Below are 230,686 nucleotides of genomic sequence, written 5' to 3'. Positions count from 1 at the left end.
TCCTGGGAGGTTATCTAATAACTCCCATGAATTATCTCCACCTTGGGCAACATTTAGAGATTCGGGGGTGGGATAAAGGTATTTACGTGCAGCTTTGGCTGCTGTTAGCAACCATTTCTCTAAAGTTGGAATACTAATCTGCTGGTTACTTTGAGCAGTATAAGCTGTGGCGATCGCTTCCCAAATGCGATCGTCTGGTCGAGACAGCTTGCGGGAAGTTCCGGCGTTAGTGGGGACATAAAAGGTTTTAAAACCATTCCAAGCCAGGATATAAGCACGAATATCATCTGCAGATAAGCCAGCACTTTGCAAAGCTTCCTGTAAGCGCTTTTGGGAGATTTTGCGTAACAATCCCCAATCGGTACAGATATCAACTTCGTGGCGTTGGCGTAAAGTTTCGCGGATTGCACTCGCAAACAAAGGCCCAGCATAGTTTTTTAAAGTAAAACCTTGGCTGGGGTTAAAACCTTTGAGGACGCGATCAATTTGGGCGATCGCAACTTGAAAACAGTCTGATAATTGGAACTGAGTACTGGCGAAACCATTCACGGTTTTTTGAGATACCCAATAGCAGGTTTCTTGCAAGTAAGCTGCCAGATGTTGCTTCGCCAACGACTGAGATTCAGGAAGCTGCCAAAACTTATACCAATAAAGCGCCCAAAAAGATTCTGAAGTTTCTTGGGGTGTGCGTTTGACGCAACCTTGCATACTACTACGCAATCTTGATTCTGTCGCCCAATGACTGAAGCGATCGGCATCGAATTGCACAAAAGTTGAAAAGATTTCAATGATGCTTTGTCGAGGGTGCATAAAAAACTCGAGGCCTACCTAGAGAAGTAGTGAAGGCGTTAAATACCAATTCACAAAAATCAGGTTAAAGATTAAAACACTAAAACCTCGATTTTGTCAAAATTTCGTAATTACGAATTATGAATTGCTATCAAACTGCCTCAACAAACTTTACTACACCAAATTATTATTATGTTGAGACTGTCATTGAAATCTTTAGCACTAGGTAGTATGGTAGCCCTGTCTGCGGCCACAAGTGCTTTTGCTCAAATACCTGGACTACAAAATTTACATTTAACTCAAGTACCTGGCTTTAGTTGTGGCCCCCATACTCGGACTTACATTGTTAAACCTTTAGATAACCGCCAAGGTCAAGGTATCCGTTGCGTCAAAGTCAGTGAAGGTAGACCTGGTACAAAAATTCCCAAATTAGCATGGTACGGCGAAGGTAATTGGGGTGGTGCAACCTATCGCCACGTAGGACAAGCGATTTACCGCAGTTCTAACTTAGTTGGTTTTGCTTCTGATATTTATGGCAATGGTGAAAATATTAATAATAATTTTTCCGGAAATCTCAAGGTACAAATCCTCAATTCCTCAACTATTCGTGTGACTGGTGCATGGAATGAAGAATGGCAATTAGTTAATGCTACTAACTATAAACCTTTACCCAGACCAACAACTTGCGGAGGCTATTTTGATGAATACAAGGTTTCTGATTTAACCGGAAATCGCAATGGTGAAGGGTTACGTTGTGTTCTCCGCGTAGGGTTAAAAAATACAACTTGGTTTGGGAATGGTAATTGGGAAGGTTCCACTTATTCTCACATCGGTACTCGTTCATTTAATGGTTCCGGTGCAGGAGATATTTGTGGAAAAGGTTTCGGTCGAATTTGTAACAACTTTGATTGGGGTTCATTAAATTTAACTCCTGTAACTGGCGGTTTTGATGTTACAGGTGCATGGAGTGAAAAGTGGCGTTAATTTGATAAATTTTAACTGCCGATGCACTCTGATATTGATTTGATATTTCTAGTCAATCCCCAAATTAAATTACTACTAAATAATGGAGAAATAATATGTTGAAACGTTCTTTGATGATTGCTGCTTCTAGTGTTGCTTTAGCTGCTGCTGTTGCTAGTCCTAGTTTAGCTGCACCTGCTGATTTTGTGGGTACATGGGTAAATAAAGATAATAATACTCGTGGTGTGACTCGCTTAGTTATTACTTCTGCAGGTAGCAATAAATTAAATATTCAGGTGTTTGGTAAATGCCATCCTACAGATTGTGATTGGGGAACTGTACCAGTTGTAACCTATGGTTTAAATGTCCAAGATACGAACCATACCTATGCAACAGCTAACTATACCAAAGGTTTTTCCAATACTTTATTGACATTAAACCATGCTGGCTCTCAAATCATGTTGCAAGGCTTCACTCAATTTTTAGATAATAGTGGTCGGCAAAATTATTATTCTCGCGACTACTTTCAAAGAACACTCAAGGTAAAGATTCCAGGGGGTTTACCAATATCACCTATTCAACCAAATAGGTAATGAATAGGGTCAAGACTTGTTTTAAAGTTACCCAATAAATGCCTAATATAGGGTGTGTTATCGCTTGAGCGTAACGCACCCTTAACTAATTCAAATAATGTTGGCAACACATCAATATATGCTAGAGGGCAAGGCAATGCCTTGCCCCTACAATCTGTCGTATTCTTTTTGTGAATTGGTATAACTTCATGGAAAAATAGGGAAGGTTTATTTTCAACCTTTCCCTTTTTTCCAAACCTACCAAAACACCATTTTTGCTTCCCTATGCATTGATTGGTAGGGTAAATTTATGCAACTATTGTTGATAGTTAAAGCTTGTCGATGCTAGAATCATTAAGCGCTTAATGCATAAGGTACAGCTACCTTTGTATGTTTATTGAGATAGTTGACAAATAATTGCTTCAACTGAGGACTCACACCAGCATGTTCAAAGAATCCAAAACCCAGACTCTTTGCTTTCATTAAAGTTTGCTCTGGTGTTAATCCTTCTTGAATTGCTACACTCAACAATGCAATTCCCGTTGAGCGCATAGCTGCGGCACAATGTATGACGGTGGGTTTAGGAAGTTGATCTAATGTCGTCAGGATTTTAGTAATTAGTTCTTCATTTAGATTTTCTAGCTTCAGGGGCACATTGACATAATGTAGCCCTAATTCTTCTACAACTTTTTGCTCATCTTTTAAAAATCCTAATTCATTAGGCGATCGCAAATTCAAAACCGACTTAAAACCTTCTTGCTTGGCTTGCTTGAGTTGGTGTGCTACGACTTGTCCTGTTGTTGTCAAATGATCGTTAATCCGTATAGCGTTGATCACGTTCACTCCTTTGAACTGTAAATGATACTTTTGCAACACGAAGAGTGAGGATTCCACAGAGAATCCCCGTGACTCTGGTATTGAGTCGGGTTTGAGAAGGTTTGCAAATAAGCAAACCAAATCCAGCAAATATCTACATATCCCGATTTACGGCTGTGAATTTTGCTTTCTTAGGTTACTTTTATTGTTAACTTTAACTACGGTTTACCGCTAGACTTACCGTATTTGATAATTATACATATTTCCGATAGATTTACGAGACTTTATGGAAAATATTCTTCTACAATAGACAAAATGCTGCTTCAGACTCTTGAATAGTTGTCTAGAGGCACGGCGTAAATAAACAGACTCATGTCATGTCCGTTCAAATGCCCGTCATTGCGTTCGCCCTTGGCGTTCCCGAAGGGTACGAAGTGAAGCAATCGCAGAGTCCTTGTGATTGCTTCACTTCGTTCTGCTCGCAATGACATATTAAGGGTAATTTGCCGGACATGATATCAGTTGTGGAAACAGCTAGCTCAATTGGGGGATTCTCCCCCAAACCCCCTCCAAAATTATTGTTTTTGTTGTCAATTTATTTTTTTAACTGAACTGTATTGGCTTATAGGGTTATAGGAATCATCAAAGAAGCGATCGCCAATTTAAAATAGCGATCGCTTCTTTGAATGCAGAACCAAATTCTACTTCGTCATTACTAAGCTTTGGGCTTGTAAGTGGAAGCCACGTGCAATTCTTTCAACTGTTTAGCATCAACGCTGGAAGGCGCATCAGTTAACAAGCAACGGGCTTGTTGTGTCTTCGGAAAAGCAATGACATCACGAATCGATTCTTCCCCAGCTAGCAACATCACTAACCGATCTAAACCGTAGGCGATGCCACCATGAGGCGGTGTACCATATTCAAAGGCTTCCATCAAAAAGCCGAATTTATTTTGGGCTTCTTCCGGTGATAAGCCGATAGCTTCAAATACCTGTTCTTGAACTTCTCGCTGATAAATCCGCCGACTACCACCGCCAACTTCAAAGCCGTTAAATATTAAATCGTAGGCTTGGGCGCGGGCGGTTTTTAAATCATCCAAGTCATCGGGGTGGGGTGCGGTAAATGGGTGGTGTAATGCTTCGAGGCGTTTTTCGTCAGCATTCCACTCAAACATGGGGAAATCGGTAATCCACAGTAAATTGATTTTATCTGGATCTATTAACGCAAATTCTTTAGCGATCGCTTGCCGTAATCTATCTAAAGTTTTGTTAACGGTAACTACATCACCAGCCCCAAATAGCAGTAAATGGCCTGCTTTTGCGCCTGTACGCTCTAATATTTCCTGTTTTTGTTCAGGGGTGAGGTTATCTTTAATTGCACCGATGGTATCAATTTCGCCGTTTTCTCTGACGCGGATGTAAGCTAAACCCTTCGCCCCAGCTTCGCTAGCTTCTTTAAATAAGTCTCCGCCTGGTTTGATGCGGACGTTAGAAATCGCATCGTTACCGTTGGGAATCGGTAGGATTTTCACAATACCACCGTGAGCGATCGCATCACGGAAAACTTTAAAACCGGAATCTTTCAAGACATCGGAAACATTCACTAGTTCCAAACCATAGCGGGTATCTGGTTTGTCACTACCGTAGCGTTCCATTGCTTCAGCATAGGTAATACGCGGGAAGGGATGATGTAACTCAATTCCTTTAACGGTTTTGAAGATGTAGGAAACTAACTTCTCGTTGAGTTCGATAATTTCTTCTTGAGACATGAAACTCATTTCCATGTCTAACTGGGTAAATTCTGGTTGTCTGTCAGCGCGTAAGTCTTCATCGCGGAAGCAACGAGCGATTTGATAATATCTGTCCAAACCAGATACCATCAGCAATTGTTTGAATAATTGCGGTGACTGCGGTAAAGCGAACCATTCACCAGGGTTAACACGGCTGGGGAGAATGTAATCCCGCGCCCCTTCTGGGGTAGAACGAGTTAGTACGGGGGTTTCAACTTCGATAAAACCTTCCACGTCTTCTAAGTAGCGCCGCATAGCTTTTACAACTTGATGACGCAATTGCATATTTTGCGCCATGCGTTCCCGGCGTAAATCTAAATAACGATATTTCAGTCGCAATTCTTCCCGCACGTTTTCAGTGTCAGCGGTGGAAACTTGGAAAGGTAACTGTTTCCGAACACTGTTGAGCAAATTAATTTTCTCGGCGTAGATTTCTACCTCGCCTGTGGGGATGCGGGAATTGAGGGATTCCTCGGGACGTTGCGTCACCCTACCAGTGATTTCCACAACATATTCATTCCGGATCGTATTAGCCTGTTCATAGGAATCCGGGGTACGTTGCGGATCGCTCACAATCTGGACAATACCAGAGCGATCGCGTAAATCTAAAAATATCACGCCCCCATGATCGCGGCGACGGTCTACCCATCCGTACAAGGTAACAGTTTCTCCAATATGTTCTTTTCGGAGCGCGCCGCAATAGTGAGTTCGCATAGTAGTTAATTGTGTTCTTCAGCTTCTAGATGGGCAGTAAAATGTCAAAGCTTTCCCATTATCTAGCATCAATAGTATCTAATTGAAGTCAAGATGGCATATTATCTGTTGAATCTTAGATTTGGGTCAATAGGAGGACAAGGGGTAGGGGGAAAGGCGAAAGGGGAAAGGTGAAAGGGGAAAGGTGAAAGGGGAAAGGTGAGGTTCTGAACTTGGAGTGTTGAGTAAAAAGGTGGAATTATCACCTTCTGAACTTGGAGTGTTGAGTAAAAAGGTGGAATTGTCCCCTTCTGAACTCGGAGTGTCGAGTAAAAAGGTGGAATTATCGCTTTCCGAACTCGGATTGTCTTGTTCCGAACTCGGATTGTCGAGTCAAAAGGTGGAATTATCGCTTTCCGAACTCGGATTGTCTTGTTCCGAACTCGGATTGTCGAGTAAAAAGGTGGAATTATCCCCAATGCCCAATGCCCAATGCCCCAAGCGGCGGGGTGGCTGTCCCTCTCCACCCACAAGGGGATGGAGTTTCCCGCCGCTTTCAATTAAATTTAGCCGTAACGCACCGCCGCGTGGATGGTGCGGCGCTAGGATAGTTTTTCGTAGCAAATCATAAATAAGCGCCTAACACACCCTACAGTCGAATTTCACTTAACTTAAGCAAAAGTTGCTGCTCAGATCCCCGACTTTTTGAAAAAGTCGGGGATCTAAATCTCGCTCAAGTAAGTTAAATTCCACCCTACAGTCATTCTATTTTTACTTTATAAATAGCCTCTAAGCCCCATTTATATTGCCTTTGAGAAATGCTTTTCTTTGATTCTCATGTGATTATCAAAGATGACGGCAATATTTCTTACAAGCAATCTGCCAATGTCTGTCACTAATATGTAGTTTTTTGATAAGCTAACCAGTCCATCGGCTTCTAGAGGTTTTAACATCTCTAGCTCATGGGCGAAGTATTCGTCAAAACAAATGTGATATTTATCTGCGATGTCTTGCTTGTGCAATTGAAAATGCGACATAATACCCATGATGACATCACGTCTAATAATGTCATCTTGAGTTAATTTAATACCTTTACTCAATGGCAAATTCCCTGTAGAAATTGCCTGATAATATTCTTTTAATTGTTTGTGGTTTTGGAAATACGCATCTTCTAACATACTAATAGATGTCGCTCCAAAACCAAATAATTCTGTTTCGGCGTGAGTGGTGTAGCCTTGAAAATTCCGCCGCAGAGTGCCATTGCGTTGCGCGATCGCTAGTTCATCGTCAGATTTAGCAAAATGATCCATACCAATGAATAGATACTCATTATTTGTGAGTTCTTCAATGGTCATTTTCAGAATATCTAGCTTTTCCTGTGGCTTGGGTAAAGCTGCTTCGGGAATATTTTTCTGTGCAGGTTTAATCCAGGGAATATAAGCAAAGTTAAAGACCACAATTCTATCTGGGTCTAATTTTATGGTCTTTTTTACTGTTTCCCGAAAACTCTGCCGAGTTTGATAGGGAAGACCATAAATCAGGTCTACATTTACGCTTTCAAATTCTGCTTCTCTGATCCAACTCATGACATCAAAGAGCATTTCTTCCGGTTGGACGCGATTAATCGCCACTTGTACTTGGTGATTGAAATCTTGAATGCCAAAGCTAATGCGATTAAATCCTAATTCCCTGAGAAATAAAATGTAATTTTTATCTACATAACGGGGGTTGATTTCAATGGAAATTTCTGCTTTTGAGTCAATAGTGAAATGTTGAGTAATATGTTGCCACACAAACTCAACTTGTTCGCGGTCTAAATAATTAGGCGTACCGCCACCCCAATGAATTTGCAGAACTTGGCGGTCGGAATCAATTAAAGCGGCTGTTTGTTTAATATCTTGAGCTAAATGTTCTAAGTAAGGTTTGGCAATATTCTTATTGTTAGAAATTACCGTATTACAGCCGCAAAAATAGCAAGCAGTCTGACAAAAAGGAATGTGGAAATACAAAGACAAAGGAGTTTTACGTTGATTTGAGGCTGCGATCGCATTTTGTAAATCGGTGGTGGTAAATGCTTCGCTTAACTCAGTAGCAGGTGGATAACTAGTGTATCTAGGTACTGGAGAATCATACTTTTGGATCATCTCCAAATCAAACTTGACACCAGGTAAGAGAAAAACCATTAAAACCTCCGGGGTGGGGACTGGGGACTAGGGACTGGGGACTAGGGACTGGGGATTGGGGAGATGAGGGAGAATTATTTTCACTCTTGACCTTTCACCCTTCACCCTTTACCCTTCACCCTTCAGTTAGTTAGGCTGTTAAATAAGGCTTGACCGATGGCTTGAATTAAAATCGCCTCTAAGCCTTGCACCATTTGCATATTCAAATGAAAGGCATTGTTAGCTTCTGTGACAATTCGTCCGGCTGTGGCATCATCGATGGGTAATGCATCCAACACCTGACGGTATTTGTGCTTAAATGCCGTTTTATCGGGGATTTGGTCAAAATTATAGAAATTTGTGCCTTCGTAGCCAGATAATTGCAAAGTTGATTGAGCAATTTTTTGCAACATCTGACCACCAGAAAGGTCGCCCATGTAGCGTGTATAGGCGTGTCCTAACAAAAGGATAGGTTCAGTAGCAGATAATTCCCGAATTCTAGCGACAAATGTTTGAGTGGCAGTTGCAGGGGCAATTTGCTTTCGCCATTGCTTTCCATAGTAAAACATCATGTCCTTTTCTAGAGCAGCTTGCCGATTCAGTTCTGGAAAGTAAACAGCTGCGATCGCCTGATTGTTAACATTAGTTACAATTGCCGCTTCTAGTTCGCTGTAAACAAAATACAAATTACTCAAAAACTTCGCAAAGCAGTCTTTATCTACAACTCCTTTGAGAAAACATTTCATAAAGCCTACATTTTCTGCTGCTGTATGAGCTTTTTCAGTTCCAGAGCGTAGTTTGACAGCTAGATTGCTACTCATTTTGTTTCCTTAATTTCAAGCGCCAGATTTCTGCACAGCCACCGACTCAGGATGTCTGCTAGAGGGACTGGGGACTGGGGAGATGAGGGAGATGAGGGAGATGAGGGGGATGAGGGAAGAATAGCAATTACCAATTACCCATTACCCATTACCAAACACCAAATTTGGGATTTAAGCAGGATTAGCATCAGTATTACGGCAAATATACTCCCAATGCTCATTCCTGCTCTTTTTATCTCTCAAAAATATTTAACTATTTATATTTGTATAACTATTAAAGTATTAATATTTCTTTATTTTTGTCTGTCAGGGAAGGCACATTTTGGAATGGGAATGGGGCATAGGGCATTGGGCATGGGGCATTGGTAATGAGAACCTTTCTTTGCTTCCTTGTCCCAATCCCCATTACCCCTTATCCCCAGAGGGGGCCCCGAGTTCCCCAATCCCCAATCCCCAATCCCCATTACCCCAGAGGGGGCCCCGAGTTCCCCAATCCCCAGTCCCCAGTCCCCAGTCCCCAATCCCTTCGCACAACTTAACTGTTCTTAATAATATTTTATGCTTATATAGCTATTGAAGGATAGAGCGAGAGAAGGATTCTCATGGTGAAGTCTGTTGAAACTCCGGAGCCTCAGTTACTAAAGCCAGGTGTAAAAGCGCCTGTGAAAGAAACATTATTAACACCCCGGTTTTATACTACTGACTTCGAGGCGATCGCAAAGTTAGATATTTCAGCCCATGAGACTGAGTTACTGGCAATTGTAGAGGAACTGCGGGCTGACTATAATCGCCATCATTTTGTGCGCGATCAGGAATTTAAGCAGAGTTGGGAGCATATTGAAGGAGAAACACGCCGTTCTTTTATTGACTTTTTGGAACGTTCGTGTACTTCCGAGTTTTCTGGGTTTCTTTTATTTAAGGAAATATCACGCCGTCTCAAAGACAGAAACCCGATTTTGGCGGATGCTTTTAATTTTATGGCCAGGGATGAAGCGCGTCATGCGGGATTTTTAAACAAGTCAATGGCAGATTTTAACCTCTCCCTAGACTTGAGTTACTTAACTAAAAGCCGTACTTACACTTTTTTCCCGCCAGAGTGGATTATTTACACCGTCTACCTATCAGAGAAAATTGGTTACTGGCGTTATATTTTGATGTATCGCCATTTGCAGAAAAACCCAGACTATCAGTTTTATCCCTTGTTCAGGAAATTTGAGAGTTGGTGTCAAGATGAAAACCGACATGGAGATTTCTTTAAAGCGTTGCTGCGATCGCAACCAAAATTATGGGATAACTGGAAAGCAAGGTTGTGGATACGTTTCTTTTTGCTGACGGTGTTTGTTACCCACACAATTACAGTATTTGAACGCGCCAGCTTTTACGAATCCATTGGTATTCATCCACGCAAGTATAATAACCAAGTGATTGCAGAGACAAACAACACCGCTTCTAGAGCCTTTCCCATCATATTAGATACCAGCCACCCGGCGTTTTTCTGGCGTTTAGAGCAGTGTTACCAGAATAATCAGAAACTCACAGCGATTAACAATAGCGATCGCTCTAAGTTTGTCAAGTTTTGGCAAAAATTACCAGTCATTACCGCTATCATCTGGCATATGTTGCGGATTTATCTCGTCAAACCCATAGATGCGGAGTTAACACGGGAGACTGTGCGATAAAAGATGAGGCAATAAGGTTCGGATAAGATAAAACATTGACGTTTAAATCCTGTAGAGACGCGATGAATCGGGTCTCTACAACCCCAAAATCATCATCAGGAAATAAGGGACTTCCAAATAAAAAAATATCCCAGTATGTATTGTGGGGTGGACATCTTGTCCGCCCAGTTTATGTGGCGGGCAAGATGCCCGCCCCACAAGATGGAATAATTTATTTCTTGGAAATCCCTAAAGAAACAGGGCAGGCAAGATGCCTACCCCACGTAACAATTCAAAATTCAAAATGAAGTATTAACAACATCTTTCCCATGCCCAATGCCCCATGCCCCATGCCCTATGCTACCTATTTTGCAATTTGCGAGAAGCGAGATATTGATACATTTGCCAACGGGTATTGACATCGGCTTGGGCTTCTTCAAATAAGTGCTTGGCTGTTTCTGGGTGACTCTTGGTTAACATCTTGAAGCGATTTTCTGAGTTCATGTATTCTTCAATTGGTAACTTGGGAGTGCGAGAGTCAAGCTGGAGTGGGTTTTCTCCTTGCTTAATGCGGTCTGGGTTATACCGATATAGCAACCATTCGCCGGATTCGACGGCGGCTTTTTGATGGTGTAAGCCTGTAGTCATGTCGATACCGTGGGCGATGCAATGGCTGTAGGCAAGAATGATTGATGGCCCTTCGTAGGCTTCGGCTTCGAGGAAGGCTTTAAGGGTGTGTTCGTCTCTTGCGCCTAGAGCAACGCTGGCAATATAAACGTTACCGTAAGTCATGGCCATTAAGCCTAAGTCTTTTTTGGCTGCGGCTTTACCACCAGAGGCAAATTTTGCGATCGCAGCTCTGGGTGTGGCTTTGGAGTTTTGTCCGCCAGTATTAGAATAAACTTCTGTGTCCAGAATCAAAATGTTGACGTTGCGTCCGCTAGCGATGACGTGATCTAAGCCGCCAAAGCCGATGTCATAGCCCCAACCATCACCGCCGATAATCCAAACGCTCTTTCTGACTAAATAATCGGCAACGAATTTCAGCGATTTCAGATTCCGCGCGATCGCGTCTTCTTCATTGAAAGCGGCGGGAAACTCCATCCCCTTGTGGGTGGAGAGGGATAGCTGCCCCGCCGCTTGGGGCATAGGGCATAGGGCATTGGTATCTTCTTTCCCATGCCCCATGCCCAATTCCCAATGCCCAAAAACTCCATCCCCTTGTGAGTGGAGTTTTTCATCTTCTCCGGCTGGGGTTTGGGCTGCAAGTAGTTCATCTACCCGTTGTTTGAGTAGGGCGACGCGTTCGCGCTGTTCGACTATATCAGCTTCGTCTTTTTGCCGAGCGTTGACAATACTACTAGTGAGATTATCGCCTAGTTGTGGTGTCAGTTGTTTGACTAATTCCGTGGCAAATTCTGCCTGTTTATCTAGCGAAATGCGGAAACCCATGCCAAATTCGGCGTTATCTTCAAATAGCGAGTTACACCAAGCCGGGCCTCGTCCTTCGGCGTTCGTTGTCCAAGGGGTAGTGGGTAAGTTACCACCGTAAATCGAAGAACAACCTGTGGCGTTAGCCACAATCATGCGATCGCCAAATAATTGGGTAGCTAATTTGACATAAGCTGTTTCGCCACAACCAGCACAAGCACCGGAGAACTCAAATAAGGGTTCTTGCATTTGCTGCTGGTTAATATGGGAGACTTTCAGGTGCAGTCTGTCGGGATTGGGGAGACTTAAGAAGAAATCCCAATTTTCTCGTTCTGCATCTCGTAATGGCAATTGCGCTGCCATGTTCAGGGCTTTGCGGTTTGGTTCTGCTTTATTCTTAGCTGGGCAAATATCTACGCAAACACCGCAACCTGTACAATCTTCTGGTGCTACTTGGAGAGTATATTGCAAGCCATGCCAATCGCGGTCTTTGGGATTGGTACTCTTGAAGGTTGGCGGGGCATTGGTTAACAGTTCGGGTTCGTAAACTTTACCACGAATCGCACTATGGGGGCAGACCATGATGCACTTAGCGCACTGGACGCAGACATCTTCATCCCAAACCGGAATGTCTTTAGCAATGTTGCGTTTTTCCCATTTTGCCGTACCAGTAGGATATGTACCATCGGCTGGTAAAGCACTCACAGGTAAATCATCCCCTGCACGGGCAATCATTTTACCCAAAACATCATGGACAAATGCAGGTGCTTTATCAGAGATGGGGTATGGGGGACTGGGGATTGGGGACTGGGATTGTTCTGTGGGAATTATATTCAGTTCATACAAGTTATCTAATGCCATATCAACGGCGTTGATATTCTTTTGGACAACTTCGTCGCCCTTCTTACCATAAGTCTTGCGAATCGCCTTTTTAATGGCTGCGATCGCTTCGTCTTTGGGTAATACACCCGATAAGGCAAAGAAACAAACTTGCATTACCGTGTTAATATGTCCAGCCATCCCCGCAGCACGAGCAACTTGATAACCATTAATTACATAAACTTTCAGTTGCTTTTGAATAATTTGCTCTTGGACAAACAGTGGTAAATGCTGCCAAACTTCTTCTTGAGAGTAGAGCGAATTAATCAAGAATGTGCCGCCAGGGACAATATCTTGCAGCATGGAGAATTTATCAATGAAATCCCATTGATGACAAGCAAGAAAGTTAGCTTTGGTAATTAAATATGTCGAGTGAATTGGTTGCGGCCCAAAGCGCAGGTGAGAAACTGTAACAGAACCAGATTTTTTAGAATCGTAAACGAAATAACCTTGAGCGTAATTGTTTGTTTCTTCTCCAATAATTTTGATGGAGTTTTTGTTAGCACCTACAGTACCGTCTGCGCCTAAACCATAAAAAATAGCTCTAACTATATTGTCTGCTTCAATATTAAAATCATGGTCATACTCTAAGCTGGTGTGGCTGACATCATCGTTGATCCCCACGGTGAAATGATTTTTTGGTTCAGCTAGAGCCAGGTTATCAAACACAGCTTTAATCATCGCTGGTGTGAATTCTTTGGATGATAATCCATAGCGACCACCAACAATCGATTTTAGATTTGGGATTTTAGATTTTGGATTGCTTTGTTGGATAGCGGCGACAACATCTAAATACAGTGGTTCGCCAGATGCACCGGGTTCTTTAGTACGGTCTAAAACGGCAATGTTACGGGTGGTTACGGGTAAAGCTTCGACAAATCTAGTAGTATCAAATGGGCGATACAATCTAACTTTTAATACCCCAACTTTCTCACCTAAACTAGTTAAATAATCTACAGTTTCATGAACTGCTTCACAACCGGAACCCATGAGGACAATTACTCTTTCAGCTTCGGGATCGCCGTGATAATCAAAGAGTTTATATTGTCGTCCAGTCAGTTTGGCAAATTCATCCATCGCCTTTTGGGTGATGTCTGGACAAGCTAAATAATAAGGGTTAACGGTTTCGCGGCTTTGGAAGTAAACATCAGGGTTTTGGGCTGTACCGCGTAACACAGGCCTATCGGGAGTCATCGCCCGCGCCCGATGAGCAAAGATGAATTCTTCGGGGATGTGCGATCGCAAATCTTCGTGAGATAATGTTTCAACTTTGTCTACTTCGTGAGAGGTGCGGAAGCCATCAAAAAAGTGTAAGAAAGGGATACGAGATTCTAAAGTTGCACGTGTAGAGATTGCCGCAAAATCATAAGCTTCTTGTACTGATGCCGAACACAGCATCGCAAAACCTGTGGCACGCGCTGCCATCACATCACTATGATCACCGAAAATAGATAGACCTTGAGTAGCTAGCGATCGCGCTGAAACATGAAATACTGTAGGTGTTAATTCCCCAGCAATTTTGTACATATTGGGGATCATTAACAACAATCCCTGAGATGCGGTAAATGTCGTTGTTAGCGAACCTGTTTGTAAAGCACCATGTACTGCACCTGCAACGCCAGCTTCACTCTGCATCTCCACAACTGTAGGTACAGTTCCCCAGATGTTAGGTTTACCTTCGCTAGCCCATGTATCCGACCACTCAGCCATGTTAGAAGAAGGCGTAATCGGGTAAATAGCAATGACTTCATTTACGCGATAAGCCACTTGGGCCACAGCTTCATTGCCATCAATAGTGGCAAATATTTTTGTCTTCATAATTGGTTTAACCTTTACCAGTTTGCGATCGCTATCAAAGCCTTGACCTTCACTGCGCTGAAACTACAAATGTAAAATTCAACAAACAAGAAGGGTAGCAAAACAGCGAACTTGATTTTTTCAATTCACTGATGCACAGGTAGCCTTTCTAGCTGCTGCACTTTGAAGTTAACAGCAAAGGTTGAGGAACTTGTGAGGAAGATATTTCAAAACTGGGAGAGTCATCTCAGTAAATTTCACGAGAACATCAAGCTTGTGTCGCAGCCGATGGACTAAATGCGATCAAACCTGATTTCTTCGGTATATATACTATGTCTACCAATCAATCCGCTTCTATCAATTTTGTCTCTCAAAATCGATAGAAGCGGATTAGCAAGCTTCATCTGCAAAATGATTCCGGCTAGTTGTTCTTTTAAGCGAGAAATTAAATTCTGCGATGGCTTCGCCAAAGCCTTCGGCTAACGCACTTGTAAACTCAACCCTGTCTATGAACAGTTTGTTGAGCTACGTTTCCGCGCTTTCAGTTATTTGGCTGATGAGCTTGGTGAAGATGTGACAATTTACTGTTAACCTCAAAAATAGGTTTGTATCCTTATTTTTTGTTCAATCATCTAAGTCAGTTAAAAATTCTTGCCTTTGTTGAATATATCTACTCAGTTCAACTCGATTCAGTGGTACCACTATTGCGCTGCGTCGGATAGGCCGTAAAAGCATATCCAGAGTGCAAGATGAGCTGCTAGCTTTTCTATAAACGCAAGCAAAACTAATTCCAGGTATGCGAAAGTAATCGCCAATGCGTAGTTGTTGAAAAATCATAGTAGCTTTAGCGTCTCTCAAAAAATTAATGATTATATAAAGTCTTAAAGATTACCAATAGTCAATACCGTTATCCTACATTTACCCAGTTCTGTCGATAGTTAGATCAGCATCTAATTTTATGGCAACCATAGAACTCCTTGTGTATTAGAGTTTTTGATGTTGAATTTTAAATTGCTTATATATTTCAGGCTTTTTAGTTAGCTGCTCTTAACTAGTCAGCAAAAGCCTGTTTGGGACAGTCATTGACCATCTCCTAATGAGTAGCCTCCTTACTTGCCTGAGTTAGCTCTCCCGGCAAGAAAAAGCAATATGTGCTAGAATTGTACCAAAATATGGCAATTATTCAAGAGTAATTTGGAATAATTTTGCATTTTGTCAAGAACAAGGGCTAAAATCTGCGATTTTTGGAGTTTTTTAGGTTATGACAACCTCACAGGAGAGGATTATCCCGACAGATCTGCGGAACGAGATGTCCCGGTCTTATCTGGAATACGCCATGAGTGTGATTGTGGGTCGGGCGCTACCAGATGCCAGGGATGGTCTGAAACCTGTGCATCGTCGCATCCTCTACGCAATGCACGAGCTAGGTTTGACGCACGATCGCCCGTTTCGTAAATGCGCCCGTGTAGTTGGGGAAGTTTTGGGTAAATATCATCCCCACGGTGATACGGCGGTGTATGATGCGTTGGTGCGGATGGCACAGGATTTTTCCATGCGATCGCCCTTAATTAACGGGCATGGTAACTTTGGTTCTGTAGACAACGATCCGCCAGCCGCAATGCGATACACAGAATGTCGCTTGCAAGCTTTAACTGGCACAGCTTTACTCCATGACATTGAGTCCGAAACCGTAGATTTTATTGATAACTTCGACGGTTCCCAACAAGAACCCACAGTTCTACCAGCACGTATTCCCCAGTTACTATTAAATGGTTCCTCGGGGATTGCTGTGGGGATGGCGACTAATATCCCACCGCACAATTTGGGCGAATTGATTGATGGATTAGTAGCATTGATTCACAATCCAGAGATCACCAATCTGCAGTTAATGCAGCATATCCCCGGCCCCGACTTTCCCACAGGGGCACAGGTGTTAGGAACAGCAGCAATTAAAGAAGCTTACACCACCGGGCGCGGTTCCATTACCATGCGCGGTGTAGCTAACATCGAAACTATTGAGCAACGGGGAAGACCAGAAAGAGAAGCAATTATCATCACCGAATTGCCTTATCAAACCAACAAAGCCGCATTAATTGAAAAAATCGCCGAGTTGGTCAATGACAAACGCATTGAGGGAATTGCAGATATCCGAGATGAAAGCGATCGCGATGGGATGCGAATCGTCATCGAACTGAAGCGCGATGCTTATCCCAGAGTAGTACTGAATAACCTCTACAAGCAAACCCCACTGCAAGCCAACTTTGGGGCGAATATGCTGGCGTTGGTGAATGGGGAACCCCAAACCCTGACACTCAAGCAGTTCTTAGAAGTATTCCTCGATTTCCGCATCGAATCAATAAATCGCCGCACCAGGTATGAACTGCGGAAAGCGGAAGAACGCGACCATATCTTACAAGGCTTATTAATTGCTCTAGCGCATTTAGATGCCATTATTAACTTAATTCGCCATGCATCTGATGCGCCCACAGCCAAAGGTGAACTAATTACCACCTATGGGCTATCGGAAGTCCAAGCCGATGCAATTTTACAAATGCAACTGCGGCGGTTAACAGCCCTAGAAGCAGATAAAATTCGCCAAGAACACGAAGATTTACAAGCGCAAATTGCCGACCTGCAAGATATTTTGGCACGCCGGGAAAGAGTGCTGTCAATCATTGAAGACGAAATTTCACAAATTAAAACCAGCTTTTCCACACCCCGACGCACAGTCATTACCCATGCAGAGGGAGAAATCGATGACCTTGACTTGATCGCCAATGAAAAAGTGATCATTTTGCTGACAGAGCAAGGTTACATCAAACGGATGCCAGTTAATACCTTTGAAGCCCAAAGCCGTGCTACCAGAGGGAAAGCCGCAGCCAAAGTAAAAGATGATGACACCATCGAACATTTCTTAACTTGCTGCGATCACGACAGCGTTTTATTCTTTAGCGATCGCGGTGTCGTTTACTGTCTAAAAACTTATCAAATTCCTGTGGGTTCTCGTACCAGCCGGGGTACGCCAATTGTGCAACTGTTACCAATTCCCAAGGAAGAGAAAATCACCTCCGTTGTCCCAGTTGATGAATTTACCAGTGAAGAATTCTTGGTGATGCTGACCAAAGGTGGCAATATCAAGAAAACCGAATTGGCAGCATTTAGTAACATCCGGGCTAACGGCTTAATCGCCATTTCCTTAGAAGAAGGCGATCAACTGCGCTGGGTACGTCGCGCTAGGGTAGAAGATAGCGTGATTGTCGGTTCTCGTCATGGGATGGCGATTCACTTTAGATGTAACCACGAACAATTGCGTCCTTTGGGTAGGGCGACTCGTGGTGTGAAATCGATGAAACTCAAACCAGGTGACGAACTGGTGGGTATGGATATCCTGCCAGCAGCCATTTTGGATACCTTGAGTGCAGACGCTGAAACCGAAGCTGAAATCGAAGAAATCATCGAAACCGAAGAAATCGAAACCGAAGAAGCCATAGAAGTAACAACTAACACTAGTCCTGGCCCTTGGGTGTTGGTAATTACAATGGGTGGATATGGCAAACGCGTACCTGTAGCCCAATTCCGCTTGCAAAATCGGGCAGGTCAAGGTTTAATGGCAACCAAATTCAAAAACCGCAAAACTAAAGACCAATTAGCCACCTTACAGATTGTCAACAGCGATGATGAAATCATGATGGTTACCAATCGCGGTATTATTATTCGTCAAGCTGTCAATGCCATTTCTGTACAATCGCGATCGGCAACAGGCGTAAGAGTACAGCGCTTAGACGAAGATGATGCCATTAACGGAGTAGCGATAGTTCCTCCCGACAGTGGTGAAACAGGCGAATTAGAAGAGGCAGAATAAAGGATGACATATTGGATAAACTTGCACAAGAGTTTATCCAAATGTTAATCAATTTTGACTTATGTACTAAGTTAAAAACACAGACTATACCAAATCAATAGTTGTAATACCAATTTAAACAAAGAATGCGACAGATTGTAGGGGCAAGGCACTGCCTTGACCTCTAGAATATATTGATGTGTCGCAAACATTATTTGATTTGGTATAAGCTATAAAACCGCTTGGATGATGTGGCAGCAAGGTAAACTTAATGCTGAACAACTACCAAGCGGTACTAATAACAATTTGAAAAAAGAATGCGACAGATTGTAGGGGCAAGGCACACCGCACCTGTGTCAACTTAATGTGAAACCCTCTTGGTTGCAAGGTTTTTGCCCTCACCCCCAACCCCTCTCCCACCAGGAGCTACGGTGTACACACAAGTCGTGAAATTCCACCTGAAGCTTGGTTTTGCCCTTTAACTCTGGGCTGTTGGAACGCTCCCGAAGCCTGTCCGCAGCGAGGAGGAACGACGAAGCAATCGCAAAAACTACGGGATTATGCGATTACTTCGCTCCGCTATCGCTGCGCTCGTAATGACAATTTAAGGGGTCTATAACGCCTGAAACCCTTACAGCTACCACTTGTGTGTACACCGTAGCCCACCAGGAGAGGGGAGCAAGAGATTTAATTCCCCTTCTCCTGCGGGAGAAGGGGTTAGGGGATGAGGGCGAGGGTTTTTGTACAACGCCCGCCCTATATAGCTTTAAGCTTAAGTTGACACCAATGGGCACACCGTGCCCTCTAGAATATATTGATGTTTCACAAACATTATTTGATTTAGTAACACTGATTAAAGAAGCCAGAAGAATTGGGGGATTCTCCCCCAAACCCCCGATTGGGTGACGGTTGCGTCCCCCAAACCCCCTCCAAAAAAAATTATTGTTCGGTTTTTTTGTTGAGTAATACCAATTTGAAAAAAGAATGCGACAGATTGTAGAGGCACGGCACGCCGTTCCCTCTAGAATATATTGATGTGTCGTTAAAAATTTTGAAATTATTGGGGAGGCAACAAAGAGATTATCTCCCGAAATCCGAGCAGCTTATCCAGATATCTCTTGGCAGCAAGTAGCTGGTTTTAGAGATGTGCTGATTCATGATTATTTAAAAGTAAATTTAAATCGAATTTGAGGCGTGATTGAGCAGAATTTGCCTCAATTAAAGGCAACTGTTGAGGTGATTTTGCAAGAATTGGGGTAATTGTGAAATATCAAACAAAAAAGCTGTTTTCATCCTTTAGCCTTTACACTTTAGCCTTGATCAGTGGGGTATTGATGGGGCTGACTGTGGCCCCTGTGGGCGCATGGTTCTTAGCTTGGATAGCCCTTGCTCCTCTCTGGGTTTTAATTAATAAAGAAAATACGCAATTAGCAGGTAAAAGGCGAAAATTTCTCCTTTTACCTTTATTTTGGGGTATTGGCTATCACGGATTAGCTTTATTCTGGATTACCGGCATTCATCCGATGGATTGGTTGGGTGTTCCTTGGTTAGCAAGCTTGGCAATTACCACCTTCTGTTTAACCTTCGTTACCCTTTGGGGGGCAGCAATAGTAGTTGTGTGGGCGGCTTTGATGGTGCGTTTTGCAGGTAAGAAACCGCTTTTACGTGTGCTGATTGGCACAGCTATTTGGTGCGCTTTAGAAGGAATTTGGAGTGCTGGCGATTTGTGGTGGAGTTCGCTTTCTTACACCCAAAGTCCGCATAATTTAGTAATTTTACATCTGGGGCAACTAGCTGGGCCGAGTGCTGTGACAGCCGCAATTGTCGCCGTGAATGGTTTAATTGCTGAGACGTGGATGCACCGTAAAGACAAGAAGATTTACGCGAATAAATATTTAGCGATCGCAATTGGATTATTCATTACCCTACACATAATTGGTTTTAGCTTATACAGCATTCCCCTGAGTAAACCAGCAGACAAGGCTTTAAAAGTCGGGATTGTGCAGGGTAATATTCCCAACATTATTAAACTTAAACCCGAAGGATTGCGAAGAGCGATCGCAGGTTACACCAATGGCTATTTAACTTTAGCAGACCAGGGTGTGGATGCTGTCCTAACTCCAGAAGGGGCTTTACCGTTTTTTCAGCGTGACTTAGGCACAACTCCCATCATCTCCGCTATCAAGGAAAAAGGCGTGGTAGCTTGGATTGGCGCTTTTGGCGAACAAGGACGCAGCTATACCAATAGTCTATTTACCTACACAGGTAATGGTGAAGTTGTTAGCCGCTACGACAAAACCAAACTCGTACCACTGGGTGAATATATCCCCTTTGAAGAGATTTTAGGTAAACTGATTCAGCGTTTATCACCATTGGACGAACATCAAGTGCATGGTTCACCCAATCAAATATTTGATACACCATTTGGGCGTGCGATCGCAGGCATTTGTTACGACTCCGCTTTTTCTGCTCAATTTCGCCGTCAAGCGGCTGCAGGTGGGCAATTTATCCTGAGTTCCTCCAACGATGCCCATTACACTGCTGCGATGCCATTCCAGCACCATGCACAGGATATCATGCGGGCGATTGAAACCGATAGATGGTCTGTACGGGCGACAAATACAGGATATTCAGGGTTTATCGACCCTCATGGTAAAACCTTGTGGATTTCTGGCTATAATACCTACGAAATTCACGCCGAAACGATATATAAACGGCAAACAGAAACTTTATATGTGCGTTGGGGTGATTGGTTGACACCTGTATTACTAATATCCAGTGGCGCAGCTTGGTTAGTGAATTGGAAAATGCAGCGCGCAACTGAAGAGTAAATTATTCACATTTAGCAGCTTTGGTGCGTTGCGCTACGCGACAACACACCCTACTCTTGTCATGAGAACTGCAGTTTTAACTACAAAATTATCTGCTTATTTGTTATATGCAGCTTCAACTTATATTGCTTAGTTTAGCAACTGGTCATCGCCATTACAAATTGAAATTTTGATTTAGTGTAAAAAGCAATATTAGCAGCAATAAATGCTGCTCAATGATGACAAAATAAATAGGGGATGTCTACTAAAGTTTTTTATAAAAATTGAAAAACTCAATTTTTATAATTCTGTTTGAAACTATATTTGGAGATGTAATTTATCGCTGGATTGGGTTAACAAAGTTAAACAAAAATTTACTGTTAAAGAAGTAGGTCATCAGTGTGGAACTTGTCGCTTTGGAGAAGACCCTAAAACTTCAGTACTAGATATTAATTGCCGCACCCATGATATTGATAATCTCTATGTGGTTGACGGCAGCTTTTTCCCTTCTAGTGCTGCGGTTAATCCATCGTTGACTATTATTGCTAATGCTTTGCGAGTTGGAGAGCATTTGTTAGCAAGAATGAGTTAAAGGGGAATGGGGAACTCGGGGCCCCCTCTGGGGATAAGGGGTAATGGGGAAAGGGGAAAAGGGAAAGGGATTAGTATTGTGCTAGTGTGCCTAATTTTAACAAAAGTATTTAGGTAGAGGGTTTAGCAATGCTCACCTGTATCAACTTAATGTGAAACCCGCTCTTGTGCAAGGTTTTTGCCCTCACCCCCAACCCCTCTCCCACCAAGAGCAAGAGATTTAATTCCCCTTCTCCTGCGGGAGAAGGGGTTAGGGGATGAGGGCGCGAGGTATTTGTACAACGCCCACCCTATATAGCTTTTAGCTTAAGTTGACACCTTAGCTTAAGTTGACACCAATGAGCAATGCTAAACCCCTAAGAAAAATCTACCTGTGTCAGGATTTGTGTGAATTGGTATTACACAGCAACACCAGATTTTTTAGCCGGAAGTTGCTAATTAACCATCACCTTTTCCTTGTTTGATAAAGCAACTAGCTGATAGAGCTTTTCTTCAAACTTCTCCTGGCAAACTGACCAATCAAAGTCTAATATCGAAGGGCGAGCGTTTTGAGTCATTGCTGTTTTCAGTTCGGGATTTTCTAAAATAGCAATGATTTTTTGGGCGAAATCTGCTGGGTTGTTGGGTTCAGCCAGGAAGCCGTTATGTCCGGGAATCACTTGTTCTGCGGTTGAGGGTGCTAAAGCTGCAACTACAGGAGTTCCGGAAGCTAGCGCTTCGTTATTAGTGGTGCAAAAGTTTTCGGTGACGGAGGGGTTAACAAAAACATCGGCTCTAGCAAACCAACCTAAAAGTTCTGTCCCGTGAGATTCTCCCCAAATCGTAATTCCCGATTTAAACTTTTGGGCGCGTTTTTTGATTTGCTCATCTAAGGGGCCGCTACCAACGATAACTAAATGTACATCGGGAATTTTGGCAGCAATGTGAGGGAATGCATCTATTAATTGGGTAACATTCTTTTCGGCGGTAATGCGTCCAACAAAGAGGATGGTTGGTCTGCGATCGCCTGGTATGGGATCATAACAAATATTACGAGGATGGAATTTTTCGCAATTAATACCTTGATAGGGCAAGTATTCCCCGCGTTGACATTGTAATTTCTGGTATTTAGTTAGCTGTTCCCGCGAGGAAAATACATTGACGGTGTAAGCATCGCTGACTTGCTTAACTATTAAGGGAATAATTGGACGCAGTAAGCTAAAGAAGAAGCTACCTAAGTAATATTTGATATAGGCAACGATATCTGTATGGAAAACTGAGATAATCGGAGTCTTTGTTTGCTTGGCATATTTAACTCCTACAGCACGACCGTACCCTTGCAAGAAAACTGAGTAAGCTCCTCTCATTTGGGCTGATTCTTCAACAACGATAATATCGGGTTGAAAGTTCAACAGTAATTTAGTATCACTCCAATGTTTGTAACTTAATGGTTGAGGTAGAGACTTATAGAAAATCAGTGGTTGAGTAGGAAATGCATAGGAAGAAAAGTTAGGAAATTTCTGTAACTCTTCTAATCCTGGCATCGGACGATTCCCAACTTGTTTGGGGTATTTATCATTAAATTCGGGATGGATGAGAAATACTTCATGTCCCTGCTCTAATAACCAACGAACTCGCTGATGTACTGCTACTGAAACCCCTGTAAGGAAGGGAGCATACAATCCTGTAAAGAGAGCAATCCGCAGAGGTTGGTTTGTCATAATAAAGGAGATATTTCATGAAAAAGCTGGTTTTGGTTTTAGGATTTACGCAGCAGAAATTTCATGAGAATGGGCATGGGGCATTGGGCATGGGGCATTGGTAATGAGTAATGAGTAATGAGTAATGAGTAATGAGTAATGAGTAATGAGTAATTGGAATATCTCCCAGTTCCCAGTTCCCAGTTCCCAATCCCCAATCCCCATTACCCCTTATCCCCAGAGGGGGCCCCGAGTTCCCCAGTCCCCAATCCCCATTACCCCTTATCCCCAGAGGGGGCCCCGAGTTCCCCAATCCCCAGTCCACAGTCAACCGTCAACCGTCAACAATCAACAATCACCTAAAGAGAAAGTTTGCGATCGCTTGGTTGGTCTACGATTTTATAAGGGCGATAGTCGAGGAGGCGAATGTTCCAAGGGCCTTTGATATCGTAGGTGATGCCGCGCCACTTGACTTTTGACATCCACACAGAGAGAAACATGGCACAACCATAAACCCACTGGGTAAAGGGAATCCCAATGAAAATTTTGAAGATGGTTGCTGGTGCGAGTTTTGTTATCGGTTCACCATGACGGTGCAGGACTTGCTGTATCTCTTTTTCTAAAACAATTACCAGCAAGAGAAGTCCCAACATATAGCCAATGTAACAACTCAAGCAGAAAACTGCAGTGTTCCATTGTTGGGTAAATAATGCTGCTACGAACAATACAATCAGCAGAGTTGGCAATAATATAGTCAAAATCGTGTCGCCAACTACAGCTAACCACCAGGGATGATACAGCCTCGAAGATATTAATTGACGCTGTAGCCAGTATCTTAAGCTGGGTAAATCTGATTCTTCCCGATTTAGCATCAATAAGGAAGGTACAAATTTTACCCGTAATTTATTTTTGCCTAAGACACTACGCATCATAGTATCTTCGCCAAATGCCTTACTCCACTTATCTAAAAGCCCTGTTTGACGCAGTACTTCCGTTTTGACAGCGAGAGTTCCACCCCAAGGAATGCCATATAAATACATCTGCACAACTGCAGATACATTCCAGATGTAGCGCACTAAAGAACCCCAATATTTACCTGTAGGTAAGTACCAACGGTTACCAGTTGTTGCGCCAATATGGGGATTATTTAAAGGGCTGACTAATTCCCGCAGCCAATTAGGATGAACGATGGTATCAGCATCGACTAAAGCAACTACCTGATAGGAATCATCTAAATCTGACGCTGCTTGCAGTAGAGAACTGCACTTCAGGCTACAGTTTTTGCGAATAATTCTCAAAGGGCTAATTTCAACATTAGTTGCTTTTAGCTCTTGGATAGTATCAGTCGCAATTTTCCAAGCTGGATCTTCTTGACGATCAACAATCAGCTTTAAATCATACTGGGGATAGTTCTGATTTAATAAAGCACGCAAACAATTAGGCAGAAAAGGATCTGCACCCCGCAAACAAAGAACGATCGCAGTTTTGGGTAACTTGTCATCTGGCAATAATTTCCCCTGATTAGAACGCAAATTCCACAAGAAAACAAGAATCAAAAATACCTGAATGGCCAGCCATCCCAGTACAATCTGAGACAACAATCTCGCCAAATCGTTCATGTTTGCTCACCTAGAAGATTCCATGAAAGTGCTGTTTTAGGATTTACGCAGCAAAGATTTCTGGAAAATTCTTAATGCAATGGGCATGGGGCATGGGGCATGGGAAATTCGTAATTCGTAATTCGTAATTCGTAATTCGTAATTCGTAATTCGTAATTCGTAATTCGTAATTGGAATTTCTCTCCCTCATCTCCCTCATCTCCCTCATCTCCCAGTCCCCAATCCCCATTACCCCTTATCCCCAGAGGGGGCCCCGAGTTCCCCAATCCCCAATCCCCAGTCCCCAGTCCCCAATCCCCAATCCCTCACCGATACTTCCGATACTCTACTAACCGAATATTCCAAGGGCCGGAAATGCGGTAGGTGATACCACGCCAGTTCATTGTAGACATTCTCAAAGAAGACAACATTCCTAACCCATAAAGCCATTGAGTTAGGGGAATGCCGATGAGGAGTTTGATGATGGTGGGAAATGAAATTGGTGTTGGTTTTTGATGGCGATCGCGAATTATTTGCTGGACTCCATGCTCTAAAATCAGCATGAGCCAAAGTAATCCAAAGGTATAGCTGCTATAACACGCCAGCAAAAAGACGAAATCATCCCATTGCGAAGTAAATAATGCCCATAGCAAACACATCAAGACTAAAGTCGGTTGCAAGATGCTGGAAAACGTATCACCAAAAATCGCTGAGGGTTGAGGATGATAAAGCCGAGAAAAAGTGAGTTGACGCTCAATCTGGTTTCTTAAGGTGGGTAAATCGCATTCTTCCTGATTGAGCATCAATAAAGAAGGTACAAATTTTACCTGCAGCCTATGTTTTCCCAAGACGCTACGAATCATGATGTCTTCGCATACAGCACGACTCCATTTATCGAGTAGTCCTGTTTTTTGAATGACTTCGGTTTTAATCGCTAAAGTCCCACCCCAAGGTATGCCAAACAGATACATCTGTATAACTAAGGAGACGTTAGCTATATAAGGTACTAAAGACCACCAGTGTTTACCTGTGGGTACATACCAACGATTACCTGTGGTTGCTCCTACCTTAGGATGGGATAAGGGGTTAACTAATTCGCGCAGCCAATTAGGATGAACGACAGTATGGCTATCCACTAAAGCGACTACTTTATAGGAATTGTCTAATTCTGAGACTGCTTGGACTAGAGAACTACACTTGAGACTAGAATTGTTGTTTATTGCTCGCAATGCGCTAATTTCAACATTAACTGCGCCTAGTTCTTGGATGGTGTCAACAGCAATGTTCCAAGCTGGGTCTTCTTGATGATCGACAACAACCTTTAAATCATAGTTGGGGTAGTTCTGTTTGAGTAAAGCACGCAAACATTGTCTCAGATATGGATCTGCTCCACGTAGACAGAGAATCACCGCTGTTTTGGGTAACTGGTCATCTGGTAACAAGTTCTTCTGGCTTGGATTCAGAGACACCAAAAACACCAGGGTTAAACATACCTGAATTGCCAGCCAACCCAACAACGAGTTACACAGAAATTTGACCAAATCTGGCATTAATTATAAAGCCTCCTCAAGAAGCGGTGATGAGCCATATCAATTTGTAGTTCGTAATTCGTAATTACAAATTTTGTAGGGTGCGTTACGCCTTCGGCGTAACGCACCGTGAATTGCTTAAGTGGGGTTTAGATCCCCGACTTCTTCAAGAAGTCGGGGATCTGCTGGGTAGTTTGTCCTCAGGTGGTGCGTTGCGCTGCGCGACAACACACCCTACAATTCCCCAACTTCAGCTTTTTTAGGGGTCAAGGGAATATTTGACTGTGATGTTGACGGTGGTGTTTTTGTTGACTGCAAAACTAGCATCGCGGAATTTGGGTGTTCCAGTTTGGATGGAGACTGTAGGGTTGTTGGAAATACCAAATCCTTCAGTGGGAATACCGAAAAAATCTTTATTGACTTTGCGATCGCCATTTTGATCGTCAACGATGGCGACAGCGTAATTTCCAGGCTTTAAGCCGGAAAATTGGTGTTTTAAGGTGCTACCTGTAATTTTTTTACAAACACCTTGTAATACATTGGAAGTATTGGAGGGAAATCCTTTCTCTTTGTCTTGAGAATAAACTCCGATACAAATTTGTCCCTTTTGGTGTTTGATACCATTGACTACGACAGTCAGGGTTTGCGCTGGTGCAGCATTCACAAGCTGAATGGAGGTGAGGCTGGCGAAAGTTGCGATCGCTAAGGCTGTAATTTTAGATAGTTTTAACATCATGTATGAGTCTCCTCAAATGGTATGATTGGGAAGTAATTAACCGCCGCTCAAAACTGACAAACGTTGATAAAAGTTTTGGCGGTTTTTCCACAGAGTTTGAGCAGCTAGCTGTAAGTCTTTAAGCAATAAATATTCAGTTCCCTGTAAACGTTTTGGCATCCCGAGCAAGCAAGATAATTTTTCCTGCCAATTTAAAGGCGACTTCCAAATTGATAGCAAAACTTCCCCTAAAATTCTCCAATGTGGGAAGATAATTTTCCCCGCATTTGCTGTATCGAACCACACAGCATAACCATAAAAATCTGGTAACTCGCTGAGTAATTCTTTTTGATTATTGCTGTTAGCCAATAGGTAGTTTGGTAAAAACATACTCATTGATTGTTGGGGATGGCTACGAGCAAAAAAGAGATATTCGGGAATTTCATAAAACCGACCAAGTAAAGCCAACCTTAATAAAAAAATTGCATCTGCGGCTCCACAGCCAATAATATATGGGGATTTCCTGATAGCATCGGCGCGAATTACACCATATATTTGATAACAGTAATGCTTGGTCAGCAACTCTTGAAAACGTTCTTGGGGTTTTGATGAATCAGTTTTAAATTTAATGTCGTAGGTTTGGATAAATTTTCCCTGTTCATCAATGTAAGATGTATGGGCATGACACAAAACTACTGTGGGGTCTTGGTCAAGTATTTCTATACATTTTTGGATAAAATCTGGGGCGTGTAAATCGTCATAGGCTACCCATTTAAAATATTCGCCTGTAGACAATTCAAAAGCACGATTAAAGTTACGAGCGCAACCGATATTTGTGGCGTTACGGTAATAGCGAATACGGTTATCTTTAGCAGCATACTCTCTACAAATTTCTTCTGTTTTATCTGTAGAGGCGTTATCAGAAATAATTAATTCAAAATCTTGGAATGTTTGATTCAAAATACAATCTATAGACTCACGGATAAATTTCTCGCCGTTGTATACAGGTAGTCCAATGCTTAAGCGCCGCAGAGAATTACTCATAAGTTTTGGTAGTGCTGAATGCTGAGTCCTGAAGGCTCAGGACTCAGCACTGTTAGACTATTTCATTAGGTTTTGTAGGTCTGTTTTTTCTAGCCATTCTTTGGTAATTTGTAAGCCCTTTTCCAAATCAATTTTTGGTGCATAATTTAAAAGGCTTTGAGCTTTTTCAATTGAACAAGCATAGGGACGAGTCATAAAATCTATAGACTCTGGAAGAATATCGGCTTTTTTACGAAATAACTTTTGTCCTTGAGCGCGCAATTTCAAAAATAATTTGATTTCGTCTTTACCAATAGACATGGGTTCTGGTGAACCAGATATTGCTGCTAAACGGGTAAAATACTCTTTCCAGGAAGTGTTTTCTCCGTCGGTGATATTGAAGATTTCGCCGTAGGTTTCTTTTTCGATAGCTAGAAAAATAGCATCAATCAAATTATCAACATAGACATGATTGATTACTCCATGCTCATCATTAGCATAGGCGAATAATTTTTGGCGCATAAAATGAACCGGACGCGCTACCCAGGGGATACATCCTGGCCCGTAAACATCGCCGGCACGAATTACAATTACACCAAAATCTGGCGGGTTATTGAGTGGTAATAATGCAACTTCTGCTTCAATTTTGGTTTGACAGTAGGGGTTGCTTTCTTCAGCTAGCGGCTCGGATTCAGTGACGCGATCGCTATAATTAAACCCATACACCAATACGCTAGAAAGATGCACAAAAGTTTTGACACCAGCACTTTTGGCTGCTTTCGCTATTGTGATGGTTCCGTCAACATTCACCTCACGAAAATCTTTCAGAGGGCCAGCTTCTTGAGCAAGTTGAGCGGTATGTAAAACGATGTCTACTCCTTCACAAGCTTTTTGAGCAGTTTTGGCATCGTTAATTTTACCAACAATCACCTCAACGCCTAAATTTTTTGCTTTTGTATCCTGAGTACCAGAACTTTGTAGTCCTTTGACTTTCATTCCCTTGGCTATGGCTAACTCAGCCGCACGATAGCCAATAAAATCGTCAATTCCGGTAATCAGAATAGTTTTATTTTCAAAGTTCATAAAGCAGAGATGATTGATGAAGGGAAGTAAAGAAAACTAATGGTGTTGACTGTTGACTGTTAACTGTTGACTGTCAACTACTTAACAAAGTGATTAGGCAACTAATATGTGTTTAGTTGAGTGTCTATGTGTTGAGAAAATAATTTATCTAGCACAGAGGAACAAAGACACCGACAAGAACAAGAATTAGAAAATATCAGCCGGGTCAGCAGAACGTAGTTTGTTGATAGCTAAAGACCCTGAAGTTAAACACATTAATGTGGCTGATACAAAGACTAATGATGCATTATTAAATGTCATCACAATGGGCAGTTTTGTTGCTTTCATGGCAAAATCATATAACAGCACGGAAAAGATAAATCCGGGTATATAACTTAAAACTGCCAATATCAAAGCTTGTTGAAAGACAACATTTAATAAATATCTATTGGCATAACCCATAGCTTTTAATGTTGCGTAAGCTACGAATTGTGTAGCAATGTTGCTGTAGAGAATTTGGTAAACAATTACTACACCTACCACAGAAGCCATTGTTAGCATTAAGCTGAGAATAAAACCGATTGGTGTTCTCACAGCCCAATATTGTTTCTCAAAATCAATGAAACCTTGGTATGTAAAAACTTGCACATCATTAGGTAAGGATGCTTGTAAATCTTTCAGCACCTTATTAGGGTCTGTACCTGGTTTTAAGGTAATTACACCCACGTCAATCATTTCCGCAGGGCGGGTGTTGGGATTGATTCTGAGAAAAGTTGAATCGCTAACAATTAAGTTACCATCTACCCCAAAGGAAGGCCCCAAACTGAATAAACCTGCAACTCTAACACGATAACCAATTAAAGAGTTAAAGGGAAAGATTTCAACAGTTTGTTCGGTCTGACCTTGATCGAATCTTTCTGGAATCGGCCCAAACTCGGAACGTGAATCTCTGTCAAACAGCATCATGTCCGTAATTTTGAGCTTATCTAAATTCTCTTCAACCTCTGGGATATTTAAAACAGATCTGCCTGGATCAAACCCAATCACATAAATTGAATATTTCTCGTTATTTACCGGGTTTTTCAACTTGGCAAATTGCACATACATGGGGCTAACAGACTCAACACCATCAAACCCCAAAGCTTGATATAAACGAGTCCGAGAAAAGCTTTGATTGGAAGTCAAAGATTTGTATTGAGAACTAACTACAAACAAATCTCCTTTCAAGCTTTGATGTACTGCAGTAGCACTAGAATAAAGTGCATCTTGGAAACCTAGCTGAATAAACATCAGCAGCACAATAAAAGCAATCCCCGCTACAGCTACCAGAAAACGAACTTTTTGCTGGACTAATTGTAGCCATGCTAAAGGAATCTTAAAATTCATGAATTTTTGTCATTTGTCATTTGTCATTGGTCATTTGTCATTGGTCATTTGTCATTGGTCAGTTGATTGTTGACCGTTGACTGTTGACCGTTGACTGTTGACTAAATATGAATTGCTACATCCACTTGTAAGTTGGTGAGGCGTGATACCTTGGCACTTTCTTTTGGATCGTCTATGCAGATTTTGACTTCAATAATTTTGCGATCGGTGTCGGAACTGGGGTTGAGGCTGAAGATACTTTGCTTCTCAACTTGCCAACCTACATTTTCCACGGTTCCCTGCAATTTTCCTACAATGGCTGGGCTGGTAATGGTCACTTTTTGACCTTTACGCACTTTTTGAATATCGGTTTGGTAGACTTCTGCAACTACATACATTTGAGATATGTTACCTATCTCAGCAAAGCCGGAAGTAGCAATTACTTCGCCGGTTCTGGCATGAATTTTTAAAATTGTGCCGTCGATGGGCGATTTGATATAAGTTAAATCGAGGTCGGCTTTTGCTTGTTTGACTGCAGTTGTAGCACTTCTAACTTGGGTTTGTGCTACTTCTACATCTACAGGACGTACTTCTTTGACACTGCTAAGTTGCGATTGTGCTTGTTTAATTTGGCTTTGCAAGGTATCTTGAGTACGTTTTTTGGTGGCTTTGGCTTCTTCCAGCTGCTGTTGTGCAGTTTTGAGTTGCAGTGCTTTGCTATCGCCTACAGAAGCTGCGATCGCACCTTGTTTGAACAATTGCTGATAGCGATCGTTTTCGGTTTTGGCATTTTCTACCTGCGCCTGGAGACGTGCAATTGTGGCTTCTTGGGTTGCAACATCTCCTTTTAATTGGGATTGTAAGCTGGCGATTGTTGCTTTTTGCGCGTCAATATCTCCAGTTTTCGCACCAGATTTTACCTGCGCTAGTTGGGCTTTGGCTACTTGCAGTTTATCTAAAGCTTGTTGCAAAGCTGCTGTCGCACGATTGTAATCTTCCAGGTAAGCCAAAACTTGTCCAGCCTGTACCTTATCTCCTTCCTTAACCAAGAGTTTTTCAACTCGTACACCGTTAATGGAATTAGGTGCAGACAAATAAGTAATTTCGCCTTCCGGCTGTAAACGTCCTAAAGCCGTAATCGCAACTTTTGCAGGCGCAGGTTTTGTGGGGGTATTAGTTGGGCGAGTGTAAAGATTAGAGCGAAAGAATAATGTTGATAAACCGTAAAAAGATGCTAACCCAGTAGCTAAGATGACAGAAACTCCTAAAACAATTTGCCACCGATGAATAGGTTTAGAGAATAACGGATTTTCTTTGTTTGCTGTCATATTTTTATTCCAGTTTTGCTGTGTCGGGGGAATAATTTAAAGGTCTATCTCACTTGATTACATTCGACTTATCCCACTTTATGCTGTTTAAACTCAGTCTAAAAGTTCAGGATGATATGAAGTAAATTAATTGGTAGATTACTTGTCCAATATTAGAAAAATCAGTATATTAACTACTAATTTTTATTTCTTCTTAAGTATTTTCATCCTTCATCCTTCATTGGACTAGCAGGCATGGAATAAGTCTGATTAGTTGTAGGTAATTTTTTTACGCTTTTTTAGGTTAGAAAGATAATTCGTTACAAGCCGATATTCTCCGTGTAGAAGCACTCAATATGAATTAAAGCAACGCCAATAATGTCTTTAAAACCCAGCAAGGTACAAGGATTTATCAAGTAGAGTATATCTGGGCAAGGCAGTGCCTATAGGTGTCAACTTCAGCTAAAAGCGATAGGGTGGGCGTTGTACAAATACCTCGCGCCCTCATCCCCTAACCCTTCTCCCTCAGGGAGAAGGGGAATTGAATCTCTTGCTCCCCTCTCCCTGAGGGGCTGGGGGTGAGGGCGAAACCTTTCACAAGAGCGGGTTTCACGTTAAATTGACATCACTGGGTACTGCCGTGTCCCTACACCTCGCCATATCAATGTTGTACTCTTGCATCTGTTGCTGAATGGTGTTGATTGCTCAAAGCCTTAAATCAACTGGTTTTATACTCAGCACTTGGCTATAGATATGCAAACTAAATGTGGTTTAGCTGAATTGCTAATTACGCTACTACTAAGCATCCTTAGTTTTATCTTCTATAGCCAACAAATTCCAGAACTTAAGAATTAAGTAGCGCTAGCAACAAAAAATCTCCCAAATAATGTAGCGCTGATTGATATGACTAGAAAACTCGGATAAAGCTTTGTTAAAGTATTGCAAAAACACTTTAGCTTGTCAATCAGTTTTCACGGTCTAATTTGTTATTGAATCTCCATAATATCTCGAACAAATGACGAGGAAACGATTAATATACACTAAGTAATACCAATTCAAATAATGTTTGCGACAGATAAATTCTTTGTAAGGGCACGGCATCCTCAATCTTTTGGCATATCAAATATCTTACTGGTGCCGTGCCCCTACTCATCTGTCGCGTTCTTTTTTCAAAATGGTATAATTTTCCTCATTTAGCTCTTAGATATTATGGCTAATCAACTCACATTAATATTATCAATCAATTACTGTTAATTCATTTGTGTACCATTAGACAGTCTGGGGAAATTTGGGACTGGGGATTGGGTATTGGGGACTGGGGATTGGGGACTGGGAGATATTCCAATTACTCATTACTCATTACTCATTACTCATTACCCATGCCCCATGCCCAATGCCCCATGCCCCTTGACTATTGATATCTTAATGCTATGGTTGGTGTTTTGACTGGCTGCACTGAAGAACAGTAGTTATGCCTATTGTGCCAATAAATCAGATTCTCGTTGGTTGCAATCGTCGCCCAATTAAGGGTGATAAGGTGAATGAGTTGAAGGAATCAATTAAGGCTAATGGTCTGTTGAATCCGATTACGGTGGATCAAAAGCTGAATTTGATTGCAGGATTGCATCGGTTGACGGCTTGTAAGCTGTTGGGGTTAGATGCGATCGCGTGTAATATTGTGACTTACCAAAATGCAGAACAAGCGCGGTTAGCGGAAATTGATGAGAATTTAATCCGCAATGAGCTAGAACCGCTAGAACGCTCGGAATTATGGTTAGAACGCGATCGCATTTTGGAACGCATGGGATTGCGGGCGAAGGCGGGAGATAATCAACACACTCTCAAAGGTGGTGAAATGATTTCACTACCTGCAAAACGAACTGTGGAGTTAGCCAAGGAAGCTGGTTACTCTGAGCGCACTTTTCAGCATGGAAAGCAGATTGCGAAAGGGATTCACCCCGATGTCAAACAAATGATTAAGGGAACTGCGATCGCAGAAAGTCCCACGGCTTTATTAAAAATAGCTAGAGCTGGTAGTCAGGAACGCGCTTTAGCAGAAGCCGCACAACAGGCGTTGGAATTAGCCCAGACGCAAGGAGATATCCAAGCAGCACAAAGACAAGCAAAACTGCTAACTGAGGCGCGAAATCAGCAAAAAGATTTACAGATTTTAGCCTACAACAGTGCTTTGGCTGAGAAAGAAACAAAGTTACTGCTCAAAAAAAACCAGCGTCCCTCAGAAGAGTCAGGCGAGAAATTAGCGAACTCAGCTATCAAGGTGACAGTGGGCGAGCAATGGATGCTGGGGAGACATTTGGTATATTGTGGCGATACTTCCAAGCAGGATTTCATGAACCTGCTACCCTCAGATGCAGCATTGGCGATCGCAACTTTTTCCTCAACTTGGAACCATAATTATTTGGCTGGGGAAGCGCGGGTTGTAGCAGTACTGCGATCGCAAGGGCAGATTTACGAATTCTATAGGCACAATCAAATGCCTTTTCAGTACGAATTACTATTAGGAAATATCTATGTAGGGATTTTCTCTCATCAATCTCTATCCCAGCCCCAAACAGCAATTAATCTTGAAGGTGTAGAAGCAATTGTCAATTACTTAATTAATTTATATACCAGTCCCAATAATTTTGTAATTGCGCCTTTTATGGGGAATGGTGAAGTTCTAATTGCTTGCGATCGCATGGGGCGAATTTGTTTTATCGGTGATGAAAATGAAGAGTTGATTAGCCGGGGAATTGGGCGCTGGGAGAAGTGGACAGGAAAGCGATGTCAGAAAATGGGATGATAAAGGACGGAGAGTCTAGCATTGCTCAGTTCCCCTTCTCCCTGAGGGAGAAGGGGTTAGGGGATGAGGGCTTGAGCAATTGTATATAAAACTGACTCGATATCATTAAATATTTGCTCATTACTAAAGCGAATAACAGTAAATTGATGAGATAGCAACCAGTTTTCTCTAATATAATCTTCAGTTTGCTGACTTGCATGAATACTACCATCTACCTCGATAATTAGTAATTTTTCGTGACAATAAAAATCAACAATATATCTATCAATATTATGTTGTCTGCGAAATTTTTTATTTAATAAACGTCGATTTCTTAAACATTCCCACAATATTGTTTCTGCTGGTGTTTCTTGTTTTCTTAATTCGCGAGCGCGTTCTAATAATACATCGGGAATTTGTCGGTTGTTACCTGCTAATTGTGCAATTTCTGCCCTCACCCCTAGCCCCTCTCCCTCAGGGAGAGGGGGATAAGAGTTATTTTTATATTTTTGTTGATTCTCTTGTTCCTGTTCTTTTTCCTTACTCCCTCTCCCACAGGGAGAGGGTAGGGGTGAGGGTTCATATTCCATAATAAAACGTGAATTGACCAACAGTCTTATTCTATGCGCTAAGACTCGCGCTTTTACTATTATTATCTAATGCTTGTTGGGCAACATTTTTCATGCGGCTCGACCTCATTTTGCGGACGCGTTCGCCCTTGGCGTTGGCGAAGCCATCGCTATCTCGAACACCACCTGCTGTTTCATATTGAGGGCTATCTGTGCCGTACTTAATAGCAATTAGCATTAGCATTTTTTGAGAAAGTTTATTCAAATTTTTCTCCATCTCTTCAACTTCAGTTAAAGAAGAATCAGCTAAAGCCAGAGCGTTATTATGAACCTCAAGTTTATTACGTAACTGTTCCATTGACTCTAGCAGTTTGTCCAGACTATAATCATCATCCAGTTTCAGACTTGGATCGATCAATTTCATCCCATCTGCTCTTGACTTAACTTTTTCTAAAACGCTGGATTTACGTTTTTTGCGACTCATAAATTTGCCCCGGTTAAATAATTCTAAACATAGCTTGCCTTAATTAAATCGAAATCTGGTTCAGCATAAATAGCAGTTTTTGAACATATAATTTTCAGCTAATATCAGTAATATTTCGGTATTTAATTACAAAGAAAGGCAGAAGGAAAGAAGTATTAATAAAAACTTTAGTAGGGTGTGTTGTCGCGCAGCGCAACGCACCGTCAAGAATCTCAGGTGCGCGATTCCTATGGCATAACACACCCTTGTATATTGAGTTGAGCAAAGCCGCTACTGAGTTGAACAAAGCCACTATTGAGTTGAGCAAAGCCACTATTGAGTTGAGCAAAGCCACTATTGAGTTGAGAATAGCCACTATTGAGTTGAGCAAAGCCGCTATTGAGTTGAGAATAGCCACTACTGAGTTGAGGAAAGCCGCTATTGAGTTGAGAATAGCCACTACTGAATTGAGAATAGCCACTACTGAATTGAGAATAGCCACTACTGAATTGAGAATAGCCACTACTGAGTTGAGGAAAGCCGCTATTGAGTTGAGAATAGCCACTATCGTTAAGCCAATAGTGGCTTCTGTTGTTAGCGGGCGTTGTACAAATACCTCGCGCCCTCATCCCCTAACCCCTTCTCCCTCAGGGAGAAGGGGAATTAAATCTCTTGCCCCCCTCTCCCGGTGGGAGAGGGGCTGGGGGTGAGGGCGAAACCCTGCAACCAAGCGGCTTTCACCTTAAATTGACACAAATAGGCACTGCCATGCCCTCTAGAATATAAGGAAACGCGATCGCCTAGCATCTTTACGTAATTCACCCTAAACAGCTTGTATCATCTAAAGTAAGCTTCTACACCCAAACCGCCGGCTATGGAATTAAATCTCCGCTTCCCAGAGAATCATCAAGTCATTGTCACATTTGATGGGCAAGACACTGAGAGGCTGGATTTTGCCTCACCATTGAGTGCAGCAGACAGAGAAGAGATTCGCTGGTACTTAGAAACTTATGCGGCACGTTACACCACAGATGTAGACGATACACGGGCGGAAGGGATAGCAAAAAAATTCCGGCAATGGGGCGAAGATTTATTTAATGCGGTTTTTCAACATCGGACTGCTCAACGGCTGTTTAATTATTTTCAAGATCAAAATCAACCAGGACGCTTATTAACAATCAGCGCTAGTCATCCAGCAATTTTATCCCTGCCTTGGGAATTGTTACGCGACCCACAAGGTACTTATTTATTTCACGAAAATCCCCGCATTTCGATTCGTCGCCGCTTGGCTGGTGCAGGGGGTGGACGCAGGCCGTTTAAAGTGCAAGTCAAAGACCGATTGCGGTTATTGTTTGTCGTCAGTCGTCCCAGTGATGCGGGATTTATTGACCCCCGTGGTGAAGCAATGGCAGTATTGAACGCCATTCAACAAGCAGCAGCCGGAAGAGTTGAGGTAGAATTTTTGCGTCCAGCCACCTTGGATAATTTAGTAGCGCGGCTAGAAGACTCGCGCCAACCCCCTGTTGATATTGTGCATTTTGACGGTCATGGGGTATTTGATTTAGATGGGCGTTTCCAAGAACAGGCTAAACATAGCGACCCCGTGGGACTAACTAAAGGCGGGAACGAGAACGGCGGCAATATAGGTTATTTGTTATTTGAGGATAAAGAAGGGAAAAAAGCCCTGATTACTGCCGAAACCTTGGGTGATATGCTGAATCGGCAAAAAGTGGGGTTAATTGTTTTGTCTGCCTGTCAGTCGGCGGCGATGGGTGGGGAAGATGGAGAAGATGCAATGGGTAGTGTAGCCGCTAGGTTAACCCATGCAGGTATTCCCACAGTCTTGGCAATGACTCATTCGGTATTAGTGACAACTACCCAACAACTGTTTGCTAAATTTTATCAGGGTTTAGTATCTGGTGCTGGTATGGGTGAAGCATTAGATAATGCGCGGCGAGACTTGTATCTCAACCAACAACGGGGAGAACGGCAACGGGGTGAGCAACGAGTACAGTTAAAATTGCAAGATTGGTTTTTACCTGCGTTGTATCAAGCGGCTGGGGATACCTCATTATTGCAGCAAGACTTGAACAACCAAGAAAGCGGCGAGTCACCAAAATGGGGAAACTTGCCGGATTTACAAGAAGCTGGATTCTTCGGTCGTAGCCGGGAATTATGGCAGATAGAAAGATGGTTTGTGCAGGGAACGCGCCGCCTCACAGTATCGGGTTTTGGTGGACAGGGAAAAACCTATCTTGTCCAGGAAGCAGGACGTTGGTTACACCGCACAGGGATGTTTGAGAAAGTTTGTTTTGTAGATTATGCTGCTTTTGGTGGTGTGGATGCTGTAGGCTGGGCAGTTAGCACCCTGGCGACAGTGTTAGACGAGAGTTTAATTGATGGGGCGGCGGCAACTCAGGCGTTGCGTAAGCAAGCTACTTTGCTGATTTTAGATAACTTAGAAACCTTGCCAGTAGAAACTCTCCGGGAACTGTTAACTGTGGCAAAACAGTGGTCTGAGGTTGGGGAATGTCGGGTATTACTCACCACTCGCACACCAGATTTTCACCATCCCGATTATCCCACACAAGGCAGTCGCAAACATATCTCCTTATCTTTGCGAGGTTTGGGACAAGAAGATGCCCTAGCGTATTTCCAGAGTTTGATTAAACTGACGCTAGCACCCAAATTTGACCCACCTAAACGGGGCGTATTATTGGAATTATTTAAACTGGTGGATTTTCATCCCCTGTCCATTGGTTTGTTAGCGAAACAGTTGGAAAATCGCCGTCCGGCAGAGTTGGGACAACGCTTAGAAGCGTTGATTGCCCAAACACCAGATAATCCCCTCTTGGCATCGTTGAATTTATCTTTGGAAAGGTTGGATGCTGAAGCAATGCAGTTGTTGCCTCGTTTAGGCGTGTTTCAGGGCGGGGCGTTTGACATTAACTTGCTGGAAATTACAGAAATTTCTGAGTCACAATGGCAAACTTTGCGCCCAGCTTTAGAAGCCACTGGTTTAATTCAGCCCGAATATTTGCCTGGTGTCCGCTATCCTTTTCTCAAATTTCACCCCACCTTAGCACCTGCCTTGTGGCAGCGCTTATCCCCAGAAGCACAGACAGAACTGCTTGCCCATTATCAAGAGTGGTATTATCAAATTTCTAGCTATTTGTATTTTGAAGATAGCAAAAATCCTCATATAATTCGTGCCATTGCCGAACGGGAATTACCGAATTTACTTTATGCAGTTAATGGGACGTTGAATGCAGGTATAGAATGGGCGGTAGAGTTTGTTAAAAATGTAAACAGATTTCTTGGTTACTTTGGACTTAACCGCGATCGCACTAGATTAAATCAACGGATTGCTCAGTTAACTGGGGAAGTAGGTTCTGATACATGGTATCTCAGCCGTAGTAGTTCAGGCGAGCAATTATTCAATGCTGGTCGCTATCAACAAGCAGCGCAAGTGTTTAGTGAGATACTGGCAGAGTTGGGCGAACAACCAAGCTATAACCGCTGTAATACTTTGGGTTGGCTGGGGCGGTGCTTGAGATTGCAAAGACAAACAGCACAAGCAGCAGAAATTTACCGTCAGGCGTTGGTAGTGGCGCAGCAGTTGGAACAGTCTGATAATGTCAAGCAACTGATGGGAACGTCGCAGACTGAATTGGCAGATACGCTGACGGATATGGGAGATTATGGTGAGGCACGCATTGCTTATGAAGCAGGATTAGATATTGCCCAAGAAGTTGGAGACCCTCGTAACGCTGCGGTATCAAATTTTCAACTCGGAACTCTAGCCATGCAGCAAGGCAATCTTTCAGAAGCAGAACAGCGTTACCGTGAAGCACTGACTACTTTCCAGCAACTCAACGAACCAGCAACAGAAGCCAAGGCTTGGCATAACCTGGGTATAGTGTACGAAGAAGGCAATTTGTGGGACGCTGCGGAAGATGCCTACCGAAAATCAGCACAAATTAAAGAATCTCTAGGAAATCTGGCAGATGCAGCAAGTACTTGGCAACAATTAGGCAATCTCAATGCACTTACAGGGAACCTGGGAGAGGCAGAGGCTTGGTTTCGTAAGGCTTTGAAGCAATTTCAACAATTAGAAAATCAAGCAACTGCATCTCAAATATTAAGTAACCTCGCTTTCATACTACAAAACCAACCCCACCGCCTCAGCGAAGCCCGACAATTGGCAGAAGAAGCATTAGCTATCAAGAAAACCTTAGACCCAGCTGCGGCTAAGATTTGGAACGCCTATGACATCTTGGCAGATATTGCCGACAAGCAGGGCGACAGCATCCAAGCTAAAGAATATCGTCGCCAAGCAAGACAAGAAAAAGCGGCGTTTGCGGGGACACAGTATGAGTTGCGGAAATATAGGCGGTTGATTGCAGGGGTAGTAGCTGTTGTGGATAATGCAGAAATCAGGGAACAGCTAGAAATTGAGATAAAGAATCGTGCAGAAGATTTGCCAAATCTCGTTGCTCCCATCCGTCGCATCTTAGCCGGCGAGCGAGATGAGAATATACTGTGCGAGCCGTTAAATTTGGAACATTCTATGATTATCTCCGCTATCCTGCGGGGTATTGCTGACCCTCAATCCCTTGAAGCGTTATTAAATAATTCGTAATTCGTAATTCGTAATTCGTAATTCACCGTAAAAGTAGGGTGTGTTGTCGCGCAGCGCAACGCACCGCCAAGAATCTAATACCAAGTCAAAAATCGCGCTTCTGATGTTAGATGCCAGACAAAATTATATCGTCACCTGTAGGGGCATCGGCACTGCCGTGCCCTTAAGACTGTGTAGACTCAACCGATAACCGCGATCATATTTGCGACACATCAATTATTCTAGGCAATGCCTTGCCCATAGGTGTCAACTTAACGCGAAACCCGCTTGGTTGCAAGGTTTTCGCCCTCACCCCCAACCCCTCTCCCGGTGGGAGAGGGGAGCAAGAGATTTAATTTTCCTTCTCCTGGGGGAGCAAGAGATTTAATTCCCCTTCTCCCGGGGGAGAAGGGGTTAGGGGATGAGGGCGAAAGTTTTTGCACAATTCTAGAGATTTAATTTCCCTTCTCCTGTGAGAGCAAGAGATTTAATTCCCCTTCTCCCGGGGGAGAAGGGGTTAGGGGATGAGGGCGAAAGTTTTTGCACAACGCCCGCCTATATAGCTTTTAGCTTAAGTGGACACCACTGGGCATTGCCTTGCTCCTACCATCTGTCGCATTTTTTTCAAAATGGTATGAGGTGCGTTAGCCTACGGCATAACACACCCTACTACTCTTACTCTCCGCGCCTGTGCGTGATGCAAAATTCATTTATTATCCACTTCCGAAGAATAATCTTCACAAAAAGCTTTCAACCCAATATGAATAATAATCACCGTAATTGCAACAACTAAAGGCGATAACACATCCCCCGAAAAACCCATCCCTACCAACACCCCACCCAAGCGTTCCACAGCATCCTTATTATCCAAATCACCCCATTTCTGCCACTGCTTATTCAGCATTCCCCCTTCTTGGCATAAATCACTTTTAGCAGCGCGTCCAAATTTCTGCAAAAAACTCCGAGAATTTTCTTGTGTAACTTGTGTAATTACTTCGGTTTGTTTTACCAGCAACTTTTCATCTGATATTTTATCCTCTCCTTGTTTTTGCGCTGAATCTGGAGCAGAGCGCAGTTCTATTAACTGGCGGTCAATTTCCGCAGAGAGGGCAGTAATTTCTTCGGGGGTAAAGATGCTGTTCATTACTGAGCTTCAAGAGAATTCTGTTAAGAATAATCATAGAGTAGTATATGCCATGCACAGAAAAACTGCTGTAGTTAGCGACACATCCAAAAGTGATGACGAGTTGCGAGGGGTCAGATCCCCGACTTCTTAGAGAAGTCGGGGATCTAGCAACCCAGCAAAATTAATGAATTTTTGACTGCCTACTACACCTAACTATTCCCCATTACTCATTACCCATTACTCATTACCCATTACTCATTACCCATTACTCATTCCCCATTACTCATTACTCATTCCCCATTCCCCATTCCCCATTCCCCATCTGCTTACCATGCACTTTTATCAAAATTAACCTTTGCTTTATAAAGCACTTATTATTTGTTTAAGTTGAATTATCTTGATAAAACATCAAAAAATTTTGGGTAAATATGATGTTATGTTGAAAAAAATACGGTTAAGGCTTCATACAATCTTTGTACCAATGACAACGTTATCTATCTAACTTATTTATTACGGTGATTATTGTAATTGTTATTTAATCAATATCTAGCCAATCAGCAAGTGAATATGAGGTTGATAAACAAGGCTAAAGCTGACACTCGTGCTTTAGCCTTAATCAAATCTTTTTGTCAGCAACACTCAATTTTTTTTCTTAAATTCCTTTAAACCGATGCTGCGTGGGATGCAAATTGTGCTAGTGTTTGTATTAATTCAAGTCTTTCAAAGCGGCAGGTAAATTAGTTTTTTTCTTGGGAGCATGAAAGAAATAACTAAAGCCGGCGGCATTGTTACCACCTTATGAAGGCTCGATTAATGTTTAAATTACTGCATCTATTCGGAGTGAAATTGAGGTTTTTTCTGTAACGAACTTGTCAACTTCTATCGGGCGAATTGCATAAAATACATTATCCTGGAAGCTGAAACTGGCTATGACATTTATCAAGATACAGAACGTTGTCATTAACACCAGCTATGTGGCTGCAATCAACTTAGATAGTCAAACTAGTTTGGGAGAAAAGAGCGTTTCTGTCCTAATAGCTACTCCTAAGTTTCCCTTGCTTCAGTGGGATGCAGTTGCCCAAAATATCTATCATTACGAATGGCTAGAATTCACAGGTCAAGCTGCTACAGCGCTTCAAGACTATTTTAGTAACTTCAACAACGTCATTGACTTGCTACCACAATATCAAGAGTCGGGCGTTGTCTAGGATTTTCAAAATCACTGCTTGATCAAGTGTGTAGGTTGAAGTGTGAAATATGATTCACTCTCAATACTTGTCGGTTAAGGGGAAAAAGGAGAATGGGAAAAGGGAAAAAATCAACCTTTAATCCTTAACTTTTAACCTTTGCCCAAAACCAATTTTGAGTTCAAAACGCTTAACCAAATAGTATGGGATTCACCCTTTAACCTTTAGCCTTTATCCTTCATCCTTTACTTATTGTGTGTGGTGTTAATTCCCAAAAAGCATTTAGCTTTTGCAGATAGGATAGCTAGCTGCTCGTCAAACAGATAGCTTTCATTATTGTACAGCAACAGAAAATTCTGTGGCTTTGCAATTCAAAGTCCTTCAGATTCGTTATGTCCTATGTCTGCTAATTCCATTGATGCTGCCTTGGCTGATTTAGAAAGCCAGATCAACAGTTGTGAAAAAACTTTGATTAAGTTTATAGAGGAGAAAAAAGTGAAGTCGGATAAGCCAATTTCCATTAACAAGATTAACAGACAATTACAACAAAATCCTATAGCCATTATTGGGATGGCATCTTTATTTCCTAAGTCACGGAATTTACGGGAATATTGGCGCAATATTATTAGCAAAGCCGACTGTATTACAGATGTTCCAGAAACTCACTGGAGCGTTAAAGATTACTACGATCCAAACCCCAGAACACCGGAAGATAAAACCTATTGCAAACGCGGCGGGTTTATTCCTGAGGTTGATTTTAACCCAATGGAATTCGGTATTCCCCCCAGCATTTTAGAAGTTACCGACGTATCGCAACTATTAAGTTTAGTGGTTGCGAAAGAAGCAATGGAAGATGCTGGTTACGGTGAAGCGCGTGATTACAACCGCGAAATGGTGGGGGTAATCCTTGGTGTGGCGATGGCGAAGCAATTAGGTATGCCACTTTCCGCCAGGTTAGAATATCCTGTTTGGGAAAAAGCGCTGAAAAGCAGTGGTTTATCTGATGAAGATACCGCCAAAATTATCGAAAAAATCAAAAGCGCTTACGTCAAGTGGGATGAAAATGCATTCCCGGGGATGTTAGCTAACGTTGTGGCTGGGAGAATCGCCAACCGTTTGAATTTTGGCGGGATGAACTGTGTAGTTGACGCAGCTTGTGCTAGTTCCTTCGGCGCTTTGAAAATGGCGATTAGCGAACTAGTTGAGTATCGCAGCGATATGATGCTGACTGGTGGTGTGGATACAGACAACACCATCATGGCTTATATCTCCTTCAGCAAAACCCCGGCTGTTTCTCCTAGCGAGAATGTCAAACCTTTCGATGCTAAGTCCGATGGGATGATGCTGGGTGAAGGTATCGGGATGATTGTCCTCAAGCGCTTAGAAGATGCGGAACGGGACAACGATAAAATCTATGCAGTGATCAAAGGTATTGGTACTTCTAGCGATGGCCGCTACAAGAGTATTTATGCTCCCCGCAAAGAAGGTCAAGTTAAAGCCTTAGAACGTGCTTATGAAGATGCTGGCTTTTCTCCCGCTACCGTTGGCTTGATGGAAGCACATGGTACAGGGACAATGGCTGGCGACCCCACAGAATTCGGCTCTTTGCGCGATTTCTTTGGCGAACATGATTCTAAGAAGCAGCATATTGCACTGGGTAGCGTGAAGTCCCAAATTGGACATACAAAAGCAGCAGCAGGTGCAGCAAGTTTAATTAAAACTGCTTTGGCATTACATCACAAGATATTGCCACCGACAATTAACATTACTGAGCCAAACCCCAAACTCAACATTAAAAATTCCTCATTCTATTTGAATACCGAAACCAGACCTTGGATTCGCGCCGAAGGTGACGCGCCAAGACGTGCTGGTGTGAGTTCCTTTGGTTTTGGCGGGACAAATTACCACGTGGTTTTAGAAGAATACGAAGCCGAACAAGAAAAGCCTTACCGCTTACATAATGCACCTGCGGAAATTCTGCTGTTTGCTGGGACTTCTGCTCAACTAATCTCCAAGTGCGAAGCAACCTTGGCGAATTTGCAGTCTAAGGACGGCGAAAGACATTACGCCCAATTGATGCAAGATTCTACAGCGCAAGAAATTCCCCAAACATCTGCGAGAGTTGGTTTTGTAGCTGAGAATCTGCAAGAAGCTTGCAAGTTATTGCAAATTAGTTTGGATTGGCTGAAGCACAAAGGTGCAGCTATCTCTTGGGAGCATCCCCAAGGTATTTATTTCCGTTCTTCGGGAATGAATTTGGCTGGTAAAGTTGTGGCGCTGTTCTCTGGACAAGGTTCTCAATATTTAGAGATGGGCCGGGAATTGGTGATGAACTTCCCCCAAATGCGTCGGCTTTACAGCAAGATGGACAGCCTGTTGCTGAAAGATAACTTGCGCTCATTGTCGGAAATTGTCTTCCCCAACCCAGCATTTGAAGAAACAGAAAAGAATGCTCAAGTAGCCGCTTTACAGCGCACAGAATATGCTCAACCTGCAATTGGGGTATTGAGTGCTGGGCTGTATAAAATTCTGCAACAAGCTGGTTTCAAATCCGATTTCGTTGCAGGACACAGCTTTGGTGAACTAACAGCTTTATGGGCTGCGGGTGTATTAAGCGAAGAAGATTACTTGTTCCTGGTGAAAGCACGCGGTCAAGCAATGGCGGCTCCCGAAGACCCAGACCACGATCGCGGTAGTATGTTGGCAGTCAAAGAAGACATTGCCAAGGTAGAAGCGATTGTTAGACATTACCCTCAGGTGTTAATCGCTAATATCAATTCTCCTACCCAAGTGGTGTTAGCTGGCCCCACCGCCGAAATCGCGAAAGTTCGCCAAGTATTGCATGACAAAGGTTGTGCGGCTGTATTACTACCCGTATCCGCAGCCTTCCACACCCCATTAATTGCTTTTGCTCAGAAATCCTTTGCGATCGCAACTAAGTCTGTTAAATTCCAAATTCCCCAACTCCCAGTTTTCAGCAACGTTACTGGGCTAAAGTACCCCCAAGAAGCACCTGCAATTCAAAAAGTTTTGGAAAGTCACCTCTCCAACTCGGTGCTGTTTAAGCAAGAGATTGAGAATATCTACGCTGCTGGTGGTTACTGCTTTGTCGAATTTGGCCCCCGCAGAATACTCAGCAACTTAGTCAAAGATATTTTAGGCGATCGCCCACACCTGACCATTTCCTTAAACCCCAGCACCCAAAAGAACAGCGATCGCTCTTTGCGCGAAGCAGCTGTACAGTTGCGTGTAGTGGGGATGAATTTGCAAAATCTCGATCCTTATCAACTACCTCCCGCCTTACCCGCACCCGAAAACGAGAAGAAAAAAGCGTTAACGGTGAAGTTAAACGGCATTAATTTTGTGTCGGAAAAAACCAAAAATGCCTTCCCGCAAGCTTTACAAAACGGGCATAAAGTCAAGCTAGCTGCACCCACATCTGAAGTTACCGTTACTCCCGCAGTATCTGCACCTGCATCTGAAGTTACCGTTACCCCCGCAGTATCTGCACCTATACCTGAAGTTACCATCACCCCCGCAATCTCTGCACCTGCACCTGCACCTGTGAACATAGAACCTGTAAGTCCCACACCCATTCACACTAACGGACATAAGAAAACTGCCCCTACCCCAGTCATGAACGGCGCTGCTTATGCTCCCGAAACCAAGCCTCAAATGAATCCTGCGACCCTTTTACAAATACCAGCCCAGGAATCAAAGATGCAAACACCTGAAAAACCTGTAAATTATCAACAAGTTCTAGAAAGTTTAGAATATCTCCTGGCTCAATTTCAGAACAATCAAAGCGAAAATTTACAAGTTCACGAACAATATCTCAATCATCAGATGGAATATGCCAAAACATTTTTCCAACTGATGCAACAACAAAACGCTTTACTCGCTGAAGCTAAAACTTCAACAGAAACCGCCAAGCTCAAGCAAATGGTCATGGAAAGCTTAGAGCGCAGCATGATGCAGTTTCATTCCCAACAAGGTGAAACTCTACGCATCCATGAGCAATATCTCCAAGAGCAAATTGCATATACCAAAAACTTTTTCCAACTAATTCAGCAAGAGTATTCTCACCTGGTTACTGGTGAAGAAATCACCTTACCACAGGTAACATTACCCTTCGTGAGCGAAGCTGTTACCGAAGCACCCGTTCCACCCACCGCCAAAATTGTTGAAACTCTGACTGCACCTGTAGTTGAGGCAAAAGTTGAGCCTGTAGCCAAAAATGGCTCCGCTCCCAAAATTGTTGAACCTCAGCCTGAGCCTGTAGCAGAAATTCCTGCGCCTCCAGTTGTGGAAATTCCCCCTCAACCTGTAGTTGAGATTCCTGCACCTGTAGCAGAAACAGTTGCTTTCATTCCCGAACCCGCACCTGTAGCAGCACCTGCACCTGCATCTAGCACCATCGATTTATCTCAACTGGGTACTAACCTGTTAACCATCACCAGTGAAAAGACAGGCTACCCCATCGAAATGTTAGAGATGGACATGGACATGGAGGCAGACTTAGGTATTGACTCCATCAAACGGGTAGAAATCTTAGGCGGATTGCAAGAATTATACCCCGACCTACCCAAGCCCAACTTAGAAGAATTAGCCGAAAAACGCACCATTGGCCAAGTTGTAGAATATCTGCAAAACCACGCTGCTGGTAACGTAGCTGTAGCTGCTCCTGTACAAGAAGTAGCAGAGATTCCCCCAGTAGTCGCCCCAGTTGCAACCGTAGTCACTGCACCTGAACCAGTCGCCCCAGTTGCAGTAGTAGCTGCACCTGAGCCAGTAGTTCCCCTCAGCGAAGTAGTTTCCTTCGCGCCTGAAGTTGAAACCACAACTGAAACCACAACCAGCGCTGACTACGCAGACATCGGTCAAACCCTACTCAACATTACCAGTGAAAAAACTGGTTATCCAGTAGAGATGCTGGAAATGGAAATGGACATGGAAGCCGACTTAGGGATTGACTCCATCAAACGAGTAGAAATCCTGGGTGCAATGCAAGACATGTACCCCGACTTACCCAAACCAAATATTGAAGAACTCGGCGACCTCCGCACCATCGGTCAAATAGTTGATTATCTCCAGAAGCTGGCTGGAGGTGAAAAAAAAAAGCATGAATTTGAGTTTGACAACGAGCCGATAATAGATGTAGAGCATAACGTTCAACGTCTACCCATCAAACTCAAATACCTCCCCCAACCCGATTACTTAGACTTCAACTTACCAGAGGGACACATCGCCTTAGTCACCGATGATGGTTCCCTCACCACCTCGGTGGTAGTGCAATCCTTAGTGGATCAAGACTGGAAAGTTGTAGTTCTCAGCTTCCCCCAAGCGGTAATTCCCCAACAAGCACTCTTACCCCCAGGCGTTACCCGCATCACCCTAGTAGATTTCAGCGAACAACTACTGCAAGATAAATTATCTGCGTTCCCCGTAGGGGTTGCCGACGGCATCGCAAGTAACATCGGCAGCATTGGGGCCTTCATCCATATTCACCCAGTCTTCCAAGTCAGTCACACAAAGACACTTCCTTACATTGAACAAGAAAAGGCGATCGTTAAACACGTCTTCTTCATGGCCAAACACCTGAAAAAATCCCTCAACGAAGCCGCACGTTACGGACGCAGTTGTTTTCTCACAGTAGCTCGTTTAGATGGAGCCTTCGGGTTTGAGCATAACACCAACTTTGGAGTCATCGGAGCCGGTTTAGCTGGTTTAACCAAAACAATGAGATGGGAATGGCCCAAAGTTTACACCAGAGCAGTTGATATTAGTCCTGCTCTCGATGCTCAACAATCAGCACAACACATCATTGCTGAACTGCACGATTCTAATCTTTATCTCAGTGAAGTTGGCTACAGCGCTCAGGGAAGAGTTACCTTAGTTACTTCATCTGATAAGTAAGCAAATAAGGGAGATAAGGAATAATGTCACCTCATCTCCCTTTCTCTAAAACTCTTCTTTCTCTGTGTTCTCTGCGTCTCTGTGGTTCGTTTAAAAATCTTTTTTCTCACGCAGAGACACAGAGGCGCAGAGGAGAGAAAACAAGAGTAAAAACTATCAGTAATTATCGGCGGTTAAAAATCCAAAATTGAAATATGGCAACACAAACACCTATTCGTCCCTCATCAGTTTTTCTAGTTAGCGGCGGCGCTAAAGGTATCACCGCCGAATGCACAATTGAACTCGCCAAAAAACAACCTTGTAAATTCATCCTTTTGGGACGTTCCGAATTATTAGAAACCGAACCAGAATACGCGCAAAATTGCTTTGAAGAACCTGCATTAAAAAAACGCATCATGGAAAATCTTCTCGCTCAAGGTGAGAAGCCTACACCCATGAGTGTACAAAAAATTTATAACAAAATTCACTCCAGCCGGGAAATTAAAAAAACCCTCGCCGCTATTCAACAAACAGGCGCAACTGCTGAATATTTAAGCGTTGATGTCACAGATACCCAAGGGTTAAAAGCAAACTTGGCGGCTGTAGTTAACCGCATGGGGCCAATTACCGGTATCATACATGGCGCAGGCAATTTAGCTGATAAATTAATTGAAAAGAAAACCGAACAGGATTTTGAAAAGGTTTACACCGCCAAAGTTCATGGATTAGAAAACCTGTTAGATTGCGTTCCCGCAGAACAACTCCAGCATTTAGTGTTGTTCTCCTCCGTCACTGGATTTTACGGCAATATCGGTCAATCCGATTATGCGATCGCAAATGAAATTCTCAACAAATCCGCCCACGTAATGAAGCAGTACTACCCCAACTGTCACGTTGTGGCGATTAACTGGGGCGGTTGGGATAGCGGAATGGTTACCCCAGAACTGAAAAAAGCTTTTGCAGAACGGGGAATTGACATTATCCCCGTGGAAGTGGGAACCAAAATGTTAGTTAAAGAACTCAACCCCAAGCATCACGACACTACGCAACTGGTAATTGGTAGTCCTCTGGTTCCCCCACCTGCACCTTTAGATTCTGAACTGAAAACTCACTATATTCGTCGCCGCATCACAGTTGCAGCTAATCCATTTTTAATGGATCATGTGATTGCTGGTTATCCAGTAGTTCCCGCTACCTGTGCAATGTCCTGGATGATTAATGGCTGTGAAGAAGCTTACCCTGGTTATAGATATTTCAGCTGCAAAGATTTTAAGGTTTTAAAGGGAATTACCTTTAATGAATCGGTAGCCAGCGAACATATTTTGCAACTCAAAGAAATTGCCAAATCTGACGGCGAGTTTATCGAATTCCAAACCACTATTTTCAGCAAAACTCCCGCAGGTAAAATTCACTATCATTTCACTTCTACTATCAAACTGGTGCGAGAATTACCTGATGCACCTATATATGATGCAGTGAATTTGACAGAAGATAACATTATTACCGCTAGGGGTAAAGATTTATATCAAAATGGCCCATCGACATTATTTCATGGCCCATGTTTTCAACAAATCCAAAGAGTTTTAAATATTAGCCCCGAGAAAATTACTACAGAATGCTATTGGGCACAAATCACTCCCCAACAACAAGGACAATTTCCGATTCATTGGCACAATCCTTATGCTACTGACTTGAGTACCCAACCTTTATGGGTGTGGTTAAGTCATTATCATAATGAAGTTTGCTTACCTGGACAGTTAACAACTTCTGAACAGTATAGAGCAATACCAGTTGATGAAATATTTTATGTTTCTTGTGATATTAAGGAGAAAAAAGCTACTGGGTTAACTGCCGATTTTATTCTGCACGATCGCGCAGGTAAATTATACTCACGTATCCTGGGAGCCAAGGCTGTGGTTGCGCCCATGAGTTTGCTGCAAGCTAAGTAATGAATTCGTGATATTTATAGCATTTCTTTATTGATGAAATACAAATTTAGATGTATTATAATCAATTCTGAAATGCTATAACTGCCATTTGATTTAGCTTGATTAACGGCGTAAATCTTGCCATCTCGGGGAATCCAATTTATGCGGTTGTTATCTAGCTTTCCTCTTTGATTTGTGAAAGTTATTTTTTTAACAAACCGCCCATAAAGTCAAGGGGAGAATATTTAAAAAAGCGAGCATATCCCCCTTTTGTTTAATACCCCAATGAGGATATCAGCAGTGGAGAAAATAGCAATTATCGGGTTATCTTGCCTCTTTCCTGATGCCAATAATCCTGAGCAGTTTTGGCAAAACCTGACAAATGAGAAAGATGCAACTTCAGCTACTACTGTTGCAGATTTGGGTGTAGATCCCACAATATTTTACGATCCAATTAAGGGAAAACCGGAAAAAATTTATTTTCTCCAAGGTGGATTTATTCGTAATTTCCAATTTGACCCCAGCGAATACAATTTACCTGCGGAATTGGTAGAAAGTTTGGATAATTCCATGAAATGGTCGCTATATGCAGCTAAACAAGCGATTCAGAGTAGCGGCTATTGGGGAAATCGCCAAGTTCTCTCAAAATGTGGGGTAATTCTGGGGACTTTATCCTTACCCACCAAGAAGTCTAATCAATTGTTTGCTCCAATTTACCAGCAAACAATTAACCCTGCGATCGCAGAACTTGTACAAGATGAAAATTTCCGGTTGGCTGCGTTACCAACAAAGACGAAGGCTTCCCCGTATAATGCGATGATAACCGGCTTTCCCGCCGCGCTCGTCTCCCAAGCCTTTTCTTTATCCGGTAATCATTTTTGTATAGACGCGGCTTGCTCGTCATCATTTTATGCGATTAAGCTAGCCTCTTACTATTTGCGATCGCGTAAAGCTGATGTCATGTTAGCAGGGGCGATGAGTTGTGTCGATCCGCTATTTTTACGAATGCTATTTTCGGGTATTCAAGGTTATCCCGAAAATGGAATTAGCCGTCCTTTAGATAAGTCTTCTCGCGGCTTAATTACATCCGATGGTATTGGGATGGTAATGCTGAAACGTTACAGCGATGCTGTGAGAGATGGTGATAAAATTCTTGCCACCATTGCTGGTAATGGACTTTCTAATGATGGCAAAGGTAAGCATTTATTAAGTCCCAATTCTAGAGGACAAATTCTCGCTTTTGAACGGGCATATCAAGAAGCACAAATCAGCCCGAAAGATATTGATTATATAGAATGTCATGCGACAGGCACATTATTAGGAGATACCACAGAATTTAACTCTGTAGAAACTTTCTTTGGCGAACACCAAGCATCGCCTTTAGTCGGTTCTGCAAAATCGAATGTCGGTCACTTATTAGTAGCGGCTGGTATGGTTGGTTTGGCAAAAACTATTCATAGCATGAATGCGGGTGTAATTCCAGCCACGATTAATGTTAATGAACCGATGGGGACGGAAAACAGTGTCATTTCTAGCAACAATATTGTGAGAACAGCGACGAAATGGCCTAATAATTCGCCTGTGAAACGTGCAGCTTTAAGTGCTTTTGGTTTTGGCGGAACCAATTCACATTTGATTTTGGAAAAGCAGGATGAAGTTTAAGAAGATTTAACCGCCGATAAACGCCGATGTCAAAAGTCTAGATTTTCTTCTTTCTTTCCTTTCTTAGCGCACTTCGCGTCTTCGCGGTTCGTTATGAATTAGTAGAAAACTAACCACGAAGGCACGAAGGACACAAAGGGAAGAGGGCTATAGAGAGATTTTGCATAAGTCCTCTCTAATTGCGGCAAATGAAAAAACAATCTTTTTAACATACTTCATCCTTCTCCTTCGGAGACGCTTCGCGAACATCATTCATACTTCATCCTTTGTAAATAAACAATGTTTGAACAAGAAATACAATCAGGCAAAATTGCTATTGTCGGCATGGATGCCTTTTTTGGTGAATGTCAAGATTTAGATGCTTTTGAACGTAGTATTTATGACGGCAAACAGCATTTTGTCCCCCTACCTTCTCAAAGATGGTATGGCATAGACGAGAAAGCAGATTTACTCAAAGAATACGGTTTACCAGATGGTAAAGCGCCAGTAGGCGGATATATCCAAGATTTTGCCATCGATACTTTAACTTATAAAATCCCTCCCAATGAAGTAGAACAACTCAATCCTCAACAACTGTTACTGTTAACAGTCGCAGATGGGGCGTTAAAAGATGCAGGGATTCAAGAAGGGGCAAATGTTGCTGTTGTGATTGCGGCTGAAGCAGATTTGTCTGTGCATCAACTGCAACAACGCTGGAATTTATCGTGGCAGATTAAAGATGGTTTGAATGCTGCGGAAATTGCCTTACCACCAGATAAAATTGCTCAGTTAGAAACAATAGTTAAAGATAGCATTCACCATCAAGTAGAGATTGGTGAATACCTGAGTTACATCGCCAATATTATGGCGAGTCGGATTTCTGCACTGTGGAATTTTACTGGCCCATCCTTTACGATGACGGCGGTGGAAACCTCTGCTTTCAAGGCATTGGAAGTAGCACAAATGCTACTAATAAATGAGGAAGTAGATGCGGTTGTGGTTGGTGCTGTGGATTTGGCTGGTGGGATTGAAAATGTCTTACTGCGTAGCCAATGGGGAACGGTAAATACTGGCGCTAATACCTTAAGCTACGACCAAAATGCTAACGGTTGGACAGTGGGCGAAGGTGCAGGTGCAGTTGTCCTCAAGCGTTATGATACGGCAAAACAAAATGGCGATCGCATTTATGCGGTGATTGATGCTGTTAGTATCGGTCAAGCTGCTTCTACGGCTGTAGATGGGGAGACGATTAACCAAGTCTGTCAATCGGCTTTCCAAATGGCGGGAATTCAGCCATCAGAGGTTAACTATGTAGAAGTGGTTGCTAGTGGTTTCCCAGAGGAAGATGAGGCAGAAATTGCGGGGATGCTGCAAGCTTACCCCTCTGTCGGTGATGGTCTACATTGTGCCATTGGGAGTGTTAAAGCCAATATCGGACACACCTATGTAGCATCGGGAATTGCTAGCTTAATCAAAACAGCTTTGTGTCTCTATCACAACTATATTCCGGCTACCCCTAATTGGTCTGGTGTGAAAACGCCCCAGGTTTGGCAAGGTAGTCCTTTCTTTGTCGCCACGGAATCAAGACCTTGGTTCCTCCATAAAGATAGTACCCATAGAATCGCCGCCATCAATGGTATCGGTTGTGATGGGACTTGCGCCCATGTCATCTTGTCGGATGAACCAGACCAAGTTAATCACAGTAGTAGATATCTCCAACAACGGCCTTTTTACCTGTTCCCATTAGCCGCTGATGACCGTTCAGCTTTATTCAATCTCTTAGATAATCTGCAACAAGAGATTGAGAAATCTGAGTCTCTATCTCATACAGCTAGTCAGAACTTTGTTAAATTCCAGCAGCATCAAACAGCGAAATACACCCTAGCGATTACTGGACGCAACAAAAAGGAATTACTCAAAGAAATCGCCTCAGCCCACAAAGGGATAAATACTGCCTTTGACAAGGGTAGTGATTGGCAAACACCAATAGGTAGTTATTTCACCTCTAAACCTTTGGGTAAAGAGGCTGAGGTTGCCTATGTGTATCCGGCGGCGGTGAATTCCTATGTCGGTATTGGTCGGACTCTCTTCCGCCTCTTCCCCGATTTGCAAGCTGAACCTTTCGTTAAGAGTTTGTATAAACGAGTCTCAGATGTTGAGAAACTCGTATTCCCCAGAAGCTTGCATAAGTTGTCTACTAGAGAACTAGAAACCCTAGAGAAGAAGTTGCTAGATGATTCCCTAGCAATGTTTGAAGCGGAAATGTTCTTTACCAGACTCATTACTACCGTAATTCGCGATCGCTTTCAAGTCAAACCGAAATATGTGTTTGGCTATAGCCTGGGCGAAACCAGCATGATGGTATCCCAAGGCGTTTGGAGTGATTTCTTTGCTGGTAGTAACAGCTTTAACTCCTCAGCTTTATTTGGCGACAGGTTATCAGGGCCAAAAAATGCGGTGCGTGAATATTGGGGATTACCTCCAGCCACAGACGCTTCAGATAATAACTTCTGGGCTAACTATGTACTCATGACTACCCCAGAGAAAGTTAGAGAATGTCTGAAAAATGAGAGTCGTGTATATTTAACGCAAATTAATACACCAGAAGAAGTATTAATTGCCGGTGAACCAGCAGCTTGTCAGCGCGTCATCAAAGCCCTTGGTTGCAACGCTTTCCCTGCGCCATTCGACCATGTCATCCATTGTGAAGCCATGCGATCGGAGTACGCAGAGTTAGTTAAACTGAATACATTACCAACTCAAGACATACCCGGAATCACCTTCTATTCTGCGGCTGGCTATAAACCTATCTCCCTGAACAGTGAAGTAGTAGCCCACAGTATCGCCACCGGACTGAGTCAACAACTAGATTTTCCGCGCTTAGTGAACCGCGTTTACGCCGATGGAGTCAAAATCTTTGTCGAAGCTGGTGCTGGCGGTGTTTGTTCTCGCTGGGTAAGCAAAATTCTCGAAGGGAAAGAACATATCACCGTCTCCCTCAATCGTCGAGGTATGGATGACCATCCTACGATAGTTAAAGCCCTAGCTAAATTGCTCAGTCATCGAGTTGAGTTAGACATATCATCTCTTTACGACCTCACCCAAGAAACTGAGAAGAAAAATAAATTAACCCAACGAAATATTACCTTGGGTGGTAAGTCAATTACGGCTACTATCTTAAGCGAAGAAAATCGCCAAATCTTCCAAAATTTAGCTAGCAAAACCCCAAACAACACCGCTACGGTTGATTATCAAAGAGTAAATCCAGTATTCAATTCACTGAATACTCCAGTGGTAATTGCTACCAATAATCAACCCGTTGATGATATTTTACTGCCCACAAATCAACCAGAAGAAATCGCAGAGAAAAATATCATGGAACACGGTTTAGTCTCAACGGAACAATTACAATCCTTTGAGATAACTACCACTCTCCAAAAACCAACACAGCCCAGCTTTACTCCATCAAATATAACTCGTAAACCCGGCCAAACTATCCGTATGCTCGATTTAAATAAGACTCAATATCAAAAGCTCAATGCTAACAATGCCAATTTGACTAAATCTCATACAGCTTTCTTAAAATCTCGACAAGATTTTAGTCAGCAAATGAGCGAAATCATTCAATTGCAATTAGCTTGCGCTCAAAACTTACTGAAGGAAGAAGCTTAATTAGGGATTGGGGACTGGGGAATGGGGACTGGGATTTTGACCCAGTACCTCAATCTTCTAAAAGTAAGTCGGTGAAAATAAACCAAACTATGCTAAGAAAAGTAAATAGGCTTGAAATCCTTACCAATGACAAATGACCAAGGACAAATGACAGCCTCAGCCAGTTATCTTTAATTTCGCCGACCTACTTAATACCAATTTTTCAACTCTATCATTTCTCTTCTCTCTGCGTTCTCTGCGTCCTCTGCGGTTCGACCAAAAAAAACTTCTGCACTCCACTCGATATTTAACGAACTTTACAAAACACAGTAACGCCCAAGATAGAAAAAATTGGTATTACCTCTTTTTCACCATTCATCCTTTAGAAACCTTTGCTTATAAATCGAGGGATAACTAGCGTGACTACTGTAGATGCGCCACTAAGTCAACACGAAAATGGACTAGGATTTACCTGCTATTCCTATGGACAAAACCTCATTTGGAAAGGTTCCCCAGATTGTATTTCTTTTGATCAACCAGGAATAGTAGTTAAATTTCTCAACTTAGATCAACCCTGTTATATTGTGAACGCCGGCGGCAGAATTGGTGTTACCAATGTGGGATATTTATGCCCCCTAGATGGGACTGTAACATCACCAATAGAACTGTTAGCATCCATTCCCCCAATTAAAATTCAACAGCTAGGTGACCCCTCTTTTCTCTCCTCTTATGGAGTGAAATATGCCTATGGAACTGGGGCAATGGCTGGCGCTATTGCTTCCGAAGAAATGGTAATTGCCCTAGGAAAAGAGAAAATTTTAAGTTCCTTTGGTGCTGGTGGTTTAAGCCCAGAAAACTTGGAAGCTGCTATCAACAAAATTCAACAAGCCTTACCCCAAGGCCCCTATGCTTTTAATTTAATTCACAGCCCTAATGAACCAACAATTGAACGCCGTGCTGTGGATTTATTCCTCAAATATGGCGTGAGAGTTGTGGAAGCTTCAGCATTTTTGGATTTAACTCCCAACATTGTTTATTATCGGGCTGCGGGATTAAGTTTGAATGCGGCCAATCAAATTGAAATCAAAAATAAAGTCATTGCTAAAATTTCTCGTAGAGAAGTAGCCAGCAAATTCCTCCAACCAGCACCAGCTAAAATCCTCAAGGAACTTGTACAACAAGGGTTAATCACCGAGTTACAAGCAACTCTAGCAGCGCAAGTGCCAATGGCGGATGATATTACTGTGGAAGCTGATTCTGGCGGACATACAGATAATCGTCCTCTGGTTTGTTTGTTACCTTCCATCATGGCTTTGAGAGATGAAATTCAAGCACAATATCATTACTCTCAACCTATTCGCATTGGGGTAGCGGGTGGAATTGCCACACCACAATCAGCTTTAGCTGCTTTTATGATGGGTGCAGCTTATGTAGTCACAGGTTCGATTAATCAAGCTTGTGTGGAATCTGGCGCTTGTGAACATACTAAAAAGTTGCTCGCCCAAGCAGAAATGGCTGATGTCATGATGGCTCCGGCTGCTGATATGTTTGAAATGGGAGTCAAATTACAAGTTCTCAAACGCGGCACCATGTTCCCAATGCGGGCGCAAAAGTTGTATGAGTTATACCGCGCTTATGACTCCATTGAAGAAATTCCTCTAGCTGAAAGAGAGAAATTAGAAAAACAAGTTTTCCGGAAAACTATTGCCGAAGTTTGGGAAGGAACAGCAGCTTATTTATCCCAAAAAAATCCGGAGAAACTGGGCAAGGCAGTTAATAATCCTAAATTGAAAATGGCATTGATTTTCCGTTGGTATTTAGGATTATCTTCCCGTTGGTCTAGTTCTGGCGAAAAGGGACGAGAAGTTGATTATCAAATTTGGTGCGGCCCGGCAATGGGTAGCTTCAATGACTGGGTACGCGGTACTTATTTAGCAGAACCTCAAAACCGCAAAGTTGTTGATGTTGCTAACCATATTATGACCGGAGCAGCATTTTTATATCGCATCCAAAGTTTGAGATTTCAAGGCTTACAAATTCCCGATTACTACAGTCAGTATCGCCCAGCTAGTTCTACATTGGAGATGTAAAAAAATGAATTCAAAACATTCTTATAGTGCCGCAGATATTCAAGCCTGGCTGGTTGCTAATCTGGCTGAGTTACTAGGGGTAGAAACTGACGAGATAGATGTCAACGAACATTTAGAAAACTACGGTTTGGATTCAGCCCAAGCAATGATTCTCGTCAGCAAATTAGAGAAAATGCTGGGCTTCCAACCTTCGCCTTTGCTGTTGTGGCATTATCCCAATATTGCTGCTCTTTCTCAGCGTTTAGCAGAAGATTTACCCGAAGATGCAGTAGTTCAAGACACAAATAATGCCCCTGCGAATGCTCCTCTCCCGGCTTTAGATTTAAACGCCGAGGTAGTTCTTGACCCCACAATTCGCCCTGACGCTTTACCTCCAGTTACAATTACTGAACCAAAAAACATCTTTTTAACTGGTGGTACAGGTTATTTAGGTGCATTTATTATTCGGGAATTGTTGCAGCAAACTAATGCCAATATATATTGCTTAGTCCGGGCTGCTAACGCTCAAGAAGGTCAGAGCAAATTAGCAAAAAATCTCGAATCTTACGCAATTTGGGATGAAAAATATAAGTCGAGAATTATCCCAGTTGTAGGGGATTTAGCTCTCCCATTATTGGGTATGGGCGCAGAACAGTTCCAAATTTTAGCTGCTAATATTGACACCATTTATCATAGTGGTGCTTTGCTGAATTATGTTTTCCCCTATTCAGCATTGAAAGCAGCTAATGTGTTAGGAACTCAAGAAGTATTGAGATTAGCTAGTCAAATCAAACTCAAGCCTGTACATTACGTTTCTAGTGTGGCGGTGTTTGAATCACCTGCTTATGCTGGTAAGGTAGTGAAAGAGCAAGATGACTTCGCGCATTGGGAAGGAATTTTCCTTGGTTATTCCCAAACAAAATGGGTAGCTGAGAAGTTAGTGAAAATTGCCCGTGACAGAGGTTTACCTGTAACTATCCACAGACCACCATTAATTTCTGGAGATAGCCAAACAGGTATTTGTAACACCCATGACTTTATCAACTTGATGGTCAAAGGCTGTCTGCAAATGGGATATTTCCCAGATGTAGAATACATGATGGATATGTCTCCTGTAGATTATGTTAGCAAGGCGATTGTTTATCTCTCAATGCAGCCTTCATCTATAGGTAAAGCATTCCATTTACAACATCCTCAACCAGCGCCTTTAAGCACCTTAATTAAGTGGGTACAATCCTTCGGTTATCCTGTGAAGGCGATTCCTTACGACCAATGGCAAGCAGAGTTAATTAATAATGTCTCTTCTACGGACAATCCTTTATATACTCTACGGCCATTTTTGTTAGAACGCTGGTCTGATGAACAATTAACAATTCCCGATTTGTATCTACAAGCCAGAAGACCTCATATTAGCTGCGAGGAAACTCTCAAAGCATTAGAAGGTAGTTCTATTGTTTGTCCGCCAATTAGTTCGGAAATGTTTATGACCTATACTGCTTATTTGATTCAGACTGGTTTTCTGAATGTTGCATAAGGTAATAGGCAATTTGTAGAGTTTGGTAATCAATAAAAAGCCCGCACAAGCGGGCTTTTTTATGGAGTTCAACTTCATTTTTATCATCCGTGCTTGCTTGGAAGCAAAGGGTTTTAATCCTGAAGAGAGTAAGTCAAATTTTGCTGTAGGGTGTGTTAGGTGCTTATTTTCAATATGATTTGTCACGCAATAATTATCCTAGCGCCTAACGCACCATCCACGCGACGGTGCGTTACGGCTAAATCTAATCTTTCTCTAAGTCTCAAATCCTTTCACAGCCGTAACACACCCTACCTCAGATTCACTGCATAAATGGTCTCTGACAGAGAGTAAATAAAATGGCGTTGCTGATTGATGGGATGATTTTTGTCTCACGCAAAGGCGCAAAGGCGCAAAGAATCGACTTTTAGCTTTTTCCCGAAGTCTGAATTCATCCCGCAAATATGCAACGCCAATAAAATTTCAACTCGTTGTGTTACAACTCTACGCCAGTACTCAAAGTTTCAATCCCTAATAGGGATTAAGTGAAATTTCAACATAATGCTAAATTCCCCTATGCTTGGTGCTTAGTGGTTTCAATCCCTAATAGGGATTAAGTGAAATTTCAACTAGCAGTTACTCGGCTTCTGGCCCTGGGTTCAAGTTTCAATCCCTAATAGGGATTAAGTGAAATTTCAACACAAGCAATTGTTAAAGCTGAAGCTGCTTCTAAATCGTTTCAATCCCTAATAGGGATTAAGTGAAATTTCAACCGAAAAGCAAGAAGTTCAAGCTGAAATCAAAACCCCGTTTCAATCCCTAATAGGGATTAAGTGAAATTTCAACGTCACGCCAGCATCATGTAAATACTCCTGCCCATCTTGTTTCAATCCCTAATAGGGATTAAGTGAAATTTCAACCTAAAATAGCTAGCTTAGTATCAGCTACGAGATGTTTCAATCCCTAATAGGGATTAAGTGAAATTTCAACAATTAGATGCCCCGCGTTTCTTAGCATCTTCCGTTTCAATCCCTAATAGGGATTAAGTGAAATTTCAACCAAGCACCAAAGCAGCTAAGGGAAAAGCTAAGGAGTTTCAATCCCTAATAGGGATTAAGTGAAATTTCAACCCACTTGCATAAGTCCCACCATCGGCAATGCCTGTTTCAATCCCTAATAGGGATTAAGTGAAATTTCAACCTCAGAGAAAAATTAATTCATTCTTTGTTGGCAGTTTCAATCCCTAATAGGGATTAAGTGAAATTTCAACGGCGGAAGTTTCAAAGCTAATGTATATGCGGTTTTCAAGGTTCTGTTACGCGGATGGAGCAATGATAACATAGGCGATCGCAAAAAGGCAAAACCAAAATAGCTGAAAGTCTTTCTATGTAAGGCGCGCGGGTGGTTGAACATCAATAAATAGGTGCAAGTCTTATGCACAAATGGTTTCGCCTATTTTGAGTGAGACTACATTTTCCACACCTACCCATCCGCGCATTCTGGGAAGCAAGAGTATGCTAACTGGTTTGCTGACAGATTATACTTTACCAAGTTTGCAACAAGATGGAATTTAATTTCTTCTTCTCTTTTTAACACCTTTGGGTTTGGTAAATGAACGCATGATGCGATTAATCAGGTTAGAAGGCTGCTTGCGGGAAGAAGATATTCTCGGCTGATTGGTAGTGCTATCTTGGATACCTGGATTAGTAGAACTCTCATGATTGAGAGGTACAGCGTGTTTAGTAGGGGTAATTCCACTGCCATATCTTCTGGCGTAAACTTGGGTAAACTCAGCACCAAAAAAGAGAATTTGAGCAGCGTAATAAATCCACGCAAGAATTACTACCAGCGAACCAGCTGCACCATAGGTTGAGCCAAAACTACCATTACCTAAATATTGTCCTAACAAAAATCGACCTATGGAAAACAAAAGTGAGGTGATAGAAGCGCCTATTAAAACATCACCCCAAGTAATTTTCACATCTGGTAAAACTTTAAAAATGAGTCCAAATAGTACTGTAGTGATGGCAAAACCTAGAAGAAAGTTAACAATTTGCCAGAGAAAATCAACACCCGGTACTAGGTTACTAAAGAAAGCTACTATTGCACTCAAACCTGCACTAATTACTAAAGAAACTAATAGTAAAAAGCCAATTCCTAACACCATAGTGAATGATAAAACACGCTGGCGAACCATAGTGTTAACTCCTCTTCCTGGTTTTGGCTTTACTTCCCAAATGGTGTTGAGTGCATCTTGCAACTCGGTAAATAAACCTGTAGCACCTAATAGCAGAACTAGGATACTAATCAGAGAAGCGATAGTTCCTGTTGTTGGTTGGTTGGCATTTTGAATAGCTGTTTCAATAAATTTTGCGCCTTGTGTACCAACTAATCCTTGAATTTGGCGAAAAATTTCACCTCTGGCGGCTTCTTCGCCAAATACCGCACCAACAACGGCAATAACAATAATTAGTAATGGTGCAATGGAAAATATTGTGTAATAAGCTAAAGCTGCTGCTAACCGTGAGGCTTTATCCTCACTCCATTCTTTGAAAGTCTCTTGGAATAACCCCAAAATTGCTCGCCAACTCATGCCATCAGTCTCCTTATCCCAGCATATTACTCGCCTCTGATATATTGGATACTGATTTACTGGTTAGCGTCATCTGCCTCAAGATGTTGGTATAGCGTCCTTGAGGATGAATCTCAATAATTTTGGGTTAAGGGGGAAAGGGGAAAGGGGAAAGGGAGAAAAACGGTTTGGTTAAGCGATTCATCGGGGGAGACGCGATTCATCGCGTCTCTACAAGATTTAAACATCAATCGATTTTTTTTGCACGAAAGCTGAAATAAAATTCTTTTAGCTTTTGCCTTGCGGTATTAGCGTCGTAAACTCCGAGGGTCGAGTGCATCTCTTAGCCCATCGCCTAGTAAATTGAAAGCTAATACTGTGAGGATAATTAGCACGGCTGGCGGCCAAATTAGCCAAGGTTGTAGTACTAAAATTGAAGCATTACTGGCTAAAGATAGCATATTTCCCCAAGAGGGGTCTGGTTGTTGAATTCCTAAACCAATGAGACTTAACACAGCTTCGGCGCTGATAAAGCTGGGAACAGATAAGGTGGCGGAGATAATTATATAGGTGGCAGTTTGTGGCAAGACGTGACGGAGGATAATATACATTGGTTTACCTCCCATTGCTCTTGCAGCTTGTACAAATTCTCGCTCTTTAATTGATAGTACTTGTCCGCGAATTACCCTTGCTAAACCTGCCCAACTAATTACGGAAGTAATGACTACAATTAATAAAAAGCGTTGAGTACTGCTTAAACCCGGTGGTAATACTGCGCCTAATGTGACTAACAAATAAATGCTGGGGAAAGTCATCAGCACTTCTGCGAGGCGCATAATTAAGGTATCAATTTTACCGCCAAAATAACCAGAAATCCCGCCGATGAGTAAACCCAGGGGATAGGTGATAATCACACCAAATATCCCAATAAATAAGCTGATGCGACCCCCATGCACCAAACGGCTAAATTGGTCACGTCCTTGATCATCAGTACCTAAGATGTTAAATTTGGCTTCTCCAGTCGTGCCAAACAAATGCCAATTTAAGGGGATACCAGGGATAATAGTGACTTCGTCCCATTTAGGTGGTAGGGGTAAACTGAGTTGAAACAGGCGGTATTCTGACCCGGAGACAAATAAACGTAGAGGTGAGGGCTTTTTGAAGTCTACAATGAGTTTGCGATCGCCTGTCTTTAAATTAGTATCTCCCTGAGTCGTGGGATAAATATGAGGCCCAATCGCTTGTCCTGATGGTGAATTCCAATAAATTTTTGTAGGTGGTAGCAGCGAACCATTTGGCTGCGAAGCATAAGGATCGTAAGGGGCGATGAAATCTGCTGCAATTACTGCTATATAGAATATCAACAGCAAAATTGCCCCAAATCTTGCCAAAGGGTTCTTTTTCAGTCGTTGCCACCAATCCATAGTTTTGATATGCAGTCAAGGTTTAATAGTTAATAGTCCGAGGTCAAGGGTTAATAGTCAAGCCCTGCGGAAAGTCAAAATTCTAAATCTATGATAATTAATTTTGAACCTTGACAGAATTTTAGGTGCTCAATTTGCGATTGCAGATTTTCAAAATGTCAAATTTAAAATCTAAAATCCAAAATCTAAAATTGTTGGACAGACGCGATAAATCGCGTCTCTACAAATGTTGACTAATGACTGTTAGCCATTAACCGCAATTCTTCTTGTTGTTTTTCATGCTCGACAACAAAGACATTTGAGTAAAGATTAGCTAATATTTGTTTACCTTGCTGTGTTAGCGCCAAATAACGTAATGCGTCTTTCACATAGGGATAAACACCATTCCAGTAAAACTTGGCGTAATTCTTGCGTAAATCGCCTGGGTTTTGATAGCCTAAGATTTTATTCATCCCAGTTTCTTCAAATTCATAATATAAAGAAGTAATTTTCTTTAAATAACGCGGATCGCTTAATTGTCCAATTAAGTCGGCGGCGCGGACTAAGCCTGCATAGTTATGTGTATCTTGATGGTCTTCTGCTTTCGGGACGGGGAATCTGGTTAATTCAATATTCGACTTAATTACTTCTGCATCGATTAATTTATGTCCACCAAAACGTTCATCAATAAATAGTTTGCCTCTATCAACATGATAGGGTATGAGACTAGCATCAGAAGCACCAGGAGCTAAAGAAATCATTTTGCCATCTTTACCTGTAGCATATAAGCCTTCTGTCTCTTGGTCTTGCCGACAAACTCCTTTGACATAGCCAATATCATGACAAGCTAAAGAGATAATGCAATGTAACCAATCATCACTGGAAACGCCACCTTCACGAATATGTTTACCTCGTAAAATTTCCTGTCCTACTAAAGTCACAAGAATTGTGTGTTCGACGTTGTGATATAAAGCATCGCTATTGGCAATATTTTCTAAAGCCATGCTCCCAGCCCAGGCAATGATATCTTGATAATCATGTTTTAAAGCGCCATAGGTGCGATGATAGCCTTCTCGAATTTGATTAACAAAAGCATCAATTAAAATTTCTGTAGCATTGAACATTGGTTTTGACTCGCTGGAATAAGAATTTATTAACAATTCGTAATTCGTAGTTACTAATTCGTAATTAGGTTAAGGATGGGAATTTAGACCCTACCTGTAAAGGCGTGACTTATAAAAGTTGTAGAATATAAACCTCTGTTTAATTACGAATTACGACTTACGAATTAGTAATTAGGTTGATTATGGTTATTCAGTACGTATTGGCAAAAATTTCTCACCAATCAACAGGATAGTCAATTTTGCAAAATACGTTAAATTTCATCTTTAAAATGACAGCAATGCAGATTTCCTCCTTTGTTACTGGTTGAGAGTTTTAGCTCTATCTATTTTGATATTTTTCCCACAAAACAGGCTATCCTTTCATTAGCCTGCAAATAACAGGTTAGAAGCTTCGGTATTGCTGCTTTATTCAGTTATAGTCTTTAGCTAAAACTAGTAGTTCCCTACAGGAATTTGCATGGTTTCGTAGTCAAGGTTCAAATTCCCAAGTAGAGGATTAAAGTCTTGGCTAGGAATATGTTTTTCCCTCATGCTCAAATTCAGCGATGGAGAGAAATATCCTGTATTGAAAGCCTAAGTACTGTTTTAGGCATCAGCACTGATGACTTTCAAGGTGCTACTGTCTTTTTCAGATACATTGCCACAAATTATTCAGTTTTGTATAGATGTGCCTTAGCCCTATCTGCTTTTTTACTTCTATTATTTCCGTATCAACAATCGAGATGGACGAGAGTTAGATACTAAAAAATCACAATAACTGCAACCTGATAAATAATTCTATAATGAGAAATTTCTCGAAAATTTAAGCCATATTCATCTTCTATACCCAGAAAAAGTAATAGTAGTTAAAAATTACTCAGTCTGCTTGCCAGACTGAAACTTTAGAAAAATTTGGATTATCTGCACCTGTATTCACTTCCTTGCATTATAAATGCTGGACAATATCATTTTAATACTAAAAATATGACAGTAATTCAGTGCAAATACTCATTGACAATATTTTGATTCAATAAATATATTGCAAATATTCTTCTATTGTAATAAAAGTACAACCTGTATCATGTTTCTCTACTGGGAATCCTGATAGTCAGAGCCTCAAAAAATGAGCTATATTTCATACAAGTTAATAAATTTAAACTTTTATTAAAAAATACCAGTAATTATTCATATTACAGGAGCTAGAGGTATGACCGTGGGTGATGAAAGTTCATCAAAAGTCGAAATGGAAGACTCTTTGAGGGCTGAAGATGCTGATTTAGGACAAAAACTACAGGATCGGCAAACTCGCCTATGGTTGATGCCACTGTTACTGGGTACAGGTTTGGGATTAGCGATCGCTTTTGGGGGTATGGGTATTTTAAGCCATCGTCCCACTAGTCAACAAAATGCGATCGCCAAACCACCAGCAAAGTTGAAACCATCAATGACAGTTACCGTTGCTACCGTAGAGACTGCAAGTGTAGCACGGACTCTCAATACTACGGGTACTGTCGCCGCCTCCGATTTGATTCCTGTACTTCCCCAAACCAACGGACTGCAAATTAAAAAAATTCCTGAGAATATCCAAGAAGGCGCTTTCGTCAACAAAGGGGATGTTTTGGCAGTTTTAGATGATTCTGTACTGCAAACTCAAATTAGCCAAGCTAAAGCAGATATAGAATCGAAGCAAGCAGATATGGCATCAAAGCAAGCCGATGTCACATCTAAACAAGCCAGTGTGTCATCCAATGTGGCGATTGTTAAGCAAAGACAAGCAGATTTAGCTCAAGCACAGGCGCGCTTAGAAGAAGCGGAAAAGAACTATCAGCGATATCAACAACTGGCGGCTTCTGGTGCTATTAGTCAACAAGAACTGGATACTCGTTCCTATACGGTGAAAACTGCCAGAGAAACTGTGCGTGTTGCTGAAGAAAATGTTCGTAGTGCCCAAGCAAATGTTGGTGGTAGTCAAGCAAATATCAGCATAGCCCAAGCCAACGTCAACAAAGCCAAAGCCGATGTTCGCAATAGTGCCGCGAAAATAGGACAACTGCAAGCCCAATTAGCACAAACCCTAGTTGTTGCGCCTGTATCGGGAATTATTGCCGAAAAACTGGCGAGAGTGGGGGATATGACAGGTGTACCACCACAAACCCAAGTAGGTAATGTGATTGGTGGGACGCAAAAGCTGTTCTCGATTATTCGAGATGGCAAATTACAACTGCAAGCAAAAGTTCCTGACATTCAACTCTCCCTAGTGAAAGTGGGTGCAACAGTAGAAGTGACTTCCGATCTGGATCGCCTTGTTACCTTGCAAGGGCGAGTTAGAGAGATAGAACCGATGGTAAACGATCAAAGGCGAGAAGCCACAGTCAAAATCGACTTACCACCAACAAAATTGCTCAAACCTGGAATGTTTGCCCGCGCCGCCATTACCACCTCATCAACCCTAGGCATGACAGTACCCCAAAAAGCCGTACAAACCCAACCTGATGGCAGTGTAATTGTATTCATGCTATCGGGTGAAGACATTGTCCGCGCCCAGAAAGTAGAACTAGGAGAACCTCTAAACGGTAACAGAGTGGAAATCAAAAGCGGGTTGAAATTAGGCGATCGCGTGGTTGTGAAAGGTGCAGGTTATCTCAAAGATGGCGACAAAGTACTGATATCCCCGGAAGGATAAAGAATCCATAATCTGAATCTGCTGCGGTGAACTTTTCCCCATCAATCCAAAATCCAAAATCCAAAATCCAAAATTCTCCGATGTCCTTCAATATCTCTGCTTGGTCGATTAAAAAACCTGTCCCCACGATAGTTTTATTCTTGATTTTGACGATAGTTGGTTGGTTTTCGTTCATTTCCTTAGGGATAGACACCAACCCCAACGTTGATATTCCCGCAGTGACGGTGACTGTTACCCAACCAGGTGCAGGCCCAGCGGAACTGGAATCGCAAGTGACAAAGAAGATTGAAGATGCTGTCGCGGGTTTGGGCAATATCGACAACATGATATCGAAGGTCAGTGATGGTAATTCTACAACCACCATCAATTTTTTATTAGGAACAAACAGCGATCGCGCTACTAATGACGTGCGAAATGCGATCGCTCAAATTCGCCAAAGTTTACCCCAAGACATCAATGATCCGATTGTCCAACGTCTAGACTTCGCTGGCGGGCCGATCATGACCTATGTTGTCAAATCTGATCGCCGTTCTGTGGAAGAGTTAAGTAACCTCACAGACCAAACTATTAGCCGCGCCTTGTTAGCGGTGAAAGGTGTCGCTCAAATTAAACGTGTGGGTGGGGTTGACCGAGAAATCAGAGTTAACCTCGACCCCAATCGCTTACAGTCTTTAGGTATCACCGCCACCCAGGTAAACGACCAAATCCGCGCCTTGAATATTAACTTACCAGGCGGACGTGCGGAATTAGGTGGTAGCGAACAAAGTATCCGCACATTAGGTAGCGCCGCCAGTGTGGATGTGTTGAAAACCTACGAAATCATCTTACCTAGTGGTGGTTCCGTACCTCTTTCCAGCTTAGGAACCGTCGATGATCAATTTGGTGACATCCGACAAACTGCAAGCTTGAATAACAAACCTGTGGTAGCCTTTCAGGTTCTCCGTAGCACTGGTAGCGTCATGGTAACAGTGGAATCAGGAGTGAAAGCCGCAGTTAAGGAACTGGAAAAAACCCTCCCTCCAGATGTGAAGCTGGATTTAGTATTTACCAGGGCTGATGTAGTTCGCCAGTCCTATGAAAGCACCATCGATGAATTGATTCAGGCTTCCATACTGGCGGTGATCGTCATTATGATATTTTTACGGGACTGGCGAGCAACATTAATTACCGCCGTTGCCTTGCCTTTATCAATGATTCCCACCTTTGCTGTACAGCAAGCTTTAGGTTACACCCTCAACAACATGACATTGCTAGCCTTAGCCCTAGCAGTCGGTAACCTAGTCGATGATGCCGTCGTGGAAATTGAAAACATGGAACGGCACATGGCAATGGGAAAATCAGCTATGCAAGCGGCTTATGAATCTTCAGAGGAAGTGGGATTAGCCGTGGTAGCTTCTTCAGCAACGATTATTGCTGTATTTCTGCCCGTAGCCTTTATGGGTGGAATTCCCGGACAATTTTTCCAACCCTTTGGCTTTACGGTTGCCATTTCCACAATTTTTTCCACCTTAGTCGCCCGCATGATAACCCCCATGATGGGGGCTTATTTACTCAAGGATAAAGACCATACACGCAGTAAGGGAATACAGGATCAGAATCAGCCACGATTTATCCGATTATTAAATTTTAAATTTAAACTGCCAACAACCAGCAAAAAAACTAAAAAACTCAGCACTCAGCACGGGCTGAACGCCCCGCTACCGCTAACACAACTCAGCACTCTCAAGCCTCGAAAATTTCAGCCCTATAAGTCGTTGTTGCAATGGGCACTCAGGCATAAATTAACAACAATAGCGATCGCTCTAGCTTTCTTCATAGCTAGTCTGATGCTAGTACCCATGATTCCCAAGGGTTTCGTTGACGATGGCGACTACGGACTTTCTAGTATTTCTATAGAAATTCCCCCTGGTTCCACCTTAGCAGATATGAATCAGGTAGTAACACAGACAACTAACATCCTCCTGAAAAACCCTCATGTTGCTCAGGTAGTAGCTACAGAAGATTTGAGTACAGCTACCCTCGCTGTCAACCTCAAACCCAAAGAAGAACGCAAGATTTCCCAAAAACAATTTGAGGAAGAAATACGCCCCCTATTCCAACAAATACCAGGGGCGAGAATCAGTTTCCAAAGCCAAGTACCAGGTGATAGCCGTAAAGGTTTATCAATAGTTTTGCGTAGTGAAAATCCCGAAGCCTTAAGTCAAGCTGCGTCAGACTTAGAAAAGCAGATGCGAACCATACCGGGATTAGTAGAAGTCTCTTCTAGCGCCAGTTTGGTAAAACCAGAAATTCTCGTCATACCCGATCCGCAACGCGCCGCAGATTTAGGTGTGACAGTGCAAGCGATCGCGCGTACAGCCTCTTTAGCTACCATTGGTGATAACGATGCCAACTTAGCCAAATATAATTTAAGCGATCGGCAAATTCCCATTCGCGTGCAAATCGATCCCAAAGCCCGCGCAGATATCAACAATATCAAAAATCTTCAAGTTCCCAGTCAAAATGGCAGCTTAGTTCCCCTCCTCGCCGTTGCAGATATCCGCTTTGGTAGCGGCCCTGCAACCATCAACCGCTACGATCGCGCCCGTCAAGTTGCAGTCGAAGCCAACTTACAAGGTATCGCCCTCGGCGAAGCAGTCCAAACAGTAAATAAACTGCCGATTATGCAAAACTTGCCTCCAGGAGTTATGCAACAACCCTCTGGCGGTGCAAAAATTATGCAAGACATCTTTAGAGGTTTTGGTAGCGCCTTGGGATTAGCAATTCTCTGCATCTATGCAATTCTCGTACTGCTATATAACAATTTCCTACATCCGCTATCGATTATGGCAGCCTTACCCTTTTGCTTAGGCGGCGCATTAGTAGCCTTGATGGTAATGCAAAAACCCTTAGGACTCTATGCCTTAATTGGGATTGTACTGCTGTTGGGAATTGTCACCAAAAACTCTATTTTGTTAGTGGACTATACAATCATCAACATGCAAGAAGGCAAAAGCCAACGTCAAGCACTCATCGAAGCTGGCGTGTCACGCTTACGCCCAATTATGATGACCTCATTAGCAACAATCGCTGGTACTCTACCCCTAGCATTAGGAATCGGTGTTGGTTCCGAAGTCCGCCAACCGATGGGAATCGCTATCATGGGTGGCTTTACAACTTCCACACTGCTGACATTGGTGGTAGTACCCGTAATATTTAGCTATATTGACAACTTCCAAAACTGGATCATGAATACCTTGCGCTACGGCTTCGGCAAAAAACCACCCCGCCCAGCATCCAGCGAACATGAAGTCATCAGCCTCCCATCAGAGCGGGAAAAATCCGCTTCTTAAATTCAGCCTTGGCAGATTGTGGTATAATAGCACCTAGCTTTAGCTTAATGGCTAGCTGCTATTTGCGGGTGTAATTCAGTGGTAGAATGTCATCTTCCCATGGTGAACGTCGTGGGTTCGAGTCCCATCACCCGCTTTTTGTTGGTGTAGATTAACTAATTATTTGTCCGTGGTGAAACATTATTTGTCATCATATTTCCAGAGATAATTTTATAATTTAAGTCGTATTATAAAGATGGTGTCACAAAGTTTTAGATTGTGCCTGCTTAAATAATATCTATTCAAAAGTTTCCTAAAACCTCTAATGTAATTTAGATAATGTAATTGCAGGGTTTGAATTATTAACACTATAAGACATAGTAAATTGCCGTCAACAAAAAGATCAGCAGGAGACAATATCAATAGGCTGGGTCAGGAAAGACACCAGTCTGCATTGTTGCGCTATGCTCTAGCAGTAGCTTTCCTTGTTGGTACGGTTCTTTTATTTGTAACTAATAGTACTTCTTATTTAGGATGGTTGCTCTCACTAGCAGGATTCGCAAGCTCCTACTATTTGTACCGCAGTGGACGACATTTAACAAAACGAGCAGGAGATGCTCAACGTGGTGCTAAAGCTGAAAAGGATGTAGCCGCTTTATTACGACCCTTGCAGCGTCAAGGATGGTACATCGAATACAACTTAAAAATCAGGAGATGGGGAGATGCAGATTTAGTATTGCACTCCCCTAAAGGCAATTGGTATGTCATTGATGTCAAATCCCACGGAGGTACTAAAGTTTACGAAAACGGTTGTCTACGAAAGCGTTATGGCAGAAATATTTATGATTTTGAAGAAGGAGATTTGATCGGGAAAGTGAAAGGTCAAGCTCAGGAAGTGAAGAGTATAAAAGGTGCGCGATGGGTAACTGCGATGCTTTGCTTTACAAAGGGTGATGTCGATATTTCTCTCAATGAGATTACAGGTGTTTATATTGTGAACACTACCAATTTGATCAGTATTTTGTCGCAGTTGGAGCAGTAAATGGAAATAAGTTATTGAATGTTTGATTATCAAATCTGATATTTAAGCGAAATGGGATAGCAGATAGTCTATGTACAAATAAAATATTTACTCATAGCCAATTATCCTAAGTATTCAGGTAAACTATTTTACAAAAAACACCAATATTGGGTGCAGTAACTCGGAGGTAGTTTTGAAAGCGACCAGAAAAATAGATGCTATTCTTAACGCTTGGTTTGACTACATTGCTTTGGATGATTACAGTAACGCCAGGGTTGAAGCTACTAACAATCAAAAGATTGTAAAACAACCTGGTGTCAGGCTGTTAGGTAACCATGTATTAATAGATAGAGATATATTTTCAGAACTACAAAAAAAACCACCCAGAGGGCAACAAAATCAACAAGAATCTCTGTGGGTTTTATCATTTCCACAGGTTGTAAATGTCGAAAATGGAAAATCTTATTTTTGTCCTCTATTTTGCTTAGATATTACTGTCACTGTAAGCAAAAGTTTGCCGTTTTTGAAACCATAACCTTGCCGCAGACATAGCCCAAAAGTAGATTATTACGTTTAGTAGCCAAATAGAAAAAGTTGAGTTTTGAAATGATAAGCTTGCCGAAAGTATAAAAATCAAGCATAAACCTGCCGAAAGTTACGGTATTTCCTATGCTCAGCGACCGAGAGTTTGAAGACTGGTGTCGCCGCCTTTGTTTACCAGAGACGACAAAAGAGCTAGTGCAAAAAATCCGGAATTCAGAACCTGTGAGGAAGGTAGGTGGCGGAGCGAAAAATGTTTGCGGCAGTTATCCAAGTCGCAAAATGGGGAAAACGATTCAGTTTGAATCTCATAAAGTAGAACTGCTTGCGATCGTAGAGTACGAAAATGATGAAGATGTATTAGAGTACTATGACCAGCCAATTCGTCTAAGTTTATCTTTTCATTCCCTGAGCGGACGTTGTGTGGTGACATCTCATACTCCGGATTTTTGGGTAATGAGGCGTAATAGTGCGGGATTTGAAGAATGGAAAGCTAGTGAGCGGCTCAAAATACTAGCCAGAAAACAACCTACACGCTATCAGCAAAGCGAAGAAGGTCGTTGGCACGCGCCACCAGCAGAAATGAAAGTTCAAGCAATGGGACTGTACTATTATTTACGTACAGATCTTGAAATCAACTGGATTGCTTACCAGAACTATCAGTTTCTTCAAGGTTATTTCAACCAAGAAAATACAGTTAAAAAAGAGGTAAGAAAAACAGTTGTTGAGTGTATTAATGCCAATCCTGGAGTAACCCTCAAAGAACTACTAGAATCAACAAATACCGATTGGGCAGATGATATCTATGCCTTGATTGGAACAAAGCAAATATATGTAGACCTGAAAGCAGTAGCTTTGAATGAGCCAGAAAAAGTTCATCTTTTCAGTAGCCAAGAAATGGCATCAACTTATGATCTAATCATTGCTCAAAAGACTTCTGCTCGTATCGCCAGTGGACAACGAATTGATGTGGCAATTGGTTCAACGCTGGTTTGGGATGGTAAAAGTTGGTGTGTAATTCAAATCGGAGACACAAAGATTGCGCTTCAAAGCGAAAATGAACTGATTGGGTTAACTCATGCAAACTTTGATGCACTAATTGCACAAAAAGAAATCATTCATATTCAACCATTATCTGCAAAAACAACAGACATTTGGGAACAGATCAAATGCGCTAGTTCTGAGGATTTAGCAGTAGCTAATTACCGCTATAAAGTTATTGAACCATATTTACATGGCAGTCCGCCAATTAATAGTTCTGTACCTGAGCGGACAGTTCGTAGCTGGAAATCCAAATATCATCAGGCTCTGAATAATTATGGCTGGGGCTATATTGGCTTACTACCCAATCGTGGCAAGAAAGGGAACAGGGTAGATCGCTTTTCACCCGATACTTGGGAGTTTATTGACCAAATTATTGAACAGCACTATGAGAACCTCAAACAGCGAGGAAAACTAGCAACTTACGGTATTCTGGTTAGAGAATGGGAAAAAGCTGGAAAAACAGACCCTTGCCCTAGCCGGATCACTTTCTGTAAACGCATTAATCAACGAGAGAAAGTAGGACAAACTCGCCATAGGCAAGGGTCAAGAGCCGCTTACCAAAAGAGTCCTTTTTATCACGAATTAACGCTCTCCACCCCTATTCACGGGAGTCGGCCATTTGAAATCTGCCACATTGATCATACAGAATTAGATATCGAGTTAGTTTGTTCGCGCACTGGGCGCCCTTTAGGCCGACCTTGGGCAACTATTCTCATTGATGCTTTCTCACGTCGTATTTTCGCAATCTATTTAACATTTGACCCGCCATCGTATCGTTCCTGCATGATGGTATTGCGAATTTGTGTGCAGAGATTTGGCCGCTTTCCAGAAACATTAGTAATGGATAATGGTGTAGAGTTTGGCAGTATTTACTTTGAAACACTTCTAGCTGCCTTTAGTTGCACAAAAAAACAAAGACCATCTGCTAGTCCTAGATTTGGTTCACTCATTGAAAGATTTTTCGGCACAAGTAACACAGAATTTTTTTACAACCTTAAAGGCAATACTCAAATTACTAAACAAGTACGCTTGGTAAATAAAACAAATAACCCAAAAGTACAAGCTGTCTGGACATTGCCAGAATTATATGAATATTTTTGTAAATATGCTTATGTAATTTATGACAGTAGAGAGCATCCGGCACTGGGAATGTCTCCCAATGCTGCATTTACAAAAGGTGTGAATCAGAGTGGGATGCGCTATGGACAAAAAATTTTAGATGATGAAAACTTTAAAATTTTTACTTTGCCCTCAACTGCAAAGGGAAGTGCAAAAGTAATACCAAGACTCGGGATAAAAATTAATTATATCTATTATTGGTCAATTGATGATTCATTTCTTAACCCTGAAGTTGAAAGTACTCAAGTACAAGTTAGATATGATCCATTTGATGTAGGAACTGCTTATGCGTATGTCAAAGGTAATTGGGTACGCTGTATATCTGAATATTATTCATCCTTACAAGGTCATTCTGAAAAAGAAATTCGACTGATAAGTATTGAATTACGACAGCAAAAAAATCAGTATAATCAAAAAATAGCAATTAGAGCTAAAGAACTTGCACAGTATTTAGAATCAGCAGAAGCTCAAGAAGTTTTACAGACACAAAGACTTCATGATTTAGCTGCAACTGATTTGCGAGACTTAATATATAAAAATGGTAGGAAACAAACATCCTCTACTCTTACTCAGTGTCCAGTTGATAGTGATGAAGCTATTAGTACAGAAGAAGTATCACAAACACATCAATTAAATACTTCAGCAATAGAATTAGGAAAAATTCAAGCTTACTCTCAAGAGGAGTTATGGCAGTAAAACATAACCGTCCATTTCCACAAGAACTCCTGAAACAATCATTAACCGAACGGTTGAACTATTTTCAAGGAATTACAATTGGACACTTACGATTAAAACAAGCTTTAGAGACTTTATTGCTCAACCTTCAACAACCAACAGATATTTGTGTTTTCTTTGTTGTTGGCCCAGCAGGAGTAGGTAAGACCACTTTACGACTAAGGGCTGAAAAACTGTTGATGGAAGGTGCATTAGCATCTATGAAAAATCATATTTATCAAATTCCAGTTGCAGGTATTGAGGCAATTGCTAATGAAGGAGGAAAATTTAATTATAAAGATTACTACCTCCGCGTTTTAGAATGTTTAGAAAAAATTTCTTTTGATTCAATTGCTACAAATAGTTCATTAAATTATCAAAATTATTCAGGGTTTCTTTCTACTACATACTTTGCTTCTAAAAGTTCCGATACGGTGCGTCGTGCTTTAGAAAAATCTATGCGGCACCATAAATTAACAGCATTGATGATAGACGAAGCCCAACATTTGCTGATGGTTGCTGGGGGAAAGCAAATGTTACATCAGATGAATTGGATAAAATCTCTTGCCAACATCACTGGTGTTGTACATATTTTATTTGGTACTTATGATTTACTTAACTGTTGTCACCTCAGTGGTCAAGTTAGCCGACGCAGCGATGATATACATTTACCTCGTTACTCAACAGATAACAAAGAAGATATAGCTGAGTTTATGCGGATTATCAGAACATTTCAGGCGCATTTACCTTTGCTTGAAGAGCCCTGCTTGGTAGAACAATATGAATATCTGTTGGATTATTCATCTGGTAGTGTTGGTCTTCTTAAAACTTGGTTAACAAAAGCTTTACGAAATGCTTTGGCAGAGAATGCAACAACCCTCAACATAAAGTATATTCAACAAAATGAATACTCAAAAGCACGGCGGCAGCAAATAGAACAGGAAGCACAAGCTGGAGAGAAGCGATGGCGCAACGATGTTGCTCCCGTAGCACTTAGTTTGACCAATGAAGATGTGAAGCAACCATCTCAAGCGAAAGGTCGTGTGGGAAAACGTCAGGCTAAAAGAGATACCGTAGGAATTAATCTTGATGTCAGTTAATTATTATACCGAAGATGAGTTTTGGGCTCTAGAAAAACCAACAATTCCAGAACGCTCTCAATTATTCCCACTCGAACCAATCGGTGTCGGTACGCTCTATGTCGAAAGCTTGAGTGGATATATTGCTCGCCTTGCCGACTGTCACACGATAACTACCGGAGAACTAGTTTTATCAAAAGTTATTCCATTGATGAGGCATAAAAGAAGCAGTGTTAGTTCTATAAACATCATTAATCATTTATTTAGAGATCAAGATTTTTTTCACCTCTACCAACGAAAAAAGAATTGACATTGCTACCACTCTAATTCAAGCTCTAAAAGAATTGACCTGGCGTCAAGATTTATCTTGTTTATGGCCATTAAAATGGGCCAGCATTTTTTTCGAGTTTAGCATTTTGCGTTTGCATCAAGCTTGGTGTCCCGTATGTTATGACCACTGGTTTGTCAACAATCGAGTCATCTACAATCCACTGTTATGGTTAGTTAACACAATTGAGGAATGCCCTGAGCATGACCATCAGCCCTTGATTGAGGAATGCCCTCACTGTCACGAAAAATTTCCACCATTATCCAGGTATTCTCGTCCAGGGTATTGCTCAATCTGTCATCTGTGGTTAGGTAGCCAGAAACTCAACCAACTAGCCAATGAACAAACTCACAGCGTTGATTTTTGGCGACAGCTTTTGATTACTCCTATGCACTCTCATCAAAGCAACAAGCTTGTCTGGCAGTGTATGTGGTTTGATGATGTCGATGATTTGGCTGCCAATACGCCCTCTGATTTCCTGCCACCCATAAATGAGAACTAATTTTCCATCCTTACCTGCTCCGGGGTTTGAAACCATAAACCTGCCGCTCCGGCAAACTTATGGTTACAGTCACAAGATCGGGTAGGCGATCGCGCCATGCGGTTTGTCCTATTTCTTCGCTGTCCTTACCCTCACGATAGTCAGCATATTCTTTGTTCCAGTTTTGTACCAAATCTGCAAATTCGCGGTGTTGTTTGACTGTTGTTGGCAATTTTCCGTCTGATGCTTGGTTCTCCTCCCGTGAGTTGATTGCAGATATGTGAGAGGAAAGAACGATGGGTGATGGTGCGTTGTGTTTGAGGATAAAGGTATTGAGCGCATTTGGGCTAATATGCCAGTCAGCGATCGCAGTTGTGGGATTGAGTAACTTTTGTATTTCCGAGTAGGTAGGGGAGGACTCATCACCCAAGGAGTATAAAAGCCAACTTAAACAAGCATTTTTGCCTTTTTCTGCCAGTTCCAAGGCTGCACACCAATTTCCCGATTGGATAGCTAAGTCAACGGTTAATTGTTGAAAACCAGCAAATCGTAAGGCTAATTGTTGTTTTCTGGCTGGACTGGGGGTATTTTCCAGCAGGTTTTGGAGGATATCTGTAGCCCGTCGTTGCAGTTCTTCTGCTTCGGATGTTTGTCCCAACGCAGACAAACAGCGAATCAAATCTTGGAGAAGTTCTAAATGGGCTTCGGGAAATTGGGTGAGGGTTTGTAGAGCATTTTGGTAGCTGCGAAAAGCCTTCCGCCAATGGGGATAGGGATTTTCATCCTTGCGTCCGTATGTGTAATGGGCGTTTCCTATAGCTTGGTGTAATTTCCCCTAGGGGAAACGCATCTTATTTCCTAATAAAAACTAAGAGAGATTTCAAAATGACATAGATAATTGTAAAAATTCCGGAAATGATAAATAAAATGAATCAATAGTTTCGGAAAAATATGAATTAGCTTATCTGAAGCTGAATAATTATTTATTAATACTAAAACAACTCAAAATTCAAGTTTATAAAGGTATGTTTATTTGGAAAATAATGAGATTTATCCTAAAGATTTAAATTCAATTTCTGATAGATTAGTTTATGCTAATGCTAAAACTCTTAATAAATAATTGTTATCCAACCCAGCGAGAAACTGTTTATTTTTTATTCCCCGTTTGACACGCTTCTCTTGACCTAAAAGATTGACTGCAATATGTCTAAGAATTGCAAAATTCTGTGGAGCATTATCTTTTCTAATCCGACAGTCATCTTCTCTCAAAGCAACATCCAAGATCCAATGCAATGAATTCTCAATTCCCCAATGACTGCGAATAGAACTACCAACAACCATAAGTTTCTATTGCTACCCAACCATCTGCTCCACAAATCACCGCACATACAGCAATGGTCATAATATCGATTAACTTGTGTCTTTTGGTACGATCTATGCGTGGATCTTCTATTACACTGAAGTGGTCAGCAATTGTGATTTTGGGCTTAAGCTTCATTCCACTATCATCTGGTTCTTTTTGTTTAACGCAATATTGAATTTACTACAAAAACGAACCCGTATTGCTTGGCAGCTGTCGGCTGCCACAAACCCCCCCTACAACGATTATCATTCTTATTCAGTTTCATGCTTAATTCTCTGAAAGTACTGTGTGGTGCAGTGTAGGGGAATCCCACTTTGATTATCGATTTTTAATATTTAGATGCGTTCGCCCTAACATACACTGCAGATATCGATGCCATCATCCCCATCACCGACAGAGCATACTTTGACGACGATATAGTCACCCGTTTCGTTGAATTTATCCGCATCGCATACAGTCCCGAAACCCTCACCGAAAACCTCGAATTTATCGCCAACGCACTCACATTAAAAAACGACGAAACACCCCTAGAACGCATTCGTCGCTACTTCCTCCAAGACTTTATTTCCGACCACATTCAAACCTACAAAAAACGCCCTATCTATTGGCTATTTACAAGCGGCAAAAAACGCGCTTTTGGAGCTTTTATATATTTGCACAGATACAACGAAGACACCCTCGCCCGCATCCGCACCGATTATGTTTTGGAACTACAAGTAAAAATAGATGGCGAAATTGCCCGTACCCAGCAACAATTGGAAACTGCATCCTCCACCGTTGCCAAAAAAACAGCTACAAAACGCTTGAAAGAACTACAAGAACAACAATTAGAATTACGAGATTATCAAGCCAAACTGCAACATTTAGCCGATGCCAGAATAAAATTAGATTTAGATGATGGAGTTGCTTATAACTACACCCAATTCAAAGGTTTAGTATATGAAGGTGCAGATTTAAAAATGGCAGATTTAGAAAAAGCATCCCAATGGAAAAGGGATTTGTTAAGAGGTTAAGCGCTTAATTTGTGTACAATAAGCAGGCAGGATGCCTGCACCACAATAATTTAAGATTTTTATTTATACAGTTTAACTGCGGATTAGCTGAAAACAGAATTCATAATTGATTAAACCAAGCATCCAAATCAGCCATACTGGTAAAATCAAGCAATGCTTCTCCCAGATTTTCCAACTGTTCGAGGGAGAGAGCTTCAACTTGTTGACTTACATCTTGCGGTAATTCTCCTACCCTTCTAGCTAATAAACGCAGAACAAGGGATTTTTCTCCTTCCTCTCGTCCCTCTTCCTTGATTTCCCGATAAACCCGTGTTTCTCTAAGCGTAATTCCTAACATTTCTTCTACCTCCCGTTGGCTTTTTTAAGCTTTAAGTGCTGCCAACCAAGCATCCAAATCAGCCATACTGGTAAAATCAAGCAATGCTTCCCCTAGATTTTCCAACTGTTCGAGGGAGAGAGATTCAACTTGTTGACGGACATCTTGCGGTAATTCCCCCACCCTTCTAGCTAATAAACGCAGAACAAGGGATTTCTCTCCTTCTTCTCGTCCTTCTTCTCTTCCTTCCTCCCGTCCTTCCTCTCGTCCCTCTTCCTTGATTTCCCGATAAACCCGTGTTTCTCTGAGCGTAATTCCTAACATTTCTTCTACCTCCCGTTGGCTTTTATTTTCAAACTTGTACACCATGATTGTCGTCAGTAACTCTATTATGGCGCGATTTTCTGGCTGCGGTGCTTCCTGTTGACTTCTGGTAAGCAAATACCTGGCTTCTTCGGTTGCTTGCTCATCTTCAATTGTAGTCAACACCATCAATGCTACCCACAAGGGTAAAGAGCGAATATCCCCCAACTCATCCAAATATATGCGATTTACCTGGGGGCTGTTAAGCTGACTGAGATAAGGACGAATATCACTTTGCTCAAGATTACGGGATGGATAAATTATCACTATTTGCAGATTACTAAATCTATCCCGATTACGGTAGAAATATAACCAAGATTCGGCAAAAACCCTTTCATAGAGTCTTTCATCCTTTTGAAACTGTACCTCGCAGAAATAGACTACACCGGGATTTGAACTTTCGGGAGGTAAAAATACACCATCGATTTCAAACTTTGGTTCTTTAACTGCTACCGAATCGAATCGATATTCACCTGCATTAGCTGGTGGATTAGTCAATAGCTCAAATAGTAAAGTTGGCGATTGTTGAAATAGTTTATAGAAAATTGAGTCTCGACGCATGAAGGATTTTATCGGAAGATTGCACCTTCTCGATTTTAAGCTTTAAGTGCTGCCAACCAAGCCTGCAAATCAGCCATACTGGTAAAATCAAGCAATGCTTCCCCCAGATTTTCCAACTGTTCGAGGGAGAGAGATTCAACTTGTTGACTCACTTCTTGGGGTAATTCTCCTACCCTTTTGGCTAATTGACGTAAAACCAGGGATTTTTCCCCTTCTTCCTTGATTTCCCGATAAACCCGTGTTTCTCTAAGTGTAATTCCCAGCATCTCTTCTACCTCTCGTTGGCTTTTATTTTCAAACTTGTACACCATGATTGTTGTCAATAACTCTATTATGGTGCGATTTTCTGGCTGAGGTGCTTCCTGCTGACTCCTGGTAAGCAAATACCTGGCTTCTTCCGTTGCTTGCTCATCTTCAATTGTAGTCAACACCATCAACGCTACCCATACGGGTAAAGAGCGAATATCACCCAATTCATCCAAATATATGCGAGTTACTTGCTCTCCATTGAGTAAACTACGATAGGGATGAATTTCGGCTTGTTCGGTGCTGCGAGATGGATAAATTATCACCATCTGTAAATCACTAAATCTGTTACGGTTGCGATAGAAATATAAATGGGATTCTGCAAATACCCGCTCATAAAGCTTTTCATCGAGTTGAAACTGTACTTCGCAGAAGTAAACAACCCCAGGATTTTGACTTTCTGGAGGTAAAAATACCCCATCGATTTCAAATTTTGGTTCTTTGACAGCTACCGAATCGAATCTATATTCACCTGCATTCGCTGGCGGATTTGTCAATAGTTCAAACAGTAAACTTGGCGATTGTTGAAAAAGTTTATAGAAAATCGTATCTCGACGCATGGAGGAGGTTATGGGAAGACTGGTCAGATTCTCTCGGTGAAAAATGGGAAGTAACAGGTGTTCCATCTCAAACTAGATTTTACCGCGAAAATGTTTTACCAATATTCGATCGCAGCGACAGAGAAAAGGCTTTTGTAATTATTTCCGATGCATTACGCTACGAAGTTGCCAAGGAACTCGAAGAAGTCATTAAAAAAGAATTACGGGGTGACGCAAATCTAAATGCACAATTAGGTGTTTTACCCAGCGTTACCCGTTTGGGAATGGCAGCATTATTACCAGGGGTAAAGTTAGAATTAGTACCTAAAAATGGTGATGTCAAAGTAGATGGAATGAGTACAAAAGGTTCCTTAACTCGACAAAAATTGCTGATTCAAAATAGTAAAGTTGAAGCAACAGTAATTGATGCTGGTGATTTATTAGCAATGACAAGCGAAGAAGGACGAAATGCTATTTCATCCTACCGCTTGGTATACATTTATCATAATGTCATCGATGCTATTGGTGACAAACCAGCCAGCGAACGTCAAGTATTTACAGCTTGTGATGATGCAATTCAAGAAATTGTCCGCTTAGTCAAAAAAATCTGTAATTCTCTTAACGGCACTAATTTATTTATTACCAGCGACCACGGATTTTTATATCAACGTCGTCCTGTCCAAGAAGCCGAAAAGCGCCCCATTCCTAACAGCGAAGTAATTTTAGAAAGTAAACGTCGCTACCTATTAACCTCAGAAATAATACCAGAACCCAGTTTATTAAACTTTTCTCTACCCTATGCAGAAAAAACCTTTGCTGTGATTCCTCGCGGCACATTACGCTTTGGCATCCAGGGTGCAGGTTCCCAATTTGTCCACGGTGGGGCATCTCTGCAAGAAATTTGTGTACCCATAATTACCTATCACCACAAACGAGCCGCAAAAGATGATGAAGGATTAGCCCGAAAAGTTAACGTGCAAGTGAGTGTTAGAGAAAGAAGAGTAACGAATAATCGCTTTAGCTTGACACTGGTACAAGCAGATGCAGTGAAAGGAAGATGGCGATCGCGTCAAATAACAGTAGCTTTATATCATACCGATAGCAATACACCCATCACCGATGTCAAAAAAATCGAATTGAGCAGTAGCAGTCCCCACCCCAGCGAAAGAGAAAATACCGTCCGTCTGACGATCGCAACTTCCAACCCTCCTACCCGTGCCTTATTAATTATCCGCGATGCTGATGATGATAGCGAATTAGTACGGGAAGATTGGACTATTAGCTTGAGTATTGCTAACGATTTTGGCGATTTTTGATAATTTTTGATAATTTTTGATAAAACAACTCAAGTACCTCAACACCTGTATCGCTTCCTTATGGATGACCTCAACCACAAACTCAACAATATTTATTCTGGAAAGGTGGTACGCAAAGACCTAACCAAGCGGATTAAAGAAGGTGCCAACGTACCCGTGTACGTTCTGGAATACCTACTGGGAATGTACTGTGCTACAGATGATGAAGTGACGATCGAGGAAGGTGTTACCCGTGTTAAAAACATCCTCGCCCGTTTAATCCCCCTATGCGAAAATAATTACAATTGTTGCGAATTAGGTCCCCGTTCCACTGGAAAATCCCACGTTTACAAAGAAGTTTCCCCAAACTCGATTTTGGTTTCCGGTGGTAAAACCACAGTAGCCAACCTGTTTTACAATATGTCCACCCGTCGCATCGGTTTGGTGGGTTTATTCGATGTCGTCGCTTTCGATGAAGTTGCTGGTATTAGCTTCCACGATAACGATGGCGTACAAATCATGAAAGATTACATGGCTTCCGGTTCCTTCGCACGGGGAAAAGCCGAAATTACAGCTACCGCTTCAATGGTATTTGTAGGCAATATTAACCAAAGCGTTGAATCCTTGGTGAGAACCTCCCACCTACTGGCACCTTTCCCGGAAACAATGATCGATACGGCATTTTTTGACCGCTTTCACGCATATATTCCCGGTTGGGAAATTCCCAAATTTAGCCCAGAAAACTTTACCAATCAGTACGGCTTTATTGTCGATTATTTAGCCGAGTGGTTGCGGGAAATGCGTAAACGCAGCTTTGCCGATGCTATCGATCGCTACTTTCGACTAGGTAATAGAGCAGCATAGGTTGTTTCGGTCATAGGGAAAAACGAAGATCGGAAATAGAGCTTCAAACACACAAATACTAACTTTGCACTATTTGTGGAAAAGTATCCAGTATTTCCTTCAGGAAATATATCTATGTCGAAGAAGAATCCCCGCACGTGGGCGGAGAGTGTCAATTTATTGATAAGGCGATCGCCTATCTTGAAATAAGCAAGACTTTTACACCACAAGCTGTTGACCACATTATCATTTCGGATAATGTCGCTTTCCTATAGCTTGCGATACTCGATATTGCTTCTTTCCGACACCAAATGCCAAGCCCGATTTGTCAGATTATGGGTATCAATCCAGCCTTTGGTGCTGGAAATACTTTGTCTTCCCTCGTCACACCTTCGGGCTTAATGGATTGTAACAGCCCTGCTAGATTCGGATTTATGGGAAAAGACCGCTTTTTCGGCGTTTTTAAACCATTTTTACAAACTAAGCCATTTTATGACTCCACCATAGTCGGCTCAAATCGAATTGTCCGGAAATCATCTGTGATATGCTTCCACTGCAAAGCCACGATTCCGGGGCGATCGCACGTTTTTTATCCGACCTCACCAAATCGCGTTGCTCCCACAAGCATCTTTGTTGTAATCTGACATGAAAGCATTGCTGTAGCTGCCATTTGCGCTCAATGATTTGCTGCAGAATTGACCAAACAAATAGTTTATTATGAAAACATATGGATGTAAGTAAAAAGATATGGTTAGCTTTAACTCTTTGATCAATGCTTCATATGATAGCTATAATGCGCTAATTGAAAAAAATCAAGATGGTACATTTAGCGCCACCCTCATAGGTTTATCAGATTGTAAAAGTATAGGTCAAACGGAAAACGAAGCCATAGAAAAGTTACAAGATATGTTACAAGCGCGTTTGAGTAATTCAAAACTTGTTACTCTACAAATACAATCTCTTAAAACTGAAAATCCTTGGATAAAGGTAGCAGGGATGTATAAAGATAATCCTCTTTTTGATGAAGTGTTAGCTGAAATAGAAGCCGAACGCCAAATAATTAGTGCAGAACAGGAAAAAGATTAGAATCAAATTAATATATAGGATTCAAATCAAGTGACATTTGTATGGGTGCTAGATACAGACCATTTATCACTTCTCCAAAGGGGACATCCACTTCTACAACAGCGGATTAATCAAATAAATCCTGAAAATCTAGCCATTACAGTTGTCACACTAGAAGAGCAAATGAAAGGATGGCTAAATGTCATTAATAAACATAATGATAAATCTCCACAATCGGAAAATTTAATTATGGCTTACAAAGGGTTAAGGGATTGTATTGAATACCTTAACAAGCTCAGAGTTTTAGATTTTGATCGGTCTGCTTACAATTATTATCGAGAATTAATTAACCAAAAAGTTCGGATCGGCACAAGAGATTTACGTATTGCAGCTATCACATTGTCTATAAATGGTATTTTAGTAACACGCAATAGTAAAGATTTTGCCAAAGTTCCTAATTTACAACTAGAAGATTGGACAATTATGACATTCTGAGCTTGAAATAAAAGTTCCTACCGCCGTTTTTTGAAATCTATTAGTTCTATTAATATCTGCCATTATGTGTACAGCAATTACTGACTCAAGATTGAACACTAAATCTTGAATATTTGCTACAACTTCTACATCAGGCATATTTTTCAAATAGTAACTTTAGGTAAAAGAATGTCCGATAAAATTTTGCTCATCGGCGTTACTGGTGGAACTGGTGGAAATGTCGTCAAAGGCTTTCTCGAACAGGGTATAACAAACCTGTGTGCCATTACTAGGAAAATTGACCTTAACCGTCCTTCTCTAGCAAAATTGCATGATGCGGGAGTGGAGTTAGTAGAAGCTAACCTAGATAATGCAGACTCCCTCACCGCCGCTTTTACAGGAGTTGCTGCTGTTTACTGTCACGCCACATCTGGAGATAGTAGCAAAGCCAATCCTCAAGAAGTGGAAAGAGCAAAACAAGTTGCACAAGCAGCAAAACAAGCTAATATCCAACATTTTGTTTATAATTCCGCAGGTGGGGCGGAAAGAAATTCTGGTATTCCCCATATCGAGCAAAAATATCAAGTTGAGCAAATTCTCAAAGCTGCTGGTTTACCCACGACCATGTTACGCGCTTGCTTATTTATGGAGGAGTTTTGGAAAAAATACACGCGTCCTTCTATCCTTAAAGGCATTTTCCCTTTTTCCATTCAGCCTGACAAACCGCTACATTTAATTACTACTAAAGATATGGGGCGTGTAGCAGCCTATGTAATTCAACATCCTGCTCAATATATTGGGCGAGAATTTGAGTTAGCTGGTGATGTGCTAACACCCAAACAAATGGCTGAGGCTTTCTCGCAAGCGCAAGGAATAAAAGTTATCCATAAAGAAACACCCGCTTGGATTTTCTTGTTACTTTGGCAAAAAGAACTATTCAATTTAATTCAGTGGTATCGCCAAAAAGGTTATCAAGCTGATGTTCAGCAATTAAGGAAAGAATTTCCCGGTATTTTGACTACATTTAGCGAATTCCTAGCAGAAACTCATTGGAACAATCCAGAGCTTACCTATGAAAATTTATGGTAATGTAAACCGCTAATTTTGTAGGCAAAGCTTAAATAATACCAATTAAAATCATATTCGCAACACATAAATTCTCTGTAGGGGCACGGCACTAGTAAGATTATTGTATATACCAGAAGATTATGGATGCCGTGCCCTTACGATGCCGTGCTATTCCCTGTTATCTTAAATGGATTATAACCTGAGACTTGTTTACCCTTTTGCTGTTCTAAGCCTTCTGATAGTGTATTCTCTACAACACCACAACATAAACTTAAAGTTGCAAATTATCTCTATGCTGATGATTAGCGATCGCAGCGCACTTCTTACTAAGAACTATCCAAAATTTAGCAAGATATTCAAAGCGGAAGTCAAAAGTCAAAAGTCAAAAGTCAAAAGTATTTATATATCTGGGCTTTTGACTGTTTGAAACGGTAGCTTTATTTACGCCGTGTTGTACTAGTTACTTAACAAAAAAACAGAACAATATTTTTGGAGGGGGTTTGGGGGACGCAACCGTCAACCAATCGGGGGTTTGGGGGAGAATCCCCCAATTTATCTGGCTTCTTTAAGAAGTAACAAATCAATCGCTAATGAGCTTAACTGAACTGTATTGCTATATATAATGAGTCCTTTGAGATGATAATTACGAGTCGGGGTTACTTTAGTCTTGATTGACTAAAAAATAGCTGCTAAAAACTTGAGTTTAGGATAACAGAAAATATTCTTCCTTATGAAAGACAGGCTGATTACCTCTTCCCTGTAATAATTCAAGCAGAATAGAGTTGTGTCCTCATTTGGGTGCGTAAGGAAAAAAACAATGGCTTGGATTTACCTTCTGATTGCTGGTTTGCTAGAGATGGGATGGGCAATCGGTTTGAAGTATACACAAGGATTTACCAAGCTGGCTCCTAGCGTCGTTACCGTTGCTTGTATGATACTGAGTTTTGTATTGCTATCAAAAGCACTCCGCACTTTACCAGTGGGTACTGCTTATGCAATTTGGACTGGTATCGGAGCAGTGGGTACGGCTTTGCTGGGTGTAGTGCTGTTTGGAGAACCTGCTGAGATGAAGCGCTTTTTCTGCATTGGCTTAATTGTTGCAGGTTTGTTGGGGCTGAGGCTTGTTTCTTAACGGTGCAAATTTGAGATTTTGGGTTCAGCGCTCATTTAACATTATTTTGTCTATTCATTAAGTATTACAGTTAGGCAATTTTCTGTAATCACCTTAACGTTACTAAACTTAACGAATCTTCTTTAAGTAATTAACCCTACTATGGTTAGAAAATAGGAATGGCTTGAGTGTTCTACCAACCTCCCCAGAGCAAGATGTAATACCCATCCTCAAAACTAGCTGCTAAGGCTCAAGTCACTCAAACCCTAGCTGTAATTATGCTGAACCCAAATGTTGAATCAATTTCAAGGGCGAATGCTACTCTCTCATAACTTTGATGTTAGTCCTGACACAGTACAAGCCCTCAGTCGGGAAGAATTTGCTGAAGTATTTAAATCAAGCTTGAGTGTCTATGAACAACTACAATGCAGGTTGGTGAATCATCCTCATTGGACTGTAGAAATTTTGTTCCCTACCAATGAATTTTCGCCGCAGCAAGTTGGCGAACTCTGTGCTAAGGCTTTAGCAGAAAAACGGCGATCGCAACAATTAAGTGCAGAAACTATTCCACAAATTCTGATTTTAGGTGGTATCAAAACAACTCCCCCTACTAGCGATTCTCCTGATGCTCTGCAACCAGGAAACTGGGGTGTGGATGTGGTAGAAACTCCCTCTGGTGAAGCATTTTTGCAGAAAATAGCTTGGGATAACACTATTGCCCAGAAACCCGCAGACAGTGTATTTAAAGTTGAAATAAAGACAGCTTGAGAAAGTAATTCGTAATTCGTAATTCGTAATTAAAATTAGTACAAACAACCTACCGAGCCAAGATGAATGGTGCTTCTGGAACTGCACAATCAGGTAACGTTGTAACTAAGTATTACGAATTACTTAAACAATGGCTTCTCTCAACGAAGATTTGATCCGCGCGATCGTTAAAGGTGACACTGCTGCTGTCAAAAGCTTACTAGCCCAGGGCGCAGATGCTAATACTACCGGGGGCGTTACAGCTTTGGGAGCCAGTAATACAGCATTGATGTGGGCAGCTACAGAGGGTTATTTCGATATCGTAGAATTACTGCTGGCTCATAATGCTGATGTGAATGTGAAAAATCCCGCAGGCTACACAGCTTTAATGTTCGCTGCAGAAAGCGATCGCTCTCAAATTGTTTCTCTGCTGCTCGATAGTGGTGCTGATATAGGCGATGCCTTCTGGCAAGACGCTTTGCGTCTACGCAACTCCTATGAAGAGACTGTATTAATGACAATGGCGCGGCGTGGTCAAACAGATATTGTGCAACGTCTAGTCAAGATGGGTGCTGAGTTAAATGCCACTAATAAAATCGGTGACACAGCATTATACTTAGCAGCAGACAATGGGCATACCTATACAGTCAAAGCATTAATTGAACTGGGTGCTGAGGTCAATACTGCCAACATCGGTGGTTGGACTCCTCTGATGATGGCAGCAGCCAGAGGCGATTTAGAAACTATGACGATTTTATTAGCAAATGGCGCAGACTTCCGTCCCAAGAATCGCTGGGATGCAACAGCATTGAGTGAAGCCCGTAATTCATTTAGATCTGCTCAAGCAGTAGATTTATTAATCAAAGCAGGGGCGACGGAGTGAAGTGGGGATTGGGGACTGGGGATGAGGAGGATGAGGGGGATGAGGAGGATGAGGGGGATGAGGGGAAATAACCATTACCCATTCCCCATTCCCCATTACCCAATTTCCCATGCCCATTACAAATAGTTTGTGCAAATTGAGTGCAAAATTCTCTCATTTCATCAAGATTTACAAATCTTGATGTACATCTTTCCGCGCTCATAAGAAAATGATCATAACAAAGCGTATAAAACGCCTAAAACCTTGAGCATCTAGGAAATCACAGCTTTCATGCTTATGGAAGCTGGTAATTTGGGTTGCAACAAATCAATCCAAAGAATTGATGAGCCTGGATGAGCAATCTGAAATTTATTTACAAATCGAAACAAATTTCTTAAACTTTCGTTAACAGGAGAAACAATTAATGCCATTTGGACCAGCTTCACGCTTGGGAGTCAGCCTATTTGATGAAACTCCTCCCGTTGAGTGGGTACCAGGTCGCTCACAAGAAGAAGCAGAAACAATCATTCGGGCAATCTATCGGCAAGTATTAGGTAATGCCTATGTGATGGAAAGTGAGCGGCTTGCTGTGCCTGAATCCCAGTTTAAGCGGGGTGAGTTGAGCGTCCGCGAGTTTGTCAGAGCAGTGGCTAAATCTGAACTATATCGTTCTCGCTTTTTCACCAGTTGTGCGCGCTACCGAGCCATTGAACTCAACTTCCGCCATCTATTGGGTCGTCCACCACTAGATTTAGAAGAAATGCGCTCCCACAGCACAATCCTTGATACTCAAGGGTTTGAAGCTGAGATTGATTCTTATATCGATGGTGATGAGTATCAGTCTACTTTTGGCGAGAACATTGTACCTTACATCCGAGGCTATAAAACCGAAGCGCTTCAGAGCATGGTGCAATTTACTCATACCTTCCAACTGGTACGAGGTGCTTCTAGCAGCAGCCTGAAGGGTGACTTATCTGGCAAGGCTCCTAAGCTGAATGCATTAGTGATTCAAAGCACACCAACAGCAGTAATTTCACCTGCTAGCGCTGGAGCAACCTTCTCGACACCACCTACTGGTGCCCGTACCCGTCTTGGAGTCGATGCTAGTGCTGGTGGCAAAGTTTACCGCATTGAAGTTACAGGTTATCGTGCCAAAACCTTCAATAATATTTCCAAGTTTCGCCGTTCCAATCAAGTCTTTCTGGTGCCCTACGAAAAGCTCTCTCAAGAGTATCAACGGATTCACCAGCAAGGCGGCGTGATCGCAAGTATCACTCCTGTATAAATTAGGTGCAAACTTAAAAAATTGAGGAGCAGAAATTTTAATGGCATCCCAGACAATTCTTGAACTTTGGCCCTCTAGTAGCTTAGAAGAAGTTCAAACTATTATCCGTGCAGTTTACAAACAGGTTTTAGGCAACCCTCATGTTATGGAGAGTGAGCGGTTGGTGACAGCAGAATCACAATTATGCGATCGCTCCATCACCGTGCGGGAATTTGTCCGCAGCGTTGCCAAGTCTGATTTTTATCGCAACCGCTACTTCCAATCCTGCGCTCCCTACCGATTTGTAGAACTTAACTTCTTACATTTGCTTGGTCGCGCACCCCAGGATCAAAGAGAAGTTTCCGAACACATCGTTCGTACTGTAGCTGAAGGCTACGATGCTGAAATTGACTCCTATATCGATAGTAGTGAATATGAAGCAGCCTTTGGTGAAAACGTAGTGCCTTACTATCGTGGTAGAAGTAGCGAAGCCAACTCCAAGCAAGTAGGCTTCAACCGCATATTTGCCCTTGATCGCGGCCCTGCCCAAATTGATAGTGCAGTTAAATCGGCTCAATTGGTCTATGCTGTTGCTACTAACAGCGCCAACGCGATCAAAGCCTCTTCATCCACAGTCATTGGCTCTGGAACTGAAAAACGATTCAAAATCTTGGTGCAAGGTTCCAAATTCGACAGTCCCCGACGCATCAGTACCACTGAGTACATTGTTCCAGCTAGTAAGATGACTCCCCAAATTCAGCGGATTAATCGTACTTCTGGCAAAATCGTCAGCATTACTGAAATTGTCTAACCTTTAACAGGGTGGGCATTAATACTTGTCTGTTCTAAATGTTGAACCGATTAGTATTAACAACTCGTAATTCGTAGTTACTAATTCGTAATTACGTTACGGATAGGGATTTAGCTCCCACCTGTAACGGCATGATTTTATAGAAGTCGGAGACTCAAACCCTCAGCTTAATTACGAATTACGAATTACGAATTACGAATTAGTAATTTAGGTTGAGACATTGCCCGCCCCAGATCATTCACTTTTTTAATTTGTAATTTTTCAAAAACACCCACAAAAATCCTAAATTTAGGAGGCATAGATATGGCACTTTGGATAGAAACCGAGTCCGTTGAATTACGCCCCAACGCCACTGAAGAGGATCTACAAGCAACGATCAGAGCCGTATATCGCCAAGTTTTGGGCAATGCTCATATATTTGAAAATCAACGGCTGACCAATGCTGAGTCGCAATTGCGGAACGGTGATATTACTGTTGCTGGTTTCGTTAGAGCTGTGGCTCAATCAGACCTATACCGTTCATTGTTTTTTGAAACTTCTTCTCCCTATCGTTTTATCGAATTGAACTTCAAACATTTGCTCGGTCGCGCCCCCCAAGATCAGGCGGAAATTGCAGAACACGTGCAAATTTACAACACCCAAGGTTACGCAGCAGAAATCAACTCCTACATTGATAGTGATGAATATATCAGGAGTTTTGGCGACAATATTGTGCCCTCTGCTCGTGGTAATCGTACCCAAGCCGGGATTAAAAATGTCGGTTTTAACCGTACCTTCGCGTTAATGCGGGGATTTGCTGCTAACGATCTAGGTAAATCGGCAAAATTGATTAGCGATATTGGCTCTAATCTCGCCACCAAAATTGTTGCCCCTGCTGCTGGTTCCGGTGCTGTTAGCAATACAGGTAAGAGGTTCCGGATCTCTGTCTCCAAAGCCAATTTTGGTGCTAGGGTGACTAAGAGCGTAGCCACCTTTGAAGTGGGATACAACCAGCTAGCCCAGAAAATTCAAAGTATCCAGAAAACAGGAGGCAAGATTATTAGTATTGCGGAAATAGCTTAACGCTACCAATGGAGAAGTTCCTCACCAGCTATGGCAATACGGTTCAGATAAGCTTCTGTTTCTCCCCCTGCGTCCACTGCCTACCCCACTAAATGTCCTTAACTGAACTGTATAAGTCTTTAGGGGTCAATTGGAACCTTCTCCTATCCCAAAGCAAATAGCTAAAAATGGAAACCAAAGTGTTGATGAATATTACAAAGTTTGTGGCAAATTCTATAGGGCATTGGCGATCGCAACGTAGTGCCCATCATTTAGCATTTGGTCACTTTGAAGCTGTACAGTCTGAGATAGATATCATTGCTCTTCCAGATGACGATCCAGCAGTGATTGACTTATGTAAAAGCTATAATATCGACCCTCAAACTGTGGTTTCCCCATTTCGCATGACTTGGGAAGGCCAATCAGATTGGGATGATAGTGAAATCAAAGGCACCTGTGTCCTCGTTCCCATCCCCGATCCAGATAGTCCCCATCGCGGTAAACTCCTGCGCGATCAAGGCTATGCAGAAACAATCGCCGCAGCTGGCGATTATTACTTTACGGAAGACGGCACATTTGTGTTAGTCACCGCTTACGAGCGCGCCGCTGCTGAAGAAAAAATCTGGTTTGTTAACCCCAATGTTCGTTGTCGGGTTTCCTTAATTAAAACTAGTGCCGGTTCAGGAGTTGTTACTGCCTCATTTTCTTCAGAAATTCGCCAGGATATTCAGAATTAAACTATATCTGACAATATTTCAAGTCATATAGATACAAACTCAGAGCGTGCAGTCTATATATAAACGCGATCGCGTTAGCTTTGCCATGCCATTTTTTCATAAACACTGGTGCCTAGGTTATGCCAATTCAAAATTAGGAAGCCATAGCAAAAGCATTGGTGAGTTTGGATCTGTTGTTCAATTTTAGAGAATTGGTATTCAGGTCATCATTTTGAATTTTGCCGAAAGTATAGTCTTGGGCTTCGACCAAGAGGAGCAACTTGACAAGAAGATTTTGGGATTGTTTATTTATCCTCATCTAGTTATGACCTCTTCACTACCAAAAATTCCTGACACTGTATCGCCTAATTTAATCACCCTGGCTCGTTGGATGGCAGGTGATTTCAGCAACTATCAACAGGCATTTGAAAATTCTAAAGATTACGCCCATATTCATGTTTTCTTTCGCCCATTACCGTTTGAATTCTTCTCAGGAATTGGGCTTTATTCAGAACAAGTATATGATTATGATTTGTGGCGACCTTATCGCCAGGGAGTCCATCGTCTTATCGATAAAGGCGATGAAATTTATATCGAAAATTACAGCCTAAAACAAGCACTGTATTATGCAGGTGCAGCGCGAGACTTAAATATTCTCAAAACTATTACCCCAAATTGTATTGAACGCCGATATCATTGCTCAATGATTTTTAAACGCGAGGGAGATAAATTTATCGGCGGTGTTGAACCTGGAAACCTATGCTTAATTGAGAAAAATGGCTGCCAGACTTATCTAGATAGTTACGTTGAAATTACAGAAACCACTTGGGTAAGCCTAGATAAAGGTATGGATGTGAATACACACCAACAAGTTTGGGGATCTACCTTTGGGCCATTACGGTTTGAAAAGCGGGAGAGTTTTGCAGATGAAATCCCAAATATCCTATGATCTTTCCCTGCCGAATCTGCCTCTAAAAGCAAATATGCTACCTCCAGAAGCACAGAAGAAAATGCAGTGCTGGATTCGCAGTCGGCATTTAATTTGTTCGGGTAATTTCTTTGTTTTTGAAACTGTAGATTATAGTGCTATTGAACGCTTTTCCCAATGTGTAGGAGCATTAGGAGGTACTGTGATTTCGGTTGAGCCAATTGACAAAATTTGGATGGGCGCTCATCGTCAAGTTATTCTTTATCAGGCCAGAGCTAGTTTACATACACCCTGCCACAATTTGAAACAATATTGGATAAAATACGGAGGCTTTCGCAGCCGATTCGATGAGCAAATTTGACCTTTTCCATCGCAAATCTATAACCTGTATTTCTCACAAGCAGCACATATAGCAGATGTAGGTTGGATTAAGCACAGAGCAATCCAACATCTACAGCGCTTTTGAAGTAAGCAAGGTACATCATGAGTAATGAGTAATGAGTAATGAGTAATGAGTAAGCTGTTACGCATTTAAATTGTATATTTCGCGCTCAAGAGGTCAAAAAGTCAAGAGTCCAGGGTCAAAGGCTAGCTTGGACTTTTGACTCTTGACCCTTGACAGCCCTAACGCCAGAATATTTAATCTAGGCGCGTATCAGCTTAATGAGTAATGAGTAATGAGTAGGAAATTGACTTATTACTCATTACTTTTTTCAATTAGAAGCCACTGCCGTGCTCTCTAGAATATATTGATGTGTCGCAAAAATTATTTGAATTGATATCATGTCCGCTAAATTACCCATAATTTAGCGGACATGATATTAGAGAATATTGACATCACAACCCTCGACTATATTCATACTCATAAAACTGGAGCGTTGTTAGAAACCTCGGTTCTCTCAGGGGCGCTGTTAACAGGAGCGAGTGATGCTGTTTTGCAACGACTTTCTGTTTATGCTCATCATATTGGTCTAGCTTTTCAAATCGTCGATAATGTGCTTGATATCACCGTAACTCAGGAATAACTAGGTAAAACTCCGGCTAAAGACCAAAAAGCACAGAAAGTAACTTATCCCAGTTTATGGGGCATTGAGGAATCAAAACGCAAAAGCCAAGAATTAGTGCATCTAGCCAAGGCTGAACTTGCTGGTTTTGGAGATAAAGCACAACCACTAATGGCGATCGCAGATTATATAGTCGCCAGAACGCAATAATCTTTTTTTAACCCTTTTAATTTTTTAATTCCCTAATTGCTAGAAGCGCCCCAAAAATAGTACTCGGCTTGATAAGCGAGTTTTGTTCATAAAAATTTAACTTCAAAATGACTTCTTAGTTCCTGAATTTTAGGAGATAAAGAAAGCAGAAACATCTGAAAAAAGTCTGAAATCATCCTCAAGAAATATAGATTAATCTATAACTTTCGTTGACCCAATAGTTCATCGTTATTTGTTGGCAATGAAAACCGCATCGTCAGAATCTTATTAGCCACTGTTAATGAGACAGGCATCACTGATAATCGATTTCCTGTTCTCACCACCATTAGTTCTTCAGCGCTAAATTCCTCTTTCAGCGTTGACAACGAAATCAGATCAGAAAAAGTTTCTACAAATTCTACTACAACTGTTTGCCAACGAGGAGATTCGAGGCTTGATTTGGGGTCGTAGTAAGTACTATTTGGGTCAAACTGCGTGGGATCGGCAATACCCGTTTTTACTACACGCATTAAGCCAGCAATACCAGGAGGATTGGTATTGGAATGATAGAAAAAAGCTAAATCTCCTGGTTGCATTTGGCGCAGAAAGTTACGAGCTTGATAATTGCGAACACCATCCCAGATAGTTTCGCCTTGCTGTTGTAGGTCAGTAATACTATAAACTTCTGGTTCTGATTTCATTAACCAATAATTCACCGTTAGCTATCCCCCTGGGCTTGAGTTAGTGGCTGAAGTATATTATTTAGCTGTTGAAATAGGTTTTTTAATATTGGGGTATATGGTGTCATTTTTGAGCCAATAATTTTGATAGATGGCTAGGTTTGCTGCTTCTGAAAACGCTAGAAAAATCAGTTGTATATGCACAAAAATTGTGCAGTATCAGAAGTATCTTTATATAAACATTCAACGCGGATAAAATTGTGCTTTTGTGTAAGTTTACCCAAAGTAGTTTGAGTTTCAGGAAAATCATATTTATACACATGATTTTCAATTATCGATATATCTTGAGGCGACAATGCTGTCCAGTTTCGACGCATATTTTTTGAGTAGCGCTGACAATACTGTTCTTGGGTTTCCTCTTCTTTACGCACTATGTCAATCAAAATAAATATACCTTGAGCTTTCAGCAGATGAGATATTTGCTCTATAAGCCTATCTTTTTGTGCAAGAGTCAGGTGATGTACAACAAAAGAACTCATAATGACATCAAAACTTTGCTTTTGACTTTGACCTAGTTCCTCAAGAATTTTAGATATATCGTCTTGAATGAAAGTTTGTCTACACTGAATTTGTGCCATATTGCATTGGGCAATTGCCAAAGCTGCTGCGGACAAGTCAATTCCCGTATAGTCGGCAAGATTAGTATTTAATAAAGCTTGAACTGTTAAACTAGCATCACCGCATCCCAGTTCAAGTAAAGAAAATGGTCTTTGAAAGTAATCAGTTAGTAATTTATGCAAAACACCAGCAATTTCTTGGTGTTCCATATAATTGTTAGTTAAAACTTTTTGATAACTTATCCAATTATTTTTAAAGTAATCATCTGATTGATTTGGGAGATTATTCATCAGGCAGCATCCGTATATTTTAAATATATTGAAAACTCATACTGATTTTACAGGAATAATGTGTCTAACAACAAAGAATTACTTCAGCAATTAGAAATGCGATCGCTCTTTGTAAACTCAAACGCTTCTTTCGATGCTTGCGGTGTTCTTGAAGAATCATAATCAGCTGAATTTTTATCTGTGCTGGTGGCGTTTTGGTGAGGAAGTTTAAAAGATGAGACAGCAATGGCTCTAATCAGTTCCACCCCAAGTCCAGGCTGGATTACCATTCTTTAAACTTTTTTAACATTTTGGGCTTTACGCACTGCTTTTTGAAGTGGTACGTCTGCTGGGATTATTACTTACAACTTAGAATTCAGCTCTTTCCAGTCAGTAAGCTACCCAAGCAAATTCAACTATCAATTCCTTTTGATAGCGTTATTCAACATCAGGTTGATGGGAATACTAATGAAACTAAGGAAAATAGGACTTACGCAAAAGTAACGGAATTACGTCATTACGAGCGTAGCGACGTAATCCCCTAAAATTATGGGATTGCTTCCCTACACTACGTTCCGGTCGCAATGACAAATTTTGCTGGCGTAAGTCCTGGAAAACCCAAATTAGGTTATGTATAGATGGAAACCGTGAACTCTACTCCCATCATTTCAGGATATGAAATTAACTCTCAACTGTACACTGGCTCTAGAACCAATGTCCATTGTTTCCCAACAGTCACCCCAAGCAGTAGCAGATGCTTTATGGCAGGTTTTGCGGGAAGGATTGATTTTACCGCAAAGTCAAGTTTATAAGTTTTATCTCAGCGATGAGCAAGAAGTTCAGCCTCACAATATCGAAAATGTTGCTTATCGCTTTCTGCACGATCGCGTCCAACAAGCGGCTTATTGTTTAATTCCCCAAGACCAAAAACAAGCGACTCATTTGGCGATTGGTCAATTATTGCACGCGAATACGCCTATAACTCAATTAGATGCATATATATTTGAAATTGTCAATCACCTGAATATTGGCATTGATTTAATCACTCAGCCTGAGAAAAAACTGGAGTTAGCTCAACTGAATTTGCTGGCGGGGCGCAAAGCCAAAAGTGCGATCGCCTATAATGCTGCTGTCAAATATTGCACCCAAGGCATTGACTTATTGCCTGCTGATGCTTGGAGGGAACATTACCAATTAACCCTAAATCTGCATAATGAGCGTTTAGAGGCTGCTTGCTTGAATACAGACTTTGACAAGCTAGCCGCATGGGGTGAGGAGGTGTTGCAATCTGCTACTTCTTTGCTAAATACTATCAAAGTCTATGAAGTCCAAATGATGGCATTTCGGGCGCAAGGTAAATTTGCCGCAGTAGTTGAAACTGGATTGCAAGTATTGAAATTACTCGGTGTGGAATTTCCCGATCAGCCAACTACCTTAGATATTAGCACCGCAACCCAGCAGACAAAACAACTATGGATGGGGCGCGCACCCATTAGCTTACTGGATTTGCCTATAATGAGCGATTCGCATCAGCTAGCAGCTATGCAAATCATGACTACATTGGTGTCCTCTGCGTACATTGGTAAACCAACACTGTTACCACTACTGACATCTAAGCAAGTAGAGATGGCTATTAGGTTTGGCAATTCATCCATTGCCATTTTTTCCTATGCAGATTACGCAGTGACTCTTTGTGGTTTGATGGGAGATATTGATGCTGGGTATGAGTTTGGACAACTGGCATTAAAGTTATTGGAACAATACCAAACTAACGCTTTCAAAAGTAGGGCTTACTTTATTGTCAACAGCTTTATTCGGCATTGGAAAGAACCATTAAATCACAGTATTCCATATTTGCTAGAAGGTTATCAAAGTGGTTTAGAAACCGGAGATTGGATGTGTGTAGCGTTAAATTTAGTGTCATATAGTCAGTGTAGCTATTGGAGTGGTCGAGAATTAAACGATTTGGCTGAGGAAATGGAGAACTATCGACAAGTCATCAGCCAAGTAAAACAAGAAGCAACATTAAAATATCTAGAGTGTTACCAACAAGCGATTCTCAATTTATTAGGAGAAGCGGAAGTTCCCTATTATTTACAGGGTAAAGTTTTCAATGCCGCCGAAATTTTACCCAGCTTGCAATCTGCCAGCAATCGCACGGGGTTATTTTACATTCATCTCAATCAAGCTGTTCTGTGTTATTGGTTCGGAGAATACGCAGCCGCCTCACAACAAGCAGCTTTAGCTGAACAGTATAGTAATGCGGTAAGTGGCTATTTCGTCGCAGTTATCCGAGTTTTTTATGATGCTTTAATTCATTTAGCAAACTACACCGATGCTAGCTCTGAAGAACAATCCGCTATTTTAGAGCGAATTAATTCCCATCAAGAAAAACTCCAAACTTGGGCTAATTACGCCCCATTCAATCATCAACATCGCTCTTCACTTGTAGCAGCAGAACGTTATCGAGTGCTTGGTAAATTTGCTGAGGCGATGGAACATTATGATTTAGCTATTGCCCAAGCCAAAACCCACGGTTATTTGCAAGATGAAGCACTCAGCAATGAACTAGCAGCTAAATTTTACCTCAGTTGGGGTAGACAGAAAGTTGCAGCCAGTTATATGCAGGAAGCATACTACTGTTACGCTCGTTGGGGCGCAAAAGCCAAAACTGAGGATTTGGAAAACCATTATCCTGATTTACTGCGGATTATTCTCCAGCAGAGAATACAACCATTGCAAATGCTGGAAACATTATCGAGCGGCTTTAGCCCTACAATCTCAGTGCATAATTCTACTGATTTGAGTCGTTCTTCTAGCGCTGAAATTAGTACCTTTGATTTTGCTGCGATCCTCAAAGCTTCTCAAGCCATTTCTGGCACGATTCAACTAGATAAACTGCTACACCAATTAACACAGATTATTCTGCAACATTCTGGGGGCGATCGCTGTGCCTTAATCGTACCCAATACTCAAGGAGAATGGTTAGTTAGGGCTATTGCTACACCCGAAACCACAGAAATTTGTGCCGAACCTTTAGAGGGTAACCCCAACTTACCACTCAAGTTGATCCAGTACGTCAAAAATACTCAAGAAATGGTGATGATTGAGGAACTCAAAACCAATTTACCTGTAATTGATGAGTATTTAAGTCAAAGACAACCAAAAAGTTTGTTGTGCTTACCAATTCTCAATCAAGGACATGTAATTGGGATTTTGTATTTAAAGAATCGCTCAACTAGTAATGTATTTACTAGCGATCGCATTTTGATTCTCAATTTTCTTTGTACTCAAGCAGCTATTTCTCTAGAAAATGCGCGTCTTTACGAAGATTCTCAAATTTATGCTCAACAGTTAGAACAAAAATCTCAAGCATTGGAAAATGCGGTGCAAGAACTGCAACAAACCCAACTGCAAATGATCCAACAGGAAAAAATGTCTGCACTTGGTAACTTAGTTGCTGGGGTAGCCCATGAAATGAACAATCCCCTCGGCTTTATTGCAGCTAGCCTCAAACAAGCTAAACCTGTTGTGGCTGATATCACTGAACACCTGAAATTATATCAGCAAGCTCTACCAAATCCGGCAGCAGAAATTCTCGATCATGCAGAAGAAATCGACTTAGACTATAGCTTAGAAGACCTACCAAAAATGCTCAATGCAATGGTCATGGCTGCTGACAGATTAAAAAATATTAGCACCAGTTTAAGAACTTTCTCCCGTGCTGATCAAGATTATAAAGTGCCATTTAACATCAATGAAGGTATTGATAGCACAATCTTAATTCTCAAACATCGCCTGAAAGCAAATGAACAACGTCCAGAAATTGTAGTTGTGACTGAGTACGATAATTTACTGCCAATCTTGTGCTTTCCAGGACAATTAAATCAGGTATTTATGAATATTGTCGCTAATGCCATTGATGCTTTAGATGAGTCAAGTATCGGTAAAAGCTTTGAAGAAATCAAGCTCAATCCTCACAAAATTATCGTGAAAACTGCTATTGCAAATCATACATTAAAAATCTCAATTGCCGATAATGGCCCAGGCATGAGCGAAGATGTCAAAGAAAAGATATTTGACCATTTATTTACGACCAAAGCAGTAGGTAAAGGCACAGGATTAGGACTAGCGATCGCGCGCCAAATTGTAGAAGAAACACATGGGGGAAAAATTGCAGTTCATTCTGTTTTAGGGCAAGGAACAGAATTTATTATTTCTCTGCCTCATTAAGGGAGTTGCAACTATCAAGCAGAGGGAGCAGAAGAAGCAATGTGTTGGGCAGGGTTGCAACTGGCATTTAAATATGCCAAAAAAATGAATATTTGTGCCAGTTGCATCAGTTATGTAAATGTGAACTGTCGTCTGCTCTTGACTTTTGTAACCATTAGGTGATCACAGTCGGCTGTTCTCTACCTGTGAAGGTGCGAATCTGAGCAATTTCATCTGCGATCGCAATTAAATTTCCTAGTGCTTCTTGCGGATCGAGGTTTTGTTTAGCAGTATCCGGTTCGTAAGATTCCAGATAAATTCGCAAAGTTGCGCCTTGGGTACCAGTACCAGAGAGACGGAAGACAATGCGGGAACCATCAGTAAATCCAATTCTGATGCCTTGGTTTTCACTAATGCTGCCATCAACTGGGTCGGTGTAGCTAAAGTCATCGCTATACTCAACCTCATATTTACCAAACTGTTTGCCTGGAAGATTTGGCATTTGCGATCGCACATTGTCAATCAAGGCGTTGGCTTTCCCTGCATCAACTTCTTCGTAATCGTGGCGAGAATAGTAGTTACGTCCGTAAGCTTGCCAGTGTTCGCGGACAATCTCTTCTACAGATTGTTGCTTCACTGCTAGAATATTCAGCCAAAACAGCACTGCCCACAGCCCATCTTTTTCTCGAATATGGTTGGAACCAGTGCCAAAGCTTTCTTCTCCACAAAGAGTAGCTTTACCTGCATCTAATAAATTACCAAAGAACTTCCAACCAGTGGGTGTTTCGTAGCAGTCAATCCCCAGCCGTTTTGCTACTAGATCTACTGCTTGACTAGTAGGCATAGAACGTGCAACTCCTGCCAAACCATCCTGATATCCTGGCACTAGCTTGGCATTGGCAGCTAAAATTGCCAAACTATCGCTGGGGGTAACAAAAAACTTGCGTCCCAAAATCATGTTGCGATCGCCATCGCCATCGGAAGCTGCGCCAAAGTCTGGGGCATTTTCTCCATAAAGGACTTCTACTAAGTCATGGGCATACACCAAATTCGGGTCAGGATGTCCGCCACCAAAGTCTTCCAGAGGTATACTATTTTGCACGCTGCCTGCAGGTGCGCCCAAACGCTGCTCAAACAAGGCATGGGCATAGGGGCCAGTCACGGCATGAAGTGAATCTATGCACAGCCGGAAGTTCCCAGAAGTTAAGAATTGGTGAATGCGATCGAAATCAAACAGGGACTCCATTAACTCTTGATAATCTTGCACGGAGTCAATGACTTCTACAACCATTTCTCCCAGTTTAGATTCACCCAAAGTTCCTAAATCGACATCTGGGGCATTTAAGATGTAATATTTGTCAATAACTTTGCTGCGGGCATAGATAGCCTCTGTCACTTTTTCCGGTGCAGGCCCACCGTTACTGATGTTGTATTTTACACCAAAATCACCCTTGGGGCCGCCAGGATTATGGCTGGCAGACAGGACAATGCCACCAAGCGCCTGGTATTTGCGAATTATGGCAGATACTGCTGGGGTAGACAAAATTCCATCCTGACCGACCTTAATTCTAGCTACACCATTAGCTGCTGCCATTTTCAAGATAATTTGAATAGCTTGGCGATTGTAATAACGGCCATCACCACCTACAACTAAGGTTTGTCCCTGTAAGCCTTCGAGAATATCAAAGATGGATTGAATGAAGTTTTCTAAATAATGAGGTTTTTGAAAAACACTCACGGCTTTCCGTAGCCCAGAAGTGCCGGGCTTCTGGTCAGGAAAGGGGGTGGTATTAAATGTCTGGGTATCCATTGTCATGTTTTAAGAACTGATTTTTTGCTTTTTGAGGAAGCCACACAAAGGTATGATACGGCGATTGCTCTCCCGAAAGCTGATTATTCTCGGTGCTTAACCTGTTGAGGATTAAGAAATTCTTTCAATAGTGAATTGTCCCGCCCCATAATCATACCTAGTGCTAAGTAGTTACAGCCTCGCCCTTAGGCGTTAATTCTTACTCAAATTTGCTTTAACGCGTCTTAGCATTTGACAAGGATATTAGGCTAATACGCTTGGGTTAAGCTCATTAGCAATTGATTTGTCACTGATTAAAAAAGCCAACTCAATTGGGGGATTCTCCCCCAAACCCCCGATTGGGTGACGGTTGCGTCCCCCAAACCCCCTCCAAAATTATTGTTCTGTTTTTTTAACTAGTTTTTTGGTTTTGTGATCAATTAATTTTCTTAACTGAACTGAATTTGGATATAGGCGATCGCCCCAGATAAATATGTTTTAATCCCCTTTGGGGGAAGATACATTTTTGCTTTACTTAGGAGCATTGCTAATTAAATTTACTCTTTGCTATGGTTACTTTGGCTGGATGAAAAGGATGGACATTAATCAACACACTGCATGGAACCTATTTTTGTTTATGTCACTTGTAAAGACCGTGCCGAGGCTTTACAGGTGGGCAAAGTCCTAGTTGAAGAACGCCTCGCCGCCTGTGCCAACGTGATTGATGGGATGGAAAGCATTTATTGGTGGAAAGGTCAATTGGAAGTGGGCAAGGAAGCAGTTTTAATTCTCAAATCCCGGGATGATTTGCTGGAGGAACTAACAAAAAAAGTCAAATTGGAGCATAGCTACGAAGTGCCTTGTGTGGTGGCTTTACCCATCAAAGGCGGGAATCAGGAGTATCTGAATTGGCTGCTAGGGGAAACAAAGAAAGAATAGGCTTAAACCCTTACCAATGACAAATGGCAGACCTCTCCAGTTGTCTGGAATTGCGCCGACCGACTTATATGTCTCAATTGATTTGCTTAACTTTCTTATCTTTGCTTGTACTATATTGAACCGGATACTATGCTGAAATAAAAACGATTGCAAAAAAATAAGATAGGCGATCGCATCTCTAGGAGCAACGCAAATATCTCTGCAACTATCGGTAAGTTATTCTGTACTAATTTTTCCACACACAGCACTATACCAATTTCATGCTGTCGGATAGTATTTATACTCAAAAGATGAATATATTAATTATCCTGAGTGAAGTCATATTTGTAATAGTTATTTTCTTCCTGCTTAACTGGCTAATTGGCATCATCCTCAAGCAGGTTACCAAGGTTTCTTGGCTTCAAGGGAAAACTGCAAATATCACCTTCTTGCGCCGGAGTCTCAGTAGAATTTTAATTCTGATTTCTGCAGTGCTATGTCTGGCGCTAATTGGTATCAACGGGATGGTAATTTATCGAGGTGGGAACATTCAGGAATTTCAACTGAATCTGCTTCGCAGTCTGCCTACTCAATTTTGGATAAATCTCTTGGCAGCAAGTCTAAAATCTGTAGGTTTACTCCTGCTAGTTAAGTTCACTATTCCGCCCTTAAATCGTGGTTTAGACTCGGTTTGTCACTATACTAAAAGAGTCGATCAGATTAAAGCTAATGATGAAAGTGTTGAGGCTTTTTTCAAGGTATTCAAGAGAATTGTTAGTTATACTATATGGATATCCGCTGCTATTGTATGTGCTAAATTTCTCTACCTCCCAGAAATTGTTTCTAAATACCTTTATATCGCTTTAAAAATATACGTTATCATCTCAGTTGGTCTACTCATTGTTAAAGCTGTTGCTACTATTGTTGATACTCTTGATGCCTTGAGCCTAAAATATTCTGGCTCTAACAATTTACTACGTCTATACGAGCGGTTACGTCATCTCATACCTCTGTGCAAAAAATGTTTAGAATATGTTCTGTATGTTGGCATAGTTAATCTTGTTGTTCCAGAAATAGAACCTATAGCTTGGATCAGTTCTTATACTCCTAGAATTGTGCAAATTATTGGGGTTTGCTTTCTGAGCAATGTTTTAATTGAAGTTGCTTACTTTCTTTTGGATGAATTCTACCTTAAAACTCAAGATACTAATGAATCTCATCGGCAGAAACGGCTAACTTTAATTCCCTTAATGCGGAGTTTTGCTAAATATTTCGTCTATTTTACTGCTGGAGTAACTATACTTAGGCTCCTGGGAATTGATCCAGCACCTATTTTAGCAGGTGCTGGAATTGTGGGTATAGCAGTTGGTCTAGGGGCGCAAAACCTAATTAATGATATCGTTTGTGGATTTTTAATTTTGTTTGAAAACTATTACTTAGTAGGTGATTATATTGAAGCTGGAAAAATAGAAGAAAGACCTGTTGAGGGAGTTGTCGAAGCAATCGAACTGCGAACCACTCACCTCCGCCATCCCGATGGTCAATTGCAGATTATTCGCAATGGGGATATTGGCTCAATTATTAATTACTCTAAGCAATACATATATGCCAGGGTGGAAGTTAGTGTTGCCTATGACTCTAATTTAGATCATGTATATAGAGTAGTTGACAAAGTAGGACAGCAGTTAAAAGTGAATGAACAGGATGTTTTAGAACCTACAAGAGTAGCTGGACTAGAACACTTTGGTGAAAATAATTTACTGCTGCTGACACTGACAAAAGTTAAGCCAGGAAAACACCTGCATATTCAGCGTGTTCTTCGTAAGATATTGAAGGATACTTTTAGCCAGGAAGAAATAGAAATTTGCGGTTTTTCTAAGAAAAATCATAGATAAGTAATGTCATGTCCGTTGAAAAACTTATCATATTTAGTAATACCAATTGTTGGTTTTCTATTCTTCCCGCCTTCTGCCTCCTGCCTTGAAAGTGCTGAGTGCTGAGTGCTGAGTACTGAGTAAAAATCCCTCCCATTGATACTTTCATATATGGTGATGAAATTTTTTCATTGGGACTGCCTCCTGCCTTGTCATAGCGATGATTTTTAACACTGAGCTACTTAGCCTTGTGAGCTTTCTTATTCTCTACTTTCTATCTCATCTGTAGAGTAAAACTGTTGGGCATAAAAACGAGCATAGCGTCCTTCCTGAGACAGGAGGGACGTGTGGGTACCAGCTTCCACTACCTGCCCCTGTTCTAATACAAGAATGCAGTCAGCCCGCCGCACACTGCTTAAGCGATGGGCGATAATAAACACGGTGCGGTTTTGCATAACTCGCTCCAGTGCTTCTTGGACAAGTGCTTCTGATTCCGAATCTAAGGCAGATGTAGCTTCATCTAGGATGAGAATTCGCGGATCGTTAACAATTGCTCGGGCGATCGCTAATCTTTGGCGTTGTCCTCCAGAAAGGTTAACCCCACGTTCGCCTACCCAGCTATGGTAACCTTGGGCAAACTGGCTGATAAACGAGTGAGCATTAGCAATCTTGGCTGCTTGTTCTATGGCGGCAAAATCTAATTCTTCCTGACCGTAACCAATATTTTCGGCGATGGTTCCAGAAAAAAGAGTAATATCTTGGGGCACAATGCCAATTTGACGACGCAAGCTAGTGAGTGTGACATCACGGATATCGATATCATCTATGAGAATTTCGCCTGCTTGCGGGTCGTAAAAGCGAAGTAACAAATTAATTAAAGTCGATTTGCCCGCCCCAGAAGCACCAACTAAGGCGATGACATTACCTGGTGCAGCGTGCAGACTGAGATCCTTGAGGACAGGCTGACCGGGATTGTAGGCGAAACTAACATGACGATACTCTATCTTGCCAGCAATTCTTGGTAGTTCCTTAGCAGTCGGTTTTTCGCTTAAACTGGGCTGCTGCGCCATCAATTCAAATATGCGTTCTACAGAAGCCTCGGTCTGTTTGTACTCGTTGTAATTGCTAATTAACAAGTCGATGGGCTGAATCAGTATCGCTACAGCAGCTAAGAAACTAATAAAGCCTTGAGGTGTCAGCTGATTTTGCGAAATCTGCCATCCGCCCAACAGAAACAGCAGCATAATACTAACTGCTTCTAAAAAACCAACAACCGGAAACTGCAGCGATTTGAGTTGTAGAGCGCGATACTTAGCTTGGCGATGGTGTTCGGCTTCTTGATTGAATCGCTTGACCTCATACCCTTGGGCGGCAAAAGCCTGAACCACGCGAATCCCGCTAAATACTTCCGTTAGCAGCGCCGATAAATTAGAAACCTGATTTTGACTTTGGCGAGATAGCACCAGTAATCGCTGACCAAATGCGCCAATCAACCAAGCCATCAAGGGAGCTAAAATCAAACCGGCAAGGGTGAGTTGCCAATTCAAGTAAATCATGTAAATGGGAATGACAATTAACTGCAACAGATTGGAAAGAAACTGATGCGATAACTTGTCCACAATCTCACCGACGCGATCAATATCTTCAGTTAACCGATAAGTGAGGTCACCTGTCTGTGTAGTTTCAAAGTAATCTAATCCGAGTTTGTGTAGATGTGCATATACCTGCTGACGCAGATTTAAAACCATATTGAGAGCAGCAGCAATCATAAAGACATTCTGCCCGTACTGGCAAAGCCCTCGCAGCAAAAATACCAAAGTAGCTAGCCCCAGCCAGTAGGCAATCTGATTAACATTACCCTGACCAACAAAAAAAGCCACCTGACCTGCTAGATAGGGCAGTGCTAGGGTAAGCAACACAAATCCTAAGATGCAAGCGAATCCCCGAACTAACAGCGGCCATTGGGGCCACAGATAAGGTAACAGTTGCCAGTAGCTAGAGCGGACTTTCATAGTTTAATTCTTGATTGTTATCCTTATCTTGATGATTGAAATTTGCCAGCATCAGCAATTTTGTCAGGGGCTGGTTACAATCTCCTGACAATTGATCCCTTTTAGCTAGAAAGTGCTGAGTGCTGAGTCCTGAGTCACCGAAGTTCAGATGCCTGCGGCAAGCCGCCGCTCCGACTTCCCTCTGAGTAAAAATCCCAGTTCCACTTTCATGCAACGCTCATGAAACTTGTTTCATTGGGACTGCCTCCTGCCTTCTTGAATCAATTTCTCCTAGAGAATTGAGTAAAAAGCGGGCTATTCTTTCAGATGCGCCAGGCGGGCCAAATCGCTCAGGGCCGTTTTGTTGACACTTAGCGAGATAGTCTGCATCTTGTAAAGTCTCTACTACTCGTTGAGCCGCTTGTTTGAGTGTCTCTGGAGTTGCTGGCCCAGTGCCAATGGTTTGGGCAGAAATGCCCAATAGCCGCGTTTGCGCTTCTGCAAATTGATAGGTAAATTGAGGGCCTTCTCCGGGAATTTGAATAATCGGTTTACCAATCGCCACTGCTAAATCCACTGCCAAACCTGCCATGCCAATGACGAGAGTAGAGTGATACAAGATATCACTAAAAGCATCTGAGTAACATCTCACTTCTACCAGGGGTGATTTCTCAGGAGAACTTTTTGGCAGAGAATAGGTAAGTCTGCCTTGGGATATTTGCCAACCTTGACTTTTAGCAATCTCTTCTAGTTCCCCCATCAATTTAGGAACCAACGCAGCGCGAAACTGCAATCCAGATTCAGGCATCACCTGGGCAATTTCTTTCACCAGTTGCAACTGCAAACAGAAATTTCTGGCGGCTTCTGGCATTCGTGAACCTGGTAAAAGAGCGATCGCAGGGATGTTTGGTTTGAGGTGCAAGTCTTTGCCAGCCGGAACGAGGCGATCTAAGGCTGGAATGCCACCAAATTTAGCTTTAGCTATACCTTGTCGTTGTAGATCGAAAGTTGTATGGGCATCTCTGGTAAAAACTGCCAAACATCGAGCAGAATTCAAATCGTGCCACAGCAACGGATTGATCTGCAATCGCCCTTCATACAAGGCAGAAAGACAAGAAATAAATGAGACGAAAGGGCGCTTTGTTAAATAAGCAAATGTTTGGGAGACGAAATCCCCAGTAGCCATAATCAAATCGCAGCTAGGAGCATACTGCAAAACCGCTTGTAACTGTCGCCACGTTAACCCAACTAATCCCGATTGGAAATCTTTGAGTAAATAGAGGCGCTTCATGTAAAAGAATCCTCCAGAGGGCATCGTTTGTGTTGGCCCAATAATCGGAATGTTTAAGCTGCGGTAAGCTGTTCCTTCCCCCACAATTGGCATTGCTGCCATCTCAATAGAAGGAGATAATTGCCGCAGGGTTTGAATAACATGAGAAGTGTGGTTATCCTCTCCGTGCCCGTTACTGATAAACAAGATTCGTTTAGAAGGCATCTTGGTATTTGGATAAATCTGTTCTTTTTTGGCAATCCTGCTAGGTCTTATGACAGCACACTAAACAGGAAGCTCAATTGATCGAGAAAGCTTTCCTGGTTTTGAAGATGATTGTAGTTAGCTGATTGATAGGGGCTTTCTCACATTTTTATTCAAAAAAAATCATACGATAAATTTTTAATTCATCGCATCAAGCGGACAGCAGCTCCATGAGGAATGAAGACCCAGCCGCAAGAACGTAAACCTAACACAACATTGCTGGTATGAGAATACCTTACACCAACTGAGGTGCGATCGCTTCTCCAAATATTTCTGCTCTGTTAGAGTTACAGCCGTTTTTATACTGCTTGACTGGGTTAATTAATTTACACAGCAATTACCTCATTTTGGCTAATTATTTTGGCACTAATAATATATTTTTTAATATTTTTCTCATGCTTGTATTGTTAAATATCTCTGTAAACCTAATAACAACAAAATGTTAATATGAGGATGAAAAATCATTAAAATCCCTGACTGATAATCTTACCAGGGATTCCTCAGCCAGGGACTAACTGTTAACTGTAATATCTGTCCGTTGGAAGTTAGCGCTCGTTCGTTAGGACAGCAGTTAACAGTCAAATAAATTATAGTTCCTTTGATTAAAACTAAGTATAAATACCAACAAATACACTACTGACTATGAATGGTTGGTAGTAGTGGACTGACATGACTAAAATAGTGCATAAAAAACTCTTGTGGGATGGGTGTCTCACCCGTCCAGGGCGGACAAGATGTCCACCCCACAAGAAAAATTATTGCAACATTTTAGCTGTGTTAGTCCAGTAGGATGCGTTACGGCTTACTGAAATTTTTTGAGAAATCAAATCGGATTCCTATATTTTGAATTAGTGTTACGAGATTATTTTCAGTTTCAATCCCCTTGCGGGGTTGTAAGTTGTTGAATCGCTATTTCAATCACAACTGAATGACATAATTTTGAATTCACACTGTTACTATCATGTCCAAAAACTAATTGTTAACTATTCTATGTTTAACCTAACATAATATTACAAATCTACAATGATGACTGAAGATGTTGGAAATGAAGCTAAAATAGTTTCTTCAGATTTATTCTAATTCCTTATGAAAGAAATATTACATCGAATTGAAAATTGGTTAAAAAATAATTTTTCTGAATTATTAGACACCTTAAATCCGGGAGCAACTGTAGAGGAAATTCAAGCGTTAGAAAAACAAATCCAAAGCGAGTTACCCTCATCATTTAAAGAATTATATAAGTGGCATAATGGACAGAAAAGCGGAACTTATCCAGGGTTATTTTACGGGTTAGAATTCTTGTCCTTGCTAGAAGTATCTGCAAATTGGCAAGTGTGGGCGGAACTTGTGGATGATGATATCAATAAGCATATTCTCTGCCAATCTTATAGCCCAGGAAAAGTTAAAGAAATATATGCTAATAAGAAGTGGGTGCCTTTTGCTTTTGATTGGGGTGGCAACCATTTAGGAATAGATTTAGACCCGGGAGAGCAAGGGATTAGAGGACAAGTTATCAATTTTGGTAGAGATGAAGAAGTTAAATTTATTTTTGCAGATAATTTAGAATCATTTTTAAATTGGTTTATTACTCAACTAGAATCAGGAAATTACATTCTCAGTTCTGAGGAAGATACAAAGAGTTTTAGTACTAAAAACCCACAAATGATCCATTTTCTTGATTATTGGAAAGTAATTACTCAAGGCAAGCTTTAATCAATTGACATCTCAAGAATTTTAATTACTAGCATTTTCTTGATTTGTCAATCGAATGTAACAGAAATTACTATGAAAAGGCGATCGCATGATTTATATTGCGTCGCCTCACAATTTGCCTTCTTTGAGGACTGTATTGCAATCCGAATTATTTCTTGGCTGTCAACTCCCTAGATTGCTCTACCAGGCGAATAAACTCTCCTCGATAGCCCTCCTGGTCTTCGCCCTTACCTTGAGTTGCCAATTTCATGACTAAATCATAATTAGCATTTCCCTTATACTCAGAGTCACGTAGCAACATCCCAAAGGTAGCTACCGCAGCAGCAAATTTCAGGTTGGTGGAGGTTACCTGTTCAACGCTGACATTATCATCTTGGATGGTTTGGGTAATTAATTGACTGGTGTTTTCTTGGGGTAATTTATATCGCAGTTTCACCTGCATCAACTCATTACTAGCAGTATCTGCTGATTTGGCACCAGAAGGCTGATATCGTAAGGGGTCTACTGTTGGCAGTTTCACATCGCTGTTAATGCCAGTAGGAATGATTTCATACAGCGCTGTTACAGAATGACCCGCCCCAATATCACCTGCATCTTTCTTGTCGTCATTGAAATCTTGATTTTGCAGCAAGCGGTTTTCGTAGCCAATCAAGCGATAAGCTTGAACTTTTGCCGGATTAAATTCCACCTGAATTTTCACATCCTTAGCAATAGTAAATAGAGTGCCCCTGAGATCGTTAACTAAAACTTTTTTGGCTTCCAATAGAGTATCAATGTAAGCGTAGTTGCCGTTACCCTTATCAGCCAGTTGTTCCATCTTTGAGTCTTTATAATTGCCCGTGCCAAATCCCAACACCGTTAGAAAAATACCTTGCTCTCGCTTCTGTTCAATTAATCTTGTTAGTTCGGCATCACTGGAAACCCCGACATTAAAATCTCCATCGGTAGCTAAAATAACTCTATTATTACCAGACTTAATGAAGTTTTGTTTGGCTATCTTATAGGCCAGTTCAATGCCCTCACCACCAGCCGTCGAGCCTCCAGCCTCCAAACGCTCAATTGCTGCCAAAATTTTTGATTTCTGACTACCAGGAGTAGCAGGTAACACCAATCCCGCATTCCCTGCATAGACTACCAAACTCACCCGGTCTTCAGGACGCAGTTTCTCTACTAGCAATTTGAGGGACTGTTGCACCAAGGGTAATTTGTTGGGTTCACCCATAGAACCGGAGACATCAATCAAAAATACTAGGTTGCTAGGTGGTAAAGTTTGACTTTCTAAACGTTTACCTTGCAAACCTACCTGTACCAATTTATGTTGCGAATTCCAGGGAGCAACCGCAACTTCTGTCGTGACGGAAAAAGGGCGATCAGTTTTTGGTTGTGGATAATTGTAAGTAAAGTAGTTAATCAATTCTTCAATTCGCACTGCATCCTTGGGCGGTAATTCTCCTTGGGTAATAAACCGTCGCACGTTGCTGTAGGATGCTGTATCTACATCAATGGAAAAGGTGGAAAGAGGATCATTACTGACGCGATGAAAGGGATTGTCATCAATCCGGTTGTAGTTTTCTGTGTTGAATCTACCCGTTTGTGGTTCAGGTGCAACCCTTCCTACACTCCTAACTGCTGAAAGTTTAGGGCTGGCGGGGCGGTTAACAACTTGCTCTTGAGCAGTTGCGCCTGAGGGAATAGTAGGGAGTGGAGGTATGAGTGTGGGTAAAGATTCAGTCTTGCGATTATCTTCAGCAGGAGTGATGTTACTAGTAGCATCCAATTCCTCTGTTTGTTTTTTCAGGGTTGCTAACTCTGGTGCGAATTCGGATTGCAAGCGTTGTAGAGTTTTGAGATCCTCTGGCGCAACTGTATTGGGATTAGTGGCTATTAGCTCATTACTCCGATTCACACAAGCATTTAAGACAGTAGCAAACTCCGCCCGAGTTATAGGCCGAGTGCCAAAGTTTTGGATGGAAACAACGCAACTATACTTTTGTACCAATGCTTGAAGTGATTGGTAATCGGGGTGATTGGGTGGAATAGGGGCTGAACTTTGAGGAGTCTGATTAGCTGGAATCGCAACCGTAGCAGGCTGACGTAAAATTGCAATTCCCACGGATGGTATCAACAATAATATTGTGGCAATGCTGATTCGCTGCCAGATTTTGGATGGAATCGGGTAAGACATGGCTAACTTCTCACACTAATTCTGGTATTGCCGCAAAACTTCATAGAATGATGGCAACCCTATTGAAATACACAGGATTACTGTCATATAAAGTTTTTATTTATACCAATTCAAATTATGTTTGCAACAGATACATCATTCGGAGAGCAAAGCAATGCCTTACCCCTACTATCTGTCACATTCTTTTTTAAAATGGTAATACCTAGAATAATCTGGAACCCCTGGGGATTTGATCGCCGTTACAGTTTTGGTAACTATAAAATTGCGATCGCCTGTTATTATCAGGTTACGCGGAGATTGCGCTTCAATGCTCAACAAGGGAAGAGGTTTTTCAACTCGGGGATAATACAATCTGGAAAAGTGATGTTCTGGAAACTATTGATTACTTGTTATGACCCTTCAAGTCTACGGTATTCCCAACTGCGGCACTTGCAAAAAAGCTGTTACATGGCTGCAAGCCAACAGCATAGACTATGAATTTAATAACACTAAAGAAAATCCACCCACTCGCGAGCAGATCCAAAACTGGGTAAAGTCTTTGGGTTCTGCTCCCATGCGGAATACCTCTGGTCAATCTTACCGTGCTTTAGGTGATGCCAAGAAGACATGGACAGACGAACAGTGGATTGAGGCTTTTACTCAAGATGCCATGCTGCTTAAACGTCCGATTTTCGTCAAAGATGGAACAGCCTTAGCGGTAGGTTTCAAAGATGAAAACGTGATTCGCGAAAAATTAGGGTTTTAATCTCCGTTTATCAGCGATTAATTTTTTCTAATCTAACGCACTATTTTAGTCTAGACACGCTAGTAGGTTGGGTTAAGCGTAAACCCAACATGGCTTAACCTATATTTCGGTGTTGGGTTTCCTTACGTCAACGCAATCGACAACTCTGGTGATAAATTTGGGTTATGATTTTTTCCCACAAATTATTACTCATGTTTTTTAGTATCCTTTGACAACCATAGTAATAGTTATCTTTAAAAGCCTGCAATTGCTAACAAGACTAGTAATTTTATGCTGATTAAGTTTGAGCTAATAAATCTTTTTAAATCAGGTATTGTAAGTATTTTTTCTTATTTTAGTCTTCACTCAATATAACTTAATAGTATTATTAGCAAAATTTTGATATTTTCATTTTTAGCTAACTGAATTCAACAATTAACTCTCAGCATCCTAAATTAATTGTGAAAAATATTCTTCAAATCGAACTAGAGAGCCGCAAAAAACATAGATAGATGAGAAATATATACTTACACAATTGATGGGGTTGCTTCATTTGTATACTTACAGAAATTTGTTATGAAAAAGAGACAACAGGTTTTTGGTGGTATTATCTTGTGGGCAGTACTGGCATGTCTAGGTATTGCTTTGCAATATTTCTACGACTTCTTACAATATATTTTCTTTCTCCGAGTACCTATAATTGTGGGCTTAATACTGTTTTTCTTGCCCAAGGTTGCCGTTGACACTGGTTTATCACCAATGTTGAAAAACTTGTTTGTCCTACGTGCTAATAATCAGTTAATTTTAGTAATTGGATGTGCGGTTTTAGCAGGACTTTCGACAATTCAAGTGTTGGATGTAATCTGGTATAACTCCCAGATTCGTTTTGATGTGCCTCGGTTACCAGAAATTACAGCAATTCCAGAAATTATCCAATATCTATGCGCTATCATCTTGAGTCTTCCTATTATCATCAAGGCGATTCAGCTTTCTAAAAAAGAAATAGAAATAGGAGATAAAAGCCAGCAAATTTGGGGAATTATATTCGGCATTGGTTTAGGTGTTTTAGTCATAATCACAGACTACTTTGCTAAGATTTTCTTTAAATCCAATCAATCTTTAAAACAGGTATTATTGGCAATAATCGATTTTTTACCGGAAAGGATACGAAAAGGTTATATAGATGAACCTGGGGTATTATCTTACGGGATTGCTGAAATGGTAGGGTTTTCCTTACTAATACTAATGATTTATGGCTTTGGTTATATTATCTTTAAACCTCGTCCAATTACTAACAGATTAGAAATACCTGCGCTTTTTTATATCACTCTGATTTTGTCATTGATGGTCGTATGGCTAGGAGGAATTTCCTTCTTTAATGATGTGTCTCGCATTCCCACATTCTTATTATTTTGTGTTATTTCATCTGCCTCTTATAAAATTTTTCAAGTAGACCATTTTTACAAAATCTACCCATTAAAAAATAAACTGCCAAAACCGACAACAGAAAAATGGATTGATATTATCCATAAACGGCTAGAAAATCAACAAAGTGATGAGAAAACTTTAGTAGTAGTTTGTGCAAGTGGCGGTGGTATTCAAGCATCTGGATGGACAACTCAAGTTTTGACAGGTTTACAAGAAGCAATTGGAAATAAATTTACCAAAGCAATTGGTTGGATTAGTGCAGTTTCTGGTGGTTCTGTGGGCACAATGTTTTATTTGGATAGATTTGGCGCGCAAGGTTATCCAGAAGTAGATGAATTAGCAAAAATTTTTAAAAGCGCTACAGAAGATAGTTTGGATGCTACAGGATGGGGGTTAGCTTATCCCGATTTACTTCGTTTTATTGGATTACCTTTTGTTGTGCCAAAAGAAAAAGATAAGAATGATCATGCCGAAACTGAGCAAGACAGAGGTACAGCTATCGAAATAGACTGGAAAGGAGAAATGGAAAATCCCGATGAAAGTTTAAGTAGCTGGAGAGAGAAAATTGACGAAGGAATCATTCCTATTCCTATTTTTAATGCAACCTTAGTTGAAGATGGACGGCGTTTTTTAGTTAGTCCAATGACTTTTAGTAAAGAAAGTCAGCAAGAAAATCGCACCTCTATAGACTTTAACAAGCTCTATCCAGAATATGACATTGATGTGACTACATCTGCTCGATTATCCGCTACTTTTCCTTATATTTCTCCTGTGTGCTGTCCTAGTGAAGAAACCAATTGGAATTATCATGTAGCTGATGGTGGCTACTTCGACAATTTTGGTATAGTTACTAGTATCGAATTACTAGATCAACTTTTAGAATCAACTCAAAATAACCAAATCAAAAAAGTTATTTTATTACAAATAAATGCCTTTCCTGATAATGAGTTACCAAAACAAGAAGAAGGCGCTCCTGGATGGCAGATGGAAGTTATTGGTTCATTACTCGCTTTATTAAACGTGCGTAGTTCTACACAAAATGGCAGTAATTCATTAAATATCAAACTTTTGAAAGACAAATATGAATGTGGTTACAATCATACTGATAACGAAAGAAAGCTGCAATTTTTGAAGGAGAAATCTTGTAAAAAAGGGATAGAAATTAACCACGTTAACATTACATTTCCTGCTGGCAAGATTAGTCCTCCACTTTCTTGGCAGCTAACTCAAGAACAAAAAGAAGCTATTCAAAATTCCTGGAAAGAGTGGCAGCAAAAGAACTGTGATGTAATTACAAAAATAAATGAAGCTATCCCACCAGAAAAGGATATTAATTTAGAACATGATTTAGAGTCATCCACAAAATAATTGTGGTAATACCAATTTGAAAAAAGAATGCGACAGATTGTAGGGGCATGGGCACTGCCCATTGGTGTCAACTTAAGCTAAAAGCGATATAGGGCGGGCGTTGTACAAATACCTCGCGCCCTCATCCCCTAACCCCTTCTCCCCCAGGAGAAGGAGAACTAAATCTCTTGCTCCTTTCTCCCTGTGGGAGAGGGGCTGGGGGTGAGGGCGAAACCTTGCAACCAAGAGGGTTTCACGTTAAGTTGACACGTATGGGCACTGCCTTGCCCCGACAATCTGTCACAATACTTGTCGGGTAAGGGGAAAAGGGGCAAGAAAAAACCTTTAACCCTTACCCTTTCTCCTGCGGAGACGCTACGCGTAGCTTGCTTCCCCGCAGGGGTACACCTTTTCCCCAAAGCGATTGTCTATTTTTTAAGTTGGAAGTCCCTAATCCCTGTAATTCTTGCTATGTAAAGTTTAAATAGTATAAATACTGAAATAATAATCCGAAATTGCTGAAATAAATACACAAAAATACGGATGTCGTTCCTCAGTAATTCCCGTATTTTCAAGCAAAATGAGTACAAACCCTGCTTTTCCTATAATCATTCTAATGGTATCTTTTATCATCCTAATGAGTGCACTCGCACTTCTAATCAAGCCGATAGCTAAAAGCTGCATTCGCAAATACAAGCGATATCGCTTAATTAAACGCAGAAGGGAGCAATTTTATAAAGAATTGAGATATTTAATGGCAGAGAGATAACCACTGAACATCATTAATTGGATTAATTCTCTAAAGTACTACTCATAGACTTGTGGGAGTGAGGAGAATGATTTGCTGTTTTTGGAGCGATCGCACATCTGCTAAACTTGCATCCACTGACTGCAAAATTTGCGCTGTTGTCTGATTTCCATCACAGGCGAGGAGAAACTGCCACTCGGCATCATTAAGACGCACAATCTGATAGTCTTGATTAAAGAATTGTTGACTATCTCGCCATCCCTGAATGCAAGGACTCGGTTCGGGGATTGCAGACATCAGTTTGGCATCTGATGCCCAATTTTCTCTATTAATGGGACTGCGTCCTAAGAAAAACTCGTAGTGAGTAATTGCTTGGGGATCTAGGAGTTCAATTAACCGATAGCGTTGGCGATCGCTTAAATTTTGAGAACGTTCAATCAATCCCGGTGCTTGACCAATCAATCGTTCTAAATTCCAAATCTGGGGATTAGAAAAGCCGAGAAACTCTAACCCCGACGCATCAATTAACTCAAACACAGTATTGATGTTGTAATCAATTTCCTGAGGATGGACATACATATCTGCAAAGTAGCCATCGCGTTGATTTTCCCAAGACCAGCGTTCCTGTTCACGCTGGCGCAGGCGGTTATTTTCTGGTAAAGCAGCAAATATTTGTCTTCCCACTGCTACACCATCAGTATAATCACCGCGTTGATCGCCTTGCAAAAGTGCGATCGCTTCTTGCATCAATTTAATTTCCCAACGCCCCAATTCACCATACACAAATATATGCATGATTCCGCCAGGCGATAGCTTTTTCGCTAAAGCTTGAATCCCGCGAATGGGGTCAGGGGTATGGTGCAGAACTCCCACACAGTTAATTAAATCGAATTCACCTGCAAGCTGCTCCACATCAAACAAACTCAGATGATGAAATTCTACCCTGGTTGCCCCTGATTTTTGACAGCGCTCTTGAGCTACAGCTAATGCACCAGCACTCAAATCGATGCCTACAATCGCCGCATCCGGATTGAGATGTACTAAGTATTCTGTTCCCACCCCCGTACCACACCCAGCATCGAGGATGCGGACATTGTTGCGTGCGGGTTTTTGTCCGGTACAAAAGTTATAGGCTGTCAGCCAGTTCCAGCGCCAGTTATAACCAGGAGGCGGTTCATCTAATAACGGTTCTGGAGGGAAGGGATAGGTATTGTAGAGTTTGGCGACTGCGGCACTAATTGCTTGGGAATCTGACATGGCGGGAGAAAATGAATTCGTAATTGATAATACCTTGCGGTCAGCCTCTTTGCGCCATCTAATTTGTGAAGATGCAGGAAGTTGTGGTATCTGGGAAAGGTTACAGGCACTCCATAAAACTGCAAATAGCTTGAGGCCTAACTTTCCAATCTTGGATCATCTTCTGGTGGATGCCAACCACCTTTAATCCAAAGCCGCCGCGCTTTGACAATAGAACTCTCATTATGGCGCTCATCATTCAAATCTAAACGATTACAAGTAGCTCGTCCTGTTTCTGTAATACCAATAATCGTCAAACCATCTGCCGACCAAATAAAATGCTCAGACCATTTTTGCTAACGAGGATTAAAAAGAGGAAAATTTTTCCCAGTTTCCGGGTCAATGCCAGTTGTAAAGTTGTAGCGATAGCCATTACAACGCTGACAAGCCAATGCTAAATTATCAGGCTCATCGGAAGAGTTAGGAAAAGATTGCGGAATTATATGGTCGATCGCAAATAAAGCAGCACTTGCTTCTTCCAAAGCGTGACAGTATTCACATAAGTATTTTGCTCTTTCCCTGACTAACTTTCTAGTACAGTACGGCGGAAATAAGCAGACCATTAAATAGCCAAAACTTTGCTCTTATATGTCCACTTAAAAGGTTTAGCCATTGTTTGATTAAAGTAGTCGATAAACTTGAGGATTCGATTTTTCAAATCATCCTGACTGACGAAACTGGCTCTTCTGAGTAACTTGCGAACCAAAATACTGAACCAAATCTCAATTTGATTGAGCCAAGAGGAATGTTTAGGTGTGTAATGAAACACAATCCGGTGTGTTGGATCACTCAAAAAAGCAGTGCGGGATTTCATTGATTTAAGGATGCCACTTTCTCCCTTAATACCCAGGTCAATATTCAAACCTTCAATTTGTGCAACTAAACGAACTAGAGACTCAGACTGATGAGTGTTAAGGCAGTCCATAATCAGATGCCATTTTTTAGCATCACTGTCAGTTTCAATTGTTCGGCGAACATGAAGGGCAAAATCAACTTCCGTTCTGGTATCTGAACAAGTCGGCTGGACAATTTGACCAGTGGCAACATCAAAGCTGGCAATTAAGCTTTGCGTGCCGTGACGAATATACTCAAATTCCCTTCTTTCGACTTTGCCTGGTCGCACAGGTAAGTCTTTTTCTAAGCGCTCAGTAGCTTGAATTCCTGTCATTTCATCAATGGATATTGTACGTTCTCCCTGAAGATGCCGCTCAATCGCATTGATGTATAAACCAGTAATATCTTCAACTTTTGCGTCAAATTCTTCGTCCTCAGGGGGGTTAACCAGTAGCGGCTCTGGTGAGGTTTAAGTTCTGCTTCTTCAAGTAATCTTCCAACATGGCGGACAGATATGCTTTCAATAATTCCAAGTTTGATGATTTCGTTCGCTAGTTCTCTTGCTGTCCAATGACTTATTGGTCTTCCATAATCGGATGGTGGGGAACAAGCTAATGCAAACAACTCGATTACTTGTTCCATACTAAACTTCGGGCGTGCGCCAACACGCTCAGAGTCTTGTAATCTCTGCTCAATTGATAATTCTTTCCCCTCAGTTTCCAACCACCGATTTCGCCATAAACGCGCCGTTTGACGATTTATGTCTAAATTTCGGGCGATTTCACGATGATTTTGACCCTCTGATCCCATGACAATTATTTTGGCTCGTAGCGCTATCTGTTGCGGCGTGTTGTGTCTGTTTATCAACTGTTGGAGTTGATCCCGCTCGCCATCGCTTAAATTTAATATTTTAGGATTTAATCTAGCCACACCTTGATTCCTTAATCCGCGCCCAAAACGGGTTTTAACCTGATTATTTATTCTCCCACCAATATGGTCTATTTATTTATGCCGTGTTGTACTAGTTGCATCATTAACCGTCATGATTCGGCAATAACTTTAGCATTGAGCAAGGTAAAAATGCGGTCGAGTTCTAATATTCCTGTTAGTTCAGCTTCTTCTTGTGATGTCAGCATATCAGTCTTTTTCTTGTCATTAAGTTGATCGAGTCGCGATTGCAGATCTGGAGTAAATTTGAATAGATATAAATCTCTAACTTTGCTAATTTGGATTCCAGATTCTACCCAAGATGATGGTTGAACCATTATTTGCGTAATCATGGCGTTAATAGATGGACTTTAATGTATGGTCGCATTCTAGCAATGAATACTGTTGATGGTGTTTTTCATATTCTTAATTCAGTATCTTGGTTAGTTCCAATTTGCTGTACACAATTAGAAAAGAAAAGGAACTTTGTTGTGGTTTATGCTGATATTTTACAAACCACAGATATTTCCTTTACCAAGCTTTTTTCTTCCTATTGGGATTATTTTTCTCCCCGCTGAAACTTCGTTGTCATTTCTAGGCGCGATAATGCACTAGTAGCGGACTCACGCACATAGGAATCGGTTGATTCATTCTCAATTAGGGATTGTAAAACCTCCACACCCCGACTATCGCCAATTGAGCCTAGAGCATTCACAATTGAGATTCCCAGTGCTGGGTTGTCTGTAGTTTGTAATGCTTCAATCAAAACATCAACCACAGGAGAACCAATTTCACCTAGCGCCATCACAGCAGCAATATGGACTACGGGATTGGGGTCATCAAGAGCAGTTTTTAAACCCTGTACGCCTTCAGCAGCAAAGGGAACATCAGGATGATTAATGGCAACTTGCGCCAGTGCTTTAGCGGCACTACCACGAACGGTAACATTATCACTATTAAGTAAGGCTTGTACTAAAGGTGTGATTGCATCAGGGCCGATCGCACCTAAAGCTTTCACAGCAGCCCGCCGATAAGTGGTATCCTCTTCATCGAGAATACTCATCAACCGGGGAATAGTTGTTTCATCAGGATTTTCCGCCAATTCCCACATTGCTTGGTCGCGGAGGTGGGGGTTGGGGTGTTTTAGTTGTTGGAATAGTTCTTCTGTTGTCGGCATTTTTTTATGTATTGATTTCTACAGGAGCAATCAGATTTAATAAAAGAAAAATTAGGCTGTGATTTCTTGATTTTTCAGGGTACTTGAGGCTTTAGCGGCAATTAGCCAATCACTATCTTGTGCTGCTTGTTTATGTTCGCTGATATCACCCAGTTTTTCTAATGCCATCAATGTTGCATACTTCAGATCCCAGATTTTAGTTTCTAGACAGGCTTTCAGTTCGGGAATCGCTTTTGGATCTCCGAGTTCAGCGAGTGCGATCGCAGCTGCTGCTCTTGATTTTTGAAACTGTGGTTGTTTGTTATGCAAGCCTTCCACTATTAAATCGTAGGCTGGCGCATGTTTTAACCAACCAAACAACTTAATTACATGAAAATGAGCGCCATAATCATTATTTGCTTCTGCGGCATAAGTAGCAAATAGAGCCTCAGGCGCAGCATCGGCGTAATGCTCCAAAATGGTTTTAGTTGCTAAATAACAGCGTCCAAAGTCAGTTTCGTACAAGCCGCGAATTAAAATTTCCAATGTGGGGAGGCGATCATAACTATGGACTAAATTTAAATCCTGGGGATGATCGTATAATGTCTGCTCTAAATATGGTTGGATTTTCGCAAAAGTAATTGCCCCCTCAGAGATTCCCGCTTCTGCTAATGTGCGAAGGCCTCGCAGCCGAAAAACTAGGGATACAGGACATTTGGCAATATCAGGAATTGCATCATAGTAACGTGCATCCATCAAATCTTGGATAGACAACCGCCTTCCTAAAACATTCGGATGCTGCAATATCTGCACCACTTTTGCCATTTGGGAATAGTCGCCAGTTAAACGACAAACTGCGGCGATCGCAGCACTAGCTGTAGGTGGATCGCTGTCATTCACAAATTTGCGAATGCGTTCTAGGGCAGGTTGATAATTAAACTTGGTTAATGTATGGATAATTACTCGATAGGTTTGACCTGGCTTCTCCAGCAATTGCGCCACATCCTCTAATATATCCGTGTCTTGAGTCCCTATTTCCCCAATCGCCCAGGCCGCATTTTCCACAGTATAGCAGTCTTCATCAAACAGACATATACGTATAAATGGCAAAGCTGTTGTGGCTTTGAGTCGTCCTAAAGTCTCTACTGATTTACGACGGACAATCCGATTATCCAACGAGGGATCAGTTTGCTGCACCGCACGGATAAGGGCATTGATTGAGCGTTCTGTAGGAAAGTTGACTAAATGAGAAGCAGCAATATAGCGCGAATCGTTCTCGCTCAATTGGTCTTGAGGTGTATCCAAAAGAGCGATCGCCTGGTCTTCTGTGAGATTAAAGAAATTAAAAAAGCGCTTATCCATAATATATAAATGTTAGCTGTTAGTGGTTCAGCCTTCAGCAAATATTCTTTAGTTTGAGGGGAATGGGGAATGGGGAATGGGGATTGGGGACTGGGGATTGGGGATTGGAGAACTCCACAGAATGATTGATCCAAAAGCTGTCATTGCGAGCGAAACGGAGTGTAGTGAAGCAATCCCAATATTTTGCGGTTGCTTCATTTCGCTTCGCTACATTCGCAATGACAATTGGGCATTTCTTTTTGTGGAGGTCTCTTGGGGATTGGGAAAGAAAAATACAGTTTAACAATTACCAATTACCAATTCTTAATATCCAATAAGACCAACCATATTGTAAGTAATTAGCCAGACTTGATATGAATTACCAATAACTAATGACAAATGACCAATGACAAATGACCAATGACCAATAACAAAACAAACCCAGAGATTCTTTACCATTACTCAACCTTATCAGGCAAAGCAAAGAGCGAAGAACCTCCAGGTTTGTAGGGTCATAATGTACCCTCGTTACTCAATAACAAGAGTGGCAATTAACTAGGAGAGAGAGTTAATAGCGTAGTCTAGTAAAGCATTGTATTCAGTCAATGCTTGAGCAGACATATCACGAGGTGCACAACCACGGTTACGAGCAAAGCTTAAAGCTTCAACATAAGGAGCAGTAGGCAAGCCTAAAGCGCGATAAACTTCACGTTGTCCAGCAATACCCCACTCATCCAATGGGCCAGTACCACCAACAACCAAGGAGTATTGGATGAGGCGCAAGTAGTGTTTGATGTCACGAGCGCACTTAGCTTTGAAGGTATCGGTGGAGTTAGCTTCTCCAGAATTGTTCAAGTAAGGATACTTCTTGATACAAGCGTTGTAAGCTTCGGTTGCAACTGCATCAATGTTGTTAGCTAGCTTTTCAGCAGCTTCTAAACGTGCAGCCGCACGTTGGATAGAACCTTGTACGGATTCTAAATCAGAGGTGCTGGGGAAACGACCTGCGGCATCTGCTGCTGCAATTACGGTGGTAACAACTGATTTCATTTCTTAAATCTCCCAAAAGGCTTTTTATTTAAACTGTGTTGGATGTCAATCTGTTGAGTGAATTGCAAGTGGCAATCAATTAGCTCAAAGCAGAGATTACGCGATCGAAGTAGCTAGAAGCTTCAGCAACTAAGCTAGCGCAACGATCTTCAACAACGGGGGTTCCCATCTTACGCAATTTGGCACCAGCACGAGCTTCGCTGGGAGTGTCTTGAATGTGAGCAGCAGCTTGAGCCTTCATGATTTGAACGGCACGTACTGTAGAGGTGGTGGGTACGCCTAGAGCAGCGTAGGTTTCTTTCAAACCGTTTAAGCAACGATCATCTAGAACTGAAGCGTCACCAGCTAATAGAGCGTAGGTTACATAGCGTAAGACGATTTCTGCATCGCGTAAGCAAGCAGCCATACGACGGTTAGGATAGCAGTTACCACCAGCTTGGATTAAACCTTGGTTTTCGCAGATCATTCCAGCTACAGCATCAGAAACCATGCAGCTAGCGTTGCTTGCGATCGCATTTACAGCATCCAAACGTCTGTTACCACTAGCAACAAAGGCTCTCAGAGCAGCAATATCAGATACGGTAGAAGTGCTAGCATCTGCTGAAACTACAGCTCTAGAAAAAGCATCAAGCATTTCGCTCTCCTTAAAAATTCGGTTTTCTCTGAAACTTGATTGCCTGTTCCCTGAACAAGACAATATAGAACATAAAAGATGAAAGCTATCTCAGTCTCAGTTATGAGAAACTAAGTAACAATCCTTAACAAAAAATCCCCAGTCAGGATTGGGGACTGGGGACTGGGGAACTCGGGGACCCCTCTGGGGATAAGGGGTAATGGGGATTGGGGAACTCGGGGCCCCCTCTGGGGATAAGGGGTAATGGGGACTGGGGATTGGGGATTGGGTGATGGGAATAAATAAGAGATAAGTTGTAATTAATTTTATGGGGTGAGCTTCCTTACGGATGAGCTGCACTAAAACTATGAACTATTTATAAATGCCATTAGAGAAAGGAGCAGGCTTGCAGTCTAATCTAGACAAGCCTTTGCATATCTTTTTGTTCTTATTTGTGCTGTGGGAAACTCACAAATATTCCCAGTTAGCTACGCCTGCTTGAGAAGATGCTTGATCATGTTGTCTTTGACCATTAACTGGCGCATTACTTCTAAAAGCAACTTTTGCGATTCTTCCTGGTTTAAGTTCTTAATTTGTTCTTCGTAAACTTTGAGGTTGAATTTCTGCTCTAAGTTCAAATCCATTGGGATGTCCATTGTGTTTACTCTCCGGTGTTTTGCAACATTAGCTTGATATATTTCCTAGAATTAGGTTAACAAAAGTTACGCCTGCTTGACAAGTGGACGGTTTTAGAGGATAGCGAATAAAACCTCCTCATGTTACTCATGGGGATTAAAGACAAAACGACTTTCGGGTAACAGATGTGCGATCGCATTTGTCCTGCTGATCCTTGTTCCAGAGTTCTTGTCTCAAAGTTATGACAAAGTATGGCTTTGAGTCTTCTACCAATTGGTGGTAAGCCTGGGTGGAAATTGAATGTAATCAGCCAATGATGCATAACACTTTTGGGAGATTGCAGATACAGCAGATGCGATGTTTCTGAGGTACAGCAACTAATTGAAAAAAGTAATGAGTAATAAGTCAATTTCCTACTCATTACTCATTACTCATTACTCATGATGTACACTTACTTCAAAAGTGCTGTATCTCCTACCATTTTGAATGGTAGATTGCTAATTTCTCTACTGCTATTGATGTCAAAATTAATTTTGAGTATTTATTTTTCCACTGGTGTGAGTTTTAAAGGATACAATGGCTCTGAACCATTTAATTGCCAAATTCTAAATACTAATACAGCAGCCACAGTTAGCCAGATACAAGAAAACGAAAAAATCATTCCCGCTACAGGATTAGTTTGCCAATAAATTGCCGTCACTACTAGAGCAGATAACCAAGGGCCTAAAATAACCACAGGAACAGCCGCACCTAATCTCCGTTCTACAGTAAAAATCGTATTCCAAGTATCTCCTAAAGCCAAATGCACCACAAATAAAATTAAAGGCAGTGCTAAAAATTGGTGATGCATTTGCTGCCAAATTAATACGGAAGAAATTACCCGCAAAACTGCAATAATCATCCAAACTATAGGAAATACTAAAGGTGGAGGTGCCCATCTTGGTCTGATTACCTGGTCATAGGTCTTACGAGAACGGGTGTTATCTAAGAGTGAAAAAATTCGCGAACGAATACTTAATAAAGCGAAAAATAATACAGCTAATAAAGTGCTAAACCAACTGGGCAGGTGAGAATTTTTATCAATCAGCATTACTAATTTTTCCATTCCCAGTAAAGCCAGCATCATAGCTGCTATTTGTAAGATAGTCCCTAGTTTGTAAACTAAAACTGCTCTGATATCCAGTGCTTGCGTAGTAGCGATTAATGTATTTGAAGGCTGTTGTTGATTTTCTGTTTTTACCCCCATTACTGTATTGACAAACTTTTCCAGTATTCCGGTATTATTTGATTGAGTCATAATTAAGATATTGAGCTTCGCTGGTAATTATTAATAATAAATCATCAGCATGATTGTTTAATACAATTTATGGTTTTAAATTAGGGATTTAGAAAGATGGATTGAGCTTTTAGCAAGCTATCTATCGCAATAATTTTTCAAATTAGTATAATTCTTAAAAAATATAGCAATCCGATTTGAATTCTGAAAAATTTAAGTTGGAAGAGGTGCGTTACGAGTAGCGCTAACGCACCCTAATGGACTGACCACTGGACAAATGGTACTATCTAGCAGAATGCGGGGTATTGAAACCCTAACCAATGACTAATGACAGCCCTTACCAGCTATCTTTAATTGCACTGCTCTACTTACCTGCAATCCCTATCTTTGTGCGTGGATATAGTCTACAAAGTAAAACTTCGGAATCAGCTTGAATTTCAACCAAGCGTAAACTCCTAAACTTAGTAGTGCTGTTAGAGTTAGAGGTAAACCTAGCTGAAGTCGTGATGCATCGCTAAGGAGAGCAACAGCGCAAACAGTAATAGCAAAGTATGCCAAAAGTCCTACCTGCAACCGTTGTACAACTTTCAGAGCCTGGCGACAGCTACTACAATGCTGTGTATGCTGTTTATAGCGATCCAAAACTTGTTCGTGATTGTCATTGATCTGCCTAATTTCTGGAATATTTATCCCTAGTTGATTCCAGGGTAGCTGTCCTTGACAATATTTATCAAACCAATTCCGATACTCAATCACTAGCCTATCTGCACTTGTAGGTAGTTGAAAAGAAGTTTTCCAGCTTTGGGATGATTGTGTCTGTTGTAGAAAATACTCTTGCTGTTGTAACAGCACCATATCGCCATCAATCACTTCATTACGTTCGCTAACATGATCCCACCAACGGGGTCGAAGATGATGGAGTGTTTTGGCAAAGTTACGCGTAAACTGAGCAACAATCCGAGATTTACCAGGAGATACTGGTATGCAATAAGTGACCAGTCCCACCTGCTTTCCGGAGTTACCAAACTGGATTGCATACTCCAAACGACAAGGTGGTTCAAAAGTGATGGTTGTGGGAAAGGGTACTTCTGAAGACGCTTCAATTAAATGTGGTGTTGATTGCTCAATTTTAATGGGTATTGGTTTTGCTTTAGCGCGATCGCCCTGTACGCCGTGATGAGCAAAAGGAACATGGCTCGGATCTGCCACATTTTCCACCAAGGTTTGCCAGTCATATTCTAAATCTCGTACATAAGAAGACCACACAAAGCCTTTAGTAGCATCTATTTGCGGTGATAAAGGTAAAGGTGTGTTAGCTGCTTGTTCGCTGGATTGTGCGTCTGGCCACACCCACAGTAAATCCTGTTGCTGACGAACTGGTAGTGCTACAGAGCAGAGATTTTCTTTATTCTTACTTACCAATTCTGGATTTTCCGCTTGGGGAATATGAGTACAAATTCCTTGCTCATCAAATTGCCAACCATGATAGCTACACATTAAATTTCCTGTTTTGTCATCAATGCGCCCTTCACTTAGGGGAGCAAGGCGGTGGGGACATTGATCTAAAAATACCCGGAAACTTTGAGATGATTTGGGTTTCCAGATAACTAAACGCATTCCCAAAAGTGTCACTGAAGTGGGTTGGTCTAACGCTAAATCTTCCACTGGTGAGAGAGGATACCACTGCTGAAAAAAGTTGAATTTATCTGTCATTTTTCTACTCAATAATTCACAAAAATTATATCTACTTATGGAATTAGGGATAAAAGAGCTTGACTGCGCGATCGCTTCTCAAAAAATTTGTAGTATGCCCTTGACATTCTGTAGTTTTTGTATTACGTTTGTATTATGAACACTAAAGTTGCAAGCAAAGGCAAAACTAAAAGTTTCTGACGTTTTTACTTGCTTTAACTTAAATTCAAGTTGCGATCGCTTGCATTAGAGCATTGCAAACATACTTTTCTTGGGTCTGCAGCTCTAACGGTAGAGTTCCTAGATGTCACTTGTGCCCTAACAGAAAAAGCTTACATACTAGCTCAATAGTAGAGCGATCGTCTTGAAAACGATAAGTTGCAGGTGCGACTCCTGCGTTTGTAACCACAGCTTTTTCAACTCGCATGAGGTGTGAGTGCAACTCTCACAGGGAGGGTATCGGTTCAATCCCGATCAGATCCACTTAAATAATTTGTAATTCGTAATTAAAAGGGAGGTGATGACAGTGGTACATATTAGATTTGAAGGGCGTTCTGTTGATGCGACAGAAACACAGCTAGGAATTAACGCTGGGATGAATGATGTTGCTGTTAAGGAACAGGTGGCTCGTCATTTGGATGTAAATTGCGATCGCCTGGAAGCTTACATAATTGATCGCCGTCCTAGCGGTGATTTAATTGTTCGTCCTGAAGCAGTTTATGGGTAAAGAAGGAAGAAGGAAGAAAAGAGATGTAAAAATCTCTCTTTTTGCCTGAATTTGATATTAATCCGTGCCCAAATATAAGAAGCATACATACACATTGATAACGGTTCTAAGGTAGTAAAATTCGAGCGATCGAACTAGCGAAGCATGATTAAATCTCTTGCAGATTTAATATGCGTGCCCACTGCCAATATTTGGTAAGAGCGACCGTAGTTGTAAAAAGCTTGTTAAACTTGCACGGAATAATTTCGCCCAAACGCCAAATTAAATCTAGCTGATGTAATTACGAATTACGAATTACGAATTCTGAGCTTTATTCCGCGCCCCAATTTGTGAAGCATACACACTCTATCCGGAAACGGAATACAGGTTCAATTCCTGTCGCTCCCGCTTATGGGAGCGTAGCCAAAATGGTAAAGGCAACTGTGAAAAACTGCTTTGCTAACTTGTGCGGAATTCCCATTATGCCAATTGTATTAATTTAGTACCAGGACTCAATCACATATATGGAGGTAAATTAAATGATGTACGCAAACTTATGTAGCCTAACAATTCAATCTGCAAACCTATATTTGAATTACATAAGTTATGAGCGAACATCGTTTGAGCGAAATTGTGATTGAGCGTCCTCGACGTGGGACAAGAATTAGTCTTAAAAAGCAGACAGGCTATAAAAAGCAACTAGACAAAATCACCCAAGAAGCAACGGAGGATGGATTATTTAATCATTACTTGATTAAAACTAGATATAAATCTAAGTATCTTTCAGATCATCTTGGCCCCTTGCGTCGGCTGTTACGTTCCAAAGTCGGACAACCTTGGAATGATATTTACAGCGAACTCTGTCAACGATTAGATTCCAATACAATGACAGGACAACACGTTATCGGTCATATATGGGATTACGTTGAACGTCATGTAGAAATCATTGATGGTGTCGTTTATCGGAAGCCTTACCGAGGATATCGAACTTCGTTTGGTTGGGGTTACCGCGATCGCTTCTATATCCATCCTGATACTGGGATTCTTTGTGGAGTCGAGGAAGTACCTCGCAAGCAGTGGTCAAGCAAGCAAGAAACTGACTTTATCATCATTGATGATTATCATGAATACCAAAAACTGAATGATATTTGGTATCTCATTACCTTTGGAAATTTTCCCCAAGAGTCAAATGATGATACAAAGGATAGTTTAAAAGGTTTAGCCCATATTATTTGGCATCGTTATTACAGCATAACATCTTATGCTGTGAGTAAACGACAATGTAACAAGAAAGAGCTTCGAGTTATTTTAAAACTACTTTCTAAACAATAAACTTTTCACTTCGTGCCCTAACCGAAAAAGCTTACATACTAGCCGAATTGGAACAGGCACTTGACTTATAATCAAGCTATTACAGGTACCCTCCGGGAAGCCGCTCAAAGAGCGTCTACAAATCCTGTGTGTGAATCAACAGCTTTTTCAACTTGCACGCAGTGTCTTTATTCATTATCAATTATGAGTTAAATGCAACTCATTGGAGGTTGCCATGTCTGTGAAAACCCTAGAAATTTTAGAACAAATCAAATCTCTAACTCTCAATGAAACTTCTCAACTAGTCAAACAGATTGAAGCAACCTTCAATGTTGATATTTCCACACCGAAGCTGATTCAAATTGATCAACGCGATGAAGATGAGGTTCAATTACAAGTTCAGACGGAATTTGATGTGTTATTGGTATCGGTTCCGCCAGAGAAAAAGATTGCCCTACTCAAGGTCATTCGGACGGTAACTGGCTTGGGACTGAAGGAAGCAAAAGATTTTGTAGACTCTCTTCCTAAAGTCGTGCAGACAGGATTGGATCGAGAAGCAGCCCAAGTCCTCAAGCAACAGCTAGAAGAAACAGGAGCCGTTGTTTCTCTGCAATAGTCTTATCTTTCTTCTTTGCGTCTTTGCGCCTTTGCGTGAGATTCTTTTTTAAATGAACCGCCTTCTCTTCGAGAGGCTTCCGCCAACGCGCAGCGTCTCGAAGAGAAGAACGCCGAGTGCGCCAAGAGAAGAAATAAAGAGTGTCTAACTTTATTATTGGCAGTTGTTGCCGCGCCCCGATCGCAGAAGCATACATAACTCTGATTCAGTTATATACAACGCTTCTACAACTTGCGCGGTAAATTTATCGCCCCGCGTGCAACATCTGCCTCCTTCAATTTTGGATTTTAGATTTTGGATTTTAGATTGCAATCCAAAATTATTTAAGGAGGTTTTTATGAATACTGCAGAACGCGATTTGCGCTTGGAAATGCTCAATAGTTTGCTCACAACACCTCACCGCAAACTTGAGCAAGTCGCAGAAGTGCATAAGTTAATTGTTGAATTAGATCCCTTGTTCTACGGACACCTAGCAGTTTGGTATCAACGCAATGGTGATGTTCGCGACCATAAAGAAGTATTTATTGCTCATCTGTTAACTAGTACTTTAACCGAACACCGAGACGCTGGATTTATGATGCTACAAGAGTTTCCGCCTTATCAGGTGGCTCGTGTAGTGGATTTTATGAAGCAGCAACAAAATAAACTACCTCGTTCAGCACGGACTGCGGTGCGGCGTTACCTCAAAGCCAGGGAAAGCAATCCTGCACTATTTGATCGCGCGGCTTTGCGGGGACGTAAGGCAATGAAGCACTTATATGCTTCGCTACACATTAAGCCTAATGAACGGGCAAATGCGATTCTGTTTCGCGATACTCCCCCAGAAGGTTCTTTAGCCCATGTTTTGAAGCAACTTGCAAAAGCGGAAACTCCCGCCGAACAAGCACAGCTAATTGTGGAATTCAACATTCCCTACACGATCGCAATTGGTGCAATCAAGCAACTAACACCAGTTGTCTTGGTGGCGTTAATCAATAGCATGACTCCCCAGGAAGTAATCAACAGCCTTAAGTCTCTGCAGGCGAAAGGTGCAATGGATCACCCAGAAATCAAGCAGTTGATTGATGCCAAGCTGGAGGAAGCATCTAAGAGTGGACGTGTAGCAGCATTTAAAGCACAGATTGCCGCAGATGTCGCAGATTTAGACGCAGATACCGTTGCGAAGTTGGAAAAAGTCACCAACGAGCAGGTGAAACGGCGTGGTGCGATCGCTCGTCCTACTGCTTTACTTGTAGATAAATCTGGCTCAATGGAGAATGCGATCGCAGTTGGTAAGCAACTTGCTGCCCTGATCTCTGGTATCGCTCAAGCAGAATTGTATGTCTATGCTTTTGATACCATGCCCTATGCTATTACCGCCCAGGGCAAAGAGTTAACCGATTGGGAGCGTGCTTTCCAGCACATCAGGGCAGGTGGTAGCACTAGTATCGGCTGTGCATTAGAAGCAATGCGGAAGAAAAAGCAGGTAGTTGACCAAATTATCTTGGTAACTGATGAAGGTGAAAATGCTACACCTTACTTCAGTGAAGTCTACAAGACCTATTGCCGAGAATTGGCGGTAATCCCCAATGTAGTGATTGTTCGTGTAGGCACTCATTACAACTGGCTGGAGACTCAACTCAAGCAGCAGCAAGCACCTGTAGAAACCTTTACCTTTGCGGGTGATTACTACAGCTTACCGAACCTTGTCCCACTCCTAGCGCGTCCTTCTCGCCTAGATTTGCTAATGGAGATTATGGATCTTCCATTACCTGTACGAGATGATAAGTAATTTCTAAATTATGGTAATGCTTATTATTTATAATAATAAGCATTACCTATTTTAAAGTTTTAAATACTGGGATTTTGTTCAAGCCAAACAACCAAATCAGACATATTTGAAAACTCTAAAAAATCTTCTCCTAAGCTTTCTAATTTCTCAGTAGATAATACTTGGAGACGTTCAATTATTACTGAATCTATTTCACCGAAACGTCTATTTATAAGGCGTAAAGTATATTTTAATGCTTCTTTTTGCTCTCCTCTTTGTTCTCCCTTCTGCAAAATATCTTGATAAATTACTGACTCTTGCATAAGCTCCTCTCGTAACAATTGACGAATAAAATATTTTTCAAACTTTAATCCTGCTAAAATCTCAGTGTAAGCAGCAGTATTTTGTCTTGTCTCTATATCTGGAATTTTAGCAATTTCCTGGGCAATCTGCGATAATAATGCAGCGGGCGAATCGGTTCGCGTTAACGGTGCAAAAGGTAATAACGCTAGATTGCCAAGAAATATTGCCGAATCTTGCTCCCACATCCGTATAACTCGATAACGGTGGGTTGTTACCTCACTAATATACTCCTCAGTAAAGGCAATTTCGTCACTTGTCTCTTGTAGGAAAATTACTACTTGTGTGACAGGTACTTGATATTTACGTGTCAATCTCACGTAATAATCTAGCATTCTTAAAGCAATTGGTGTTTGTGACTTAATAGTAGTTTGAAATTCTAGGTGTAAAATCCGATTTTCTGTTTGTAAAAATGTAACTGAGTCAGCACGTATCGGTTCAATACTCAATTCAGTTTTTAAAATTTCAATTTTTTGTGGTTCTTGATTTAATAACCAACGGGTAAAATCAAGAGGGTACTTTTCTGCGAGGATTTTACAGAGATTATCATATTCTGCCATCTCAAAGATGAGGTTTAGTTTTCTTCATGATTTTATCTTAATATTGCCTTGCAACCAGTTCCATTTATGAGCAATTTTAAGTGGGGCGATCGCACAACTGTAAAATCTCTTTTTTTATCTTTAGCAAGTTTTGTAGTATAGTGTATTATATTAATATCTTGCGTGCCCTAACTCGTGTGAGCCTACATACTAGTACGAGAGGAAGGTAACACTGTGAAATTCAGTGGGCGTGTGTGAACGGGGAGTGCGAAGAACCTGGAAAGTCGGCTTAAAAGTAGCCACCTTTTAAAGAGTGTGTAACAACTCACCAGTGGAGTCCCTCTAGTAACTGAGAACACGCAATGCTCCATCAACTTGCACGCACATTAATTCGTAATTCAATCTATTTTTTTCTCTGTGTTCTCTATGGTTCAAAAATAATTAATCTAACCACAGAGACACAGAGTAATTGATTTTGCAAAAGTATTATCTAGCTTTGTATTATATAAATTAGTATGATTTATGCCTGATATCCGTAAGCTAATCAGTAAAATTGCGGAAGCAGAAGCACGGTTGTCTGCAACTCAATTCCTTGCGCCTTGTGTCAAAGGTGGACGAGTTCGCACAAAGGTAGCGGGAATGGTTTATACCTTCACACCAAAGCCGCGTCAGTTTGCAGGTTGGGGTATATTTCAGCCTGTGGATGCAAAAACAGCAAGGGTTGTGGAATCAGCAGATTTACCCCAAATTGCAGAATACTTGCAACATTTTCCCCAAATTCGACTGCGGTTAGCATACCAACTGCGGGGACAAACTTGGTTAGCATATCCTGTGAATGAAGTTGATATGCGTCAACGGTTGAAGGTGGTAAAGCCGATCGCAGTTCATTTGGTAACTGAGGGTGTGGCTTTTGAGCAAATCATTAGCCGTTGTTATGGACAGTCTTGCTGGTTTGAGGAAATTGATCGCCGTACCGATCCGATGATTGCTGAAACTCTGCAATCTGCGATTAAGGAATTAACTCCGGTTGCGGAATTGCAATTTAAGGGGATGACTCCAGAGATGCGTACAGTGTATGAATTAGCCACTGAGCAAATTGCGGAATTTAGTCAACCCCAACAGGATGAAAAGCGATTGCGTAAAGCTTTACAGCAAGGCGGTGGTGAGTTAAGCCAATTCCAAGATCATGGTGATTACTGGACAGTTAATTGGCGTACTGCGGATGGAATTCGCCATACAAGTGCGATCGCAAAAACAGATTTGACTGTAATTAGTTCTGGTATTTGTTTGAGTGGACGCGATCGCGATTTTGATTTGCAATCCTTAGTGGGTGTCATCGAACAGCAAGACTGGTGAATTAATTACGAATTACGAACTACGAATTACGAATTATGTCCATTTTTTTTCACGAACAGCTTTACCGCAGCAATGCTGTAATGAAAAAGCTGAAGGATTATCCTGTGACTATCTGTGGTGCTGGCGCATTGGGAGCGAACATCACAGAAAACTTAGCTCGGTCTGGTTTTGATAAACTGACTGTGATAGATTGCGATCGCATTGAGGAACGTAATCTTTCCACTCAGCCTTACTACCGTTCCGATGTGGGAGCATTTAAGGCGAAGATTTTGGCGAATAATTTATATCGCGCTATTGGTACAAAAATTGATGGTAAAACCAAGGAGTTGACACCAGCAAATACAAATCAACTCCTCAAAGATAGCCAACTAATTATCGATGCTTTTGATAACAGTATCGCCCGTCAAGCAGTCAAGGATTATGCAGAAAAATTCCATATTCCTTGTCTTCATGTTGGGCTATCAGCCGATTATGCAGAGGTAATTTGGAATGAAGTTTATCGCGTTCCTTCTGATGTGAATGATGATATCTGTGATTATCCCTTGGCGCGCAACTTGGTAATGTTAACCGTTGCAGTGGCTTGTGAAGCCGTGATTTCCTTCATTGCGATCGCACAACAGCGGAATTTTACGATTACCCTCAAGGATATGCAAGTTCAACCGCTATTTCTGTAGATGAGAGCAAGCAAAACCTATGCAGTGAAATCAGGAGAAATAGCTCAATTTTTCCGCCGTTCTTGCCAATCGACATAAAAAAAGAGAATTGCCAGCAACAGATAGCCAATCGCCCAAGGCGCACCTGTTCCAGCGCCAAAATTCACAACTGTATCTGCAACAGTCCAACGATAACTGTGCATTAACCCAACCCAAGAAATAATAGCTGCGATGATAGACTAATAGGCAGCGTAGCGAAACTTGCGTTCAATAATGTAAACTGTAATGCCCGCTAAAATCATCGCAGAAAAAATAAACCCCTGCTCAAGAGCAAAAGCGCCATCAATATATGTATCGCTTAACTTAAACTGCTCAATTAGGGATGGGGTAAAAGGTTTTTCCACCGTACCCAAACCTGCTGCGCGCAGTGCATTCTTGGCGATGAGTGCACCCCAACCAGCAATCCCTGGTAACAAACCAACAACTACAGCAGGTGCATGGTGCGATGGCGTAGCTGTAAAGCTTTGAGCCACAATCACAATCCCAATCCATAATACAATCGCCATCCCCGCTTCCACAGGGACAAAGTAAGCTAGCATCGCTACGGTTCCAGTCAAGCAAAGCAAGCCCATGATGATGCCATTGAGAACTGAGTACCCAATCCTTGCACCTAAAGCTTTCCAGCCTGGATGACCAATATAAATAGTAGTAGGAAAACAGGAACCACAAATAGCAGCCGCCAAAGTTCCAATCCCATTCACCGCCAAACAGGGCGCAGCTGGATAGTTATCACCCGCCGCTTCTGCACTTTCTAAATTCTGGATACTACCAACCAGATTAAATAGCCCCATTGGGAGAATAATGCTGAAATATTCCAAAAAGACTGAACGACTATTCCATAATTCTCCCAACCACAAAGAAGGTAGATAGAGCCTAATTGGTTGTAGAGTAGCAGCAAACTTGGCATGATCCCAACTGACTAAACCAGTTCCCCAAGCCAAAGCAATTCCTAAAATCACAGCCAATAAGCCGCCGGGTATGCCAAATCGCACTCGCCCAAAATAAGTTACCAGAATTACACCCAGAGGTACCAAGCCCACTACAGGATTAGCAAAGGTACGAAAGAGAAAGCCAATAGCAATAAAAGTGATTGCAATCCCACCCAAAGTAGAAAGAAGTGCTGCACGGGGTGCCAACCGACGGAGGCGATCGCCAATTCCAGCCCCAGCAAATTCTATTAACCCAGAACCAAAGCAAGCCACCAAACCCGCTTGCCAAGCTAATTCAGCCGCTTGTTCGCCAGATGCGCCACCAGCAATTGCAGCCAATTTTACAGGCAACATCACCAGAAAAATATAAGCAAAAAGACTAACGGTATTAATTCCATAGGGCAAAGCAGTAATATCATCGCGCTGTTCGCGTTTACCTTGCTCTTTGGCTAACCTGGCATAATAGAAGTTGCCTACAATCAAACTGATTGCTATTCCAGGCAAAATCCGCCCATAAACTAACTCAGCCGGAAAGCCCAGAACTGTTTGGCACAAACTAACAATCAATAAAATTTGAATAAAATTATCCAGCGCCAGCCCAAATAAACCATCAATATCTCTGCGAACGAACCAACGGGGAACTCTGGTTGTAGCGACTTCCATTGTTTTTCTTTTGCTTTGTCAATTTTCTGGTAATGGCCTTGCCGCTTTCAGAATACCAGCAATAGCATTACTGGTGATAGATTATCGATAATTTTCTTTAGCGGCGTTGCTGATTGATGGGATGATTTTTGTCTCACGCAAAGGCGCAAAAGCGCAAAGAATCGACCTTCAGTTTTGTCTAGAAGCCTGAATTCATCCCGCAAATATGCAACGCCTCTTTAGCAATCGATAGTTGACTGCTCTAGTTGTCAAGCCTCAACCCATCAAATGTAGGGTATGTTAGGCGCTATCGATATGCGTCAATCCCCGCAAACGGAGATTTAGCCCGTTCGTCGTTTCAATCCCTCATAGGGATTATTAGAAATTTCAACGGTATCCTTCCATACGCTGTTTTGCTTCACCCACGTTTCAATCCCTCATAGGGATTATTAGAAATTTCAACCTTTTCGTCTTGCGAGAAAAACTGATTGTTGGCTCGTTTCAATCCCTCATAGGGATTATTAGAAATTTCAACGATTGAGTACGCTGTGGAGCTACGACCAAGAGCGAAGTCTTGTTTCAATCCCTCATAGGGATTATTAGAAATTTCAACTTGAGCATAAACCGTTTGGAGGCAGATAGGTGCTGTTTCAATCCCTCATAGGGATTATTAGAAATTTCAACACTGATTAATTGGGTGAGTGTTGCAAACTTCTGCGTTTCAATCCCTCATAGGGATTATTAGAAATTTCAACTCAATGGCACAACTGTCTCAAAGGATAAATTAGCAAGTTTCAATCCCTCATAGGGATTATTAGAAATTTCAACTATAAATACAATGATTGCCACTCTAGAGAAAACTGTTTCAATCCCTCATAGGGATTATTAGAAATTTCAACTCCCGCCAAGCAAAAGCTTAATTTACTTTGTTTATCAGTAAGTTTCAATCCCTCATAGGGATTATTAGAAATTTCAACTAGCCAGCGACAGGCAGCAAGCCCCAGCCCCACAACCAGTTTCAATCCCTCATAGGGATTATTAGAAATTTCAACTTCAATCGCAGGCACTGGTAGTTTAACGTTCAATTACAAACGTTTCAATCCCTCATAGGGATTATTAGAAATTTCAACCCTAAGTGGCTTGCATTGTGTTTGTAAAACTGTTGTTTCAATCCCTCATAGGGATTATTAGAAATTTCAACTTTTGCCGATGCAAGAGACGGTTGCAGAGTAATTGTTTCAATCCCTCATAGGGATTATTAGAAATTTCAACGGCAGAAGCCCAAAAGTCAAGTTATATGCAGTTTTCAAGGTTCTGTTGCGCGGATAGCGCCATAATAACACGGGCAATAGTGAAAACGCAAAACCGAAATTGCTGAAAGTCTATCTCTGTAAGGCGCGCGGGTAATTGGACATCAATTAAAATTTGAAAGCCTTACAGAGAAATAGTTTCACCTACTTTTTGGGAGAACTAGTTTTTCCACACCTACCCCTCCGCGCATTCGGCAAAGAAAATAGTATCATCGGGGACTGGTTCACCGCCAATACGTTCAACCTTACCAAAGCAGCAACTACATAAAGAGTAAAAACGGATATTGTCTGTATCAGTTTTGATCAACTTATGCAAGCGCGATCGCAGTTTGGCGTACTGGGTATCATTCAACTGACATTCAAAAATACTATACTGCACCCATTGCCCATAAGACTTGAGAATGTTATGAATCTTTGTGCGGCGCTTGTCTTCGGAAATATCGTAGGATATAACAACATTCATCTGCAATTGTCCTCTCTTGTATTTACTTCAAAATTAAAGGTGGATACTTTTCAATTTCACCCATGAGGTATTTCGCTAATAATCGAGCTTGCAATTCAAAGGCTTCTTGATAAGTAGATTTACGCCCAAATACCGGATGTTTAAATTCCGATAACTTCTTTTGTGCGTATAACTGTAGAAATGTTTTTCGTCCCGAAGCAGTGAGAGAAACTGCACCGCTTAAAGGTTCAGTGACAAAATCAGCAGGTGTCAGCAAGCGTTTATTTAAAGCAGATAACACTACTGTATCGACAACTAAGGGGCGAAATTCCTCCATTAAATCTAGTGCGAGAGATGGTCTACCATAACGTTCGCAATGCAAGTATCCTAAATATGGATCGAAGCCAACAATATTTAGTGCGCCTTGCACATCATGACGCAACAACGCATAGCCAAAGCTAAGTAAAGAATTCACCGGATCGGTAGGCGGACGGCGGACGCGACCGTTAAAATCAAATTCTGGAACCAGAATTAGCTCAGAAAAACAGCCAAAGTAAGCCGCACTACCAGCACCTTCCAAGCCTCGCAGCGAATTGATATTATGAGTCGTTTCAATTGGTGCGATCGCCTGCTCAATGCGAGTTATATTCTTTGATAAATCCAAATCTGTAGATTCGCGCTGTCGGCGCAGTAAAACCTGCCGATAGTTTTTCAGTTTACCGCGCACAAAACCTTGTACCAAGTGAATCGCCTGGGTTGATTCTCCCTCTGCTTGCCATTGAGCTTTGCGAACAAATATATTTTTAGTAACCTCTGGTTCTAAGCGTCCCAAATAACCACCCGTATGAGTCAGAAATGTTAGCGGAATATGACGCTCAAGCAATTCAGAAATGACAGCAGGTGAAACAGTCGCGCGTCCTAAAACTACAACACCATCAATCTTGAGCAAAGGTACATCTAAAATCGTCTTTTTCTCAAATTTAACATTCAAACGTTCATCTACTTTCCCAATAAAAGCATCTTCTTGGGTAATATAAACTGTGCCCATAATCAAATCTCAAAGTAAATTACAAACAATAGGAAGATTTGCGGAATCATTGATGGTATATCGGTGCGTTGCGCTGCGCGACAACACACCCTACATTACGAATTACTGTCTGCTTAATGTGGCTCTTGATAACGCTTGACTTTATCGGTTGCTTGTGGTATGCATGAAGGGTAAAGACTGCAACCATCGCAGCGTTTTGTTTTTACGGGTATTGGCATTGCACCTGTAAATAGCAATTGTTGAACAGCTTCAATTATTGCGATCGCACTTTGCCGCAATTCATCATTAATTTCTACTAACTGACGTTGATGTGAATGTGCATAATATATATAACCTGTGCTGATACTCTTCCCCGTCATTTCCTCCAAACACAAAGCTTGCGCGCAGACTTGCATTTCATCATTATCCCATTCACCCTTGCGACCGCGCTTGTATTCAATAGGATAAAATTTGCCATTTTCAGATTCAATCAAATCAGATTTACCTATCAGTTTATACTTATCAGATTTCAGCCAAATTGCCCGTATCTGCCAAGTCTCTTCACGATATCCATCACCATTAGTATGCACTCTCTCATGTAAACTGGTACCTTCAATTGTATACTGGTTATCGATAAATTCTCCCGCACAAAACATCCGCCAACAGCGATGCGCGCAGTAAGCATATTGATTTAACGCCGCAATTGGAATGTAATCAATTTCATTCATAACTTAATTGATCTATTGCAAAAATTTATTTATCTAGTAGCCATAAATTACTCACAAACATTTCTCCCCCTCTCTAAACAAGGCAAAAGGAAAAAGTGAGCCAGTGCGGTGGACGGGTTCCCAAGGCACTCCGTTGGGCGGCTTTGCCGACTTGAAGGAAGTGCCGTCGGCATAAAGCAACTGGCGAACTCCACAGGAGTTAAAAGGTAAAAGAAAGAACAAACACAATGGTATGGAGTCCCTAAATTTATGGGGATTATATTTTTACTTTTTACTTTTTACTTTTTACTTCCTAATCCCTACGCACCATACCCATCCCCATTGTTGTTTTCCGCCCTAAACCTGCATATAATGCAAAATCAGCTAAAGCGTTTATTTGCTTAATTGCTAAAGGTTCAATATCGCCTAAAATTCGATAGCTAATTGCACCAACACAACCGATAAACTTACTTTCATAGTTACTGACAACTTCTGTATTAATGTCAAAAGCACTCGGATAAATGGATTCAATGGGAATACTAGAAATTTCTATGCCACTATATTTATTCCAACGGTTAAGTAAGCTATTAAATACAGATTCTTTTACCGGAAGAAAAGTATCATATCCACCTTGACGAAAGGATACAGGCGTAGCAAAATTAAAGCTAAGATTGCGCTCTTTATTTGATGCTTGTTCGTAAAGTTGTGCATAATTACAAGCATTCGCCCAAGGTTGCTTTGATTGCGCTGTACCTTGAATTTGAGTAATATATAAATTTGCCGAACCTAAATGCCAAGGATGTTCTGGGTTGAGATTTAGCCACAATGGGGTTAATTTGCTAAATAAAGTATCATCAAGTAAAGAGACACGCCACCAACAGGGAGTACCAGCCGCAATAGGTTTTTGATGGATAAATTGCAACGTTTGGTGATGTGGTTTGGGTTGTCGTTGGATTTGCAATGGTGAAAGAGTAAAGGCTTTATCTGCATTTGATGAGTGCAGATATTCTCCTAAACTTGGATCTACAGAACTGATGAGAGTGAGAAATAATGCATGGAAATGTCTACCACTCAAAAATTCTGGGTAGATGGGAGACTGGGGGACGAGATTTAAAACAAGGCTGTAAGGCATGAATAATTTAAAATGATAGATGTAGGGTGGGGATTGCCCACCGCTAGAAATTAAGCTTTAAGTCGATACTGCATTTTTGCAGGTAAGCGTAATTTTGCACTTGTGTTGGGATGTTCCAACTCGTAATATTCGCCTTGGCAAATACTTACATTTTGAATCAGACTTACTGGGGGCATATTTATCACATCATAGCTAATAACTTGATGGGTAAACATTACATCCAGAGGATTCAATGGGTAAGGGAAAGAAAAGTTATCGGTTTTTAAATTGATTTTTGTAACTTCTTGCATTCTTAGTTCAGCCTTACTCATCCATTTACCCAAGCGAATCCATTTTGGTAGCTTGATTGGCTTTTGAGAAATTACAAAAAACTCAAATTGGCTTTCTGGTGCAATTTCTTTCGCTCTACCAAAGCTAGGAATATTTTTTTGCGTCTTCTCCATTTCTACATGGTAGTTATTATTCGCATATTTCCATGTATTAAGAATCGCAGTATGATTAACTGCACGCGCAGGTGTAACATAAATTTCCTGCTGATTTAGCGGCGTTAAATGTTCCTCATATTTGGGAACCTGTTCAGGACAAAAGTAACGATAGGAATGTTCTTCAGCTACATTGGTAGAGTAAACTTCGCTATCAACTAAACCTAATGCATAGCAGAGTGCGTAATTATGAATTACCGCTTCTGTTTCGTATAATCTGCCGATTTCACGAGTAGCGTAATAAAGGCTGTCGTGTAATTCTAATTGACAGCAATAAATAATTGGCATAGCGATTACCCTGCTTTAGCCGTCGATTTCTTTTTGCTGATGTGTTTGTTAGCGTATTCTTTAGCTTCTGCATCAGCTTTTTGTAAAATTGATTTTATGCCTGCTTCGCTATTTGTGAGTGTTTTAACTTCACTTAGCAAGGGTACGAAAGTCTCACCAATAAAGTCAGTGTGAACAATAAATTCATCAGCCATTAATTCTTCAATCGCACTTTTAGCAGCAGTAATAACATCATCTTCATCTAAAGGTTCGGGAGAATTGATACTATTATTTGCCTGCATTTTATCGTATATTGCTTGAGTCCAGCGTAAATTACTAGTAATTTCTCCATCAGCAAAGATTACACCAATTAACTCATTTCTTACACGCCCTGTGCGGGTTGTTTGCGCTCCATAATGGCGAGTTCGTAAGATGTTATTAAAGACGTAAAGAAAACTAGCTTCAGTTGGGTCTTTTAATGTAACAATACTAGGAAAGAAAGTTTGCGGTCTGATGTGGTCTTGTTGGTTAATTCTGCTAGTAACTTCCCCAGGTTTAGAACCATCCTCTCCTTTAGAAGCCATTGTCCCATTCTCATAAGGAGCATTGAGGGTAAAAGTTTCGTGTGATTCATCAAAAGCTGTTATTGAAAATGCTGTATCTACCACAACTTTTGATTTCTCAGAGCCAGAATCGCCAATTGCAAATCCGTAAATAATGCAATCAGGATTATCCATTGCAAAATTAACGTTGTATTCGCATTCTTCAGCAGTCATCAAGCCATAGTTACGCAACAATTCTCGTCCAACTAAACGTTCTGGTGTTGACTGTTTACGTTTGAACATTGACAGGCGGCTAATTGTAGTTTTATCTTTAACTCCTGCTCTGACTCTGGCTTTATTGAGTTCGCCATCTGTTTGAAATAATGGGTATGATTCAGTGATGCGAATAGTTAAAAAGTGGACATATTTACCCATTGGTTTGTAGGGAATTGCTGTTTGAAATAATTTAGATTCAACGGTTTTGAGCAAAGCCATAATATTTCTCCAAAAAATATGATTATTTCGATGCAATTAGCAGAGTTATTAGCTGAGAATAGCTGGTGTTTATTCCTTATCTGATTCTGAAGATTTTTGATTTTTCTCTAAGTTTTCTTTGTCGTCTTCTAGGCGATATAGAAATTCACAAGTATCGCGAATTAAGTTGAGTTGACGGCCTGCTAAACGCGCGCGATCGCCTGCAAAAGATTTTTCAAATACTTCAACTACAAAATACTGTGCAAAATCTAAAATCGCTTGTCGTTCTTCCTCCCGTTTACTCATTACCCAGCGTCCCTCAGCAGTCGAAGAATGAACGCGATCCATGAGTTTAAAAACTTCGGCGGCTACAGCTGTAACTAATGTTTCACCCCGAAATACACTTAACTCAGCTTTAAGTATAGTTTCAGATGCAATATCAATCGGTTTTAATACAGCATTAGCTTTGGGATTATATCGCTTATTGGCTCTATAAAAGCGGCGATAAAGTTCCGTTAATTTCTTAGGATGATTGAGACTTGATTCTTCTCCCACAATTAATTCCTCTTTGGTGTAGTCAAATTTTGCATAAGGGTCAAAACAAGGATAAAAATGATAGGCATAAAGCCGAATCTTTTCTACTCTGGCTGAGTCAACTCCCTGGTTACGTGCCCAACGATTAAGATAATAAAATACATACAAGGGACTAGTTTCTAAATCCTTCGCTAATTCGCTAAATCTTCCCCAGTTGGCATCATAACCAGATTTACCTTGTCGCGCATTCACATCTAAATGAATGGCGTAAGCAGCAGTCAAAACATTAAGGGGAGCAGGGTATTGAATACCGTTTTCTTGCCAACCTTCCAGAATGTAGTCTAAACGGAACCTATCTCTTTTTACCAAAGCGCGAAAAGCATGAGGCGCACTATCAAGAAACACGCTTTCTTCAAATTCAGCACCATCATTAAAAGGTGGAATTGGCGATTCTGAAACTACAGTTTTGACATCTAAAATCATCGGGAAAGCAAACGCTAACCAGGTAGGCATAACCCAGGATTCCGTATCTGTACTGTCTCTTCCAGGGGGTAGCGCCATGAAATAAAATGTTAAAGGCTGGTCTTCAGGATAAGCAAGCTTAAATGTTCGGTCTTTTTCACTATCAAGATTTTCATCTATTAAGAAACTATCTACATTTTGATAATTTTCTTTATCTAGATGCGCTTGAAAATTTTTGGTGATAAAATGATTACGGATGCTAGTATCAAAGCGAGTTTGAGCTACACCACTATAAGCCTTTTGTAAAAACTTATTAGTTTCGGGGGTAAAGTAATAAGTTGGATAAAAGTACAGATAGCGATATTTACCATCTTCAAAACGTTTACCTACTGCTTGAGTTTGATTCATCAAAATTTGTCGCAGCATCATTTCCACACCTGCAATACTAGAAATATTGCGCTTCGCATTAGAACCGCCTAACATTTGCTTATTTGTATAAACTTGCGGTGTAAATAAAACTGCTGATTCCATCTGCTCGGTTACTGTGTAAGCAGAATGAGAAATTGAACAGATTAATTGTCTTCCCCTTCCTGGTTTTTTAGCAGCATTATAGTTACCTAACTCATTGAGAAAGTTTTCAGTTTGCGTTTGAGTTGATTGTTGTTGACTTGTATTTGGCAACATCACCACTCTTGATACCCATTGTCTTAAATCATCCCAGCCATCAGGTAGTTGATATTGAGCAAGAATGGGAGAAATTAAACCTGTCAAGTATTCAATAACTTGCTGGCAAACTTCCCTGACATCTTCCACGCCTGGATGTGCTTCTAAATATTTAGCGGCGAGATAATACCATTCATAAGGTACGCCACCAGTATTACCTTTTAACTTGTTTTCTTTCAGGCTTTCATTAATGCGCTGAATGTGGCGAATCTCAGGGAGATGTTGTGTTAAATTCCAGAATTCAGCAACTTTATGAGTTAAATCAAAAGCAGGTATTGCGGGTAATTTTTTATCTTTTTTGCGAATTGCTTCAATCCGATTAACGGCTTCATCCCAAATCTTACGACTGACTAAATCGCCAAATTCTGCTATTTGGTCAATGCGGATATCATCGGTAAATTTAAAATCAAACTCAGCAGGTAAAACTCCTTGTTGTTGAAATTTGACTAAGTTATCACTGCGACTTTTAGCAACAGATGGCTTAGTAGAACTTAAAATACGTAATGTCGCATCTAAAGCTACTTTCATTAGTCCAGGAGAATCAAAAAATAAGTTGTAATATTCGGCATATTTCATGCCTTTTCCATCACGACCAAATCCTGTTTGTCTGCGTTTTAATTGTCCTGCACAAAGAGATTTAATATTATTAACTACCAGATCTGGTAAATCTTTTGCAGATAGAGAAGGAGCGTTACGCGCAGCGAGATAAATTACACCTGTTGGCAGATATAGTAAAGGTTCATAGTATATCTGCTCATCGGTATTGAGGCTAGTATAAGCTTGAATTACGGCATTATTAACAACATTAGTTAAAACACCTCGGTTTTCTGCAATACGATGATAGGTAAATTTCAGTTGTCCATCGCTGAGATTATGAATAATTTCTTGCAATCTGGGATTTTCTGCATCTTGGGGATGTTTAATAATAGAAGCAAGAGAATCAGCTAAACAAGTTAAATCAGCAAGGCTGCGAAGAGTACGGTCTTTCAGAACAGGATTTAAGCCAAATTCTGAAAAATTCCAGTTAGTATCCCAACGGCGTTGAGCATTGTAAGCCAAGCATAATAAATCGTCGAGATATTCTGTATAATCTTCTGGATTATCGGGATTGATAAACTGATCGAGTCCTAGTTGTTTGACTTTTTCATCAATAATTTGGCGGTGTTCTGCTAAAGCTAATTTGCGGCAATTTTCTGGTACATCGGGAAATTTTTCAAAGTCATGTAAAATAAACCCAGCAATCACTAAGCGCCGTTCTCGTTCTTTGACTACGCGCTTAATAGTTGTATCTAGCTTTTCTAAGCGTTTCTCAATTAAATTTGCCGGAAATAAACCATTAAGTAAATGTGTATTGAGTGATTGATCGGCTGCATTATCTCGTCTAACTTTATTTTTACCTGCTGCTTCTCGCTGTTGGTCTATTTCATCAAAGAATTTACCACCTTTAGCTGTCACACCAATTGCTATTTTTAGCAGATTAGGTAAAACATAATCAGCAAAATCTGCCATAACTATATCATCAGGATTTTGCGCTGTAATCGCTTCTTGCAGTAGCTTGAGTGTGAGTAATTTTTGTTTAGTTATGATAGTGCGATTGTCATCACTATCAAAACCAAAATCACCTGATAACCAATCTTCATCTGATGATTCGGAATTTGCAGTGTTTTCTATATCTAAAAGTGATAATTGCTGATATTCATTTGAAGCTTTTGCAGCTTTACTTTTTTTAGCCATTCTCTTCACTCAAAGAAATTAAATATGAGTTGACTTGTCTGACATACAGTGGATATTGCTGTAAAGCGAAACTAATTGCCCTAAAAACTTGCTGCGGATCTATATCGTCATATTCATGAACTAGGCGATTTCTTAATCCAGATGATGGTGCCAATTGTTTTGCTAGTTCGGGAGTAATCACACCATAATTACCAAGCTCAATAAAAGCTTCAAAGTTAGTATTTGAATTTCCTGGATTTAGCTTTGACAAGATATGATCGTTAATATCTATCGCAGCTTGAGCCATTAATTGTAGCAGTCTTTCTGTAATTAATTGATTATCAATATTATTGAGATAATCATCCCAAGTAATTGCCTCGAATCTTTTCAGATTGTCAAGATAACGAGCAATGAATTCTAACCGAGTCGTAACAATTACAGTATCTATATTTTTCATACACCCCATCTTTGGAGAAACTGCTCAATGTTTTGTCGTTTAATATGTTCAATTTTTTTAAGCTCTGATTTGCTTAGTAATACTTTTTGTTTAAATTTTTCAAATTCTTCAGCTTCAGATTCATACAAAACTTTGCCATCGCGAGCAACAAAATGTGCTATTAATTCAGAACAGTGATTAAGTTCTACAATGTCGATTTTGTCAGAATTGATTTTTAATACTTCGCCAATCAACATAGGTAATTCAAACAAACCTGAAATATTATTTTTTATGTAAGCTTCACGCTGTTCTTCATCACACAAAACTGCAAAATCCCAGTCACTTTTTGCGTTTGCATTACCAGTAGCTCTAGAACCAAATAGCACTAACATTTTTAAGTAAGGGATTTTTTCAGGAAGTTGTAAGGCAAGTTCTTGAAGTTCTGTAATTGTTGGAGTGTGGTTTTGCATTTGATAATACTCCTATGTTGTGAATAATCGTCAACATTCATTTGCTCATTCTAAAACTTTATTCAAATCCTTCGAGTAATTTCGCAACTTGTTCAGGAGCCGGAAGCTGATTTTTTAATTCTTGAGGTAGTGTTGAAACTATTTGATATGTTCCTACACCAATTGGTTTATTAGATTCCTTCAGTGCATATTCAACAATCGTTCTCTGCTTAGATTTGCAAAGAATAATTCCAATGGAAGGATTTTCATCAGCTAGCCTTACTTTGTCATCTAAAACAGCTAGATAAAACTGCATTTTACCGACATATTCAGGTAAAAATTTACCTATTTTCAGTTCTATTGCTACCAAACACTTTAAACTGCGGTGATATAATAAGATATCTATAAAATATTCTTCATCATCAATTTCTAAGCGATATTGACTACCGATAAAAGCAAATATTCCACCCATTTCCTGTAAAAATGGTTCAACTCTTGTTAAAATTGCCTCCTCTAGCTGTCGTTCATTATGTTCATCTGCTAGTTCCAAAAATTCAAAAGTATATTCATCTTTAACTGCAAGTTTCAATTGATTGCGAATCTCTACTGAAACAGTCTGGTCAAAATTGGTTTGATTTAGCAGAGTTTTTTCATAAGTCTGATTCTCAATTTGGTGAATCAAAACATTCTTTGTCCAACCAAACTTACGAGTCATTTTGATATAAAATTCCCGTTCTTGGTTATCTTTACACCTTTCTAAAATGACTATATTGTGAGTCCATCCAATTTCTGCCACCATTGGTGGCAGAAATTCTTGAGAGTGATAAGTTAGGTAAAAATCTCGCATTCGCCAAATGTTGCGAGTAGAAAAACCACTAATACCAGGAAACTCTGTCTGTAAATCTTTTGCTAACTGTTCCACTACAGATTTACCCCAACTATCTCCCTGTTGTCGAGTAACAATCATCTGCCTAATATCCCAGTACAGCGCAATGAGTTCTTTATTAACTGCCTTTAGTGCTTCATACTGGGCAGAACGTATGCGTTGTTTTACTTCCACTAGTAGATTTCTGTAATCATCTGGAATTGGTTTACTCATAGTAGTAAATGTTCAACTTATTGATCGCGAACTCACTGACGTGCATATACTAAACAAGCTTGTATATCTTCTCGTTCTAACCAGGGATAAGCTTCTAGTAAGGTTTCGATAGTATCTCCTGCTGCAAGCATCCCTAAAATATGTTCAACTCCTAGACGGCGACCTCGAATAATAGGTTTACCGCCAAATATTTTGGGGTTGACTGTGATTCTTTCCAAAAGTTGTTGTTCGTTCATGATTACCCTACAAAAGAGAGGGAAGGATTAATTAAGGTTTACTGCTTGAGGTTTGCTCTATAGCTAAACTACTCATGCCAGCCGTCTGCTTATGTGCTTCTGGGAGCTGAGGTTGCCTATGCCTGAACTTAACGCCGCAAGTTTTTTATGAACTTCCCTCTTTTTTGAGCAAATTTTGAGTTATTTAAGCAAAACTAAAAAAATTAGATTTACTTTAGACTATTAGTAATCGGTATTTATGTTTTTGTCCGATTCCTGCCCAGTCTGTCTCAATCTTGTAACCCAGTGTACGAGCTTTTTTCACTGCATCTCCAAAACGATAACCAACTTTTACAGCTAGTTCATCACCTAGATGCCATGCACCATCTCGTAGAACTTCAATCAATAGTTCAACCTTTGTTTTTTTGTACCTTTTCATTTGTCTACTGTCTCTGACGACTGTATGATCAGACGCTACCCAAAACGATAACTAGTGTAAAGTCATTAAGTGCAGAGTTATTTAACAAGTTAAATATGTCAGAACTAGATGGCTATTATTACCTCCTCGATTTTTGGTAATCTAATATTTAGACGGAGACCCACTATAGAACAGTGAGGTAATTAATCCCTATTAGGGATTGAAATAAATACGTCTGAACTTACTGGCGTAAGTTTTTTCTCCGTCACATTGACCACAATCCCTATGAGGGATAGAAACCTCATGCAATCCATATCTCATCTCCTTTGCCTTTAAAGGTGTACGCCAGCGTATCTAGCAGTAGTGCAGAGTGACCAAACGCGATCGCATACGGTGTGTTAGCATCATGAACGCTGTACTGGTCGCTAATAGGGTAAATTTGAAAATGCATTGGTAGTCTTAGCCGCATTCGCACTTCTGCAACTGGACGGCGAAGCACATAACATACCAAACCCTGTGTTTTTAAGCGTTTGTTTATCTCCCTAATCCATTGGTTTTCTGGTTGCCAAACTTCTATACCTGTTAAAACTTGGACTTTCCAAGCGTCTGTTATTGGCTGTAAGTCGCCGGGGTAAGTAAATTTCCAGTTCAACCTTTCCTCACGGTAAGAACGCAGCTTGATAAATGCTAGACAGTGAGCAAATCTACCTTTAGCAATAGGTTGTCCGGTGCGTTGTGCGGTTTCTTTCAGTGTCCGTGTAAATCCTGCCTCAGTCCACATTTCAATGTCTAAGTTGCTCAAAATTCCGGGTAAGTCGTAGGTTTTAAACCTATCTACTTCGTTGGCTTCGGTTAAGTCATACAAACCACATTGCAAAGGACTAGAACCGCGAAAACTAGCAGCATCTTCAGCTATAGGATTTCCTGATTTTCCAGAGATTTCTTGCCATTCTTTAGCCCATCCTTTAATCCGTCCCGCCATAGATTTCAAACTGGTATTAAATACTTGCTCGCTGACTGTTTGAAATTTATCTCGGCTTTGGGCATACTGTTGTTGAATAGTGCGATCGCTTAATTGATACCATAACCAAAAAGACTGTACAGCACCCCAACGGCGATAATATCCCTGAAAATCATTAATTTGGCGATATTGCTCTTTAATAGTGTTTTGTAAAAACGGGCGATCGCAAATACAATTAACTGTTAAAGGTGGAGATTCTACCTGAAATAAACGCTCGACTAAAAAGTTAGGTACTAGCGCATAAGCTGTGAAATTTGCAAACTGAATTGTCTGCCCTTCTTTGTCATAGCCATCATGTCTGCCTAATCTACCTAAACGTTGAATAAAGTTACCTGCATCGGATGATTCAAAAATTAGAAAGTTAATTTTAAAATCAACGCCTACATCAATTGTACTTGTACCAATAACTAAGTCAGCAGCAAGACTTTGTTCTTTTACTGCTTTTCCAGAAAGTCCGGTATTTTCTCCTACTTTTAAACCATAAGGCTGTAAAATTTCTTGAAAAAATGGAGTTAGCCGCTTGACGGATGCAATGGAATTGAGAATAATTGCTCCTTTACTACCTGGATATTGCTGAAATTGATTGACAATTAAATCAGCATTTTCTTTTAACCAAGTTTCTGAAGATTTAAAAGCTGGTTCTAAGGGGATAAAATTTAAAGCGATTGGTCGTGCTACTTGCCGCCATCCCTGAGATTTTAATTGCTGTTCTTGTGCTTCAGTATCAGGGAATTGATATTTATTTTGTTCGTGAGGATTGATTTCTCGACAGCGAAAACCTGCTATTTCTAGTTTAGCGATTAAATTTTTATCTGGTGTGGCTGAAAGAAACAAGAATTTTTTACGGCGGTTTGTGCAGCGAATTAATAACATCGTATTAATAATGCTGGCAATCTGGGGAGCAGCAAATACATGAAATTCATCTACAATAAATAAGTCAAAATCTTTATCGATTCTGCCCCATAATTTATCTGGACTATCGCCACGAATAATATAAGCACCGCGATGTAAATAATGGAAAATATCAGGGTTAGTTAATAATGCTTCTCTTTGGCTGGTGAGAGTTGCGATCGCAGCACTTTTCTTTAAGCCTTCATTTTCGGCATATATTTCTAAATCAGCGCCACTGAGTCGCACTACACGGGGTTGATTTACAGGTTGAAATGCTGCAATATATCCTTGAATTTGTATTTCTTGATCGCGCGCTAGTTCATTAGTTGGGTAAAGTCCAATAGCGGAAGATTCACCCTGAAGCACTTCTAAATATGCAGCCAAGCTTTTACCATCGCCTGTCATGGCGGTGTTGAAGATTACATCAATATTTGGATCGCGTAAGGCTTCTAAAGTGGCTGCTTGATGCCAAGATAATGACCAATCTTGGGGTAATTGTACACCTTTGGGCGTGGGGACTGTTTGCGAATAAACAGATTTGAGATTAATTTTGTAACTTTCGGACATAAACTTAAATAGTGTCCGTAACAGGTTGTTAAAAACAATATTGGCACGCAAAATAGAAGTTGGCAAGAGACAATACGGACAAAATATACGGACAAATTTATGAGTAGAAAGGGTCAGTCTATAACTTTATCGATATCAGAACGAGATAAAGCCGAGTTAGAAAACTTAGCGCTGGAATTTGGGATGAAGTGGGGCGATCGCCCAAATATCTCTAAACTAATAGAAGCGATCGCTCGTCATCATTTAATTATTGGTAAAAATTACGACTGGTCAGAATCGCGCCTCCGTGCTGTTCACCGAGCAATGCTTGCATTAGCTGATGTTGGGCAAAATGAGCAAGCGCAACTAATAGCACAATTATTACTTGAGCGTAGCGAACTATCTATACCTCTGCGTAGCGAAATCGAAAACTTTTTAGGAAATTTACCACCAGCTTGGCGTTTAGAAATAGACCGTTACATTTTACGAGAGCAACCCTTTCAACTGAGTTATCAAGATGCGAGACAGCATATCTGGAATTTTACTGTCCGTTACGCCAAAGTTACGCCCCACGAAAAGCGTCAATATCTTGATTGCTGGTGTGAAGAGACTGAGGGTAACTTGGATGTAAAAGACTTACAGCATAATTGGAGTTTACGTTTAGACAGGATTCAAGATGCTGCTGTTTCACCGATTGTTGGTGAGTGGCGACGTTCTGGGTTAGCAGAGATAGAGGTAGAAATGCATCTTTTAGCTGGTTTAGCCTTCGCTTATCAAGCCAAACTCGAAGACAAAATCAATGAATGGCTACCAGATACAGCAAAAGTCAAACGTGTTGTTAGGCGTGTTTCTAATACTTTTTGGTTCATTCGGGAAGTCATGCAATATGCACCAGATTGTGTAATTGTTGCGCCAGAAAATGTGCGATCGCTGATTCAAAATAAAATTAAAACTCTATATCAAAATTATGGTTTAGATGCTTCTTCCTAAGAATTGGATGTATTTATAAAATTGTACTCTCATCAATTTATATTTTTAAATTATGCATTTTAATAGCTAGCAGTAAGCATATGAAATTTCGATTCATATTTGTATATAGCATTACTATTTAATTTATGAAGACCAAAGTACATTTTTACATTAGTACTATCCTGTTACCAGTTTCTGAAATTAAAAAATGATTTCCCAATTCTTGTACGGATTGTTGAATTTAAAATTTTAGCCGATAAAGCGCTAAATAGGCAACAAAAAAGTGTGAAATATACTGTTAAAAACTTACTAGGTTGACTTTAAAAGTAAGTATCGCAGGTTATGATTGTTTTTAGATATTTTGCATTCTTCCTTGTGCTATTAGTAGCATTATTATCATCCCTAAAACAAATGAGTCTTGCGCTAGATGAAGGCAATCTTGAACGCTTTACTTTGTGGACTAGTATAGCTTCTTTCATTGCAGGGTTACCAATTATGTTGTGGTAAATCTACGGAATTAATTGACTGTAGCAATATGGCTATTTATCAAGGTAATAAAAGGCAACAGGCAACAGGCAACAGGCAACAGGCAACAGGCAACAGGCAACAGTAAAACAAAGCCGCCCATGAGGGGCGAGGTTTTTACCCCCACTTTTTTTATAAATAAAATTTAAATTTAAAATTCCTTGGGAAGTATGACCAATACTTAAATATAGATGCGGTTCGGTAACTTTGATAAAGCTCTTAAAATTGCGTCGTACTTAATCGATTACCACTTCAGAATTTAACTTGATACTTTTAGTGTATTAGCATAAATTTTACTTAAGAGATTACATTTTGCTCTACGAATACATAAAGTTTATTTAGAGAATGACAGCATTTTTCAGCCTCCAAAACTCAATTTGGCAACAACTCTAACTATTAGGGTTGGGATTCCAACATCTGAAATTTTGGCTAATGCTGATAGTTTATTATCCAAAACTTAATTAGTTTAGGTGCAGTTACTTTTTTGGCGATCGCAGCTGCTTGGATAAGTGGAGATGTCTTTTGTCTAAAGCAAATACAATCTTTGATGCAAACAGCCAAGACCTTGGGTAGCAAGGACTGGCTGATATATCCAGGGAACTGGGTCAATTAGCACAAGCAATTAACGAAATGGCCGCAGCGCTAGAAGTCCGGGAGAAAGAAAATTATCTTGGAGTATATTAGATAATTTATTTTCTGGAAGTCCCTGAAGGCGTATCATCTTAATAAAAATTTTTAATATGCATTAAATTTTAAAATATAAATATTGTGTGCCTCTATCTGGCTACTTCTGTTTACCAAAACCACCTATAAATCTTTTTGTATAAAGACTGAATTTATATAAGTCTTAATTGAGCAAAAAAGATAATTGCTTATTTTAAATTATTACAATAATTGTCTTTGATTGAGTTAGTTGCTAATTTATATACAAATAAAATTTCAGGATAGGTACAGTACAATCTATCCCGAAATTTTAGTTTTTTAACTTAATTGAGATAAATTATGATATCAAAACTAGCAATAGTTACAGGTGGCACCCGTGGCATTGGTTGGGGAATATCGCAGCATTTGGCAAAAAATGGCTATGATTTGATACTTGGCTTTAATTCCAATGAAGAAGCGGCCTCAACTGCGAAAGCTAAACTGGAATTAAACTATGGCAGCAAAGTTTGCTTGATTAAAGGCGATGTAGCAGAAGAATCTACTATTGAAAAAATATTTCAATATGTAGAAAATGATTTTGGCGGGAAATTGACAGCATTAATTCATAATGCTGGTTTATATGTGGGAACAACCACATCTTCTCAATCTCAAAGAGCGATTTTAGCTACTAATGATTCAACTAGATTATTAGGTACTGGTAAGTGGAATAGTTTTGATAAGTACGACTACTATCAGAATGTCTATCCTAAATGCTTGATTAGATGTGTCGAAAAAGCTATCAATTATATGGAAGACAAAAACGGCTATATAGTAGCAATCTCTTCTCCAGGATGTAACAATACTCAAACGCCAAGATTAGACTATGTCATGCCAGGTCAAGCTAAAGCAGTTGTTGAGTTTTTAGTGAGAAACTATGCTAAAGCACTTGCGCCGAGACAAATCACAGTCAATGTAGTTATTCCTGGTTTTGTGAAAACTGACGCGTGGGAATTTGCCACTGCTGATAGAGGTGGAGTAGATGGCAATGCTATGAAAAATAGAATTGAAAATACACCCATGCAACGTTGGGCTTCTGTGGAGGAAATTGGTGCAGCCGTAGCTTTTTTATGCTCTCCCCAAGCTGCATTTATTACTGGAGTCGCATTACCTGTTGATGGTGGTTTACATCTAAGTTGAGAATTTTTTGGCGATCGCACCGCTTACAATCTGTACAGCCCAGAGGATAAATAATTGTTAAGCGATCGCGGTATAACGGTTCATGAGAGTGGAAAAAACAGAGATAATTTGCACTTATGGGTGCTAAACATATCTACTGCCGTTCAATTAAACCGTTAAGTGAGGATACGGAAGTTTTTATGCGAGTAAATGCTATGGCAATGACTCTAGTGATGTCATTAACTGCGATGCAGAGTGCCTACGCACAAAATACTGATGTCACAGGTGAGCCATTTATGAAAGCCGCTCTGACTGTGATGGCATTCGATTACTTTGCCACGGAATGCAAGCAAGGTAGTGGCTTCACGGCTAACGATGCTGCTAAAGTCGAAGCGTGGGAAACTACCAACGGTGTCGCTCAAATCCGCGCCCGCTTACCTGAACTCGAGCAGCACCCCACCCAAAAGCAACAACTCGATCAAGCTCTGTCTATCATTACCAAACAAATCACCAGTCAAAACGCCAATATCAATCCTTGCTCTGTGGCGCTTTCGGTGTCCCGAATGCCTGAGGCTCAATTTGCCAAAGTATCGCCACAACTGCTCTCGCCAGTAAGTAAACCACCCAAAACACCCAAAAAAGCAGAACAGCCTGCTGCCAAAAAACCAGAGCCTGTTACTTCCTCATCGGACAACGAACTTGTGAAGCAAATTGATAGCTTTGGTTTCAATTCACGTACAGTTATGGGTATTGGTGGCTTCTTAACTACTGATATCTATCCTGTTGTGCTGTTTCGCAACGGTGATGCCCTCACCAACGTCGAAGGGCTGTCCTTTAGCGGTGGGATTGCAGCTCACAAACGCGCCAAACCAGACGAATGGACACGTTGGCGCAGTCAGGGTGGCAAAATAGAACTGGCAAGTAAGGACGGTTGGGAAGCGTTACCTTTCTCGAAGACATATCCGAAATTGCCGAATAACTTTAAGCTCAACGGATTATTTCGCTCACTCTCTGGCACAGGTAACGTTGCGATTGGAGGTAGCCAGTCAGTTGTAGCTTGGCAGCAATATAGCTTTTCGCCCGATGGCCGAGTCATGCGTGGTCAAGGTGCTGGTGCTAGTAATGACTCTTTTGCTACCGGCAGCATAGCACCTAATGAGCGCGGTCGCTATCGCATTGAAGGGCTGATGCTATACATCAATTACGATGATGGCTCAAGCGAGCGTCGCATCTTAATTACCGATCCCAAAGATCCCAAAAGTGTCATCTGGCTTGATGGGGTTAGCTATGTACGCCGCCAAAAGTGACGTATTTAGTTTTTCAATTACACAATAGCGATCAGATTCGTTGGCTGTTGATTGTTAACTGTTGATGTCAACAGCCAATACAAATATTTTTCACCACTCATCCGATTTTAGGCATCTCCTGCCTACCTTATACCAATTCAAATCATGTTGGCGACACATTAATATATTCTAGTGGGCACGGCATTGCCCATTGGTGTCAACTTAAGCTAAAAGCTATATAGGGCAGGCGTTGTACAAAACTTTCGCCCTCATCCCCTAACCCCTTCTCCCCCAGGAGAAGGGGAATTAAATCTCTTGCTCCCCTCTCCCACCGGGAGAGGGGTTGGGGGTGAGGGCAAAAACCTTGCTACAAAGCTGGTTTCGCGTTAAGTTGACACCTATGGGCATTGCCGTGCCCCTACAATCTATCGCATTCTTTTTTCAAATTGGTATTAGCTTCCCTAAACAAGGATATTTTGTAAGTTATAAGTCCTTGAGACGATGCTAAATATCAGCTGAAGCAATTGCAAAGAGAACTCCACAGAATGATTGATCCAAAAGCTGTCATTGCGAGCGAAACGGAGTGTAGTGAAGCAATCCCAATATTTTGCGGTTGCTTCATTTCGCTTCCCTTCTCCTGACGGAGACGCTACGCGAACGGGACGCTACGCGAACGCTACATTCGCAATGACAATTGGGCATTTCTTTTTGTGGAGGTCTCAAATACAAAATATCCCTATTCATATTTCAGCCTTTGGAGACAGGAATATCTGCTACCATATTTCGATAATGGGTATAAATAAGTAGAATTGGCACAGTTTTTTACTTCATCAACCGCAACAATACTGAATGCAGGAAATGTTGTAGTAATGAGGTGATTAAAACTGATAAATTTTTATAATGTGCAAATAGTGTGCAAAATTACGCAAGGCAGCTAATCACAATCCAAAAGATTAGCAGGCTTTGTAGTAGCAAACATCAGGGTGTGTCTACGTACTTATACATTATACCTACGTAGAAATACATGACAGCAGTGACTGAGTACTCACAGGAATTCGCAGCAGGGACAGGCGAAGAAGGATTACTATATCGTATAACCGCTAGGATTAGGCAATCACTGGAACTTAAAGAGATATTAACTACCAGTGTTGCAGAAATTCGTTCCTTTCTGGGCACAGATCGGGTAATGGTGTATAGATTTGATAGCGACGGTAGTGGTGAAGTGGTTGCTGAATCTATACATCAACAGCGTCTACCATCACTGTTAGGTTTGCATTTCCCCGCAGGGGACATTCCCCAAGAAGCGCGTGATATGTTTCTCAGAGCGCGACAACGTTCAATTGTGAATGTAGCCAATGGACGAATTGGGCTATCGCCGCTAGATAGTCCCGATACTGGTAAATCCTTGAGTAGTGAAAATATTTATTATCGAGCAGTAGACTCTTGCCATATTCAATATTTAACAGCAATGGGTGTGCAGTCTTCCCTAGTGGTGCCAATTTTACATCACGATCCCCAAGAGCAAACAGCAAGACCTCGCCTGTGGGGATTGTTGGTATCGCACCACAGTACACCGCGAACAGATGTGAAGCAAGAACTACAAATAGTACAGCAAGCTGCCGATCAAATATCAGTAGCGATCGCTCACAGTACCCTACTCAGTCAAGCGCGTGCTGAACAACAGCGAGAAGCTGTGATTAATAAAATTACCAATCTCTTACATTCTCAATCCAACATTCAATTACAAACTGCGCTAGAAGCAACGATTAATACCTTGGGTGGGGTAGGTGGCAGACTTTATATCGAGTCAACTAAAGAGTCTTACACCATCGGTGAACAACCGTCACTGCCAAATGAATCAGCCGTTATTGTCATGGAAGAACACTCTTTATGGCAAGATTGGATGAATGAGAGCAAAACAGGTAATATTTGGGCAATTACTGATTTATATAAAGAGCCACATTGGGAAGAGTTAGCTCCTGCGTTCCAATCTACTCAAATTAGGGGTATGTTATTAATTCCCCTAAATTACCGTCAAAATTTTCTTGGAGTTTTAAGCGTTTTCCGCAAGGAAGTTGAAATAGAAATTATGTGGGCGGGACACCGCGACACTAATGAGCAGCAAAAGCTACCCCAACTTTCATTTGCAGCTTGGTTAGAGCAAAGAAAAGGACAAGCACCCCAATGGAAGCCAGAAGAAATTACTTTAGCGCAAGCTTTAGCCGATCAATTTGCGATCGCCATTCAACAACAGCAAATGTACCAACAGGTACAAGCTATTAATGAAAATCTAGAAAGTTTAGTAGCAGAACGCACCGCCCAACTGCAAAAATCTTTAGAACTGACTAGGGTAGTTAAGCAAGTTGCCAATCAAATACGTAGTAATTTGGACTACAAACTTACCTTGCAAACTATTGTGCGGGAAGTGCGGAAGCTGCTGAAAACAGACAGGGTATTAATTTACAAGATTCTCGAGAAATTAGAAGGTGAAGTAGTTGTTGAAGATACAGACAATAACTTGCGTTCTATTTTGGGGATGAAAACCCCATTAGAATGCTTCCCTGAAGACTATGCTCGTCTTTACGTCAGGGGAAGAGTTAGAGCAATCAACAATGTAGCTTCCGAAGATTTGAATCCTTGTCATCGAGAATTTTTACAGAGCCTGCAGATTAAAGCAAATCTGATTGTACCAATCACGATGAGTAACCAATTATGGGGGTTAATTATTGCCCATGAATGTTTTGCTCCCAGAAATTGGCAAGATGAAGAAATGGATTTAATGCAACATCTTGCAGATGAAGCAGTACTCGCTATTCAACAAGCACAATTATATGAAAGCAGTCGCACAGCAGAAGCTGCTGCGAAAGCCCAAGCCGAAGAGTTAGTACAAGCCCTACAGCAAATCCAACAAACACAAGCACAACTAATTAAAAGCGAAAAAATGTCTAGCTTAGGGCTATGGGCATTAGGTGTAGCACAAGAAATTAGAAACCCCGTTAATTTCATTTATGCTCAACTTTCTGATCTCAGTGACTACACTCATCAACTGCTAGAACTGATACGTCTTTACCAGTTGTATTACCCTCACCCTACTGGGGAAATTTGTTATCAAACAGAAACAATCAATTTGGATTTTCTGACTAATCACCTACCTAAAATCCTGTTATCAATGAAGCTACAAGCTGAACGTATTAACTCCATGATGTTATCTCTACGCAATTTTTCTTACTCAGATTTGTCATCAATGAAAAGTGTAAATCAGCATGAAAATATGTAAGATTATTTGATTCAGTTAACCCACATCTATTTTGCATTGATCAAATATTTAAAAATATTTTGTAGTGGAAATATTAAGTGGGAAATGATGCAACTTAAATGTGAATTCTTTGATAATATCGTGCAATATCAGCAAGCTGAACGCGCCATAAATTTAACAATTTGAAGTGGTTAGGGATGCACGGGATAAAAATTTTTATTCTCCCTGGTATCCCTATATTATTATTAAATAAGCAATGTCTATAACCCACATTCCGCAAGACCCGAGAATTCATTTTCCGGCTAATAGCTCAAGTCTACTGAAGTAGACTCAAAATTTTGGAAATACAGCAGATTGCAAGTTGGTGAGGTACAATTATCTCTACCTCATTTACCCAAAGCTGTATGTAGAGACACAGCATTGCTATGTCCTCAAAATGTAGTTCAAAATATTCCAAGAAGTCTCTGTTAAGCTAATGCGCGTCTAAATTGCATAACTACTAATCAAGACTGTTGACCGTTGACTGTCAACCGTCAACAGTTAACAGCCCTCACGATTGATTGTGCAACTTAAAAGCAGAATAGCGTACTTTTTTCCGTTCCCTGCTCAAAGGGCATGGTAATCTCAATTACAGGACTCAACAAGTTAACATGACCGCAGCCAGCTATCCACCTCCTGTAGATCGCCTTTTGAGCTATGGTGATTGTCGCAACTACAAAGAATGGCCAAATTATGTAGCAGAACTTGGTCTTAAACCTGAGCATATACCCGATTTAATTCGGATGCTCACTGATCAAGAACTCATATGGGCTGATTCTGATAGTGATGAGGTTTGGTCTACAATTCATGCTTGGCGATCGCTAGGACAATTAAAAGCAGAAGATGCGATCGCACCACTGTTAACTCTGTTTGAAGAACTAGAAGATCTTGACTGGGTTAGCACTGAAATGCCACGAGTATTTCAAATGATTGGCCCGGTGTCAATTCCCGCACTGAGTGCTTATCTGGCTGACGATCAATATCATATCTATGCTCGCACTACAGCAGCAGATTGTATTAGTCAAATCGGCCAGCACTACCCAGAAGCAAGAACTGAGTGTGTTAACGTTATTACCCAACAACTAGCGCTATTTGCTAGCAATCATGCGGAATTTAATGCCTTTCTCGTTTCTAACTTAATTAGTTTAGAGGCTGTCGAGTCTGCGGATGTAATTGAGCAAGCTTTTGCGGCTAATTGTGTAGTTCCTTTTATTGCGGGTGACTGGGGTGAAGTACAAGTTGCAATGGGGCTGAAAACCCGTGCAGAAATCCCAGAACGCAGGTTCACTCCGCGAGAGGTGATGGATTATTTTGCTTCTGTTGATGGATCTGTGGATGATTCTAAAAATTCCCGTGGTTTTGCACCAGTAGCTAAACCTGCAAAGAAGAAGTCAGGTAAAACTTCTCGCAAGAAAAAGAAATAATTCATAATACTTTTACCATTTGTGCTGCAATTTGTAGAACACACAAGTGATTAGTAATTGAGACGTATAGCTCACAAAATATTTATGTTTAAAAACTTTTTTGGAGTTATATCTATTATCTAAATAAGTACAAATTTTATGTAGTAGCGTGGCAAGGCTAAAATAGTGCATTAGATTGGAAAAATTAACCGCAGATGAACGCAGATAAACGCGGATAAAATTGATTTTTAATGCAACATTTAAGGCTTGCCACGCCACTACTGGCGTGTCTAGACTAAAGTAGTGCATTAGATGGGAAAAAATTAACCGCAGATAAACGCTGATAAAATTAATCTCTAGAGCAACATTTAAGCCTAGACACGCTAATACATAAATTTCAAAAATCAAATAAGAGTCCTTTGATTAATAAATCAATTGTCTCGCATCAACCGCTAACGAGTATATTTCAAACTTTCTACTTTGCCTAAAAACTTATCTGTGAAAATGCTCATAACGGTGCGCTTGCGAATATTCACATTTGCACTCAAAGACATACCAGATTGTAAAGGTACTTCTGTACCATTGATATTGATAGATTGTTTATCTAAACGAATTTCCGCCGCAAAACGATAGTAAGGATGGGTTTGATCGGGTGGTAATGCATCGGAACCTACGCGCACTAATTGCCCTTTAATGTCACTGAATTCGGTGTATGGAAAGGAATCAATTCTGACATCAACAGGCATTCCAGGTTTGATAAAACCAATATCGTTGTTAGTAATAAAAACTTGCGCTACCAGGTTTTCTGGCGGCACAATTTTGAGAATCGATTCACTGCTGTTATAAACATAGCCAGAACTACGCGGCTTGAGGTCAAACACAATACCATCATTGGCAGCTCGCAGTTCTTGGTATTTCATATTTACCTCGAGTTCCCGAATTTCGCTGTTAAGTTCTTGGATTTTTTTGTTGTTTTCAACAATGACTTTGGTAAGTTGACTATCAATATCAGCGATGCGCTTTTCGTTATCGGCTATTTTGCTGAGTAAATCTTCTTGGGAAAGAGCGATCGCATTTTCTAGTTTCCTTTGTCCTTGGGCGATCGCTAATTTTAGCCGTTCTACTTCCTGTTCGAGGCGGTTGACTTCTGCACGGCTAGCTTCTGCGGCTTGTTGTTTTTCTAGGTAAGGTAAACGAGCAAATGCGCCTTTATCTACGAGGCTTTCTAAATTGTTAGCAATTTCTAGATTTGTGGACAGAGTACTTCTAGCGTTAATTAGTTGCACTTGCGCTTGATTTAACTGCCGAGTTAACTGTTCTCTATCCAAGCGCACCGAGTCAATGCGGGTTTCTTTTTCTAATTGTCTAGTTAGTAGGCGCTGTCTCATCTGTGGGTTTAAGTCCCGTACTCCTAAACCTTGGTTTAATTCTGCACGGAAAAGTTGATTTTCTTTGACTAACGCGGCACGGTTTTCGGTGAGTGCTGCTAATTCTGGAACTTCCTGCAAATCTTGCCAACTAGCATTAGCCGTGAGCGATCGCATTTGCGTCTGATAATATTTATTTTCTGCCAACAAACTGGCTCGGACTGCTTGCAGAGAAGCTAATTTCGCCTTACTAGCGGTGCGATCAAAACTTACTAATAGGTCACCTTTTTTGACTCTTTGCCCTTCTTGGACGTGAATCTGATCAATTACACCGCCTACTGGTGCTTGAATTTCTTTGACAAATCCTTTGGGTTCGAGTTTACCTTGCACTGGTACAGATTCGTCAATTTTGGCAGTAGCAGACCAAACCACGGCAAAACTTGTAACTCCAACTATGCTCCAGACTATCGCATGAGACCAAGCACGAGATTGTTTTAAAATGACAGGCTGATCGAATTCCTTTTTCTTTTCCTGCCAAGGAACATCCGAACTAAAAATACCTGTATCACCTTGTAAAAGCAGCTGCCATTGACGTTGAGCATCGGGAAAACGTTTCCAGATAATTAATATGCTGCCAACAATGAGCATGAAGAAAAAACCACCCATCGGTAACAGCAAATCTATTTGTAGAGGCCGAACTTCTGCAATTTGATTGAGATGATTGTATTTATTTGTGGGATTAACGAATTTTTCTGTTTGCGTTTGCGCTACGGAAGTTTGTTGATTATTCTCTTGAATTGGAGGTGAAAACGCTACCTCCATGCTTTCTGGTTGGCTAACGCAAGCACTCGTATTAGATGGTGGGGGAGTGGTTTCTTCAGCACGAATTTCTTGGCAATGATTAGCAGGTGTTTGCGAAACATTTGAACATTGTGTGCAAGCTAACAGCAAAGATAAATCTGGCATAGTTCTGCTTGGTTGTTTTCTTGGTCAAGGCTTTAAGGGTTAAGATTCGAGGGGACAGAATCAAAAGTCAAGGCTCAAAAGTGGTTGTTTATGTCACCTTTACTGCTGCATCTGTTGAATTCTCAGTCCCATTCTTCAATACCCTCTATAATTGCGATTCTTGTTGTTGAAATAGACAGTAATAACGTCCTTTCATAGCCATGAGTTCGGTATGTGTTCCTTGCTCTGCAATTACACCCTGATCCATGATGATGATTGTGTCGGCATTTTTGACGGTGTTCAGACGGTGAGTAATAAATAAAACGGTACGGTCTTGAAAGAACTCCATCAAATTACGACATACTTGTTGCTCAGATTCGTAATCTAAAGCACTAGTAGCTTCATCGAGAATTAATAATCTCGGATTTTGTAACACAGTGCGAGCGATCGCAATTCGTTGGCGTTGTCCCCCAGAAAGGGCGGAACCTCTTTCGCCAACTTGTGTGTTGTAGCCGTTAGGTAGTGCCATGATAAAATCGTGGGCGGCTGCGGCTTTGGCAGCAGCAATGATTTCTTCGGTAGTTGCGTCTGGTCGAATGAGTGCGATATTTTCTTGGATTGTTCCTTCAAATAATAAAGTATCTTGTAGCACTATCCCAATTTGACGACGCAAAGAATTTAACTCTACTTTCCTTATATCATAGCCATCGATTTGAATTTGCCCTGCTACTGGTTCGTAGAGACGGGGTAATAATTTTGTCAAAGTACTTTTACCAGAGCCACTTTGACCAACTATACCAACGAAGGTTCCAGGGGCAATTTCCAAATTAATATTGATTAGTTTTAAGCTATCTTCTGGGTTAAAACCAAAGGAAACTCCTATGTATTTAATAGCACCTGCAATATCTGGGAGTTGAATATTGTTGCGATCGCTGGCATTAACTTCTGGCGCTGTATCTAAAATATCACCGAGGCGTTCTATGGATAATGCGACTTCTTGGAAGCTTTGTGAGAGTTGAATTAAACGCAGCAGTGGACTGGTAACATAACCAGCAATAATTCGGAAGGCAATTAACTGTCCTAAACTCAGTTGATTGGAAATCACTAAATGCGCGCCTACCCACAAGAGGACAAAGCTAGAAAATTGATTTAAAAATCCACTAATAGAATTGGCGGTACTAGAAGTAAGGACATTCTTAAACCCAGCGCTAATATAACGCGTATAGCGATCGCGCCATTGCCAACGAGATTTTAATTCAATATTTTGGGCTTTGACTGTTTGAATGCCGGTGAGAATCTCCACTAAATAGGATTGCGTGTCAGCGTAGCGTTCGGCTTTTTTGCGTAATTGTTGCTGCACAATCGGCACCACAAAAGTTGTGAGGATGGCAAACAATGGTACAGTTGCCAAAGCTACGAGGGTTAAAACCCAACTATAAAACAACATGATGCCGATATAAATCACGGAAAATACGGCATCTAAAACTACAGTTAATGCTGTCCCTGTGAGAAATTGCCTAATATTTTCTAGTTCATTAATTCTCCCGGCTAATTCTCCGACGCGGCGACGCTCAAAATAATTCAGGGGTAATCTTAACAGATGCTCAATTACTTCTGAACCCAAACGAATATCGATGCGGTTAGTAGTATCGGCAAATAAATAAATCCGCAAACTCGTTAACGCCGCTTCAAATACGCCAATTACTAACAAGAAAATCCCTAAAATATCCAGAGTATCGAGGCTTTTTTGAATTAATACAGTGTCGATAATGATTTGGGTAATAATTGGGTTAGCCAAACCAAATATTTGTACAAAAAAAGAAGCCACCAAGACTTCCATCAACACCAAACGGAATTTATAGATGGAAGGTAGGAACCACCTTAAACTAAATTTTTCTGGGCGATCGCCATCTGCCTGTTCTACTGTTAATACTGGCCCGGATTGTCCCCAAATATTGGCAAACTCTGCGGGTGTATATCTGGCTATCCCGCTTTCTGGTGCGGCTACGATGATTTCCCGTTCGGTAATTTTGTACAGCAAAGCCAGATTTTCTTGGAAGTAAATCAGCGCTGGCGCATTTAAGCGATTAATTACATGAGATGGAACGTTAACTAATTGGGCTTGCAAACCCATCATTTCCACCACTGCGCCAGCTACTGGGAGAGTAATTTGCTTGTGGGTTTTGAGTTGGTTCGTTAGAACTTTGCGGATTAAATCACGGCGGAAAGAACCCCCCAATATCTGATTCAACATCTGGAAACAAGCCAAAGGCGCGTCAATAGGCCCTTTTCCCGATACCAAGATAGTTTGCGCTGGCGCAAGATTTTCGCTGTATGGATCTGGTGGATATTCTGGTGCTGGCGCAATTTTTAACTCGGAAGTCTCTTCCTGAGGCGCATCCCAGGGAATACCCAATATGCGAACCTCTGTAGTACTTTGCCAATGTCTACCCTCGCGTGGCAATAAGCGAAAGCCGACACTCATATGATCAATAATGCCAGCGCTGAGTATCCACAAGTGGTCTTTATCAAATTGCAGAGAATTGATTTTTCCTGGTAGTAAATTCACCACCAACGTATCTTGCCAAAGTTGGCGCGCTAAATCTTTGGCATTAAAGCTGGTATCTGGATGACGCTGGAGTTCCTGATTTACCAGTTCAAAAACTTCAATAATGTGGGAATGCGATCGCACTGCTTGGGCAAACTCTGGTTCTTGTTCCATTAATTGCATGAATTCCAGAGAATCCAGCGTCACAGCGATCAGTTCGGACGAGGCCATAACAGCCTCGCAACTTATGCCTCGTACCAATCCCAACCAACCCAGAAACTCTCCTCTTTCAACCACCGTCAAACTACTGGGAGAGTTAGTTTGTAAATCGTGACCTAATACCCGCGCTTGTCCTTGATAAATTATCATCACTTGCGCTGGCATTCTTTCCCTAACTAACATCCACTGTCCGGTACGATATTGCAACAGTTGGCATTTAGCTGCAACGCTTTCTAAAGTTGTTGATGAAAGTTGAGTAAATGGCGGAGTTACAGCGAGAAATTCAACTATTTCATTTTCAGTAATACCTGGCTTCATCCCATCTGATACTCCACGCAATGGTTGACAGCTTGTCTAAAAATTTTGCATCAAAATCCAAAATCTAAAATCCAAAATCTAAAATCCAAAATCCAAAATCTAAAATCTAAAATTCTCTAATTCGGTTTTGATTTGTGTTTGTATCCAAGCTTCAAAGAGTTCATCTAGTAAATGCTGCTGCATCGCTTCATCTAACTGTGCAGGCAGAAATTGTTCTAAGCGAATAATTACATACCAATCAGCGATTAACTGAGGCTTCCAAAGTTGACCAGGTTGACTGGCAAAAAGAATCTTTTGAATTACGGGATGCGGTTGAGATAAAGGAACTGGCCCAACCACCCCTCCTGTTTGGGCTTCAGAACCTTGGGAATACTGTTGAGCAATAGTTGCAAAAGAATTCTCTTCTTCCGCAATGCGAAAATATAGCTCTTGGGCTAAACCCTCATCTTGGGTGCGAATCATGGAATAGACAACTTGGTCTAAATCTGATTTACGTTGCAGAAAATAAGACTCAAGTTTGTTTCCCCACATCTGCAATTGAAATTTGCGGATTAATATGGGACGAATTGCTACCTCATACATGATTGCTTCCGTTAGCTGATTTTTTTGCAACCATGCGGCTTGTTCCTCCAAAGAGGTGAGTTGGTAGCGTTGACGGAAATGTGCGATCGCCGAGAGTGTTTCTGCTTCTGTGCAGTTAAAGGGTGCGATCGCTTCGTCAATCAGTTTGGCACGTAGTACCTGCGGTAATAGTTGGTAACGATTCAGCAAAGACAGCAATTTTTCTGCCTGAAGAATTTCGTTCCCCGCTTGTAATGTTGGTGTTGTCATAATTTCTGACTAGCACTTTGGCATTCTAAGGTTTGGGCAGAAAACTGTACATCCCTACGCTGTTAGCGTATCTAAAACTACTAAGAGTCCTTAAACCCATCTCTTGTTCTGTTCAGGAATTTTTCATTACATCCGGATTTTTTTCAAGAAGCCTTTGTAAATTTTTTTAGTCTGAATTTATGATGGCTTCTTGAAAGCTTTAAATTATATACGCTTTTTAGAGTAATTTATTACAGCTTTACTGGGCTATACTGATTTTTTATAAAAATTTTAGTTAATTTAGCTACTAAGTATTTAATAAAAATCTCTCTGTATAGCTCATCAATAAACGCGCTAATGCTTGCAAAAATAAAATTTTGTATAAAAACTAGAAACAAAACAAATGTATAAATTATTTTTTTACTACCATGTGACGGTTTATCGACCGTCACAAAGCCAGTGTCAAAAAAGCTACGGTATCTTTTATCCTGAGGTGAAGTGACTGATGTATTACTACTTACATCTTTTCCTCTACCAACTACGGTGTCTGAATCCATCTGCCAGAACTCATACCAATTCTCTAAAATTCGGCAACACATACACCCAAACTTTCAAATCCAGAATCGGCCGAATTTTCACAAATTACCAATTGGTATCAGGCATATTTACAACACCCCTAACAGAGGAAGTCGCTGGAGAGGAAAGCCTCTCTAACAATTAGCTTAAATCTACCCAATACAAGACTTTGCAGTTTTACGCAAGCTTGTGACAGTTTTGCTTTTACACCCCTTCCAATACTTGTTGGTTAAGGGGAAAAAGGAGAATGGTTCAAGGGAAAGAAACAACCTTTCACCCTTAACCTTTAACCTTTTCCCCAACACCAATTTTGAGTTCAAAACGCTTAATTGAGTAGTATTGACACCTCTTCAGGTTTGCTTCTACCAAAAATTGCAGGCAAACTCATCTCCTGCTGAATTCATGTGAACAAATCTTTATGAGGATAGATTCATGGCAACAACAACTAGCCCAACATTTGAACAAAGAGTTTTAGAACTGACCAATGTAGAACGCATCAAGAGTGGTTTGAAACCTCTGCAAGGCAATGCAGAACTTAACTATGCTGCCGATCAATATGCAGAATCGATGGCAAAGAACAATTTCTTTAGTCATACCGGGCTAGATGGTTCGCAAGCCTGGGATAGAGCCAAAAAAGTTGGCTTTGAAGCCCAAACAATGGGAGAGAATATAGCCAAAGGACAAAGAACACCAGAAGAAGTTGTAGCAGCTTGGATGAAAAGTCCGGGACACCGAGCAAATATTCTTAATCCCAGCTTTACTCAACTCGGTGTTGGTTTTCAAGACAACTATTGGGTGCAAAACTTTGGTAGCAATGATCGAAACCCTGCAAGTTATATTCCAGGTTCAGGTTCTCAAGCAAATCCTACACCAACACCCACTCCCACACCAACCCCAACACCTACCATCGGTAAAGAAATCAAGGGTGGAGACAGTAACGATGTCTTAAATGGTACTGCAGCTAATGATGTGATTTGGGGTGGTAAAGGTAACGATACCCTAAATGGCGGTAACGGTAGCGATCGCTTAATTGGTGGAATCGGCAGAGATAAATTAACTGGTGGTACTGGTGGCGATACCTTTGTTTATCAAAGTCTGCAAGACAGAGGAGACACCATTACTGATTTTTCTGTTAGCGAAGATAAAATAGACCTGCGCCAAATTTTCAGCGGTCAAGCTTACAACAGCAGCAATAAATTCAGTGATTTCATCAAATTCCAACAATATGGATCTAATACTATTGTTGGCATTGACGTAGATGGAAACACAAAACCTGGCGGGTTTCAGGGCTTTGTTCTCTTAGAAAAAGTCAACGCCTCTAATTTAACCGCTAAGAACTTTATCGTCTAATTCTTCAAGTTCCTCCGCTCCACTTTGCAGAACAGGGCGCAATTATTGCGCCCTTACTTAATTTGCCAAGAGTCAAGAGTCAACGGTCAAAGGTTAAAAGTTATTTCTTCCTTTCACCCATTCCCCCTTCCCCATTCCCCATTCCCCCTTCCCCATTCCCCATTCCCCCTTCCCCATTCCCCATTCCCCCTTCCCCATTCCCCATTCCCCATTCCTCACTTAGCACCACTATTCAACCTATTCCAACCATTCACCACCAGCACCAAGTTTTGTGGTAATTTATTTTGTGAAATATCGCTATATCTCACTGTTCCCTCTCGGCTAGTCAGGGTAAAGGTAATATAATCAGCCGCACCTTGAGCTACTGGATAACTCAAATTTTTAAATTCACTAAATTTTGCGCTTTCTAATAATCTGAGAAATTGTTTTACCTGTTGGGTAGAAACGCGGCGAACGCTACGTTCCGAATCATTAGCATCACCAATTCTGACTCGAATCAAGCTACCGTCATTGAGTAGAACAGTTTCATAAGTTCTCCCAGTAAAGCCACCGCTAGAAATTTGCCGAAATACAACATTCTGATCTAAAGGTGGTGGTAACTCACTTGCAGGAATTGGAACTGCGCCGCCTGTATTGTTATTAGAAATAGGACTATTCCGCAGCCGATTCCAAGCTTTGATTACATTCCGTAAATTTTTTGGTAATTGGTCTTGAGAAATATTGTTGTACTTGACGGTTCCTTCTTGGCTGCTGAGAGTGTAAGTAATGTAATCAGCTGCACCAATAGGCGCTGGATAACTTAAATTTTTGAATTCACTAAATTTTGCAGTTGTTAGTAATTGTTGGAACTGTTGTACTCTGACAAGAGAAACGCGGCGTACTTTCCGTTCCGAATCGTTAGCATCGCCAACTCTCACTTGAATCAAGCTACCATCATTGAGTAAAACAGTTTCATAAGTTCTCCCAGCAATACCACCACTAGAAATTTGTCGAAATACAACATTTTGCTCTAAACGTGGCGGTAATTCATTATCAGGAATAGTTACTGGTTGAAGGATACCAGTATTACCATTTCCTCCAGCAATTTGGCTGGCTTTTTCATTAAATCTAACTACGGAACCTACTTGATTAGTGTGATAAACCCATTTTCTTTGGTTATTAGATACGACAACTCGCCAACCTGGAACTAAAGCTTGAGTACAGATTTCATCAGGTTGAGGTAGTTCTAAGCAACCATTACGCCAAGTCCGTTGGCTCGATTCCACAACTTCTAGTTTTTGGCTTGAAACTACACCCCTCCGGGATAAATCTTGTAGCACCGCATTCACTACTGAACGTGGTAAGCTGTTTGGTCTAGCATTGCCTTTAATAGCTTCCTTTGTGGTTGCTGCTGACAAATTAACAGCCGCCGCACTACTAGTTTTAATGAATGTTAACCCGCTACCTACAGATAAAATTCCTGTTAAAACTAAGGCAGTGAAAATCCGTGCTTGATTTGCGGTACGAGACGCACCCAAAATATTTTTCATACTAAAGTAATAATTAGTTATTAGTAGAATAATTTTTAGCGAGCAGTCTCATTAAAATTCATGAGACTGATCACTAGTCTGCAACTATAGGATTCCTAGTTGATTTTTGCAATCCCTTTAGTCTGGACATTGGCACTGTATCTAGATTTTTGTGGGTATTACTCACCCTAAACTATTTGAAATTAAACAAGCGTCTATCTTCTGAAGCAGATGTGAAGATAGACGCTGATAAGTTTATTATTTGTTCCTGAATTTTTACAGCAAGATTTTTACCAGGTCAACCCAACCCAAATTTATGTAGTTCAGCTGAGCGGCCTTAGCAATATCATACACTCAGCTTTACTAGATATGAAATTTAAAATTATCAAGAGCATTAAGCACTGAATAGTTGCTGATTGTCTGGCGTATTCAATTGAATATGAACAGTTGCCCAGTCGTGGAGATTATTGATATAGACTGAGATGGAAATTGACATTGCGGGGAAAAAATGCATTAAGCACTGAGAGCAGTTTGCTCGACAAGTTGGCTGTTAGGCATATCAAATCTAATGGTACTAGCTGCCCAATCTTTTAAATCAGGTGCTAGCCATACTAGTTTCCGGAGGATTTCATCATTTACCCATAAAACTAAGGGGCAATGAAATTGTTTGCGGAACTCATCTCGCATGAGATTTGTACTCACGATGAGTTCATTAATATCTACTACAGATTCTAAACCGCGTACCATTAAAACATCAGGTTGGGCAACACCCAGTGTAGTTGAAATAGTGGTATACAGTGTCTCTGCCCCAGGCGGGAGGATGATCTCTTGGATCTGCACTGAGGAGAATTCTGTTAATAGATTTAGTACTTGTTGTTGTCTATTAGCTGAATTACAAGATGCCAAAATTAATGAAAAAGCACCAGCAGAAACCATCATGGCTCTTGCAAGCCTTTTGGTGGCCGCAATGGTATTTCCCATACCATCTTGTGAATTACTGAAGCTACCCATTAGTAAACCCTGCCTTTGGTCTTTAAAAGTATTAAAAGTACCTTAGCCATTTCAGTTTAAATTGTTGATCAACTTAAGAGCCAAGGTATTTCTGGGTAAAAATTGATAACAATTTATTTGATGACCTATAGTAATCCTACGCAAGATTATCAATTAGAGTATGCAGTGCATGACCCCACATTTACGAAAAAATAATGCGGTCATAGGTATTATAAGTAACAACAAGTAGTAGTGCCGAATATAGAAAAGTGTGGTGTATAAACGCTGGAAAGTCTGTGCCGCAAGGGATTAGGGGCATGAGGGGGCTGAGGAGATTGAGGTACAGAATAGAGCAGGGAACTAAAAGGAAACCAGTAATACAAAAGAACTAGTAACAAATAACAAAATAACAAATAACAAATAATAAATAACAAAAGAGCAACATCTATCCAGGTATTCTAGTCATGGTTTATGTTATGAGTTGCCTGTAACAAATGTTCAAAAAACTGGGAAAGTGGGTAGTGAATATTGGTAAATGGAATATTTGGCATCAGAGAAAACAGGCATTATTTGCCATGATAGTTACCCTCAGCATGGTAGCTACAATGATGCTGTCGTTCCCCTTAAATGCTCAAAATCCGCCAGTGCGATCGCTCGCTACGGAATTAAGAGGTGTATGGTTAACCAATATTGACAGTGATGTGCTATTTGAGCGCGATCGCCTAAAAAAATCTTTACAACGGTTGAGCGAATTAAATTTTAATACCGTATACCCAACAGTTTGGAATTGGGGGTATACATTATATCCCAGTAAAGTCGCCGCCAAAGCAACTGGGCGATCGCTCGACCCCACACCAGGCTTACAAGGGCGAGATATGCTCAAAGAAGTTGTAGAAGAAGGGCATAAACAAGGTTTAACAGTTATTCCCTGGTTTGAATTTGGCTTTATGGCTCCTGCTGATTCTCAATTAGCCAAACTTCATCCCCAATGGCTCACGAATCGCAGTAACGGTACGCGCATTGTCAAAGAAGGGACTCATGACCGAGTTTGGCTGAGTCCTTTTCGACCAGACGTACAGCAATTTATGCAAGATTTAATAGTTGAAATCGTTAAAAATTACAATATCGACGGCATTCAATTTGATGACCACTTTGGTTTGCCCTCAGAATTAGGCTACGATCCTTACACAGTAGCGCTCTATAGAAAAGAACATGGCGGACGTGCGCCTTCTAAGGACTTTAAAGATCCAGAGTGGGTGGCTTGGAGAGCGAATAAAATTACCGACTATATGAAACGGGTATTTACAGCCATAAAAGCAGCTAAAAAAGACTGTATAGTATCCGTCGCGCCTAATCCCCAACGTTTTTCTTATGATTTCTTTTTAGCAGACTGGCAGAAATGGGAACGCCTGGGATTGGTAGAAGATTTAGTCTTACAAATCTACCGTGACGACTTGAGTGTTTTTATTAGCGAATTAGAATACCCCGAAGTCAAAGCCGCACGCAGCCATATTCCCGTGAGTATTGGCATTTTATCTGGGCTAAAAGGCAGATCTATACCCATGCAACAGATTCAAACCCAAGTACAAAAAGTACGCGATCGCAATTTTGCCGGGGTATCATTCTTTTTCTATGAAACTCTTTGGAACATGAGTAAAGAAAAACCTTTAGACCGCCAAACCAGCTTCGGACAAATTTTCCCAACACGCACAGGATACCCGAATCTGTTAACAGGCTGGAAACCTTAGAGTTAATTTTCCTAACATTAAGCTCATCCCATACCCTTATAAGGGTATGGGATTTTATGTTGACTGTTGACGGTTAACAGTCATCAGTCAACAGTTAACGGTTAACTAGCTTGCTGTCCAAACCGTCTTTGTAATTCCGCTTCTGCTTCCTCAATTGTCATTGGCACATGATTTGAAGATTGGGCACGCCTCCTGTCGATGTAAACATGAAATGCTTCATCATCGTTGCGATGTTCCAAAATATAAACCCTTAACTGCTCTAGAGGCATTTGTTGAAAGTTAGGTTCTGTCATAACCAAAGAATTTCTCCGGTTGGTGTTACCTCAGCTTCTATGGAATTATCTGCCAAGATATATACATTTCTGGTACGTTCGTCCAATCTCACCAGGTCTATTCTTTTATAAACCCTAGTAAGTTGAGCGCACACCCGAATTGCGGATATTGCTTGTTTGGGTGTAGGCTCCATACACTTCCTTGATTATCTGTAGATTAACACCTCTTTACCTGAGTTTAGTGCCATTCGACTCAGTGTACTATCCTATGCCTAAACGCCCAGCCAAAGCGGGGGTTAAGGGCAAGAGGGTGCTAATCATCAAAAAGAGTGCTAAAAGACCTAAACCGGCTCTGGCATCATCAGGTTCGCTAATTTCATTCAGGCTGGGGCGTTCTAAATCCCGTTGTAAGAACAGAATTAAAATTGCCCAGTACATCGCTAAAGGATTAGCCAAGGATACTATACCCAGCAAAATTAAGGTTGCCAAGCTAGCTCTACCTGCGGTTTTGCGTCCATAAATTGCTTGCACTATGCGTCCGCCATCTAATTGTCCGGCTGGCATTAAGTTTAAAGCGGTGATCACTAACCCCAGCCAACCAATCACTACCAAAGGATGCACATCTACCAAAGGTGACTGTAAAGCCGAACCGAGGACAACTCGCGCCAAGCTACCTACTAAAATTGAGCCTTGGAAAAACTGATTTGGCACTTGGAATAAACTGCCTTGGTGAGATAGCAATAAACCAGCAATCAGCATTAACAAAGAAACAATTCCGCCAGCCGCAGGCCCTGCTAAGGAAATATCAAATAGTACCGTGCGGTTGGGTAATAAGGACTCAAACCGCGTAATCGCTCCAAAAGAGCCAATTTGCACAGCCGGGAGAAAGAAAGGCCAGCTAAGACGCACATTGTAACGTTGCGCCATTACCCAGTGACCAATTTCATGGGCTACCAAAATTGTTAATAGACCGATACCGATAGGTAAGGTTTCTGGTAGGCGTTGTAGTTGTCCAAATAAGTCAAAATTCAGCAGTATTCCCGCCGCTTCTAAACTAGTAGCAACTGTAGCCAGGAATAAGATGACAGCAAAAGACTTTTGCGCCAACGTCGTGGGACGCGGATCATTACGGCTAGGCAAAACGATCACCACAGGCCTGCCATCGGTATTCTCTACCAAAAATAAACGATAGCGATCGCCTATTCTTTCTTGCAAACTTTTACTCAGGCGATTGTGAACTTCCTGCGCTTCTCCCCGCAAATTACCTTTAAAAATTGCTCCTTCCTGGTAGGCGATGGTTTCTGTGGCAAAAAATGTGTCAATCCCAAAAATGCCCTTAATGGCGTTTAAATCATCTTCGGGAATTGTGAGTAGTTCAACTTTCAGTTCCGCAACACCTGCGGGAGGCTGGGAATTTTCTGTGGTATTGACTTCCGATGAAGCCTCAGCCGCCAGCCTTTGATTTGCCTTTTGTTTGAGTAGAGCATCTTGTCCAGCTGCGCGCAACTGCTTCCCTAAATAGATATACAATCCAGCAGAAGCCACCACCAAGAACAATATACCCACTATGTTGATGTATATTCCTGCTGCAAACAAACCAAAAAACAACAGCCACGGAGCCATCAACACCACCGACTGTAACCAGGCAAAGATTCCCAGTTTACCAAAAGGTCTGGCGCGATAAAAGCCCCAACCTAAGATGGCGAAAGCTACCAGCACAATTGTCGCAACGATAGAAGTTTCCGATAAAGTAAACATCTCCAAACCTTTGCTTTTGAGACCGAGCTGAGTAACAGTCCGGTATTGCAGATACATTAATTAATCTATAACGCCGCCTGTTCCCGGAGTAAGGGATAAATGCAGTTTCTTTCTTTTTCCCTACTCCCAGTTCCCCTGCTACTTCCGAAACCCCCTGATAATAAAATCAGGTGTTATCTCTCTATGCTATGTATTTAACTTGGTTGGACAACAATAGTTGGCTGATTGAAATCGCAGGTAAAAGCATCCTACTTGACCCCTGGCTAGTTGGTTCCTTAACTTTCGGTAATGTAGATTGGTTTTTTAAAGGCTCTCTATCTCAACAACGCCCAATACCAGAAAATATTGACCTGATTCTACTTTCTCAGGGTTTGCCAGATCATGCTCATCCGCCTACACTCCAGCAGCTTGACCGCAAAATTCCCGTTGTGGCTTCGCCTAGTGCAGCTAAAGTAGTGCAGGGTTTGGGTTACAGCTTTGTAACGGTCTTAACTCACGGTGAAGCCTTTACATTAAATCATCAAGTAGAAATTAAAGCTGTTCCTGGCTCGGTTGTGGGGCCGAATGCAGTCGAAAATGGTTATCTCCTCAAGGAGTTGGAAAGTGGTTTTACCCTGTATTATGAGCCACATGGTACTCATTCCCCCCAATTAAAACAGGCTGCACCAGTAGATGTGATCATTACGCCGATTGTTGACTTAACACTACCTTTAGTGGGGCCCATTATCAAAGGGACAAACGGTGCTTTAGAAGTAGCCAAGTGGTTACAACCGCAGGTAATGCTACCTACAGCCGCAGGCAAAAATGTCATCTTTGAAGGCTTGATACCTAAATTTCTTCAAGCTGTCGGCAGTGTGGCAGAATTTCGTTCGTTACTCACCAAGAACAATCTCACCACACAAGTAATTGAAGCATTACCAGGCGATCGCATTCAATTGCAATTACACAAACGCACTGTAGCTATTTAACTTTTTTGCCAAATCCACTGGGAAGTTTTGCGGCTTTCACAGTGGTTTTATTCGCCACATCCTTAATCATTTGAATATGCTTCGGGAGTAAATCAGCCAAATCGTAACGTTCGAGTACGTTTTTGCGGGCATTTGCTCGAATTTGCGCCATTTTATTTGGATGATCTAATACTTCATCAATGCGGTCAGCTATTTTTTGTGGTGAGAAGAAATCAACTAGCAAACCGTTTTTCCCATCTTTGATAATTTCCGTCACAGGCCCGGTATCAGAACCTAAAACTAAGCATCCTGTGGACATCGCCTCAATCATTGACCAAGAAAGTACAAACGGTCTGGTTAAATAAACATGGACAGATGATGCTTGAATCACTTGTAAATATTGGGCATAAGGCAAAGCGCCTGTAAAGTGAACCCGTGATAAATCTAGGGGTACTTTTTTCAACATCAGCTCTTTGTAAGTCATACCATCCGGTAAAGCTTTGCCATAGCAAACTCTATCTGAGCCAACAATTACCACATGGCAATTCGGTCTTCGTTCCTGAACATAGGCAATAGTTTCCATAAACTGCGGAAAACCGCGATATGGTTCCATCCCCCGTCCTACATAGGTGACAATTTCATCAACACCTGAGAGGTCAAGATTAGGTAGTACCAATTTAGCGTTGGGGTTGGGTTTAAAAAATTCTGTATCTACTCCATCATGGAGTACAGAAATTTTGCTGTGAAATTCTGGGGGAAACTGGGATCTTTGCCAATAGGTTGGTGACAATCCGCGATCGCAAGTATATAAGTCAATTAATATCGGTGAATTTTTTACCCGAATTCGCGCTACATCATCAACGCTGAGTGGCTCTGTGGGGTCAAAATCTGCATCTGAGCCATGAGCATGGTAAAACCACTCAAAATAACAGATGAGTGGTGTATCGGGAAACGCATCCTTCATAAATAAAGTCGGCCCCCAGCCAGAATGACCGCAAATTACATCCGGTACAAAATCTTGTGCTTTGAGTTGTTCCGCCAGTTTATATACGGCTTGTCCATGCAAAACAGCATTCTCTAGAGATTGCACATAATGATGAGTTGTAGGATGAGCATTGCGGTTGGGTTCAAAAACCGCCTTATGGATACCCGGTAGAGTCACATCTCGATTTTTTGTCCCAAAGACAACTGTATTTTTGGGGTCTTTAGCGAGAGTTAGCGCTATATGGCGGTACTGCGCCGGAAAGTTGTTATGGAGAAAGAGAAATCGCATTTTGGGAATGGGGACTGGGGAATGGGGAATGGGGAACTCGGGGCCCCCTCTGGGGATAAGGGGTAATGGGGACTGGGGACTGGGGACTGGGGACTGGGGACTGGGGACTGGGGAACTCGGGGCCCCCACGACCGCAGGGAGTGGGGATTAGGGGTAATGGGGACTGGAGATAAATAACTTTTGACCCTTGACCTTTGACCAATGACAAATGACAAATGACAAATGACCAATAACCAATGACAAACTAACTAATAATTAGCCGTACAGGTTTGTTTTGGAGTTGGGGAGTAATCAATTTGACTCGTTCAACTACAGAAATCATGTACTCGTAATCTGGGATTTTGCCATTGGGGACATACCCAACTTCTTGCGCTAATACTGAAGGAAACTCGCTCATGGCTTTGCGGATGTATTCTTGGCGGTTGCGTTCCACATTGGGGCCAATCAAAACTACACCAGGTGGTACGTAATGCGGGTCTGTGTAGAGTACGCGAAAATCAGTTTGTTGTAATTGTGATTTATAGAGATTAAATTCCGCAATTGAAAGCGCACCAGCTGTAGCCTTACCTATAGCTACCCATTCCATGACGGTTTGGGGTGTAGGTGCAGAAACTACCTCAGCCAGTATCAATCCATAAAGATTAAATAGGGGGAAATAATATCCTGTGGCTGAACCCTGCTGACCTAAAGCTACTGTTTGACCTTGTAGCTGTTTCAACTCAGTGATGGGGCTATCTTTGCGAACGATAAAAATCGAGCGCAAATTACTCACACCGACTAAAGGAAATAATGGCAAGTATTGATAACGTGCGATCGCAATTGCTGCTAACCCTGGTGGTGCAAATACTAAAGACCATGCACGGGATTCCAATCGCTCAATAGCTTTATTTTCATTAAAAGCAGGCTCTAGCTTAACGTGTGATTTGGTTTTTTCAGCTAAGTAGCGATTAAATTTTGCGAATTGGTTAATTATTTCTTCACCGCCACCGTAGCTAATACTACCTACTGTTAATGAACCAGAAGGCTGCTGTTTTGATTGACATCCTTTGACTGCCAAAAACAGCATTTCTAACAGAAAAATTCGACGATATAATTTACCAGACATTACTAATTTTGTTTATCAAGAAGTATTTTGATTTTTGGCTAAATTGCTCTATATTTAGCCATATACTACTTTAAATTAATATTTGTTTACTTTTGAAGTATCTGTTATAAACCAGTTATAAGTAAATTTAGAAGTAAGAATTAGCGACTTTTTCTTTAGGTGCTAATCTGTAAAATTTTGTATAGAAACAATAATTATGCTTGACAAAATTAAAAACTTAAAAATCGGTACTAAGTTTAATTTGCTGTTGATTATCGTTTTTATCATTAGCATTGTAGTCAGTGGCACTGCATTATCAAGTGTACTGCAGCGGAGAGCGCAGAACGAAGTGACTGATAAGGCACTAATTCTCATTAAAACTATGACTTCAGTGAGAAAATACACACAGGATCGTGTTAATCCCTTACTAGCGCCTCGCCTGGAGACTGAACCAGTATTTATCTCAGAAACAATTCCAGCTTTTTCAGCAACGGAAGTATTTGAAAATTTGCGTAAAAATGAAGAATATAAAAATTTCCTTTATAAAGAAGCTACTCTGAACCCTACTAATTTACGCGATAAAGCCGATCCTTTTGAAGCTCAAATTGTGGAGCGATTCCGTAACAATCCTAAACTACAAGAAATTTCAGATTTTCGAGAGTTTCCTGAAGGGACAGTATTTTATATTGCGCGGCCTTTAGCTGTAAGCCAACAAACTTGTCTGCGATGCCATTCTACTCCCGATCAAGCTCCTAAAAGCCAATTGGCTACTTATGGTTCGACTAATGGTTTTAACTGGAAACTGAATGAGATTGTAGCTGCTCAAATTATTTCCGTCCCTTCAGAAGAGGTTTTTAATAATGCTCAAAAAACTTGGGTTTTGCTGATGGGGCTATTAATTGTTATCTTTGCTGTGGTTATTGTGCTCATCAACTTTTTAATCAAAAAAACTGTAATTGAGCGGATTAGAAGAATAGAAAGAATCGCTCAAAAAGTCAGTACAGGTGACATGGAATCTAATTTTAATGAAGATTATAAAGATGAAATTGGTGGATTAGCAGCAGCTTTTAACCGCATGAAATATAGTTTAAAAATAGCTATGGATATGCTAAATCAACAAGGACAGTAACCAAGTAAATTGTTCAAAATTAACAAAATAAACGCTGCTGGAATTCCAACGATTTTTTACTGTCGGGAATTTGTGCAGATAAAAGATTTACCAGTTCTAAAGGTGTAATATTTGGCGAAGATTTTATCGCTTTCTGCACAAGAAAAGAACCCATTGGCCCAATTAAATTTACTAATTCTTGCTCGCATTTACGGACAAAACTATCGCTAATGGTTGGTGTGGAGGTCTGAGGTGAATTCTTCGGCTGAGATTGAGATTTATTAGTAGTTTGTCTCAGAATTAATCGAGACTTCTCTTCAAATTCAGTTTTCTGCTCTCCCGCAAGATGCTGGGTTAAATTATCAATTACTTCTTGGTAGCTATTTGCTGATGCAGCGATTTTCCTTAATAAAGTTGGTGCGAGAGGCCCAACAAGCCCCAATAGCATATCTTCTAGATGCTTGTGCTGTTCGGGAGTCAGAACTGAAGCTGTTGGCTGCTCAAATGTATTTTGTGTATTTTGTGATGAGAAAATTTGCGGTAGCTGAATCGCAGATAACGGCGGTTGCGTGAATTGATTTTCAATCTCTGTATCACTATTAATCTCGAGATTGCGTAACGCTTCTAAAACCTCGGCAGCAGATTGATAGCGTTCTTTAAAATGGTATAACACCATCTTAGATAACACGGTTGCTAAACCAGGGCTGACGTTAGCTTGATTTTCCCAAAGAATTTCTCCAGTGTTGGGATCTTCCTGAAGTTGTCTCGGATGCGAGCCAGTCAAAGCTTGAATACCAATAATTCCCAAAGAATAAATATCACTATTAGGACGGGGTTTACCTTGTCCCTGTTCTGTAGCCATATATCCAGGGGTACCAATGGCAATTGTAGTTTCTACATGTCCTGTAATTGCTGTTCGTAATTGAGTTTGAATTTGCTTAACTGCGCCAAAGTCAATTAATACTAATTTAGAATCAGTTTGCCGTCTGATAATATTATCCGGCTTGATATCTCGATGAATAACTTGGTGCCCATGAACAAAATCTAAGATACTCAAGATTTGTTGCAGAAGTTGAACAACTTGCTCTTCTGTCCAACGTCTACCAGGTAGCAGTTCTGCTTTCAAAGAATATCCCTCAATGAATTCTTGCACCAAAAAGAACTCTTGATTTTCTTCAAAGTAAGCTAAAAGCCGAGGTATTTGGTCATGATAACCCAGTTTTTCCAGGGTTTCTGCTTCGCTGGTAAATAACCGTCTGGCGGTGGTGAGGAATTCCGGATTTTGGGTAAAAGGTTTCAAATGCTTGACAACGCACCTGGGTGAACCTGGCCGATGAGTGTCTTGTGCAATATAAGTTTGACCGAATCCTCCTCCTCCGAGAACTTGGAGGACTTGATAGCGTCCGTCTAGTAAATTTCCTAACATAGTATGACTTGTCTAAGTCCTCACCTTAATCTTGACATAAGTACCACCTTAGGCAGCTCCTATTGAGCAAGAAGCCCCAGACTTGTATCGCTACTAAGTCAGTCAACAATCAAAATGCCAATTTTGTGGGCTTTTAACCTTTTTTAGTTAGTTTTGTGATTTGTTTGCAATGGTGATAGTTACGCAAAGTAGAAAAAACTATTCAATCACAAAACTGCTAAAGTCGGCTGTACATAGCTTTTTGCTTGCTGTTTACTTGTACTAGCCTTTTTTTGAGTTTTCCCATGACGCGCATCCATACTATGACCACAGACAAACACAAGCTGCCAGATGCAACGTCCATCTCCATCATGGTAACCTCAAAAATTTTAGAGTGCGATCGCGTATTTTCTGCAAATGCATCACTTTCAATCTGATTTTGTGCTGGATATATGAAAATACTCAGTTAGGTTAATAAATATTATCTTATCTTGTAAATACAATCAATTATTAGCTTATTCACTAAAATCAATATTAGTTCGCGCTGCAAATGAACTAAATTGCCAGTACCATGAAGTGTAGTTATTTTCTTTCCAGAAGAATATTGAAAAGTTGTGATATCTCATTAATAATTATAATTATGGTCTATATAAGCTCAGATATTGTCTGGAATTTTAGCTAAAAATTAATTGATTGATTATCTAGAACCAGACTTTTGCAATGTTTTTCTTAAGTAATGCATCTAATTATTAATTCATAAATCTTATAAAAATATTGCTGTATTAAATTTTCTGAGTAATGACTGGGGTCTCTCTACAATACCTAAAAAATAATTCTGATTTTACTAATTTTTGATAGCTGAAAAGCTAGCTTTACCCTATCCACTCTTAAAAATTAAATTTATTTATCTGCGACCTCTATCAATAAAGGGGTTTATTTAGAACTAAGCATTGCTCCTCGGCAATCCGCTAGTTACAATGGTAAAGAACAGCTACATAGGAATATCTTTAAGGGAAAAATACTCACTATGATTGCAAATGCTTGGAGGTTGAAGTAATCACAACACTGAGCAGTATTCTTGATGGCAACTGAAGAAGCTGGTTTACCAAATACTATTAAACTTTAACCAATTATCTGAAAAAAAGAGTATCTTATTGTACAAAAATCAATTACTAGTATAAGTTTTCGTAAATAAAGCTACAATTTTCAATATGCATAAGCCGCGATATATGACAATTTTTACTTTTGCGTTTTGACTGCACAGTGTTACTAGTTTGATACCAAAATATTTCTGATATTGGTTAACCAAACGCTTCTATAATTAGCATTCTAGAAATTAGCTTGCTATATTGTACTAAATAACTATTCTGGTGAGGTGGGGAAAGCTGTGCGGGATGATTTACAAGGGTTGGAGATTAGTCCGAGAGATCTACAAAACCTGACTAATCTGCCTGTTAAAGATGAACTCATAAATATCATTAATCCTCTGGGACGCTTTGCCAAGCAAGTTATAGAAAAAATTAAAGGCACCGAAGGCGCAACTGTAGTTTTTATTAGTTTTTCTATTTTGGTTGGTTGCTATCTAATATTCGATTTTATTATTAGATTATTTGACCTATGGCTGACAGCACCTTCTTGGTTAGTGTTTATTGTCTTGGGTTTTTGGGCAGGAGGAATTACACAATTAGTTTTATATCTTGTGTGGAAAAGACGAGCTAAGTTCCTCAAAGCAAATATGACAAATTCTTTGCGGATTCTCTTAAATGATGTTGATAGATACAATGCCATTATTAAAGCTATAGATATTAATGACCAAATAGAAGATGCTGGTAATCCAGAGGTAACCATTTATCAACGACATAGAGTTATTGAAGCTTTAAAACTCACCAAGTCTGATTTAGTACGTGCGCTCAAAACAGAAAAGATTTTGAGAGAAAATAAAAATTTTATTCTCAAAAATAGCGAGCTTTTTGTAAATAATTTAGCCACTTTAACAGCCATGCAAGTAAATGAACAAGCTACTGAACATGGAAGATTACTCAATGAAGCGTTGCAAATTGCTTTAGATGTGCAACACGAAATGAAAAGGTTACAAAATCAGTCGGAAGGTTAATAAGGTTTGGTAATTGGTAATTGGTAATTGGTAATTGGTAATTGGTAATTGGTAATGGGAATTTCTCTCCTTGTCTCCTTTATCCCCCAGTCCCCAGTCCCCATTACCCCTTATCCCCAGAGGGGGCCCCGAGTTCCCTAGTCCCCAGTCCCCAGTCCCCAGTCCCCAATCCCCAGTCTCCAGTCTCCAGTCCCCAGCTTTTTTAACCAAACGCACCATAGCGGCGATTCCCGTTTTAACATAAAGATGTGTTAAGTAAGCGATCGCCTATCGGCATGGACTGGAAAGAAATTCAAGGTAACTGGGTACTCGTCCCCCGCAATCCCATCGGTATCATCCATTTCCTCGGAGGTGCATTTGTCGCTACTGCACCTCATTTAACTTACCGTTGGGTACTAGAACAACTGGCAGAAAAAGGGTATGTTGTCATTGCTACACCTTTTGTTAATACTTTAGATCATATTGCGATCGCAAATTCTGTACTGCTCAACTTTGAACGAGCCTTAGAACGTCTTCGCGATTCTTCATCTTTACGCAAGCTGTATCTTCCTATCTATGGAATTGGACACAGCATGGGCTGCAAACTCCACTTGTTAATTGGTAGCGTTTTGGGTGCCGAACGTGCAGGTAACATTCTGATATCTTTTAATAATTACGCTGCTAAAGATGCGATTCCTTTAGTGGAACAATTGAATTCTGCTTTAGCAATTGAGTTTACCCCCACTCCTCTAGAAACAAATAAGCTGGTGCAAGAACGCTACAATGTGCGTCGCAACTTACTGATAAAATTTAGTAATGACACCCTTGACCAATCAGCAGTATTAAGCAAAATATTACAAGAACGCTTTGTGGAGATGGTAACGGTACAAACCTTGCCAGGAACTCATACTACACCCTTAGGCCAAGATTTGAAATGGCAAACAGGAGCATCTTTCACGCCTTTGGATGCTCTAGGGCAATGGTTTAAGCAAGAAGCATACCGTGATTTGAATCAACTCAAAAATGCTATGCTTTTGTGGCTAAATCCTCTTTCGCCGCCATAATCTTTTATGGCTGTTAAAAGAGAATGAACCCTAACTTTATGAATTATTGAGTGCTGTTAGGGGTCTGAGTCAATACAGTTCGGTTAAGGGGAAAAGGGAAAAAGGATTGAATTCACCCTTACCCTTTTCCCAGTTCCTGATTACAAAAATTATTTAGGAATTATATACAACTCATATTTAATTTTTGAAATCAACTCTATGTCCTTTTTGCTTATTACCTTTCTGTGCAAGTGATTTGAGCAACCATACATAATTGCTATAGCAATTACTAACTAGTGCTTCTTGCTGTTTATGTTTAAAATACTAGTAATTGACGATGACTATTCAATAGTAACCTTCCTCAAAAGAATGTTACAAAAGCAAGGGTATGAGGTAGTCACGGCTAGTAATGGTGAGGAAGGAATTACCAAAGTACTAACTTTTCATCCGGCATTAATTATTTGTGATTGGATTATGCCCGGGTTGAATGGTTTAGAAGTATGCCATCGAATTAAAACAGATCCCAAGCTATCTACTATCTTTTTTATTCTCTTAACTTCCTTAGATTCAGTTGCCGATCGCGTCAAGGGTTTGGATGCTGGAGCCGATGATTTTATCTCTAAACCTATTGAGCAATATGAATTACTAGCAAGGGTAAGAGCCGGATTACGATTACATATATTGAGTCGCGATTTGCAAACTCAAAAGCAGTTACTAGAAGCAGAGTTAGCAGAAGCAGCAGAATATGTGCGATCGCTTCTACCGCTACCACTAACGGAACCACTCAGTATTAATTCCCGCTTCATTCCTTCACGACAACTCGGCGGTGATTGTTTTGATTACTACTGGCTTGACTCTGAGTCTTTAGCAATTTACCTATTAGATACAGCCGGACATGGATTGAAAGCTACCCTCCCCTCAATTTCTGTACTCAATTTGCTGCGATCGCGCGCTCTTGGTAACCTGAATTACTACCAACCCAGCCATGTACTTAAAGCGCTCAATGAGACGTTCCAAATCAATGAGCAAAACGATAAATACTTTACTATTTGGTATGGAGTATACAACAGAGTTAAGCGACAGTTAATTTATGCAACTGCTGGACATCCACCAGCAATATTAGTATCTGGTAAATCTGTAAAGAATACTGAAGTTCAACTTTTGAGAACCCCTGGTATGCCAATTGGAATGTTTCCCGAGGCAAAATATATTGATGGGTTTTGCAATGTTGAAGCCTACAGTAATCTTTATATTTTTAGTGATGGTGCTTACGAAATTACTAAACCAGATGGTAAACTTTGGAGTTTAGATGCATTTATTCAGCTCATTATTAGCTTACGCAATAATGTTGAATCTCCTCTTGGAGAATTATTAAATTACCTCATGGCTTTGCATTCCCAAGAATCTTTTGAGGATGATTTATCTATTATTGAAGTAAATTTTGATTAATTTTTAGCCAGTAAAGTTTGATGAAATTCAGCCTGATTAGGAAAGATTTCAAACACTTGATCCATACTTGTCAATTCAAATAATATTCTTACTTGTTCATTAAGCGAGCAAATAGCAAGCTTGCTATCTGAGGCTCTCAGGGTTTTAAAAGCTAATACTAAAGTGCCTAAACCAGAACTATCCATAAATGTGACATCTTGAAAATCAACTAATATTGTTTTTGCACCCTTTTCTATTAATTGATTAAGACTTTGGCGCAAATCTTGAGATGTTGCTGAGTTAATAACACCACTAAGTTTAACCACTTCTACACCTGGTTTAAGCATGATATTTTTATCCTTGATTTTTGTAAAGAAAAGCATTTGTTATTGTATATTATTATATAATTTTAAGTCATTTCATAACCTTTAAGACTGATTAATGGCTATCAATTATCAATGATGGCTATCAGTAAAATCTGAATCTATAACTACAAATTATCAAAAAAACAATAACTACTCGTCATGAGCTGCATACAACACCCCCCAAATCTTAGCAGCCGGGGTCAAGGGTAGATTGTTTCTATATTTTATATTTCCCAAAATTAGCAATTTATTTCATAGGTTATCTGAAATTTTACAGATCTACTTGCTTGATTCTCTATCAAATAATCTAGTTTCATGCAGTTAAAGAAAAATATACTAAGGTAAAACTTAAGTTAACCTATTGTTAACCTTTTGCCCATAGCTAACAGACTCAGCTAATATTCTCTTGTCAAATAGGGCTAACTTTCGCCCTATATAACAGCTTTTCACCTTGTCGGTAACCAATGTAACGCACCTTGACTAGTTCACCAGCTTGTGAACTACCATCCATTAATTGGTGCCACTGAGGATCGTAAGGTACTTCTTCATCTACAGATGCGATCGCTTCTATTCCCCAAAGTTGTAATAATTTTTCTAATGGCTTTTGCACCAATGGTACAACTTTAATGGCTGCTAGCTGCTGATTCTCCTTTGCTTTCTGTGCTGCTGTCGGCCATTGCAGTAGCAAAGGTTCCAAGATTTGCAAACTCGTCTGCTGAAACTCTTGCTGCAATAACTCTCGCTGCTGTAATAGCGCTAGTTGCGATCGCTCATATTCTCTTCTTAAATTGTCATTTTCTTGTAATAAATTTTGTTGATTATTTTTCAGTGCTGAGTGCTGAGTGCTGAGTGCTGAGTTACTTGTATTTTCTTGTCTCTCACTCGTAACGGAAAAATTAGTAACTATTTCATTTAATGTTATCTGTAGCGTATGCGACAATTTAAGCAATATATCTACTCGCATCTGCTTTACCTTTCCCTGACGCAGTCGCAAAATTTGGCGCTCTGACACACCAGCAGTACGACTCAGCTCTTTAAAACTGGAAATACCCATTTGTTGCATTAACTTCTGCAACAAATGGGTGAAATTATTATTTGGCATTTGGTATTAGGTGTTGGGTGTTTGGTGTTGGATAATTGGTAGTGGGTAATGGGTAATTGGTAATAGAAATTTCTTCCTCATCCCCCTCATCCCCCTCATCCCCCTCATCTCCCTCATCTCCCTCATCCCCCTCATCTCCCTCATCCCCCTCATCTCCCTCATCCCCAATCCCCAGTCCCCAGTCCCTATTCTTCCAACAAACTTCTCAGCATCCAAGCTGTCTTCTCATGCACCTGCATCCGTTGCGTTAGCAAATCGGCGGTGGGTTCGTCGTTGACTTCATCAACTACAGGAAAGACAGAACGTGCAGTTCTGACTACGGCTTCTTGTCCTGCTACTAAGAGGCGAATCATTTCTGTAGCTTTAGGAACTCCAGGAGTTTCAGGAATTGAACTAAGTTTTACATATTCACTGTATGTTCCAGGTGCGGGGTAGCCAAGCGCTCTGATGCGTTCGGCAATTAAATCAACTGCTAGGGCTAATTCTGTATACTGGGTTTCAAACATTAGGTGCAAGGTTTGGAACATTGGCCCAGTTACATTCCAATGGAAATTATGCGTTTTGAGATACAGGGTGTAGGTATCAGCCAACAGTCGAGACAATCCCTCAGCGATTTTAGCTCTACTAGCATCATCAATACCAATATTTAGAGTTTCTGGTTTAGATGGCATAATTTTCTCCTAATCGGTTATTAAATTTATTTGTCTGTTGTCCCTTGCTGCTTTTTTTGATTACCCATTGACATTGAATCATGCTAAGTGCATCTTGAGAACGCTACGGGGAGCTTTACGGACTCTAGCTAAGATTGTTTCTTTACCTAGACGCTGGCAAGCTTCATACCGATGGCAACCTGAAAAGCCATAATAGAGTCCTTCTACTTCAAGGACATCAATAGGTTCTTGTTGTCCGATCGCAGCAATCGATTCCATTAAGGCTTGTACTTTGTGCGGATCGTTTGTCCGGGGCAACGGCCGCTTTATCTGGTTGAGTGGAATTTCTTGGATTTTAACCATAAGGGTTTGTCTAACTAAATTCCCTTCTGTGACTATATATAAATCATAGTCGTTATGACTTCGTTTTGCAACCTTTGGGGCAAAACTGGTAATGGTATTATTGGAGCAATCATGCGACAAAACCAATTCGTTACAAAGCAACGAGCAAACCTGCCCCAACGCCGCACAGCGAGGGATAATCAGCTTTCTCATAAGATTTTGTACTGGCATTTTCCCCGGACTCTACTGATAGGATTTTGCCTATTAGGGCTAACTGCGGCATCTGGCTCTGAGAGTAGAAGCAAGGATGTAGTATTAAAAATTGGGATTGTGCAAAGGTTTGGAGAGGAACCTACAGCCAAGCTGCAATTAGAACCAAGTAAAGGCGATCGCTTAAAGCTGAGATTTAAGACAGGTAACCGGGAGCAAACTTTAGTTACCCAGAACCCTGTCAAGCTAGAAATAGCAATGCAAGCTTTACCCCAAGCAGCAGTTGATGAGGTAGTAGTTTTAGGAACCTTCCGTACCTTTGAAACGGCTGAAGATAGCGCTCAAAAATGGCGCGCGCAGGGGATAGAGGTAGAAATAGCCCAGCCGGAACGCTGGCAAGTTTGGGCAAAACGGGATGTTTACAACACTCCCTTACTGCGAAGGTTGCTATTGCAGAGCTTGCAAGCTTCCGATCAGAATAATCTGATCTACCTGGATACCAAAGTTTCACAAAAAACGCCGTTAGTGAGTTGGGTAATCAATGGCAACCGCTACAGCCGGAATTATGTAAAAATAAGCACCGATAAAAATTTAATTCGGGTAAATAAAACTGAAAATCCTGATAAGGCTCGGCTTTATGCTGGGGAGATGAACTTACAGCCTAACGCTTACGGTACGTATACTCTAGTTAATCTAGTACCATTAGAAACTTATTTGCGGGGTGTTGTTCCTAATGAAATTGGTGCGAATGCGCCAAAGGCATCTTTGGAAGCACAAGCGATTCTAGCTCGTACTTATGTTTTAAGGAATTTACGTAGATTTGCGGTTGATAACTACGAATTATGTGCTGATACACACTGCCAAGTTTATTATGGGCTAAATGGCATAGCGCCCAATACAGATAAAGCGATCGCAGCTACTAGGGGTATGGTATTAACTTATCAAAACCAGCTAGTAGATGCCCTCTATTCCTCTACCACAGGCGGCGTGACTGCTTCTTTCAGCGATATTTGGAACGGTGAAGATCGTCCTTATCTCAAGCCAGTAGTTGATGCTTCTTTGAATATCTGGGATTTATCTAAACAGAATTTAGCAGATGAAAATAACTTTCAGAAATTTATTAGTCTCGACAAAGGATTTAATGAAAGCGAGTGGGATCTATTTCGTTGGCGCAAAGAAAGCAGCATAGAAGATATTACTAAGGACTTGCAGAAATTTTTGCGTGTGAAAAAAAGCCCCTACAGTAAATTGAAAACTATTCAAGCCATGTCTGTAGTCAAGCGTTCTGCTAGCGGACGCATTCTCGATTTAGCCATCAAATCAGACATTGGTGTCTTCACTTTACATAAAGACGAAGTACGTAGCGCCTTTGCTGCTCCCATTAGCACGCTATTTTATTTACAACCCCTTAATAAAGGCAAACCAAACCTGTGGGGATATGCTTTTGTGGGTGGAGGATTTGGACATGGAGTTGGCTTGAGTCAAACTGGAGCGCAAAACCTAGCTAAGTTAGGTTGGTCAAACCAGAAAATTCTGCAATTCTATTATCCGGGAACGCAAGTCAAACTTCTCAGTGATGAGATTAAACCGTAAAACTGTTGTGGAGTACAGACGCGATTAATCGCGTCTCTGCGACTTTTACCGCCCGAGTATTCATCTAGAGGCTGCGCGTTGGATTGCAGCACTAGATGAATGCAGGAATTAAATCAACCTTTTAACAGATTTGTGATTCAGGCGGCTAATTCTTAGTACAGTTCTTCTTCTTTGTGAGTTTCGATGGTGCAATCAGATGCAGGATAAGCAACACAGGTCAGAACATATCCAGCTTCGATTTGGTCGTCATCTAAGAAAGACTGGTCAGATTGGTCAACTTTACCAGAGACAATTTTACCTGCACAGGTAGAACAAGCACCAGCACGGCAAGAATAGGGTAAGTCAAGACCAGCTTCTTCAGCTGCATCTAGAATATAAGTATCATCAGGAACGTCGATAGTTTGGTTAATGCCTTCAGCTTCGCTGACTAATGTTACTTTGTAAGTTGCCATTTCAGTAATCCTCTCTTTTTGCGAACGGCAGTATAAGTTATCCTAAAGCAAAGGTAGGCAAAGCCCACGGCTGCTCTTATGGGATTAGCCGCATTTAAAATTTGCTTCAATTCTGATACTACGAGAAAAAGAAAAGGATGTAACTGGAAATTGTCCGCGATTAGTAATGAAATTTAGTTATTTAATCCTAATAAGTTTTGCTTATATATTTAATCCCTTATTAAGACTGTTATTAGAAAAAGTTATTGTTACTCTCAACAAAGCTCAATGATTCGATAGCGGGGCATGGGGCATTGGGCATGGGGCATGGGGCATGGGGCATGGGGCATTGGGCATTGGGCATTGGGCATTGGGCATGGGGGAGGCAGTTGCTACAACGTGGGAAACCCACGCAACGCACTGCCTCCTCAAGCTGGGGAACCCCTTCTCTTTCAGAGACGCTAACGCGAACGGCAGTCCACTCGGCGGCATAGCTGCACGTGTGGCTGCACTCACCGTCCAACGCACTGGCTCAACTTTCCGCAAAATCCAAAATCTAAAATTGTTTGACGTGGAGATACTTGGTTTTTTCAGGACTTATACAAAACCTTGCTTTACGTCCAACCAGCAGGATATGGTATCGTTATTTGCGCCGTCTAAAATCTCTGTATGTAATTAGCGTTATAGGCGGAATAACTTTGAAGAGTGCTGAGTTAGAATACCGCCCACAAGGAAGTTTACTCTGATCCTGGGGTTCGGTAGTTCCCCATAACGGAAAACCCGTCTTTTGGGCTACTTCCCTAATTACATGAGTTTGAGTACTTTTTCTGGACTCAGGACTCACTGCTCAGTACTGGCTTTACCCATACAGAAAAACTACAAACAGAACTAGTAACTGTCATGTATAATTCCGAGGCATCTTCAAAAACAGCAAAAGTGCGGGTAGGGCTGGTTGGTACAGGGTATGCGGCAAAGTTTCGCAGTGAGGCTTTGCTGCATGATGCGCGATCGCATCTAGTGGCGATCGCGGGCAATGAATTAGAAAATACCCAAGCCTTCGCGCAACAATACCAGGCGGAAGCTGTGATTTCTTGGGAACAGCTAGTAGAACGAGACGATATTGATTTGGTGATTATTTCCACCATTAACCGCGATCATGGAGCGATCGCGCGTGCTGCCCTCACTCATGGAAAACATGTGATTGTAGAATACCCCTTAGCTTTAGATGTCGTAGAAGCTCAAGAAATTCTCACTTTAGCCAAAGCCCAAAATAAAGTACTCCATGTTGAGCATATTGAAATTTTAGGTGGACTGCATCAAGCTGTCAGGCAACACATAGATAAAGTTGGTCATATCTTTTATGTTCGCTACAGCACAGTTACTCCCTTGCATCCAGCACCCCGCAAATGGACTTATAACCATGAGTTCTTCGGTTTTCCGTTAATGGGTGCGCTTTCTCGATTACATCGCCTCACAGACCTATTTGGTGAAGTCTTCACAGTTAACTGTCATCAACGCTTTTGGCAATTAGAATCTGAGTATTTTCAAACCTGTTTTTGCATTGCACAACTGTGCTTTACTAGTGGATTATTAGCGCAAGTAGTTTATGGCAAAGGCGAAACCCTGTGGCAACAAGAACGCAAGTTTGAAGTTCATGGAGAACAAGGTGGGTTAATTTTTGATGGTGAAAAAGCATCGTTTGTGCAAGCAGGGGAAACAACACCCATAGAAGTTGGCACCCGTCGGGGTTTATTTGCGAAAGACACTACTATGGTCTTAGATCATATTCTTGATGGCACGCCTTTATATGTCACTCCAGAACAGAGCTTATACACCTTGAAAGTTGCTGAAGCTGCTAGACGCGCTGCAGAAACAGGCTTAACTATATTTATGAGAGATATTTAAGACATTAATTAAAGTCTATGAGAACCGAAACAATCGTTATTTTGTCTCAACGTGAAATCGAAAAAATGCGGAAGGCGGGGCATTTAGCAGCCCAGCTTTTACAGCATTTAGAACCAATGGTAAAGCCTGGGGTGAGTACTCAAGAACTCAATGATGAAGCCGAACGCTGGACACAAGCACATGGAGCCAAAAGCGCCCCTCTGGGTTACAAAGGTTTTCCCAAATCTATTTGTACTAGTGTGAATGAGGTGATTTGTCACGGCATTCCTAATGTTAAACAAATTCTCCGGGATGGTGACATTATTAACATTGATGTTACGCCAATTGTTGATGGTTACCACGGCGATACATCGAAGACATTCTTAGTAGGAAATCCTGCACCAAAGACGAAAAAATTGGTGGAGGTAACAGAGGAATGTCTGCGGCGAGGAATTGCGGAAGTTAAACCTGGTGCGCGCATTGGCGATATTGGTGCAGCCATTCAAGAATATGCAGAAGCACAAGGCTTTTCTGTAGTGCGTGATTTTGTGGGACATGGTATTAGTAATGTGTTTCACACTGCACCAGACATTCCCCACTACGGTACAAGGGGCAAAGGTAAAAAGCTGAGAGCAGGGATGGTATTTACAATTGAGCCAATGATTAACGAAGGTACTTGGGAAGTGGAAGTTCTCAGCGATAAGTGGACGGCGGTGACGCGCGATCGCAAACTTTCAGCGCAGTTTGAACATACCTTAGCTGTTACTGAAGATGGTGTGGAGATTCTCACTGCACTTTAGTGAATTGGTAATTGGTAATTGGTAATTGGTAATTGGCAGGTTAGTCATTACCATTGCCAATTGAATTATTGATGCGTCGCGAACATTTTTTGATTTTGTATCACTGATTAAAGAAGCCAGAAGAATTGGGGGATTCTCCCCCAAACCCCCGATTGGGTGACGGTTGCGTCCCCCAAACCCCCTCCAAAATGATTGTTCGGTTTTTTGTTGAATAATACCAATTGGAAAAAAGAATGCAACAGACTGTAGGGGAACGGCACGCTGTGCCATCTAGAATATATTTATGTGTCGCAAACATTATTTGAATTGGTATAATCACCCATTCCACTGCTTATAGTTTTCACAGAAATTAAAATTTATTTCAAGCAGTGGAAGGGGAAAAGGCAATGGTCAAAGGGAAAATTGCAGACAAGTCATCACAAATCCTCTCTACCAATTACCCATTACCAATTACCAATTACCCATTACCAATTACCCATTACCCATTACCAAAATCCTGTCACCGTCCCAACTTATTAGGAATACCTTCACAACCGCCAGGAATTGTACTTCTGGATTTTTCTCCACACCAAGCACAGCAATAATAACGTGCTGATTCAGTCATTCGCTGCACATCTGTGAAATCGGTATTTTCTATAACAGCGCCAGTGTGTTCACCAGTGTGATAATTTGGCGGTTCGGTGCGGCTGCGGGGTGATGCTTTTTCTACTGAACCGTAAAACAGACGCACTCCGTTTAAGTCGGCGTTGCGGAGTTTGGCATCATATAAAATGGTGCGGGAAAGGTTGGCTTTGACTAAATCACAACCGCTGAGGTCGGCGCGGACAAGATTAGCTTCGCTGAGGTCAGTCCAGCGTAAATCTGTACCAGCTAAGTCTGCGCCAGCTAGCATGACACCTAAATCGATGACACGCACACCTTCGAGGCGGTCTTCAGCATATCCGCCAATACCGTTAAGAATAGCTCTTCCCAAACGGCGATCGCGTTTTAGGGGTGTGAGTAATTTAGAACGGGAAAGAAAGCGGAGAATCTTTGCTTTACCGCTACCATCAACACTACTAAAAATTGCGGCTGTGCGTCCTTCTGCAATTGACCTTTCTTGCGGCCAGTCTTCTAATAGTCCTTCTTCATCTAAGACTAAATCGGAAATGCCTTGAAAATATGAATCGATTGTTTGCTGCTGAGTGATGATATTTTGTTGCACTGTCAGCAGGTTTTGCTGAATAGTTAAGTCTTTGGAAATGACGTATTGTCGCCAAGCGACGTAAACAGCAATGATGGCGATCAGAATTTGTCCTAAAGCGCCGAACCATTCCGCCAAAGTCCCCGACGCTTCCCAATTAATTTTGCGTCCCGTAGCTAATAAGCGATCGCCTAAACCCGAAAATCTCACCAAGCCAATGAGCGCTACAATTAGTCCGATAAACGCAATGAACAGGGTTCTATCTTGGGGTGTAAACCACTGTTTGAGGAGATTTTGCACCCAAGGCCAGAGCATCGCCAGGGATAATATTAAAGTGACCAGCGTTCCGAAAGCACCAATAAACCAGTTATTCAGGATTAATCCCAGAATAGTAATTGTGATCGCTAATAAAGTAAGTACTAATGCTCTAGTTTTGACAGAAAATTGATTGCTTTTAGCTGGCTGGAAAAAAGAACGAGCTTGTTTGAGTGCTGCGGTATTTTGTGGCGATTGCAAAGCAGAAATTGCAGCCAAAGCCTGTTGTGTAGCCAATCCTTCTGGTGTCAGGTGATGCTCACCTGTACCACCATCAAAATCATCTGGTTGCAAATCATCTTCTGAGAAAGGTTCTGGGGTTGTGATGTCGGAAGAGTTGGAATCATTCGTCATTCTTTCTATTTTGCCCCACCATACTCAGTTCAACGATGCGCGTCTAGACAAATATTTTCTCGTTAAGGCTGTCAAGGGTCAAGAGTCAAGAGTCAAAAACTACACCCGTGAGTTGATTAACGAATACTATAGAATCGCAAACGAGGTTATTTTGTTCGTCAGCGAGGTTATTTTGCTCGTTAACGAGGTTATTTTGTTCGTCAGCGAGGATATTTTGCTCGTCAGCGAGGCTTTTTTGCTCGTCAGCGAGGATATTTTGTTCGTCAATGAGGCTTTTTTGCTCGTCAGCGAGGTTATTTTGCTCGTCAATGAGGCTTTTTTGCTCGTCAACGAGGTTATTTTGCTCGTTAACGAGGCTTTTTTGCTCGTCAACGAGGCTTTTTTGCTCGTCAACGAGGTTATTTTGCCCGTCAACGAGGCTTTGAGCTTCATTAGACTTCTTGCAAGAATACAAAACTTACCCTCATCCCCCAGCCCCTTCTCCCTCAGGGAGAAGGGGAGCCGATATCAAAGTCCCTCTCCCTCAGGGAGAGGGATTTAGGGTGAGGGCAAAGATCATTGGTGTCAACTTAACGTGAAACCCGCTTGGTTGAAAGGTTTTGCCCTCACCCCCAGCCCCTCTCCCTCAGGGCTATGGTGTACACACAAGTCGTGAAATTCCACCTGAAGCTTGGTTTTGCCCTTTAACTCTGGGCTGTTGGAACGCTCCCGAAGCCTGTCCGCAGCGAGGAGGAACGACGAAGCAATCGCAAAAACTACGGGATTATGCGATTACTTCGCTCCGCTATCGCTGCGCTCGTAATGACAATTTAAGGGGTCTATAACGCCTGAAACCCTTACAGCTACCACTTGTGTGTACACCGTAGCTCCCTCAGGGAGAGGGGAGCAAGAGATTCAATTCCCCTTCTCCCTCAGGGAGAAGGGGTTAGGGGATGAGGGCGCGAGGTATTTGTACAACGCCCGCCTCATACCGCTTTTAGCTTAAGTTGACACCAATGGGCAAAGATTCATGCAAGAGGTCTATTTTCAAAGTAAGGTGCGTTACGCCGTAGGCTAACGCACCGAAAATTCTCATGTTACTTGAAGTTAAAACAATCACATACCCAATAATTCCATTGTCTACCTAGATCTGAAAGTTTGCGATAATATGGCGCTAAAATCAGCAACTCAGATTTATGACGCAGGATTTTGCATTATTAAAGCGGATATACAATGCTTTTGACCCATTTCGCCCCTTACCCGCAGGAGATCCGGCTTATGTTGATTGTACAGAAGTGCGGGGAGATGGGGACATATTAGTAGAAGTCGGCAGAGAGATTTTATATTCAGATAGAATGACCTCGCAACTGTATGCAGGTCATCGCGGTGCGGGGAAATCTACAGAATTGCTGCGGTTACAAAAATATTTAGATGAGCAAGGTTGCTTTGTAGTTTATTTTGCCGCCGATGAGCAAGATATTGATCCAGAAGATGCCCAATATACTGATATTCTTTTAGCTTGTACCCGCCACTTACTAGAAGCATTAAAAGATAGCACTTCTCCAGCTAGTTTGTTGAACTGGTTAAGCGAGCGTTGGCAAGATTTAAAAGATTTAGCATTAACTGAAGTTTCCTTACAAAGCTTAAGTATAGAAGGACAAATTTCTCAATTTGCCAAATTAACAGCAAACTTGCGAACAGAACCCACTCAACGCCAAAAAATTCGCGAGCGAGTCAACCCGCATACAATTACTTTGATTGCTGCTTTAAATGAATTTATTCAAGATGCTAAAAAGCACTTACCTACAGGATATTCTCAACTTGTATTAATTGCTGATAACTTAGACCGGATTGTACCCATACCTCAAGAAGATGGACGCAGCAATCACGACCAAATTTTTATCGACCGTAGTGAGCAACTGCAAGCTTTAGACTGTCATTTGCTGTACACAATACCCATTTCTTTGCTGTATTCTAATCGCGCCGCAGACCTAGCGAATATTTATGGTAATACTCAAGTATTGCCGATGATTATGGTGCAAACACCAGATAATCAACCATATCAACGGGGAATTAATAAAGTTACAGAAATCCTGCAAAAGCGTCTTAGTTTAATCGACCCAAGTTTATCTATTGTCGATATGTTTGAGCAGCGAGAAGCTTTAGAAAGACTATGCTTGATGAGTGGAGGTCACGTGCGAAATTTATTATTATTAATGAAGGAGGCGATTAAATACACTAACAGCCTACCCATTCCTACCAGAGCCTTACAGCGCTCATTTAGCGAGTTACGAAATACTTACCGAAATACAGTTTTTGCTAATGAATGGGAAGCGCTAGCAAATGTATATCATTCTAAAGAAATAGAAAACGATCCATTGTATCGAGGTTTATTATTTAATCGCTGTATTTTAGAATATCGTTATTTAAATGGAGATGGAGAAAGTCAAGTTTGGTATGATATTCATCCTCTCGTCAAAGGAATTAAGGAATTCCAAGATACATTTAATCGATTTTATCCGGCATAGAAATAAATAACAGTGTCATTGGTTAACATGAGGAGCATTTTAAATGTGTAATAACATGATTTGTCATTGCGAGCGTAACGTAGTGGAGCGAAGCAATCGCCAAGTAAGGGTGTTGCGATTGCTTCATTACGCTACGCTTCATTCGCAATGACTATTAATAATACTTTCAACAAAATGCAAAAAGCTATTACTAGCTGCAAGATCCCCGACTTCTTCAAGAAGTCGGGGATCTGACCCCTCGTAACTTTATAAGGCATGACAAAGCTAAGATTATGGCATTAGATCTGACGGATTGGGATAGGGATTTACCCTCAGAAGGAGAGGAAGAATATCAAGCCTTAGTCCGTACTCTTAATTTTACAGAAGGTTTTGGCTTATTATTTGTCCGTTGCTCTCCGGCTGAAGGTGAGCAGTTAATTATTAAAGTCAAAGAAGATATTACTAATAAAAATATTGAAGTTCTACGACTTGAGCAAGCCGTCGATAATTTATATGAAATAATTGATAATTTAGATAATAAAGAAAAAATAAATATTTTATTTATTACAGGGTTAGAGCATTCATTTTATGAATATGAAGAATGCAAAAGCTTGATGGGTTGGAATAGTAAAGATATTTATTCATATAGTTGGAAGGGCGTACCACCTGTTTTAATTAACCTCAATCAACAGCGAGAACGGTTTAAAGAGAACTTTAATATCTGTTTTGTATTCTTGCTACCGATATTTGCAATTAAATATTTTATTCAACGTGCGCCTGATTTTTTTGATTGGCGTTCAGGCTTGTTTGAATTTCCTATAGATTCAGAAACTTTAGAACAAGAGTCATCACGTATAATGCAGGATGGAGATGAAGAAAAATATCTCAACTTAACCCCAGAAGAAAGAACTCAACAAATCATAGCAATTCAGGCATTAATAGCAGAAGACCATCAAACACCTGACCGTCAATATGATCTATTGATTAAATTGGGAAAATTACATTCTGCTGGAAAGGATTACAAAGAAGCGATTTACACTTACGAAAAAGCATTAGAAATTAAACCTGATACATCCGATACGTGGTATCATCTGGGCAATTCACTAAGAAATTTAGGGCGTAATCAAGAAGCGATTTTTGCATACGACAAAGCAGTGGAAATTAAACCTAATTACCACCACGCTTGGAATAACCGTGGGTATGCGCTACAAAATTTAGGACGCAATCAAGAAGCGATCACTTCTTACAATAAGGCATTGGAAATTAATCCTAATTACTACTATGCTTGGAGCTTTAGAGGGATTGCACTAGATAATCTAGGATGCTATGAAGAAGCAATTGATTCTTATGATCAAGCAGTTGCTATTAAACCTAATGATAACTATGCTTGGTATTTTCGAGGGATTACACTAGGGAACTTAGGACGTTATGAAGAAGCGATCGCGTCTTATGACAAAGCTCTGGAAATTAAACCTGATGATCACTATGCTTGGAACAGTAGGGGGATTGCGCTAGGGAATTTAGGACGTTATGAAGAAGCCATTGCCTCTTATGACAAAGCTCTGGAAATTAAACCTGATGATCACTATGATTGGTACAACCGGGGAATTGCATTAGATGATTTAGGACGGCATGAAGAAGCCATTGCCTCTTATGACAAAGTATTAGAAATAAACCCAGATTATCATAAAGTATGGAAGAAAAGAGGTCGTTCATTAACAAAATTAGGTCGTTATGAAGACGCGAACATTAACTATAACCAAGCTGCCGAGTTTCTAATTGATGATGGTTTTTTTTGGTATTTTAGAGCATATTCATTGTATTACTCTGGTCAATATAAAGAGGCACTTGCAAGCTTTGAAATAGCTATTAATAGTACCATAAATAAATTTGATAATAATTATTCCTGGGTTACACATTATCAACGAATTTTAATTAATTTTACATCTGATCCCTCCTATTTATTCTGGTATGGTAAAGGTATATGTCTTTGGAAATTGCACTTTTATAAGGAAGCTTTGGCTAGCTTTAAAAAAGTTTTCTTTAACTCTTACTTGTATCAAGATTGCTTCAGCATATTTAAAGCTGTATTTAAGGCTATTTACCAGAAAAATTTTGGCTTGAAAGAAGTAAAATATGCTCTTACTGATTTTTTAGAGAAAAGCGGTTTCAAGCATTGATTTAAGGATAGCTTCACTTATACTAAAAACAGTTATTCAGTCGTGATTGCAATCTATGACAGCAACACCATTCATTCACAAGCAGTATGTTGAGTGGAGAGAAAACGGTTACTGGATTAAGGACAGTCGTGTTTATTTAGACTCTGTTGTTTATGCTTTCTTGAATGGTACATCACCGGAAAGTATCATTCAAAGTTTTCCAGTATTAAAGCTTGAGCAAGTTTATGGTGCTATTACATTTTACTTAGCAAATCAGTCAGCAATTGATGCTTATTTGCAAGCTGGTGAAGCTGAGTTTGAGAAACTGCGTCAAGCTTCAAAGGAACAGAATGCTGCATTGTATAATAAGTTGCTTGCTGCTAAAGGCGATCATCAATGAAAATTCGGTTTGAGTCAGATGCTAACTTTAATCCAAGTACTCTGTCAGTTATTTAATGTTTGAGTATTATTACTGATTGCTTCTATATAAAACTTATTTTATATTTTTCTTCCTCAGAATTTTGTGGTGAATAAATGAGGAGAGATGAAAAATAATGATGATATTTCAAGACTTAGATGATGTAACACGTAAACGGATGATAGCTGAAGTTGAGTCGGATACGGCTAATGGCAAGCTATACATTAGTTCACGTTTGAGTGCAAATGGCAGACAAGATTATGTGAATTTACTCAAAGAAGCAATTACTAGCCATAATGAGGTATGGTTGGCTCAACAACTTTCCTTAAATGGTAGACTCAACTTAACAGAGGAAAGAAAAAAACCAAAGGGCGGCTATACGACTGCAAAAGTTCCTGAAACGGCTCCTGAAACACTAGCAGAAGGTGAATTTAACCGTTTTTACATTCGTGGCTTATGTCTCAGGGCATTGGAGGAAGGAATATTTGAGCTTGAAGTTTATCGTGCTAAATCTGTAATGAATCCTCGTCTAGAGTCACAAGCAAAATTAGGAACGAAAGTACAAGCAGAAAAATTGCTGAATGATCTTCGATCTCATCCAGGAGTTGATACAGCTCTAGGTTTACCAAATGGCCCAAACTCTGGATTAAGTGTTAAGCTTCCTTAGATGTTAATAGCATAGTAGTAGTGGCGTGACCAGACTAAAATGTTGCAATGAAATCTGGATAAAATTAACCGCAGATTGACGCGGATAGAATTTTTTTTATTGCACTACTTTACTCTTGCCACGCCACTACAAAAGCTCACTACTAAAATACATCTATTCAACAAATCGCCCTGCGCTTAATTGTGCAGGGCGATGATTTTAGATTAATTGTAAATCCCAACAAAATTATTTGCTGTTACCGTTACCGTTGCCGTTAGCATGACCATTGGTATTACTTTGCAGTACGCGTTCAGCAAGTTTTTCCGGTACTTCTTGCAGATGGTCATATTCCCAGTGGAAAGAACCAACGCCGAGAGTGAGCGATCGCAGTTCTACAATAAAGTCATGCATCTCTGCTTGGGGCAAGTATGCTGAGATATTATCCCAACCTTGCCAATCGTTTCTGCCTTCGTAACCTAAGATTTGCCCCCGTTTACCACTGAGTAGTTGCAAGGCTTTGGAGGTAAATTCGCTCGGTGTGGTTACTTGCACTTTCAAAATCGGTTCTAGCAGGGTGGGTTGTGCTTGGGGTACTCCTGTTTGCATTGCCAACCTAGCAGCTTGTTTAAAGGCTTGTTCGGAACTATCAACGTTATGGTAGGAACCATTGGTTAAAGTTACCGCCACATCCACAACAGGGAAGCCCAATGGCCCATGTGCCAGAAATTCCCGCACACCCATTTCTACGCCCGGAATATACTGTCTGGGCACAACACCACCCACAATGGTTTCCCGGAAGTTAAAGCCTTCACCACGGGGTAGGGGCTGAATATCTAGGAACACATCACCAAATTGCCCATGTCCACCGCTTTGGTGTTTATAGCGCCCATGAACTGCGGCTACAGGTTTGCGGATGGTTTCTTTATAAGGCACTTGGGGCATGTGGGTTGTCATTGGCAGGTTATATTTCCGCCGCAGTCTATCTAAGGCGACTTGCAAATGAATTTCGCCTTGTCCCCACAGAATTACTTCATGGGTATCGCCATGCTGTTCCCAATTCAGAGAAGGATCTTCTTCTAATAGTTTAGTGATGGCGCTGCTGAGTTTTACTTCATCGTTGCGCTTTTCGGGAGTAATCGCCAGGGCGTAAACGGGTTCTAACTGTTCAGCTTTGGGTAAATCTGCTTTTAACTGGGCATCTGTAGAGAGGATATCTCCGGTTTTGATGCCTTCTAAACGGCTCACAGCTACAATATCGCCAGCTAAAACTTCGTTAACTGACTGCTGTTGTTGTCCCATTAAGCGATAAAGTCCACCAGCGCGCACGCCATTGAGAACAATACCATCGGTTAATTTGCCTTGCCAAACACGGACTAGGGAAAGTTTGCCACCTTGGGGAGTGTAGAAAGTTTTTAATACTTGGGCAATGGGGGTATTGCTGGCTTTAGTTAAGCGGCGTTCTGCTGTAGTTTCTGGTTCTGGTGCTTCCCGTACCAAAGCTTCTAATAAAGGTCTCACACCATAATCTTGTTCTGCCACACCAAAGAAAACGGGGACTACTAAATCTGCCCCTAATTCCATTTTTAAATCCTTGAGAATTTCTTCTTGGGGTGGTTCAATATCTTCTAAAAGTTCTTCCAATAAGTGATCGTCAAAATTCGCTAAAGCTTCGAGCATTTCTGCTCGTGCGGTATGTTCTTCTTCTTTTAAGTTTTCGGGGAAGGGAATTAAGTCTGCTGGTGCGCCTGGATGATATTGATATGCTTGTTCACTCACCATATCAATAAAGCCTGTGAGCTGTTCCCCTTGCATGATGGGATATTGATGGGCGACTAGGGGACGGCTGGAAACGGCTTTGAGGGCGTGTAATGTTTCGAGAACATGAATATTTGCCCTATCCATTTTATTAACAAAGACGATGTGGGGAATTTCCCAATCATCTAAGAATTTAAATAGAGGAGCAAGGGTGAGGACGCGATCGCGAATGGGTTCGCAAACTACAATTGCCGCATCGACTCCCATTAAGGCATTATAAGTTTCTTGGGCAAATTCAACACTTCCGGGACAGTCCAGAAAGTTAAAGCGCAAGTCGTTATATTCTGTGCTAGCAGCGCTGATTTCTACACTCATGTGGCGATCGCGCGATTCGTTCGCACTATCTCCAACTGTGTTACCATCCTTGACACTGCCTTTACGGGAAATTGCCCCTGTGACAAATAACAAACTTTCTAATAAGGTTGTTTTTCCACTTAAATAAGGGCCGACAATTGCAACGTTCCGCGAACCCGATTTTACTTTTTCGTTCATAAAACCTCCCTGGCGGTAAGTCACCACTAACCGCATTATCCTGTGTATTCAGGCATAGAAAATGTTTCTCTCTAGGGAGAATCATCTCCTCTTTAATCAGTTATTATCCTCCCTTTAATCAATGCAACGAAAAATTGTAGCCTGTTGTAAGATTTAGCTAAAGAAAAGTTAATTAAATCAAACTTTAATACCAAGAGTTGAACTTTTGTAAAATCAATCCCTATCAGAACAATCTTTGTGAAGAAACATGAACTAAAGGCGGAATTATTCAGGATAAAGGATGAAAGATGAAACTAACAGACACAGCAGTTGTCATCAGTGGTGTAGGCAAAATCAAGAAAAGTTAATCTATAAAATGTTTTGCTATTTTAGGAAATACCAAAAAATCAATAATTCAGCAAGTAGGGGCATGATATCCACAGAATTTCGAGCAAATAGACCCTTCATCCCTGCCTTGCCTCTACAATTATTTATCTATTGTTTTAATGGTAAATTCTTGCCATCCTTATATAATCCCTGCCCAAGTATATTAGTTAGTTTAATTTTTTTATGGGGTAGCATTCTCTATCCTTCTACCAGTTTCGCCATCACCCCACCGGATTTATTAGCGCAAACTACGAGCCAAGGAGCAGTAGACTTATTAAATCAAGGCTTACAGGCGATTCAAGCTGGGAAAGTGCAAGATGCGATCGCTTCCTTTAAAAAAGCTGTCCTGCTAGATCCCAAATTAGCCCCCGCCCACTACAATTTAGGGCTAGCATTACGGCAGACTGGACAACTACAACCTGCAGCAGATGCATTTTATCAAGCAACCCAAGCAGATCCCAAATTTGCGCCCGCTTTTGCCAATTTAGGCGGAGCCTTATTAGAAGGGAATAATCTGCAGTTAGCGAATGATTACTTACAACGCGCAGTAGAACTCGATTCTAAACTCGGTTTTGCCCACTATAACTTAGGATTGCTGCGAGAACAGCAACGAGATTGGGAAAGAGCGATCGCAGCTTTTAAAAAAGCGATGCAATATAGCCAAAATGCCCCAGAGCCAGCCTACCATTTAGGATTAGTTTATCTGCAACAAGGCAAAGTTGATCAAGCCAGAGAAGCCTTTCGCCAAGCGCTGAGAGTTAATCCCCAATATGCGGAAGCACATTACAATTTAGGTTCAATTTGGTTTCAACAAAGTAAATGGCAAGAAGCCTTAGAAGCCTTCAGAAAAGCAGCCACAGCTAACTCAAATTATGCCAACGCCTATTATGGAGCAGGGTTAGCATTTATGCAATTAAGACAATATGCAGAAGCCGCCCAAGTATTTCAATATGCCAGAGATTTATACAACGCTCAAGGCAATCCTCAATGGGGAAAAAATGCCCAGCAATTGTTACAACAGGCACAGAATTTCCATTACCAACCTCGCTAAGGTGCGAAGGATAGATAGTAAGCAACAACAAAATTATCGGATGAACTAGAACACCGATTGCTTAATTAAAAATAAAGAATTCTGCGAGGATAGGCACTTTTAGGTATGACGTTTCCAGCCTAATGATAATTGATGCCTAAACTACAAGTTAGCGAATAATGAATCGATATTCTAGTGGGTATATTCTCAACCTATCACCATTGTCATGGTAATGCATATGCAAAAGCGCGTTAAAAGCCGATTTCTATTTTGCGATCGCTGGTTTGATCGCCATGCCATTGTTCGCAACATGGAGGCTTTTCAAGACTTAATTGTTATAGTTTTATGTTTAGGTTTATTTGCTGTCATGTTACTGCAATTGTGGGGGATATTGATTGCCATTACACAGCAATTAGATTACAAAATAGTGACAGCCAAAATACTATTCATCCTGATTTTGGTAGAATTATTTCGGCTGCTCATGGTTTACTTACAAGAGCATAGTATTGCTGTTGGTGTAGCAGTCGAAGTCACAATTGTATCAGTTCTGCGAGAAGTAGTGGTTCACGGTGCCTTAGAAATTTCTTCAATTCAAACAGCAGCAATTTGCGGCTTATTATTCATTTTGGGTGCCTTATTAATAGTCTGTGCAAAAACACCACACATGGATTGCATGAGTGCTAACACAAAATTTTGCCCTATTGTCTATCAAGGAAGTAGGGAAAAGCAAAATCTAGAATTTCAATACTCACGCCGATGTGATGAAAATAAGCCTTTAGTATAGGGGTTTGGTGTTTGTCATTTGGTAATAGGTAATTGGTAATTGGTGTTTGTCATTAATTATTTCTCCCTCATCCCCCTCATCTTCCTCATCTCCCAATCCCCATCTACGCTTCTGGGAAGATGAAGCCTCCTTTAACGGTAGGTAGAAATTAGTTAAGAACCTAAAGGAGGGTATTTTATGACTACAGGTAACGGACAATCTCAACAACCGATTAGCAACCTGGAGTATGATTTTGTGACTGTGCTGCACAATAAAGCAGAAGCAGTTAAGGCTTACGATGTATACATTAAAGACGCGCAGGAAGCTAACTCTCAGCCCTGCGTAGAGTTATTCCAAAAATTGCGGCAGTCTGATGTTGAGCAAGCTCAAGAAATCCGCAATCATTTGCAACAAGTAATGCAGCACGGCAAAATGTAATTCATTTGGGGCATAGGGGATAGGGCATGGGGCATGGGAAAGAATAAAAATACCCTGTCCCAAGTCGGCTTTCCTGCATTCTCTAATTAATAGACAGCAAGCCGCAGGCGTATCAACTATGCTGATTCCCTGCGGCTTGTTGCACTTATTGCACCGTCAAATCTCAAGCTTGGGCTAATTGTTCTCAGCTAAACCAAATCTAGTTTGCATAATCTGAAATTGTATATTTATTGTGGGGTGGGCATCTTGCTATTTAAGCTAAAAGCGATATAGGGCGGGCGTTGTACAAATACCTCGCGCCCTCATCCCCTAACCCCTTCTCCCGCAGGAGAAGGGGAACTAAATCTCTTGCTCCCTTCTCCCTGTGGGAGAGGGGCTGGGGGTGAGGGCGAAACCTTCCAACCAAGAGGGTTTCACGTTAAGTTGACACCACTGGCATCTTGCCGCCCAATATATGCAAGTTAAATGTGGAACAGCTTACAACCGAAGTGTCACAAATCAGGTGCAACTATTAGTCTGCCAACCCAAAAATGTGAGGTGGAGATTGGGGAAAGGTTAAAGGGAAAAGGGTAAGGGACAAAAAATTCAAAACCCAAGCAATTATCGGTAACAAAGCCACAGAAACATCAATGGTCAAGCAAATGAACCAAGCCAAAATCATTCATTTTGCTACCCACGGCTTACTTGATGATTTTAAAGGATTGGGCGTACCAGGTGCGATCGCTCTGGCTCCTACTCGTCAGGATGATGGTTTACTGACATCCGGTGAAATTTTGGATATGAAACTCAACGCCGACTTGGTTGTACTGAGCGCTTGCAACACTGGAGGTGGTAACATTACAGGCGATGGTGTGATTGGTTTATCACGTTCTCTCATTACCGCCGGGGTCAAGAGTGTAATTGTTTCGCTGTGGTCTGTATCAGATACTTCTACCGCCTTTTTGATGACTGAGTTTTATCGTCATTTACAACACAATCCCGATAAAGCTGCGGCGCTGCGAGAAGCAATGCTCGCAACCAGACAAAAGTATAGTAATCCAATTGATTGGGCTGCATTTACTCTAATTGGGGAAGCAAAGTGAAACAATTTTAGATTTTGCGGAAAGTTGCAAGGAGGGTTTCCCTCCGTAGCAAACTTTTCAAGACGGATTTTGGATTTGTTTCATACTGGAATACTTCTTTCTTGTCCCGCTAATTTATGCAATTTTTCCCTCTAAAATTCACGATTATGTGAAGTAAAGAAAAATTTCAACCAAAGCATTGATTACCAAATACCCTAAAATATCATGAAAAGTATTTTAAAATTGGCGATTTTGTCTTTTGCCAGCTTTGCTGTATCTATGCAAATTGTGTCGGCTCAAACCCCCAAAACCACAGGTGATGCGCGCATCAAAGATATTTTAGATAAGCTAGGGGCTAAATATGAGTTACTGCCTGATGGTGATTTTAAATTATTAATACAAACCGAAAATAAACGCAACCAAGTAGTATTTATTGAATCCAGAACAGAAAAACTCGGCAACTTAGAAATTCGTTATATTTCATCTCCAGGATATGTAACTAAGGGAGCGATTCCCAGCGAAATTGCTAACAAGCTACTAGAAAATAGCGGTTTAAACAAAATAGCTGCTTGGCAAGTTTTGACTAAAGAGCAAACTCACATGGCTATATTTACTGCCAAGATAGCAGCCAATAGTGAGGCGGAAACTTTGAAAAATACGCTTTTAGCTGTGGGCTATGGTGCAGATGCAATTGAAAAAGAGTTGACAGGTAAGGATGAATTTTGAATCACAAAGGAACAGGGACTGGCAAATGAAAAACTCCACCCACAAGGGGGTGGAGTTTTTGGGCATTGGGAATTGGGCATGGGGGAGGCAGTGCTGTCTTGGGGTCTCTCCAAGTGCATTGGTATCAACTTAAGCTAAAAGTGATATAGTGCGGGCGTTGTACAAATACCTCGCACCCTCATCCCCTAACCCCTTCTCCCCCATATGTATTCTTGTTTAAAACGTATAAATACTTATACATGTTGTATATTTATTGCATTCGGATATGTCTATACTGGAGAAGAAATCATCCAAATTTTATGAAAATTTTCAACAACGCAAATTTAACAAACCCCGTTGGGGTTGGGGGCTGGGGAACTCCGCCCCCACAACCCCAGGGAGTAGGGATTAGGGGCAATGAGGATTTGGAGAATGTAGACGCGAAGCCGTGAGCGATTCTGGTGGACGGGTTCCCCAACATAAATGAACTGTAGCGTATCCGAAGGATTCACCCATTCGCATTAGCATCTCTGAAACAGAAGGGCTTCCTGTAGGGTGGGAGATGAGGTGACAAAAGGAAATAATCATTACCAATTACCCATTACCCATTCCCATAATTAAAGATTTTCTTCACAAAAAAAATGCAAACTTTTAAGCGCATTAGCTGATTGCTGTAATTTTGAACCATGCCACAATACAGGTGTTATTGAGCGCACAATCTATTGTCTCCTGCTCATAAATCTATTAATGAAAAAAACTTCTGCTTCTTTTCACTTGAACTATAGATTAATCTCTAACCTATCTATATGTTAAGTAAGGTTTTTAACTTGATGGATATGGAGGTACAATCGCTTGTGAAACGCGATCGCGTTAACAATTGTGCTGTATGAGTCACCCCTCCCTACTAACTATTTTGCTGATTGACGATTGTGCTGAAGATCGGGTGACTTACCGTCGCTTTTTGCAGCACGATAGCCGCTATATTTATCGCATTTTAGAGTTTGATACAGCAACCGCAGCAATGAACTGGTGCCACTACGAGACCCCAGATGTGGTTTTGCTAGATTTTGCGTTGCCTAATGGTGATGGCTTGGACTTTATTCGGCAGTTTAGAGAACATCTGAGAAATACGCAATCGGCTGTGATTATGGTGACTGGGCAAGGAGATGAAACTATTGCTGTACAAGCAATGAAAAATGGTGCCCAGGATTATTTACTCAAAAGCCAGCTGACAGCGACAATTTTGCACAGCGCCATTCATTATGCAGTAGAGCAGGTGCGCTTATTACGGCAATTAGAACAAAGTCGAGAGCAACAACACTTAGTTGCAGCAATTGCTTTAAGAATTCGCCAGTCTTTGAAACTAGAAGAAATATTGCGGATTACAGCTAAAGAAGTGCGCCAGTTTCTGAAGGCAGATCGGGTATTAGTTTATCAATTTCAGCCGGATATGAGTGGCGTTGTGGTAGCGGAATCAGTGCTTCCTGGTTGGACGGTTTCTTTAGGGGCAAAAATTCAAGATACTTGCTTTCAAGAAGGAGCAAGAGATAAATATTACCAAGGAAAAAAACGAGCGATCAATAATATTTATCAAGCGGGTTTAACAGATTGTTATTTACAGCTATTAGAACAATTTGAAGTCAAAGCCAATTTAGCAGTTCCCATTTTGGTAAAGGATAGTTTATGGGGATTATTAATTGCTCACCAATGTTCTAGAACGCGCAATTGGGAAGCGATGGAACTAGAGTTGCTGGATCAGCTAGGGGTGCAATTATCACTGGCAATTCAGCAAGCAAATGCCTATGAGCAACTGCAGACAGAACTAAAAGAACGAAAATCAATAGAAGCGGCACTGCAAGCTAGCGAAGAAAAGCTGAAACTGACCCTAGATTTTGCTCATATTGGCTATTGGGAGCGGAACTTTATTACCGATGAAATATTTGCTAGCGACAATGCCATTCGCTGTTTTGGCTATGAAAGAAAGAGCATCAAAGTTACTAATGAAGAGTGGTTGAACTCGATTCATCCTGAGGATCAAGAATGGGTACAACAACAATTACAGCAAGCGATCGCCAACAAAACAGATTATGTTGTGGAATATCGAGTAGTATGGGCAGATCACAGCATTCACTGGATATCATCAAGCGGCAGGGCAGTTTACGACAATAACGGACTTCCATTAGTGATGCTGGGCGTATTGATAGATATCAGCGATCGCAAACAAGCTGAAGAAAAACTCCGAGAAAGTGAAGAACGCTTCCGCAGCACCTTTGAGCAAGCCGCAGTAGGAATTAGCCATGTATCGCTGAGTGGGGAATTTATCCGCCTTAACCAAAAGTTTTGTGACATTACCGGCTATCCTCCCACTGAACTCCAAAAATTAACCTTTCAGGATATTACCTATCCAGATGATGTCGTAGCTGGGTTACAGCAGAGTCAGAGGCTAATCACAGGAGAAATTCAGACTTTTTCTCTAGAAAAGCGGTATATTCGCCAGGATGGCGCGATTGTCTGGGCGAATTTGACTTGTTCTCTAGTACGCGATCGCTTAGGCGCACCGAAATATTTCATTTCTGTGATTGAAGATATCTCCCAGCGCAAGCAAATGGAAGCGGAACTTCAGCAGCATCAGGAGCGGTTGAATATGGCTCTGGAAGTTGCTGATATGGGTAACTGGGACTGGAATATTACTACAGGAGAAATTTATTGGTCACCTAACCTGGAACGACTATTTGGTATGGTTCCTGGAACTTTCAACGGGAATTATGAAACCGTTGTATCCATGATGCACCCAGAGGATCAAGAATCTGTTTTACAAGCAATTAATGCTGCTGTCTCTCAAAAACAAGAATATAACATCGAATTTCGCTTTATCAAACCTGATGGTACAGCACGCTGGGCACTTGGAAAAGGAAAGGTTTTTTATGACGAGCAAGGTAATCCTACTCGGATAATGGGTATTGATTTAGACATTACTGAACGTAAGCAAGCGGAAGCAATCATCAAGGAAAGTGAAGAAAGATTCCGCCACATAGCAGATAGCAGCCCTGTCCTGATTTGGTTGTCGGGAATTGACAAATTATGCCATTATTTCAATAGTAGTTGGTTAGAATTTACTGGCAGAACCTTAGAACAAGAACTGGGTAATGGTTGGTTAGAAAGATTACACCCAGATGATTATCAAAATTGCCTAGACTCTTATATCAATGCCTTTGATAGCCGCCAAGACTTCCAAATTGAATATCGGCTGCAACGCTTTGATGGTGAATATCGTTGGATTTTGGATACAGGAGTCCCCCGATTTACCAGTGAAGGTGAATTTTTAGGTTATATGGGTTCCTGCATTGATATTAGCGATCGCATTCTGGCAGAACAGGCATTACAACAGCTCAATCAAGAACTCGAAGCCAGAGTAGAACAACGTACCGCCGCTTTAAAAGAAAGCGAAGAACGCTGGCAATTAGCGCTCAAAGGCAGCAATGATGGTATTTGGGATTGGAACCTCAAGACTAATGAGGTGTTCTTCTCAACGCGCTGGAAAGAAATGCAGGGCTTTAGCGAGGATGAAATAGATGCCAATATTGAAGAATGGTGGAGCAGAATTCATCCTGATGATTATGAACGCTTCATAACAGCATTGAATGAGCATTTTAACCAAAAAACGCCATTTTTCTGTGAAGAATGCCGAGTAAAGCACAAAAATAGCTCTTACATTTGGGTATTAAATCGGGGTCAGGCTTTGTGGGATGAATCGGGTAATGTCATTCGCATGAGTGGTGCGACAAAGGATATTACCGAACGCAAACAAGCAGAAACCGAGTTGTTAGCTCTGAGCAGTCTGCAACAGGCAATTTTAGATGGCTCTGATTATGCGATTATTTCCGTCAATTCTCAGGGCACGATCCAAACCTTTAATGCTGGTGCCCAAAAGATGTTGGGCTATACACTAGAAGAAGCGATTAATTACACTCCAGAACTGTTTCATGATTTGGCAGAAATTCAGCAACGCTTAGAAATTTTTGCCAGAGAATTAGGCAGGCCCAGCTTGTCAAGACCAGAATTTTTCACCCTTAAAACCCAAGATGGCACTTACGAAGAAGAATGGACATACATTCGCAAAAATGGCGATCGCTTTCCAGTTTTAGTATCAGTGACCTGTCTGCGTAACCCAGATGGTGAAATTTGGGGATTTCTTGCCATTGCCAAAGATATTACCCAACAAAAACAGATGGAAGCAGAACTCAAAAAAAATGCCGCCCATCTTGCTACTGCCCAGCAAATTGCCCGTCTGGGTAGTTGGGAATTTGACTTTCAAACCCAACAGATCTATTGGTCGGCAGAAAGCTTTGAGATTTATGGACGTGATCCTCAGTCTGGGATGCCAACCTACGCAGAATTACGCCAGTCAATTCATCCAGATGATCTCGCTCGCCATGATGATGTGGTAGAGCAAGCCAGTCAGCAGGGTAAATCTTACGAGCTAGAATATCGCTTTTATCGCGCTGATGGCAGTTTACGCTATGCACTAGTACGAGGCGAAGTCATCTTGGATGCTCGAGGCGAGCCAAAACAGTTTATTGGCACAGTTCAGGATATTACCGATCGCAAACTGGCAGAAGAACAACTACGCAACCTTAGCGATCGCTTGTCTTTGGCCCTGCAATCAGGTGCGATCGCTACCTGGGATTGGGATATCATCCACAACCAAAACCACTGGGATGAGCGGATGTATAAACTGTATGGTATTGTGCCAGGGTCTGAAGGTTGGGCACTGTATCAAGATTGGTTAAATGTCATACATCCAGACGATCGCGCCCAAGCCGAAGCTAACGCCCAAGCTGCACTGCGGGGAGAGAAAGAATTTAATATAGAATTTCGCGCTATTCATCCAGATGGCAGCATCCGCCATATCAAAGCTGCTGCCATAGTCCAACGCAACCAGCAAGGTGAAGTACAACGGGCAGTAGGAATTAACTATGACATCACAGAGCTTAAACAAATAGAAGCAGCTCTACGTGAGAGCGAAAGCCGCTATGCAACCTTAGCAGAAGCATCACCAGTAGCTATTTTCCGGATTGATGCACAAGGCAATTGCGTTTACATGAATGAACGCTGGAGCGAGATGACTGGTAGAGCAACTGCATCGGCATTAGGAACGGGATGGTTAGATGCAGTGCATCCCGAAGACCGCGAATATATGCTCATGCACAGGTCGCAATCATTATCAAAAACCCCAAGATTGATTCGCAACGAAGGCAGACATTTACTTCCAGATGGTACAGTTACCTGGTTTTACGCCCAGTTAGTACCCGAAACTAATGCTGATGGCAACTTAATTGGGTATATCGGCACACTTACAGATATTACCAGTCGCAAACAAATAGAAGCCGCCCTTTGGGAAAGTGAACGCCGCTACGCGAGCTTGGCAGAAGCCTCACCAGTAGCTATCTTCCGAATAGATGGGGCTGGGCAGTGTATTTATGTTAACGAGCGCTGGAGTGAAATGACAGGCAGACCCGCTGAGGAAGCAATGGGTTACAAATGGTTAAATGCTATCTATCCTGAAGACCGCGATCGCTTTCTGGATCATATGTGTAATTTATCTGAACCACAAAGATTACGGCAGGATGAAGGTAGGCATTTACTTCCAGATGGCAGCATTGCCTGGTTTTACGTCCAAGTCCTCACCGAAACTGACCCAGAAGGTAACATCATTGGTTACGTCGGTACTTTAACAGATATCAATGCACGTAAAGAAGCAGAAATTGCCCTGCAAGAAAGTGAACGCCGCTATGCCACCTTAGCACAAGCTGCCCCGGTCGCGATTTTCCGCTTTGATACAACGGGGAATTGCACTTATGTCAATGATCGCTGGAGCGAGATGACAGGCAGACCAGTAGAAGATGCGATGGGGTTAAATTGGCTACAAGCTATTCACCCAGAAGACCGCGATCGCGCATGGCAAAAATGGTATCAATGGTCACAAACATCTCAGCTAGGAGAAATCTACCGTAGTGAAGGCAGACATCTGCAACCTGATGGCACTATTACCTGGTATTACTGCTATGTACTAGCGGAAACTAACTCCGAGGGTAGCATTATTGGTTACATTGGCACCTTGGCAGATATCACCGCGCGCAAAGCAGCAGAAATTGCCCTGCAAGAAAGTGAACGCCGCTATGCCAACTTAGCAGAAGCTTCTCCAGTAGCAATTTACCAATTGGATGCAGAAGATAACTGCATCTATGTCAATGAGCGCTGGAGCGAGATGACAGGCAGACCAGCAGAAGATGCAATGGGCTTCAAATGGTTTGAATCTATCCACCCAGACGACCGCGATCGCTTAAAAAAGGAATGGGAGCAATGGTTAGGAACATATCAGCAAGGAGAGGTGTATCACAATGAAGGCAGACATCTTTGGCCTGATGGTAAAATCACCTGGTTTGACTGCTATTTACTACCGGAAACTAACCCAGCAGGTACCATCATTGGTTACATTGGCACTTTAGTAGATACCACTGATCGCAAAGCCACAGAAATTGCCCTGCAAGAAAGTGAGCGCCGCTACGCCAACTTAGCACAAGCTGCTCCAGTCGCAATTTTCCGCTTTGATAATGAGATTAACTGCGTCTATGTCAACAATCGCTGGAGCCAGATCACTGGCAGACCAGCGGAGGCGGCAATGGGGCGACAATGGTTAGAAGCTATTCATCCAGACGATCGCGATCGCATGGGCAAGGAATGGGCGCAATGGATGCAAACACATAAACCAGGAGAAATCTACAAACATCAAGGCAGACATATTTGGCCTGATGGCAGGATCACCTGGTTTGACTCCTATGTCCTACCGGAAACTAACCAAGAAAGCAAAATTATTGGTTACATCGGTACCATCGTAGATATTACAGATCGCAAAGAAGCAGAAATTGCCTTACAAGAAAGTGAACGCCGCTATGCAACTTTGGCAGAGGCCGCACCAGTAGGCATTTATCGGTTTGATACCGAAGGTAACTGTGTGTATGTCAATGAGATCTGGAGTGAGATGACAGGGAGACCTACACAGGAAGCATTAGGCAAAGGATGGATCAAAGCATTGCACCCAGACGACCGCGAGCAACTTTTAACGGCTACATCAACATCTTTGGCACAAAAAAGCAGGAAAATTAGTGAAGGTAGACATCTGAAACCCGATGGTAGCATTAGCTGGTTCTATAGCCAAATGGTACCGGAAATTGATGCCAATGGTAATGTACTAGGTTATATTGGCACACTTACAGATATCACTGTTCGTAAGGAAGCAGAAATTGCCCTCAAAGAAAGCGAACGCCGCTATGCCACCTTAGCAGAAGCAGTGCCCGTGGGGATTATTCGATTTGATGCACAAGGTCATTGTATCTACGTCAACGAGCGCTGGAGCGAGATGACAGGACAGGCAATCACAGCAGCATTGGGAATGGGATACTTAGATGTCTTGCATCCTGAAGATCGCGATCAACTGTTGCTGGAATGGTCTCAATGGAGGCAATCACCTCAGCCCAGAAGACTTTTCCAAAGAGAAGGCAGGTATATTCGCCCAGATGGTAATATCAACTGGTTTTCTGGTTATGCATTACCCGAAATCAATCCCGATGGTATCGTTGTGGGGTATGTTGGTACACTCACAGATATTACCGAACGCAAGCGCAATGAAGATAAACTGCGAAAACTCTCTGATAGGCTAACCTTAGCACTGCAATCGGGAGGATTCGGCATTTGGGAATGGGATATCGTCAACGATGTCCTGTTTTGGGATGAGCGAATGTATGAACTTTACGGTGTGCAACCTTCTGAGTTTGATGGAGTATATGAAACTTGGATGCAACGCATTCATCCAGAAGATCGCGCTGCATCTGAAGAACTAAGTGAGAGAGTACGCCGAGGAGAGATGGAATATAATACGGAATTTCGTGTTGTTCATCCCGATGGCAGCATCCGCTATATTAAAGCCTACGCTCTGATTAAAAGAAATCAACAGGGTGAGGCACTCAGAATGGTGGGTGTCAATTACGACATGACAGAACGTAAATTAGCGGAACTGGAACTTATCCGTAACCGAGACCTACGCGAAGTAATTTATCATGAATCTACTGATGCCATCTTTCTCGTAGATCCGCAAACTCTGCTCACTATTGATTGTAATCGCCGGGCTGTAGAATTGTTTGCTGCTAACCATAAAGGTAATTTGATTGGTATAGCCGGACACACGCTTCATCGCCAGCCCTTCTCAGAAGACGAACTAGCTGCTATTGCAGCGGAAATGGAGTCAAAAGGCTTCTGGAGCCGAGAAATTGAATATGTTAATTATCAAGGCGATTCCTTTTGGGGAAACATTGCTGCCAAGCCGATTACCGTAGCAGGACGGAGACTAAATTTAGTCCGGATCACAGATATTAGCGATCGCAAGCAAACCGAAGAAATACTAACAACATATACACGCGAGTTAGCAGATTTATACAACCATGCTCCTTGCGGTTACCATTCGCTTGATGTTGACGGTCGATTCGTCAACATCAACGATACAGAGCTGGAATGGTTGGGTTACAGCTATGAAGAAATTATTGGACAACACTTTATTGACTATATTACAGAAGCCAGCCGCCCAGCATTTTTAGAAAACTATCCGCAATTTAAAGAACGCGGCTGGGTGAAAGACCTAGAATTTGACATGATTTGCAAAGATGGCACAATTTTACCAGTGCTGCTGAATGCAACTGCCGTCAAAGGTGAAGATGGTACTTTTATCTCCAGCCGTTCCAGCATTTTTGATATCCGCGATCGCAAACAAGCAGAACGAGAATTACAAGAATCCCGTACAATGCTGCGCTTGGTACTAGATACAATTCCCCAACGAGTATTTTGGAAAGATTGCGAATCGCGTTATTTAGGCTGTAATCCTAGTTTCGCCAACGATTGTCAGCAAACTCCCGATGAAATTATTGGCAAGACAGACTTAGACTTAACTTGGTCAGAATTCGCACACCTCTACCAGGCAGATGATGCCTTTGTCATCAACACCAAAACTGCCAAACTCGGCTATGAAGAGCCGAATGTCAATCTCAATGGTGAGCAAGTATGGTTGCGAACCAGTAAAGTACCGTTGACGAATAGTACAGGTGAAGTTATTGGAGTTCTAGGATCTTACGAAGATATTACTCAACGTAAACAAGCCGAAGAACAGCTACAGCATACAAATCAGCAGCTAGCACATGCTAACGTCGAATTAGCTCGTGCCACACGCTTGAAAGACGAATTTTTGGCAAATATGAGCCATGAACTGCGAACCCCACTTAATGCTATTTTGGGAATGTCTGAGGGTTTGCAAGAAAGTGTATTTGGCGAAGTCAATGAACGACAAATTAAAGCCATCTCTACTATCGAGCGCAGCGGCAAACATTTACTCGAACTGATCAATGACATTTTAGATTTATCTAAAATCGAATCTGGCAAACTAGAACTGCAACTGAGCGATGTTCCTGTCAGAACTCTGTGTGATGCTAGTATCAGCTTCATAAAACAGATGGCTTTGAAGAAAAATATCGGACTCAGTACTCGAATTGCCGACAATCTGGGCAATATTTATGTAGATGATCGCCGTTTGCGTCAAGTCCTGATCAACCTCCTCAGCAACGCCATTAAATTCACTCCCGAAGGCGGTTCCGTCAGGTTAGAAATCTGCCTGGAAGAAGCAGGAGAGCAAAAGAACAGGAAAGCAGAGGTAGCTAATTCTCCCTCATCTTCCTCATCCCCCACATCCCCCTCATCCCCCACATCCCCCTCATCCCCCACATCTCCCACATCCCCCACATCTCCCACATCCCCCCACATCTGCTTCTCCGTCATTGACACTGGTATCGGCATTCGCACAGAAGATATCAGTAGGTTATTTCAGCCTTTCATGCAGCTTGACAGCAGCCTTAACCGCCAGTATAATGGCACGGGTTTAGGATTGGCACTTGTACAGCGGATTGCTACCTTACATGGCGGAACTGTCTCAGTGAGCAGTAAAGTCGGTGAAGGTAGTTGTTTTATTGTTCGTATTCCGTACCAAACCAACGATCCTTTGTCCACAATGCAAGTAACGGCTCCATCCCCCAGCCATCGCCTTCCTGCTGATAATACTCAAGTTTTAATTATTGAAGACTCCATTCCTGCTGCCGAGCAAATTACTCGCTATTTGAGCGAAATGGGAATGCAACCTGCTGTCTATCCGCGCGGCGAAGGCTCTGTAGAGGAAGCAATACGCATTCAGCCTGCTTTCATCCTTTTAGACTTGCAATTACCAAACCTTTCCGGTTGGGATGTGCTCAATCAACTGCAAAACAACCCAGAAACTAAAGAAATTCCAGTCATCATTATTTCTGTAGTAGACGAGCGCACCAAAGGATTGGCTCAAGGAGCTGCAGAATATATAGTTAAGCCAATTACTCGCCAGCAGTTTCAAGCCACCCTAGAGAAACTACAATATATTCCCCGTCATGATTCCACAGCATTGATTGTTGTCCCACAAGCATCTGCTAAATCGCCCCTAATTCTGCTAGCAGAAGACAATCAGGCAAACATCGATACAATGTCCGGTTATCTAGAAAGTCGTGGCTATCGCCTAATTTTGGCAAAAAATGGTCAACAAGCCCTTGAAGTTGCTAAATCTCAACAACCTGATTTAATAGTAATGGATGTCCAAATGCCAGTCATGGACGGAATAGAAGCAATGCGTCACCTCCGTCAAGACCGGCAATTTGACCATGTGCCGATTATTGCATTAACAGCTCTTGCTATGCCAGGCGATCGCGAAAATTGCTTAGATGCAGGAGCGAACGAATATTTAAGTAAACCTATTAAACTCAAACAGTTAGCAGTCACAATTCAACAACTTTTAGGAAGGTAACGGAAATTGCCGATGGATACTAAAGCTTCTATTTTGGTAATTGATGATGAACCCGATAACTTTGATGTTGTTGAAACACTACTAGATGGTGAAAATTACCAACTATATTACGCGCCTAGTGGAAAGCAAGCCTTAGAACGCCTCGAAAGTTTTCATCCCGATGTCATCTTACTAGATGTAATGATGCCAGAAATGGATGGCATGGCAGTCTGTCGTCACATCAAATCCGATCCGCAATGGCAAGCTGTGCCAATTATTATGGTGACAGCATTAACCGATAAAGAAGATTTAGCGCGTTCTTTAGCAACTGGTGCAGATGACTTTATTAGTAAACCAGTTAATGGTGTCGAGTTACGCGCTAGAGTGAATTCTATGTTGCGGATTAAGCAGCAGTATGACAACCTGCAATCTTTGCTGAAACTGCGAGAAGACATGGTGAACATGATTGTTCATGATATGCGTAACCCGCTATCCAGTATTTTTCTCTCCACTGATATTCTGAAGTTACCAGGTTTAACACCACAAAAACTGCAACGTAAACTCGAACAAATTGCGATCGCCTCCCAGCAACTACAATTATTAATTGATAACTTGTTAATCATGGCCAAGTTAGAATCTGGCAAAATGATTCTCAACTATTCAGAAGTAGATATAGGCGAGCTGTGTTTGCTAGCTGTCGCTGATGTAGAAGCAATTACTGCTCAAAAAAACTTGAATTTAGTGACAGAATTACCCAAATTTAAAGACAATATCAAAGTTGATGCCTCTATCTTTCGGCGAGTACTAGATAATTTGCTCTCTAACGCCATTAAATTTTCACCTTCCAATTCAGAAATTATTCTGCGGGCAGAGTATTTAGAATTAGGCGGAGTAAAAGTACAAGTTGCTGATGCTGGCCCTGGAGTTGCCAAAGATTTAAGGCACAGTATTTTCGAGAAATATGAGATAGGCAATTTCATACAAAATGTTTCGCAAATTGGTTTAGGATTAGCCTTTTGCAAAATGGCAATTGAAGCACATCAAGGCAGTATAACTGTTGAAGATAATCATCCTCGCGGTACGATATTTACAGTATTTCTCGCCAAAAATGCCCAATAAAATACTTGAAGTAGATTTCATTTATATGAGGTACAAATAGGCTGGTTTTGAGGCAGGAGGCAGAGATGGGTAAGGGCACTGCACCAGTACCTTATTTTAGGCTTTGGTGCGTTGCGCTTCGCGACAACACACCCTACTTACAATACTGCTCGGTTAAGGATTTTCAAGTTGGAATTTGGTTTGGGGAAAAGGTGAAAGGGTAAGGGTTAAAGGTTTTTTCTTGCCCCTTTTCCCCTTCCCCTTTTGCCCTTAACCGACAAGTATTGACCCTACTTATGCTTTTAACCGGATAATCTCTTATCTTTAACTTGGCTAGAAGTAGCTTCTAAAAAATCAGTAAAAACTTGAATAAACTTATGTATTCCCTCACTACCGCCAGCAATTAAACCACCAGTTAATAAGGCATCTAAACAACGAAATATACTTATTTGAATAGGGTTATTTGTATCAATAATAATTAGCGGTTCGATACAGCGAATACCGATAGCGCTGATTAATAGACCGCATAATAAAGATGTCCATAGAGCGATTATTCTAGTATCTGACTTGTAAGCTAATCGTTTTCGCTCTTTTTCATTTACATCTTTAATTCTGGTAGTTAAATCATCAATATGGGGTTGTAACTTAGTCAGTACATCTGTTGGCGTTTGACTAAAATTTTGGATTAGTTGCTGTTCTAAGGTGCTGCCACCTGACTCATTCACAATAATAGGATTAGGGTCTAAAGGCGGTATCTGATTTTCTGATTGCTGCTCTGGGATCAGCTTTTTTCGTTCGACAATTATGGCATTTTGTTGTTGAATACTCATTTCTAACTGTTCTGTAGTCGGCCCGCGCCAGGTAGTAATAAAAACTTCTAAAGAACGCTCCAATAAAAGAGAAATGAACAGAGGTAAAGTGAGTACCTGTACAACATCTTCAAAACCAAAAGATTTCAATACCAATGGTTGTGGAGATAGCCAAGCAGTAAAAGTTACTAACAGAAAACTAATAGTTATCAAGAAGAAAAATAGCGGAGATTCCAGAGAAATTTTGAGCAACATCCCTATAGTCCTGTTCTACCCACAATACCTAAGACATAGGGAAATGGAGAATAGCAGGAAGAAATGGGGATTGGGGAACTCGGGGCCCCCTCTGGGGATAAGGGGTAATGGGGACTGGGGATTGGGGATTGGGGATTGGGGACTGGGGATTGGGGAGATGAGGGAGAAATTTCTATTACCAATTACCCATTACCAAATGACAAATGACAAATGACAAATGACAAATTTAGATTCCCGCACCATCTAGAAAGTCTTCGATGACGCGATCGCTTTCGGTTGTACTGGGGTGGGGTTCGGGGATATGTACGTGAATGGGCGAAAGGTTTGATTCAGCTTGCAATTGTTCTAGCTGTTTATCTAAAGATTTCACTCTTTCAAATAAGGCGCGGATGGCTTCTGCTTCTACGTCCCGGACTTTACCATGAGCGAGAATATCGCCACTGAGGTTGTTTTGGCGGGTTATCCTTCCGGGTATACCAACGACAGTACTATCGCTGGGTACGTCTCGCAGTACTACCGAACCTGCTCCCACACGGACGCGATCGCCTAATTGAATATTTCCCAAAACCTTAGCACCTGCACCTACAACTACATGGCTACCTAATGTGGGATGACGCTTACCGCTTTCTTTTCCTGTCCCACCAAGGGTTACGCCTTGGTAAATCAGGGCATAATCACCGATGATTGCTGTCTCACCAATTACTACTCCCATTCCGTGGTCGATAAATACACCTTTACCAATCACTGCACCCGGGTGAATTTCAATCCCCGTGAGAAACCGACTGATATGAGAAATCAATCTTGGTATGACAGGAATCCCAATTTTATAGAGCCTGTGGGCTAGGCGATGGAAGAGCAAGGCTTGCAGCCCAGGGTAACAAAACAATACCTCTAGCCAGTTACGAGCGGCGGGATCGCGCTCATAAATTGTTCGCAAATCAGTTAGCAACATACATCAGCTGTGGGTGAGATGGTTGTTGGTGGGAGGTTCTGAAATTTTTCCAAAATATTCAGACTATTTATCTGAATTTTATAAGATAATCTACGGTAAGTCGATAAAATTAGGAGTATTTGTGAAGTGAATGACGCTGCGTTTAAGCAGTAATATTTAGTTTCACATAAAACCCGGTAAATCCATCGACCAACGGTAGTATATTGAGTACAGACTTGAATAGCCAAAACTACGCTCTCCTGGATCTGTCTTCCAAAGTTGAATATGCTCTGCTGGCACTTTTAGAGTTAGCAAGCAACCACAGCAAAAAAGTTCCTCTCACCATGAGCGAAATCACTGCCAAACAGCCCATACCAGAACGTTATCTCGAACAAATTTTGACCAACCTGCGGCGTGCTGGTGTGGTGCAGAGTCAACGTGGCTCAAAAGGCGGTTTCATTTTAGTTCGTGAGCCTTGGCAAATTACCTTACTGGAGATTGTCACGGTGGTAGAAGGTGAGCGCAAAGACAAAGACAGCTCCGCATCTCCGACTCTGGAAAGGAGTTTAGTGCTGGAAGTTTGGGAGCAAGCTAATACAGCCTCAATACAGGTTTTAAATAGCTATACACTCCAAGACTTATGTCAGCAAAGAGAGACTCGTTTACAGCAGAGTCCCATGTATTACATTTAGTTACGCAGGAGTACCCCTTATGCGGATAGCCAAAGATATTACACAGTTAGTCGGACGGACTCCTTTAGTTCAATTAAATAAGATTCCCCAAGCTGCGGGCGCACTTGCTCAGATTGTGGTGAAGCTAGAAAGCATGAACCCAGCTGCTTCTGTTAAAGACAGAATTGGTGTCAGCATGGTGGAAGCGGCGGAAACAGGCGGTTGGATTGAGCCAGGAAAAACCATTTTGGTAGAACCAACCTCCGGTAATACAGGGATTGCTTTGGCAATGGTAGCCGCCGCCAAGGGCTACCATCTTATTCTAGCGATGCCTGATACGATGAGCCAGGAACGCCGCGCTATGCTCAAAGCCTATGGCGCGCAATTAGAGTTAACGCCTGGAGTGGAAGGGATGCGGGGAGCGATCGCTCGAGCGGAGGAAATCGTTGCCAACACGCCTAATGCCTATATGCTGCAGCAGTTCCGTAACCCTGCTAATCCCAAGGTTCATGCTTTAACTACCGCCGAAGAAATTTGGGCTGATACAGATGGACAGGTAGATATCCTCATCGCTGGAGTGGGAACTGGTGGAACGATTACAGGCGTTTCTGAAGTGCTTAAACAACGTAAACCCAATTTTAAAGCGATCGCAGTTGAGCCTACCAACAGCCCTGTCTTAGCAGGTGGTAAACCAGGCCCCCACAAAATCCAAGGAATTGGCCCCGGATTTGTCCCAGCAATTTACCGTCCAGATCTTGTTGATGAAGTGATTCAAGTCAGCGATGAACAGGCGATATCTTATAGCCGTCGGTTAGCCAAAGAAGAAGGATTACTATCAGGTATTTCTGCGGGTGCAGCTTTGTATGCAGCCCTTGTAGTCGCCCAGCGTCCAGAAAATGAGGGACGTTTGATTGTAATGGTGCAGCCAAGCTTCGGCGAACGCTACCTCAGCACCTCATTGTTTAGAGATCCAGAGGAAAGCGAATGGTTAAGTAAAGTCTAAATATCATGTCCGTTTAAACACTTATCATATCTGTGAAGGTCGGTAATGGGTAATGGGAAAGAAAAATGCAGTTTAACAATTACCACTTCCCAGTTCCCAATGACTAAAAAGACCAACTATATTGTAAGTAATTAGCCGGACTTGATATAATGCCTAATTTTTTCTACTGACTAGGCATTTTCATGATTTTTTAACAAAATTGTCAAACAAAGACAACTTGCACCTAGCTTTATTAGACTTAAAGCTTGACTCTTCAATACAATAAAAGCACCTAATCCCATCAGAACAAAAGGCACGATGTTGTTGCCATAGTGAATTAAGAAATTCGCTATTATTTTCTGATGGGTTAGTTGGTATGTAGCATAACACCATACTCCTAAAAGCAGAAAAAATAGAGCAATAATTATCAGTAAATTTTCTAAATTATTGTTAGCAAATAAAGGTACATAAACACTAATATTATCGCTGCCATTAGCAACAGTCAGTGATGCTACAATTGCAAGATTAGAATCTTTAGATTCGGCAATTGCTGTTACTACTTCCTCCGCTTGTTTTTCTTGCCAATTTACCAAGCTATTAATACCAATAGATAGGGGCAGTAAGCCCAGTAAGCCAATCCAATTTGGTGGTAAAATTAAGCCTCCAAAAAACCCAGGAAGACTGAGAAATATTAATATAGTGAAGCCTAAATATTGCCCAAAAATTATATGACGAGGACGGAAGTTAGGATTAATTTGGGCAAAAAACAGCAACAAAATTACAATATCATCAATATTTGTGGCGCTAAAGGCAGCAATTGCGGTGCTAATTGTTGTGATTAACTCACTCATATATTTAGGGATATGACCGAAAAAGTAAAAAGTAAAAAGTAAAAAGTGAGCCAGTGCGGTGGACGGGTTCCCCGGCATAAAGCAACTGGCGAACTCCAAAGGAGTAAAAAGGCAAAAGAAAGAAAAAGAATAATAGTCACAAGGTCACAAGCCCCTCTATACCCGAAGTTCAGAGCGCCGGAAGCCGACGCTCTGACTTCGCGCTAAATTCATTTATGGAACAAAATAGGAACATTTATTTCTCGCGCTATGCGTCTCGAAATACTACTTCCTTATTAAATCACCTATCTTGCAAAGTTCAGTTCGCCGGAAGCCGACGCTCTGACTTTGTGCTTTATTTATAGGGATTATCTTTTTAGTTTTTACTTCTTAAAACAAAACCAAAAAACTAGTTATTCAACAAAAAACTCAACAATAATTTTGGAGGGGGTTTGGGGGACGCAACCGTCCGAAGTTTTGTGGAAGGAAACCTTCCCCACAAACTTCACCCAATCGGGGGTTTGGGGGAGAATCCCCCAATTGAGCTAGCTGTTTCCACAACTGACAAATCAGTCACGAATAATCTTATCTGAACTGTATTGGGATATGAGCAAAATCCTAACTACGAGAGTATTTTATTTGACTTTGAGTAGTTCTTAATTTGGTATGGTGTAAATTGTATATTTTCATCAGCCACCATGAGCCAGCTTGGTACAGCTTTTACAGAAGGAATAATCGCTTTTGCAGCTACAAATATTGATGACATACTCATTTTACTGCTATTTTTTTCGCAAATAGATAGTAACTTTCGGCGGCGACATATTTTTATTGGTCAGTATTTTGGTTTTGCGGCGATTATTCTGGCTAGCTTACCAGGATTTTTTGGTGGTTTAGTCGTACCGCGAGAATGGATTGGATTACTGGGAATACTACCAATCGCCATTGGTATTAAGCACTTACTAGAGAGAGAAGAAGATACTACAGAAGTACAAACAGTATCTCATGATTTTACACAGACTTCACCCCATAACCGCATACTTGCTGTTATTTGGAGTATTCTGCATCCTTATACCTATAAAGTTGCAGCCGTGACAATTGCCAATGGTGGCGACAATATTAGTATATATATCCCCTTATTTGCTGGTCAGAGCCTTAGCAGCTTAGGAGTGATTTTAATAGTCTTTTTTGTGATGGTAGCAATTTGGTGTGCGATCGCTTATTTCTTAAGCCGTCATCCTACCATTGCATATATTTTAAGTCGCTACGGCAAGCACATCGTTCCTTTTGTATTGATTGGCTTGGGGGTATTTATTATGTACGAACGCGGTACATTTAGCTTACTACCTTGGTTTAAGTAAAGTATGCTCTCCCTCAAAGGTCATCACCCTCGATTTTTTAGGAGAATTATTGAGTTTTCAAATTGCATTGATAAATTAATTGAGTGTGAGATTACAGTCTCCATCAATATAAGGAATATTGACTGTAAATATTGTTCCTTTACTGACTTGACTGCTAACAGTAATTGTACCTTTATGTAAATCTACACACCGCTTGACAATTGATAAACCTAAACCAGTACCGGAGATTGTGCCTACATTCCGCGCTCGCTGGAAAGGCTGAAATAAGTTCACTTGGTCTTCTTGAGGAATACCTACTCCGTAATCTTGAATTTGAAAAATAATATCACAATCTTTGACTGTTATTTGAAAATTAATCATACTCTCTGGTGGGGAATATTTGAGAGCATTATTCAACAGATTCATCAGAATTTGGCGAATAAGTTTTTGGTCAATCTTAGTAGTCAAAGTTGTAAGTTTTTGATGATCACGAGTAGCAACAAAGACAATTCTCTGCCCGTAGATATTGGCTTCAAAATCTGCTATTAAATCATGACAAAATTTTACTAAATCTAATGTTTCTAGATTTAACTGCAACTGCTCAAGGTCAGCTAAGTTGAGCATCAATACATCATCAAGCAACTGAGTCATGTGTTTAATGGCTTTTTCAATGCGTTCTAAATGTTGCTGTTGCTTTTCTTGGCTGACACGATAGCTATAGGCTGCTAGGTATTCAGTGGAGGAGGCAATAATAGTTAAAGGTGTACGAAATTCATGGGATGCTGTAGAAATGAATCGCGCCCGCATTTGGCTGAGTTCTTTTTCTTTCCGCAAAATTTGCATCCGCTTGATAGCATACTCGACCGTTTTTACTAATAATTGGGATGAAATTTGTCCTTTTACTAAATAATCTTGTGCCCCCAAAGCTAAGGCTTCTAGAGCTAGTTTTTTATCTGGCAACCCGGTGAGGACTACAATTGGTAGATGTGGAACTGCTGCTTGCATTTGAATAACAGTATCTAGACCTTGAGAATCTGGTAATGAGAGGTCTAAAAGAATTACATCAAATTCACTATCTTGTAGTTGTTGGAGTGCAAGATGAAGTCGTTTGAAATGAGTAATCTGCCAGGAATTAGCTTCGCTATCCTGTAATATTTCTGTCAATATTGCAACATCAGCAAGATTATCTTCTACAAGCAAGACCGCCAGCATATCACTTTCCATACATCATCTCACCCACACCATCACAACGTTTCAAGTCCTAAAGTAACAAGTATTTTTTTCAGAAAATTATGATTTACAAAAATTCAAATTTATTTTGATTTTTATTTTTGCTTGACAAGCATCTTGCAATCTCAAATTAGCAATTTCAACTATTCTGATGAGCGGGTAACTCAACAAGTGCTAACCAAAAATGCTCGATTGATTTGACAACTGCTACAAATTGTTCCAGATCAACTGGTTTGACAAGGTAGCAATTAACGTTGAGCTGATAACTCTTGAGAATGTCAGTTTCAGCCGAAGAAGTGGTCAATATGACAATAGGTATGGTTTTGAGATTGTCATCTGCTTTGATTTCTGCTAGTAGTTCTCTACCATTTTTCTTGGGTAAATTTAAATCTAGCAGAATTAAATCAGGACGATTGACATCCTTATATTTGCCGCGCCTATATAAATAATCGCTGGCTTCGGCTCCATCTCGCACAATATTTAACTGATTGAGGAATTTACTTTCGCTCAGAGTTTCTGCTATCAAGACGGCATCACTTTTGGAATCTTCGACAAGTAAAATTTTGAGTACTTTTAATCGATTGTGAGATGACATATTCAGTTCTAATTCCCAATGGGAAGTGTAAAGTAAAAAGTAGCTCCTTGTCCAAGTTGCGACTCTACCCAAATTCTCCCACTATGCCGTTCTACAATCTTTTTGCAGATGGCTAATCCTAAGCCAGTACCAGAGTACTCATCACTAGCATGAAGCCGTTGAAAGATTCCGAATATTCTTTCGGCGTACTGTGGTTCGATGCCAATTCCATTATCTTGAACAGTGAACACCCACTCTTCCTGAGAATTTGCAGAAAGTGAGCTGCAATTTTCAGGGAAATGTTGCTCTGTTAATGGTAATCTATTTTTATGAGCAGAAATATATACCTTTGGAGAGAACTCACTACGGTATTTCAAGGAATTGCCAATTAAGTTTAGTAACAAATTTGACAGTTGGGTGGGATCGGCAAGCACAGTGGGTAAAGGATCGGCGGTAATTGTGGCTTGAGTTTCAGTAATGGTGATTTGCAAATCTTTTTTAACCTGTTCGAGTAAGGCATTACAATCAACTGATTGCAACCTTGGTTGATAGCGACCGGCTCTAGAGTAGGTTAATAAATCTTTGACGAGTTGCTGCATCCGGATTGCGCCATCGACAATAAACTCGATATACATATCTGCTTTCCCATCGAGTTGTCCTTGATAACGCTTTGCTAGCATTTGTGTAAAACTGGTAACTGCTCTGAGTGGCTCTTGTAAATCGTGAGAGGCGACATAAGCAAATTGTTCTAGTTCTTGATTGGAGCGTTTCAGTTCTTCTGCTAGTGTTCGGGATGATTCCTCGGCTTCTCTGAGTTCAGTAATATCGCGACTAATCGTCAAAACAGACTCAACCTCACCATTTACTCCCAACTCTGGGACTACGTAAGTTTGGTAAACTTTCCACTCATCTTGGTGGGGAACTCGAAATTCATGTATTCGCATTTTGCCTGTGGTAAAGACAGTTTCTAAAGATGCTGTCCAAAAATCAGCAATTTCTTGGGGATAGCCTAAGTCTGCGGGTTTTTTGCCCAGATAGGTTGTGACTGGAATTCCCGACTGTTGTGTACTAGCAGGGTTGACATAAAGATAACAATATTGGCGATTATGTCGGCTAATGACATCGGGTGTATTTTCTACTAATGTCCGAAATTCTTGTTCCCGTTTTTGCAGAATTGCATTAGTTTCCAGCAGTTGCTTGGTACGTTCTTGAACTTGCAGTTCTAGTTCATCCCGTGCCATTTTGAGTGTTTGCTCTGCTTGCTTTTGCAGAGTAATGTTCTGCGACATGGATAAACCTGCAAATATTTCTCCTTGCTCATTGAATAGGGGGAGTGTATGGATTTGATAAATAGACTCGCCAAAGGAAAGTTCAAAAATTGTGGTTTCTCCGGCTAATGCAGCTCGATAGTGTGGTTCTAAAACCGCACTAGTTTCTGGAGGTACGGTTTCCCAGAGAGTATGTCCCTCAAGTTGTTCTTTTGTCATCCCAACTTTGGCTATTTCTGTACCATCAGATAACAGATAGCGTAAATCACGGTCAAAAATGTTAACTCCACCATTGGGGAAGTTGTGAGCTAGGGTGCGATACAAATATTCACTCTGGCGCAGTGCTTCTTTGGCTTGTTTTTGTGGTGTAATATCATCACCAAAAATTATAATGCCACCAATTTCACCTGTAGCAGTATGCCAGGGATGAATTTCCCAGTTAATCCACTGCTGGGTGCCATTGGCGCGAGCAAACAAATCTTCATCACATCTTTCGCTGGCTCCAGCTAGACAGCGTTGATGGATTTGTCGCCAGTTCTCGGTAATTTCGGGAAAAATTTCGTAGTGCGATCGCCCAATTAGAGATTCCACTGTATCGAGATGATAGCTATCCACCCATCGTTGACTAGCTATGATGTAGCGCATATCTCGATCAAACATGGCAATCCCAGCAGGTGCATACTGGACAAATAGGCGTAAAGTGGCTTCGCTGGCTTGCAAACTCTGTTCTGCTTGTTTGCGTTCGGTAATTTCTTCACATACGGCACTGATACCAATAATGCGTTCCCCATCTTTTAATGGCAGAAAGCTTTCTAACCAAGTCCGTTGCACACCAGGTTGAGCGGGAGTTTCCCCAGTTATTTCTATATTGAGTACAGGTTCGCCTGTTGCGAAAATGGAGCGAAACATTTGTCCTGCTGCATCCGCTATATTAGGTAGCAACTCTTGTACTGTCCTACCGATATGTGCATCAATCGCCAAACCATTCATTTGGGCTAGGCGTTCATTAATCCGCACAAAGCGCAAATCTTGATCTAAAACGCTTAAGCCAATGGGGGCTGATTGATAGATAGTTTCAATTTCTGCTAATTGGCGCTGCAGCTGAATTTGATTTTCCCTTAAGGCTGCTTCTGTGCGTTTGCGTTCGGTAATATCTCGACAAACGCAAAATCGCAGAATCTCTCCTTCCCACTCCACGACGTTGAAGCTAATTTCGGCATCGTAGACTGAGCCATCTTTGCGACGATGCTGAGTTTCTAAAATCCCACTGTTGTAATTCGTGCAGTCTTGCATCATTTGCTGTAGCTGGGCATCGCTACACTGAGCATCCCAATCAAAAATACTGAGTTTAGCAATTTCTTGGCAATTATACCCCAACATTGCCGCATATCGGGGATTGGCATCTAATACTTTACCTTCTTTGTCTAAAATGACAATGCCATCAAAGGAGGTTTTAAACAGGGTTTGAATCCGCAGAGATTCTTTGGCTAACCTTTGTTCAGCCTGTTTACGCTCCGAAATATCTTCAAAGGCGCTGACAGTGGCGATAATTTGCCCATCTTGATCTAGAATTGGCGCTGCACTCACAGATAACAGGGTGAATGTGCCATCACCTCGGCGGTAGTGTATTTCTTCACCTTTAATGACTTCGCCAGAAAGCAGCGAACGGGCTAGGGGGTACTCTTGCGGTTGATAAGGTTGCCCATCTTCGTGAATTGCACCGTATTTAATGTACTCTTGGTAAGTCTGGGCTGGTAATATTGGATGGCGCAACAGTCTGACGGCTTCTTGATTGTGAAACAGTTGTTTTCCCGAAGGAGCCTCTGCGATCGCCACACCTAAAGGCATTTGTTGCAGGACTTGTTCTAAGCGGCTGCGTTCCGCTTCTAATTGTTGTAGTAGTTGATTGCGTTCGGTTTCGGCTTTTTTGCGCTCAGTAATATCTCGTACTGCCGAAATCCTCACACTCCGCCCTTGATAAAAGCTTTGTTTACCTACTACCTCTAATTGAATGAGGGTGCCATCTTTTTTAATCCCAGTAATTTCATAAGGCAGTTCATACTGGTTCTCAATATGATGCAACAAAGTTTCCTGGGATTCCGGCGTGAGAAAATCGGTTGCTGATTTACCGATTACTTCTTCTAAGGTATAACCAAACATTCGGGCGAACCCAGCATTAGCTTCAATAATTTTCCCCTGCTCTTTCATCAAAATGCCTTCAAACATGGCATCCACTAAAGCAGAAAATCGCATTTGGCTTTCTTGAGATGCTTGTTCTGCTCTTTGACGTTCTGCAATTTCTCGACGCAGGGATTCATTAATGGCTGCTAAATCCTGGGTTTTAGCTGTAACTCTGGCTTCTAATTCCTCAGTTAGTAGGCGTAATGCTGCTTCTGCTTGCTGGCGTTCTGTAATGTCTCTGGTAGTACTAATGACTGCCTCAATTTCTCCGTCATTTCCCTCAATGGGAGAAATCACATATTCGTAGTACCTGACTCCATTAACGGTGGGGAAACTCGTTTCACCTCTCATCGCAATTCCCGTATGCAATACAGATTTGCGTTGCAGATCGTAAACTTCCATGATGTCAGCCGGAAATCCTAACTCCTGCCAAGTTTTCCCCAGCAATTGCGCCTGTTCTAAACCCAAAGCTGCTAACCCGGCTGGACTGGCATAAAGATAGCGTAAGTTGCGATCGCTAATATATATATGATCGGTAGAGGCTGCTAAAACCCGATCTATCAGCCCGATCTGCTCTGAGAAAATAGAATTCTCTTCGCTTGCCATTACAGTATCCTCAAAAGTTTCGCTGGTAAGCTAATGCACATCT

At 41.3% G+C, this 230,686-nt stretch carries 170 protein-coding genes, 2 tRNA genes, 10 pseudogenes and 2 CRISPR repeat arrays (1 of these 184 only partly in view); of the genes and pseudogenes, 90 read left to right on the top strand and 92 right to left on the bottom strand.

Annotation, left to right across the window (positions count from 1 at the left end):
- On the bottom strand, window positions 1–810 hold the 5' portion of the coding sequence (locus HG267_RS31770) for a sigma-70 family RNA polymerase sigma factor (RefSeq protein ID WP_045874200.1). It extends 357 nt beyond the left edge of the window; the window shows 810 of its 1,167 coding nt (coding positions 1–810); it begins with the start codon at window positions 808–810; its stop codon lies off the left edge, out of view.
- A 171-nt stretch (window positions 811–981) separates the two neighbouring features.
- Here HG267_RS31770 and HG267_RS31765 point away from each other — a divergent pair, with 171 nt between their 5' ends.
- Window positions 982–1,773, top strand: coding sequence for a hypothetical protein (locus HG267_RS31765; RefSeq protein WP_045874199.1), 792 nt, complete (start codon window positions 982–984; stop codon window positions 1,771–1,773).
- A 95-nt stretch (window positions 1,774–1,868) separates the two neighbouring features.
- A complete protein-coding gene (locus tag HG267_RS31760) occupies window positions 1,869–2,345 on the top strand; it encodes a hypothetical protein (RefSeq protein ID WP_052335419.1) in 477 nt (158 codons plus the stop codon).
- A 333-nt stretch (window positions 2,346–2,678) separates the two neighbouring features.
- Here HG267_RS31760 and HG267_RS31755 read toward each other — a convergent pair whose 3' ends face one another.
- Window positions 2,679–3,161, bottom strand: coding sequence for a beta-lactamase hydrolase domain-containing protein (locus HG267_RS31755; protein ID WP_045874237.1), 483 nt, complete (start codon window positions 3,159–3,161; stop codon window positions 2,679–2,681).
- A gap of 694 nt (window positions 3,162–3,855) precedes the next feature.
- Window positions 3,856–5,643, bottom strand: a complete 1,788-nt coding sequence (aspS, locus tag HG267_RS31750; protein WP_045874198.1) for an aspartate--tRNA ligase — start codon at window positions 5,641–5,643, stop codon at window positions 3,856–3,858.
- A gap of 217 nt (window positions 5,644–5,860) precedes the next feature.
- Here aspS and HG267_RS31745 point away from each other — a divergent pair, with 217 nt between their 5' ends.
- Complete coding sequence (locus tag HG267_RS31745; RefSeq protein WP_263419995.1) at window positions 5,861–6,253, top strand: hypothetical protein; 393 nt, start codon at window positions 5,861–5,863, stop codon at window positions 6,251–6,253.
- Between the two features lie 169 nt (window positions 6,254–6,422).
- On the opposite strand, the gene hemN is transcribed toward HG267_RS31745, so the two are convergent.
- Both hemN and HG267_RS31735 read right to left on the bottom strand, forming a co-directional pair.
- A complete protein-coding gene (hemN, locus tag HG267_RS31740; protein WP_045874197.1) occupies window positions 6,423–7,805 on the bottom strand; it encodes an oxygen-independent coproporphyrinogen III oxidase in 1,383 nt (460 codons plus the stop codon).
- Window positions 7,806–7,927: 122 nt separating this feature from the next.
- Window positions 7,928–8,605 (bottom strand): heme oxygenase (biliverdin-producing), encoded by a 678-nt coding sequence (locus HG267_RS31735; RefSeq protein WP_045874196.1) that lies wholly within the window; start codon window positions 8,603–8,605, stop codon window positions 7,928–7,930.
- A gap of 51 nt (window positions 8,606–8,656) precedes the next feature.
- On the opposite strand from HG267_RS31735, the gene HG267_RS31730 reads away from it, so the two are divergent.
- Together HG267_RS31730 and acsF are read left to right on the top strand one after the other, a co-directional pair.
- The gene (locus HG267_RS31730; protein WP_045874195.1) at window positions 8,657–8,974 is read left to right on the top strand and encodes a hypothetical protein; all 318 of its coding nucleotides are present in this window, start codon (window positions 8,657–8,659) and stop codon (window positions 8,972–8,974) included.
- 233 nt (window positions 8,975–9,207) lie between these two features.
- Complete coding sequence (gene acsF, locus HG267_RS31725) at window positions 9,208–10,284, top strand: magnesium-protoporphyrin IX monomethyl ester (oxidative) cyclase (RefSeq protein WP_045874194.1); 1,077 nt, start codon at window positions 9,208–9,210, stop codon at window positions 10,282–10,284.
- A 339-nt stretch (window positions 10,285–10,623) separates the two neighbouring features.
- Here acsF and nifJ read toward each other — a convergent pair whose 3' ends face one another.
- Both nifJ and HG267_RS31715 read right to left on the bottom strand, forming a co-directional pair.
- A complete protein-coding gene (nifJ, locus tag HG267_RS31720; protein WP_045874193.1) occupies window positions 10,624–14,391 on the bottom strand; it encodes a pyruvate:ferredoxin (flavodoxin) oxidoreductase in 3,768 nt (1,255 codons plus the stop codon).
- Between the two features lie 272 nt (window positions 14,392–14,663).
- The gene (locus HG267_RS31715; protein WP_235623132.1) at window positions 14,664–14,840 is read right to left on the bottom strand and encodes a hypothetical protein; all 177 of its coding nucleotides are present in this window, start codon (window positions 14,838–14,840) and stop codon (window positions 14,664–14,666) included.
- Here HG267_RS31715 and HG267_RS31710 point away from each other — a divergent pair.
- The 5 genes and pseudogenes from HG267_RS31710 to HG267_RS31690 form a co-directional block, all read left to right on the top strand.
- A pseudogene (locus HG267_RS31710) lies at window positions 14,782–14,961 on the top strand (Mo-dependent nitrogenase C-terminal domain-containing protein). The gene HG267_RS31715 and the pseudogene HG267_RS31710 overlap by 59 nt on opposite strands.
- 670 nt (window positions 14,962–15,631) lie before the next feature.
- Window positions 15,632–18,232: a DNA gyrase subunit A gene (gyrA, locus tag HG267_RS31705; RefSeq protein WP_045874191.1), complete on the top strand. Its 2,601-nt coding sequence runs from the start codon at window positions 15,632–15,634 to the stop codon at window positions 18,230–18,232.
- Window positions 18,233–19,261: 1,029 nt separating this feature from the next.
- Window positions 19,262–19,402: pseudogene (locus tag HG267_RS31700) on the top strand (DUF86 domain-containing protein); the annotation flags it as partial.
- 143 nt (window positions 19,403–19,545) lie between these two features.
- The gene (gene lnt / locus HG267_RS31695; RefSeq protein WP_045874236.1) at window positions 19,546–21,042 is read left to right on the top strand and encodes an apolipoprotein N-acyltransferase; all 1,497 of its coding nucleotides are present in this window, start codon (window positions 19,546–19,548) and stop codon (window positions 21,040–21,042) included.
- A 340-nt stretch (window positions 21,043–21,382) separates the two neighbouring features.
- Window positions 21,383–21,613 (top strand): annotated as a pseudogene (locus tag HG267_RS31690) (GMC family oxidoreductase); the annotation flags it as partial.
- Window positions 21,614–22,046: 433 nt separating this feature from the next.
- Here the strand turns inward: HG267_RS31690 and HG267_RS31685 are convergent.
- The 10 genes from HG267_RS31685 to HG267_RS31640 form a co-directional block, all read right to left on the bottom strand.
- Entirely contained in the window at window positions 22,047–23,312 is a 1,266-nt protein-coding gene (locus HG267_RS31685) for a glycosyltransferase (RefSeq protein WP_045874189.1), read from the bottom strand.
- 45 nt (window positions 23,313–23,357) lie between these two features.
- Window positions 23,358–23,516: a hypothetical protein gene (locus HG267_RS31680; RefSeq protein WP_155539629.1), complete on the bottom strand. Its 159-nt coding sequence runs from the start codon at window positions 23,514–23,516 to the stop codon at window positions 23,358–23,360.
- A 134-nt stretch (window positions 23,517–23,650) separates the two neighbouring features.
- Complete coding sequence (locus HG267_RS31675; RefSeq protein ID WP_045874188.1) at window positions 23,651–24,910, bottom strand: glycosyltransferase; 1,260 nt, start codon at window positions 24,908–24,910, stop codon at window positions 23,651–23,653.
- A 71-nt stretch (window positions 24,911–24,981) separates the two neighbouring features.
- Window positions 24,982–25,176: an alpha/beta hydrolase gene (locus HG267_RS31670; RefSeq protein ID WP_155539627.1), complete on the bottom strand. Its 195-nt coding sequence runs from the start codon at window positions 25,174–25,176 to the stop codon at window positions 24,982–24,984.
- A 39-nt stretch (window positions 25,177–25,215) separates the two neighbouring features.
- Window positions 25,216–26,439, bottom strand: coding sequence for a glycosyltransferase (locus HG267_RS31665; protein ID WP_045874187.1), 1,224 nt, complete (start codon window positions 26,437–26,439; stop codon window positions 25,216–25,218).
- Between the two features lie 238 nt (window positions 26,440–26,677).
- On the bottom strand, window positions 26,678–27,151 hold the full coding sequence (locus tag HG267_RS31660; protein WP_045874186.1) for a DUF2141 domain-containing protein: 474 nt from the start codon (window positions 27,149–27,151) through the stop codon (window positions 26,678–26,680).
- Window positions 27,152–27,190: 39 nt separating this feature from the next.
- Entirely contained in the window at window positions 27,191–28,177 is a 987-nt protein-coding gene (locus HG267_RS31655; protein WP_045874185.1) for a glycosyltransferase family 2 protein, read from the bottom strand.
- 57 nt (window positions 28,178–28,234) lie between these two features.
- Complete coding sequence (locus tag HG267_RS31650) at window positions 28,235–29,239, bottom strand: NAD-dependent epimerase/dehydratase family protein (RefSeq protein ID WP_045874184.1); 1,005 nt, start codon at window positions 29,237–29,239, stop codon at window positions 28,235–28,237.
- A 186-nt stretch (window positions 29,240–29,425) separates the two neighbouring features.
- Entirely contained in the window at window positions 29,426–30,604 is a 1,179-nt protein-coding gene (gene devC, locus HG267_RS31645; RefSeq protein WP_045874183.1) for an ABC transporter permease DevC, read from the bottom strand.
- A 101-nt stretch (window positions 30,605–30,705) separates the two neighbouring features.
- Window positions 30,706–31,911 (bottom strand): ABC exporter membrane fusion protein, encoded by a 1,206-nt coding sequence (locus tag HG267_RS31640; RefSeq protein ID WP_045874182.1) that lies wholly within the window; start codon window positions 31,909–31,911, stop codon window positions 30,706–30,708.
- A 1,287-nt stretch (window positions 31,912–33,198) separates the two neighbouring features.
- On the opposite strand from HG267_RS31640, the gene HG267_RS31635 reads away from it, so the two are divergent.
- On the top strand, window positions 33,199–33,336 hold the full coding sequence (locus HG267_RS31635) for a hypothetical protein (RefSeq protein WP_155539625.1): 138 nt from the start codon (window positions 33,199–33,201) through the stop codon (window positions 33,334–33,336).
- Between the two features lie 25 nt (window positions 33,337–33,361).
- Window positions 33,362–34,693 (top strand): ParB N-terminal domain-containing protein, encoded by a 1,332-nt coding sequence (locus tag HG267_RS31630; protein WP_045874181.1) that lies wholly within the window; start codon window positions 33,362–33,364, stop codon window positions 34,691–34,693.
- A gap of 56 nt (window positions 34,694–34,749) precedes the next feature.
- Here the strand turns inward: HG267_RS31630 and HG267_RS31625 are convergent, their stop codons facing one another.
- The 3 genes from HG267_RS31625 to HG267_RS31615 form a co-directional block, all read right to left on the bottom strand.
- The gene (locus HG267_RS31625) at window positions 34,750–35,262 is read right to left on the bottom strand and encodes an endonuclease domain-containing protein (protein ID WP_228045420.1); all 513 of its coding nucleotides are present in this window, start codon (window positions 35,260–35,262) and stop codon (window positions 34,750–34,752) included.
- Window positions 35,263–35,293: 31 nt separating this feature from the next.
- Window positions 35,294–35,725 (bottom strand): hypothetical protein, encoded by a 432-nt coding sequence (locus HG267_RS31620; RefSeq protein WP_045874180.1) that lies wholly within the window; start codon window positions 35,723–35,725, stop codon window positions 35,294–35,296.
- A 227-nt stretch (window positions 35,726–35,952) separates the two neighbouring features.
- Complete coding sequence (locus tag HG267_RS31615) at window positions 35,953–36,333, bottom strand: hypothetical protein (RefSeq protein WP_045874179.1); 381 nt, start codon at window positions 36,331–36,333, stop codon at window positions 35,953–35,955.
- Window positions 36,334–36,578: 245 nt separating this feature from the next.
- Here HG267_RS31615 and HG267_RS31610 point away from each other — a divergent pair, with 245 nt between their 5' ends.
- Window positions 36,579–40,346 carry a CHAT domain-containing protein gene (locus HG267_RS31610; protein WP_045874178.1) on the top strand — a complete coding sequence of 1,256 codons (3,768 nt, stop codon included), beginning with the start codon at window positions 36,579–36,581 and terminating at the stop codon, window positions 40,344–40,346.
- 685 nt (window positions 40,347–41,031) lie between these two features.
- Here the strand turns inward: HG267_RS31610 and HG267_RS31605 are convergent.
- Entirely contained in the window at window positions 41,032–41,469 is a 438-nt protein-coding gene (locus HG267_RS31605) for a hypothetical protein (RefSeq protein WP_045874177.1), read from the bottom strand.
- A gap of 911 nt (window positions 41,470–42,380) precedes the next feature.
- On the opposite strand from HG267_RS31605, the gene HG267_RS31600 reads away from it, so the two are divergent.
- The 8 genes from HG267_RS31600 (at window position 42,381) to HG267_RS31565 (ending at window position 60,909) form a co-directional block, all read left to right on the top strand.
- On the top strand, window positions 42,381–42,659 hold the full coding sequence (locus HG267_RS31600) for a hypothetical protein (RefSeq protein ID WP_045874176.1): 279 nt from the start codon (window positions 42,381–42,383) through the stop codon (window positions 42,657–42,659).
- A gap of 378 nt (window positions 42,660–43,037) precedes the next feature.
- Window positions 43,038–48,554, top strand: coding sequence for a type I polyketide synthase (locus HG267_RS31595; RefSeq protein WP_096621759.1), 5,517 nt, complete (start codon window positions 43,038–43,040; stop codon window positions 48,552–48,554).
- A gap of 194 nt (window positions 48,555–48,748) precedes the next feature.
- Complete coding sequence (locus HG267_RS31590) at window positions 48,749–50,482, top strand: SDR family NAD(P)-dependent oxidoreductase (protein ID WP_045874173.1); 1,734 nt, start codon at window positions 48,749–48,751, stop codon at window positions 50,480–50,482.
- A gap of 279 nt (window positions 50,483–50,761) precedes the next feature.
- Window positions 50,762–52,123 carry a polyketide synthase gene (locus HG267_RS31585; RefSeq protein WP_045874234.1) on the top strand — a complete coding sequence of 454 codons (1,362 nt, stop codon included), beginning with the start codon at window positions 50,762–50,764 and terminating at the stop codon, window positions 52,121–52,123.
- A gap of 279 nt (window positions 52,124–52,402) precedes the next feature.
- Window positions 52,403–55,774, top strand: coding sequence for a PfaB family protein (locus HG267_RS31580; RefSeq protein WP_045874172.1), 3,372 nt, complete (start codon window positions 52,403–52,405; stop codon window positions 55,772–55,774).
- 398 nt (window positions 55,775–56,172) lie between these two features.
- Window positions 56,173–57,843, top strand: coding sequence for a PfaD family polyunsaturated fatty acid/polyketide biosynthesis protein (locus HG267_RS31575; RefSeq protein ID WP_045874171.1), 1,671 nt, complete (start codon window positions 56,173–56,175; stop codon window positions 57,841–57,843).
- 4 nt (window positions 57,844–57,847) lie between these two features.
- Window positions 57,848–59,356 carry a thioester reductase domain-containing protein gene (locus HG267_RS31570; RefSeq protein ID WP_045874170.1) on the top strand — a complete coding sequence of 503 codons (1,509 nt, stop codon included), beginning with the start codon at window positions 57,848–57,850 and terminating at the stop codon, window positions 59,354–59,356.
- 500 nt (window positions 59,357–59,856) lie between these two features.
- Window positions 59,857–60,605: a CRISPR direct-repeat array (repeat unit 37 nt; unit sequence GTTTCAATCCCTAATAGGGATTAAGTGAAATTTCAAC).
- A gap of 172 nt (window positions 60,606–60,777) precedes the next feature.
- Window positions 60,778–60,909 (top strand): hypothetical protein, encoded by a 132-nt coding sequence (locus HG267_RS31565; protein ID WP_255325364.1) that lies wholly within the window; start codon window positions 60,778–60,780, stop codon window positions 60,907–60,909.
- On the opposite strand, the gene HG267_RS31560 is transcribed toward HG267_RS31565, so the two are convergent.
- The 3 genes from HG267_RS31560 to HG267_RS31550 form a co-directional block, all read right to left on the bottom strand.
- Window positions 60,906–61,928, bottom strand: coding sequence for a YihY/virulence factor BrkB family protein (locus HG267_RS31560; protein ID WP_045874169.1), 1,023 nt, complete (start codon window positions 61,926–61,928; stop codon window positions 60,906–60,908). The two genes, HG267_RS31565 and HG267_RS31560, sit on opposite strands and share 4 nt — an antisense overlap.
- A gap of 287 nt (window positions 61,929–62,215) precedes the next feature.
- A complete protein-coding gene (locus HG267_RS31555; protein ID WP_045874168.1) occupies window positions 62,216–63,331 on the bottom strand; it encodes an ABC transporter permease in 1,116 nt (371 codons plus the stop codon).
- 233 nt (window positions 63,332–63,564) lie between these two features.
- Window positions 63,565–64,434, bottom strand: coding sequence for an Npun_R2479 family HD domain-containing metalloprotein (locus HG267_RS31550; protein ID WP_045874167.1), 870 nt, complete (start codon window positions 64,432–64,434; stop codon window positions 63,565–63,567).
- 1,186 nt (window positions 64,435–65,620) lie between these two features.
- Here HG267_RS31550 and HG267_RS31545 point away from each other — a divergent pair.
- The 9 genes from HG267_RS31545 (at window position 65,621) to HG267_RS31505 (ending at window position 76,754) form a co-directional block, all read left to right on the top strand.
- A complete protein-coding gene (locus tag HG267_RS31545) occupies window positions 65,621–67,096 on the top strand; it encodes an efflux RND transporter periplasmic adaptor subunit (RefSeq protein ID WP_228045418.1) in 1,476 nt (491 codons plus the stop codon).
- Window positions 67,097–67,176: 80 nt separating this feature from the next.
- Window positions 67,177–70,428, top strand: a complete 3,252-nt coding sequence (locus tag HG267_RS31540; protein ID WP_045874166.1) for an efflux RND transporter permease subunit — start codon at window positions 67,177–67,179, stop codon at window positions 70,426–70,428.
- 64 nt (window positions 70,429–70,492) lie between these two features.
- A tRNA-Gly gene (locus tag HG267_RS31535) sits at window positions 70,493–70,564 on the top strand.
- A gap of 228 nt (window positions 70,565–70,792) precedes the next feature.
- Window positions 70,793–71,449, top strand: coding sequence for a nuclease-related domain-containing protein (locus HG267_RS31530; RefSeq protein WP_168161047.1), 657 nt, complete (start codon window positions 70,793–70,795; stop codon window positions 71,447–71,449).
- A 172-nt stretch (window positions 71,450–71,621) separates the two neighbouring features.
- Entirely contained in the window at window positions 71,622–71,963 is a 342-nt protein-coding gene (locus tag HG267_RS31525) for a hypothetical protein (RefSeq protein ID WP_045874165.1), read from the top strand.
- 134 nt (window positions 71,964–72,097) lie between these two features.
- Window positions 72,098–74,827 carry a TnsA endonuclease N-terminal domain-containing protein gene (locus HG267_RS31520; RefSeq protein ID WP_263419994.1) on the top strand — a complete coding sequence of 910 codons (2,730 nt, stop codon included), beginning with the start codon at window positions 72,098–72,100 and terminating at the stop codon, window positions 74,825–74,827.
- Window positions 74,818–75,945, top strand: a complete 1,128-nt coding sequence (locus tag HG267_RS31515) for an AAA family ATPase (RefSeq protein ID WP_045871116.1) — start codon at window positions 74,818–74,820, stop codon at window positions 75,943–75,945. The genes HG267_RS31520 and HG267_RS31515 overlap by 10 nt, the downstream gene beginning before the upstream one ends.
- A complete protein-coding gene (locus tag HG267_RS31510; RefSeq protein WP_263419993.1) occupies window positions 75,935–76,234 on the top strand; it encodes a TniQ family protein in 300 nt (99 codons plus the stop codon). The genes HG267_RS31515 and HG267_RS31510 overlap by 11 nt, the downstream gene beginning before the upstream one ends.
- 34 nt (window positions 76,235–76,268) lie before the next feature.
- Window positions 76,269–76,754: an anaerobic ribonucleoside-triphosphate reductase gene (locus HG267_RS31505; RefSeq protein ID WP_263419992.1), complete on the top strand. Its 486-nt coding sequence runs from the start codon at window positions 76,269–76,271 to the stop codon at window positions 76,752–76,754.
- Between the two features lie 10 nt (window positions 76,755–76,764).
- On the opposite strand, the gene HG267_RS31500 is transcribed toward HG267_RS31505, so the two are convergent.
- The 3 genes and pseudogenes from HG267_RS31500 to HG267_RS31490 form a co-directional block, all read right to left on the bottom strand.
- Window positions 76,765–77,391, bottom strand: a complete 627-nt coding sequence (locus tag HG267_RS31500; protein ID WP_045871117.1) for a hypothetical protein — start codon at window positions 77,389–77,391, stop codon at window positions 76,765–76,767.
- Window positions 77,392–77,822: 431 nt separating this feature from the next.
- Window positions 77,823–78,071: pseudogene (locus tag HG267_RS31495) on the bottom strand (ISAs1 family transposase); the annotation flags it as partial.
- Window positions 78,070–78,231 (bottom strand): annotated as a pseudogene (locus tag HG267_RS31490) (transposase family protein); the annotation flags it as partial. The pseudogenes HG267_RS31495 and HG267_RS31490, both read right to left, overlap by 2 nt.
- Window positions 78,232–78,749: 518 nt before the next feature.
- On the opposite strand from HG267_RS31490, the gene HG267_RS31485 reads away from it, so the two are divergent.
- Complete coding sequence (locus tag HG267_RS31485; protein ID WP_228045463.1) at window positions 78,750–79,109, top strand: BREX-1 system adenine-specific DNA-methyltransferase PglX; 360 nt, start codon at window positions 78,750–78,752, stop codon at window positions 79,107–79,109.
- Between the two features lie 100 nt (window positions 79,110–79,209).
- Here the strand turns inward: HG267_RS31485 and HG267_RS31480 are convergent, their stop codons facing one another.
- Genes HG267_RS31480 through HG267_RS31470 form a run of 3 tightly spaced genes read right to left on the bottom strand, consistent with a single transcriptional unit; the run spans window position 79,210 to window position 81,215 of the window.
- Window positions 79,210–79,446 (bottom strand): DUF4351 domain-containing protein, encoded by a 237-nt coding sequence (locus tag HG267_RS31480; RefSeq protein WP_045871118.1) that lies wholly within the window; start codon window positions 79,444–79,446, stop codon window positions 79,210–79,212.
- Window positions 79,447–79,470: 24 nt separating this feature from the next.
- The gene (locus tag HG267_RS31475) at window positions 79,471–80,349 is read right to left on the bottom strand and encodes an Rpn family recombination-promoting nuclease/putative transposase (protein ID WP_045871119.1); all 879 of its coding nucleotides are present in this window, start codon (window positions 80,347–80,349) and stop codon (window positions 79,471–79,473) included.
- A gap of 35 nt (window positions 80,350–80,384) precedes the next feature.
- Window positions 80,385–81,215, bottom strand: coding sequence for a DUF2887 domain-containing protein (locus HG267_RS31470; RefSeq protein WP_045871349.1), 831 nt, complete (start codon window positions 81,213–81,215; stop codon window positions 80,385–80,387).
- Here HG267_RS31470 and pglZ point away from each other — a divergent pair.
- The 16 genes and pseudogenes from pglZ to HG267_RS31390 form a co-directional block, all read left to right on the top strand.
- Window positions 81,146–82,510 (top strand): BREX-1 system phosphatase PglZ type A, encoded by a 1,365-nt coding sequence (pglZ, locus tag HG267_RS31465; protein ID WP_235623067.1) that lies wholly within the window; start codon window positions 81,146–81,148, stop codon window positions 82,508–82,510. The genes HG267_RS31470 and pglZ overlap by 70 nt on opposite strands.
- A 60-nt stretch (window positions 82,511–82,570) precedes the next feature.
- Window positions 82,571–83,341, top strand: a pseudogene (locus HG267_RS31460) (BREX system Lon protease-like protein BrxL); the annotation flags it as partial.
- A gap of 302 nt (window positions 83,342–83,643) precedes the next feature.
- Window positions 83,644–83,976 (top strand): hypothetical protein, encoded by a 333-nt coding sequence (locus tag HG267_RS31455; RefSeq protein ID WP_155539314.1) that lies wholly within the window; start codon window positions 83,644–83,646, stop codon window positions 83,974–83,976.
- Between the two features lie 103 nt (window positions 83,977–84,079).
- Entirely contained in the window at window positions 84,080–84,418 is a 339-nt protein-coding gene (locus tag HG267_RS31450; RefSeq protein ID WP_045871120.1) for a type II toxin-antitoxin system HicB family antitoxin, read from the top strand.
- A gap of 30 nt (window positions 84,419–84,448) precedes the next feature.
- Window positions 84,449–84,892: a type II toxin-antitoxin system VapC family toxin gene (locus HG267_RS31445; RefSeq protein ID WP_045871121.1), complete on the top strand. Its 444-nt coding sequence runs from the start codon at window positions 84,449–84,451 to the stop codon at window positions 84,890–84,892.
- Window positions 84,893–85,060: 168 nt separating this feature from the next.
- Window positions 85,061–85,960 (top strand): NmrA/HSCARG family protein, encoded by a 900-nt coding sequence (locus HG267_RS31440; RefSeq protein ID WP_045871122.1) that lies wholly within the window; start codon window positions 85,061–85,063, stop codon window positions 85,958–85,960.
- 796 nt (window positions 85,961–86,756) lie between these two features.
- Entirely contained in the window at window positions 86,757–87,071 is a 315-nt protein-coding gene (sugE, locus tag HG267_RS31435; RefSeq protein ID WP_045871123.1) for a quaternary ammonium compound efflux SMR transporter SugE, read from the top strand.
- Between the two features lie 270 nt (window positions 87,072–87,341).
- Window positions 87,342–87,818 (top strand): DUF2656 domain-containing protein, encoded by a 477-nt coding sequence (locus tag HG267_RS31430; RefSeq protein WP_045871124.1) that lies wholly within the window; start codon window positions 87,342–87,344, stop codon window positions 87,816–87,818.
- 130 nt (window positions 87,819–87,948) lie between these two features.
- Window positions 87,949–88,680, top strand: a complete 732-nt coding sequence (locus HG267_RS31425; RefSeq protein ID WP_045871125.1) for an ankyrin repeat domain-containing protein — start codon at window positions 87,949–87,951, stop codon at window positions 88,678–88,680.
- A 403-nt stretch (window positions 88,681–89,083) separates the two neighbouring features.
- Window positions 89,084–89,944, top strand: coding sequence for a phycobilisome linker polypeptide (locus HG267_RS31420; RefSeq protein WP_045871126.1), 861 nt, complete (start codon window positions 89,084–89,086; stop codon window positions 89,942–89,944).
- A gap of 40 nt (window positions 89,945–89,984) precedes the next feature.
- Window positions 89,985–90,734, top strand: coding sequence for a phycobilisome rod-core linker polypeptide (locus HG267_RS31415; RefSeq protein WP_045871127.1), 750 nt, complete (start codon window positions 89,985–89,987; stop codon window positions 90,732–90,734).
- Between the two features lie 303 nt (window positions 90,735–91,037).
- A complete protein-coding gene (locus HG267_RS31410) occupies window positions 91,038–91,796 on the top strand; it encodes a phycobilisome rod-core linker polypeptide (RefSeq protein ID WP_045871128.1) in 759 nt (252 codons plus the stop codon).
- Window positions 91,797–91,963: 167 nt separating this feature from the next.
- Window positions 91,964–92,512 carry a phycobiliprotein lyase gene (locus HG267_RS31405; RefSeq protein WP_228045461.1) on the top strand — a complete coding sequence of 183 codons (549 nt, stop codon included), beginning with the start codon at window positions 91,964–91,966 and terminating at the stop codon, window positions 92,510–92,512.
- A gap of 304 nt (window positions 92,513–92,816) precedes the next feature.
- Window positions 92,817–93,440: a chromophore lyase CpcT/CpeT gene (locus tag HG267_RS31400; protein ID WP_045871129.1), complete on the top strand. Its 624-nt coding sequence runs from the start codon at window positions 92,817–92,819 to the stop codon at window positions 93,438–93,440.
- Window positions 93,418–93,780, top strand: coding sequence for a hypothetical protein (locus tag HG267_RS31395; protein WP_045871130.1), 363 nt, complete (start codon window positions 93,418–93,420; stop codon window positions 93,778–93,780). The genes HG267_RS31400 and HG267_RS31395 overlap by 23 nt, the downstream gene beginning before the upstream one ends.
- Before the next feature lie 466 nt (window positions 93,781–94,246).
- Window positions 94,247–94,633: pseudogene (locus tag HG267_RS31390) on the top strand (polyprenyl synthetase family protein); the annotation flags it as partial.
- A 197-nt stretch (window positions 94,634–94,830) separates the two neighbouring features.
- On the opposite strand, the gene HG267_RS31385 reads toward HG267_RS31390, so the two are convergent.
- The 3 genes from HG267_RS31385 to HG267_RS31375 form a co-directional block, all read right to left on the bottom strand.
- Window positions 94,831–95,328, bottom strand: a complete 498-nt coding sequence (locus tag HG267_RS31385; RefSeq protein ID WP_045871131.1) for an EVE domain-containing protein — start codon at window positions 95,326–95,328, stop codon at window positions 94,831–94,833.
- Window positions 95,329–95,480: 152 nt separating this feature from the next.
- The gene (locus tag HG267_RS31380; protein WP_045871132.1) at window positions 95,481–96,200 is read right to left on the bottom strand and encodes a class I SAM-dependent methyltransferase; all 720 of its coding nucleotides are present in this window, start codon (window positions 96,198–96,200) and stop codon (window positions 95,481–95,483) included.
- 83 nt (window positions 96,201–96,283) lie between these two features.
- Window positions 96,284–96,469, bottom strand: coding sequence for a hypothetical protein (locus HG267_RS31375; protein ID WP_045871133.1), 186 nt, complete (start codon window positions 96,467–96,469; stop codon window positions 96,284–96,286).
- A 385-nt stretch (window positions 96,470–96,854) separates the two neighbouring features.
- Here HG267_RS31375 and HG267_RS31370 point away from each other — a divergent pair, with 385 nt between their 5' ends.
- Window positions 96,855–100,412 carry an ATP-binding protein gene (locus HG267_RS31370; RefSeq protein ID WP_052335227.1) on the top strand — a complete coding sequence of 1,186 codons (3,558 nt, stop codon included), beginning with the start codon at window positions 96,855–96,857 and terminating at the stop codon, window positions 100,410–100,412.
- 154 nt (window positions 100,413–100,566) lie between these two features.
- On the opposite strand, the gene HG267_RS31365 is transcribed toward HG267_RS31370, so the two are convergent.
- Window positions 100,567–102,201, bottom strand: a complete 1,635-nt coding sequence (locus tag HG267_RS31365; RefSeq protein WP_045871134.1) for an alpha-D-glucose phosphate-specific phosphoglucomutase — start codon at window positions 102,199–102,201, stop codon at window positions 100,567–100,569.
- A 597-nt stretch (window positions 102,202–102,798) separates the two neighbouring features.
- Here HG267_RS31365 and cutA point away from each other — a divergent pair.
- A complete protein-coding gene (gene cutA / locus HG267_RS31360) occupies window positions 102,799–103,119 on the top strand; it encodes a divalent-cation tolerance protein CutA (RefSeq protein ID WP_045871135.1) in 321 nt (106 codons plus the stop codon).
- 290 nt (window positions 103,120–103,409) lie between these two features.
- Window positions 103,410–104,993, top strand: coding sequence for a mechanosensitive ion channel family protein (locus HG267_RS31355; RefSeq protein WP_045871136.1), 1,584 nt, complete (start codon window positions 103,410–103,412; stop codon window positions 104,991–104,993).
- 239 nt (window positions 104,994–105,232) lie between these two features.
- On the opposite strand, the gene HG267_RS31350 is transcribed toward HG267_RS31355, so the two are convergent.
- A complete protein-coding gene (locus tag HG267_RS31350; RefSeq protein WP_045871137.1) occupies window positions 105,233–106,984 on the bottom strand; it encodes an ABC transporter ATP-binding protein in 1,752 nt (583 codons plus the stop codon).
- Between the two features lie 217 nt (window positions 106,985–107,201).
- Window positions 107,202–108,458 (bottom strand): lipid-A-disaccharide synthase-related protein, encoded by a 1,257-nt coding sequence (locus HG267_RS31345; protein ID WP_045871139.1) that lies wholly within the window; start codon window positions 108,456–108,458, stop codon window positions 107,202–107,204.
- A gap of 1,125 nt (window positions 108,459–109,583) precedes the next feature.
- Here HG267_RS31345 and HG267_RS31340 point away from each other — a divergent pair.
- The gene (locus HG267_RS31340) at window positions 109,584–110,210 is read left to right on the top strand and encodes an SMI1/KNR4 family protein (protein ID WP_045871140.1); all 627 of its coding nucleotides are present in this window, start codon (window positions 109,584–109,586) and stop codon (window positions 110,208–110,210) included.
- A 148-nt stretch (window positions 110,211–110,358) separates the two neighbouring features.
- Here the strand turns inward: HG267_RS31340 and HG267_RS31335 are convergent, their stop codons facing one another.
- On the bottom strand, window positions 110,359–112,395 hold the full coding sequence (locus tag HG267_RS31335; protein WP_045871141.1) for a vWA domain-containing protein: 2,037 nt from the start codon (window positions 112,393–112,395) through the stop codon (window positions 110,359–110,361).
- A 391-nt stretch (window positions 112,396–112,786) separates the two neighbouring features.
- Here HG267_RS31335 and HG267_RS31330 point away from each other — a divergent pair, with 391 nt between their 5' ends.
- Both HG267_RS31330 and HG267_RS31325 read left to right on the top strand, forming a co-directional pair.
- Window positions 112,787–113,140 carry a Spx/MgsR family RNA polymerase-binding regulatory protein gene (locus HG267_RS31330; protein WP_045871142.1) on the top strand — a complete coding sequence of 118 codons (354 nt, stop codon included), beginning with the start codon at window positions 112,787–112,789 and terminating at the stop codon, window positions 113,138–113,140.
- Between the two features lie 555 nt (window positions 113,141–113,695).
- Complete coding sequence (locus HG267_RS31325; protein ID WP_052335228.1) at window positions 113,696–115,915, top strand: hypothetical protein; 2,220 nt, start codon at window positions 113,696–113,698, stop codon at window positions 115,913–115,915.
- Window positions 115,916–116,705: 790 nt separating this feature from the next.
- Here the strand turns inward: HG267_RS31325 and HG267_RS31320 are convergent.
- The 7 genes and pseudogenes from HG267_RS31320 to HG267_RS31290 all read right to left on the bottom strand — a co-directional run bounded on the left by HG267_RS31320 (window position 116,706) and on the right by HG267_RS31290 (window position 122,217).
- Window positions 116,706–117,899 carry a class I SAM-dependent methyltransferase gene (locus HG267_RS31320; RefSeq protein WP_045870836.1) on the bottom strand — a complete coding sequence of 398 codons (1,194 nt, stop codon included), beginning with the start codon at window positions 117,897–117,899 and terminating at the stop codon, window positions 116,706–116,708.
- Window positions 117,900–118,036: 137 nt separating this feature from the next.
- Window positions 118,037–118,501, bottom strand: a pseudogene (locus HG267_RS31315) (HNH endonuclease).
- Entirely contained in the window at window positions 118,501–119,106 is a 606-nt protein-coding gene (locus tag HG267_RS31310; RefSeq protein ID WP_045870252.1) for a transposase, read from the bottom strand. The pseudogene HG267_RS31315 and the gene HG267_RS31310 overlap by 1 nt, the downstream one beginning before the upstream one ends.
- On the bottom strand, window positions 119,103–119,702 hold the full coding sequence (locus HG267_RS31305) for a helix-turn-helix domain-containing protein (RefSeq protein ID WP_263419991.1): 600 nt from the start codon (window positions 119,700–119,702) through the stop codon (window positions 119,103–119,105). The genes HG267_RS31310 and HG267_RS31305 overlap by 4 nt, the downstream gene beginning before the upstream one ends.
- A gap of 110 nt (window positions 119,703–119,812) precedes the next feature.
- On the bottom strand, window positions 119,813–120,052 hold the full coding sequence (locus HG267_RS31300) for a hypothetical protein (protein WP_045870835.1): 240 nt from the start codon (window positions 120,050–120,052) through the stop codon (window positions 119,813–119,815).
- Window positions 120,053–120,258: 206 nt separating this feature from the next.
- A complete protein-coding gene (locus HG267_RS31295) occupies window positions 120,259–120,876 on the bottom strand; it encodes a HEAT repeat domain-containing protein (RefSeq protein WP_045870833.1) in 618 nt (205 codons plus the stop codon).
- A gap of 51 nt (window positions 120,877–120,927) precedes the next feature.
- Window positions 120,928–122,217 (bottom strand): HEAT repeat domain-containing protein, encoded by a 1,290-nt coding sequence (locus HG267_RS31290; RefSeq protein WP_045870832.1) that lies wholly within the window; start codon window positions 122,215–122,217, stop codon window positions 120,928–120,930.
- Window positions 122,218–122,293: 76 nt separating this feature from the next.
- On the opposite strand from HG267_RS31290, the gene HG267_RS31285 reads away from it, so the two are divergent.
- On the top strand, window positions 122,294–122,500 hold the full coding sequence (locus tag HG267_RS31285; RefSeq protein WP_045870831.1) for a hypothetical protein: 207 nt from the start codon (window positions 122,294–122,296) through the stop codon (window positions 122,498–122,500).
- 251 nt (window positions 122,501–122,751) lie between these two features.
- Here the strand turns inward: HG267_RS31285 and cpeA are convergent, their stop codons facing one another.
- The 5 genes from cpeA to HG267_RS31260 all read right to left on the bottom strand — a co-directional run bounded on the left by cpeA (window position 122,752) and on the right by HG267_RS31260 (window position 127,484).
- Window positions 122,752–123,246: a C-phycoerythrin subunit alpha gene (cpeA, locus tag HG267_RS31280; RefSeq protein ID WP_045870830.1), complete on the bottom strand. Its 495-nt coding sequence runs from the start codon at window positions 123,244–123,246 to the stop codon at window positions 122,752–122,754.
- A 79-nt stretch (window positions 123,247–123,325) separates the two neighbouring features.
- Window positions 123,326–123,880 carry a C-phycoerythrin subunit beta gene (gene cpeB / locus HG267_RS31275; RefSeq protein ID WP_045870829.1) on the bottom strand — a complete coding sequence of 185 codons (555 nt, stop codon included), beginning with the start codon at window positions 123,878–123,880 and terminating at the stop codon, window positions 123,326–123,328.
- Between the two features lie 467 nt (window positions 123,881–124,347).
- Entirely contained in the window at window positions 124,348–124,515 is a 168-nt protein-coding gene (locus tag HG267_RS31270; RefSeq protein WP_045870828.1) for an NblA/ycf18 family protein, read from the bottom strand.
- 521 nt (window positions 124,516–125,036) lie between these two features.
- Window positions 125,037–125,792, bottom strand: coding sequence for a TspO/MBR family protein (locus tag HG267_RS31265; RefSeq protein ID WP_045870827.1), 756 nt, complete (start codon window positions 125,790–125,792; stop codon window positions 125,037–125,039).
- Between the two features lie 360 nt (window positions 125,793–126,152).
- Window positions 126,153–127,484, bottom strand: a complete 1,332-nt coding sequence (locus tag HG267_RS31260) for a Rieske 2Fe-2S domain-containing protein (RefSeq protein ID WP_045870826.1) — start codon at window positions 127,482–127,484, stop codon at window positions 126,153–126,155.
- A gap of 312 nt (window positions 127,485–127,796) precedes the next feature.
- Between HG267_RS31260 and HG267_RS31255 the strand changes: the two genes are divergently transcribed.
- The 5 genes from HG267_RS31255 (at window position 127,797) to HG267_RS31235 (ending at window position 131,867) form a co-directional block, all read left to right on the top strand.
- Window positions 127,797–127,871, top strand: a tRNA-Ser gene (locus HG267_RS31255).
- Window positions 127,872–127,989: 118 nt separating this feature from the next.
- Window positions 127,990–128,190: a hypothetical protein gene (locus tag HG267_RS31250; protein ID WP_045870979.1), complete on the top strand. Its 201-nt coding sequence runs from the start codon at window positions 127,990–127,992 to the stop codon at window positions 128,188–128,190.
- A gap of 585 nt (window positions 128,191–128,775) precedes the next feature.
- On the top strand, window positions 128,776–129,501 hold the full coding sequence (locus HG267_RS31245) for a hypothetical protein (protein ID WP_045870825.1): 726 nt from the start codon (window positions 128,776–128,778) through the stop codon (window positions 129,499–129,501).
- 214 nt (window positions 129,502–129,715) lie between these two features.
- On the top strand, window positions 129,716–130,096 hold the full coding sequence (gene rplL, locus HG267_RS31240; RefSeq protein ID WP_045870824.1) for a 50S ribosomal protein L7/L12: 381 nt from the start codon (window positions 129,716–129,718) through the stop codon (window positions 130,094–130,096).
- Between the two features lie 337 nt (window positions 130,097–130,433).
- Window positions 130,434–131,867 carry a vWA domain-containing protein gene (locus HG267_RS31235; protein ID WP_045870978.1) on the top strand — a complete coding sequence of 478 codons (1,434 nt, stop codon included), beginning with the start codon at window positions 130,434–130,436 and terminating at the stop codon, window positions 131,865–131,867.
- Between the two features lie 59 nt (window positions 131,868–131,926).
- On the opposite strand, the gene HG267_RS31230 is transcribed toward HG267_RS31235, so the two are convergent.
- Window positions 131,927–132,766: a DUF4351 domain-containing protein gene (locus tag HG267_RS31230; RefSeq protein ID WP_045870823.1), complete on the bottom strand. Its 840-nt coding sequence runs from the start codon at window positions 132,764–132,766 to the stop codon at window positions 131,927–131,929.
- A 501-nt stretch (window positions 132,767–133,267) separates the two neighbouring features.
- Here HG267_RS31230 and HG267_RS31225 point away from each other — a divergent pair.
- Entirely contained in the window at window positions 133,268–134,101 is an 834-nt protein-coding gene (locus HG267_RS31225) for a hypothetical protein (protein ID WP_045870822.1), read from the top strand.
- A gap of 35 nt (window positions 134,102–134,136) precedes the next feature.
- Window positions 134,137–134,775 carry a HesA/MoeB/ThiF family protein gene (locus HG267_RS31220; protein ID WP_045870821.1) on the top strand — a complete coding sequence of 213 codons (639 nt, stop codon included), beginning with the start codon at window positions 134,137–134,139 and terminating at the stop codon, window positions 134,773–134,775.
- 44 nt (window positions 134,776–134,819) lie between these two features.
- Here HG267_RS31220 and HG267_RS31215 read toward each other — a convergent pair.
- From HG267_RS31215 to cas3, 14 genes and pseudogenes are all read right to left on the bottom strand, one after another.
- A pseudogene (locus HG267_RS31215) lies at window positions 134,820–136,406 on the bottom strand (NCS2 family permease).
- Between the two features lie 334 nt (window positions 136,407–136,740).
- Window positions 136,741–137,657: a CRISPR direct-repeat array (repeat unit 37 nt; unit sequence GTTTCAATCCCTCATAGGGATTATTAGAAATTTCAAC).
- A gap of 213 nt (window positions 137,658–137,870) precedes the next feature.
- Window positions 137,871–138,158, bottom strand: coding sequence for a CRISPR-associated endonuclease Cas2 (gene cas2, locus HG267_RS31210; protein WP_045870820.1), 288 nt, complete (start codon window positions 138,156–138,158; stop codon window positions 137,871–137,873).
- A 22-nt stretch (window positions 138,159–138,180) separates the two neighbouring features.
- Window positions 138,181–139,185 carry a type I-D CRISPR-associated endonuclease Cas1d gene (cas1d, locus tag HG267_RS31205; protein WP_045870819.1) on the bottom strand — a complete coding sequence of 335 codons (1,005 nt, stop codon included), beginning with the start codon at window positions 139,183–139,185 and terminating at the stop codon, window positions 138,181–138,183.
- A gap of 113 nt (window positions 139,186–139,298) precedes the next feature.
- Complete coding sequence (gene cas4, locus HG267_RS31200) at window positions 139,299–139,892, bottom strand: CRISPR-associated protein Cas4 (RefSeq protein WP_045870818.1); 594 nt, start codon at window positions 139,890–139,892, stop codon at window positions 139,299–139,301.
- 292 nt (window positions 139,893–140,184) lie between these two features.
- Complete coding sequence (cas6, locus tag HG267_RS31195) at window positions 140,185–141,003, bottom strand: CRISPR-associated endoribonuclease Cas6 (RefSeq protein ID WP_045870817.1); 819 nt, start codon at window positions 141,001–141,003, stop codon at window positions 140,185–140,187.
- 50 nt (window positions 141,004–141,053) lie between these two features.
- Window positions 141,054–141,773: a type I-D CRISPR-associated protein Cas5/Csc1 gene (gene cas5d / locus HG267_RS31190; RefSeq protein WP_045870816.1), complete on the bottom strand. Its 720-nt coding sequence runs from the start codon at window positions 141,771–141,773 to the stop codon at window positions 141,054–141,056.
- A 5-nt stretch (window positions 141,774–141,778) separates the two neighbouring features.
- Window positions 141,779–142,789 (bottom strand): type I-D CRISPR-associated protein Cas7/Csc2, encoded by a 1,011-nt coding sequence (gene cas7d, locus HG267_RS31185; RefSeq protein ID WP_045870815.1) that lies wholly within the window; start codon window positions 142,787–142,789, stop codon window positions 141,779–141,781.
- Window positions 142,790–142,858: 69 nt separating this feature from the next.
- Window positions 142,859–146,221, bottom strand: coding sequence for a type I-D CRISPR-associated protein Cas10d/Csc3 (gene cas10d / locus HG267_RS31180; protein ID WP_045870814.1), 3,363 nt, complete (start codon window positions 146,219–146,221; stop codon window positions 142,859–142,861).
- Window positions 146,214–146,657, bottom strand: a complete 444-nt coding sequence (hepT, locus tag HG267_RS31175; protein ID WP_052335210.1) for a type VII toxin-antitoxin system HepT family RNase toxin — start codon at window positions 146,655–146,657, stop codon at window positions 146,214–146,216. Before hepT ends, cas10d begins: the two co-directional genes overlap by 8 nt.
- Window positions 146,654–147,106, bottom strand: coding sequence for a type VII toxin-antitoxin system MntA family adenylyltransferase antitoxin (mntA, locus tag HG267_RS31170; RefSeq protein WP_045870813.1), 453 nt, complete (start codon window positions 147,104–147,106; stop codon window positions 146,654–146,656). Before mntA ends, hepT begins: the two co-directional genes overlap by 4 nt.
- 58 nt (window positions 147,107–147,164) lie before the next feature.
- A complete protein-coding gene (locus tag HG267_RS31165) occupies window positions 147,165–148,184 on the bottom strand; it encodes a YhcG family protein (RefSeq protein WP_045870812.1) in 1,020 nt (339 codons plus the stop codon).
- Window positions 148,185–148,216: 32 nt separating this feature from the next.
- Entirely contained in the window at window positions 148,217–148,420 is a 204-nt protein-coding gene (locus tag HG267_RS31160; RefSeq protein WP_045870811.1) for a DUF433 domain-containing protein, read from the bottom strand.
- 214 nt (window positions 148,421–148,634) lie between these two features.
- Window positions 148,635–148,838, bottom strand: coding sequence for a hypothetical protein (locus HG267_RS31155; protein WP_045870810.1), 204 nt, complete (start codon window positions 148,836–148,838; stop codon window positions 148,635–148,637).
- Between the two features lie 280 nt (window positions 148,839–149,118).
- Window positions 149,119–151,296 carry a type I-D CRISPR-associated helicase Cas3' gene (cas3, locus tag HG267_RS31150; protein WP_045870809.1) on the bottom strand — a complete coding sequence of 726 codons (2,178 nt, stop codon included), beginning with the start codon at window positions 151,294–151,296 and terminating at the stop codon, window positions 149,119–149,121.
- Window positions 151,297–151,395: 99 nt separating this feature from the next.
- Between cas3 and HG267_RS31145 the strand changes: the two genes are divergently transcribed.
- The 5 genes from HG267_RS31145 to HG267_RS31125 all read left to right on the top strand — a co-directional run bounded on the left by HG267_RS31145 (window position 151,396) and on the right by HG267_RS31125 (window position 160,592).
- Window positions 151,396–152,265 (top strand): helix-turn-helix transcriptional regulator, encoded by an 870-nt coding sequence (locus HG267_RS31145; protein ID WP_045870808.1) that lies wholly within the window; start codon window positions 151,396–151,398, stop codon window positions 152,263–152,265.
- A 1,506-nt stretch (window positions 152,266–153,771) separates the two neighbouring features.
- The gene (locus HG267_RS31140) at window positions 153,772–154,608 is read left to right on the top strand and encodes an SDR family NAD(P)-dependent oxidoreductase (protein ID WP_045870807.1); all 837 of its coding nucleotides are present in this window, start codon (window positions 153,772–153,774) and stop codon (window positions 154,606–154,608) included.
- A 116-nt stretch (window positions 154,609–154,724) separates the two neighbouring features.
- Entirely contained in the window at window positions 154,725–155,894 is a 1,170-nt protein-coding gene (locus HG267_RS31135) for a hypothetical protein (RefSeq protein ID WP_228045440.1), read from the top strand.
- A 1,003-nt stretch (window positions 155,895–156,897) separates the two neighbouring features.
- Window positions 156,898–159,150, top strand: a complete 2,253-nt coding sequence (locus tag HG267_RS31130; RefSeq protein WP_045870806.1) for a GAF domain-containing protein — start codon at window positions 156,898–156,900, stop codon at window positions 159,148–159,150.
- 629 nt (window positions 159,151–159,779) lie between these two features.
- Window positions 159,780–160,592 carry a hypothetical protein gene (locus HG267_RS31125; RefSeq protein WP_045870805.1) on the top strand — a complete coding sequence of 271 codons (813 nt, stop codon included), beginning with the start codon at window positions 159,780–159,782 and terminating at the stop codon, window positions 160,590–160,592.
- A gap of 431 nt (window positions 160,593–161,023) precedes the next feature.
- Here the strand turns inward: HG267_RS31125 and HG267_RS31120 are convergent, their stop codons facing one another.
- The 4 genes from HG267_RS31120 to HG267_RS31105 form a co-directional block, all read right to left on the bottom strand.
- A complete protein-coding gene (locus tag HG267_RS31120) occupies window positions 161,024–162,904 on the bottom strand; it encodes an HlyD family efflux transporter periplasmic adaptor subunit (protein ID WP_045870804.1) in 1,881 nt (626 codons plus the stop codon).
- 145 nt (window positions 162,905–163,049) lie between these two features.
- Window positions 163,050–165,968 (bottom strand): peptidase domain-containing ABC transporter, encoded by a 2,919-nt coding sequence (locus HG267_RS31115; protein ID WP_045870803.1) that lies wholly within the window; start codon window positions 165,966–165,968, stop codon window positions 163,050–163,052.
- 99 nt (window positions 165,969–166,067) lie between these two features.
- Window positions 166,068–166,799, bottom strand: a complete 732-nt coding sequence (locus HG267_RS31110) for a peptidylprolyl isomerase (RefSeq protein WP_045870802.1) — start codon at window positions 166,797–166,799, stop codon at window positions 166,068–166,070.
- Window positions 166,800–167,029: 230 nt separating this feature from the next.
- Window positions 167,030–167,335 carry a hypothetical protein gene (locus HG267_RS31105; RefSeq protein ID WP_096621764.1) on the bottom strand — a complete coding sequence of 102 codons (306 nt, stop codon included), beginning with the start codon at window positions 167,333–167,335 and terminating at the stop codon, window positions 167,030–167,032.
- 451 nt (window positions 167,336–167,786) lie between these two features.
- Between HG267_RS31105 and HG267_RS31100 the strand changes: the two genes are divergently transcribed.
- Window positions 167,787–168,704, top strand: coding sequence for a CAP domain-containing protein (locus HG267_RS31100; protein WP_045870800.1), 918 nt, complete (start codon window positions 167,787–167,789; stop codon window positions 168,702–168,704).
- Between the two features lie 215 nt (window positions 168,705–168,919).
- Here HG267_RS31100 and HG267_RS31095 read toward each other — a convergent pair whose 3' ends face one another.
- A complete protein-coding gene (locus tag HG267_RS31095) occupies window positions 168,920–170,233 on the bottom strand; it encodes a hypothetical protein (RefSeq protein WP_045870799.1) in 1,314 nt (437 codons plus the stop codon).
- Window positions 170,234–170,725: 492 nt separating this feature from the next.
- The gene (locus HG267_RS31090; RefSeq protein ID WP_045870798.1) at window positions 170,726–171,223 is read right to left on the bottom strand and encodes a hypothetical protein; all 498 of its coding nucleotides are present in this window, start codon (window positions 171,221–171,223) and stop codon (window positions 170,726–170,728) included.
- 473 nt (window positions 171,224–171,696) lie between these two features.
- On the opposite strand from HG267_RS31090, the gene HG267_RS31085 reads away from it, so the two are divergent.
- Window positions 171,697–172,950, top strand: a complete 1,254-nt coding sequence (locus HG267_RS31085) for a glycoside hydrolase family 10 protein (RefSeq protein ID WP_045870797.1) — start codon at window positions 171,697–171,699, stop codon at window positions 172,948–172,950.
- A 101-nt stretch (window positions 172,951–173,051) separates the two neighbouring features.
- On the opposite strand, the gene HG267_RS31080 is transcribed toward HG267_RS31085, so the two are convergent.
- The 3 genes from HG267_RS31080 to HG267_RS31070 form a co-directional block, all read right to left on the bottom strand.
- Window positions 173,052–173,243 (bottom strand): DUF6887 family protein, encoded by a 192-nt coding sequence (locus HG267_RS31080; RefSeq protein WP_045870796.1) that lies wholly within the window; start codon window positions 173,241–173,243, stop codon window positions 173,052–173,054.
- Window positions 173,240–173,416 carry a DUF6888 family protein gene (locus HG267_RS31075; RefSeq protein ID WP_168160981.1) on the bottom strand — a complete coding sequence of 59 codons (177 nt, stop codon included), beginning with the start codon at window positions 173,414–173,416 and terminating at the stop codon, window positions 173,240–173,242. Before HG267_RS31075 ends, HG267_RS31080 begins: the two co-directional genes overlap by 4 nt.
- Before the next feature lie 67 nt (window positions 173,417–173,483).
- Window positions 173,484–174,980, bottom strand: a complete 1,497-nt coding sequence (locus HG267_RS31070; RefSeq protein ID WP_045870975.1) for a site-2 protease family protein — start codon at window positions 174,978–174,980, stop codon at window positions 173,484–173,486.
- A gap of 188 nt (window positions 174,981–175,168) precedes the next feature.
- Here HG267_RS31070 and HG267_RS31065 point away from each other — a divergent pair, with 188 nt between their 5' ends.
- Window positions 175,169–175,948 (top strand): MBL fold metallo-hydrolase, encoded by a 780-nt coding sequence (locus HG267_RS31065; protein ID WP_045870795.1) that lies wholly within the window; start codon window positions 175,169–175,171, stop codon window positions 175,946–175,948.
- Here HG267_RS31065 and HG267_RS31060 read toward each other — a convergent pair.
- Both HG267_RS31060 and HG267_RS31055 read right to left on the bottom strand, forming a co-directional pair.
- On the bottom strand, window positions 175,941–177,200 hold the full coding sequence (locus tag HG267_RS31060; RefSeq protein WP_045870794.1) for a glycosyltransferase family 4 protein: 1,260 nt from the start codon (window positions 177,198–177,200) through the stop codon (window positions 175,941–175,943). The genes HG267_RS31065 and HG267_RS31060 overlap by 8 nt on opposite strands.
- Window positions 177,201–177,444: 244 nt before the next feature.
- The gene (locus tag HG267_RS31055) at window positions 177,445–178,305 is read right to left on the bottom strand and encodes a phosphate/phosphite/phosphonate ABC transporter substrate-binding protein (RefSeq protein ID WP_045870793.1); all 861 of its coding nucleotides are present in this window, start codon (window positions 178,303–178,305) and stop codon (window positions 177,445–177,447) included.
- Window positions 178,306–178,501: 196 nt separating this feature from the next.
- Between HG267_RS31055 and HG267_RS31050 the strand changes: the two genes are divergently transcribed.
- Window positions 178,502–179,413: a DUF3365 domain-containing protein gene (locus tag HG267_RS31050; RefSeq protein ID WP_045870792.1), complete on the top strand. Its 912-nt coding sequence runs from the start codon at window positions 178,502–178,504 to the stop codon at window positions 179,411–179,413.
- Window positions 179,414–179,432: 19 nt separating this feature from the next.
- Here the strand turns inward: HG267_RS31050 and HG267_RS31045 are convergent, their stop codons facing one another.
- The gene (locus HG267_RS31045; protein WP_045870791.1) at window positions 179,433–180,818 is read right to left on the bottom strand and encodes a serine/threonine-protein kinase; all 1,386 of its coding nucleotides are present in this window, start codon (window positions 180,816–180,818) and stop codon (window positions 179,433–179,435) included.
- A 1,354-nt stretch (window positions 180,819–182,172) separates the two neighbouring features.
- Here HG267_RS31045 and HG267_RS31040 point away from each other — a divergent pair.
- The 3 genes from HG267_RS31040 (at window position 182,173) to HG267_RS31030 (ending at window position 185,381) form a co-directional block, all read left to right on the top strand.
- Entirely contained in the window at window positions 182,173–182,910 is a 738-nt protein-coding gene (locus HG267_RS31040; RefSeq protein ID WP_168160980.1) for a hypothetical protein, read from the top strand.
- A 275-nt stretch (window positions 182,911–183,185) separates the two neighbouring features.
- A complete protein-coding gene (locus HG267_RS31035) occupies window positions 183,186–183,953 on the top strand; it encodes a DUF1350 family protein (protein WP_045870789.1) in 768 nt (255 codons plus the stop codon).
- A gap of 291 nt (window positions 183,954–184,244) precedes the next feature.
- Window positions 184,245–185,381, top strand: coding sequence for a SpoIIE family protein phosphatase (locus HG267_RS31030; protein ID WP_045870788.1), 1,137 nt, complete (start codon window positions 184,245–184,247; stop codon window positions 185,379–185,381).
- Here the strand turns inward: HG267_RS31030 and HG267_RS31025 are convergent.
- The 5 genes from HG267_RS31025 to HG267_RS31005 form a co-directional block, all read right to left on the bottom strand.
- A complete protein-coding gene (locus HG267_RS31025; RefSeq protein WP_081584031.1) occupies window positions 185,378–185,707 on the bottom strand; it encodes an STAS domain-containing protein in 330 nt (109 codons plus the stop codon). The two genes, HG267_RS31030 and HG267_RS31025, sit on opposite strands and share 4 nt — an antisense overlap.
- Window positions 185,708–186,134: 427 nt before the next feature.
- Complete coding sequence (gene grpE / locus HG267_RS31020; RefSeq protein WP_045870786.1) at window positions 186,135–186,827, bottom strand: nucleotide exchange factor GrpE; 693 nt, start codon at window positions 186,825–186,827, stop codon at window positions 186,135–186,137.
- A gap of 6 nt (window positions 186,828–186,833) precedes the next feature.
- Window positions 186,834–187,043: a hypothetical protein gene (locus tag HG267_RS31015; protein WP_045870785.1), complete on the bottom strand. Its 210-nt coding sequence runs from the start codon at window positions 187,041–187,043 to the stop codon at window positions 186,834–186,836.
- On the bottom strand, window positions 187,013–187,498 hold the full coding sequence (locus tag HG267_RS31010) for a Dps family protein (protein ID WP_045870784.1): 486 nt from the start codon (window positions 187,496–187,498) through the stop codon (window positions 187,013–187,015). The genes HG267_RS31015 and HG267_RS31010 overlap by 31 nt, the downstream gene beginning before the upstream one ends.
- Before the next feature lie 78 nt (window positions 187,499–187,576).
- Window positions 187,577–187,840: a ParB N-terminal domain-containing protein gene (locus tag HG267_RS31005; RefSeq protein WP_045870783.1), complete on the bottom strand. Its 264-nt coding sequence runs from the start codon at window positions 187,838–187,840 to the stop codon at window positions 187,577–187,579.
- Window positions 187,841–187,951: 111 nt separating this feature from the next.
- On the opposite strand from HG267_RS31005, the gene HG267_RS31000 reads away from it, so the two are divergent.
- Complete coding sequence (locus HG267_RS31000; protein ID WP_045870973.1) at window positions 187,952–189,622, top strand: SpoIID/LytB domain-containing protein; 1,671 nt, start codon at window positions 187,952–187,954, stop codon at window positions 189,620–189,622.
- A 152-nt stretch (window positions 189,623–189,774) separates the two neighbouring features.
- Here the strand turns inward: HG267_RS31000 and HG267_RS30995 are convergent, their stop codons facing one another.
- Both HG267_RS30995 and HG267_RS30990 read right to left on the bottom strand, forming a co-directional pair.
- Window positions 189,775–190,074, bottom strand: coding sequence for a ferredoxin (locus tag HG267_RS30995; protein WP_045870782.1), 300 nt, complete (start codon window positions 190,072–190,074; stop codon window positions 189,775–189,777).
- Window positions 190,075–190,338: 264 nt separating this feature from the next.
- A complete protein-coding gene (locus HG267_RS30990; RefSeq protein WP_155539279.1) occupies window positions 190,339–190,599 on the bottom strand; it encodes a hypothetical protein in 261 nt (86 codons plus the stop codon).
- Window positions 190,600–190,953: 354 nt separating this feature from the next.
- On the opposite strand from HG267_RS30990, the gene HG267_RS30985 reads away from it, so the two are divergent.
- The gene (locus tag HG267_RS30985; RefSeq protein ID WP_045870780.1) at window positions 190,954–191,958 is read left to right on the top strand and encodes a Gfo/Idh/MocA family protein; all 1,005 of its coding nucleotides are present in this window, start codon (window positions 190,954–190,956) and stop codon (window positions 191,956–191,958) included.
- Between the two features lie 17 nt (window positions 191,959–191,975).
- The gene (gene map / locus HG267_RS30980) at window positions 191,976–192,737 is read left to right on the top strand and encodes a type I methionyl aminopeptidase (protein WP_045870779.1); all 762 of its coding nucleotides are present in this window, start codon (window positions 191,976–191,978) and stop codon (window positions 192,735–192,737) included.
- Between the two features lie 499 nt (window positions 192,738–193,236).
- On the opposite strand, the gene HG267_RS30975 is transcribed toward map, so the two are convergent.
- Together HG267_RS30975 and HG267_RS30970 are read right to left on the bottom strand one after the other, a co-directional pair.
- A complete protein-coding gene (locus HG267_RS30975; protein ID WP_045870777.1) occupies window positions 193,237–194,589 on the bottom strand; it encodes a pentapeptide repeat-containing protein in 1,353 nt (450 codons plus the stop codon).
- 85 nt (window positions 194,590–194,674) lie between these two features.
- A complete protein-coding gene (locus HG267_RS30970) occupies window positions 194,675–195,043 on the bottom strand; it encodes a hypothetical protein (protein WP_045870776.1) in 369 nt (122 codons plus the stop codon).
- Between the two features lie 721 nt (window positions 195,044–195,764).
- On the opposite strand from HG267_RS30970, the gene HG267_RS30965 reads away from it, so the two are divergent.
- The 4 genes from HG267_RS30965 (at window position 195,765) to HG267_RS30950 (ending at window position 200,319) form a co-directional block, all read left to right on the top strand.
- Window positions 195,765–197,096 carry an AAA family ATPase gene (locus tag HG267_RS30965; protein WP_045870775.1) on the top strand — a complete coding sequence of 444 codons (1,332 nt, stop codon included), beginning with the start codon at window positions 195,765–195,767 and terminating at the stop codon, window positions 197,094–197,096.
- 272 nt (window positions 197,097–197,368) lie between these two features.
- Window positions 197,369–199,255, top strand: a complete 1,887-nt coding sequence (locus tag HG267_RS30960; protein ID WP_096621770.1) for a tetratricopeptide repeat protein — start codon at window positions 197,369–197,371, stop codon at window positions 199,253–199,255.
- 55 nt (window positions 199,256–199,310) lie between these two features.
- Window positions 199,311–199,634: a DUF433 domain-containing protein gene (locus HG267_RS30955; protein WP_045870774.1), complete on the top strand. Its 324-nt coding sequence runs from the start codon at window positions 199,311–199,313 to the stop codon at window positions 199,632–199,634.
- Between the two features lie 196 nt (window positions 199,635–199,830).
- Window positions 199,831–200,319, top strand: coding sequence for a hypothetical protein (locus HG267_RS30950; RefSeq protein WP_263419990.1), 489 nt, complete (start codon window positions 199,831–199,833; stop codon window positions 200,317–200,319).
- A 225-nt stretch (window positions 200,320–200,544) separates the two neighbouring features.
- On the opposite strand, the gene HG267_RS30945 is transcribed toward HG267_RS30950, so the two are convergent.
- Window positions 200,545–202,605 (bottom strand): elongation factor G, encoded by a 2,061-nt coding sequence (locus tag HG267_RS30945; protein ID WP_045870972.1) that lies wholly within the window; start codon window positions 202,603–202,605, stop codon window positions 200,545–200,547.
- A gap of 409 nt (window positions 202,606–203,014) precedes the next feature.
- On the opposite strand from HG267_RS30945, the gene HG267_RS30940 reads away from it, so the two are divergent.
- The 7 genes and pseudogenes from HG267_RS30940 to HG267_RS30910 all read left to right on the top strand — a co-directional run bounded on the left by HG267_RS30940 (window position 203,015) and on the right by HG267_RS30910 (window position 218,990).
- A complete protein-coding gene (locus HG267_RS30940) occupies window positions 203,015–204,022 on the top strand; it encodes a tetratricopeptide repeat protein (protein WP_081584021.1) in 1,008 nt (335 codons plus the stop codon).
- A gap of 211 nt (window positions 204,023–204,233) precedes the next feature.
- Window positions 204,234–204,785 carry a phosphate-starvation-inducible PsiE family protein gene (locus HG267_RS30935; protein WP_045870970.1) on the top strand — a complete coding sequence of 184 codons (552 nt, stop codon included), beginning with the start codon at window positions 204,234–204,236 and terminating at the stop codon, window positions 204,783–204,785.
- A gap of 177 nt (window positions 204,786–204,962) precedes the next feature.
- Window positions 204,963–205,202 (top strand): hypothetical protein, encoded by a 240-nt coding sequence (locus tag HG267_RS30930; RefSeq protein ID WP_045870772.1) that lies wholly within the window; start codon window positions 204,963–204,965, stop codon window positions 205,200–205,202.
- A gap of 584 nt (window positions 205,203–205,786) precedes the next feature.
- Window positions 205,787–206,284, top strand: a pseudogene (locus tag HG267_RS30925) (CHAT domain-containing protein); the annotation flags it as partial.
- A gap of 204 nt (window positions 206,285–206,488) precedes the next feature.
- Complete coding sequence (locus tag HG267_RS30920; RefSeq protein ID WP_052335336.1) at window positions 206,489–206,989, top strand: hypothetical protein; 501 nt, start codon at window positions 206,489–206,491, stop codon at window positions 206,987–206,989.
- Window positions 206,990–207,854: 865 nt separating this feature from the next.
- On the top strand, window positions 207,855–217,892 hold the full coding sequence (locus tag HG267_RS30915) for a PAS domain S-box protein (protein WP_045873037.1): 10,038 nt from the start codon (window positions 207,855–207,857) through the stop codon (window positions 217,890–217,892).
- Window positions 217,893–217,904: 12 nt separating this feature from the next.
- A complete protein-coding gene (locus tag HG267_RS30910) occupies window positions 217,905–218,990 on the top strand; it encodes a response regulator (RefSeq protein ID WP_045873038.1) in 1,086 nt (361 codons plus the stop codon).
- 281 nt (window positions 218,991–219,271) lie between these two features.
- On the opposite strand, the gene HG267_RS30905 is transcribed toward HG267_RS30910, so the two are convergent.
- Both HG267_RS30905 and cysE read right to left on the bottom strand, forming a co-directional pair.
- On the bottom strand, window positions 219,272–220,033 hold the full coding sequence (locus HG267_RS30905) for a hypothetical protein (RefSeq protein WP_045873039.1): 762 nt from the start codon (window positions 220,031–220,033) through the stop codon (window positions 219,272–219,274).
- A 226-nt stretch (window positions 220,034–220,259) separates the two neighbouring features.
- Window positions 220,260–220,985: a serine O-acetyltransferase gene (gene cysE / locus HG267_RS30900; RefSeq protein WP_045873040.1), complete on the bottom strand. Its 726-nt coding sequence runs from the start codon at window positions 220,983–220,985 to the stop codon at window positions 220,260–220,262.
- 215 nt (window positions 220,986–221,200) lie between these two features.
- Here cysE and HG267_RS30895 point away from each other — a divergent pair, with 215 nt between their 5' ends.
- Window positions 221,201–221,656, top strand: coding sequence for an RrF2 family transcriptional regulator (locus HG267_RS30895; RefSeq protein ID WP_228045445.1), 456 nt, complete (start codon window positions 221,201–221,203; stop codon window positions 221,654–221,656).
- Between the two features lie 19 nt (window positions 221,657–221,675).
- Window positions 221,676–222,638 (top strand): cysteine synthase A, encoded by a 963-nt coding sequence (cysK, locus tag HG267_RS30890; protein WP_045873042.1) that lies wholly within the window; start codon window positions 221,676–221,678, stop codon window positions 222,636–222,638.
- A gap of 170 nt (window positions 222,639–222,808) precedes the next feature.
- On the opposite strand, the gene HG267_RS30885 is transcribed toward cysK, so the two are convergent.
- Window positions 222,809–223,468: a cadmium resistance transporter gene (locus tag HG267_RS30885; protein WP_045873043.1), complete on the bottom strand. Its 660-nt coding sequence runs from the start codon at window positions 223,466–223,468 to the stop codon at window positions 222,809–222,811.
- Between the two features lie 677 nt (window positions 223,469–224,145).
- Here HG267_RS30885 and HG267_RS30880 point away from each other — a divergent pair.
- Window positions 224,146–224,805, top strand: a complete 660-nt coding sequence (locus HG267_RS30880; protein WP_045873044.1) for a cadmium resistance transporter — start codon at window positions 224,146–224,148, stop codon at window positions 224,803–224,805.
- A gap of 75 nt (window positions 224,806–224,880) precedes the next feature.
- On the opposite strand, the gene HG267_RS30875 is transcribed toward HG267_RS30880, so the two are convergent.
- The 3 genes from HG267_RS30875 to HG267_RS30865 form a co-directional block, all read right to left on the bottom strand.
- Window positions 224,881–226,008, bottom strand: a complete 1,128-nt coding sequence (locus tag HG267_RS30875) for a hybrid sensor histidine kinase/response regulator (protein ID WP_045873045.1) — start codon at window positions 226,006–226,008, stop codon at window positions 224,881–224,883.
- 145 nt (window positions 226,009–226,153) lie between these two features.
- Entirely contained in the window at window positions 226,154–226,609 is a 456-nt protein-coding gene (locus HG267_RS30870) for a response regulator (protein WP_045873046.1), read from the bottom strand.
- Window positions 226,610–226,617: 8 nt separating this feature from the next.
- On the bottom strand, window positions 226,618–230,643 hold the full coding sequence (locus HG267_RS30865) for a PAS domain S-box protein (RefSeq protein ID WP_052335337.1): 4,026 nt from the start codon (window positions 230,641–230,643) through the stop codon (window positions 226,618–226,620).
- Window positions 230,644–230,686: the final 43 nt, after the last annotated feature.

The sequence above is a fragment of the Tolypothrix sp. PCC 7601 genome (genome assembly GCF_025677855.1).
GTDB lineage: Bacteria > Cyanobacteriota > Cyanobacteriia > Cyanobacteriales > Nostocaceae > Aulosira > Aulosira diplosiphon.
The sequence above is the reverse complement of the archived record's forward strand: the minus strand, read 5'-3'. Positions and strand labels throughout refer to the sequence as shown.

Excerpts from the sequence above, each read along its gene's own strand:
- HG267_RS31765 (WP_045874199.1), top strand. The coding sequence starts at position 982 with ATGTTGAGACTGTCATTGAAATCTTTAGCACTAGGTAGTATGGTAGCC.
- HG267_RS31760 (WP_052335419.1), top strand. The coding sequence starts at position 1,869 with ATGTTGAAACGTTCTTTGATGATTGCTGCTTCTAGTGTTGCTTTAGCT.
- aspS (WP_045874198.1), bottom strand. The coding sequence starts at position 5,643 with ATGCGAACTCACTATTGCGGCGCGCTCCGAAAAGAACATATTGGAGAA.
- hemN (WP_045874197.1), bottom strand. The coding sequence starts at position 7,805 with ATGGTTTTTCTCTTACCTGGTGTCAAGTTTGATTTGGAGATGATCCAA.
- HG267_RS31735 (WP_045874196.1), bottom strand. The coding sequence starts at position 8,605 with ATGAGTAGCAATCTAGCTGTCAAACTACGCTCTGGAACTGAAAAAGCT.
- HG267_RS31730 (WP_045874195.1), top strand. The coding sequence starts at position 8,657 with ATGTCTGCTAGAGGGACTGGGGACTGGGGAGATGAGGGAGATGAGGGA.
- acsF (WP_045874194.1), top strand. The coding sequence starts at position 9,208 with ATGGTGAAGTCTGTTGAAACTCCGGAGCCTCAGTTACTAAAGCCAGGT.
- nifJ (WP_045874193.1), bottom strand. The coding sequence starts at position 14,391 with ATGAAGACAAAAATATTTGCCACTATTGATGGCAATGAAGCTGTGGCC.
- gyrA (WP_045874191.1), top strand. The coding sequence starts at position 15,632 with ATGACAACCTCACAGGAGAGGATTATCCCGACAGATCTGCGGAACGAG.
- lnt (WP_045874236.1), top strand. The coding sequence starts at position 19,546 with ATGGGGCTGACTGTGGCCCCTGTGGGCGCATGGTTCTTAGCTTGGATA.
- HG267_RS31685 (WP_045874189.1), bottom strand. The coding sequence starts at position 23,312 with ATGACAAACCAACCTCTGCGGATTGCTCTCTTTACAGGATTGTATGCT.
- HG267_RS31680 (WP_155539629.1), bottom strand. The coding sequence starts at position 23,516 with ATGGGGATTGGGGATTGGGAACTGGGAACTGGGAACTGGGAGATATTC.
- HG267_RS31675 (WP_045874188.1), bottom strand. The coding sequence starts at position 24,910 with ATGAACGATTTGGCGAGATTGTTGTCTCAGATTGTACTGGGATGGCTG.
- HG267_RS31665 (WP_045874187.1), bottom strand. The coding sequence starts at position 26,439 with ATGCCAGATTTGGTCAAATTTCTGTGTAACTCGTTGTTGGGTTGGCTG.
- HG267_RS31660 (WP_045874186.1), bottom strand. The coding sequence starts at position 27,151 with ATGTTAAAACTATCTAAAATTACAGCCTTAGCGATCGCAACTTTCGCC.
- HG267_RS31655 (WP_045874185.1), bottom strand. The coding sequence starts at position 28,177 with ATGAGTAATTCTCTGCGGCGCTTAAGCATTGGACTACCTGTATACAAC.
- HG267_RS31650 (WP_045874184.1), bottom strand. The coding sequence starts at position 29,239 with ATGAACTTTGAAAATAAAACTATTCTGATTACCGGAATTGACGATTTT.
- devC (WP_045874183.1), bottom strand. The coding sequence starts at position 30,604 with ATGAATTTTAAGATTCCTTTAGCATGGCTACAATTAGTCCAGCAAAAA.
- HG267_RS31640 (WP_045874182.1), bottom strand. The coding sequence starts at position 31,911 with ATGACAGCAAACAAAGAAAATCCGTTATTCTCTAAACCTATTCATCGG.
- HG267_RS31630 (WP_045874181.1), top strand. The coding sequence starts at position 33,362 with ATGCCTATTGTGCCAATAAATCAGATTCTCGTTGGTTGCAATCGTCGC.
- HG267_RS31625 (WP_228045420.1), bottom strand. The coding sequence starts at position 35,262 with ATGGAATATGAACCCTCACCCCTACCCTCTCCCTGTGGGAGAGGGAGT.
- HG267_RS31620 (WP_045874180.1), bottom strand. The coding sequence starts at position 35,725 with ATGAGTCGCAAAAAACGTAAATCCAGCGTTTTAGAAAAAGTTAAGTCA.
- HG267_RS31615 (WP_045874179.1), bottom strand. The coding sequence starts at position 36,333 with ATGAGGGCGCGAGGTATTTGTACAACGCCCGCTAACAACAGAAGCCAC.
- HG267_RS31610 (WP_045874178.1), top strand. The coding sequence starts at position 36,579 with ATGGAATTAAATCTCCGCTTCCCAGAGAATCATCAAGTCATTGTCACA.
- HG267_RS31605 (WP_045874177.1), bottom strand. The coding sequence starts at position 41,469 with ATGAACAGCATCTTTACCCCCGAAGAAATTACTGCCCTCTCTGCGGAA.
- HG267_RS31600 (WP_045874176.1), top strand. The coding sequence starts at position 42,381 with ATGACATTTATCAAGATACAGAACGTTGTCATTAACACCAGCTATGTG.
- HG267_RS31595 (WP_096621759.1), top strand. The coding sequence starts at position 43,038 with ATGTCTGCTAATTCCATTGATGCTGCCTTGGCTGATTTAGAAAGCCAG.
- HG267_RS31590 (WP_045874173.1), top strand. The coding sequence starts at position 48,749 with ATGGCAACACAAACACCTATTCGTCCCTCATCAGTTTTTCTAGTTAGC.
- HG267_RS31580 (WP_045874172.1), top strand. The coding sequence starts at position 52,403 with ATGTTTGAACAAGAAATACAATCAGGCAAAATTGCTATTGTCGGCATG.
- HG267_RS31570 (WP_045874170.1), top strand. The coding sequence starts at position 57,848 with ATGAATTCAAAACATTCTTATAGTGCCGCAGATATTCAAGCCTGGCTG.
- HG267_RS31565 (WP_255325364.1), top strand. The coding sequence starts at position 60,778 with ATGGTTTCGCCTATTTTGAGTGAGACTACATTTTCCACACCTACCCAT.
- HG267_RS31560 (WP_045874169.1), bottom strand. The coding sequence starts at position 61,928 with ATGAGTTGGCGAGCAATTTTGGGGTTATTCCAAGAGACTTTCAAAGAA.
- HG267_RS31555 (WP_045874168.1), bottom strand. The coding sequence starts at position 63,331 with ATGGATTGGTGGCAACGACTGAAAAAGAACCCTTTGGCAAGATTTGGG.
- HG267_RS31550 (WP_045874167.1), bottom strand. The coding sequence starts at position 64,434 with ATGTTCAATGCTACAGAAATTTTAATTGATGCTTTTGTTAATCAAATT.
- HG267_RS31545 (WP_228045418.1), top strand. The coding sequence starts at position 65,621 with ATGACCGTGGGTGATGAAAGTTCATCAAAAGTCGAAATGGAAGACTCT.
- HG267_RS31540 (WP_045874166.1), top strand. The coding sequence starts at position 67,177 with ATGTCCTTCAATATCTCTGCTTGGTCGATTAAAAAACCTGTCCCCACG.
- HG267_RS31520 (WP_263419994.1), top strand. The coding sequence starts at position 72,098 with ATGCTCAGCGACCGAGAGTTTGAAGACTGGTGTCGCCGCCTTTGTTTA.
- HG267_RS31515 (WP_045871116.1), top strand. The coding sequence starts at position 74,818 with ATGGCAGTAAAACATAACCGTCCATTTCCACAAGAACTCCTGAAACAA.
- HG267_RS31510 (WP_263419993.1), top strand. The coding sequence starts at position 75,935 with ATGTCAGTTAATTATTATACCGAAGATGAGTTTTGGGCTCTAGAAAAA.
- HG267_RS31480 (WP_045871118.1), bottom strand. The coding sequence starts at position 79,446 with ATGTTAGGAATTACGCTTAGAGAAACACGGGTTTATCGGGAAATCAAG.
- HG267_RS31475 (WP_045871119.1), bottom strand. The coding sequence starts at position 80,349 with ATGCGTCGAGACTCAATTTTCTATAAACTATTTCAACAATCGCCAACT.
- HG267_RS31470 (WP_045871349.1), bottom strand. The coding sequence starts at position 81,215 with ATGCGTCGAGATACGATTTTCTATAAACTTTTTCAACAATCGCCAAGT.
- HG267_RS31455 (WP_155539314.1), top strand. The coding sequence starts at position 83,644 with ATGCCAAGCCCGATTTGTCAGATTATGGGTATCAATCCAGCCTTTGGT.
- HG267_RS31450 (WP_045871120.1), top strand. The coding sequence starts at position 84,080 with ATGGTTAGCTTTAACTCTTTGATCAATGCTTCATATGATAGCTATAAT.
- HG267_RS31440 (WP_045871122.1), top strand. The coding sequence starts at position 85,061 with ATGTCCGATAAAATTTTGCTCATCGGCGTTACTGGTGGAACTGGTGGA.
- sugE (WP_045871123.1), top strand. The coding sequence starts at position 86,757 with ATGGCTTGGATTTACCTTCTGATTGCTGGTTTGCTAGAGATGGGATGG.
- HG267_RS31430 (WP_045871124.1), top strand. The coding sequence starts at position 87,342 with ATGTTGAATCAATTTCAAGGGCGAATGCTACTCTCTCATAACTTTGAT.
- HG267_RS31425 (WP_045871125.1), top strand. The coding sequence starts at position 87,949 with ATGGCTTCTCTCAACGAAGATTTGATCCGCGCGATCGTTAAAGGTGAC.
- HG267_RS31420 (WP_045871126.1), top strand. The coding sequence starts at position 89,084 with ATGCCATTTGGACCAGCTTCACGCTTGGGAGTCAGCCTATTTGATGAA.
- HG267_RS31415 (WP_045871127.1), top strand. The coding sequence starts at position 89,985 with ATGGCATCCCAGACAATTCTTGAACTTTGGCCCTCTAGTAGCTTAGAA.
- HG267_RS31410 (WP_045871128.1), top strand. The coding sequence starts at position 91,038 with ATGGCACTTTGGATAGAAACCGAGTCCGTTGAATTACGCCCCAACGCC.
- HG267_RS31405 (WP_228045461.1), top strand. The coding sequence starts at position 91,964 with ATGGAAACCAAAGTGTTGATGAATATTACAAAGTTTGTGGCAAATTCT.
- HG267_RS31400 (WP_045871129.1), top strand. The coding sequence starts at position 92,817 with ATGACCTCTTCACTACCAAAAATTCCTGACACTGTATCGCCTAATTTA.
- HG267_RS31395 (WP_045871130.1), top strand. The coding sequence starts at position 93,418 with ATGAAATCCCAAATATCCTATGATCTTTCCCTGCCGAATCTGCCTCTA.
- HG267_RS31380 (WP_045871132.1), bottom strand. The coding sequence starts at position 96,200 with ATGAATAATCTCCCAAATCAATCAGATGATTACTTTAAAAATAATTGG.
- HG267_RS31375 (WP_045871133.1), bottom strand. The coding sequence starts at position 96,469 with ATGGTAATCCAGCCTGGACTTGGGGTGGAACTGATTAGAGCCATTGCT.
- HG267_RS31370 (WP_052335227.1), top strand. The coding sequence starts at position 96,855 with ATGAAATTAACTCTCAACTGTACACTGGCTCTAGAACCAATGTCCATT.
- HG267_RS31365 (WP_045871134.1), bottom strand. The coding sequence starts at position 102,201 with ATGGATACCCAGACATTTAATACCACCCCCTTTCCTGACCAGAAGCCC.
- cutA (WP_045871135.1), top strand. The coding sequence starts at position 102,799 with ATGGAACCTATTTTTGTTTATGTCACTTGTAAAGACCGTGCCGAGGCT.
- HG267_RS31355 (WP_045871136.1), top strand. The coding sequence starts at position 103,410 with ATGAATATATTAATTATCCTGAGTGAAGTCATATTTGTAATAGTTATT.
- HG267_RS31350 (WP_045871137.1), bottom strand. The coding sequence starts at position 106,984 with ATGAAAGTCCGCTCTAGCTACTGGCAACTGTTACCTTATCTGTGGCCC.
- HG267_RS31345 (WP_045871139.1), bottom strand. The coding sequence starts at position 108,458 with ATGCCTTCTAAACGAATCTTGTTTATCAGTAACGGGCACGGAGAGGAT.
- HG267_RS31340 (WP_045871140.1), top strand. The coding sequence starts at position 109,584 with ATGAAAGAAATATTACATCGAATTGAAAATTGGTTAAAAAATAATTTT.
- HG267_RS31335 (WP_045871141.1), bottom strand. The coding sequence starts at position 112,395 with ATGTCTTACCCGATTCCATCCAAAATCTGGCAGCGAATCAGCATTGCC.
- HG267_RS31330 (WP_045871142.1), top strand. The coding sequence starts at position 112,787 with ATGACCCTTCAAGTCTACGGTATTCCCAACTGCGGCACTTGCAAAAAA.
- HG267_RS31325 (WP_052335228.1), top strand. The coding sequence starts at position 113,696 with ATGAAAAAGAGACAACAGGTTTTTGGTGGTATTATCTTGTGGGCAGTA.
- HG267_RS31320 (WP_045870836.1), bottom strand. The coding sequence starts at position 117,899 with ATGTCAGATTCCCAAGCAATTAGTGCCGCAGTCGCCAAACTCTACAAT.
- HG267_RS31310 (WP_045870252.1), bottom strand. The coding sequence starts at position 119,106 with ATGACAGGAATTCAAGCTACTGAGCGCTTAGAAAAAGACTTACCTGTG.
- HG267_RS31300 (WP_045870835.1), bottom strand. The coding sequence starts at position 120,052 with ATGATTACGCAAATAATGGTTCAACCATCATCTTGGGTAGAATCTGGA.
- HG267_RS31295 (WP_045870833.1), bottom strand. The coding sequence starts at position 120,876 with ATGCCGACAACAGAAGAACTATTCCAACAACTAAAACACCCCAACCCC.
- HG267_RS31290 (WP_045870832.1), bottom strand. The coding sequence starts at position 122,217 with ATGGATAAGCGCTTTTTTAATTTCTTTAATCTCACAGAAGACCAGGCG.
- HG267_RS31285 (WP_045870831.1), top strand. The coding sequence starts at position 122,294 with ATGGGGATTGGGGACTGGGGATTGGGGATTGGAGAACTCCACAGAATG.
- cpeA (WP_045870830.1), bottom strand. The coding sequence starts at position 123,246 with ATGAAATCAGTTGTTACCACCGTAATTGCAGCAGCAGATGCCGCAGGT.
- cpeB (WP_045870829.1), bottom strand. The coding sequence starts at position 123,880 with ATGCTTGATGCTTTTTCTAGAGCTGTAGTTTCAGCAGATGCTAGCACT.
- HG267_RS31270 (WP_045870828.1), bottom strand. The coding sequence starts at position 124,515 with ATGGACATCCCAATGGATTTGAACTTAGAGCAGAAATTCAACCTCAAA.
- HG267_RS31265 (WP_045870827.1), bottom strand. The coding sequence starts at position 125,792 with ATGACTCAATCAAATAATACCGGAATACTGGAAAAGTTTGTCAATACA.
- HG267_RS31260 (WP_045870826.1), bottom strand. The coding sequence starts at position 127,484 with ATGACAGATAAATTCAACTTTTTTCAGCAGTGGTATCCTCTCTCACCA.
- HG267_RS31245 (WP_045870825.1), top strand. The coding sequence starts at position 128,776 with ATGAGCGAACATCGTTTGAGCGAAATTGTGATTGAGCGTCCTCGACGT.
- rplL (WP_045870824.1), top strand. The coding sequence starts at position 129,716 with ATGTCTGTGAAAACCCTAGAAATTTTAGAACAAATCAAATCTCTAACT.
- HG267_RS31235 (WP_045870978.1), top strand. The coding sequence starts at position 130,434 with ATGAATACTGCAGAACGCGATTTGCGCTTGGAAATGCTCAATAGTTTG.
- HG267_RS31230 (WP_045870823.1), bottom strand. The coding sequence starts at position 132,766 with ATGGCAGAATATGATAATCTCTGTAAAATCCTCGCAGAAAAGTACCCT.
- HG267_RS31225 (WP_045870822.1), top strand. The coding sequence starts at position 133,268 with ATGCCTGATATCCGTAAGCTAATCAGTAAAATTGCGGAAGCAGAAGCA.
- HG267_RS31220 (WP_045870821.1), top strand. The coding sequence starts at position 134,137 with ATGTCCATTTTTTTTCACGAACAGCTTTACCGCAGCAATGCTGTAATG.
- cas2 (WP_045870820.1), bottom strand. The coding sequence starts at position 138,158 with ATGAATGTTGTTATATCCTACGATATTTCCGAAGACAAGCGCCGCACA.
- cas1d (WP_045870819.1), bottom strand. The coding sequence starts at position 139,185 with ATGGGCACAGTTTATATTACCCAAGAAGATGCTTTTATTGGGAAAGTA.
- cas4 (WP_045870818.1), bottom strand. The coding sequence starts at position 139,892 with ATGAATGAAATTGATTACATTCCAATTGCGGCGTTAAATCAATATGCT.
- cas6 (WP_045870817.1), bottom strand. The coding sequence starts at position 141,003 with ATGCCTTACAGCCTTGTTTTAAATCTCGTCCCCCAGTCTCCCATCTAC.
- cas5d (WP_045870816.1), bottom strand. The coding sequence starts at position 141,773 with ATGCCAATTATTTATTGCTGTCAATTAGAATTACACGACAGCCTTTAT.
- cas7d (WP_045870815.1), bottom strand. The coding sequence starts at position 142,789 with ATGGCTTTGCTCAAAACCGTTGAATCTAAATTATTTCAAACAGCAATT.
- cas10d (WP_045870814.1), bottom strand. The coding sequence starts at position 146,221 with ATGGCTAAAAAAAGTAAAGCTGCAAAAGCTTCAAATGAATATCAGCAA.
- hepT (WP_052335210.1), bottom strand. The coding sequence starts at position 146,657 with ATGAAAAATATAGATACTGTAATTGTTACGACTCGGTTAGAATTCATT.
- mntA (WP_045870813.1), bottom strand. The coding sequence starts at position 147,106 with ATGCAAAACCACACTCCAACAATTACAGAACTTCAAGAACTTGCCTTA.
- HG267_RS31165 (WP_045870812.1), bottom strand. The coding sequence starts at position 148,184 with ATGAGTAAACCAATTCCAGATGATTACAGAAATCTACTAGTGGAAGTA.
- HG267_RS31160 (WP_045870811.1), bottom strand. The coding sequence starts at position 148,420 with ATGAACGAACAACAACTTTTGGAAAGAATCACAGTCAACCCCAAAATA.
- HG267_RS31155 (WP_045870810.1), bottom strand. The coding sequence starts at position 148,838 with ATGAAAAGGTACAAAAAAACAAAGGTTGAACTATTGATTGAAGTTCTA.
- cas3 (WP_045870809.1), bottom strand. The coding sequence starts at position 151,296 with ATGTCCGAAAGTTACAAAATTAATCTCAAATCTGTTTATTCGCAAACA.
- HG267_RS31145 (WP_045870808.1), top strand. The coding sequence starts at position 151,396 with ATGAGTAGAAAGGGTCAGTCTATAACTTTATCGATATCAGAACGAGAT.
- HG267_RS31140 (WP_045870807.1), top strand. The coding sequence starts at position 153,772 with ATGATATCAAAACTAGCAATAGTTACAGGTGGCACCCGTGGCATTGGT.
- HG267_RS31135 (WP_228045440.1), top strand. The coding sequence starts at position 154,725 with ATGGGTGCTAAACATATCTACTGCCGTTCAATTAAACCGTTAAGTGAG.
- HG267_RS31130 (WP_045870806.1), top strand. The coding sequence starts at position 156,898 with ATGACAGCAGTGACTGAGTACTCACAGGAATTCGCAGCAGGGACAGGC.
- HG267_RS31125 (WP_045870805.1), top strand. The coding sequence starts at position 159,780 with ATGACCGCAGCCAGCTATCCACCTCCTGTAGATCGCCTTTTGAGCTAT.
- HG267_RS31120 (WP_045870804.1), bottom strand. The coding sequence starts at position 162,904 with ATGCCAGATTTATCTTTGCTGTTAGCTTGCACACAATGTTCAAATGTT.
- HG267_RS31115 (WP_045870803.1), bottom strand. The coding sequence starts at position 165,968 with ATGAAGCCAGGTATTACTGAAAATGAAATAGTTGAATTTCTCGCTGTA.
- HG267_RS31110 (WP_045870802.1), bottom strand. The coding sequence starts at position 166,799 with ATGACAACACCAACATTACAAGCGGGGAACGAAATTCTTCAGGCAGAA.
- HG267_RS31105 (WP_096621764.1), bottom strand. The coding sequence starts at position 167,335 with ATGGATTCAGACACCGTAGTTGGTAGAGGAAAAGATGTAAGTAGTAAT.
- HG267_RS31100 (WP_045870800.1), top strand. The coding sequence starts at position 167,787 with ATGGCAACAACAACTAGCCCAACATTTGAACAAAGAGTTTTAGAACTG.
- HG267_RS31095 (WP_045870799.1), bottom strand. The coding sequence starts at position 170,233 with ATGAAAAATATTTTGGGTGCGTCTCGTACCGCAAATCAAGCACGGATT.
- HG267_RS31090 (WP_045870798.1), bottom strand. The coding sequence starts at position 171,223 with ATGGGTAGCTTCAGTAATTCACAAGATGGTATGGGAAATACCATTGCG.
- HG267_RS31085 (WP_045870797.1), top strand. The coding sequence starts at position 171,697 with ATGTTCAAAAAACTGGGAAAGTGGGTAGTGAATATTGGTAAATGGAAT.
- HG267_RS31080 (WP_045870796.1), bottom strand. The coding sequence starts at position 173,243 with ATGACAGAACCTAACTTTCAACAAATGCCTCTAGAGCAGTTAAGGGTT.
- HG267_RS31075 (WP_168160981.1), bottom strand. The coding sequence starts at position 173,416 with ATGGAGCCTACACCCAAACAAGCAATATCCGCAATTCGGGTGTGCGCT.
- HG267_RS31070 (WP_045870975.1), bottom strand. The coding sequence starts at position 174,980 with ATGTTTACTTTATCGGAAACTTCTATCGTTGCGACAATTGTGCTGGTA.
- HG267_RS31065 (WP_045870795.1), top strand. The coding sequence starts at position 175,169 with ATGTATTTAACTTGGTTGGACAACAATAGTTGGCTGATTGAAATCGCA.
- HG267_RS31060 (WP_045870794.1), bottom strand. The coding sequence starts at position 177,200 with ATGCGATTTCTCTTTCTCCATAACAACTTTCCGGCGCAGTACCGCCAT.
- HG267_RS31055 (WP_045870793.1), bottom strand. The coding sequence starts at position 178,305 with ATGTCTGGTAAATTATATCGTCGAATTTTTCTGTTAGAAATGCTGTTT.
- HG267_RS31050 (WP_045870792.1), top strand. The coding sequence starts at position 178,502 with ATGCTTGACAAAATTAAAAACTTAAAAATCGGTACTAAGTTTAATTTG.
- HG267_RS31045 (WP_045870791.1), bottom strand. The coding sequence starts at position 180,818 with ATGTTAGGAAATTTACTAGACGGACGCTATCAAGTCCTCCAAGTTCTC.
- HG267_RS31035 (WP_045870789.1), top strand. The coding sequence starts at position 183,186 with ATGGACTGGAAAGAAATTCAAGGTAACTGGGTACTCGTCCCCCGCAAT.
- HG267_RS31030 (WP_045870788.1), top strand. The coding sequence starts at position 184,245 with ATGTTTAAAATACTAGTAATTGACGATGACTATTCAATAGTAACCTTC.
- HG267_RS31025 (WP_081584031.1), bottom strand. The coding sequence starts at position 185,707 with ATGCTTAAACCAGGTGTAGAAGTGGTTAAACTTAGTGGTGTTATTAAC.
- grpE (WP_045870786.1), bottom strand. The coding sequence starts at position 186,827 with ATGCCAAATAATAATTTCACCCATTTGTTGCAGAAGTTAATGCAACAA.
- HG267_RS31010 (WP_045870784.1), bottom strand. The coding sequence starts at position 187,498 with ATGCCATCTAAACCAGAAACTCTAAATATTGGTATTGATGATGCTAGT.
- HG267_RS31005 (WP_045870783.1), bottom strand. The coding sequence starts at position 187,840 with ATGGTTAAAATCCAAGAAATTCCACTCAACCAGATAAAGCGGCCGTTG.
- HG267_RS31000 (WP_045870973.1), top strand. The coding sequence starts at position 187,952 with ATGCGACAAAACCAATTCGTTACAAAGCAACGAGCAAACCTGCCCCAA.
- HG267_RS30995 (WP_045870782.1), bottom strand. The coding sequence starts at position 190,074 with ATGGCAACTTACAAAGTAACATTAGTCAGCGAAGCTGAAGGCATTAAC.
- HG267_RS30985 (WP_045870780.1), top strand. The coding sequence starts at position 190,954 with ATGTATAATTCCGAGGCATCTTCAAAAACAGCAAAAGTGCGGGTAGGG.
- map (WP_045870779.1), top strand. The coding sequence starts at position 191,976 with ATGAGAACCGAAACAATCGTTATTTTGTCTCAACGTGAAATCGAAAAA.
- HG267_RS30975 (WP_045870777.1), bottom strand. The coding sequence starts at position 194,589 with ATGACGAATGATTCCAACTCTTCCGACATCACAACCCCAGAACCTTTC.
- HG267_RS30965 (WP_045870775.1), top strand. The coding sequence starts at position 195,765 with ATGACGCAGGATTTTGCATTATTAAAGCGGATATACAATGCTTTTGAC.
- HG267_RS30960 (WP_096621770.1), top strand. The coding sequence starts at position 197,369 with ATGGCATTAGATCTGACGGATTGGGATAGGGATTTACCCTCAGAAGGA.
- HG267_RS30955 (WP_045870774.1), top strand. The coding sequence starts at position 199,311 with ATGACAGCAACACCATTCATTCACAAGCAGTATGTTGAGTGGAGAGAA.
- HG267_RS30950 (WP_263419990.1), top strand. The coding sequence starts at position 199,831 with ATGATAGCTGAAGTTGAGTCGGATACGGCTAATGGCAAGCTATACATT.
- HG267_RS30945 (WP_045870972.1), bottom strand. The coding sequence starts at position 202,605 with ATGAACGAAAAAGTAAAATCGGGTTCGCGGAACGTTGCAATTGTCGGC.
- HG267_RS30940 (WP_081584021.1), top strand. The coding sequence starts at position 203,015 with ATGATATCCACAGAATTTCGAGCAAATAGACCCTTCATCCCTGCCTTG.
- HG267_RS30935 (WP_045870970.1), top strand. The coding sequence starts at position 204,234 with ATGCATATGCAAAAGCGCGTTAAAAGCCGATTTCTATTTTGCGATCGC.
- HG267_RS30930 (WP_045870772.1), top strand. The coding sequence starts at position 204,963 with ATGACTACAGGTAACGGACAATCTCAACAACCGATTAGCAACCTGGAG.
- HG267_RS30920 (WP_052335336.1), top strand. The coding sequence starts at position 206,489 with ATGAAAAGTATTTTAAAATTGGCGATTTTGTCTTTTGCCAGCTTTGCT.
- HG267_RS30915 (WP_045873037.1), top strand. The coding sequence starts at position 207,855 with ATGAGTCACCCCTCCCTACTAACTATTTTGCTGATTGACGATTGTGCT.
- HG267_RS30910 (WP_045873038.1), top strand. The coding sequence starts at position 217,905 with ATGGATACTAAAGCTTCTATTTTGGTAATTGATGATGAACCCGATAAC.
- HG267_RS30905 (WP_045873039.1), bottom strand. The coding sequence starts at position 220,033 with ATGTTGCTCAAAATTTCTCTGGAATCTCCGCTATTTTTCTTCTTGATA.
- cysE (WP_045873040.1), bottom strand. The coding sequence starts at position 220,985 with ATGTTGCTAACTGATTTGCGAACAATTTATGAGCGCGATCCCGCCGCT.
- cysK (WP_045873042.1), top strand. The coding sequence starts at position 221,676 with ATGCGGATAGCCAAAGATATTACACAGTTAGTCGGACGGACTCCTTTA.
- HG267_RS30885 (WP_045873043.1), bottom strand. The coding sequence starts at position 223,468 with ATGAGTGAGTTAATCACAACAATTAGCACCGCAATTGCTGCCTTTAGC.
- HG267_RS30880 (WP_045873044.1), top strand. The coding sequence starts at position 224,146 with ATGAGCCAGCTTGGTACAGCTTTTACAGAAGGAATAATCGCTTTTGCA.
- HG267_RS30875 (WP_045873045.1), bottom strand. The coding sequence starts at position 226,008 with ATGGAAAGTGATATGCTGGCGGTCTTGCTTGTAGAAGATAATCTTGCT.
- HG267_RS30870 (WP_045873046.1), bottom strand. The coding sequence starts at position 226,609 with ATGTCATCTCACAATCGATTAAAAGTACTCAAAATTTTACTTGTCGAA.
- HG267_RS30865 (WP_052335337.1), bottom strand. The coding sequence starts at position 230,643 with ATGGCAAGCGAAGAGAATTCTATTTTCTCAGAGCAGATCGGGCTGATA.